Below are 230686 nucleotides of genomic sequence, written 5' to 3'. Positions count from 1 at the left end.
CCAATCGGCCGAACTCCAGCTGCCGATCCTGATCGTAGGAGTGATTCAGGATATTGTCATCAATGTGAACCCGGCTCTGAGTGATTTGTTTCAGCAACGGCACCAGACGGGATTTGAGCGCAGCAAACACCGGCCGGAGGCCGGCAATGGTCGCACCCGGTTCATAGACGTCCAAGAGCGCGTCATAGGGTGACTCCTGATAGCCCAGATAGTGCGCTTCTTCGCGTTTGAGCTGGAGCACGGTCCGGAGATTCCGGAGGAACAGAGAAAATTTGTTTTGTTCTTTCGCCTCGACCCATACTTGCTGCGCGAGGGAACATTCGCGGCTCAGTGTCACGACGAAATCAGACGGCAGTTTCTTCGCACGGCTAAAATCCCGCCATATCTCCCGCAACAGCGACCGCGACGGCTCATCCCAGATTTCACCGGCCTGGTCGGCTGCCTGGCCGGTCGCAGGATCCACCCATTGTGACAGGAGGTCCTGAACCTCCGAGGAGACGAGCTTCTGATGGGCCAAACCCTGAAGCACCGCGATCTGCTCAGCCCTCGCTTCGCCTCCACCGGCAGGCATGTACGTTTCCTGATCCCATGAAAGGACCGACGCAGCGCTGTTGATACGCTGAATTTCCAGGAGTCTGGTCGTGAGAGGTTCTAGCGTGGCGAGGGTCTTCAATCCGGCCTCCTTCTCGTTTCACTATGTTAATATCCGAATCCGCTGGCGCGGACCTTCGCAGTGTACGCAGCACAGCAATCTTTTTCAAACGATCGAAAGGCATTCTGATGAACAAACTTGTTCCGTCCGAGATCGAAGCGTATGCCGAAGCGCATTCCATTCCGGAGTCTTCTGTTTGTCGGGCCCTCCGTGAAGAAACCCATCGAACGATGGCGTATCCCCAGATGCTGGTCGGCCCGCTGGAAGGGGCATTTCTGAAAATCATGACGCAGCTGGTAGGCGCAAAACAGATACTCGAGATCGGGATGTTCACGGGCTACAGCGCGTTGTGTTTTGCGGAAGCCCTCCCGCCTGATGGAGCTGTTCTTACGTGCGAGATCGACGAAAAGTCCGCGGCATTGGCCCGGCGCCATATTGCAAACGCTCCGTTTGGAAGCAAGATCAACATTCGAATGGGCCCGGCCCTTGATACGATGAGTACACTGACCGGCCCGTTCGACGTGATCTTCATCGATGCGGACAAGGCCAATTACCTCAATTACTACCGGCGCTCGCTTGAGCTGCTTGCTCCACACGGCGTCATCTTGATCGACAACGTGCTGTGGAGCGGAGAGGTGTTGAAGCAGGCGCCGCCGGATGAGTCCACGGCCGCGATTCAGGAGCTGAACCGTACGGTCTCGGCGGATCCGCGTGTGAGCGCGGTACTGGTCACGATTCGGGACGGAATTCTGATGGTGAGACGGGCTCGGAACGAGATTATCCCTTCTGTCCAAACGCGTTGATCATTCCATTCGCTAGGTATAGAGTTCAAACCGCCGCGTTCAGCGCCTGAACTCTTTGCCGTGAGGTAATCATGCTCAAGAAGCCGGAAGACCATGAGCACATGCGGGCCGAGATGAACAAGCTCATTGAGGCGCTGGAGTTGCCGGACCTGAACAAACAGTTCCTTCGAGCGCGGTGGCTGGAACAAGTCATTTGGATGGAGGACAAGGCGTGGGATTCCGTCCGGTCGTATTACGCGTTGCGGCTCACGACGATTATCGGAGGCGTCATCGTACCGGCGCTGGTCAGTCTGAATATCAGCAATGGTGCCGATGGTGCCATCAAAATGATCACGTTCGCGGTCAGTTTGGTCGTGGCGCTGAGTGCCGCCGTGGAGGAGTTCTTTCACTACGGTGAACGCTGGCGCCACTATCGGCGCACGGTGGAATCGCTCAAGAGCGAAGGCTGGCAGTTCTTCCAGCTCAGTGGACCCTACGTGAACCTGAGCCATGTTCAGGCCTATCCGGGATTCGCCGCGCGAGTCGAGGAGCTCAGTCGTGAGGAGGTCGAGACTTATCTGACGCGGGTGGTGAAAGAAAGAAAAGAGAAGGACGAGAGTGGCCCTTCCGTGGTGGGACGCAGTAAGACGGATTGATCAGAAGAGGAACGTGTATGAAACCTCATGCATTTGTCGCGATGCCGTTCAGTGTGAAGAAGGACAGCCAAGGCAACGACATTGATTTCAATCGCGTCTATGCCGAACTGATCAAGCCGGCGCTGGAGTCGGCGGGTCTGGAGGTGTTCCGGGCAGATGAAGAGCAGCGCGCCGGAGGGATTTTGCCCGATATGTTCCAGGAGTTACTCATTGCGGACCTCGTTGTTGCTGATCTGACGATCGACAATCCCAATGTCTGGTACGAGCTCGGTGTGAGGCATGCGCTGCGGGCACGCGGTGTCGTGCTGATCAGCGGCGGACAAGTGCCGACGGCATTTGACCTGTATACCGATCGCAAACTGCGCTACTCCGTCAAGGACCGTGGACCGGACCCGGCAGCCCTGGAGTTAGAGAGAGCGAAATTGGCCAATATGGTAAGGGCCACGATGGAATCGTGGCAGGGACGCAAAGTCAGCCCGGTGTATTCCCTGCTTGATCACTTGCAAGAGCCTCAGTGGCGAGATCTCCTGCTCGCCAAGCGCAACGAGTTCAGCGTGGCCTATGAGGCGTGGAAGAGCCGGATGGAAGTGGCGCGTCAGAGAAACCACGTCGGCGACATCCTGGTGCTTGCCGACGAAACGCCGACGCAGGCGCTGTGGATAGAATCACGCCGCGCTGCCGGAAACAGCCTGGTCAAACTACGGCAGTTCGATTTCGCGCTGGAGCAGTTCGAGTCGGCGCTGAAGCTCGATGCCGAGGACAAGCCAAGCCGCGAGAAGAAAGCCGTGTGCCTGGGACGACTCGGTCGCTATGAAGAGGCACGGGAGTGCACGCGTCAACTCAGGGAGAATTACCCCTCTGATTCCGAAGTTTGGGCGTTGGCGGGGCGAGTGGAGAAGGACAACTGGGTCCAGCGTTGGCGTAGGCCCGACAGCACTCCCGCACAGATGCGTGCCGCGGCGGCTGCCGAGCAGGCGAGCCTCGAACAAGCCATCGAGCCGTATCACAAAGCGTTCATTGCCGATCCCTCCCACTTTTACTCGGGGATCAATTCGCTGACGCTGCATCTGCTGCTCGAGCATCTCGGCGGACAACCGAACCGAACGGTGATCGACAATCTGATTGGCGGCGTGCTGTGGGCAAGCCTTACGGCTCAAGAACGAGACGCGAAGGATTATTGGGCGCGTGCCAGCTACGCCGAACTGTGCGTGCTGGTTAATCCCAAGGATGCAGTGGTCCGTGAGTATCGTACCGCGGTGGCCGCAGCCAACCGCGACTGGTTCGCGCTTGACTCATCGCGGCAGACGCTTGAACTATTGCGCGATCTCGAGTTCAGGCCCGAGGAGACGGCGGCAGCGCTGGCAATCGTCGATATCGAGATTCGGCGCGCGACTCCGCCGTTTGTGCCCCGACAGGTGTTTCTCTTCAGCGGACACATGATCGATAAGCCGGGACGGCAACCGCCTCGATTTCCTGCCTCCAAAGAACCGGTTGCGGCTCAGAAGATTGCTGAGGTTTTGCAGAGACTCGGAGCCGGTCCCGAAGATCTTGCTCTCACGCAGGGCGCCTGCGGCGGAGATTTGTTGTTTACCGAGGTGTGCCAGCAGCGAGGGGTCAAGGTTCAGTGGCTCCAGCCGTTCGACGAACCGACTTTTGTCCAGAAGTCGGTGGTCTGCCACGACGAATCGTGGCGCGAGCGATATTACAAGGCCAAAGCCACGCTCACGGCGGCTGTTCGCTCAACTCCGGAAAGTCTTGGCCCTCCTCCGAAAGATGCTGATCCTTACGAACGCTGTAATCTCTGGCTCCTCTATACCGCCCTTTCCTATGGCATAGACAAGGTTCAGTTTGTCTGTCTTTGGGACGGTGGTGGAGGTGATGGCCGAGGTGGCACCGCGCATATGTATCAGGAAGTGAACCGTCGGACCGGTCAGGTAACCTGGATCGATAGCCGGACTCTGTAGCTCAGACGAGCACCGCCCCAGACCTATTTCGATACAGTGCTGTATCGGTTTAGATTCCCCATCGATTTTCATCAAGCGCGCATATAACCCTCCGCGGACTCATCCGATCTATCCGGAAGCATGAAAATACTGTATTCTCCCTGCCGGAATACGCCCTAGCCATGACATCGTGCCGTGCAGACATCAAAATCCTGAGTGGCAAGATGTTTGCTCAGCTCATTGTCAACACGTCTCTCGGGCTTTGCCCGTATCTGTTGCACGTATTGCGGGCAGATAAAGAGGCCAAGGCAACGAAACTGGTGGGCACGTTTGCGGCCATGGCCTGATGAGTCAACGCCACCACAGAAAGGAGTTGTTATGGCAAAGCGAGCGGTACTGATCGGGATCAACAAATACCAAATCCCCGGTGCGGATCTCAGCGGGTGTGTCAATGACGTGAAGAATTTAAGTGAGGTGCTCAAGAGCTACTATGGCTTTACTGCCAAGGACATGACGACACTCATTGATCTGAAGGCGACGAAGAAGGCCATGCAAGCGGCCATCAAAAAGCTGATCAGGAGCGGCAAGAAAGGTGACGTCCTGCTCCTCCATTACTCAGGACATGGGTCGAACGTGCCGGATGATAATGGAGATGAAGCGGATAAGCGCGACGAGATCTTGTGTCCAACCGATTTGGATTGGAAAGATCCGTTCCGCGACGACTGGCTTCGGAAGACATTGGGGAAACTTCGATCGGGAGTACATCTCACGGTCATCATGGACTGTTGTCATTCAGGTACCATCACTCGTGTCATGAACCCACAGGACTTTGCCCGCAAGCAACGATTCCTTCCCTGCCCATTGGATCTCATGGCGACAGAATCCGGACGGAAACTGCGGGGGACGCTTCGCGGGCAACTGGGAAAGGCGCCTCGCGGGCGTAAGCGAAAGAGCGATGTCGTCCATGCCGATATCCAAGAGCTGCTCATCACCGGGTGCCGGGATACTCAAACATCCGCCGATGCCCATATCGGCGGCTCGTATAACGGGGCTTTGACCTATTACCTCGTCGAGTCGATCAAAGAAGCCGCGGGCAAGCTGACCTATCGAGAGCTGCATCAACGTACCGTCGCGAAACTGAAGGAGAACGATTTCGATCAAGTTCCCCAGCTTGAAGGGCAACGCACGTCGTTCGATCGTTTCTTTCTCAGCTAAAGAGGCGGCCGACGGTGAGCGAGGAGTCATACCATGAGTGAGCAGCTGAAAGCGCGTATCAAAGCGACCGGGCCAAAGAAGATCTTAGCGCTTGATGGCGGCGGCATTCGCGGGATGATCACGATCGAAATTCTAGCGGCCATCGAGGAGTTGCTCCGAGAGACACGGCCTCAGGAAGAACGTGGCTCGTTCGTCCTGGCCGATTATTTTGATTTTGTCGCCGGGACCAGCACTGGCGCTATTCTGGCTGCCTGTATTTCGCTGGGCATGCCAGTGAGCAAGATCCGAAAGTTTTATGAGGGCAGCGGCAAGGATATGTTTGATAAAGCATCCTTGTTCAAGCAGTTCCGCTACAAGTACACGGATGAGAATCTTGCCTGTAAGCTGAAGCAAGAGTTTGGAGAGAAGACGACGCTCGGTGATGCGAAGCTGCGGTCGCTCCTGATGATGGTCATGCGCAACGTGAGCACGGATTCTCCCTGGCCCATTTGGAATAATCCCCTTGCTAAATACAATGCTCCCGGTCGTTCGGATTGTAACCTTAAGATTCCCCTCTGGCAGCTAGTCCGCGCGAGTACAGCTGCCCCAACCTTTTTCCCACCCGAAGTCATCGATATCGGTACACACAAGTTCATCTTCGTGGACGGTGGGATCACCATGTACAACAATCCTGCCTTTCAAGCGTTCATCATGGCCACCGTCGAACCGTACAATCTGAACTGGCCTGCCGGCGAGAATGATCTGCTCATCGTCTCGGTTGGAACGGGGACAAGTCCTGATGCGAACAAAGACCTAGAACCGGAAGAATGCAACTTGCTTTATAACGCCACCTCGATCCCTTCAGCGCTGATGTTTGCTGCGCTCAATGAGCAAGACCTGCTGTGCCGTACGTTTGGGAAGTGTTTGGCGGGCGACCCGCTCGATCGCGAGATCGACACACTGATCGGCAAGAAGGGACCGGTTTCACCGAAGCTCTTTACCTACATGCGCTACAACGCGGAGCTGACCGAAAAAGGCTTGGCAAATCTAGGCTTGTCGGGTGTCGAACCCGAACAGGTGCAGCGATTGGATTCCACCAAGTACATCGGTGAGTTACAGCAAGTCGGAAAGGCGGTGGCCAAGCAGGTGCAGCGCCAGCACTTTGCTAAGTTCGTGTAAGCGTTGCGCGAAGGTGCGTTCGGCGAAGCTGTGATGCTGGATGAAATGCTGAAGTTGCTGCCTGGTGCTCACGTAGCGCAATGAATCAGGTGCGGAGGACATTCAAGTAGGCTGTCATGGATCGACGGTTGTGTTCTTTAAATTCCGGTGACAATCCGTTTGCCCAGAGGTCGAAGTGCATTTTGTGCAATGACGTTCTTGTGGCTTGACGGGGCTCACCGCAGGGTTCGATAGACCTGTCCTGAGCCAGTCGAAGGGCTCACCACGAATGGACTGTGGTGACGGCTCTCTGTAAGGAAGGATGCGCCGATGAGCACAAAACAGAAGCAGATCATGCAGAGCGAGCCGGATCGTCGGATCCATGACATGGATTGGGAACAGTTTGAAACTCAGCTCTCCGGTTCCGCGCGCCGAAACAAATCCAGAACCGTATTGGATGAGGCGTTGAAAGACCACTTCGGACCCCAGAAGCTCGAACGGCTGCAACGCCTGGCCGATCGTGCGAGGTCAGCTCGCCAGAAGCGCGAGCCGTTGCGAGGCAATATCATCTTCATCCCCGGCATCATGGGGTCCGAGTTGGCCGTCACGGAAGATGGCGATGATGACACCGTGTGGGTCAGTTTCTTGCGGCTCATAAGAGGGGGAATTAAAAAGCTACAACTCGCTCCGGACGGTTCGCGAGAGGCCGATTCAACCTTGCGCGTCAATCCCAGCGGACTCGACAAAGATAGCTATGCAGAGGCGATTTTGTGGCTGAAAGCATACTGGAATGTTGAACCCTTTGCCTACGACTGGCGGAAAGATTTGGACAAAGCGGCGGAAGGCTTGAAATGTCTCGTGGAAACGAAGTTCAAAGACCAACCGGTCCACCTGGTCGCCCATTCCATGGGAGGTCTCGTGTCCCGGAATTTTATTCGGCTGTATCCCAAGACGTGGAAAGGCATGTCCGAGCCGAAAAAAGTTCAGGGTGGTCGCCTCATTATGCTGGGAACGCCGAACTATGGTTCGTATGCCATTGCGCAAGCGATGGTGGCGAAAGACAAGCTCGTGAAGTGGTTGGCAGCGGCAGATCTGCGACACGACTTGGACGAGGTACTGGGCGTCCTGAATGGATTCGTGGGGAGTTATCAGTTACTCCCTGCACATGCGAAGCTGTCTGTCCCAGAACAAAGTCTCTACGATCGAGGTACTTGGGGCCGATATCCCATCCTGGCTTCCCATCTCAATAGGGCGCGCAAGTTCCACACGGACCTCGATGTGCCGGCAACGACCGATCCAGAGCGGATGACCTATATCGCCGGCTGCAATCAGGAAACGGTGTGCGGGGTGAAGATCGATGCGCCCGGCATGTTCGAGTTCGACAGTACCTTAAAAGGCGATGGTCGCGTCACGTACGCACTGGGGCTACTCCCCGGTGTGGCGACATACTATGTCGACGAGATCCATGGTGATCTCCAGAAGAATGAACAGGTGCTCGAGGCCATTGATGAGATCCTGCGAACCGGTAGGACCGGCGCATTGCCAACGGAACCAGTCGCCGCCCGCGCAGTCCGCTCCGTGCCGTCCCCGCGAGTTCGTGCCGTGCAAGATCGGCAGGATGCCGAGGAGATTCGCCAAATCGCGGAAGCGACGAATGCCAACCAAAGCAGTGCCGCAGAGCGCCGTCGGGCGGAGCAATTGCTCAGACAAGCTGTCATGGCGCAGGCCTCTTCAAAGGTCCGGGCGGTGACGGACTCAGCGCTGGCCGAAACCCACGCAATTCGGAAAAAGAAAACTCAAAGAGAAGAGCCCATCTCCCTGAACGTTGAAGTCGTTCAGGGTGACATTCGGGATATCAAGACACCGGCGGTGGTTGTCGGCCACTACCGAGGAGTGCCGCCGGTGCGGGCGGTTGGAGCGCTGGACCAAGCGCTGGAGTTCTGGATTTCCAAGGCCGTCAAACGCGGCATTATCGGTGGCGGGCTCGGCGAAGTGTTTCTCATCCCCAATGTGCGTAAATCTCTTGCCGCCAATGCCGTGATCCTCGCCGGTATGGGCGAATACGGTCGTTTCAATCGGGAGGATCTGGATCTCCTCTTCGCCAATGTTACTTACGGCGTCACTGCGCTCGGATGGCGCGAATTTGCTACGGTCGTCGTCGGTTCGGGAGAAGGCAATTTGTCCTTAGAGCAGGCGATCGAAGGCATGCTGCAAGGCGTGGGGTCAGCGCTCAGACAACTCAAGGACCAAGGACATCTCGAGACCCTGCGTATCGTGGAGTACGACAGTAATCGCTTGAAGGTGATCAAGGAACTGTTGAAGAGAATCTCACAGAACCAGAACGATGGCTTGAAATTGCACGTGACGGAGCGGCAGCTTCCGAAGCGTGCGCATCGCAAACAACAACTGAAGCCTGCCAACCAGGATACGATGAAGGGGAGTCGGATTACGATCGAACGGGACCATGACGTGTTCCGATTCTCAGCCATCAGGGAACAGGCGGTTATTCCAGTCCGAGAAATCACGATTCAGTCCTCATATGCAGAAGGAGCGGCCGAGCTCCTGAAGGAGTCTCGAAGTTTGGAGGATCAGCAGAAATATGGGAAGCTCTTGCACAGCTACCTCATGCCGGAGGACTTCCAGGACATGGTGGATATCACCCCGCTCACCCTCATGGTTGACCGATCCACGGCGGCATTCCCGTGGGAGATGGCTGCATTCGAGCAACACGGAAAGCCTATTTTTTATGGACCGGGGCGGCAACTGACGCGGCAATTTCGCACCACCTTGTCGGGCCCGCCGGGACTGATTGCGCCACCGACTGCCGACAGCCTGCGCGTGCTGGTCATCGCTGACCCGGCTCCGGAGGTGGACCTGCAGTTGCCGGGAGCGCGGGAGGAAGGTCGTGCTGTGGTGAAAGTTCTGCAAAGCATGAAGGAGAAACAGGGGCTGAATATCTCGATCGAGCAACGAATCGGGGCGAATGAATGTGATCCGGTTGAACTGCTTGCGCTGATCCTGAGCGAGGAGTTCGATCTGATTCACTACTCGGGGCACGGCGACTTCGATGAGAAAAATCCTTCCAAGAGCGGATGGATCTTCGGTAAAGAGAACGTGCTGTCTGCAAGGGATGTCTTTCGAGCGCGGCACGTGCCGCGCCTGATTTTTGCCAATGCTTGCTTTTCCGGCGTCGTTCGATCCGGAAAGCCCTTTACGCTGCAGGAATCGAATCGAAGCCTCGCGGGGTTGGCCCAAGCCTTTTTTGAGCGAGGCGTCCAGAACTACATTGGAACCGGCTGGCCTGTGGATGACGCAGCGGCATTGGAGTTTGCGAAGGTCTTCTATACGGAAGCGCTGTGCGGCAATGATCTTGGGATCTCTCTATCGAAGGCCAGAGCAGCAATCCTCATGAGTGGGTCGACATGGGGGGCCTATCAGCACTACGGCCAAGCCACCGCGAAACTGATCGCCCTGTCGAAGAAGAACGGCACAAGCGCCTCGTAGTCTCGTGGACATGTGGAGCGGAAGCTTGGGCGAAGTGGCGATGCCGGATGAATTGTTTGAAATTGCTACCGTCACCACAACCGTGACTGGGATCGATCGTGCGGGGCACATGGCCACCCCGCACGAGAGGAACATCACTTTGATAACGGTGCCATGGCGACGTCCAGGACTTTGATGTCGAGATAGAGCGTCTTGCCGGCGAGCGGATGGTTGAAGTCGAGCACGACGGTATCGCTTTTTATTTCCGAGACACGCGGAAATACCTTTTGTCCATCGGCGGTTTTCCCTTCCAGCTGTGTCCCCACTTTCCGGGAGTCAGCCGGCACCATCTTCTTGTCCACCTCCTGAAACGCATTGGGATCGACAGTGCCATAGCCCTCGGTGGGGGCGACCGTGAACTTCTTTTTCTCTCCGGACGCCATGCCCTCGATCGCCTTTTCGACACCCGGAATGAGTTGATGGCTGCCCTGTGTCACCTTCAACGGCTCCCCACCCACGTTCGTATCCACGATCGATTGATCGTCCAGCTTGAGCGTATACTCCAAAGTGACTTGCTTACCGTGTGAAACAGTCATTGCGTATGCTCCTTTCTTAGATTCTCCCGCCGAAGCAAAAACAGCCGAGAGCAATAGAACCGCGCACCAACCGCACAGCGCCTGAAACAATAGACATGGATGTCTCATAGGCTGACCTCCTGTGAGAAGTGGCTCGTATATAGCCTGGAAAGGGTCGCAGGACGAATGCGCGAGCCGAGCGATCGGTTCCAGACTAGGTTGTTTGGATGTTGTTACGCTACCACGCGTATTGGCGTGGTGACACTCGGCAAGTTACTAGCTGTACAACTGCGATACGGAACGAGCAAAACATGGGCAAAGATCAGCGGTGACGATCGGAGTGTGCATCCTCTCCGTCCAGCAGGTGAGATGTTGCTGGAATACCGTGCGTTAGGCGTCCACCAGAACCTTGAAGCCTCCATAGACCATGCGCTCACAGTCGAACGGCATATCCTTTGGGTCGCACATGTTGGCAACACGTGGGTCCTTCATGACCTTGGCGTTGACGCGATCCCGATGCGCGCGCGATTTATAGAGAATATAGGCGAACACGATCGTCTCACCGGGCTTGCTCCTCATCTGCCGCGGGAAAGGAACTCCCATCTTGATGTTGAGATCGTCGCCGACGCACTCTTTATAGTCGAGCGCGCCATGTTCGCGCCAAATTTGCCCCGCCTTCTGTGCCAGGCGGCGGTAAGCGTTCAATTTCTTCTTCGGAACGGGCAAGACAAATCCATCGACATAGCGGGCCATGCGAACCTCCTTTGATTCCGCGTGACATGTGTTCCTTCTGGACATTGCCTACATTGGCGGACTCGCCGTCGGCCTGGCCTCGGAGCGAGATGTATATCCGCTTCCGTACAATTGATTGCTAGCCGCACACCTTCCCCGCTTCCTTTTGCAATTCTTCCGGATTCACGTCGCGAACATGCGTGGCGATAGACCAGTGGTGTCCGAACGGATCTTCGAGCAGGCCGTACCGATCTCCCCAGAACATGTCGGCGACGGGCATCGTGATTTTCGCGCCGGCTGCAACCGCTTGGTTGAAGACCGCCTCTACGTCCTGAACATAGAGATGGATGGTGACGGGCGAACCTTTGAGTGACTTTGGCCCGAATGAGTTATGACTGGGAAATTCATCGACGAGCATGACAGGAGAATCGCCGATGCGAATCAAGGCATGGAGGAGTTTTCCTTCTGGTCCTGGTACTTTGCCCAATTCCACAGCATTGAAGGCCTTCTTGTAGAATGCAATCGCATCGGCGGCTCCGGCGCACACCAAGTGCGGAGTAACCGTATGCATCCCATCCGGAATCGGCTTGACCGGCTTGTTCATCACGTTCTCCTTTCGGTTGAAACGGTTCGGCTGACTTTTTCTAGGCCCCAGCGTCGCGGCAACGCGCGACAGCCTATTCACTGAACTGACTGTCCGGGTTCAATCGGGAGACCACCGACGTGCATCAAATCTCGGCTATCCGCCGGCCATCGCCCCCACGATCAGGAACGGCTCGTTTCCCGTCACGACGGCGTCGGGCAGGGGAGTATCGGGCGATTCGTGAGAGAGATCCTGCTCGCAGGCGAAGAAGCGCACGAACGCCCGGCGCTTATGCGTCACGTGATCGCGCACCGTCCCGCGCAACACCGGATAGCAGGTTTCAAGCGCGTCGAGGACCGCGCGTTGTGTCACCGGACCGTTGACCTCAAGGGTCACTTCCCCGCTGACACGCGCCAAGGTTCGCAGATGTTGCGGCAGAATGACACGTACCATCTCTTCTCCGTCGTTCGTGAAGCGTCGTTCGTATGTCGTTTCAGACGACCGCGGTCTCCTACGAAATACGCTTCACGAGATACGCTTCACGTACTGTTAAGTCAGTGTCTGCACCTCGACTGACAAGACCGCCGGCAGGTCCCGGACGATGGGCGCCCAACTGTCGCCGCCATCGGCCGAGCCATACACTTGGCCACCGGTCGTTCCAAAATAAATGCCGCAGGGATCGAGCTGATCGACGGTCATCGCGTCCCGCAGAATATTGACGTAGCAATTCTCTTGCGGCAGGCCCTTCGTCAGCGCCTCCCATTCGTCGCCGCCCGTGCGGCTGCGATACACGCGCAGCTTGCCTTCCGGAGGATAGTGTTCGGAGTCGCTCTTGATCGGCACGACATAGACCGTGTTCGGTTCATGGGCATGGACGGTGATCGGGAACCCAAAATCACTCGGCAAGTTGCCGCTGATCTCGTGCCAGGACTCTCCAGCATCGTCGCTCCGCAACACATCCCAGTGCTTCTGCATGAAGAGCACGTTCGGGCGAGACGGATGCATGGCGATATTGTGCACGCAGTGGCCGACATCTGCGTCCGCGTCTGGTAACTCATATTGTGATTTCAAACCGCGGTTGATCGCCCGCCATGTCCGGCCACCATCATCCGTCCGGAATGCACCGGCCGCGGAGATAGCAATATATATGCGCTGAGGATTTGTCCGGTCCAACATGACCGTATGTAAGCACATCCCTCCGGCACCCGGCTGCCACAGATTTCCCTTCACATCGCGCAGCCCGGCAAGTTCGTGCCATGTCCGTCCGCCGTCGATTGAACGGAATAAAGCCGCGTCCTCGACGCCGGCGTAGACCGTATCGGGATCAGTCAATGACGGTTCGAGATGCCATACCCGCTTGAATTCCCATGGACGCTGCGAGCCGTCATAATGTTGGTGCGTGGTGAGGGGTTTCCCTGTCTCCGTGGACGAGTCGTAGAGAAACATGTTGCTCTCACCCTTCGGCATGCCGTCGGACCCCATCAGATCCTCGGGTTTGGTACCGGGGGCGTTCCAGGTTTTTCCGCCATCATCCGAACGTTGAATGACTTGCCCGAACCAACTGCTGGTTTGCGAGGCATACAACCGATCTGGTTCGATCGCCGAGCCCTTGACGTGGTAGAGCTCCCATCCGCCGAAGTGCGGCCCTTGCACGTCCCACCGTTTCCGTGTGCCGTCCGACGTCAGAATGAACGCCCCTTTTCTGGTGCCGACCAGCAGTCGCACGTTGCTCATGTATGACTCCTTTCTTGCTATCCCCGGGTTTTAGCGGCCGGCTACCAGCCGCTTTGTCCGCTCGTCGACCGATTACTGTTTCCGCGTGTAGGTGATTTCCATCCCCTTCATTTCTTTCTCGCCCTTGTGGGCCCCATACATCTCGAAGATCTGGGTGTTCTGATCGACGAGCTTCCACACTGCGCGATGGGTCATGTGCCCGCCACCCGGTTCGTCATGTCCTCCCTTGAGCGTGATCGTCTTACCGTCCGCGCTTGCCGTACCTTCCATCAAGAAAATTCCCGTGCCCATCGAATCGATCCAGGTCGACACATACTTCTTGCGCAGATTGTCATAACCGGTCGTCCCGACACCCGAGTACGGCTGGCCCATCATGCTGCCGGTGTATTCCTGTTGGAGAAACCGCCCGCCTAAGATGGCCTTCATCTCGACGGTGCCGCTTGATTCCATCGGCGGTTTGCCGGGCTCCATCCATTCCTTGGTTTGTGTCGTCCAGCTTCCGGCCAGGTTTTCCAATTGCTTGTGCGGGTCCCCCGGCGTGGCCAGTTTTTGCCACATCTCCATCATGGCCTTTTCATCCATAGGCGCGGCGTGTTTTTTCTCTTTAGCCAGAACTGGCAAGCCCAGTAAGGTGATGCACAACGTAGTAACGGTAAGAGATATGAAACGCATAGTGGCCTCCTTGTAAGGTATCAAGCCTTGATTTCTGGTTCGGCTGTGGACTGTCATACGATAGTCGTTCGGCGGTTGCGAAATCGACATTCCCGGTCGGTGAACATTCAGCTCTTCTCCTCTCATTGTCTTTAGCGATCGGTGTTCGCACAGCTGATCATGCTTGCCCCTTCTGCACCTGTGCCTCGTCCATCCAGAATACTTCCCAGATATGGCCGTCCGGATCTTCAAAGCTTCGAGTAAACATGAAGCCGTAGTCTTTTGGAGAATAGGCTTCGTTCCCTCCGGCCTTGATCGCCTTGTCTGCGAGCTCGTTCACCTTCGCCTTGCTCTCAACGGCGAGGGCGGTCAACAGCTCTGTGGTCAAGTGGGCATCGGCAATGGGTTTTTTCGTAAACTCCCTTACTTTGTCGTGGGTGAGCAGCATGGCATAGATATCATTGCCCATGACCATACAGGCTGCGGTCTTGTCTGTGAACTGAGGATTGAACGAGAAGCCGACCGCTTTGAAAAATGCCATCGATTTATCCAGATCTTTCACGGGAAGATTGACGAAGATTTTGCTGATCATTGCCGTCTCCTTCTCCTTCGTTCGATGCCTAATTCCAGTTGTCCACTTTGATGTCATTGGGTGAGGGCTTGCCGTTACCGGTCTCGGCGAGATCTTTAAGGCTCAAGAGGAACGTGGCCCATTTCGTACTGCAATGAGCGGTGAACTCACTCGCCTCTCGCCAGTTTTTATGACCAAAGAGTATGATGGTGTAACCGCCTTCCTGAGACAAATGGAATACCGCGTCCGTTCCTATCCATTCCTCAGGCCCTGCGCTAAAACGCCAATGCACCTTCTTGTTGGAATCGAGTGCAATGACTTCCATGCTCATGCGTCCGATTTCTTTCCCATTCACAGAAAGGAACCGGACCCCGATCGTGCACCCAACCTTGGATGACCCAGAGGTTTCCTTCGTCCACCAACCCGCGATGCCCTCGACCGTCGATAACGCGGCGTACACCTTCGATATCGGCGCCTTGATTCCAATTCTGTGAATGATGTCCACCATGTTCCCCTCTACTTCTTTGTGGCTATCTCGGCTCGAATCCGGTCTTCTTGTTCTCTCAATTCTGGCGTGAACTCGGCTCCGAAGTCCTCGGCGTCGAAGACCTGACGAATTTCAATCTCGCTGTCTTCGTTGTGGGGATTCGGACAGCGCTTGACCCATTCGATCGCTTCTTCCTTCGATTTACACTGCCAGAGCCAGTAGCCGGCAATGAGCTCCTTGGTTTCAGCAAAAGGGCCGTCGATCACCGTACGCTTAGTGCCAGAGAACCTTACGCGCGCGCCCTTGGAACTGGGATGCAGCCCGTCGCCGGCGAGGAGCACGCCGGCGTTCACGAGGACTTCATTAAACTTTCCCATATCAGTCAAGAGTTGCGTGCTCGGCATCACACCGGCCTCCGACTCTTTAGTGGCTTTCACGATCACCATGAACCGCATGACGAACCTCCTTTGGGTTACCGCATTGTCGCTGTTTATCCTGCGTACGCTCGTTGAATCGCTTCGAGATCGGGTTTAGTCATTTGAAGAATCGCCTCCATCACTCGTTCGGACCTCTTGGTATCCTGATCCTGCAACATCTTGTCCCATTCGGGGGACACGATTTGCCAGGATAGTCCGTATTTGTCCTTCAGCCAGCCGCACGGCCCCGGTTCCCCACCTTCCGACAACTTGTCCCACATCTCGTCGATCTCTGTCTGAGAATGACACTTCACCATGAATGAGACCGCTTCCGTAAATTTGAAGATCGGTCCGCCGTTCAACGCCACGAACTCCTGGCCATTAAGTATAAATGTCACGGTCATGACAGACCCTTTCGGTCTTCCCGAGGTCCTGGCACCCGCCTCCCCGTAGCGGGTGATCGGTCCTAACTGGGAATTCTTGAAAATGGACACATAGAACTTTGCGGCTTCTTCGGCTTGATCATCGAACCACAAGCAGGATGTGAGTTGTTGCATGATGGACTCCTTATTGCTGTTACCGGTGCCTACCTAGTAGTCGAACAGGTGGGCCATCAATCGACAACGATTCATAAGTGTTTTTGACTCACTGAAAAAGCCATGTCTGACATTCACTTGCCAGGGTTGGTTACGAAAGTCCAAACCCGCGGGCCATGGCCGCGGCAAAAAACGGAATCGCGAGGAGGACGACCCCTTCGGCACGCAACCACCACTGCATGCGTTTGATTTGCTCATTCGCCGGTAGAAATCTTGCTTCCTGTGCCGCTTGCTTGGTCCATCGGATCAATTGCACAGTGGGTGGGATAGACAGAATGGCCACCGTCGTGAAGAGTGCGATCTTGATCCAGAAGAGAGGATTCGACAGATAGAATGACGAACCTTTTGCCCCAAAAAAGACGCGAGCAAAGCCTGCGCCGAGCAACAGCACAGCACCCGAGCCGTAAGCACGGTCCAAGCTGGTGGTCAGACGCAGGCTCGACACGGATAGTCCCGGCCTGATGAGAGCATTCTGGGCGGCAAGGATGGCAACGAGAAAGAAGACCAACAGAAAATGGAAGGCGGAAAGGAGTAAATCAGTCATCATCGATTTCCCTTGGTTTGGAACTCCGGGACTTCAGAACGTCCTGTGGTCGTTCGGGATGTCGTCGTCCGTCGGCTTCCAGTCTAATGGAACTGACGCGTACGGTTTAAACTTGAATCCCACCATCCCTCACCTCACTGATCTTCCGTTCGCTCACTTGGCCATCACGCCACCGTCCACCGACAAGATGCTCCCAGTCGTCCAGCGTGACTCATCGGACGCAAAATAGACCGTAGCTTCGGCAACCTCTTCCGGTTGCCCGAGACGACCCATGGGATGTACGCCTTCGAACCAGGCTTTGGTCTGTGGATCCTTCAGCATGTCCGCGACGGGTGGGGTAATAACCCCGGCTGGGCAGATGCAGTTGCATCGGATGTTCTGCTTCGCGTAGTGCACCGCCACCGTCTTGGTGAGCATGATGACTCCTGCCTTGGCCGCTTGATAGGCATGAGCCTCAAAGCCGAGAATGGCCTTGAGGCCGCCGACTGTGGAGATGTTCAGGATCGAGCCGCCGCCCTGCTGCAGCATCTGAGGAAGTGCCGCGCGAATGAATCGAAATGTCCCTTTCATGAACACATCAAAGGTCTCATCCCAAATCTGATCAGTGGTTTCGTGAAGTCGCGCCGCATGAAACAAGTTGCCCGCGTTGTTGACCAGGATATCGAGCCGGCCGAATCTTCGAACCGTCGTGGCTACCGCTTCCTGCACGTCGTGTTCGTTGGTCACGCTGCCGGGAAGTGCCAAGGCCCGTCCGCCTTTTCGCTCAATGTTCTCGACGACGCGCTCCAACTCGTCCTTTCGGCGGCCCGTGATCGCGACCTTCGCGCCTTCCCGGGCCAACACTTTCGCAATCGCTTCGCCGATACCAGTTCCTCCACCGGTCACAATCGCTGTTTTCTGTTCGAGTCTCATGGCCGTGTCCTCCTAAGCATCTGGTGTATTCGCGCGAGGCATTGATGGCTCAACGGCAACGTTCTCTACGTCGCATCAGAGCTCTCTCAACTATTCACGGTGAGCAGTTCAAGGATGTGACCGTTCGGGTCGTGAAAGTACACGCCGCGCCCGCCACCGCGATGATTGATCTTCCCATCGTCCGGCGAATGAGGTTTGCTTCCGTATGGAATACCTTCCTCGCGAATGCGTCCGAAGATCTCGTCGAATTCCTCTTCACTGACCTTGAACGCATAGTGATGGATATCGAACTGATCAACGTCGTCATCGAAATCCAACGTGAGGGTTTCATTCACCCGTACCGGCGCGAAATACCCGACTGCGCTTGTGTTGAAGAGCAGTCCAAGCGTCGTCGTAAAGAACTTCGCCGACTCAACTTTGTCCCGCGCCGGCACGATGGTGTGATTGAGTTCGATCGTCACGAGAGATCTCGCTGCATCACATGAGTAGAATGCGTACCTGCCGAAGGTGTCGATCCCCGATTCGTTTACGCTTAGCCATGGCAACAAGCGGATGTTGTTTCTAACGAGGGGTAGTCTGTATATCCCCGCTCATCACCTCCATAAAACGTCGCAGGATTCGGCACGTTCAATGGGGCGCTTTGAGCGAAACGTTCCGGTAAGTCGGGGTTGGCCAAAAACAGCCGTCCGAAAGAAATCAGATCGGCGTGTCCCTGAGCGAGATATGCACTCGCCTTCTCGTGGTCAAAGCTTCCATTGGCGATATAGGTCCCTTTGAATGCATCTCGGATTCGGCGCAAATTGACCGCCGGATGTGTGGTATCTCCGTGTTCGTCAGCTTCGACGACGTGCAGGTACGCGAGTCCGACAGGGCTCAACTGTTCGGCCGCATGCTCGAACGTCGTTTGAGGATCCGAATCGTACATACTGTTGAAGGGATTGACCGGCGACAGCCGTACGCCGACCCGGTTGGCTCCCCAAACCTGGGCAACCGCTTCGACGACTTCCATGAGGAAGCGAGCGCGGTTGGCTACCGATCCGCCATAGGCGTCAGTGCGCCGATTCGTGCCGGCGCGAAGGAATTGATCGATCAGATAACCGTTGGCTGCATGAATCTCCACCCCGTCAAAACCGGCGTCGAGTGCATGGATGGCCCCATTCTGAAATTGTGCGATGACTGCTGGAATTTCTTCCAGGTCAAGGGCTCGTGGCGTGACGAAAGGCTTTCGGCCCTCATAGGTATGGGCCTCACCTTCCGGTTTTATGGCGGAAGGGGCCACCGGTAATGCGCCATTCGGTTGCAAGGAGGGATGTGAGATCCGGCCGACGTGCCACAGTTGCAGAAAGATACGGCCGCCGTTTCGATGCACTTCTTCTGTGATTGACCGCCAGCCTTGCACCTGCTCCACATTGTGAATGCCGGGGGTGTAAGGATAGCCCGCACCTTGCGGAGACACCTGCGTTCCTTCGGTCACGATGAGACCGGCCGAGGCACGTTGAGTATAATACAACGTGTTCATCGGCTGCGGTACGGTGGCGCGGCTTGAGCGATTGCGCGTCATCGGCGCCATGACCAACCGATTGTGTAAGGTATAAGGCCCGACACGAACCGAGGAAAGCAGACCGTCGTGAGGTTTCATGCGAGATCCTCTTCTTTATGTGGTCAAGCGAATGGAGAGCTGTTCAGCTTGTTTAGCTCTTATGACTCCTCAACCTTTACGTACTTCTGCGACTTTGGTCGTCGGCATCTGTTGTGCTGGGTCCAACGGCGACCAGCCGCCGCCTAGGGCTTTGTACAGTTGCACAACCGAGACGAGATGGAGACGGTGCGTGCTCATCAACGACAGTTCGGCCTCGAATAGATTGCGTTGGGCGATCAAGACGTCGAGATAATTGGCGAGGCCGCTTTTGTAGCGGAGCGTCGCTTGGCGAAAGGCGGACTGGAGCGACTCGACCTGCTCGGCCTGGGCATTCCGTTGTTCTTGGGTAGTCCGCACGGCGACTAACGCGTTGTCAACCTCTCTAAACGCGACAAGAACCGACTGTTCATACTGGGCGAGCGCTTGTCTCGCCTGCGCCTCGACGGCTTTCTGTTGAAACCCGAGGGCTTGTGCATTGAGCAACGGGCCGGCGATGCTGGGACCGGCAACGCCAAATGCCGTTTCGTTTGCAATGAGCCGAGAAAACTGAGGACTGGCGACGCCCAGAATGCCGGTGATGGTGAGCTTTGGAAACCGGTCTGCCTTGGCTGCACCGATTCTCGCTGTCACCGCCGCCAGCTCCTGTTCGGCCTGCACGAGGTCGGGTCTCCGTTGCAAGAGTTCAGACGGAAGCCCGGCAGGGATTGCAGGCGGCAGGACTTGATCCGTCAACGACCTTCCGCGCGCGATGGGTCCCGGGTCTCGCCCCAGCAGCACGGCCAGCTGATTTTCCTTCTGCACCATCTGCCGTTCCAACTCGGCGACACGCGCCAGTGCGTTGGCCCGCTCCGACGTGAATTGATCCAGATCGAGCTTGGCGATGACCCCTTCCCGCAAACGTGCCTGCGCAATCCTCACCGATTCTTGCCATGATTGAAGCGTGCGTCTGGCGATCTCCAGTTGTCGATCGAACTGCAACAGCTCGAAATATGATTCGGCGACGCCGCTGACGAGCTGTAAGACCACAGCACGCCTGGCTTCCTCGCGTGCCAGGAGATCGCCGCGCGCCGCTTCATTGGACCGCCGGATGCGGCCCCAGATGTCGAGTTCCCATGCGAGATTCCCTTGGAGATAATAGTTGAACGCGTTCGGAAAGCCGGGAAACAGAAATTGCGCTTTCCGTCCCATGAGCGGGGCGCTGCCGGTGATGTCGGCCTTCGGGGCAAAGTCCATCTTGGCGACCAAAAGACGGGCTTGGAATTCTTCGACGGAGGCGGCCGCGCGTTTGAGATCCTTATTCTCCTTAAGAGCTGTCTGAATCAGCGTTTGAAGCGCTGGGTCTTGGAGCAGGTCCCACCATGGCAAGTTCGCGAAGGATTCGGCTTCCGCCTGGTCAGCAGCCGACCTGAAGGATGCCGGTGATGACAGGTCGGGCCGGGAATAGTCCGGTCCAACGGCGCAGGCGGCCAGGAAGATGGCCCCGATAAATAGACTCACTGTGCGCATGATGTTTCCTCTCATTTCGTCCCGTATCGGATGCTGGACGCGTCAGATTCTGATGCGGCAATTTCCTCGACAAGATGACCGATGCAGCAGCCTGTTGCGATCAATTGAGCGCCCTCTCGCCACAGCTGCTTCAATAAAACCTTGCCGTCCTCTCCGACAAAGGTCACGCCCGTGAGATCCACGACGAGAGGAGCTGCCCCAGCCGATCGGATGGTTCGCCACTCATGCTCAAGCTCACCGACCCATGGTCCGGTCAGGCTGCCCTCCAGTCTGAGTCGGATCGAATTGCGATGGTTCTCTGAGGTAATCTTCAGCATGGTCAGTATCCGTCGAACTCTCCTTCAGTTGTGAGCTCCCGCTGCAAGCAGCGCCTCATCCTCGGCATCGAGCGCAATCGCTTCAGGCTCCAGATCCGGCTGGTGTTGCGCCGCGATCAACGAGTAGAACACAGGGACGACGAACAGCGTGAAGAGTGTGCCGACCGTCATCCCCGTGACCAAAACCATGCCGATACTGTTGCGGGCGGCGGCACCAGGGCCCGAGGCCAGGACCAGAGGGAGATGGCCGAAGACCGTGGCGGCAGAAGTCATGAGCACCGGCCGCAACCGGGTCAACGTGGCTTCGCGTATCGCCAGTGCCTTCGTGAGCCCGCGGGTCTGTAACTGATTCGCAAACTCCACGATAAGAATGCCGTTCTTCGCAATCAGCCCGACCAATGTGATCAATCCTACTTGTGAATAGATATTGATCGTCGTCAGGTCCAGGAAGCTGAACACCAGAGCACCGGAGATGGCCAGCGGCACGGACCCCAACAGAACGATCAACGGATCGCGGAAACTCTTGAATTGGGCGGCCAACACCAGATAGATCAGGACCACCGCAAAGCCCAGCGTGACAGTGAGAGCGGCCCCTTCCTGGCGAAGTTGCCGCGATTCGCCGGCGTAGTCGAGGGTGATGCGAGACCCACCTGTTGCCGCCGCGGTTTCCAGCACACGCAATCCTTCTTCCTTCGTGACACCCGGTTTCACGCCGCCGAAGATCCGGACGGCGTTTCGCTGCTGGAACCGGTTCAAGGTGCGCGGGGCGGTGCTCGTCTCAATGTGGGTGAACGTTGATACCGGCACCAGCTGACCACCCGGTGTCTTGATCTTCAAGTCGAGCAGGGGACCGACCGTCGCACGGTCACTATCCCCGAGTTGTGGGATGACTTTATAACTGCGGTCAAAATAGTTGAACCGGTTGACATAAGCCCCACCGAGCATCGTGCCAAGTTCACGACCGACGCCTGCCAAATCAAATCCTAAGTCGGCCAGACGTTCACGATCGAGGACGACGCGGGCCTCAGGAAGATCGATCTTGAGGTCGGTGTCCACGTACATGAACTTGCCGCTTTGCCAGCCGGCGCCGAGCACGGCGCCGACCGTGTTGAGCAGCTGCTCGGCCGGCAGGTCGCTTTCCAATACCAGCTCGACATCGTATTGGCCGGGGGTGGGCAGCGGCGGATCCAATCGCGGAAACACGCGCAATCCCGGTACCTGCGACACGGCGCCATAGACTTGGCCGTACATCTGCTCGGTCGAGCGGGTTCGAGCGTGCCAGTCCTTTGCGACCAGCCCGCCGAATCCACCCCATGTGGTGGTAAGCCCCCATGTGAATTCGGTTTCGGGAAATGCCGTGATCGCTCGTACGATCTGCAGATGTTCACGATTTGTGGCAGCCAATGTGGAGTCAGGCGAAGCTTCGAAGAAGAGGCTGATGTGGCTCTGATCTTCCACAGGGGCGAGCTCCTGCCGTGAAAAAAGGTACAGCGGCCAGGCGGCGACCATGATTAAGAGCGCCGCCGCCACGATGCCCCAGCGCATTGTCAATGCGCCGTCGAGCAGCCGGGCATAGAGACGGCGTACCTCGTCGAAGCGTCGATTGACAAAGGCAGTCAACCGACCTTCCTTGCCCTGTGGGTGCACGAATCGCGAACTCATGACCGGTGAGAGCGTGATCGCCACGACACCGGACAAGACCACGGCGACCGCCAGCGTGATGGCAAATTCGAGGAACAGGGATCCCGTGAGGCCGCCCTGAAAGGCAATCGGTGTATAAACCGTGGCCAGCGTGATCGTCATCGCAATGATCGGACCGACGAGCTCGCGCGCGCCGGCCAACGCCGCCTCAATCCGTGATTGCCCCAGACGGACATGCCGCTCGACGTTCTCGACGACGACGATCGCATCGTCCACCACCAGCCCGACCGAGAGGACGATCGCGAGCAGTGTCAACAGATTGAGACTGAAGCCGAACGCAAACATGAAAATCGCCGCCCCAACCAGCGAAACGGGCATGGCAACGAGCGGCACGAGCGCCGTGCGCACCGACCCCATGAAGAGAAACACCACCACCGCAACAATGAGAATCGTCTCCGACAACGTCTTGGTGATTTCAGCCAATGCGTTTCGCATGAACATCGTGCCGTCCCACACGAGTTTCATGTCGATATCCTTTGGCAGAGTCGGCCGGACGCGATCCATCTCGTCGCGGAGCCGATGCGCGACGTCAATCTCGTTCGTGCCCGGTACCGGCCAGATCCCAAGATACACGCCTTGTGCCTCGTTGTACTTTGCCACCATGTCCGCTTCTTCAGCTTCACGCTCGACCTTCGCGACGTCCTTCAGGCGAACGATGGCACCACCCCGATCGGCGACGATGAGTTCTTCGAATTCCTGTGCCGAACGAAGATCGGTATTTGCGAGCAGGTTGATCTGAGCGAAGTTGCCCTTCGTCCGTCCCACCGCAGCCAGGTAGTTGTTACGAAGCAGTGCACCTTGCACATCACCGGGTGAAAGATTGAATGAGGCGAGACGATCTGGATCGATCCATATCCGCATGGCGATCTGACGGCCTCCCTCAATAGTCACCTTCTGAACACCGGACAGCGTTGAGAATTGCGGCTGCAATGTACGCAAGAGCCAATCAGTGAGGGCCGGGACTGTGCGATCCGTGGAGGTGAAGCTGAGGTAGAACGATGCATACGGCCGATCGGCCCGCTGTATTTCGATCACCGGGGGTTCGGCCTGAGACGGCAGTTCAGACCGGACTTGTTGGAGTCGCGCAGTGACTTCGGCCAAGGCCGCCGTGCTGCTGTGGTTCAACTTCAAATGGACGGTCACGGTGCTGACACCGGCTCGGCTCGTCGACTCCACATAATCGACGCCGCTGATCGCGGAGACCACTCGTTCGATCGGCGTGCTGAGAAAGCCGCGCACCGTCTCGGCGCTTGCGCCGTAATAGACGGTGGTGATGATGACCGAGGAGCTTTCGATTTTCGGGTATTGCTGCACTGGCAGGGTCATCAGTGCCCTCCAGCCTGCCAGTACGATCACAAGATTGACGACGACCGCCAGCACCGGGTGTTTGATGAAGATATCGGTGAATGAACGCATGGGTATGTCCTTGTTCGTGCTTCGGAGTAATCGGCTTAATCTTTGCTGACGGTTTGTGCTCGGACCTGTTTTTCTGAGGTGTCATCCTGGGTGGCGACAAGCACACCTTCACGCAACTTGAACGATCCTGAAGCGGCAATGGTCTCGCCCGCGTCGAGTCCGGCATGTATCACGACCTGATCGCCGACCATCGTCCCACTCTCCACTTGCCGCACGTGAGCCCGACTCTTGTGATCCTGGTCCGGTGTGATGACGAATACCTGATCACCGCCGGGGCCTTTACGCAACGCGCTCACCGGGACGGCGACAGCCTTGCGTGAGGGACCAACGGGAACCCGAACTCGAACCGATGCGCCGGGAGCAGGAGCATGGCGTGTGCCGTCAATCCGTGCCCGGACCATGGCATTCCGAGTCGTCGGATCGACGCGCGCATCGAGTGCAACGATGTTGGCCTTGATGACGGATGCATCGCCGGCGGCGAACACTTCGACCGTCTCGCCGTCTCGTAAGCCGGCCGCGACTTGCTGGGGCACCGTGAAATCCACATGGACCGCTTCGGCGACGCCTTGCAGCGTCGTAAGCAAAGTTCCTTCGTCCAAGTATTGGCCGGGGTGAACATCGGCGATGCCGACGCGCGCCCGGAACGGCGCACGGATGGTCTTCTTGGCGATGATCGCTCTGGTGCGGGCCATCTGAGCTTGGGCAATATCCAGGTCGGCACGAGCCCGGTCGACTTCCTCCTGAGTGGTCGCCAGTTCCTGACTGAGATTCTGCCGGCGATTGAGTACCGTTTTGGTAAGCGCGGCCTGGGCCTCCTGTGCCTTCAATTCGGCTTCTTCGACGGACACGTCGAGCGCGACCAGCATGGTACCGGCTTCCACGATCTGACCCGGCGTGAGACGGACTTCACGGACAGTCCCGGCTAGCTCGTTCTTCAGCATGACCGACCGTAAGGCCAAAACCGTGCCGATTGATGTGGTGGTCTGGCGATGATCTATCTCGCGTGCAACGGTGACGGTGACGGACTCCATCGGCTCAGGTTGGTTTGCGGAGGCTGCGCTGGAATCTTGAATGGATTCATATTTCCATGCAACCAGCCCGATGCCCGTCAGCAACACCGATGCGAGGAGTAGAATTGTTCCGATCCAATTACGGCGATTCATGAGAGCTGCCCTCCAAATTCCCTAGACCAAACATCATGCCGAATCTTTGCAATCGCATTTGCTCCGAGGGTGACAGCAATGACCGTTCCAGTCAGGTTGGAATTCAATAAGGCCACTTAACTATTTGATGTAATGATGAATTGTCGCAGAGCAGGCATTGAAGACCCAAAGGGGTTCATTGACGTGACGAAGTCGTTCACTCGTCAGATGACGAAATATCGACAGAGGATGGTCTGGAACGCCGGACGGGAAGTTCCCGCTAGGATGGACGAACGATCCCGAGCTTTCGCATCTTGGAATGGAGGGTTGTCCGTTTCATCCCCAGCTTGACTGCGGCACCCGCAGAGCCGCTGAGGATCCACTTCGAGTCCCGCAGAACTTTCAGAATGTGCTCGCGCTCCGCCGCTTCAAGCGTCACAGCCGATTCAGCCGGTGCCGTGGATGCCGACTTGAGCTCAGACAGTGCGACGACAAGGTCAGGGCCCTTCGACAGGATGACCGCCCGCTCGATGAAGTTTTCCAGCTCCCGCACATTCCCCGGCCAAGCGTAGGCCTGCATGGCTTGCATCGCCTGGGCAGGAACCGTTTGGATGCGTTTCTTCATCCGCATCCCGAATTTCTGAGCGAAGTGTCGCACCAACAGCGCGATGTCCTCCGGCCGTTCGCGCAACGGTGGGACGGTCATCGGGAAGACCTTGAGCCGGTAATACAGATCGCTCCGGAATTCGTGTTCTTCTACCATCTGACTGAGATCCCGGTTGGTGGCCGCAATGACCCGCACGTTGACGCGAATCGTGCGTGTACTGCCGAGCCGTTCGAATTCTTGCTCCTGGAGAACCCGCAGGAGCTTGACCTGGAGTTCCAATGGGATTTCGCCGACCTCGTCAAGAAAGAGCGTCCCGCAGTCGGCCAGTTCGAATCGGCCCATTTTTGTGGCGATGGCCCCGGTGAAGGCCCCCTTCTCGTGTCCGAACAACTCGCTCTCGAGCAGACCTGTCGGAATGGCCGCACAATTGAGCTTCACGAATGTTCGGTCTCGACGATCGCTGTGATTGTGAAGAGCCCGCGCGATCAGTTCTTTCCCGGTTCCCGTTTCCCCGAGGATCAGCACGGTGGAGTCGGTCGCGGCGACCGTTTGAACTTCCTTGAGAACCTGTTTGAGCGATCGGCTATCACCGATGATTTCCTCGAAGTTGTACTTCGTCTGGATTTCTTCCTCGAGATACACTTTTTCCTTCGTCAGTTTATCCTTCAACGCGGCGATTTCCCGGTAGGCTATGGCGTTCTCGACGGCGATCGAGACTTGCTGCGCGACTTGGCTGAGCAGCTCGACGTCTTCCGGCGCAAAACCATCATCCTGTCGACGGCCGACGTTCAGCGCGCCCAGCATGCGTTTATGAGCAAGGAGTGGAAAGGAACAGAAGGACTTGACGCCACGATTGAGGAGGTCTTGCGCGCAGGGTGAGGAACTCGCCATTTCTTTCAAGTCCGATTCCCTGAACAATGCGACCGTACCCGATGAGATTGCGCGACATGACGGGGAGTCGGCACCTTCCTCGGCTTCTCCTTCCTCAACGAAACTTTCATTTCGTTCGAAGTCCAAGACATGAATGCGCCACTGGCCGGTCTCGCCGTTGTAGAGCAGGAGGCTGGAGCCGTCATGCTGGATAATCTTCCGCAAGCAGGTGCTGACGGCGGTGAAGAGCGCATCCAGATCCAGATGGGAGACCACGGCATTGTTCACGTCCAGCAGGAGCTGCTGCCGGTCGCGTTCACGAGTGAGCTGTGCCTGATAGTCGAGGGCGGTCTTGGAATTCAGCGTATTGTCGATGGCCACGGCCACCTGCTTGGCCACCTGTTGCATGAACTGGATTTCCCGGTCCTGATATGCCCTACGCTGCAGGCTCCCGAATCCCATGGCGCCGAGACGGCGTTGTGCCGTGGTGAGCGGTACCACGCAGAAGGATCGCACGTCATTCTCCCGCAATAAAGTCATCAACTTGGGGAAGCGGCTCTCCTCCATGACGTCATCGACGGTCATCGGTTGCTGCGTCTTCCACACCAATCCCCCGGGAGATTCATCGACCGGCAATTCCAGACCGGTTTGAATCGTGCAGGGCTCCGAGGAGACCAAGAGCCACAAGCGCATGACATCGCGTGCCGGTTCATGCAACACCGCATTGATGAAGTCGAACGGAACCACGTGGGGGAGTCGTCGAGCGAGATCCTGGAACAGTTTGGCCAGATCGCGGTGTGACGCGATCGATTCTGACACCTCGAGCAAGAGCCGTAGGCGCTCCCGGTCAAGCGTGAGGTCTTGGTGATGCAGCACATTGTCCACCGCGACGGCGACCAATTGACCGACTTGCTGGAGAAATTCCAGATCTCCTTCATCGTAGGCCGCTTTCTGCAGACTCGAGAACCCCATGGCTCCCAAGCGTCGCACGGCGGTGGTGAGAGGAACGAAGCAAAACGAATTCGTTCCGTCTTCTTTCATGCACTCGGTGACGGCTGGCCAGCGATGTTCCTCGGCAAGATCGGACACCAGGATCGACTGCTGCGTCAGCCACACCGATCCGGCAGGGCTCTCGCTGACCGGTCCTTCATGCCCGCCCACAAGGTCGGCCGGCACGTTAGCCTGAATGGTGTGCAATCGCATCGTATGACGCACAGGGTCGTATAAAGACAGGCCGACGAAATTGACGTGTACGACGCGGGGTAGTCGCTGGGCGAGATCTCGAAAAAGCTCGTGCAAATCGCGATGCGCGGAAATCGCTTCCGCCACTTCCAACAAGGTGCGGTACCGATCTTCCATCGTTTCATACAACCGAACGGCCGCCGAATTCATAGTCTCTCAGTATGGCGCAACGGATGTTACGGCTCAAGGGGGGTACAGATTACAGACTCGTTTCATGGGATGATCACATGACCCGGGTTGTTTTCCCTACTTCGATCAGGGATGCTTTGCCGTCAGTGTTTCTTTACGACCGTTTCGCCAAACGATGACCGTGATCGTGTCGCCCGAACGGAGGCTGCTCAATCGGTCTCTGATGACCAGGTATCCTGCACCGTCACTGGTAACCGGGATCCCTTGGACTTCGAGAATAATGTCTCCACCGACGAGCATCTGTTCCCCCTCGATCACGGCCATCATGGTTCCGGCCTTCAGGCCTATCTGAGCGGCAGGGGAGTTCGAGGCAACTCGCTGGACCAGCATTCCTGCGCTTTGCGGGAGATAGAAGACCTTCGCCAGATCGCCGGAGAGCATGTAGCTCTCGGCGCCGCTCCAGAATCGATGCTGATCAAGAAGGAGTCGGCGCGCCAGGTTCGACGTGACGACGAATCCCAATCCCTCGGAAGCGCCCGATTTGGATATGATATGGCTGACGACGCCGACCACTTCCCCTGCCATGTTGAACATGGGCCCGCCTGAATTACCCTGGTTGATGGCCGCATCGGTCTGAAAGAATTCCGCTCTGGACATGTCCCCGAACATCGTACGGGGTTTCCGTCTGGCGCTGATATGGCCGACGGTCAATGAATGACTCATACCGAGTGGGGCGCCGACGACGAAGATTTCGTCACCGACCTCCGTCTCCTCTGAATTGCCGAGTTTGACCGCTGTGACGCCTGCTGGGACCTCCTTGAGTTGCAGCAGCGCGATATCCGCTGCTGGATCCGATGCGAGTACGGTGGCGGGTGACTCGGCTCCATTGAGAAACTGAACCTTGATTTCATCAGCGGTCTGTACGACGTGCGCGGCAGTCAGGATTTTTCCGTCAGACGAGATGAGCACACCTGAGCCCAGGCCCGGTAGGGTGGCTAACTGCATCTTCGGTCCCGTCACAACATGACGGTTGTTGGTTTCGACCACGACAACCGATGGATCCACTTGTCTGAACACGTCCCGAAGCGACTTCGGGCTCTCGGCCATGGAAAACGAAGGCCAGCCTGCCAGAACTACCATGAGGATGACGATACGGTACTTTGCCATAACGACCTCCAAACTAAACCGTAGCTTTGAACGACGCCTATCCTGGTTCCTGTGTCGTTGAAGAGGAATTGCTTTCTCCCGCGCCGCTCGGAGACCAGCCGCCTCCCAGAGCCTTGTAGAGCTTGACGACCGAGACGAGCTGATTGCGCCGCGTCTTTGCCAGCGCTAATTCCGCATCAAACAGCGAGCGCTGAACCGTCAGAAGATCGAGATAACTGGCTCGCCCTCCTTGATAGCGGAGCTCAGCCAGCCGTAAAGACGACTCCAAGGCCTGGACTTGCAGCTCCTGTGCGTCGCGCTGTTCTCGGGTTTTCTGAACCGAGATCAACGCATCCTCCACCTCCTGAAACGCTTGAAGAACCGCTTTTCGATAGTGCGCAATGGCTTGGTTCCCTCGAGCTTCTGCGACTTTCACGTGATATCCGAGTGCGCTTGCATTGTACAGGGGGGCGGTTAAGGCAGCAGCTCCCACAAATGTGGCGTAGGGGTTGAAGGACATGTCGGATATGTTGACCTGCGCGCCTCCAGCCTGCCCGGTGAGCGCCAACTGTGGAAAGCGCATGGCTTGGGCCACGCCGATGTTGGCTGTCGTCGCAACCAGCTCCTGTTCGGCTTGGATGATATCCGGTCGCCGCTGGAGCAGTTCGGAGGGCAGACCCGGCGGAACTTCCGGAGGGATGGGTTGTTCAGTAAGCACCCGTCCCCGGGAAATTGCGGAGGGTTTGTGACCCAGCAGCACGCTAATCTGATTCTCTCGCTGAACGACCTGCCGTTCCAGATCGGCCAATTGTGCCGCTGTACCTTCTCGTTCCGCCACGAATCGGTCGAGGTCAAGCTTGGGAATGTCCCCTTTTTGATAACGGAGCCGTGAAAGCCGAACAGAATCGTCCCAGGCTTTGAGTGTCCGTTTGGTGATGTCCACTTGGAAATCCAGGGCGCGGAGATCGAAATAGCTCTCCGCCAGGTTCCCGACCAAGCTGAGTACCACGACTCGCTGATTCTCCTGTTTCGACAGCAGTTGCGCCCTGGCTGCTTCGACCGAACGGCGGATGCGGCCCCAGAGATCCACTTCCCACTTGAGACCGACGACACCCGAAAACTGGGACAGCGTGGTGCCGTCACGTGCCGACGAGATGGGAACGGCGCCGGCGCCCGGAATCGGTAGGACGTTGTTGTTCGTGTTCCGGTATCCGAACGCAGTGCCCGAGGCGGAAAGGGATGGAATCAAGTCGTATTGGGAGATGGTCAGTTGAGCTTGGTACTCATCGATGTTTGCGGCCGCCATCTGAAGATCCAGGTTTTCCTGTAATGCCGTGCGGATCAATTGCTGCAGCGATTGGTCCTTGAGCAACTCCCACCAGGGCAAGTTCGCAATCGAACCGGATGATGCTTCCGTCATGCGCCAGGATTCGGCTTGAGGCGTGTCCGGTCGCTTGTAATCCGGTCCCATCAGACAACCGGACAGCGAGACCATGAATAACGCGGCGATCAGCAGTCTTGTCATGTCAGGATCCTCCTTCTTTGCGACTGTGAACCGTCGCCACCGATGTGTGATGCATGTCCGGTTGGGGACCAAGTTCCAGAGGTTCATACTCTTGCCGTGCGGGTCGGAGCGGAGACGTCTTTCGTCGAGTGAGCGATTCCACGACATAGAATGATACTGGAATGAGAAAGATACCAATCAGGCTCGCGGCCGTCATACCGCCGAATACGGTAAGGCCGAGGAGGATGCGGGCGTGAGCGCCGGCACCCGATGAGAGAATCAGCGGCACCACCCCGAGAATGAAGGCGAACGCCGTCATGAGGATCGGCCGGAGGCGCAGGCGGGCGGCGGCCAGCGCAGCCTCCATGACCGTCTTGCCTTGTTCCAGTTGCGCCTTTGCAAACTCCACGATGAGAATCGCATTCTTCGCGGAGAGGCCGATCAGCATCACGAGGCCGATCTGGACGAATACGTCGTTCTCACTGGCTTGAGGCGCGATCAGCTTGAGCAGCCACAAGATTCCCAATGCCCCGAAAACGGCGACCGGTGTCACCAACAAGACGCTGAAGGGAAGCGTCCAGCTTTCGTACTGCGCCGCAAGAATCAGAAACACGAATAGGAGTGAAAAGCCGAAGATGACACTGGCCGACACGCCTGCCGCCGCGACCTTCTCCTGGAACGACATGCCGATATAGTCGTAGCCCATCTCGCCGGGCATCGTCTCCTTGAACACCGATTCCAGCGCCTGCATCACCTGGCCTGAACTGTAGCCGGGCGCTGCGCCGACGAAGAGCTGGGCGCTGCGGTACCCGTTGTAGCGCATCGTGAACTCCGGTCCGTCCACCGACTCCATTGACACGAGGGTGGAAAGGGGCACCGCGTCACCGGAGGCGTTCCTCACGTAAAACTGGCCGACGTTTTCGGAGCGGGTCCTGAACTCGCCATCGGCTTGCACGTAGACTTGCCAGACGCGACCGAATCGGTTGAAGTAGTTGATCATCACACCGCCCATAAATGCTTGCACGGTTTGGTAGACATCGCCGAGGTTGACGTCCTGTTTCAACGCTTTCTCGCGATCTACTTTCGCGAAGAGCTGCGGAGCGTTGGGAATGAAGGTGGTATTGATTCTTTCGATTTCCGGACGCGTGCGTGCCGCGTCCATGAAGGCCTCCGTCTGTTGAGCGAGAAACGCAACATCTTTTCCGGCTCGATCCTCAAGGATGAACGAGACACCGCCGGAGGTGCCGATCCCTGGAATGGCGGGCGGTGGAAACGCAAAGGCCTGCGCCTCTGAAAGTCCGTCCAATTTGCCCTTAATGTGTTGATAGATCCCAAGCAGCTTCTCCTCCGGCTGATGCCGTTCCTCCCATGGGGCGAGTGTGACAAAGAAGAATGCGTTGTAGGTCGTGCTGACGGTGCTCAACAGACTGAACCCGACCACGGACGTGGCGTACTGAACGCCTGGCGTTTCCTTCAGGATGGCCTGAATCTTCTCGCAGACCGCATCGGTACGCTGCAGCGATGCCGCCGTCGGCAATTGGACGTTCAAGAACAGGTAACCCTGGTCCTCCATCGGCAGGAACCCGCTGGGCAGTTTCGACCCGAACCAACCTGACGCCACAGCCACCAGCACCAGGAAGAGCATCGAGAAGGCTGCCTTGCGTATGAGTCCGCCACAGACGCGCACGTACCAATCGGTTGCACGGCCGAAGACGCGATTGAACCACCCGAAAAACCATCCCAATGGGCCTCGGCTCTGGGTCTTTCTCCGAAGGAGCAGCGCGGAGAGGGCCGGGCTCAGTGTGAGGGCGTTGAACGCGGAGATGATCACCGACACCGCGATGGTGATCGCAAACTGCTGGTACAGCCGGCCGGTAATGCCGGGGATGAATGCCGTTGGCACGAATACGGCTACCAAGATGAGCGCGATGGCCATGACCGGCCCCGAAACCTGTTGCATGGCTTTGAGAGTCGCCTCCTTGGGAGAGAGGCCTTGCTCGATATGATGCTCGACCGCTTCCACGACCACGATTGCGTCGTCCACGACCAAACCGATGGCCAGCACGAGCCCGAAGAGCGAGAGCGTGTTGATCGAGAATCCCAACAGTGGAAACAGCATGAAGGTGCCGACGAGCGAGACGGGAACAGCCAACAGCGGGATCAACGTCGCGCGCCAACCCTGGAGAAAAATGAATACCACGATGATGACCAGCAGCAGCGCCTCCCACAGCGTATCGACGATCTCCTTGATGCCTTCCCGCACCGAGAGCGTCGTGTCCAAGGAGATGACATAGTCCAAATCCCCCGGGAACCGCTTTTTCAGCGTTTCCATCAGTTGTTTGGCTTGATCCATGGTCTGAATGGCATTCGAGCCCGGCAGCTGGTAGATAGCCACGATGGCCGCGGGCTTGCCGTTCATGCGACCGATGGTGTTGTAGGACTGCGCTCCCAATTCGACCCGGGCGACATCCTTCAGCCGTACCAAGGAGCCATCGTTGTTGGCCCGCACGACGATGGACTCGAATTCCTCTTGCGTGCTCAAGCGCCCCTGCGCACGCACACTGTAGGTGAATTCCTGGCCGGCCGGAATCGGCTCGGCCCCCACCTGTCCGGCGGGATTGACGGTGTTCTGTTTCTTCACGGCATCCAGAATTTCGGGCACCGTGATCCCCAACTTGGCCAGGACGTCAGGCCTTACCCAGAACCGCATCGCATACTGTCCGGCGCCGAAGATCGTGACTTGCCCGATGCCCGGCACACGCGACATCGGATCGTTGATGTTGATGAACGCATAGTTGGCCAGCCAGATGTTGTCGTAGGTTTCGTTGGGAGAATAGAGGGAAAAGAGAGCCAGTGGGCTGGTGGTCGCTTTCTTCACGGTGACGCCGTAGTTCCGCACTTCTTGGGGTAACTGAGATTCGGCCTGCGAGTAGCGCATCTGTGCCAGAATTTGATCGTCGTTCGCCTTCGTCGCCACATCGAAATTCACACGGAGTGTCGTCTGTCCATTGCCGGCGTTGACCGAATACATGTAGAGCATGTTGTCGACACCGTTCATCTGCTGTTCGATCGGCGTGGCCACCGACTGCTCGAGCGTGACGGCGTCCGCTCCCGGATAGGTCGCCTGCAGCTGGATTTCAGGCGGCGCGATGTTCGGGAACTGGGCGATGGGAAGCTGGACCATGGCGACAACGCCGATGAGTGTCATCAGAATTGAGATGACCATGGCGACGATCGGACGATTGATAAAAAATCTGGCCATCATTTGCTCCTCGGGAGGGACTGTAGATTAGCAACGGATGAGCTGTCGGAAAATGGGACAGGGTGGACAGGTACTCCGGGCTTCAGTTTCTGTAGCCCGTCGACGATCACCTGCTCGCCCGGTGCAAGTCCCTGTGCGATGATCCACTGTGACCCCACGCGTTCACCGACAGTGACTGAGCGAATCTCAACGTTGTTCTCCGGCGTGACGACCGCGACCTGGTAGCGCCCCTGTGTTTCGCTGACTGCGCGTTGAGAGACCAGAAGGGCGCCTTTGCGCACCGCGAGTGCGGTACGAACCTTGGCGTACAGGCCGGGCCGCAATACGTTTTCGCTGTTCGGGAAGAGAGCCGCTATGCGGATAGTGCCGGTCTTGGCATCGACTTGACGGTCCGCGAGGAAAAACCATCCTTTGTGCGGGTAGACCTCCCCGTTGCTCAGGACCATTTCAATGCGGCCGTCGTCCCGTATTTGCCTCGGATCCTCTTTTGCACGATATCGTTCCTGCACGAGCGAAGAAAATCTGAGATATTCCTGCTCGCTGACGGGGAAATACACCCGGATCGGATCGAGTTGGGACATGGACGTCAGCTCGTCGCTGGAATTCACCAAGTCGCCGATCTGCGCCTTGGCCACTCCGACGACACCATCGATGGGCGCGACGACTTTCGTCCATTCGAGATTGAGTTTCGCCTGATCCAGCGAGGCTGCGGCGGACTCTACCGAAGCGATTGCGGCCCGGCTCGTCTGGACGGAGTCTTGAAACTCCTTCTGGCTGATGGCGCCTTCCTGGGCCAGCGGCTCGTTGCGAACCACATCATATTCGGCCTTGATGCGCTGTGCCTGTGCCCGATCGAGTTCACCAGCCGCCTGCTTGAGCGCAGCCTGAAACTTGCGCGGATCGATCTCGAAGAGGAGATCGCCCTTCTTAACCGTGGCGCCCTCCCGGTAATGCTGCTTGAGAAGGTATCCGGTGACCTGTGCCCGGATTTTTGCGTTCACGAGTCCATCTGTTGTCCCGATCCATTCGAAAAAGATCGGAACATCCTCCTGTTCGACCTTCTGTACCTGGACTTCAAGCGGCGGCGGGGCGACGGGTTCCACCGCCTCTTTGCAGCCGACGAAGCCCGCCAGCCCCGTACCAATCAAAACACCGAACGTCAGTTGTCGAATATGTGAGGGCGTCATCACAGCTCCTACTCCATCAGTCGTCTTGTCGGTTTCACTATTTGGTTGCAGCCGGGCCTGACGAATCGGCCCGTCCTGTAATCTCTTCCACGATCGAAGTGTTGAGGCATCCCGCTGAGCGAAACGTCGCCCCTTGTTCCCACATCTCAGTCAGAAGCGCTTTCCCGTCGGAATCGATGAAGGTCACTCCCGTGAGATCAACAAGAACCTGTTTCCTCTGTGATCCCGGGACGTCTCGCCAGTACCGGTTCAATTCATCCGTCCATGGGTTCGTCAGTTTTCCTTCGAGATGCAAGGCTGTCGTTCCATCAGTTGTCTGTGCCGTAACCTTCAGCATACAGATCAGTCTCCTCTAGCTTGTGTTCCCTGACTTGTTTGCGCGAAAGCAGCCGGCCCTGCATCACGCCCTATCGACTACGCCGCGCTCCCGACCATCTGTTGCTTGGCCGGCATGAACGCTTCAATCGGCAGAATGTTATATCGTCGGCGAAGCTCTTCGACCTGTTCACCCATCACGGGCCAGTAATCCCAGCCGTTATTGAGGTCGATATTCATCGCTGCCCCCCGGCGGATGGCGATCATAGCCTTCAGCGGATCGAACATTCCTGTTCGTGCCGTGGTGATGGGCGTCATGCGGATGCCGACATGAAATTGCAGCAAGACAAAGAAGACGAATAGCCAGGGCTCCCGCCGTTGAAAACCCGCGCTGAAGCAGGCGACCTGGACTTCTTCTTCCGGAGCCGTTCCATAACCGGACAAGATATGGGCGCAGTCATGAAAGAGGATCTGTTCAGGTGAGCCGCCCTTTTCCCCTGGTAAGGGGAAACCGTTCGTCCGGCAATACTCATAGTACAGACGTCCCAGGGAACCGGTGGGATAGTGTTCCAGCGCCTGGTATCGGGCAGCCAGTTCCTTGTTCTCATACGTTCCCATCATCCCGCGGACGAACTTGTAGAGGCCCTTGATCCCCTCCTTGTTCCAGAGCTCATTGATCTTTGGCCGCAACCAGAACCGGCGCACCAGATCGAGGCGCAATTGAACAATCTCTCGGTTCAGGACATGCCGAAGGTTTTTGATCTCGAGAGCGCTGACCTCCAGTTCCTGCGCAAATTGCTCGACCAGATTGACCTCCGCCTCATCCGGCTTTCCATCGATCAGGGACACCACGATCAATCCCTGCACCAGTTGCTTTCTCAGTTGGGGATCGGGAAGCGCCTGGGCCAGTTCCCGGGGTGTAATGGGAGTCAATCCCTCGATGTCATAGGTCGTGCCGATGACCTGCTGGACTGATGACAGCATGTGTCGCTCGGATTCATTCAGCACTCCGTCCGCCATGGCAATCGTTTTCATGGCGCGCAAACCCCAGTACGCTTGTTCATGATTCGGCATTTTCAGTTCCATTGTGATCTCCTTGATCGCGATCATCGATCGCGTTGGGTTGTTTGGTTTCAGAAATGAAGGATGTCCATCCAGCCGGCCTTTGGCTCCGCACAGTTCGCGTCACCACGGGTGCCGCAGAGCCGATAGGCGGAGGAGTCAGCCCAATAATTTAGGCTGTTTTTTACATCGCCCCATGAATTGAACACTTCTCTATCGAGCAGGTTTTGCCCGCCGACTCGCCGGTCCACTCCCACTTCGAGTAATTCTCCCGTGACGGCGTCGGTGATTGTGAACTCGGCCGTGACTTCTCCTGCGAATGCAGGTTTCCCCCGTGTCACCGCCCACAAGGTATTCGCTGCTTGGAGTTGCCAGACGGCTTTGGTGAGAACGGCCAGCGTCATCCAAGATTGCTCGGCGTGCGTAATCGACACACGATATCGCATGGTGCCGGCGGTAGGCGTGTCGGTTATTTGATATTGCTTCGACAGATTCTCTCGGAGTTTGGCGTAAAAACTCTCTGTTAATTTCTTGAGATCGTCGCGTTGTTCGGCGTTGAGTGTCGACACGAAGTCGTCACTGATCACGACCGGCTCAATGAGAATCTTGTCGTATGCGCGCCAGTTGGCCACCGGGTTGCGGTATCCCTTGAGTGCGGCACGATCATCCTTCACATCGGTAAGCAGCGCCTGATGTTCAGAGACTGGACCGTGTTGTTGAACGTCGCGCGCATGCATGGTGGAGACACAACCTGTCGTGAGTACCGCCAACGCACCGAAGAGCATCATCTGTGTGGGAACCATGATCTGTCCTTTCTATGAGTTCGAATGTTGAATGCCGACGTCGCTGTTGTCTTCGGTGGAGGGTCATAGCAGGAGGCATTCCAGTAAGGCGGCGCGTACCAGACTCATTCATAAATGATTGAAAGCATGACTGAATATGTGAGTATTTAGGAGATTGGATGGACTGAAGAAGTCGCGGTGCCGAAAGCCGAAGTGCCGAAATATCGGTAATTACCGAAATGTCGGTACTAGGGCCGGCGAGAGATTCCGAGCTTGATCATCTTCGATTGGAGAGTGGATCGCTTCATGCCGAGCAGGGTCGCTGCACCGGATGGACCGGCTATAACCCAATTGGATTTTTGGAGCGCACGCAGAATATGATCGCGTTCCGCCTCATGCAGCGTCGCAACCGCTGACGGACTCTCGCGTGCTGCAATCTTGAGTTCACCAAGCGGGACGGTCAACTCGTTGCCTTGGGAGAGAATCACGGCACGCTCGATGAGATTTTCCAGTTCACGAACGTTGCCTGGCCAACGATACCGACAGAGGGCATCCATCGTATCGGAGGGAATCCGTTCGACGCGCTTTTCCATTTGGCGTGAGAGCCGTTGCGTAAAGTAGCGGACGAGGAGTGGAATATCTCCGGCTCGCTCACGAAGCGCAGGACTCACGATAGGAAACACATTCAGGCGGTAATAGAGATCGCTGCGAAACTGCTTCTGCTCCACCATCTCCAGAAGATCGCGGTTGGTGGCTGCAAGCAGCCGGACCTTGACTTTGATGGTTCTCGTGCTGCCGAGCCGCTCGAATTCCTGTTCCTGCAGGACGCGAAGCAGCTTCGACTGCAGCTCAAGGGGAATGTCTCCCACTTCATCGAGAAATAGGGTTCCACCGTCCGCGAGTTCGAATCGCCCGACTTTCGTGGCAATTGCTCCGGTAAAGGCGCCTTTCTCGTGACCGAATAACTCACTTTCGAGCAATCCCGTGGGAATTGCCGCGCAGTTCAGCTTGACGAAGGTTCCTTCCCGCCGCTTGCTCCGATCATGGATGGCACGGGCGAGCAATTCCTTTCCTGTACCGGTCTCGCCCAGAATCAGGACCGTGGAATCGGTGGGCGCCACAATTCCCACCTGCTTTAGTACCTGCTTGATTGGAACGCTCTCGCCGACGATCTCTTCAAAATCGCTTCGAATCTCATCTTCGAGATAAAGCTTCTCCTGTGCAAGCTTATCCTTCAAGTCGGCAATCTGGCCATACGCGACGGCATTTTCAATCGCGATGGCCACTTGCGTGCCGAACTGCATCAAGAAATCGACCTCCTCTGCCGTGTAGGCGATCTCCTCCTTTCTGCCCAATCCCATATTCCCGAGGACTTGCCCACGGTGGAGCAGAGGCACGATACAGCCGCCGACGATCCCCAGGTCCTGCAGAATTTTCGCCTCCCTCGGAAACTCACTTGAGTCAAGCCGGGCAGCGACCATCGGTGTCCCCGACTGAAACACTTTGCCCTCGAGTGTCCCCTGCACGGGTTGCCACTGGTTGTCCGGTAGGGTCCAGCGACTGTCGAAAAAATCCATGACGTACGTCTGAAGCTGAGTCCGTTCCGCATTAGGCAGATGAACTGTCACGAGATCGCATTGCATGACTCGGCGGACACCGGTCACGGTCGCTTGAAGGAGATCGCGAAGTTCCAAGTTGGACGTCAAATTGTTCGCCACGTCGATGAGCAACCGCAACCGATCGCGTTCTTTCATGAATTGCCGTTTTGCAGCCTGTGCGCTCTCGAAATTCAACGTGTTCTCAACCGCGATCGCGACCTGCGTCCCGATATTGCCGAGTAGCTCCGCATCTTGCTCGCTGAAGGCATTCTCGCTCAGACTCACCACGCTGAGCGTACCCAATGCTCGCCCGTGCGCAAGGAGGGGCACCGCACAGCCGGATTGTAATCCTGCCGCTGCACCCCGTTTGACGACCTCCGCAGAAAACTCTACAAGGCTCAATTTCTTGATAAGAACCGGCTTTTGAGAAGTGAATGCCATCCCTTCCGGGGTTCCTTCCAGCGGAATAGGATCGCCGATCCCACCAAACTCTTGATTGCTTGGGAAGTCCAATGAATGGCCTCGCAGCTGGCTGGTGGCGACATCATAAATACAAAATGCTGCGAGATCGTGAGGGATGACGCGATGGAGGCACGCTGAGATCGACTTGAGAAGTTCTCCCAAATCGAGTTGCGAGACCACAGCGTTGTTTATTTCCAGCATCAGCCGCTCACGCTCAAATCGGCGTTGTGCCTCCTCCTCTGCCTGGCGTGCACGTTCGAAGTTCAGCGCATTTTCCGTCGCAATGGCAATCTGGTCGGCGATCTGACAGAGCAACTGCTGACTTTCTTCAGGGAACGCGTCCTCCCGAAAACTGAGAAGACCCAGCACGCCGAGTTTGCGGCCCTGCATGATCAGCGGCACACAGCCGCCGGCATTGAACCCGTGATCATAAAAACGTCGTTTGGATTCAGGGAAGGCCTCTGCCTCACTAGCGCGATTGATGAGGATGGGTCGGCCCGAAGTGAGAGCCAGGCCGCCGATGCTGCCTTCGGCCGGAATCGTCGCGCCTGCTTCCATCGGCGGTATCGTATCCGGCAAGTCGTAATAATAGACTCGAAAACACGCCGACTCTGGCTCATAAAGCGAGAGGCCTACGGCATTGATGTCTAAAGCTTCGCACAGGGAAGAAGAAATGACCCGTACCAGTTCTCGCAAATCGAGTTGCGAGACGACAGCGTTATTGATTTCCAACATCAACCGCTCACGCTCGAACCTGCGTCTCGCGTCCTCCTCTGCCTGGTGCGCACGCTCGAAGTTCAGAGTGTTTTCAACCGCAACGGCGACTTGCTTGGCGACCTGTTGCAGGAAGTCGAGCTCCGCTCCTTCATAGTGATGTTCCTCCTTGCTCCCAACTCCCATCGCGCCTAGCCGTCGGCGTGCGGTTGTGAGCGGAACCACGCAGAACGATTTGATGCCAGCCAGCCGAACCATCGGCATCACTTTGGGAAATCGAGTTTCTTGGTCGACGTTCGTGCAGACAAGAGGTTCCTGATGTTGCAAGACCCATCCACCTGGAACATCCTCGACGGGTTGTTCCATTCCCGGAGCGAGCGGGCCTGGTCCCACGTGCTCAAGGATATGCATCTGCAGGGTATTACGATCAGGGTTATGCAACGCCATGGAAATGGATGAGCAAGTGATGATTCGAGGCAGGCGTTGAACAAGATCGCGGAACAGCCCGGCCAAGTCGTGGTGTACCGCGATGGACTCTGTAACTTCGAGGAGGGCGCGATACTGAGCCGACTCAGATCCGATGATGGCCCCTGGTAATCGCTCACTCATGGCGACGACATGGTTGCCTGTTCGGAACGTTGAGGCGCAGGCGGTACAGCCTTACCGGCATACTCAAAATAGCCGCCGGTATGGTAAGGAAGACCTGGCTCCAGGTCAACTCCGGACAGCGCGCCGGTAGGTTGTTGATCGCCAACCCGCGGCCATCATTCGTTTACATCCGCTTTTCTTCCAAGTCATATACATCGAACCAGACATAGACAGGGCGATGGCTGGGGACAAACTTGGGAATGTAGTTTTCCAAATACTCCTGCGCCTGGAGCGTCATCTCGCTGAGCCGCATGTCGCGCATCCTGTTGTTCCATTTCAGAACGTCATCGGGATTCTGCACTTTGGAGTGCTTGCCGATCCAGTCGGCCAGTTCGCTATCTGCGGCTCCTGTCGCCACGACGTCTTTGAACTGGTCCGGCGTGATGCCGGTGAACGCGAACCACTGTCCGGCCAATGAGCAGGGCCAATAGTTGTAGTCGCCGTTCATGCCCAGCAAGAACGCCCGGCACTTGTCGACGGAACGGGCCGCGATCACATAGCCGCCGAGCTTTTCGCGCGGGCTGCGAGGATAGTCTTTGCGAAGATCTTTGGCCAGCGCCTTTACCTTCTCAAGATCGGTCGTCATCATTGTTCTCCTTTCCCTGTTCTTTGTCAGCCGAGTAACGTGCTCACTAGGGCGTGCAGCTGAATTCCATTAGATTCTATGGGTATTTGGCTTCAGCCGGCGAAGCGCCGGTCTCCCAAGCCGAGGCGGACCGATTCTACATCGAGCTCATGTTCCAATCGGTGCAGCACCTCGTCGCTGATGGTGCCGTCATTGCGCAGCTTGATCAACGCGAGTCGTTCGGCGCTTATGGTTTCATGCCGGAGCTGCCGAAATGCCTCGGCCGCTTCGTTTGTGCAATCGGAATCAACCGGACCGGTCGGCTCATACCGTTGAAGCCGTTGCTGATAATGTGTGTGCAACCGGTCAAGGTGATCCGGCATGACTCGATCATCATCGGCGAATGTCTCCAAACGAGTCAATGCGGCTTTGGCGGCGTGCGCGCGCGCCCCCATTTCCTCGTGTTCGAGACTCCGGTCTTCTTCCAGTTTCAAGGCGCGGATCAGGGGGGCAAGTGAGAGACCTTGCAGCACGAGCGTGGCAAGAATCACCGAGAAGCTCAGCAAGATGATTTCCGCTCGGAACGGGAAGGAAGTTCCGGCGGTTGTGGTCACGGGCAAGGCAAGAGCGGCCGCCAACGTAACGATTCCACGCATCCCGGTCCATCCTACGATCAGCAGATGGGGCCATGGCGGCATGGGATCGCGGCGGCGAAGCGACGGGCTGACGAGTCGAGGCACGATCGCTCCTAAGGGGACCCAGAGGAGACGAACCACGATCACGGTGACGCTGATCAGCACACCGGTAAAAACGAGGGATGCGAATTGGTCAACGGGGACTGCCTCGCGCAGCGTTCTCAGTTGAAGCCCGATGAGAATAAAAATCACGCCGTTCAAGACGAACACCAGCAGTTCCCAGACGGCCCGTCCTTGAATGCGGGTGATCGGCGTCACGTCAGCGCTGAAATGCTGCCGCAGATACTGCCCACCCGCGACGCAGGCCAATACAGCGGAGGAATGTACTTGTTCGGTCAGCACCCAAGCCACGTAGGGGGCCAACAGCGTGACGGCAATTTCAGTCAGACTGTCGGTCGTCAATTGTCTAAGGACCAATCGCGTCATCAGACCGACCGCCAAACCGACGAGAAAGCCACCGAGTCCGGCCAACACGAACTGAAGGAGTGTGTCGCGAAGGATGAATGTCCCGCTTGCCGCTGCTGCAACGGCGGTCCGGTAGAGGACCAGCGCGGTTGCATCATTCACCAGGCTTTCGCCTTCCAAAATCGTCACGAGACGGTTGGGGATGCCCAACCGTTTGGCGATGGCCGTTGCCGACACCGCATCCGGCGGCGAAACGATGGCGCCCAGGGCGATAGCTTCCGCCCAGCCTATTCCCGGCAACGCGACGTGAGCCACGGCGGCGACTGCCGCCGTCGTCGCCAACACCAAGCCGACCGCAAGCATTGAGATCGGGCGGATATTGTTTCGAAATTCACGAAGGGACGTAAAATAGGCGGCCGCCCAGAGGATTGGCGGCAGGAAGACCAAGAATACAAGATCAGGATCCAGGTGGACCGCCGGAAGACCCGGTATCAGACCCAGTATCAAGCCGCCGATGACAAGGAGAATCGGGTACGGAATCAGGAGCTTATGCGCGGCAGTCGTGAACGCTAGGACCGCCGTCAGGAGGAGAATGATAGTCTCTATTTGATGCAACCCTCCCATCGCGGTGCTCCTTAAAGACAGCAGCCTGCGTTCCCGTCTCCGGCATAGTGCCTTGGGCATACATAGTCAGTGCAACCGCCGCAGCCCTCATTCGAGAGTTCTGTGGTCACACCTCTAGCGCCCGATCAGTCTCCCAGATCAAGATTTCCGCTCCATGAGTCTTCCCGGCTGTCAGCCGTCTGGCTCCGGCTGCGGTGAGCCGCGCTTCATCGCCGGCTTCCAAATGCCCTGCGCCTTCCAATTCCGCAGAGCCCTTTGCCACAAATAGATGAATGTACGGGGCATCGGGAACCTGCGCTGCCTCTCCCGGCCTAAGCTTTCCGCCCCACAGTACGGCTCCTTTCTGTCTGATCGAAATGGCGGCTTGGTGCCCTCGTCCGGAGGCGATTGGAACGAGCCCTCCTTTGTTCAACTGTCCGTTGATGTCGAGCTGCTCATAGCCAGGCTTTATACTCTCCTGATCAGGCGGCACCCACATTTGGATGAAGTGAACGTCCTTCTCGCCTTGCGGATTCATCTCGGAGTGCCAAATTCCGGTTCCGGCGCTCATCCGCTGGGCCAACCCCGGATAGATGATCCCGCTGTGACCTTCCGAATCCTTGTGCTCCAGTTCTCCGTCCAGAACCCAGGTCACGATCTCCATGTCTCGATGGGGATGAGTACGGAACCCGGTGTTCGGCTTGACCACATCATCGTTGTGCACCAACAACAAGCCATGGTGCGTGTTGGTCGGATCGTAATGATGCGAGAAACTAAAGCTGTGCCGAGAATCCAACCAGCCTGCTTGAGTATGGAACCGATCCTCTCTGCGACGGATTTCCACCGCGGTTTTCGTCGCCTGCGTATCCCTGATCATGGCGCCGCTCCTTTCCGGCGATCCCTGCATCGCCACTTTGATCTTGGTTCGCCACACCCGATTCTGTATAAGACGGATCGCGACCAAAACAAGACGGCACCATTCGGTGCGGCAGGCACCAACTGGATACCGAGCGGTGTAATGGAGAGCCGATGGCCAAGAAACGGACATGCCCGGCGGAATCGACGGTCGAACTCATCGGCGGCCGGTGGAAGATCGTCATTCTGTGGTACCTCTTCCGGGGCGTCAAACGCTTTTCCGAGCTGCAACGGGCGCTCACCGGAATCACGCAAAAGGTATTGACGCAACAGCTCAGGGACATGGAGCGGGATGGCATCGTAACACGGACCGTCTACGCCCAAGTTCCTCCCAAAGTCGAGTACTCGGTCACGCCCATGGGTCTGAGCCTCAAGCCTGTCGTGGAGGCCATGCACCAATGGGGAGTTGATCACAGATCTCCCGAGTGAGCCGATGGCGAACCTGTGATGTTTCGCAACCGTGGAAGCAAGTATCCGGCTGATGGGCTCCGCTTCCTATGGACCTCCCTCGATCGTCACGCATTCATTGTGAGGACAGCGCGGAACCGCACCTCGCTTCTCATCATCTGCCGATAGGCCTCGCTTGCCCGGGCCAGTGGATAGCGTTCGATCATGGGGCGCACTCCAGCGTGTGTGCTGAAGCGCAAGGTATCCTCGGAATCTTTGGCCGTGCCGGAGGGCCAACCCTGGATGGAGGTGCGTTTCAGGATCAGCGTGGCGGCGTTGACCGTAATGGGGTCGCCTGGGGCTGCGACGAGCAGCAACGTGCCGTTGGGACTCAGCCCCTCCAGTAGTGCCGAGATTCCTTTGCCGTCAGGGGCTGTGGCCAGGATGACCCTTGCTCCGCCTAGTTGTTGCAGTGCTTCGGCTGGATTCACCGATGCTGCGTCGATGTAATGGCCGGCCCCGAGTCTTTTCGCCAATGATTCCTTGTCCTTTCCTCGGCCGATGGCGACAGTGATAAACCCCATCTTGGCTGCATACTGAACTCCCAAGTGTCCCATTCCTCCGATTCCCTGCACGGCGACGAGGTCACCGGCTCGCGCTCCACTGTTCCGGAGGCTGTTATACGTGGTAATGCCGGCGCAGAGCAGTGGGGCCGCCTCCTCCGCCGCCAGCTCGTCCGGCAAGAGCGCCACTGCTTCCACCGGCACGACGAGGTAGTCGGCCCATCCACCGTCGTAGCTGATGCCACAGACCTGCCCGGAGCGGCAGAGAATGAAATCGCCGCGGCGGCATGATTCGCAACGGCCGCAATGCCCGCCATGCCATCCGACTCCGACCCGTTGCCCTTGTTTCCACCCCGTGACGTTCGGTCCGGCCTTATCGATCCTTCCCGCGACCTCATGGCCGGGAATGCGGGGGTATTGAAGTCCCGGCCAGTAGCCTTCTTTTACAAACATGTCGCTATGGCAGATTCCGCACGCCTCAACCTTGATTCGCACCTGCCCTGGACCGGGCTCCGGAACCTCGCGCTCGACGACTTCCCACTCACCGCCGGGCTTACTCGCTTGTACCGCTTGCATCCGAGCCATGATGTACCTCCTAATCTCAACGTTCAAATGGGCACGCACCCCGATCCGGTCGGAGCGTTGCAAGAGACCGCCTGGAACTGGATAGAAGCATTTGCATAGATTCGGAGAGCCAAGATGGGAATTGCAGCAGGCCGATCAGTACATGCATCGAGTGAGTATGACCGATTGATCATCTCGGCTCAAGATTGGTTGCGAGCCGTGCCCTATCAATAGTCTCTATTGTGTGGCTATTCATTCGGCAGACCCGAGATCTCTCTGACCGGTCGCACCTCGACCGTCCCGATACGCGCTCCGGGTATTTGCGTGGCGATGCGAACGGCCGAATCCAAGTCGTTAGCCGTGATGAGAAAATAACCGGCGAGCTGCTCTTTCGTTTCCATGAATGGCCCGTCGGTCACCATCTGTTTGCCGTCGCGCACCTGCACAACCGCTGCGGTGGCTTCCGGTTGTAATGGCGAGGCATGGACATATTGCTCCTTGTCGTGGAGTTGGTGGCAGAGCCGGATCGATTCCGCGAGCATGTCCTTCCGTGTGCCTTCCGGGATCTTGTTGAACATGGTTTCATTGTGGTGAACCAGCAGCAGATATTTCATGGGATACCTCCGGTGACGGAAATGGTTGTCTCGACTGTTTCGCGTATTGTCAGACCGCGTTATGATTCTTACGGACTTCGCGCGAGGACAGCCGCAACGGTGTGCGGCATACGGGCTGTGGGCCACATGTCGTCCGTCGACTCCGCGTCCCATGCGGCGGCAATGGCCTGCTTGATGGTGTTCGACGGAACGTTGATCGTCCGAAGGAACGTGCTGTGGGGTCGGTTCGAGCGGTAGGGTGGTTGTCGTGCAGGGTGTTTCAGGTACCGTGCGATCAGATTCGGCTCCATGCCATGTAGGATGGTGCCGTGAAAGAGCAGTGTCTTCCTCGTTCGTCGTTGCGCATTGCCGGAAATTTTCATCTCGCCGATTGCGAGGTCGCTGATTCCCTGGAAAGTCGTGGCAGGCTCCCATCGACGAAGAACGGCGGCAATCCGTTCCAGGATGAATCGATTTGTCGCGCGGATAGTCCCGAGCTCAGGATGCAGGTCGAGCGGTAGCACGAAGGCATACGAGAGGCATCCTGGCCCCTGTAAGACGGTCCCGCCGCCGCTTGCGCGTCGCAGGATAGGAATGCCGTCTCCTTCGCAAGCGGCAAGATGGACGTCGTCGATCAATCGAGAGGTGCGACCCAGCACAACGAAGTGACGGTCGCCCTCCCAAAACCGGAGCACGGGATCTCCGCCCTGCTCATCCAGTTCATCCAGTAAGGCTTCATCGAGCGCAAGATTTTCAACGGGAAAGGGGAGGGTCAGATCGAGCAAACGGAGCGCACGCATGTCATGACCGCTTGGGAACGAAGAGATGTGTCGGCGATCCGTGGAACGATTCAGCCGCCTCCATGACTGTCTCGCTCAAAGTCGGATGCGGATGAATCGAGGCAGCGAGATCCTCGGCAAGCGCACCCATCTCGATGGCCAAGACTCCTTCTGAGATGAGTTCTCCCGCGCCGACACCGCAGAGCCCAACCCCGAGCACGCGGCCTGAATCGGGGTCGAGGATGAGCTTCGTGAGTCCTTCGGTCCTGTTCAGCGTCGCGGCGCGGCCGCTGGCCGCCCAGGGAAACCGCGCGATCTTCACCGCTTGCCCGGCCGCCTTCGCCCCTTCTTCTGTGAGCCCGCACCAGGCGATTTCAGGATCGGTGAAGACGACGGCCGGAATCGCGGCGGCGTCAAACGCTGCCTGACGGCCGGCAATCACTCTGGCGGCGATCAGCCCTTCATGCGTCGCTTTGTGGGCGAGCATCGGTTCTCCCGCCACGTCGCCGATCGCGAAGATGGTCGGCTCGGCTGTGCGCATCTGCCGATCGACCTGCACGAAGCCCTTCGGTGAGACCTCGATTCTTGTCCGTTCGAGCCCAAGCTGTTCGGTATTGGGTTTCCGCCCCACGGCGACGAGCACGCGGTCGAAGATCTCGGTGCTCGTTCCCTCGGCGCCCGTCAAGGTCGCAGCCACTCCCTCATCCCGCGTCTCCAACTTCTCGACCGTGGTGTTCAGCCTGATGGCTTTGAAACGGCGCTGCATACGTTGTTGCAGCGGCCGCACGAGATCCGGATCGGTGCCGGCCAAAAGACGCGGCAGCGTTTCGACGATCGTCACGGCCGATCCGAGCGCTTGGTAGAAGGTTCCCAACTCTAACCCGATGTAGCCGCCTCCGACGACCAGCAGATGGGCGGGGACATCCGGCACGCCGAGCATGCCGGTGGAATCCATCACACGCGGATCGTCGAGCTTCAGAGAGGGGGGCATAGCCGGCTGCGATCCGGTGGCGAGAATGGCATGGGCGAACGACAGATCGCGTGTCCCATCCGGGGCGGACAGCAGCAGTGTCTTTGAGTCTTTGAACGAAGCCTTGCCTTGAATGACATCGACTTTGCGAGTGCTTGCCAAGGTCTGCACCCCTTTGCTGAGTTTGCCGACGATCGACTGCAAACGTCCGCGTAACGCGGCGAGGTCCAGGCGCGGCTTCTCGAAGTGGATGCCCCACGCGTCCGCGTCCTCCGCATCGGTGAGGAGACGGGCAGCGTGCAGCAACGCTTTCGACGGAATACATCCCCGCAACAGACAGGTGCCGCCCAACTGCGGGTCCTGATCGATCAATGCCGTGCGTAATCCGAGATCAGATGCTTGAAAGGCCGCCGCATAGCCGCCGGGCCCTGCGCCGATCACGGCAACGTCATAGTTGGATTCTGCCATCGATCCCTCCGATGTATCTTGTCGATCGTCTCTCGCTGGATCCCAATGTACGCGAACGACGTTTCACGAGATACCCTTCACGCACTACAGCCCGAGGAACATCGCTTGAAAGTCTTCCAGCACTTTGACGATCTCGTTGGTGAATCGCGCGCCGACGGTCCCATCCACCAGCCGATGATCGTAGGCCACGCATAGCTGCAGAACCCGGCGTGGCACGAATTGGCCGTCACGATACACTGGCATCATGCGAGCCCGGCCCAGGCCCAAGATGCCGACCTGCGGTGGATAGATGATGGGCGTGAACGGACCGGCGCCGATCCCGCCCATGTTGCTCACCGTAAATGTCGAGCCGCGCAGCTCTTCCAGTTTCACTTCACGTTTGCGGGTGCGTTCCGCAAGATCGGCGAGTTCCAGAGAGAGTTGCAGAAGATCTTTCTGATCCGCGTGGTGTATCACCGGGACGATCAACCCCGCGGGTGTATCCACTGCCACGCCGATATTGTAGTAATCCTTGAAAATCACTTCACCATTCGTGAGGTCGAGCGACGCATTCAATTGCGGATATTGCTTGAGCGCATGGACCACCGCTTTGAGGACGAGGCTGGTCAGTGTGAGCGTGGCGCCTTTTTTCTTGAATTCCGGCGCGTATCGTTTATGGAGCGTCATCAGGTCCGTGATGTCGGCATCCTGAAATTGGTGGACATGCGGGATCGTCGTCCAAGCTTGTGTCATATTGGCCGCAATCGTACGCCGGATTGACGGCAGTGCCTCCCGGTGCTCGTGTCCGTACATCGTCATGAAGGTGCGGTCTTTTTCAGTCGGGGCGCCGCCGCGGCCGCTTCGTTGCCGTACGAACAATTTGACGTCTTCGGCGGTGATCCGGCCTCCGCTTTCGGAACCTTTTACCTGTGCGAGATCCACTCCCAATTCGCGTGCGAGCCGGCGCACTGACGGGGATGCCGGAACTGCGGACCCGCCGGATGATGAGGCCGCCGCGGGGGGTGCAGACGGAGCCTGCATTGTCGCCGATTGCTCCGTGTCCACCGGCACTTCGGACGGCGAGGCGTTCGGCTCTTTCTGTTGCTCGACGGCCGGCGGCGGGTGTGAAATAGGGGGGACAGCCGATCCCTCCGGCTTCTGATTCTCGGCCGGTTTCGCTGTGTGATCTGCACCGTCGAGTTCGACCAGCGCTTGTCCAACCTTCACATGATCACCCTGCCGTACAAGCAGGCGGACTACTTTTCCGGCTGCCGGTGCCGGCACCGGCACCGTCGCTTTTTCGGTCTCGAGCTCGATCAACGCTTGTCCTTCGGTCACTTGATCGCCCTCGTGCACCAACAGCTGGACGACGTCACCGCCTTCGACGCCTTCCGCTAGAAACGGTAGTTCAACGTTCATGGCATATCCTTCACAGTATGAGCGTCGGTCTGGTTACCGGCGCCAGGGAGCTCCTTCATCAGACGAGACTCCAAGATCCCGCGCCGCCTGCGTGACCAGGCGAGCCTCGATGATTTTCCGTCGAAACAAGGCATAGAGTGTCGCTACGGTCACATGCTCGGCGTCGATTTCAAAGAACCTGCGTAATGCTTTACGGCTGTCGCTTCGGCCAAGCCCGTCTGTGCCCAATGTAAGCACGCCGCCCGGAATCCAGGGTGCGATTTGTTGAGGGACCAGGCGAACATAGTCGCTCACGGCCACACAAGGGCCGTCGAGCGCCTGCGCCGTCTTGTGGAGATAACTCATACGCGGTGTCTCTTCCGGATGCAGCATGTTCCAGCGCTCAGCCTCCATTGCGTGCGTGCGCAACGTGTTGTAACTCGTCACGCTCCACAGATCGGCGGCCACTCCGTATCGCAGTAGAAGATCTTGCGCCCGTGACGTTTCGTTGACCAGCGCGCCGCTGGCCAACAAATGTGCCCGGTGTTTCGCTCGCTCAGGTGACGGACGAAAGCGGTACATGCCTTCGCGAATCCCTTCCTCTGCGCCTTCCGGCATGGCAGGCATCTTATAGGATTCGTTATAGAGAGTGATGTAGTAGGAGCGCTCCTCCCGGTCTCGGTACATGCGCCTTATTCCATCTTGGAGAATGACCGCAAGCTCAAACATAAAGGCCGGGTCATATGAAGCGATCGTCGGATAGGCGCCGGCGAACAGATGGCTGTGCCCGTCTTGATGTTGCAGACCTTCGCCCTCCAATGTCGTACGGCCCGCCGTGGCACCCAGCAGAAAGCCGCGGGCGCGCATGTCGGAGGCGGCCCATATCAGATCGCCGACCCGTTGAAAGCCGAACATCGAATAGAAAATGTAGAAGGGAATCGTGTTCACTCCATGCGTCGCGTAGGCAGTACCGGCGGCGATGTAGGAGGACATCGCGCCCGCTTCGGTGATGCCCTCTTCGAGTATTTGCCCGTTGGTCGCCTCGAAGTAATAGAGGAGCGAACTCTTGTCGACCGGCTCATAGAGTTGTCCGATGTGTGAATAAATGCCGTATTGTCTGAAGAGCGCTTCGAGTCCGAACGTGCGCGCCTCATCGGGAATGATCGGCACGAGATGTTTCCCGAAGCCCTTGATCCCGAGCAGGCGGCCCAGCATGCGGGCGAACCCCATCGTGGTGGAGACCGGACGTTCGCCGGATCCTTCGAGAAATTCCTTGAACTGATCGAGTTCTGGTGTGTCGAGGGACTCGACCTTCACTCTCCGCTCAGGAATGGAACCACCCATCGCCTTGATGCGTTCGACGAGATAGGCGGCCTCGGGACTCCCGGCCGGAGGCCGGTAAAACGGCATCGCAGCCAGCTGCTCGTCGGGAACCGGGACGCTGAACCTCGTTCGGAACTCGCGGAGTTCCCGCTCGTTCATCTTCTTTTGTTGATGGGTGATGTTGCGGCCTTCACCCGCTTCGCCCAGCCCATAGCCCTTGATCGTCTTGGCCAGGATGACTGTCGGCTGGCCGCGATGCTCCACTGCGGCCCTATAGGCCGCGTAGAGTTTCCGCGGATCGTGGCCGCCCCGTAGCATCTTGTGGATTTGTTCGTCAGAATAACTCTCCACCATCTTCAGCAGTCGAGGGTCTGCGCCGAAAAAATGCTTGCGCGCAAAAGCCCCGCCTTCGACGGTGTATTTTTGGTACCACCCGTCCACGACTTCTCCCATCCGCTTCACCAGGAGGCCTTCATCATCCTGCGCCAACAACGGATCCCAGCTGCTGCCCCAGATGACCTTGATCACGTGCCAGCCCGCGCCGCGGAAAATCGCTTCCAACTCTTGAATGATCTTGCCGTTCCCGCGCACCGGGCCGTCGAGGCGTTGGAGATTACAGTTCACCACCCAAATGAGATTGTCGAGCCGCTCGCGTGAGGCAAGCGTGAGGGCACCGAGACTTTCCGGTTCGTCGGTTTCACCGTCACCAATGAAGGCCCACACACGCTTCCGGCTCGTGTCCTTCAGGCCGCGGTCCTGCAGGTAGCGGTTGAAACGCGCTTGGTAGATCGACATGATCGGCGCCAAGCCCATCGACACGGTTGGAATTTCCCAGTAGTCCGGCATGAGCCAGGGATGCGGATAGGACGATAAGCCTCGTCCCCCTGCGGTCACTTCGGTCCGGAAGCGGAGCAGTGCTTCCTCGGAGAGGCGGCCCTCGACGAAGCTGCGCGCGTAGATGCCGGGCGCGGCGTGGCCTTGGAAGTAGACGATGTCTCCACCCTGGGGCGCATCTTTGCCGTGCAGAAAATGATGGAAGGCGACTTCGTACAGGGTGGCGGCCGACGCATACGTGGAAATATGTCCGCCGATCCCCGGTCGCTCCTTATTGGCCTTCACGACCATGGCCATCGCATTCCAGCGAATCACGCTGCGGAGGCGGCGTTCGAGTTCGAGCTTGCCCGGGTAGGGCGGCTCCTGCGATGCGGGGATCGTATTGATGTAGGGCGTGTTGACCGCTGCGGAAACCTGCGCGCCCCGTTCGCCCAGCCGATCACGGAGTCGTTCGAAGAGATACGTCGCCCGCTCGACGCCCTGCTGCTCGAGCACGTAGTTCAGGGAGTCCAGCCACTCGCGAGTTTCCTGCGGATCGGTGTCGACTTGGGGTCGGACTATGCGGTCGTCGTCGCTCATGCGCGCCTTCAGTGAATCATGCGTTGTTTCTACATCCTACCCTATTGTCTGCCCTTGCGTCGCTTTCCACATGATGCGTCTCAAGGGTCTTGGACTTCTTTTCTTGCCGCCGGTTCGTCTTCAAAGGGCGGCGATTGTCAGCAGATTGCCTTCACATACTGTCCGGTCACAGACCTGCGGTGGGCTCGGCAGTTCTATGAAGGCCTATGACGACTGAGGCAGCTACGGAGCTTCACAACGGAGGAGCAAGACCACATCGAGTATGACATCGAGCCAGTACGCTTGCGATCAGCAATGGAACGCCGGATTGGAAGCCGGCTTTCAGCGGTGGATGTGTGGGGCTCGAAGTGCAAGACTTCGATGCAGCTATCGCACAGTTAAAGGCAACCGCAATGCGGTCAGTCTACAACCACTGGAAACCCCGGTCGGCCACATGGCGGTTGTGGCTGATCTGGACGGCAATTCCGGGACGATCTATCGGAGAAAGGTCAGCTGAGAGGGCGTTCACTCACCCCTCATGCTTCGTGAACACTTGGAAATGCTGCTGCTCCAGTAGGTTGTAGTCGTTCACGAGCCGGTAGCCGGCCGCTTCCATTTCGAGTCGAACATCTTCCTTTGCGGTTCTCTGGCCGAACAGACCGGCGACGAGTCCACGAGGATGAAAGTCGAGAATCGCCACTCGCCCCCCGGGCCTCAGCGACGATCCCAGGGAACGAAAATAGGCCACTCGATCTTCCATCTGATGGTACGTATCGCAACTGAATACCAGGTCGACAGGCTCGGGAAGTCTGGGATCGTGGGGTTCGGCTCGGACCGGCCGCACGTTTGGAGTCCCTCGAGCGACCATTTCCTTGAAGATCATGTTCAGTGCCGTCTCGTTGACCTCAACGGCATACACGGTTCCTCGTGAGCCGACTGCTTTGGCCAGATGCCAAGTGAAATAGCCTCCACCGGCGCCTAAGTCTGCGACACGTGATCCGGGGGCGATCGACAGTTTTTCAACCACTCCTTGCGGCTTTTGCCATACGTCCCGGGAGGGATCATTCAGGCGCTGATAGGTTGACTCGGCGCAACCGGCCAGACACAGAACAGCGAGCAACAATACTCCAAATTGTTTATGAGGAACCATTTGGTTCATGTCATTTTCCTTTCCTGGAATTATTCTCAGCATCGACTGTCGCCCGTACTGCATGAAGGCAGATGTTCATTCGACGATCGCCGCCATAGGGTCTCTGATAAATAGGCCGGTAAACAATGCCCTGGTTGTGTCCTATTGCATCGTGATCCGTTTACGGTTTCTCTGTCTCGCGATGCTCTTGGGACGGATTCGCAGCGGTGTCCGCGATCGCGATCAGGATACCGTCGCGGAGCTTGAAGGAGCCCAGGGCGGCGACCTGCTCGCCTGGAGTCAGACCGGTATAGATGACAATCTCGTCGCCGATCATGGTCCCGCTTTCGACCTGACGAGCATGGACTCTTGCCCGGCCATCTTTATCCGGTGCAATGACGAACACCTGGTCCCCTCCCGGCCCCTTGCGGAGCGCACTGACCGGGATGGCCACGAGGGTCCGCGCGGGGCCGACCGGGATTCGAACGCGTACCGAAGCTCCGGGCGCGGGGATGTTTCGGGCCCCCTCAATCCTGGCGCGCACCATTGCGTTTCGAGTCGTTGGATCAACTCGTGAGTCGAGGGCGACGATCTTGGCCGGGATGACCGGGGAGTCACCGGCCGCGAATACTTCAACGGTTTCGCCGACGCGTAAACCCGTTGCCACCTGTTGCGCAACCGTGAAGTCGACGTGCACCGCCTCACCAACTCCCTGAAGGGTTGTCAGAAGTGTTCCTTCATCCAGGTATTGACCGGGATGGACATCCGCCATACCGACACGGGCCCGGAATGGGGCACGGATGGTCTTGCGGGCGATGATCGCCTTGGTGCGGGCGATCTGGGCCTGTGCGATATCCAAGTCGGCGCGCGCGCGATCTACTTCTTCTTGAGTCGTGGCGAGTTCATGACTGAGGTTTTGCCTGCGAGCGAGGACCGTCCTCGTGAGCGCGGCTTGGGCCTCTTGCGCCCGAAGTTCAGCCTCCTCGACCGAGACATCCAGTGCGACCAACAGTGTGCCCGCTTCGACGATCTGCCCGGGAGTCAGTCGAACTTCCCGAACCGTTCCGGCCAATTCGTTCTTCAGCGTGATTGAGCGCAATGCGAGGACCGTTCCAATCGACGTGGTGGCCTGACGGTGGTCGATGGCGCGGGCCACAGCGACGGTCACCGCCTCCATTGGCTCAGGCTGATTGGCCGAGCCGGCTTGCTCGCTCTGGAACGATTCGTACTTCCAGGCTGCTAGACCGACCCCGACGAGGATCACCACGGTGACAAGGAGAACTGATCCGATCCAATTGCTCTTATTCACGATAAATCGCTAAAAGCCTCCCCCAAATAACGTTCTCTAGTTTATTGATCGTGGGCGGGTCCGATGATGTTACCAGATTTGCAGGGATCCTGGCGCCTGATTCTCTCTGGCCTCTAGTCTGGGACGATGGAAGCTGATTGAAGACTGAACGGATCTATGGTGAGTCTAGGAGATTAACCAGGTATCGCACAATGGATGTCTGTGCTTAGATATAAATAGACTCCTAACAATCTTCGGCGAGGTCTGCCGATGACGCAGCTGTTGACGGTGCGGATTGTCGCAAGCGCTCTCAGCGTGTCGAGCGGATGGTCGACTGGATTCGCCCAGATTGATTCCACCACCCCTTCTGTTCAGCGGCAGACCCCGGCCGTGATTTCCCAACTCCAACCGCTCGTCGCACCGACAAGCGGTGTTTCGTCAAAACTCATTATCCGATCGACTAACAACCGCTCGGCAAGTTCAGAGTCGCGCAGCCGTTCGAACATTATTCGTGGCAGAAGCGGAGGAGTTGCATCGGGCATGCGTGATCCAGCGACTCAATTCGCGCGACCCCCAACGGTCGGTCCCCTCTTCTGTGATCCAGTGATTGATATTCCCTGTTAACGCCCATCTCTACAATCTGCTTCCCTTCTTCTATCAAAGGAGATCAGAGCCTCATGAGATGGGCTGTGCCGGACAGAGAAGAGCAGCAAGGACATTGTGATGATGGCACCGACTAAGGCAGCCGCCATATCTTTCTGTGCGTCCCACTCATCACCTTGTGTGCCCAGGTAGGCCGTTCCCAGTTCGGGATTGACCAATATGGCGACCAGTGCTTCGATGAGTTCGAAGAATCCACTCTGAGCAACGGTCCCGCTGATCGGTAGATAATAAGACCAAAATCCCGTGACGCCGGCCAATCGTACAAGAATCTCTCGCAGGGGATAGACGAGCAGGAATCCATAAGCAAAATGAACGATGCGGTCAAACGGATTGCGATCCAAAGCAAGCATTTGCTGCAGCCAAAAGCCGAACGGCACTTCGGCATATGTGTAGTGAGCACCGATGGCATGAAGGGTCAAAAACACGGTGATGAGCACATACGAGAGGGTCGAAAACTGAAATAGTCGGAAGGTCAAGAAAAGGACGGCGATGACTGTCACGGCGAGCAGGTTTTCCAGCAGCCAATCCTGACGATCGTAGGGAGCAATCGCCAGCATGCACCACAGCCCTATGTACCAGCCCACCAGTCCTCGCAGCACGGTCGTCCGGTTCACTGCCTGAGTCTCCGATGTCATTCAATGGAAGGCATCGGCGAGAGCGCTTGACTCACGGTTCTTGGGCCTCTCCTGCTGAGACGCCAGATGAGTAGGAATCCCATACAGAGTAAGGAGCCATAGAGGGCGGCAGTCATGTCCTTCTGGGCGTCCCAGATGTCTCCCTGCGCGCCGAGATAGGTGAGCCCTAGTTCGGGATGGATGGCTTGGGTCACCCACGACTCGATGATTTCCCAGAGGCCGCTGAGACCGAGGACCGTCATCACCGGTAGGTAATACAGGAGCCAGCCGCGAAGGGATCCCGTGAGACGAAACAGTTCCTCGATGGGGTACGTGAGCAACAGGCCGAAACTAAAATGCACGACTCGATCATAGTGGTTCCGTCCCATGTGAAGGATGTCATCCAACCAAGTTCCCATAGGTGTCTGGGCATACGTGTAATGGACACCGATCATGTGCATGGTAAGAAACAGCATAATCAGCACATAGGAAGCAGGTGACAGGGTTAGGTATCGGTGTGTACCGGCGAGGACCAATACCAACAGGCTGGGAAGGAGACTGGACAAGAGCCAAAATTGCCGATCTGCTGGTTCATAGGCCGTCCATATGGACAGCGCCATGTACCAAAGTATCAATGTCATCAGGAGACGGTTAGGTATGGCCACGAGAGTCCCCGATGATGGGTAGTCAACATCTGCATATGTACTGTACAAGCCATTGTCTATAAAGACAATCGACCCCCGACTCGCACCGTAATTGGTGAAATCCCTTGTCGGCAACTGAAAGACCCCCTTGTTTGTGGTTCCCGTAGATCAGAGAGGGAATGCCATAGGTTGCGCTATAGCTCGGCCAATCGCTTCTCCAAGAACCGTCGTTCCGGTTCCTGTTTGGTGAGAGCGAGAGCCTTTTTGTATGAGGCGCGGGACTCCGCGTTCTTTCCCAGTCGTCGGCAGAGATCGGCCCGTGCAGCGTGTGCCAGGTGATAGTTCGCCAACTCGCCGCGGGCCAGGAGTTCATCGACCAACTCCAAGCCTTTCTCCGGCCCATCACGCATAGCGACCGCCACGGCTCGATTGAGCTCGACGATCGGCGACGGCTCCACTCTCAACAAGAGGTCGTAGAGCGCGACGATCTGAGCCCAATCCGTTTCAATGGTGCCCGGTGCCTCGGCATGGACTGCGGCAATCGCTGCCTGCAGCGTATATGGCCCAAAGCGCCGTGAGACCAGCGCTCGTTCGATCAGTGTGACACCTTCTTGAATGTGACCACGATTCCATAATGACCGATCCTGTTGCTCCAGCAGCACGAGATCTCCCGTGGCCGATGTGCGTGCGGTGCGTCGCGATTCGTGCAACAACATCAGCGCCAGGAGGCCCATGACTTCCGGCTCAGGTAACAGCTGTAAAAGGAGCCGGCCAAGACGAATCGCTTCACCGGAGAGGTCGGCCCTGGTCAGTGAGGCACCGAACGAAGCTGAGTATCCTTCGTTGAAGACGAGGTAGACCACGTGCAGCACCATATCCAGCCGGCCAGGCAAATCGGACGGTGGCGGCACTTCATAAGGGATGCGCGCGTCGCGGATCTTCGCCTTGGCGCGGACGATCCGCTGGGCCAGGGTGGACGGGGTAGAGAGAAACGCCCGCGCGATTTCTTCCGTCGTGAGGCCGCAGACCTCGCGGAGCGTCAACGCCATTTGTGCTTCCGGTTTGAGAGCAGGGTGGCAGCAGGTGAAGATCAGCCGGAGACGGTCGTCTTCGATATGTTCGTCTTCCTGCTCCAACGGATCGCCGGTCGCGGTCTCGATCTGTTTGGCCATTTCATTCAGAGATGCGTCGTAACGGGCGCGCCGTCGCATGCCGTCGATCGCCCTGAAGCGGCCGGTGGAGACAAGCCAGGCGCGGGGATTAGCCGGCACCCCGTCACGCGGCCATTGTTCCATCGCCGCGGCAAAGGCTTCATGGAGCGCCTCCTCCGCTGCGTCGAAGTCGCCCAGCAAACGGATCAAAGTGGCCAGGACCTGGCGGGAGTCAGATCGATACACTTCATCGACCTTCGCCCGCGCCTGCTTGCTACGATCGTCACTCATGGCGATTTCAGTCGGCGCAGCCGTGTTCCAACTCGCGCATCGGCCGCACTTCGATGCTGCCGATGCGGGCGGCCGGGATTTTCGAGGCGACGCGGATGGCATCGTTCAGATCCTTCACGTCGATCATGAAGAACCCGCCCAGCTGCTCCTTGGTTTCGGCAAATGGTCCATCCGTGGTCGAGGTCTTTCCCTCGCGGACTCGGATCGTTGTCGCCGTTTCTACCGGATGGAGTGGGGAGGCGGCGATAAACCGGCCGAGCTTCTGCAATTCCCCACAATAGGCGATCGATTCGTCCGAGAGGGCTTGCCGTTCGGGCTTCGGCAGGGCGTTGAGGATCTTCTCTTCAACGTAGACGAGACAGAGGTATTTCATAGGAGGCTCCTCATGATGGTTAGCAATGGTGGAATGACCGCTTACCTGATAGTCGTTGAAGCAACAAGATATCGACAAGGCACTCGCCGTAGACCCAATAGTCTCTCCATCGACAGAAGGTCTACGATAACTCGTCTTGAGCGGGAGAGATAGACGGAGAGTATGCAGGTTCGAATTCGGTGTTAAGGGCGTACCGCTGTGGAAACGGCGGTACGCCTCTTCGTTCACGAAGCCTTTACATCCGCTCCCCACGACACATTGGCCGGACACCATTGCCAGATACCGAGGGTGATAATGCGCGTCAATCCCGCCGGGATGCAAGCTGTGCGGTTGACCTCTACCTTGCGGTTGATCAACTTGGTCGGGTCTCCACAGCGCTTCAGGTAATCATCGGCCTTGATCTCATGAAGGTTGGCGTGAGGAACAAAAAATGCGACCAGAGGGACGGGCAACACGGCGATGGAAGAGTCGTCGACACCCTGAGAGCCTGAACAATGAGCGCCGGTTTGCGGGTATTTGACGTCATCATGGACAAGAGCTGTCGTGCAGCCTGCAAAGAGGAGGGATGCGCTTGCTGCTATTGCCAAACATCCGCAAAGAGCCTGTTTCCGGATCATGAAATACCTCCTTGTGTAACCGGCCTTATGTGGTGGACGAAGGCTACGCAGAATCGTAAACGCCGTCAAGAAAATCTCTCGAACGAAGAATACTCCTTGACGGCGAGCGGGAACGACGGTATCCCAGAGGCCATGAGTCAGCCATCCACCTCCATGGCCTATGGGTCCGTTGTGCTCGCGGCGGTTCTGTGGGGCGGTTCGATCGTGGCGCAGAAGATGGCTTTGGGGTCGTTTTCGGCGGTTGAAGCCTCGGTTCTACGCGATATCGGAGGATTGGCCATTCTGCTGGCAACGTGGTGGGCGAAAGAAGGCGGCGCGATCAAGATAAGCCGCGGCGACATCGGCTTGCTCGGCCTTTTAGGCCTTGGCGTGTTGGGAAATCATTTGCTCATTCTCATGGGGTTGAACTATGTCAGTGGCGCGGTCGGTGGTGTGATCATCGGGTCGAGCCCGGTCGTCACCGCTCTGCTCTCGGCTATGTTGATTCGGGATGTACCGTTGCGGGCGGTCTGGGCCGGTGCACTGCTCTCCTTCGCGGGTGTCGGATTGGTTTCCGTGGCAGGCTTCCAAGCGGCCGGTGAGCGACCGCTACTCGGGAGTACGTTGGTCTTTCTTGGGGTCGTGAGCTGGGCGCTCTATAGTATCGGCAGCCGCACGATCATGGAACGGATTTCGGCGTTGACGGTGAATTGGACCACGTTGATGGTCGCGACAGTCTTGCAGATCCCACTGCTGTGGGCCGATCAAAAAATGATGACGGCCGGTCTCGGTTCGGTGACGACGTCCGACTGGCTCGCGCTGGGGTATCTTATCGTCTTTGCCACGGCTGTGGCGCAGCAGGCCTGGCTGTTCGGCGTTAAGGGTATCGGTCCCTCTCGCGCCTCGGTTCTGGGCAATCTGACCCCCGTCGCGGCCGTGGGGCTGTCCGCGCTAATCTTAAAAGAATCAGTGGGTTTGATTGAATTTATCGGTATTGGCCTCATCCTGGCCGGTGTTTATGTCGTCAATCGTCAAACAGCCGAGATAAACAGCTAAAACCCTTACATTGATCTCATCACTCTCGGTCTCGATCCTGGTCCATCAATTAGGGTATGATACGGTTCCTGGCGACGCTGGATCTTCTGTTGCTTCGTGTCCAATAGTCGTCGAATGGGAGATGGTCGTGTTTCTTCACGTCACGGACGGTGATGAGCACTAACTACGCCCGAGTCCTGATTCCGCTGATCCTCGTCGGGACCTTCCTTGTCGACATGTTCATGCCATGGGGGTATGCGGCGTGGGTTGTTGGTGATGCGTTCGCTGTGCTGTTGGCGCTCTGGATCGAGTGGCCGAGTGCTCCGTACATTGTTGCGGCCGTCGGGACCGTCCTCCTTCAAGTAGGGTACACGCTGTCTCCTCCGGGCATTCCGCAGGACATCGCGACTTTCAATCGAGTGTTGGGCATGGCCCTCCTCTGGATTACGGCGGCGCTTGTGGCGCGAGCGAGAAGGGCGAAACTCGACGATGCAACCAGACGACTGGGCGCTATCGTGGAGAGCAGCAGTGATGCCATTCTCAGTGTCACACCCGATGGATTTGTGACCACATGGAATGCAGGTGCCGAGGGTATCTTCGGCTATACCGCCAGCGAGATGATCGGTCGTTCGATTCTGACACTTGTTCCAGCCGATCTTCATCAGGACAAAGTCCGGTTGCTGGCCTCAGTGCGGGGAGCGCAGAATATTCATACCTATGATGCAGTCCGGTTGACGAAGGATGGCCGCCGTATCGATGTGTCGGTGACATTATCGCCGCTCAAGGACACAGTCGGTCAGTTTGTGGGTGTGTCGAAAGTCATTCGGGATATCAGCGAGCGGAAGCGGGCGGAGACACTCCTCCAACAAGCGCATGCCTCAATGGAGATACGAGTTCATGAGCGAACCTTCGAATTGAGCAATGCCAACCATTCCCTGCGGGAACTTTCCAGCCGGCTAATGCAGGTGCAGGAGGAGGAGCGAAGCCGGCTCGCACGTGATCTGCATGACGAAATCGGACAGTTGCTCACTGCCCTGAAAATCGATCTGCAGGAAATCCAGAGTCGTGGGCCCGGAGAGGTCCGTTCCGGTTCCCTCACGGATAGTCTTCAGTTGCTGGACCGGCTGCTGACTCAAGTGCGGACCTTGGCGCTGGATCTACGACCGTCACTCCTCGATGATTTGGGTTTGGTTCCTGCGTTGCGATGGTATGCGAACCGGCAGGCAGAGCGCAATGGATGGGTCCTTGCTTTCTCCGTTGAGGGAATGGTCGGGCGGGTCCCGGTTCCCCTGGAAGTCGCCTGTTTTCGAGTCGTGCAGGAGGCGATGACCAACATCTCGAAGTATGCGAGAGCCAGGACCATCGACCTGACGCTGCGTCGGCAAGATCAAGAAGTCATCCTCATTATCCAAGACGACGGGGTAGGATTTGACGTGATGTTGGCACGGCAACGTGCTCGTGGAGGAGAAAGCATGGGGTTGCTCGGCATGGAAGAGCGTGTGCGATTGGCGGGTGGCACCTTGGCGATTTCGTCAACGCCCGATCATGGGACCAGACTTCAACTCTGTTTCCCGCTCGCCCAACACGATCAGGCTAATCAGCATGGACAGGTTGAGGTGATGTCACCATGAGTTGCCTCCGGGTGCTTCTGGTGGAAGATCATGCGTTGGTGAGAGCCGGGATGCGGGCTCTCCTGCAAAAAATCAACGGCCTCGAAGTCATCTCGGATGTGGGAGATGGATGGGAAGCTGTCAAATCTGTGCAAACGGATGCTCCCGATCTCGTGCTCATGGATATTGCGATGCCGGGATTAAACGGGCTTGATGCCACATCGAGGATCGTCAAGGAATCCCCGAACACGCGGGTGATTCTGCTGTCGATGCATGCCAACGAAGAATACCTTCAGCAGGCTTTGCAGGTGGGTGCGTCCGGTTATTTATTGAAAGGTGCGGAACTGGCTGAACTGGAGTTGGCCATCAGGACAGTGGGCAAGGGCGAAAGATACCTCACTCCGGCGGTTGCAAAGTATGCGATTGAAGCGTATCGAGGAAAGTCCGAAGGGCCGTCCGGTCCGCTGGCCAAGCTCAGCATGCGTCAGCGCGAAATCCTGCAACTCATTGCGGAGGGCCGCACGACAAAAGAAATCGCCAGCTATCTCAATTTAAGCGTCAAAACGGTCGAAACCCATCGATCGCAGCTGATGGAGCGGCTCGAAATTCACGATGTGCCGGGGCTCGTCCGTTTTGCTATCCGTGTCGGGCTCATCCAGCCCTACTCTTAATCCTCATCTCAGGTCCTCCACATTCCCACGATCGTTCCGTGAACTTGCTAGGGTTTCTGAGGAGGCATTTCACCTCTCTCTAAGGGTTTCCCCGATAGGCCTTCTCGCTGTCTTCTGACAGGCTACACTCCGATTACTAGGTACATTGCTTTGAGCATTGATTAGGAGGGAGCAAAAGCAAATGAGCGAACGTGAGCCGTTCTCCGTTCCGGTAGGTGGCTGAGGAAGCAGCCGGCTGCTCAGCATCCTTAAGTGCCGACAGCTAGGTCTCTGAACAAGGAAGGTGGCACAAATATGAACGTAAAAGGATTTATCATTGAAGATGATCAAGGGAGAGAGCTCGTGATGGTGTGTCAACAGCCCTATGCGGAACCGGGGAAGACCTTTATTCTCAGGGGTTGGCAGCGGCGGCGCCTGGTTCCGCTGCGGTATACAGAACCGGAGCTTCGAAGAATGGTTGGCGGAGTGCTGACCACACTTCATGACTTGTTTATAAGTCTCCCAAGACCAATCGAACATAGATGTCGTTTCTTCCTATGCGGCGCCTGTGACACCTGTTTGGGAATTGAGGAAGAGAACTCCATTGAGCCGGATCAGTGAAATTGTGGGAACGATGGCGAAGAAGGGTTTTTAACGATTGGATGGTCCGATGAACAAGTCCGGCGGTCACCGCACGGATTTCATGTCTATAATCCGATCTATCCATGGGATATCTTTCGTACGACTTGACGGGCGATGCCGGAGCCATTTTGCCTGAGCCATGCCATATCGGTTGAGAGAGGCGACCTGAGCGATGGCCGGACCATAAGTAAAGCAGTACCAAGCCTGAAAGTCTGAATCTGATCCACCCAACCTAGCCTAACCTTCCGTATCCCCTGCCTTGACAACCGAGGTGGTTACGGCAGTGCTGCTTTCCCATGGAAATTTCTGTCAGTCCATCAGTACCGATTTGGCCAGACGGCAGCGCACACCCCGCACTGTTGCTACGTCTGCCGATGCGGTTCGCATTGTTCATCATTTTTCCGGTCGCAGTCGCATGGCTGCCTGTGAGAAATGTCCTCGCCGTGCTCCACCTGGTTGCAGTATGATACGACTCCGCTGACTGAGAGGCATTCTGTGTTGAAACAGCGCATCGAAGACGTCACAAAAGCCAACCAGAAATTCTACGAAGCCTTTGAGAGTCTCGACATTGCGATGATGGACGAGATTTGGGCGCATCAAGAATACGTCACCTGTATTCACCCAGGCTGGACCATTCGTTCCGGGTGGCCCGCCGTGCGTGATTCCTGGGTGCTGATCTTCAACAATACCTTTTCGATGAAGTTTGAACTCACCGATGTCATGGTCCAAGTGGCAGGCGATATGGCGTGGGTTATCTGTGTCGAGAATCTCACAACGCAACAGTCTGACGAACCGCAACAAGCCAAAGTGCTAGCCACGAACCTCTACGAGCTCATCGGCGATGAGTGGCTGATGATCCATCATCACGGGTCGCCCGTGATGGGGTGAGAGGGAATGCGGGCAGCCTAGTCGTTTCCTGTGCTCGCCCAACGCGCGGCCTCAGAAGGCCCTCGTTGGATGCGCGCAGTTAGGAAACCACTTGGCCGCCCGCTGAAGAAAAAGGGAGAGAAAGAAACAGGTCGGTGTCGCAAAACGAGGCGACGATTCTATCGCAACGTGCTCGTGACCCATACAATTCGCCGATGCACTCTTCACGAACTTGACCAACTCGTTCCGCTATTTGACGCCTACCGTCAGTTCTACGGGCAGCAGTCGGATATCATGCTCGCCCACGAATTTTTGAGTAATCGTCTTGTTCGCGATGAATCGGTAGTCCTCATAGCCGAGGACATCGCTGGGAGTGCGGTCGGCTTTGTCCAGCTCTACCCGACCTTTTCATCGATCCTCGCAGCCCGGATGTATCTGCTCAGCGACATGTTCGTTGCATCTCATGTACGGCGAAGAGGCATCGGGACTTTGTTGCTCAAATCAGCTGTCGATACTGCTCGTGCTGCTGGAGCGGTTCGTGTGGAACTGGCGACAGCCATCACAAGTATTTCAGCGCAACGGCTCTATGAAGCATTAGGGTGGCAGCGGGACAGATTCTATCAGTACGGCCTATCGCTGTAGCCCAGGACCATGATGGTCAAAGCTTTGGAGCAGCGATGGGTACTTCGTCCATGCGGATGGTCTTCATCCATTCGGTGGCAATGGTGTCTCGTTCTTCCATTGCCATGCCTGCATAGGTGTGGAACATCTGAGGCCCGCGGCGGCGTCGCCACGTGAGAAAGTTGAGGAAATGGTCTTTGCAGACGGATCGAGTGCCGGCCGGGGCATAGGGTTTCGCTAGGCAGTCTGGCACACAACAGTTTATGTCTTGCACATGATCCTCGTTCGACTCTGCCCAGTATGCCGTTCGGATCCGTGGATTTTCAAGCCCAATGCTGGTCTCCTGCTTGACCTTCTTCATCAGCATAGGGTACGACTGCCCGATGCACAGGTTCTTGCTGTCGGGTTGTTTTTTTGCCCTTGTCGCTCTGTCCGTCGGCTGTGCTGCCTTTTCCAGGGAGACGATTCGGTCGAGTAGCTCATTTGAGGAGAAATCCTTCCTAGCATCGGATCTCTTGCCCCAAGGTCTGGCTGTTGGTGATGTCAGCTCACACGGGGCGTTGCTCTGGCTGCGTACTGATGGGCCGGCATCGGTTCAGGTTGAGTGGGCACCAGTCTCCATGTGGGAACGGGCTTCGAAACTGGCGTCGGTAGCGGCCCCCGCATCGAGAACGGCATACGTGACGACGACCGCGGAGGCGGATTACACGTTGACCATCCCTCTTGATGGTCTCAGCCCTTCGACGCGCTATCGTTATCATATTCTGAACAGTTCCGCCGACCAGACCGGAAAGCAGCTGGCGGGGAAGCTTGCAGCAAAGGGAGAATTTCTCACTCTGCCGGATGAGAAAACCTCCGCACCTGTGACGTTTGCCTGGAGCGGAGACCTTGGTGGCCAAGGACGATGCCGCCAAGGAGCAGGCGGCTATCCTATCTTTGACGTCATCCAGCGACAGGAGATCGACTTCTTTTTGTTCCTCGGTGATACAGTCTATGGCGATAGTCCTTGCCCCTCGCCCCCAAACGAGCCTGGAGCCGACTTCAAAGCTACGACGCTGCAGACCTATCGAGTGCGCCATCGCTATCAACGCGGCGCCGCGGCGCTCCAGCGATTTTTGAGGACGGTGCCTGTTTATGTGGTCTGGGATGACCATGAGGTTCGCGACAATTTTTCAGGCCCGTTTGATGAGCAAATGCCGGCCGGCCGGCAGGCGCTCAGGGAATACTGGCCGATCGCTTCTCCCGAAGATGATCCCAATCGGATGTATCGGAGCATTCGCTACGGAGCGGATCTTGAGCTCTTCATTCTGGACACGCGGCAGTATCGGAGCCGGAATGAGGATCAAGACAGTTCTACTAAAACCATGCTCGGGACTACGCAATTGCGATGGCTGCTCGACGGATTCCGCGCGTCCACAGCAACTTGGAAAGTCATCGTGACCTCTGTTCCGCTGTCGATCGTCAAAGGTGGTGTGGGCAACGATGGATGGGGAGGTGAACCGAACGGCACCGGCTTTGCGCGCGAACGGCAGGTGATTGTCGACGCAATTCTCGAACACAAGATCAAGAACGTAGTGTTCCTTGCGGGGGATGTGCATTGGGTTCAGGCCAACGCCTATGATCCTGATCAGAACGGTATCATTGATTTTCACGAGTATATGGTTGGACCTCTCTCGGCCAGGCCTGGAAGGCTCACTGCGGCCAGCGAGACGCTGCATCCGAGGCGCTTGATCAACGAATCGGGATATCAGAACTTCGGCGTGATCCGTGTTACAAAGAACGCGTTCGAAGTGACGGTGGTGGACGAGGCAGCCGTGAAGCGATTTTTTCACGTCGTGGAGGCTCGGCCGTAGGTCTGCGACCGTCCAGCCCTCTTGCAATTGCTACAGATGGCCGGGTACCGTACGGCTCCCAAGGGCATTGGTCAAATCTACTCCAACGACAAGAAGGGGAGAATGTTATGTCAGGAATGATGTCCGCCGATGAGATCTTTAACAAAGCAGAAGCGGCGGCTGTAGCGGCAACCGGACCTGATGAAAAAGCTCTGCAGATCGACTATGACGCACTGAGGGAGAAATTTCGCAAAGCGTTGGGCGACCGCAAAGTTGCGCTCTGCCATGTCAATAGATTTCTGCCGGAAGGGTACGAAGATCAAGGTCGGTTCAATCTGGTGCTGTTGACGGCCGGCAATGTCTTGTTCGACATCGTTATTGGGGATACCTACTTCCGCTACGATGTTGTGTCAGTCGGGCAATTGGATAAAGTGCAGCTGATCGATGCGATGTGGGACAACAAGGAAAAACGCCGGGAAGAGCCTTTTTTGAGTTTGCGCCTCATGCACGGGGATGAAGCGCATCTTCTGCTGGCCTTGGACGACGACGAGCGTGCGATCCTCCTGAGGTTTGCATCGGCTGTGACGGCAGCACGAAATCCGGAACGGTAACTCTGTAATCGTGTGGTCGGTCGTTTCTGGTTAGGTCAGGTCTCGCTGAATAGGTGGTATTCAGCGAGGAACGCTTCGATACCTCCACGGTAGTCACAATTCCCTCAATGGTAGAAAACGTCGGGTGCCGTGTTTCGGTCGGTCGCCGCCCATCGTTTCGTCACACAAGATTCAATGCATTCGTCGAGAAACTCCTGCATTAATCGGCGTTGTTCCATTTCTCGCAGGGACTCAGACCCTCGATGGAGCTATCTCGCCAGATCAGGCACAGCTTGGTTTCATGACGGTTGCCAAATGTATCCATGTATGAGACGACGCCCAGCGTCACAATGAACCAGTCTTTGCGCTCTAGATACATACCCTGTTCGTCGGTCAGTGGAGCCAGCAAGGAAACAGTTCGAGACACGATAGAGCCCGGATCAATTTCACCGATGCTTTCACTATCAGTTGCCAACTTCAACGGCATCTCCCAGTCAGGAAGCTTGTTCGAAGGCCAGACCGTCATCACCAGACGAATCTTGGTCTTCAGTGCAGGGGAGGAGCCGGTATTGTTAAAGAACACTGTTGCTTGTGGGACGTTATGTTGGACGAGAGGGCCGACAATGGTCGCCCCCTGCACCTTCACCCACGCACGCTCATCAGCAGGATGCGTTGTGTTCCTCATCAGCAGGATCAGAGAAACCGTCATCAGGACGACTGCGAGGAGAGTGACCAAGCTGACCGCAACATACTTGGGATTGTTTAGGATGCTCTTCCGATTGTCATGATCGAATTGTTCTTGTTGGTGCACGCTGTTGGAACTGGGCTGGCTAGGATCCGTCATTTGTGGTTCGCGATGGAGGCCATCACCACAGTCACCGATTTGTAGATCTCCTTGTCTCCCCGTCGGGCAATGTTGCGATCAATCTGCTCCGTTCGCAAGGGAAAAGTCAGCAAGCCTGGTTGTGAGGCTGATTGCCTGCTGACCTTGCCTAAGAGAGTCCATCCACCAGCAACTTCTCATTAAAAGTTTGGGCTGGGTGTTTGAAGCTGAATCCATCCTTCCCAGGGAACTCCCCTTTCTGCCGAACCGGTTGTCGACTTGGCTCGCGTCACTTTCTCATTGTAGCGATGGCCGCTTGCACGGGCATTTCCGCTTCTTCAGCAAAACAGTTTACTAGCCCTACCCACCTGACGAAGCCATCTTGAATGCTTAGAACGTTCAAAAGTGTGCGGTGTGCGGACCTTACTGCCCCTCCAAAAGCAGCATATTTGGATCATCAAAAATGAGGTATTTTTGAATCCAACGCGGAGGAGATCAGCCGTTTCCGTCCAGACCGAATGTCATATTCTGACATCGACGAGATCGTCGTAGGTACAGCGGACTAAGGAGGGAGTCACCATGTCAGATGTCTCACAGGCGCCCGCACTTCCTATCGTGCCCGATCACCTCGTCAGTCAGGAGATGCTTGATCGAATCATTCTCCGACCCGGCAGCGATGTGCAGAGTACGAACATGGACGGGGAGACAGTGCTGTTGGATCTGAGTACCGGCCGGTACTACACGTTAAACCGGTTAGGCAGCGTCATTTGGGAGCATTGTACTGGCGACAACACAATCGGCGACATTCATGCGGTCCTTTGTGACCGTTTTGATGTCGCTCCAGAACGAGCCCTTGACGATCTCGTCACCCTGGTCAGCCAGATGATCGGGGAAGGGCTACTTCAACAGGAAAGGAGGTGAAACAGCATGAAGGCACAACAGAAAGAGTCATATGCCCAACCAATTCTTGTCAAGCATGAACTATTGCGGGATATCACCGCAACCCGTTCTGGCTATGGCAATGGACATAAGTATGGGAATTGGGGTAATTGGGGAAATTTTGGAAATTTTGGGCATCGGGGTGGCCGTCACTAAAGTTTGATGGGCCGGGAGCTGGCTGTTTCGCGAGAAACAGCCAGTCTACCTTTCAGCCCTTGTCGAGCAAGTGAGTACAGATTTCGACCTGAGGAGAAACATGACGAGTTGTGTAGTCAATCAGCCCATGACCGAGTATCTATTCTCTCTCTATGGAAGGTCGGTGCGCTATGTCACGACGTGTCCCTTCCTTGCTGCGCCAGTGAATGAATTGCTGAGACACTTTCGGCGAAACTCCCTCGAAGAATCCGTTCCGCTGACTCTGTGGTTCCAGGCTGCTAAGAACCGAGCTCATATTCCTCTGATCATGTCGCCGTTGGCGCGTCGACTATATTCAGGAACCGGCGAAGAGCTCGGAGATAAACGACCGACAGGGTTGCCGTACCAGGTATTTCATGATGACGGACGCCTAATAGTGGACTTTTCCGATGTTGGAGTGCTGGTGATTGATGCCAAGCAACAGAAAGCCGATGGCTACTTGATCAATCCCGAGACTATTCACGAAGGTCTGATTGAATACTTGTTTCACCTCGCCTTGATCGAACTCCTGCGATACGAGGGGCTCTATACGGTTCATGCAACTGCGCTGGAGAAATACGGCCGGGCGGTCTTGATTCCAGGGAATAGCGGACGCGGTAAGACGACTTCATTTATCTCGCTGCTGCGATCAGGCTATCGCTATATTTCCGACGATCATCCGTTGATCAGAGACGCCGGCACACATGTCGATATTCTGCCTTTTCCAATCAAGATCAACGTGACCGAAGAAACAATCGAGTTTTTCCCAGAGCTGAGAAATGCCCCTGATCACATACTGCGCCCTGGTTTTCCCAAGCGAGGGTTTTACGCGGAGGAACTTTACCAGACCTCGGTTGGTGAGTGTTGTCATCCGGCCATCATGCTGTTCCCCCATGTCGTCGATTCCACTCAGAGCCACGTGGAGCTCATTCCCAAGAGCCGCGCAATGGAACTGCTCCTTCCCCAGGCCTTGTTGGTCTATGATTCTGAGGTCGCGAGGAGAGAATTCCGGGTTTTGGCGAAACTCGTTCAGCAGGTGGATTGTTACCGGTTGCATTTTGGACGAGATATCCTCGACCTCCCGAAACTAATCACCCCACTTCTTGAGCAGGCCAGATGATGATGGAACGGCCCATTGACCGACGGTTTCCCCTGTCATCAGAATCCGAACTCTTGGTCTGGTGTGCCCGTACGGTTTTGACCGATGATCTCAAGACACGTATCAGGCAAAGAGTGCAAGAACCGCTGGACTGGGCGGTCCTCGGTGAGATGGCCGAATATCATGGCGTGATACCGTTATTGTATAGGAATCTGTCCACAGTCGCGTCCAACCTCGTGCCTGCCGAATCATTAAGCCGGTTGCGACACAAAACCCAGGTCGGAGCACTACTGAATAGGGCACTCGCCCAAGAACTCATCACCCTATGTGAAACATTCAACGCGCGCGGAGTCCCCGTGATTCCGATCAAGGGAGCCACGCTTGCGGCGTTGGCATACGGCGATGTGGCTCTTCGCGATTTTACCGACCTTGATCTCCTTGTTCCTGAAGGCTCAATCAAGGAGGCACAGGCTATCCTATCGATACTTGGCTATGAACGAAGAAGGGCTGAGGCCGAGTTGGGTGATCCGCATCATGATGACGGGCCGCATCATGTGTTCGTGAAGCCTCGGACGCTGTATCGTGTGGATCTACAGTGGCAGATGGTCCATCAACACTTCGTCTTTCGATTGGATCGCCCGGAATGCTGGGAGCGGCGGATCTCTGTGGTGTTCGAGAACCGTACGGTCTTAGGATTGGCACCGGAAGATCTACTGATTGTGCTGTGTGTTCATGGGTCGAAGCATGCCTGGGAACATCTCAAATGGGTCTGTGACGTGGCCGAACTCCTTCGTGCCCAGCCCGGTCTCGACTGGGAGCGGATTGTGCGGGTTGCGTCGGACTGGCGCTGCCGACGCCTGGTTTATATGGGGTTGTCGCTTGCACGTCTAATGTTAGATGCGCCACTGCCTGAGGGAGTCCTTGCGAGGCTCAAGACTGATACAGATGTACAAGCACTTGCCCACCGAATGCCCGCCTCTTTACTGTCGGATGGGTATGATGGAGTCTGGGAAGAACAGGCGGCGGCACTCTATTTCTCCTTAAAAGATTCATGGTGGGAGCGCTGGCGATTTGGGTTACTCCTGTGTCGTGTTCATAGCCCTGTGGCGGCAACTCCTCCTCGGTGGGTTCGCTGGGGCACTGCCCTTTCTTGTCTCTCTCGCTTGATCGTTCCCCTTCATCGAACGATCAAGCGGCTTCTTTCACCTGCAATTCGCGGAGCGATCAATCGTTGGGTCGCACACGGTGGTTAGATTGCATCATTTATGAGCCTGCTCGTTAAAAAGTACTGGACTGTGCTTCGAGTAGGTCTGATCGTAGGATGGGTTCGTCTCTTGTTGCGATTCAACAGTCTGCCGCTGGTGCTGGAGCGTTTAAGTTTGTGCTCACGGGCCGTAAGGTCTGACGATGCTGCAATGAGGAGGCTCATCTACTATGTGGATCGTTGGCTCCAACTGTTTCCCTATAACGAAAGGGGAAACTGCTTTCCGCGGGCATTGGCGCTCTATCGACTTGCTCGGCAACGGGGATACCCGGTTCGTTTTCACTGTGGAGTCAGGAAAGAAGCGTCGAATCTTGACGGCCATGCATGGCTCACATTGGGTTCCGAGGCATTCTACGAGCCGGGAAAGCAGTGGCGATACTTCACCGTAACTTTTTCGTATCCTTCCGATTCAGTATCGGGCGTGAGCCGGGTGGCTGCCAGTCACGGTCCACAAGTCAGAACATGAAGTCTTGAAGACTTTTGCTCCGCGGTTCCGTTGCCCATGAGTATCATGATGAATCGCATAGCTCCTTTTCTAATCACGGTCCGCCGCGCGCTCTCATTTGTATGGCAGAGCAGTCCAACGTTAGCTATCAGCAGCATCGTGCTGCGCGTCATCCAGGGACTTTTCCCGCTGGCGATGCTGTATCTCACGAAACTGTTGATCGATGCTGTGACCGAAGGGCTGAAGACTCCTTCGGACGAATCTTCCTTGACTCGCATCATCATGATCCTTGCGGGGTTAGCAGGCGTTGCGGGGGCTAGTGCCATGCTGAATGTGGCCGCAGGTCTGATTTCCAAGATACAAGCTCAAACCGTTACCGATCACATGTACGGACTCCTTCAGGCAAAGTCGATCGAGGTCGATCTTGAATACTATGAAAATGCTCAGTATCAAGATACGTTGCATCATGCACAACAAGAGGCTCCCTATCGACCGATTGCCATTCTCAACGCCTTGCTTCAATTGGGGCAAAACACCATCTCATTGCTCTCAATGGTAGTCATACTGTGGTGGCTGCATTGGGGGATAATTCCGATCTTAATACTGACGGCGATTCCCTACCTCTTATTGAGGGTGCAGCAATCCAACCTGCTTTATGCTTGGGAGCGTGAACGCATCCCGCTCGAGCGTAGGGCCTGGTACGTCAACACGCTGTTGACGCAGGCTACGGCAGCAAAGGAAATCCGGCTGTTTGACCTTGGGCCTAGGTTGCGAGAATGGTTCCAAGAGGCCCGATCGGTGCTACGCCGGGAATTCATTGCCCTAGAGCAACGTTGGGCGGTTAAAACTCTTGTCGCGCAGATTATTGGTGTAGCCGGTGTATTCGGAATCTGCAGCTTTGTAGCAGTCCGAACATTCCATGGGCTGCTCACTATGGGTGACCTGGTCATTTGTTTTCAGGCCGTGCAACGGGCATCCGGGTTTCTGGAGGGATTTGGGCAGAGTGTGGCAAACCTCTATGAGAGCAATTTGTTTCTCGCCACATTGGATGAGTTCTTGAGTATTCAGTCTCGTTTGCCGAAGGCAACACATCCCAAACCGCTCCCTCACCCAATCACGCAGGGCATTGTGTTCGATCATGTGTCATTCCAATATCCGCATGAAGAACGTGTGGCGATCCGAGACTTCACTTTTTCAATCGGTCCCGGCGAGCATGTGGCGTTTGTCGGAGCTAACGGTGCCGGAAAGACGACATTGGTGAAGCTGTTGTGTCGTCTGTACGATCCATCGGGCGGGCACATCACAATCGATGGGACGGATCTAAGGGACTACTCCGTCACTGATGTTCGAGGTATGGTCAGCGGTATTTTCCAGGATTTTGTGAAGTTTCAGCTATCGGCAAAAGAGAACATCGTCATGGGCGTGAGATCTTCCGAAGTTGACGATTCTGCCGTCATCCACGCGGCCAAGCAAGCCGGGGTCCATGAGGTCATCGAACGCTTGCCGCAGGGATATGACGCATTGCTCGGTAAGCTGTTTGATGGTGGGTCTGAACTGAGCATCGGGGAATGGCAGAAAGTGGCGCTGGCTAGAGCGTTACTGCGAGACTCGCCAATTCTCGTCCTCGACGAACCCACCAGTGCGATGGACGCCAAAGCAGAGGCAGAGCTGTTCGAGCGGTTTCACGAGCTGGCCCAAGGTCGCATTGCCATTTTGATCAGTCACCGGCTGTCCACAGTGAAAATGGCGGATCGGATCTTTGTTGTCGATGAGGGGCAAATCGTGGAACAAGGGACTCACGATGAACTGATGCGACGGCAAGGACTGTACGCCGGCCTCTTTCTGACCCAAGCCCAGCATTATCAATAACCGTGGTGTTTCGTAAATCCAGCGCGCGGTAGTCTCATGCGCCTTTCCCAGCACACGTCTCGGACAATGCGCCAAGAAACGTCGGTGGCACCCTCAGCGCCAAGATGAGATCAAGAGACACTTGGAGCCGGCTCGCTACGGCGTTTCTTCCACCACAACATAGGGAACAGTGGCGTCGATATCAATCGTAACAAAACGCTGTTCATTCTTTTGCTGCTGAGGTCCCGCACTCGTCTCGAGATATGCATACACGAAAATCGCGTATTTTCGCTGACTGACAGCGAGAATGTTGGTGGCTAACCCGTCGCCGACAGTGGCAGCACCTCCCGCCGTCAGGTTTGTCACATAGCTCTGCGTGTTCTGTGACCAGACCGGAATCCAGTGGTCACGATCGACATAGTGCATACCGCCGCTTCGCGCCCAACTCTCGACATAAATGCCAAGATAAGCGGTAGCCGAGGCTGGTGCGCTCTCGGTGCCCGTAAAGCTGGCGCTTGTCAGCCATTGCACATAGGGCCGGATGCTGACTTGCGCATCGCCAAATTCAGGCAGGAAGAACAGGCCGGCGCCGACAATGGCGTAAGAGCTCTGGCCGGAGTACGAATAAGAGTTGCACGAAAGTTTTCCCTCCTGGATGATTTGCGAATCCTTCGAATAAATAATTGCGTGCGGTCCTGGTTGCTTCCAGGCGTAACGATAATACCGTGTCCAATCCTTGGTGTTGTTACGGTCAGGCCCGTAAATATGGAATAAATCCCGCGCGGTTGGGATAACCGGCTTGAATAAATTGTGATGTGCGATCGTCAGTATCGTCGAGGAATTGACTTTGTGGAAGACACCCCCGTGTAAGCGTTGACCACGAACGGGAAGCACATCTTTTCGAAACCCATTCATTTGATTGCGAACATATTTTGGAATTGATTGGCCGTTGGGCAATTTCCATTTTGGATCGGCAGCGTTGCAGCCGGTCCGGATGAATCGTGAGTTGAATGATGCGACCTGCAAGGATTGGATGGCGGTCATCACATCCCGTTCGCCGATTTGTTCTCTGCTGGGTGGTGTCTTCATCGCAACTCCTTTCTGATCAGCCGGTCAGGGTGTTATCGTGCCAACACATTGTCTATAGCTGAGCCGTCCTTCTCGTGGCGAACTCTACGTTGAATGCTGAAATATAGAGCGAAGTTGCATTCTGAGAGTTGAGTTCTCAACAGAGTATCATCGACGGTGGAACAAAACCTTCGGCACTATCGGCACTTCACGAAACATTGTCAAGTTACCTCTGTGCAAGGTGTGGAACTGCGAGGAGATATGGAGAGCGGTTGTTTCGGTTCAGTCAAAGGCGACATTGCGGTGGGTTCGTCAACCAGAGCCGTGGACTGATGAATGCAGAAAAAGAGGTTCTCGATCTGAGGTTTAGTCTTGGTTCTCGGAGGAATTGCGACGAAGCCGTTTACGCAGGAGAGCGAACGACTTTGTCAGAGAACCATGAGAAGCAGTTGAACGTGAGGGGGCTCCAGAGTGCTTGGCATCGCCGGTGGTCTGGTACAAGGGCGTGTCTCTGGCATAAAACCGGCTTACGTCTATCCAGGCCTCACATCCCATCGAATTCTGTTCTGCATGAATCGGAGGGGTTTGCCCCCGGTGGGAAGAATTGGATGAGAAGATCACGGTGACGTCGTCTCCCTAGTATGCCGTAGCGCGACTACCCCGAAATGATCTATTTACGATTCCCAGCTTACAACACCACACTGCTTGCAACCTATACCTCACTCGTAGGCCTACGCTGTGTTAGTGATTCTGGAGGACTCGCTTAAACCTGATCGAGGACGCTCTGTCCGGGACCTTGCTTCGACTCTCTCGCTACAACAGCAAGGAGGATGCCACGAGAAGATTGTGTCTGTGGAGCTAGAGCTGTCTGTTCATCGCGGTGATTTTGAAAGAGAATATGGGGTTCACATCTTGATGCAGATCCGAGCTCTGTATCTGGAAAGATCCAGCTCTGTATCTCAACGTGAACATCGGAGGCTCAAGAAGGTGCGTCCCCTCCTAATACTCTCCCGCGTTGACTTCTCTGACTCGTTCTGCCGGTATACTGAGGGCGGCCAAGAGGTAATCCTTAAATTGGTCGTTGTATGGCTGGACGGCGAGCGCTCGTTGCATACAGTAGAGCCACGCATCACGCTCTGCATATCCAATCGCGAACTGTTTGTGGAACCCCGGAATGCTGATTGGGCCATAGTGTTGTTGAAAGAGCTTGGGGCCTCCAAGCCAGCCACACAGGAAATAGGTCAATTTTTTGCGCGACTCTGAGAGGTCAGGCGGGTGCATGTTTCTGATGGTTTCGGCTTCCGGCAGTGTATCCATATTCATGTAAAATGCATCAACTAATCGGGTTATCCCCGCCAGTTTTCCGGCCTCCTGGTAGGGGGTCGTACGGACGTCATCTTCCTGCTCATGAGGTGGCATAAATATTCGCGGGATATAGATGTTACGGTTTGGTATAGATGGGTAAGGTGTGAACGATGGCCTCGTGCGGTACCCCGTCGATCTCGACCGAGAGGACAGTGTCGGGTTTGCTGAAGTCACGCAGAGGAAATCCGAGCGCAATGACTTTATTGAGCTGAGGGGAGTGAGCGGCACTACTGATCCAGCCCACCTCACGATCGCCGCTATGGAGTTTAGCCCCATGCGGCGGTACGAGGGAGTCCTTGAGCACCAGTCCGACGAGTTTACGGCGGACGTTGCCGTATGTATCCATACGCGCGACAACTTCTTGTCCTGGATAGCACCCTTTATTCAGGCTGAAGGCTTTGCCTTCGAGGTTGGCCTCAGGCGGGACAATCTCTTCATTCAAATCGGGTCCGGCCTTGGGAATGCCGGCCTCCAGGCGCAGGGCTTCCCGTGCCTGACTTCCAATGGCTTTGATTCCAAATTTCGCTCCGGCCTGCATGGCATTGGTCCATGCAGTCGACACGCCGTCTATGGGGAGCAGCACTTCGACATCCGTTTCTCCCGTCTCTTCCGTACGCAACACGAGGGCGTGATGCCCTCCGATCTGCGCGGTAACAAAATCAACCGGTTTTAAGTCTGAGACTTCGACGCCGAAGGCTGATTGCACCACGTGAGCGGTTTTCGGCCCACTGATCAGCAACAGTCCCCAACTTTCGGCGCAGTTTTCAATCTTGGCCTTGGTGCCGTAGAGCAGGAATTTGCGCAGAGCCTGAAATGTCGTGTCTCCGATCTCACCAACGTCTTCCAGCATGACCGCTTCGGTCTGCAGATACAGGCGGAAGTACGTGAGCATCTTGCCCTTGTGGGTTAACAGGCTGGAATAGCGACCCTGGCCTGGTTGAAGCGGGAGAATGTCATTGCTGATGACGCTCTGCAGCCACTTCACGCGATCCTCGCCCGTTACTCTGATTTTGCCACGATGGGAAAGATCAGCCAGCCCCACGGCCTGACGGACGGCGCGGTGCTCGGCAGTGGCATCGCCATAATGGGCGGGCACTTCCCAGCCAGTGAGTTCCTGGAAGGTTGCCCCGAGTTGAATATGTTGTGTGTAAAGCCGGGATCGTTTCATCGATTACTCCTTCGACTTTCCGTCCGACACTGGTTACCGTGAGGCGGCGGCAAGGACTTCGTCCACGAGGTCTTTGGTTCGAGCAGAAAATTCATTGCGGGAGACGATCTTTGTGACTCCAAGCGCCTTGGCACGGTGCCAGGTCTCAACTTCTTCATGATTGGCAAAGGCCAGCGTCGGGATGGTTTCCAACCGAGGATCGGCTTTCAGCCGTTCCAACGCCTGAAAGGCATCGAGGGCCAGGTCGTTCATATTGAAGATGACCATGCCTGGGTCGACGGAAACAGCTTTGTCGACGATATCTTGCTGCACGCGGGCCTTCTCAATGTGATAATCGGTCTGCCGTAGTGCGTCCCGGACTTTGGTATAGAAGAAAAGGTCGGTGATGGCGACAAGAATGGTTGTTGGCATGGAGGTGTGATTTCAGTTTAGTGAGCTGATCAACCGTCCCAGCGCCTTCCTGGCGAGCGCATAGTTGGGGTCCAAGGTGAGGGCTTTTTTATACGAATCGATGGCCTCCGTCCAGTTTCCCTTGCGCTCGTACACGCGTCCGAGATTGAGGTGCGGATAGGCCGGGCTTTCGTAACGCTTGGCCTGCATCGCTTTCTGGAACCATGTAATGGCCTCGTCGAATTCGCCCTTCTCGATCAGATAGGCGCCGATGTCATTGTAGGGGTTGCCGAAGTCAGGATCCTGCGCGATGGCTTTGTGGCATTCTTCAATGGCGTCATCAAGTCGTCCCATGAAGCTGTACGTCCACCCCAAGAACGTGTAGGCCTCGGCAGTGGGATGGGAGGCGATCGACTTCCTATAAAGATTGACTGCCTCTTCGAGGTCACCCTTCATTTGCCGCTCAAAGGCCTGTTGAAACAGATCCCAGGCCTGGCGCTTATCCTCCTCGCGACCTTCACCCTGTAATAAAAAATCTTGCATGTCCATGGTCAGGCTATTGAAAAAAGTTACCAGGGTCGTGCTCGTTGCCGGATGATCCTTGTGATCAGACTGCCGGCCGCGTGGGGTGACTAGATTCGTTACTCCTGTTTCAGCTTCTTCTTAATCAATTCCGCGCCGTACCTGCCGGATAAGAGCATCGAGCCGAAGGCGGGCCCCATTCTCGGTGTGCCGTACACGGCGGCGACGGCTAAGCCGATGACAAAGCAATTTGGATACACCTCTCCAGTTCGGTCCATGACTTCTTCTTCAGATCGTGCAACCCACATGGCACCGTTTCCCGGAACCTTGTTGTAGAGGTTCCGCTTGTGCAAGAGCTCGACCACGACAGCATCATGGCCGGTTGCATCGACCACAATCTTGCTCTCAAGGGCGATGGGATCCACATGGATGATGTCATGACCAGCCATCTCGACGGTGGTGCTGTTGACGACGACCCCTTCCAACGAGCCGTCGTTGCGGAGGATCAGGTCCACCACTCTCGTCAGGTTCATCAGCTTGGCGCCGGCATTGTATGCTGCAGCGATCAGGGCACCGGTGGCATGCGGAGGATCAACCATGTACATCCCTTCGCATTCTTTGATCTTCTTGCAGGGCACGCCGATCTCTTCGAGGATTTCATTGGCCGGGTCACAGATGGTGGCCTTGTTCATGAGATACCCGCCTGACCAGAATCCACCACCCAGAGCCAGGCTTTGCTCGACAACCAGCGTTCGAAATCCCATTTTCGCCAGGTCATGCGCGCAGATAAGCCCGGATGGGCCTGCGCCGACGATGATCACGTCGCTCTCGATCAGCTGATCGAACTCTTTATAGTATTCCCGGGCGATCTGCCGGGTGATGTCCCGTTCACGCAAGGGGGCTGGTCGTGGTTTGGCCATGGGGCACTCCTTCAGCATCCGTCTTCTGTATTCATGCTAACGATAAATCTCAGAACCAGTCTTCTTAAATTCCTCGGCTTTCTCCTTCATGCCGATTTGAATCGCCTGTTGTTCGTCGATTTGCAATTGTGCGGCATAGTCGCGGACGTCTTGAGTGATCTTCATGGAGCAGAAGTGTGGGCCGCACATCGAACAGAAATGCGAAACCTTGGCGGCGTTGTCCGGGAGCGTTTCATCGTGGAATTGCTGCGCGGTCTCCGGATCAAGGGAAAGATTGAACTGATCTTCCCAGCGGAACTCGAAACGTGCTTTCGACAGGGCGTTGTCCCGCGCTTGGGCGCCGGGATGGCCTTTGGCCAAGTCGGCCGCGTGCGCGGCAATTTTATACGTGATGACGCCGGTCTTGACGTCTTCCCGGGTCGGTAAGCCCAAATGTTCCTTGGGGGTCACGTAGCAGAGCATAGCGCAGCCGTACCATCCGATCATGGCGGCCCCGATGCCGGACGTGATGTGGTCGTAGCCGGGCGCGATATCGGTCGTCAGCGGCCCCAGTGTGTAAAACGGCGCCTCATGGCAGGCCGCAAGCTGCTTTTCCATGTTGGCCTGAATCATGTGCATGGGAACGTGACCGGGGCCTTCGATCATGACCTGCACATCGTGCCTCCACGCAATCTTGGTCAGTTCGCCCAATGTATCGAGTTCGGCGAACTGCGCGTCGTCGTTGGCGTCGGCGATCGATCCCGGCCGGAGCCCGTCGCCTAAACTGAAGGCGACATCGTAGGCCTTCATGATCTCGCAGATCTCTTCGAAGTGGGTGTAGGCGAAGTTCTCCTGATGATGGGCCAGGCACCATTTCGCGTGGATCGATCCGCCGCGCGACACAATGCCGGTCGTTCGTTTGGCGGTTAGGGGCACATAGGCCAGGCGTACGCCGGCGTGAATCGTGAAGTAATCGACGCCCTGTTCGGCCTGTTCGATCAGCGTGTCACGGAACATTTCCCACGTCAGGTCTTCTGCCTTGCCGTTCACCTTTTCGAGCGCCTGATAGATCGGCACCGTTCCGATCGGCACGGGTGAATTGCGGATGATCCATTCCCGTGTTTCGTGAATGTTCTTGCCCGTCGACAAATCCATGACGGTATCAGCGCCCCATCGGGTGGACCAAATCATCTTCTCGACTTCCTCCTCGATGGAGGAGGCAACGGCGGAATTGCCGATGTTCGAGTTGATCTTCACCAGAAAGTTGCGGCCGATGATCATCGGCTCGCTTTCGGGATGATTGATGTTGGACGGGATGATCGCGCGGCCGCGGGCGACCTCATCACGCACAAACTCCGGCGTAATGACCCGAGGAATGTTGGCGCCCCAAGAGAAGCCCGGGTGTTGTGTCACGCCACCACCATGACCGTGTTGCGACGCCGTCTCGAATGCCGCTTGGCGAGATTGGTTCTCGCGGATGGCGATAAATTCCATCTCCGGAGTCACGATGCCTTTCCGGGCATAATGCAACTGCGTGACGTTCATACCCGGTTTTGCCCTCAAGGGCTTGCGGATATGTTGAAACCGGAGTTCGGCCAGCTTTGGGTCGGTCGCGCGCATGCGGCCGTAGGTCGAACTCACCTCAGGAAGTTCCTCAACGTCCTGCCGGCTCAGCACCCAGGTTCGCCGTAACGGGGTGAGGCCCTGACGAACATCGATCGCCATGGAGGGATCGGTATAGGGACCTGAGGTGTCGTACACGATCACGGAGGCGTTAGAAGATTTCGTTCCGTCCGGTCCTTTGGTGGGAGTGAGGGAGATTTCTCGCATCGGTACACGGACGCCGCGCTGAGCGCCGTCCACATGGACTTTTCGCGATGCAGGGAAGGGCGTCGTGGTCAAGGGAGAAGACGGAATGGTCGTCTCAGTCCCGTTGACGGATCCGTTCGTATCGGTAGGGATGCTCATAGTGAGATCCTTTCGTAAGTGGCCGAATCTGTGAGGCCAAATGCTTGCAGCACCTGCCGCCAATAAAAAAAGCCGCTTTCCCGGGAGTAGGGAACGCGGCTGAATCCTCACAAGATCCGCTGTCGTCCGGCTTCCCTACGCTGGTATTACCCAGGTCAGGTTGTGAGGGTCGTCCGATTCGTTCGGACTCTCAGCCTCCAGGCACCCCTAGCTCTAACTACTGGTGCTGATCGTAGTCCTCGGAGATGAGCGAAGTCAATCGGCTATTAGCCCCATTCCGTCTACTATCCTTTGGGGCGGCTGACTAGGACTTTTCCTCGTTGGACCCCTTCGTTGATTGTACGGGGAGCCTATCGTAGAATGACATTCCTTTTCATTCGGAGGAAGGTGTGACAGCTACTGCGACATTACCCAGACCAATCATCGAATACCAAGCGCTATCGACGGAAGAATTGTACCGCCGAACAGTGGCGGCCAAGCAGGTGCTCGGTGAACGGGTCATGATCTTAGGCCATAATTACCAGCGGGATGAAGTGATTCAGCATGCTGATTTCCGCGGTGATTCGCTCTTGCTCGCCAAGCTGGCCGCCGAACGGTCCGAGCGACCCTACATCGTCTTTTGCGGCGTGCATTTTATGGCCGAGACGGCGGACATCCTCAGCCGTTCTCAACAAACGGTGATTCTGCCTGATATGGCCGCCGGTTGTTCGATGGCCGATATGGCGGCGATCGAGCAGGTGGACCAGTGCTGGGAAGCGTTGGGACGCGTGGTTCCTGTGGAAGAGACCGTGATGCCGGCGGTGTATGTGAACTCTGCGGCGGTGCTCAAAGCATTTTGCGGCGAACATGGAGGGATCACGTGCACGTCTTCCAATGCCAAAGCCGTGATCGAATGGTGTTGGGCCAGGCGAGAAAAAATACTTTTCTTTCCCGATGAACACTTGGGCCGCAATACGGCGAATAAGATGGGCATTCCTCGAGACCAAATGATCGTATGGGACCCTTACCAGCCGAACGGCGGGAATACCAAGGACGCCATCAAGCGAGCCAAATTGATTCTCTGGAAGGGCCATTGCAGCGTTCACCAGATGTTCCAACCCGTCCACGTGGATCACTTTCGCAAACAGTTTCCGGACGGCAAGGTCATCGTTCACCCTGAGTGCCATGAAAATGTTGTGAACAAGGCGGATCTCATCGGATCCACCGAGTTCATCATTCGCACGGTTACCGCCGCACCAGCCGGCACAACGTGGGCGGTCGGTACGGAACTGAATCTTGTGAATCGATTGAAGCACGAACTCACCGACAAAAAAGTGTTCTTCCTCTCATCCACGGTCTGCCAATGCGCCACCATGTTCCGGATCGATGCGGCACATCTCTGCTGGGCCATGGAGAATCTGGCGGAAGGGCAGGTTGTCAACCACATCGTGGTGGCGGAGGATGACAAGCGCTGGGCGAAGGTCGCGCTGGACCGCATGATGGCCGTCAGTTAAGACTGGTGCCTCCCCCCTCCGTTCCGGTATATTCCCTCAATTCTGTATGATTACCTGATGAGTGATTTGGATCCCATCGTCTATGGACTATAAGTCGACACTCAACCTTCCCAAAACCGATTTCCCGATGAAGGCCAACTTGCCGCAGCGGGAACCTGAGATGCTGGCCTGGTGGGAGCAACAGAAGCTCTATGACCGGATCCAAGCGATAGGCACGGGACGGCCTCGGTACGTACTCCACGACGGTCCTCCGTATGCGAACGGCAGAATTCATATCGGACATGCTCTCAACAAAATTCTGAAAGATATCATCGTGAAGTCGAAGACAATGGCAGGCTTCCATGCGCCCTATGTGCCGGGATGGGACTGCCACGGATTGCCGATTGAGCATCAAGTCATGAAGGAATTGGGTGACAAGAAAAAGGACTTAGATGTGTCGGCGATTCGTCGACTCTGCCGTGAGTATGCCGAACGATACGTCAACATCCAGCGAGAGGAGTTCAAGCGACTCGGGGTGCTGGGAGAATGGGATCGCCCGTACCTCACCATGACCCCTGGCTATGAAGCGACGATCATTCGCGAGTTCGGGAAATTTGTCGAGCACGGAGGGGTGTATAAGGGCCTCAAGCCCGTACTCTGGTGCACCCACGATCAAACGGCGCTGGCGGAAGCGGAAGTCGAGTATGATGACCACACCTCGCCGTCGATCTATGTGAAATTTCCGGTCGTCACCTCGCCCCTCGTTTTGGCACAGGCCTTTCCCGGGATCTCCTTTCCGGAAGGAATGAAGCTGGTCTCCGTCGTCATCTGGACGACAACACCCTGGACCTTACCGGCCAATCAAGCGGTCTGCCTCCACCGCGATTTCGACTATGCCTTCGTCCAAGTCGGTGAGGAGCTGTTGATTGTGGCGGAGAAACTTCTGGAGAGCGTTGCCAAGTCCTGTGGGCTCACTGATTATCGCGTGGTGGGGGTAAAGAAAGGCGGAGAAGGATTTGAGGGGTTGGAGACGCAACGTCCACTTTCCACCGGCTTATCACCCATCCTACTCGGAGACTTTGTAACCCTCGAGCAGGGAACCGGCTGCGTACACATCGCGCCTGGACATGGCATGGAGGACTATCTTCTCGTGCTGGAACACAACGCCAAGGCGTCACCAGGTGAACGACTCGAAATTCTGGCGCCGGTCGACAATGGCGGGCGATTCACGCCGGTCGTGAAGGAATTCGCCGGACAGCATGTCTTGAAGGCGAATCCAAAGATTGTCGAATACCTCCAGGCGAATGGGCGTTTGCTCGGTCATGGCTCGTTGAACCACTCCTATCCGCACTGTTGGCGGTGCAAGAATCCGGTGATCTTTCGTGCGACCGAGCAGTGGTTCGTCTCCATGGAGACGAATGATTTGCGAAGGGAGACACTGGCGGAGATCGAACGGGTCCGGTGGATCCCGAGTTATGGTCGCGACCGGATCTTCGGCATGATCGAAAACCGTCCGGACTGGTGTCTTTCGCGCCAGCGCGTGTGGGGTGTGCCGATTCCAGGGTTTACGTGTCATACCTGTCATCATGTCCTTGCCGACCCTGTTGTGATTGAGCATGTGGCAGCGTTGGTGGAATCGAAGGGTGCGGATGTCTGGTTCGAACGATCCGCGCTTGATTTGTTACCCGCCGGAACGACGTGTCCGAAGTGCGGGGGAGCCAAGTTTGAAAAAGAACGCGATATTCTCGATGTGTGGTTTGAGTCAGGGGTCAGCTATGCTGCGGTGGCGAAACCGAAGAGATGGTGGCCGGCTGATTTGTATCTTGAAGGTTCCGACCAACATCGCGGGTGGTTTCATAGCGCCCTGCTGGCTGGAATCACAACCGATCATCGGGCGCCCTATCAGGCGGTATTGACCCATGGCTTCGTCGTGGACGGGCAGGGCAAGAAGATGTCCAAGTCGGCCGGCAATGTCGTCGCGCCCCAGGACGTCATCAAACAGTCGGGCGCAGAAATCCTCCGCTTGTGGGTGGCGGCTCAAGACTATCGTGAGGATCTCCGCATTTCGCAGGAGATTCTGAATCATCTGATCGAGGCCTATCGGAAGATCCGCAACACGTCCCGATTCTTACTGAGCAATCTGTACGATTTCGATCCGGCTGCGCATCGTGTTCCCTACGGCCAGTTACCCGAGTTGGACCGTTGGGCACTGCTGCGTCTTGGTGGACTGATTACCAAGGTACGGCAAGCGTATGAAAATTTCGAGTTCCACACGATCTTCCATGCCCTGAACAATTTTTGCGCGGTCGACCTCAGTGCCGTGTATCTCGACATTCTCAAGGATCGACTCTATACCTTCCGCGCCGACTCACCTTTGAGGCGAGGGTCACAGACCGTCCTGTTTGAAGTCGCGGTGACGCTGTCAAAACTCATGGCGCCGGTATTGAGTTTCACGGCGGAAGAAATCTGGCGGACGCTGGCCGCGCAGGTGCCCGGAGGGATGGAAACCACGAGCGTGCATCTCGCCTGGTTTCCCGAGCCGGATCCGGCTTGGGCCGATGCGAGGCTGGCGGAACGGTGGGAGCGACTGCTGAAATATCGTGCGCAGGTCCAAGGAGTTTTGGAGGAACGGCGGCGCGAGAAAGTCATTGGCTCTTCGCTCGAAGCGCATGTTCATCTCACCACCGATGTGCCGACCGGTCAGTGGCTGGATATCTCGCCAGAGGATTTGGGCGCTTTGTTTATCGTCTCGCAGGTGACCGTCGATCAACGGCCCGATGCCACGTCCGATCTCGCCGTCTCCGTAACCAAGTCGACGCATGGCAAATGCGAGCGCTGCTGGAATTACCGGCCCGCAGTCGGGACCTTCCCCGACCATCCTACCCTCTGTGACCGGTGTCTGGAGGCAATCCGTTGAGCGGCCTTATCTTGCGGAATCTGGCCTTGGCGTCGGTGACCGGCAGCATCATTTTCCTGGATCAACTGACGAAACAGCAGATCATGAAAACCATGCGGCTACATGAATCGATCCCCATCATCCCCAATCTCTTCAGTTTGACGTATATTCGAAATCCCGGTGCGGCATTCGGTTTGCTGGCCGGGAGCAGCAACGCGTTTCGGATGGTCTTCTTTGGGTTGACGTCGATTTTTGCCCTTGGCCTGCTGGGCACGATTCTGCTGCGGATGCCGGAAGAGGATTGGATGGGGCGTGTCAGTGTTGCAGGAATTCTCGGCGGCGCGATCGGGAACCTGATCGACCGGCTGCGTTTTGGAGAAGTGATCGACTTTCTGGATGTCTATATCGACAACTACCACTGGCCTGCGTTCAATGTGGCGGATTCTGCGATTACCATCGGGGTGATCGTCCTCATCATTCACTTCGCCTTTGAGAAACGAGCCGATCCTCCTACAGCGTCGGAGACCTCGTCCGTTCCCTAACACGTGAAGCGTTTGCCCCTTTCAACGAAATACCCGATTCGAACGACCACCCGTGAGTGCGATACTCGCTAGGCCGGCATGCGGACGATAAATCCGCCTTTTTCTTTGGCTTGTTTCTGCTGCTCCGCTGAGAACATGAACAGTGGTTCGCTGTGACAGAATTGGCATTCTCTCGTGGTCACCGTCGCACTCGGTTCTCCGATGCTGATGAGGTATTCCTGAGCGAGCTTGAGGGCGGTGGCTTCATCGGTCGTCATCACATCGAAGTGAATGCGACCGCTCTTGCCGTTGACCCACGTATCGTAGACATGAATCGTATCCGAAGACATGAACAACTCCTTTCAGCGGACGACCAATAAAACTACAACTCCGAGGATAATACGATAGTAGGCAAAGACGCGCAAGGTATGGCGTTGGACATAGGTCAAAAACGCGGCGATGACCGCCCAAGCCACCAGAAATGAGATAACCATGCCGAGGCCGAGCGCCAGAAAATCCTGCTCGGTGAATGTACCTCGTGCCTTCCACGTTTCGTAGACCGTCGCTGCGATGATGGTTGGAAGGGCGAGAAAAAAGGAATACTCCGTGGCAACTTTACGATCCAACCCAGCGAGCAGGCCTCCGATGATGGTTGAGCCGGACCGAGACATCCCGGGAATCAGGGAGGCGCATTGTGCCAGACCGATCCAGAATGCGTGGACTGCCGACACCTGATCCAGACTCTTCGCGCGGGTGGTTCGTGTCGTGGCTTCAACGATGAGAATGATGATGCCACCGAGAATCGATGTCAACGCCACCGTCAGAGGGGTGAACAAATAGGATTTGATCCATCCGTGAGCCATCAGACCGAGTATGGCAGCGGGCAGGAAGGCGATGCCTAATCCGAGCAGGAACCATAAGTTTGGATGACTTTGCATCGAAATCTTGAGGCGGTGGGTCAACGCGACAGCCGGCTGGTTTTGAGAGAACGATCGCAATGTTTTCTGTTCCTCCCAAGCGCCCGTGAGAAGCCGTCCGATTTTTTCCCGTTCGAATACGATGACGGCCAGAATCGCGCCCAACTGGATGGAGATCTCCGCGTTTGCGGCCACGTCGCCGGTGAAACCGAGGGCATGGCCGACCAGAATAAGATGTCCGGTTGATGAAACGGGAAGAAACTCAGTCAGTCCTTCGACGACTCCAAGAATCACTGCAAGCGCCGGACCCCATTCGTTCATGCGTACACCACTCCTGGAATAGTAGGGCGGAGGTTTCAATCCCCATAGCTGTGTCTGCTAGAATGTGAGCGATAATCACAGAGCGACGCTGATCCGTCAAGCGCCGGATGGTTTGTTCTCATCTGTGAATCGGCGGGAGGGCTTCGCACAAAAGCAATTATGTTGACAACGTCCGGGTGTTGGCATACACACAGAGAAGGTAAACGAAAAAAACGACTTTCACATTCGGATGGAAGTGAAGATCCAGATGAAGCGCAGTCAAGTCGTAGGATTTGATGGAGGGAGGATCGCATGAGACGCGAGTGGACGGCGATATTGTTGGTTGGAGCGGTGTTAACCACGGGTTGCGTATCCAACAAGAAATACCAAGAGGCGTTGGCCGAATCGGACAATGCCAAAATGGAGCTGGAGAAGGCTCGCCAACAGAAAAATGCCATGGAGCAACAAGTTCGAACGCTCAAAGAAATGAATGTAAAGTTCGGCAATGAAGCCCAGGCGGCTCGGGACGAACTCCAGCGCATTGAGCATGGGCGTGACACGGAGCGAGGCACGGTCGAAGGAAGGACGAAGGAGCTGGAAGACAAGGTCAAGGCGTTATCGGCGCAGAATAGAAATGTACGGCAGGAGTATCAGGACGTGAAGCGTCATAACGATACGCTGAAGTCGTTGGTGGCTCGCTATCAGAAAGAGCTCAAAGACCGCTCTCAGTCGGGATCGTCGGGACAGACAGCAACGCTGACCCCAAGCCAGGCACCATCTGGAACCGCTCCTGCAACGGTTCCAGCCGCTCCAGTCGCTTCCGCGGCGATGAACATCAATAAGGTGTCAGCGAGCGACATGATTCTCTTCTTGGGACTGAAACAAGACGAAGCCGATCGAATCGTGAACAATCGTCCCTATCGCGTGAAGGGCGAATTGGTGGCGAAGAATGTCGTCCCCAAAGAAACCTTCGACTTGATCAAGGATCGAATCTCGGTTAATCCATAGATCGCGCGATAGATTCCACGGACATGGAAAAGGCCGTTCTCCTCGCGGAGAACGGCCTTTTTGTTTGGAAAGACTGTACGCGCTTCCCAGTTCAGTGTCGTCAACTCGTCAAGCTCCGGCCCGAAACAAGGTCGCCGAAGGATCGAAAATTCAGGTTCAAACCTGTGCAAACCTCCACCTGGCGGTCGAAGCGGTTCTTCGTGCGGATCATTCGGCTAAGCGTCTGGAATCCGACCCGGCCCCAGGCGGGCAGGTGGAAAACCGACAGCGGGTAGTCTGTTCCAAAGAGCAACCGAGCTTGAATCTCCGGGTGGTGCCTGAGGTGTAGAAGCATTTTCAAGCGATGGGGTTGGGTGAGGGCTGAAATGTCGGCATAGAAATGTGGATAACGCCCGCACAATTCTCGTAAGGCCGGAACGAATTTTTCATAAAACATGAGGCCGTAACTGCAGGCATGAGCGGCAATGACGGTCACGCCTTCGTCCAGGGCCAGGCGGAGCCGAGAGGGATCTCCGAGTGATTGGTCCTTGCCGATCAAGCTGAATTCGTAGCCGACATGGCTCAAGAAGGGTAAGCGGCGTTGCGCCAGTGCCCGATAAAAAGGTTTATATCGCTCGTCAGCCGGGTCGAAGTGCTGGGCATTCGGTAGGACTTTGATCAGGACGGCGCCGGCATCGGCGCAGCGATGGACTTCGTCGATCGCGTCTTCCCTTTGCGGGTTGATCGACGGGCCGGCCAAAAAGACATCGGGGTAGGTCTGCACTACCTTGAACACGTAATCGTTGTTGACGAGAAAGTCGGTGTGCTGGCGATTGAGCAATCCGGTGTGATCGTAGAATCCGTCCATGCCGAGCAGGACCGCCTTTGAGACATGCCGTGAAGCGCGTAATTCCGAGAGAAGGTGATCGAGGTATTGCTGATTGGCCGCCCGTGGGTGGGCGGGAGAGAGGTCGTGTTTCCACAAGAGAAATCGAAAGAGCGGGCTGCGAAGCAGCTTCGGCGAGATGAAACAGCCGTTGTCGCCATCCGGCAATGCCGCAAGATGGACATGGCAATCGATGAGTGATTTCTGAACCGTATCTGGTGAGGCGTCGTGCGTGGAGTCTGGTTCGGAGAGAGGCATCAGTTCGCCGAGCTATCCTATCGCTGGGTTCGTAGTCTGCACGAAACCTTTCGCGAAATACGACTCATGCGCCCTGCCCTTGGAGTCGTTCCGTCGCGATGCGCTTCACGCCCCGCAGATCCAGCTTGCCGGTGCCGAGCACCGGCAGAGCGTCGACTTTGACGAACTGGCTCCGAGAGGGGATGAACAGATTGGGAAGGCCGCTCGCCGATGCTTTTGCAAGAATGCCAGGAATCCGATCATCGTCAAGCGTGTGAAGCACGGCCAGCCGTTCCCCCTTTTTCTCGTCTGGAAGACCGGTCACGGCGAAGACCTGGGTGTCTGCTCCGGCTGCCTGGTGCAAAGCCTCTTCGACCTTTCCATGCGGGACCATCTCACCTCCGATTTTTGAGAAACGCGAAAGCCGGTCGGTGATTGTCAAAAATCCATCTTCATCCAAAGAAGCGATATCCCCGGTGATGTACCATCCGTCCCGCATCGCCTGGGTCGTGAGGTCTTCTCGCCCGAGATAGCCGCTCATCACGTTGGGGCCTTTTACGAGCAACATACCGGGAGCTCCGGTCGGCAACGGAGCGTAGGTGTCTGGATCGACGATTTGGAGGGACACACCGGGGAGCGGCTGGCCGACGGTGCCGCGGCGAGACGCCGGTTGATAGTAACCGGCGGCGCGGAAGTCCGGGCAATTGACGGCAATGACGGGAGCACACTCTGTGACGCCATAGCCTTCGATCGGGCCGATGCCGAACCTGTCTTCGACGGCTTCGGCGAGCCGAGCCGACAGTTTTTCCGCCCCGGTGAGGATGACGCGCACCGAGCTGAACTGTTCCGGCGTGCAGCGGCGGGAGTAGAGTTGCAGGAACGTGGGCGTGGTGACGATGAACGTGATCCGATGCCGTCGAATGATCTCACCGATTGCCGCTACGTCGAGGGGCGAAGGGTGAAAGATCATTGCAGCATTGTTGGACATCACGAACCAGAACACCATATATCCGAATGAATGGAAGAACGGAAGGATACCGAGGACCCGTTCGCCCTGATAGAAATGGAGCACCTGCGTGGCGCCTTGACTGTTGGCATCGATGTTGAAGTGCGACAGCATGACCCCTTTCGGCTCTCCGGTGCTGCCGCTGCTGAAGATGATCGTGGCCATGCTGCCGGGGGTGAGTGGGGTTGTCTGCCCGCAGGCGCGTTCAATGAGACGGCATGGCGCGAACAGAGCCAGCAGGGCAGCCAGCGCTTTCTGGCCGGCTCCGATCGTCTTAGCCAGGTCTTCCAGCCAGATCACCGACGGGCCGTCCGGCAGTTCGAGTTTGGCTTTTTCAACGAAGATGCGGCTCGTGACGAGAGTGCGCAGACCCGCAAGTTCCACGGCAGCCTCTAGACCGGATTTCCCGACCGTGTAGTTCAGGTTCACGATGGTCTTGCCGCAGAGGGGCGCGGCGACATTCACCAGCGCTGCGGCGACCGTGGGTGGCAGCAGGACACCCACCCGCTGTTGGTCCCTCCAATACGGCCGCAGCGTCCGCGCAAGCACGATTGATCCGATAAGTGCTTGTAAGGATGAAACATGGGGGCGATTGTGGTCGGCCATGGCCAGGCGGAAAGGATAACGACGCATCGAGCGGATAAATTCGCGGTGCAGGGGCCGCCGGCTGGGTTTCCTAAGCTGCCAGGCGGCTTCGCCGAGTTCACGAATCTTGTCGCGGAGTGCTTGCGCCGAGGTATCCGGCGGCAGTGGTGCGCCGAACGAAACGGTGAGGGGGTACGGAATCTGTTCCGGCATTTTCCAGAGAAAGCGGCCGTGATTGAAGCTGAAGATGCTGCCCCACACGCGGTCCAAATGAACGGGAATGATGGGAACGGTTCGGCCCTTCATGATTCGTTCGAATCCCCGTCGAAACGGCAAGAGCGTTCCGGTGCGCGTGATCTGGCCCTCGGGAAAAATGCAGACGAGAGATCCATTGTCCACCGCAGTACCGGCTTCGCGGAGCGCCCGCAGAATCACACGCAACCCCCCGTGCGAGGAAATCGGAATGACGCCGAGCGACTTCATGAACGGTTTGAAGATCGGCTGTTCGGCGTATTGCGAATCAACGACGAAACGCACAGGGCGATCCAGACTGGCGATCAGCAGCATCCCGTCGATAAAGGAGACGTGATTCGGAACGAGAAGCGCCCCGCCGGATTGAGGAACATGAGACTGACCGATGATGCGAAGCCGATAGAGGGTGTTCGTGAGAATGACCAGTACCAGCCGAATGAACGTGTCAGGCAAGAACCAGAGCGCCCACCCGATCCCACCCAAGGTCATTGCGGCGGCGGCCAAGAAAATGCCGGTTGTCGAAAGGCCGGCGTTGGCCATGGAACCGCCTGCCAGTGATCCCAACAGAATGCCGGTGAAGACGCACGTGTTGGAGAACGAAATGACCGCCCCGCGCCGATCGGATGGGGACTTCCATTGAAGGATCGCGTTCAACGGAACGAAGATGAATGAACTGGCAACTCCCAGCGCTGCCATCAAGAGGAACATGCCTGTCAACGCAGGCGCCAGGATGCCAAGCGACAGTAGTGTGACGAACACGCCGATGGCGCCCAAAGGGATCAGTCCGTATTCGACTCGGTTACGGGAAACTCGTCCAACCAACATTGCGCCGACCCCGATACCCACCGACAAGATAGTGAGGGGAAGGCCCGCCATCGCATCGGACAGATGCAAGACGGCTTTGGCGTAGACGATCACGTTCTGTCCGAATAGGCTCGCAATCGTCCAGAACATGATTTCCATCGGAATGGCCATGCGCAGCATACGTTCCGATTGAATCGCGGCCCATGCACCTCGGATCGTGACCCCTATGCCTCCGGCTGCGCGGGCAGGCGGCACGTGTGGAATCGAAAAGGCGGTTGCAAGGCCGATGACCGAGAGACCGGTCAAAGCCAGCGGAGCCAGCCAAGTGTGATCCCCGGCGACGTGGAGTAGGAATCCTCCGGCCGCGGTCCCCGTCAAAATGGCCGTGAAAGTCCACATCTCCAGGAGGCCGTTGCCGACAGCCAGCCGCTCATGCGGGATCAATTCGGGAAGGATCCCGTATTTAGAAGGACTAAACAGGGCACTGTGTACCCCCATACCGCATAAGACGACCAACGGCAGGACGCCTCCGGCGGGATTCAGCCAGAGTGCGACTGTGCCGGCAGCCATGAGGAGCACCTCGACGATTTTGATAGCGATGATGACCGTCCGCTTGCTCACGCGATCGGCCAGTGTGCCTCCGACAAGTGAGAGGAGCACCAACGGCAGGGTGAAAATGACAAATGCCATTGCGGTCTGCGTCTGTGCGACGGTTTCCAGTTCAGGCCCTTGCGCCATGCCGGCCGTGGCTTGGCGAATGGCGAGCAAGGCAACCATGAGTTTCCACGCGTTATCGTTGAAGGCCCCGCAGAATTGGGCGATCAGGAGACCCCGAAGGGGATGTGAAAGAGATTGAGTGTCAGAACCGGCCGAGGTGGTCATCCGTGCAGTCTATTTTGCCCGATTGTTGATGTTTGGGGAAATAGGGAGCCCTTCCAGTTCCATGATGCGCAGCGCATTCGTGGTGGGGCAAGGACCCGGTCGGAGCCGATAATCGAACTCGAGTGCGCCGGCCGACACGGTTTCCTGGAAGTGTGCATTGATGAGTCTCGGCACCACAGGCTCCAATTCCGCCAACTCGAGATCATGGGTGCTCACGAGGCCGAAGCCATTCCCTTGTGACAGTTCGGTGATATAGGCCTGGCTGCCGATGAGCCGTTCCCGGTTGTTGGTGCCTTTGAATATTTCATCAATCAAGAACAGCACAGGTGGCGCGGGTATTTCTTTGGTGGCATCGAGGATCGTTTTCAGGCGTTTGACCTCGGCATAAAAGAACGACAGACCGGCATCGAGCGAGTCATCGACGCGGATGCAACAGGCCAAGCGGCTCCAGGTCCATTCAAACGAGTGTGCGCAGACTGGACCTCCGGCTTGCGCCAGACAAAGGTTGATACCGATCGTTCGCAGGAAGGTGCTCTTGCCGGACATGTTTGAGCCCGTGATCAAGTGGATCGAGCCGAGCTCCGTCAGATGAACGTCGTTTGCCACGCGGGTTTTGGCGGGGAGAAGCGGGTGTCCGAGCTGGTTTGCATGGAGAGCCGGAGGCGTGCCGTTCAGTTCGGCGGTTGTGACAAGCGGGGTGGGCCATGCATAGTCGGAATGAAGATGGGCGAACGTTGCTAATGCCGACGCGGCTTCGACTTCAGCTAAACAGTCAAGCCAATGAGGAAGGGCATCCTTGATCTCGTGCTGGACCTGAATCAGTTGCCGGGTGAACCACAGATCCCACGGACACAGGGCGTTGACCGCCAGATGAACAAGGGGGTGAGCCTTGATGCTGATCGCATGGAGCGTGCGAGCCGCGCGGTTGAGGTGCTGGGTGGGACTGGCCGCATCGATCGTAGTCGTCCACGTTGAAGCGAGGGCCGTGTCCCGCCGTTTTGCATGGCGCTCGATGTAGCCGAGAACCGTGGCCAGCCGCTCGGTTTCATGATGAAGTCCGACGGCATGCTCCAGCAACTCTTCCCCTTGATCGGTCATGAAGTAGATCAGCACATAGGCCGCGAACGAAAACATCCAATAGCCGGGGAGCCGGCCGAACATTGTGGCGAAGGCGAAACCTATGGTTGTCAGGGCGAGCAGGCTTTGGACGGCAAGAAATGTGTTCAAGTGGGGCAAGCCGACCGGATGTTCAAGCACCGCGGCCAACCGCCTGCCGTTGATTTCTTGGTCTCCGGTCAGTTTGGCCTCGAGCGCCAGACGGTCACGAAACAAGGAGCGTGACGCCAGTTCTCGCACCAACGACTGCCGCGTGTGCCACTGTGATGGAATGGGAGGTTGATCCAACAGCCAATGATGCAGGCGCTCTCTGCCATGGTCCGAGACGGTCGTGTCGAGGAGATGCGTCAGAGAGTGGGCGCCGAAGAGATCCAGGTCGGCAGCATACGGGTGAGCCTTTGGAGTTTCGCCCGGCCTAGGAGGAATTGCGGCCCAGTCCAGCGCCATCCGCGCCACATGCGTCAGCTTGATCTGTTTCCATTGACGAAGCCGGTGAATCCGGGTTTCCACCTTGTTATGATACGCGGCGACGGTGACGAAGATGGCCAGGAACACTCCAAGGGCCAGGTTGCCGCTGTGATACCAATCGAGCTTATAGAGGGTGATCGTGACGACTAGGCCGATGAGGAAAATGGCCAGCCGCCATCGCGTGAAGGTGGCGCTGGTTCTGGTTCCTCGAGCAATGCGCCGGTCGGCCAACCGGACCATCGTCTCGATCTGGGCGATACGCGAGTGAGCCATGACAGCGACCTTACTGGGAACGGGTCGGGGACGTCAAATACCAATGTGAATCTCAGGATCTTGTAGGCTTGCGTTGGAAGGACGATCTATCAGGTTTCATCAACCACGAAATGGCCATGCCCAACGATTGGATTGACGTTTGTATCCACGAGTGCGTCGACGCGGGGGAGCTGCTCAGTCGACTCGATGATCCGAGCCTCCGAGGCGCATGGGAGGATGAGGGGGCGGTCCATCTCTATTGGCCGGAAGACCAGTGGAACGAGGATCGGCTCGCTTCGATTCGTCTGGTACTTGCCGACCTTGCACCATCGATCGGGGATATTCCGCTCTCTGTGCGACAGGTGCCGGCTCAGGATTGGAACGAGGTATGGGCTCGCTCAGTGAGGCCACTTCACATCGGCCGACTGGTCATTCGTCCGAGCTGGGAGCCAGTCGTATTGATGGCGAACGATATCGACATCGTGCTCGATCCGAAGCAGGCGTTCGGCACCGGCCACCATGCGACCACTCGGATGTTGCTCGAATGGTTGCAGAAGGAGATACATGGCGGAGAGCGGGTTTTGGATGTGGGCGCCGGCAGCGCTATCTTAGCCATGGCGGCGGTCAAGCTCGGTGCCGCATCGGCCATCGGGGTTGAACATGATGCGGTTGCGGTGGAGTGTGCAAGGGAGTATCTCGGGTTGAATCATGTGGACGATCGGATCGACATCATGACGGGCACGATGGACGATCTGCCGGAGGAGAAGCGACGGATTGCCGATCTGGTGCTTGCTAATCTCGACCGGCAAACGATCTTGGATCTCGCCGGCGATGTGGTAAGCTCGGCGTCGGAAGGAGCACGCATACTGGTCTCCGGTATTCTCGTCGAGCAGCAGGATGAGATCGTCGATCGATTCGCCAATCTTGGCTTGGCGTGCTCGGAACGGCGCCAGGAAGAGGGGTGGGTGGCGATGAAATTTCTCAGACCTGAATCCTGCGACGGAGAGGCCTGATGGCGACCAGGCCGCCGTATCCACATGTCCATCAGATCAATGTCTCCGACGGAGGAGTTCCGAAGCTTCCCGTTTGGGAAGCAAAAGTGGGCGAACACGGGTTGGATGGCGATCGGCAGCGGAATCTCAAGGTTCACGGCGGACCCGACCGGGCCGTCTGTCTATTTTCGCTGGAGCTTATCGAACAGCTTCAAGAAGAAGGTCATCCGATCGACCCCGGATCGTCCGGCGAAAACCTGACGCTGTCCGGCCTGGATTGGGAGCTGGTACGGCCGGGTGTGCGATTGACGATCGGTCCCGAGATTCAACTCGAAGTCACGAGCTATACGACTCCCTGCAGTCACAATCGGCTGTGGTTTAGGGACGAGGATTTCTCGCGCATTTCGCAGAAGTTAAACCCTGGCTGGAGTCGTGTCTATGCGAGGGTGTTGCAAGGAGGGATTGTCCGACCGGGAGATGCAGTGACCGTGGAATCATGAAGTGACGGGGAGTTCGTAAGATTTCTTGCGAACATGCTTTACGGATGACGGGGGATGAGGATGATGAATCGAATACTCGAACCGGAAGTAATGGACGATCCCAAGCAGGCGGAAGCCTATGCGCGTGCCGACTTTGCCGAAGAGAATCAAGGATTCGTCGATCGATTCAAGGAATACTTCCCGGAGTTTTCGCAAGGCCGTGTTTTGGATCTCGGCTGCGGCCCTGCCGACATCCCGATCCGGTTTGCTAGACTGTATCCGGCCTGCCGGATCATCGGGGTTGATGCCTCGGCGCCGATGATCCAGTTAGGCGAACAGGCAGTGAAGCAAGTTGACTTGACCGATCGCATTACGCTGCGTTGCGAACGACTCGATGCCGTAGCTGGAGCCAATATTGCCGATGCAGCGATCTCCAATAGCTTGCTGCACCATCTGCCCAACCCCCTGCAGTTTTGGCAAAAACTTCGGCAACTCGTGAAGCCGGGCTCCCCGGTACTCGTGATGGATCTGCTCCGCCCGGAATCGCCGGAAGCTGCGCAAGCCATTGTGGACCAGTACGCCGCCAATGAACCGGATATCTTACGCCGCGATTTCTACAACTCGCTGCTCGCGGCTTTTACGGAGGATGAGATCGGTTCACAGCTGGCGCGCATGAATCTCACACGATTGCTGATCGACATCCCCGACGACCGCCACTGGGTGGTCGGCGGCATCATTTATTGACCAAAACCATTTATGGGATTTGCATAAACATAGCTGGCCGATGCGAGGTAGCGATTCGCTGGCAGGGAACGAGCTGTGGCGGTGTCACGTATTGGGCAATGAAATTGTATGTTCTGCCCGTACGGCGTGTTTGTGAAAACCTTCGACAAGGTACGTTTCTCTCACTGCTTCTCCTTCTCGCTCTCCTAAATCTTGCCTCCTGTTCGGTGATCGACGCGACCTTCTCAACAATCAAGACGGGTTATCGTGTCATTAAGGGAACCGTGAAAGGGACCGTATGGGTTGTGCGAGGAACTTATCAATTTACGAAAGAGACGACCAAACTCGTGTACCACATCGGCAAGTTTACCTTTGAAGTCGTCCGTGCTCCGTTGGAGTATCCCTTGGTGAGGGACGACGTTCAGACCATCGATGGACTCCCGGTCAAGGAGGCGATTCGCCTTGGGCGCGTGAAAAATGCTCCCTATACCGTCAAGGGCCGGTATTATGTGCCGATGAGCGTCTCCAGTGCGCAGACGTATGGAGAGACAGGCATGGCATCTTGGTATGGGGAAGAAACAGTGCGTCAGAACAGTGGATCCATGACGGCCAACGGCGAACTGTTTAACCCACGAGGATTGACGGCAGCCCATAAGTATCTGCCGCTTCCCACCCATGTGCAGGTGACGAACCTTGAAAATGGGAGGTCGATCGTTGTGAGAGTGAATGACCGCGGTCCCTTTCCCAGTCAGCACAATCCTGATTCCGGAAAGAGGATCATCGACTTGAGCGAAGGAGCCGCCGAACAGCTTGGGTTTGTCGACAAAGGAGTCGCCCTGGTCCGTGTCGAGACGATTCAACTGGAAGAGTCATAGGCGGAGCCCCGCAAGGGGGGAGAGGGTATCCGTGTCCGGCGCGTCCAGCGCACGGTTGGTCTGCATCCTTGAAGCGCTTCACCGTCACTAATGAATGAGCGCTACGTAACTGGTATATTCACGCTTCCAGTTGACGACGAGTGGGAGTGAGGTCGGAAAGCGAATGGGGTTGAACACTGTTATGAAAGGAATCCACGACTATCTCACCGTCGTCGCTTTAAGTGCTCTCAGTGCAGTAATTCTTGTTGGATGCGACAATCGCGAAACGATCCTCATGATCGAAAAACCAACGGAGGTTCACAGCATAGAACAGACAGCGCCTTCGACTGAGTCCGCAAGTGCGGGGCCTCAGCCAGGGAAAGTCATTGCGATTCTGAAAGCCAGTGAGACGGCACGGGCCATAGGCGTGTATCACGGCAAAGATTTTGACGCCTTCCAGGTCAAGCTAACCGACGGCACCGAAGGGCTCATCATCGCCGGTGATACCTTCAAAGTCGTGTCCCGGTGAGAGGCGTGATAAAAAACTATTCCGACTCTCTTTTTCAACCTCCAGACAAATTCCTTTTCAGCTTTGGAGGAGCCGGAGACCAATTTCACAGGGGCATTCAATTCCGATAAGTAACCTCTTAGCCTTGCCTAGCCTCTTGTGCCGGCCCCTCACCTTCGATTACTGTCTCTTTCCATGGAAGAAGAAACGACAGCTTCTCCGGCATCGGATGAGGAAAGTGACAAGATTGTCATCTATTGGGAACGGGAATATTCGACTGCGTTTCCACCGGAGCGGCTCAAGCTGGACTTTCATCCGCACCGGCCGATGTTGAACCAGATGACGCTGGATGAACAGCGGGCACTGGCTGCCGGCGGATATAAGGTGCTGCCCGACGACTGTGGGCCGGTTCGCACGGCGGGCAACTACGGCTGGCTCATCCGCTGCCCGGCCGATGTGAAGGTGCGCCGCACGGCTGAGGGCATCAAGTGGCAATCACCTCCGATTCTGCCGGAAGAGCGACTGCTGGGGTACAAGACGTTCTCCGGCATGTATGTTGATTTGATCCTGAACAGCGGCTACCCCAAGCTCTGCTGCGGAATCCGATTATACTATCCCAAGCATGTCGGATTGATGATGAAGGATGTGCCCAACCACTTCTATCACCACCCGGAACGGACATTCACCGTCTGGGAAGGTATCAAGACGCAGGAGTACAAGCGTACGCCGAATCAGTATGACTGGTTACCCGACTACGAAGCGTTTACAGCCAACTTCCTTCTGCAGTTGCACAAGCCCACCACCATCAAGCGTGGTGATCCCATCGGTGTGATCTTGCCGGTTCTGCTTCCGAAGCAGTTCACGCTCCAGGAAATCCAGCACCCCTGAGCCGTTTCATAGGGCCAGGGTTGTAGTGTCGATCGCTTCACGAGGATCATTCAATTACACGGTTCCTGGCTCGATGGCGCCGCGCCGCACGTCGGCCAGCAGCCGTTGGACGATCAGCCGCATAAAGAAGAACCCCAACTTCGGATTCTGGTAGTACAGGCGGTAAATCATCTCGTCAGTCATCTTGTATAGCTCGCAGTCGGTGTCACATATCACAGTCATCGTGCGTACCTTTTCACCTGAGAAGAGCCCTATCTCTCCGATCAACTCGCCGGGGCCGATGTAGTGGTCGATCTCTTGAAGTTTGAGGCGCCCATCGGCCACGTAAACAATTTCGTGGGCCTTGTCACCCTTTCGGAAAAGTACTTCTCCGGCGCGGTGCTTCTTTAAATGCATATGTGGCAAAAGCCATTCCGACACGGGTGATTCCACGGTGGCCTGTTCAATTTGCTTTGTCAGCCGGATGATTTCTAACAGGCGTTTGGTGTTGATCGGCAATAGGATGAAATTCAAAAGAAATTCCGGCATGCCAACCAACTGTGAGATGTCCAAGTGCGCATGCAGCACACTGAAGATGATAAAGACGACGTTGCTGGCCACGGCCAGCACGCGCAGAGAAATCATCTCTTTCTGCGAGTGACTGGCAAGATAGAACACGCATCCCAATAGGCCGATGATGGTAACGATGTCGAAGTGCATGGACTGTGATTTCCTCCAGCACCAGTTCGAGTGAAAATGGAGAAGGAGAAGGTGAATGAACGAGCTTGCCCGATTCGGCGATGCGTATGATAACCAAATCGGCACAGTGTAATCCACCAAGGCGTTTGAGAACCGCACCTATGCATGGTCTGCTTGACCTCGAAGGGGAACTCGACGATGGCGGCGCGCCAGAGCGGGTTTGTTGCAGATCCAAGTCGGCTTGCAGCCAATGGAGATGGGGAGTGATTGTCACGGATATTCGCTGCGATGTGAGATTGGCCAAGCGGCCTGGATCGATGAGTGATCCCCATGAGGAGATGGATTTACATTGGAATGTAGGCGTATATTACTGCCCCCATCAAACTCGGGAATGGCTGTAGCGTTCTGAAGGCAAGAAACAGCAGTGTTTTTATGCGGCTAAGAATAGCAGCTGTGTTGAGGCGCTTCTTTTCGAGAGGGTAGTCGGTATGATATGAGCAAATCATCTCTCGCCTGGATTTGAAGTGTCAAACAAAGGAGGGAGCATTATGAGACTCTTCATTATCGTAAGCATCGCCGCCGGTCTCGCATTACCACTACCGTGGCTCTCCCTGGCAGAAGAGAGGCAAGGAACAGCACCCCAAACTATCGCATCCCAACCTAAGTCCGAGTCGACCATCAAACCGTTGCTGTATGTTCCACCCCGAAAGGGGGCTCCGGCGCCTGGACTCAGAAGGGGAGGAGGAACACGCGGCACGAATAAGAGTCTCCCGGTGATCAGCCTGTTGGCTCCTGACCATGTGGGATTAACGATTCATGAGCAACCAGTGCTGTTTTGGTTCACCCCGACCAAACACAACCTGTCCTATGAATTCACACTCATCGCCGACAGTGCCGAGGCTCCTGCCGTGGAAGCGAAACTTCCAAGCCCCGCCCGACCTGGAGTTCAGCAGATCAGACTTGCAGACTATAACGCGAAATTAGTGCCTGGAGAGCGTTATCAATGGTCGGTAGCGCTGGTGATGGACCCCGATGAGCCTTCCGCCAATGTCGTGGCGAAGGGAGCGATCGCGCGTGTGGATCGCGACAAGCTGGAACAGCCGCTGACGAGTGATGTGAGCAAGGCGGATGCACCGAAGCGCTATGCTGAAGCGGGAGTTTGGTACGATGCTCTCATGGCTATTTCTGATCTAATGCAATCCAATCCGGCTGACATGGAATTGCGTCAGCAGCGTGCGTCGCTGCTTGAGCAAGGTGGATTGGGAGAGGTGGCCGCGAGCATACAAGGTATGCGCACATCTCAGCCCCAGTAAGCACTGCCGGGAGGAGCGGGTAGGCCACGCGAGAAGGAAGCTTTTTTGTTCCCCTGTTGGAATGTTGGTCTTGAGGTTCGCTCCGAGTCTGTTCGATGTACGGATTACTCTCTCGGCTCCTTCCCACACGCCGTGGTGACGATACGGTAGGCCAGCAAAGACTCCGCTTTTCCTTTGAGGCGCACCTCTCCGATACATTCTAATTGAAAACGGTTGCCGAGCAGCTGAGCGGTGCTTTCGCTGATCAAGATCCGACACGGGCGACGCCCCAGCGGTTCTGCAATAGCCTCCCTGCTGAAAGTTTCTAAGTGCGCTGCGGTATTGACCGTGTCGCCGATGGTGGTATATTTCATGCGCTGAGCGCTCCCCACACATCCGGCCAGCAGGGGACCGGTATGGATTCCGAGGCGCATGCCCACCGTTGGGAGACCGTTCCGTTCATGTTCCTCGTTGAGTCTGAGCATTTGCTGTTCCATCGCCAGCGCACAGGTCACTGCGTTGACCGCATCGGTGGCCACTTCTTCCTTGGAATCTCGCTTCAGCGGGACACCAAAGTTAGCCTTAATTGAATCGCCTGCGTAGTCGTCGATCACCCCTCCATGGTCCATAATGATTTTCGTCATGGTATCCAAGTAGGAATTGATCCAATCCATTAAGGCCTGCGGGGACATCGTTTCCGAAACGGCCGTGTACCCTTTGAAGTCTGAAAACAATACGGTGGCGAAGAGATCCTGCGGCCGTGGGCGTCCACCCTCGAACAGTTGGTCTCTGTCCTGCCATATCTTGTCGGCGACCTCGCGCGAGACGTGCCGTGAAAACAGTTGCATCAACATGGTCCGATCCTTCCGTTCTCGAGCCAGGGTCGAGGCCACGACCATCGCGATCGCCAGAAACCAGGTAAAGCTGGCAGGGATCTCAGGCGCCCACCATCCATACCAGAATAGTGTGATGACCGACACGGTCATGAGTACAAGCCCTCCGAGAGTGATGACCGAAAAGCGCCAGGCGGATCGTGCCAAACTCCCGAAGGCTCCTCCGAGCATCCCCCATACCAGCGTCCAGGCGATCTCAGCAGTTTCGCTCATCGCATGGATCGGTCTGCGGCCGTCAATCGCGGCGGCGAGTAATTGCTCCGTAATGATCCCATGCATGAGAACACCGGGGAACTGGTCACTACCCCGCAATCCGTAGCGAACCGGGATGTGGAACACATCCGGCACGCTCTCAGCCGTGACGCCGATCATGACGATCCGCTCTGTGAGATAACGGGCCTCAACCCGTCCGGCAAGCAGATCGGTCAGCGAAAAGGTGTGTAGCGGCTTGGCCGCTCCGCCGAAATCCAACAGGATCTGGTATCCGGCATCATCCGCATTCACATACCCCCCATCCGAAGACGCGAACGGCTTCAGTGTGGTTTTCCCCAAGCGAATCCATTCCGGCACTGCCGGGTCTTGTTCCGGCACAATGCCGTCGTGGGCCAGATACAACATGGCAAGCCTGAGGGCGTAGGCATAGGCGACATCATCGCCGTCGTCTTGGAAGAGCAATGCCCGGCGTATGAGTCCGTCATGATCGACCAGGATATCGTTGAATCCTACTTGCTGGCTTCCTTCCAATGCTCGTGGTGGAGGGATGCGGGCCACTGTGCCGCCGCCGAGTTGCGAAATCATGATGATTTGGGGATGCTTGGGTAGCAGCGCGGCTAGTTCGTCATGTCCGGGGGGAACTTCGATGTCGCGGTACAGGTCCACTCCGATTGCCCGTGGCTGGTAGTCGACAAGGATGCGGAGCGTGTGTGCAAGGGTCTCATCTGTGATCGGCCACCGTCCCTGCCGACGAATATCCTCCTCGGAAATGGCGATGTACGTAATTCGTGAATCGCTGTCGGTTGTTGCCGGTCTCGATCGGAGAAGCCAGTCATACGCGCTGAGCTCCAGATGTTGGAGAAGGCCGGTGCTGCGCACTCCGAGGATGACCAGGCCACAAAGAAAGCCGGTCACAAGGGCCATGGCAAACGGTAGGTAGACGGTTTTCAGCACGCTTTGCATGGAGAAAACACACGAGTGCGAATCCGGCAAGCCTGGTCATCGCAAAAGCACCAGGACGGCAAAAGCACCAGGACGCCCGTACTTTATCCTATTTAGAGCCAGTTGTTCAGCAGAAGAAAGGGTGACCAATAGATCGGATGCTGGAAATCAGGATTCTCCATCAATTTCAGCTGTGCCTTCCGAAGGGCCACGGCTTTTGAATTGCCCGGATCTTTCATGTGGCGATAGAATTCCACGACCAACGCCGACGAAGCCTCGTCGCTCACGAACCAAAGCGTGGCGAGTGCGCTGCGGGCTCCTGCTTTGATCGCAATCCCCGCCAAGCCGAGCGCCGCGCGGTCGTCTCCAGCGGCAGTCTGGCAGGCGCTGAGGCTCAACAGTTCGAGCGGTTGATCCCGAAACCTGAAAAAGCCTATGACCTGGCTCAATCGGTCCATCGTGAGTTTCTCATCGAACGTCAGCAGGAAACTGTTCTTCGCGTCGCGCTCGAATTTCCCGTGAGACGCAATGTGCACGATGGTAAACGGGTTCTCCTTCATCGCTCGTTCCAGCTGAGGCACTCGGAAATCCTGGTTCAGGAGGCGGTGCGTCTTGTAGAGCCCGCCGATCGCCTCCAACTCTTCCGCCGCGTTCGGGAGCGGCGGGAATCCTTGAACGCCTTCTGTGAGACCGGCGGAGAGTACTTCGATCCCCTCCCGGCCGAGCGGCTTTGGATCGGTCAGATTCAGGCCGGGAGTCGTCGCCACTGCATACTTGGCGATGAGGAACTGCTTCCCATCGTGCAGTGCCGCGAATGGAATCATGCGGAGTGGCCCGTCCGGCACGACGACCAGCGTGTTGATGTCGAATTTCGCGAACTCCGGTTCGAGCGGCCGTAGTAAGAGATCGTACAGACGCTGCCCTTTGCGAAGGTATTCGCGGGTCGTTTCCTTTTGTAGTAGTCGGCGGAAGGCCACGGCTTCCGCCTTGAGCTCCTCTTGCTCGATAGCCACCGTGATGCGATGCATCCCGTCGGGCAGGCTGACCAGCAGTTCCGTTCGATCCGGTAAGATGATAGGGTAGAAAATCGCCGCCTGGCGCGAGACATCTTCCAGCTTTGTCTGGCGGGTTTGAAACGCATCGACGCACTCATCGGCAAAGTAGTCGCGCAGCTCGGCCGTTTTGAACAGCTCGATGGCCTCGCGCGCCTTGATGAGATAGGGTTGTGCATCTTCTCGAGTCGTTGTCGTGCTGGAACGTCGGAGCAGCAGGTCCGCTAGTTCGAAGTACAGCCGACCACCGGCTTCCCTGAAGGATGCCGTCGACAGCGCGGTGCCGGCAGCCATTTCGGGACGCAACGTTTGAACGAGGTCGGCGGCGCGCTGGTACGATACGATCGCCTGATCGATCTTGTCCTGAGCCCTCAAGACACGGCCCAACTGCCATTCCCACTGATACAGAGACTCCGGGGCATGCACCTGTTGAGCATAGCCGACGGCAAGTCGTGTGAGCAGCAGTGTTTCGTCGTAGCGTCGGTCGAGCTCATACAGGTGGCCCCGATGCCCAAGGGCATAAGAGGCGGCGCGCACGTCGCCGACCGACTTGGCGACCTCGCCGGCTTCTTCGAGGGCCGCGGCCGCTTGCAGACGCAAACGCCCGCCGGAATCCGGGAGCTGGGCGTGGAGGTTCTCGAACCCCAACCCGACTGAAATCAGATCATAGGCCTTGTCGTGTGAATCCGGAAAGCGATGCACCTGCGATAGCGCTTCGTCGAACAACTTCCGCGCCTCTTCCCACTCTCTCATCCGGACTGCCACTTTACCGCCGTTGATCGTCGCCGCCGTCAATAGTGTTTCTGCATGCGCCGATGCTGCTAGGCGCCGCGCTTCCGAATAGGAGGCCAATGCGTCGTTGTCCTGTCGGAGCGCGCTCTGGACGGCACCAAGCGAATGGACAATCGAGGCCACTCGAATCTGATCCCCTGCTGCGCTTGCCAGCTGTCGGGCAGTCTGCAGCGTGTCCAACGCGGCATCCGGACGTCCTCCCGCCAGATAGGCCTGACCAAGCAGTTCCATCGCCGCAGCCTGACGAGAACGATCGTTCCCCTGGGTGAGAACGACCACGACATCGAGATTCTGTGCGGCAAGGTTATGGAACCCCAGCGATAGATAGGCTCGTGCCAGCGCAACACGGGCGTCGCTCTCCTCTACAACACGCCCGGCGTCGTGAGACGCCCGGACCGCCTGTTGCCAGATCTCGGCCGCCTGCTCGAAGGCCCCACGCCTGTAGGCATCGTACCCTTCGTGCAGGAGGGATCCATGCGGAAAAGAAGGTTCGGTTTCTATCTCGTGAGCCGGTGCGGAGGAGGAGACCAGCAACGGGAGGCACAATGTAACGACGGCGATACCGATCATTGTGACCGGGGCGCACCATCCATGACGGCGGAGCATGCCCGCACGGGTTTGTGTGCAGGCGTATTGGGGCGAGAAGGGGTCGTTCATGGTCATCTCCTCCATCCCGTTAGAAGGGCTGCAGGACCAGCTGCAGATGTATGCCATGATCCTGCAAGTTGCCTGTCGTGATATACGGAGGATCATTGGCTCCCGAACCTCTCAACCGATACCCCCAATAGATTTCAAAGTAGCCTTGATTTTTGGGGAGGAAGGCGGTCCGCAGCCCCACACCCACGCTCATCAGACTCCTGGGGTCTTCGTTTGAGCCCTTGGCGGCCCAGGCCTTTGCATAATCGAAGAACGGGGCGACTTGTATCAAATCCTCCCTGGCTCCGAATACCCATCGGGCTATGGGAAATCGAGGCTCGATCGAGAAGAGAAACGCATTATCCCGCAGCAGGCTGATCTCGCGATAGCCTCGCACACTGTAGCGCCCGCCGATCGGCATCTGTTCGAGAGGGAACAATCGATCGTTGGTCAACTGTAAGTCCATGCGGCCCAGCAGCTGCGTGCCCGCATACTGGTCAAATCGGTGCAATCCTTGAAGTTGCCCAACCCAGGAAAAGTAGCGGCCATCGGCAACCGGGCCGGAATTGATCGTCGCATCCAGCACGTCCAACCCCACGGAGAAACGCGAGCGCACCCCGACGATGGAGTCCTGCGTCCGATAGGTCCAGTCTTGGAGAAACCGCAACGCGGCTACGTTCGCGACGCCGTTCTGATAACCGGCGAAGAAGTCGAACGGCTGGCCCAGCAGCAGATTCTTATTGTACAGATAGTCGCCCTGCACGCCGAGATTCAGCTGATGATTGAGCGTGCGATACACCGGTTGTTGCAGCGCGACACTGAAGATCTCAGTATGGCCTTCGATGTCCAGCGCCTTAAAGGGCTCGGTGACCACTTCGAAATCGGAGCGACGGTAGGCGATAGCCAGGCTGGTATCGTAGGCAGTGATCGGGAGAACGTACGAAACGTTGATCAACGGCAAGACGCCGGTCGTGTTGTTCATGGGAATCGATTGCCCATAGGTAAACTGCAGCCGGTCTCCGTTCCCGGTCAAACTCTCGTGAGCGAGAGTCGCAAGCAAGCGTTCCGCTCTGACCGCCGGAGATTGAAAATTGTTGAACTCCAGCCATGCTTTGAACGGCCGAGACTCCGACACGCGCACATTCAGTTCACTTTGACCTCGCGCGACCCCACGACGGAGCTCGGAATTGATGCGTTGTATACGTGGATCTTGCTGGAGAAGCTGCAATCGCTCTTGCAGCGTGTAGATATTGACCGGCGGCCCGGCACCGAGTGCAAGGCGGCGACGATAATAGCCGGGCCACAACCACCGTGCGCCTTCGACGTGAATCTCCGCCAGCGTGCCTTCGATGATTTGGATTTTGATAAGACCATCGGTCACGGCCTGGTCGGGAATCACCGCTCCGGACGTGACGTAGCCTCGCTGGACGTAGAGCAGCGTCACTGCGGACCGCAAGCTTTCCAGGTCCTCGGTCGTGACCTCGCGCTTCGTATACGGTGCCGCCACAGCGTGCAGTTCTTGCGCGGTTAAGACCGTATGACCTTCGAATTGGAATTCCCGCACGAAGACTCTCACAGGTGGGAGGCGTTCTTGCGTCTCGGTGGGAGGCATTGGAGCGGCCGGTTCCATCGGCGCGAGCTTCGGGGAGGGCGGCTCGTCTTTAAGCGATGGAATTTCGCGTGATCGCCCGCCTGGATCGACGATTGGAGGGAGAAACACTTGTGCCGACGCGGATTGTGCCACAAGGCAGACGATCATGACGATCACCGCAACCCACGGCAACCGCCGTCGACTCACACGCACGGAGCCTCGCTCCATTGCGTGGTGGAGTTTCCTGCTCATGACGGACAGGCGGCCGTATCTGCGAAGAGCGTGACTGACGAAGGCATCTCCTTCCCGAACAGTCGACGCAATCGGATCCCTGATATTCCGGTCGACGGCCGGGTATGTCGCAGCTCGGAATGGTCGGAGGTCACGGGCAGGTAGGGACTCGCGAGTAATCCATCGGGTCCGGCAGGGATGCCGTCACGTCCGCGTTCGACGAAGCTGCTGGTTGCTCCCTGCGCCAGCCTCGCCGCGCAGGCGGCCCGCAGCAGCGTCTGAACCGCCAACAAGGACTCCGGCAGTTGCGCGACCACGCTGGATAGGTTGTTGATCGCGGCGTTGATTTGCACCGTGCCGCTGACCCCAAGCGTGGAAGTTGCGTCCACGATGCTGGAAGGATCGGCAAGAAAGAGACCGGCGGTCACGTCGATGGCTCCTCCGGATCCGGCAAACGCCTGGGCCAGAATCTCACTTTTCTGGAGAATCACGAACTGCGGATCGATCCGGATATTGCCCCCATTACTGTCTCCAGCCGCGCCGGCGACGGAGGTACTAATCGGGCTCTCGATCAACCGGATCATATCCGGCGCGTTGATGGTAATCTGGCCACCGCTGGCATGGCTGGCTTCCGTCGTCACAGCGCTCTGCTCCATGAGAAACGTCGAGCCGCTCTCGATTCTGATGTTGCCGGCATTGCCATCTCCGACTACTTGCTCGACCGGTTGGCCGTTAATCAGCACAGTCTCCTTCACCTGCAGCGGCCCATTGCTGTTCGCCGTAATCAAGGTACCGTTGGAAAGTTGCACGCTCCGAGCGGTAATGGAGACATCTCCACCATGATTCGCCTCCGCCGATGTGGCGATTGTGCTCGCGTCACTTGTAAAACGGCCCGCAGCCGTAATGCTCACATTTCCCGCCGTGCCGGGCGCCTGGGTCGTTCCGTCGGGGTGGGTGATGACCTCCGTCCCGGTGCTGGCACTGCTGATGCTGCTGCCATTGGCAAGGCTTAATGTGCCGACGTTCATCGTAATGTCGCCGGCCCGGCCGGACTCAGACGTGCTACTGTTGATCTTGGCCCCGTTCGAAAGGCTCACGGTCCCCACGTTCAGCACCACGTCTCCTCCTCGGCCGCTACTGCTCGTGCTGCTCTCGATGGAAACATTATTCATGATTAACTGATTTGCCGTGATTGCCACCTGTCCCGCGTTCCCAGCGGCCGACAAGCTCGTGATGCGAGCCTCGCCGGAAATAGCAAGCGTGTCCGCATCGATGGTCACATTTCCTCCAGCCCCTGTGTTGATCGAAGTGCCGGTTTGGATCGCGGCCCCCTCCTTCAGCATGACCGTCCTCGCATGCACCGCCACGTCCCCGGAACGAGCTGCGCCGATTGTATCTGAGACGATGCCGGAATCCGACCCTGAAAGGTCGATAGAATCCGCCATGCTCCCCGCTCCCGACAGCCCGTGCACCTTGACTGTGGCAGCCGCTGGAGCATTAGGATCGGCGCTGCCCGTGGAAGTCTTAATGGTCGCCCCACTGGAAAGTGTGGCATGCTGGATGCTTACGACGATATCTCCTCCGCGACCCACGTCAGTCGCTTCCGCGTTGACGGTGGTGGCAGCTCCATCCATCGTCAATGCTTTGGACAGGATGGTCACTTGTCCTCCCTCACCGCTTCCAAACGTCTGAGTCGACAGGCTGCTGTCACCAGAGAGGGAAACCGACTCTGCCGCGCCGAATTCCGTGCCCGATGGCCCTTGGATCGTCACATTGCCACCCTGGCCTAACCCAGGGGTGAAGTTCTGACTCTGGCTTTGGATTGAAGACCCACCCATGAGCTGTACCGCCCTCACACTCAGAACTACGCTTCCTCCAACGCCATCCCCATCAACCGTTGCCGTCACGATCGACGCGCCATTCTCCATGGTGAGGCTGTCGGCCTGAAGCTGCACTGCTCCCCCGTTCCCTAGTCCCGAGGTGACCGTTGCGATGCTGGACCCATCCATCCTGAAGCTCCCAACCGTCATTTGCACATCGGCACCCGGCTCTGTTCCGGAATTTGCCGTTACGATGGAACTACCGGGACTGAGCACTATGGTATCCGGTGGCGCGGGGGCATCAGATGTGGAGAGGGTGGCCTCATTCACGGAAAGCACAAGCTGTCCGCCTTTGATGAAGACTGTGCCGGTGCCATGGACATCGATGCTCGTGCCCGAAGCAAGGGAACCCGACCCGCTCGAGGTAAACGAAGTCCCGTCCAGATTGGGAAGTGAACCAAGCGCCGTGACGTCGAATTCCCCCGGAGAAACAGCGCTGGCAAGATTGATGGTGCCGTTCGGCGCAGAGAGTTGCGCGCCCCCTTCGATCACGACTTTCCCGCCGACCAGCGAGATCGCTTGCCCTGATGGCACGGAAAGGGCACTGCCCTGGATTGTGATTGTGGCATTCGGATCGGGCGCTGTAAGAACACCGTACCCAGCTGGGGAACCGGAGAGAAATTCAAAGGCGGAAGCATTGATTGTGAGAAGGCTGTTGGCCAACCCATCGTTGGCGGGATCGGCGTAAAAATGTGCATTGCCGACCCCGTCGAACAGCCTGAGGTACTGCGCGGTCGTGAAACTGACCGATCCGCCGACGTTGAGCGAAGCCCCTGGCCCCAAGGCGATGCCGGATTGATTCATCAAGAACAGATTCGCACTGCCAAAACCGGTGGTTTGAATCGTGCCATCGATGTTCGAGATGTTGCCGCCCGTCACACGGCCCAGGATGTTCGAGGTCGGGAGGCCTGTGTTGTTGAGAAAGTTGGCGAGATCTCCGCCACCCACACTGAAGTTGTCAAAGCTGTGAAAGAGATTGGGACCATTGCCTGGTCTGGTGCCTCCAGTGATGTTATACGAATTGCCGGCCTGATTGACCTGTGTGTTTAGACCGGAGGAGGTAATGTCCGTAGGGATCTGCGCGTCACCAACCGACGGTGACATCGGAATCACGGCAAGTATGAGGAGGCACGCCCACTGAGCAGGATGTCTCCTGGACGATGGATGGCGCCAGGGCGTCTTGCGTGCATCCATATTCCCTCTCGTTCATGCGATGTGGGGAGCAGCGTCCACTGCTCCCCGATACAGAGAGAAACCGTCTGATACTTCTTACTTGAAAGAGTGCATGAAGTGAATATGAGTCATGAAGATCTCACGGCGAAATCGGTCTTTTAGCCACAAAGCCGTGAGTTCCTCCGTCTCCGTTGAGGTCATTCCAGCCCCACCCGTAGCGATTATCCATGGTCACATGGTTCTCGTTACCGCCGAGGTTGTTCGGCTCATTGTCCGGACCTGTGGAGGCAGTTCCCCAATTCGCATACCCTCCAGATGTGACGCCGTTGTTATAAAAGACGAAGCTGTTAGTGGTCCACCGCCAGGTGCCGCCGGGCTCCTGCGACCCGCTTGGTTGTTCCCCTGCGATCCAGTAATCAAGCGTGCCAGGAATGTCTCTAGGGTTAGGTGGTAACAGGCTTTGGATGAACTCCTGTTCCCCTTGCGAAGTGATTGTGGCCAAATTCCAGCCAATACCCAGGCCTTGGGCTTGCGCCCGTGCCTCATTCCAAGTCACGCCAGTTTGGTTGATCACACGATACTCATGACCGTTGTATATCGCCCCGGCATTGTTATCGAAGGTGCAATCTACATTGCCACCCACCTCGACCACAACACCCGTTGTGGGTCCCTCTTCCCCGCACGAAGAGCTGGTCAAAGTCCATCCGGACAGCGGGTTTTCAGTGATGGTGTAGGTTCCTGGTTCTACCGTGACGACGATTGCCTGCGAACTTGAATCGTCCATGGAGATTGTCTGGGTCGATGAAGAAGGTCCGCTGATAGCGAACGTAAAGGTATCGCTCGTCTCTTGGCCCGTATTCTTCGTGATCGTGATCGTGCCGCCAGGCTCCGCGGGCACGGCACCGGCTGCTTCTGCAGCCGCCAATTCCGCCTCCACGTCGTCTTCTATGACCGCGTTAAGCTCCTCCTGAATCTCAGGACAGGTCCCTGGAACGGTCTTGGCCAACCACTTGTCCAGTTCAGCTATCAGGTAGGCCAACAAAGCCTTGGCTTGCTTATTTTTGAGATACTTTTGGCCCATCTTGGCCAGCCACGCGCTCAGCTGATTGATATCGTTCGGCGCATGAGGGTCCAGCTTGAGCATCAGTTTATACAGGTGCGGTGGAATTGGTATCACCTGATCAACTGGCCGGCAGGTTCCACCCGCTCCAATCACACTGTCGGTCAAAACCAACTTGTCTGCTCCTGCAACGGTGATGGTGAACGTCTGCGTGATCGTCGGAGCGCACCTGCCGCTGCCCGTATTGCAATTTGCCCGGACCACGGTTGCCGCCCGAGTTCTCGTGACACTGCCATTAAGATTGTTGGTTGAGGGGGTTGCCAACACACCGGTATCAAGCCCCAACCCCAGAGTAACATTCGTGCCGGCGAAGTTTCCCCGACCGGTTTGTTGCAGCCTATTGCCCACCATACTCTCAGTTGAAGGGGGATCGAAATACCCGGCCATCCCGTAGCCCCAAGAATAGTCGCCCTGTGGGTTCCCTCCACCGGCATTGTACGTATGCGTGACGACGACCGTGGTGGTCTTCGTGCCTGCCGTTACCACCGGCGTGAAGGTGATTCCGGTCAATTTCAGCAGGTCGAGACTGTTCGCGGCGCTGTTGTCGCCGATCATTATTCTGGCCTTGTTCGTGGAAGAGACGTCCCCCACGGTCCAGTTACCGTATCGACCGGGAGGAATAAACGAACAGAGGTTATAGCCCGAGGTACAAGCCGCTGATGTTGTAGTAATTTGAACAGTCGTCCCATCGATCGTCACTGTCAGTGCTTCCGAAGGCAGGGGCGTCATCAGTTCTCCAATGGCTCCGACGATCAGCAGGCTCGTCATCAACCCAACCCACCGGAGATACTTCATAGGGCCCTCCCAGGTTAGAAAACTCGTTTCGCGGAAAACGATTCTCTTTCTTACGCCTGCGGCCTAACCTTTCAGGCGTCAAAGCACCGCTTGATCTTCAGATGCTGCTTGGTCCATTGGAAGAACAACTCCGCGAATCAGGTCGTCAACCAGCATGAGAAAAATACTGTAAGGGAGGCAGAATGGCCTGGGAATTATGGCCCTAGAGTGGCGGACATTAGACCCATTTAGATACATTTGCAACCACTAACATAGAGCTACCGAAGTTGGTAGGTAGGGACGCTCGCCGGCATGGTTTCAAGAGAATCGACCGGTAACTGACGGAGAGAAGCTCACCATGGTATGGTGCGGCTTTAGGGTGGAGCACCCCCCTTCAAATAATCGGGGTATTATATGAAGATACGTGTGTTGGGTTGCCACGGGGCGGATTGTTTCGTGGACGCACTAGAGGGGCCGGTTCGCCAGGAGAGTTGCGGGTTTCTTATCGATGATTCCGTGCTCCTGGATGCCGGAACGATCGGAACGCGGCTCACGTTGGAGGAACAGCGACGTATCCGGTTCGTGCTCCTCAGCCACCTTCATTTTGATCATATCAAGGGCCTTCCGCTACTGGTCGACAATCTAGCCGAAGAGTTCGTCGCTCCTGTCATCGTGATGGCCACAGAGCCGGTGATTCAAGGGCTGATCGACCATGTGTTTAACGACCAGGTCTATCCGAATTTTTTCAAGCTGCCACGTCGAGAACATCCGGTCTTGCAAGCACAAGTTCTCCACCCCGGAAAACCGGTCATGCTGGACCATCTCGAAGTCACTCCCGTTCCGGTCAACCATACAGTTCCCACCGTGGGATATGTCGTGAAGGACCGGGGAGCTGCCCTGCTCTATAGCGGTGATACCTATCAGACGGAGGAGATTTGGAGCTTGGGCAGAATGATCCCCGAACTCAAGGCCGCCTTCCTTGAATCATCTTTCCCTGACGAACTGGGGGAATTAGCAAAAAAATCCAAACACCTCACTCCCTCGCTGTTCCTGAAAGAGTTTCAAAAACTTGAGCGTCCCGACCTGCCCATCTATGCCTATCACATGAAGCCCGAATTTCGTAGCCAGATTGAAGAGCAAATTAGCCGGCTGGGTATCCAGCGGGTGGCGTTTCTAGAGGAAGGTCAGATCATCACGGTATGATCTCACGGAAGATTTGTACTCCAGTCGGCTGGCTTCAGCATCCCGATCTCCTATCCGGTGAGATAGCTGTTCAACCAGTCAGCTATTACATTCGTCATCCGTTTGAAGTCTTCGCCTTTCGTAAACTGATGGTCCGCTCCCGGCAGCATCTCAAGGTGCTTTTTGACCCGGAGCGCCTCATAGAGCCGGCGGCTTTGGTGCAGGGGGACATGTTCATCGTGGTCACCCTGCACGATGACGGTCGGAGCGGTGATGGATTGCGCGGGATCGTAGGCTATCTGCCGGAGGCAGTCTTCATAAAAGTCGTAGCGAAGCTTGATCGCATCAGGACCTCCCATAATGTTGGGGATCGTGTCGGTCGTCTTCCATTGCGCCATTCCTTCCTCTCCGAACTCCAGCCGTAGCTCTTCCGCAAAATCGACGACAGGACATTTGAGGGCAAGGCAAGCCAAGTCTGTCCGCTGTGAAGCCGCCAGAATCGAGACAAGGCCGCCGAAGCTGGATCCCATCAGGGCGATGCGGTGATATCCCCTCTGTCTCATGAGGTCCACGGCTGCGTGCGCTTGTTGGACCGCCAGGGTGACGGTGATCTGATCGAATGAGCCCTCGCTTTCCGCTTGACCGAAAAAGTCAAAGCGGAGGGTGGCGATACCCTGGCCGATGAGCAGTCGGGTCAGCGCGTTATTTGTCGAGCTGGACTTCGACGACAAGAATCCGTGACACAAGATGGCGATTCTATCGGTCCCGCCGCTCAACTCGGTCAAGATGGACGCGACCCGATGTCCGTGAGGACCGGGAAATGAAAATCGTTCTTCCACGGGGCGATTGTATCAGAGTCGGCTTGAATGGTCAGGGGGAAGGTCGGCGGATCTGAATGGTTAGGCTGTGAGTTTGAGTTCCTCGGGAGAAATGTGCGGGGTGACGAGAGCCTCTGGTTGTTTGGCCACGGCCGCGGTCAGTTTAACCGAGAAGATCAGGATGCTGGTCAAGATGAGGCCGAGACAAGTCCAAAGCGCAGTTCGAATGTAGACGGAGGTCAGAGGCACGTTCCAGGCAAGCGCCGCCAGGATGCCGAGCCCCATGGTTCCTAAAGAAAGCGCGGCGATTTGAACGGTTCTCCATCGGTTCATAATGGCGGTAAGGCGGTCAAAATAAGGGCCGCGTTTTTTGCTGTTAGAGACGCGATGGGCCGCCAAGGTAGCGGGAACGAGGTAAGAGAAGGCGCCCATGACGGCGTTCACGACGAAGCCGACGAATGTCATATGTGTATAGGCGACCAAGTGCAGTTTGCCGTAGGGCAACGTCTGGGGGCTGGATAGGTTATTGGCTCCGACAAGCACACCCAGCATGATGGTGAACAGGAGAAAAAACCCACTGATCAAAAGATGGTCCGATGCGGCGTTGCTCGTATGGGTTGAAGACCGCCATGCACTGAACAAGTCACCGATGAGAAGCGCTCCTCCTATGAAAAGGATGCCGCCGCCGGCCATTTCAACAAAGACGGACGAGTTCAGAAATCCGCCGATCAAAACAGTCACACCGATCGCCATCGTGACCATGACCGGCTGTGCGAGTCCGGGTCTCACGAACGGAGTATTCCACACCGTCGATAGGATGCGGTGCATCATCCCGACAATGGCCAAGACCACAAAGCCGAGCACAGCAAGATGAATATGCGCGAGCCGCACATAACCGTAGGATTCCGGCATGAGCCCATACGCGGCGATTTCCCCGAAAGCCGATCCACCGACGAGGGCGAGGAGGGAGAGTGTGTAGTACCATGAGTCTCCGAATGAAGCAGTCCACGAATCGCGCACCCGGCCCCAGATCGTGTGTATGACGGACAGGAATGCGGCGATGACGACGAATCCTGCGCCGCCCACGACGATGTCTTGACGCAGCCAGAAACCGACGAGCATTCCGATTACACCGCCGTTCATGGCCCAGAGGGTAAAGGGGCGGAAGGCCGACTCTCTTCGATCGACTGAGTGTGGCGGCGGGATGAGCAAGAGAAACCCGCCGAGCATGATCTGGGCCACCCCGCCCACCAGCACTGCGTGGACGTGGAGCGCCCGCACCCATTGCGGCAGGGGAGTGCCTCCCACCAGCCCGACCAGCATCGCCAGGCCGAGGATCGAAGCAAGCACCAGCCAGCCAAAACCGATGAAGCAAAACGTAAGGGGATGATAGCTTCGTGCGAACATCGTCCTGAACTTATCGCTCCAGGAAATAGAAATGATCGGTCGGGCCCTGACCGTGGCCGATCGCTAATCCATGCCGGATCGCCTCGGTGACGTACGACTTCGCGGCCTGCGCTGCATCTAAGACGGACCGCCCTTGGGCAAGATGAGCGGCCAATGCGGAGGCGAACGTACACCCTGTGCCATGTGTATGCCGGGTCTCAATGAACTCCCCCTTCAGGACGTTGAAAAATCTCCCGTCATAGAGCAGATCGGTAGCCCGTTCGTTGAGGAGATGACCGCCTTTGATCAGCACATGCTTGCACCCGAAGCCATGAATCACCTTGGCCGCTCGCCGGGCGTCCGCCAAGGAGGTAATCTCGATCCCAGACAGTTGTTGCGCCTCATGGACATTCGGGGTCACGACCAAGGCGAGCGGAAGCAGTGTCGTTTTGACGGCCTCGACCGCATCCGGTCGCAACAGAGGATGGCCGCTCTTGGAAATCATCACCGGATCCACGACCAGATTGGTCACGTGTTGGGGTGTCAGCATTTTCACGATGACGTCGACGACGGCAGCAGAAGACAACATCCCGGTCTTCACGGCGGCGACCTCGAAATCGTCGAAGATCGCGTCGATCTGAGCCGCGATGATCGCGGACGGCAGCTCGAAGACGTCCGTCACTTCTTCGGTGTTCTGAGCCGTGATGGCCGTAATCACCGACATGGCGAAGACGCCGTTGGCGGACATGGCCTTGATGTCGGCCTGGATTCCCGCTCCTCCGCCGGAGTCCGAACCGGCAATGGTCAGCACTTGTTTCAACGTGTTCGACATACACCCTCTACGGTACAGCTTGCGCCGGCTCCGGCGATGATCCGACTTTTAGCCCATCGATCACGAAGGAAGCGTCCCGTCTCGGCAACTTCTCGTGGAAGTGCAACGTGAACCGAGCGACCGAAACATGCGGAGAGCCGGTGAACGTGAGCACGGCCCGTTCTTTTCGGCGAGAAAAGAGTTCGAGACCCCGTGTACAGAGCCCTTCCCGATTCTCCTCGACGCCCTGATGCCAGGCCGTTCCATGATCGTCTTTCAACAGTGTGTCCTGCAAGTGACAGAGCAGTTTCAGATCGCGCGGGGAATGGTTTTCTATAGTGAAGTCCACCTTCGTTCGTCCATCCTGTTTCTCGATCGACGTCACGACCAACTCGTAGTGCTCGTTCCGGTGCGTTCCCAGACCGACCGGCGGCGCCGGTTCTTTCGGACTTTCGATGATCACGACCGGTTGTGGTGCCGGTTCGTCCTTCTTGAAGAACGTACTCAGAGGGCCGGATTTCGGCATTGTTCCGCGTGCAGCGCCGACCGGCTGGGCGTTCGACGGATTGATGAGCTTCACGGAGACCTGCAGGCCGTGGGGAGTCTCGATCGCCACACCTTTGACGAACACGTCGGCGCGTATCGCTTTGGCTGCGCGCCGTACGCCTTTCGCATCAGCCGAGTCGAAATGATCCACGTTCTGCTTTTTCAATGTCGAGTATGTGAGCGTGCGGTCAACCACCGTCAACTCCCCGCCCACCATGATCTGTGTCCCGAGCTCCTCGGCAATGAACCGCCCTATCGGAGAGGGCTCTCCGGCAGAATCGGTAAAGTCGAGAATTGCGAGCCGCTGCTTTTTGGCTTTGGCGGCTTTTTCCGTCACCCCTTCCGCCAACTGTTTGAGGCTCTCCTCATAACCCGCTTCAGCCCATGAGGAAGTTGGATAGAGGGATGACAACATGAGGCTGAGGAGCAACGCCGGGAGTCTGATCATACACATGAACTGTTGTCATTATACTCGGGACAGCACTGCTGTCTAGCGGGCTGTAAAAAGCGGTGTGTCATCGCCTCGCTGGTTGAAAGCAGCGCGGGAGGTCTATCGACGGGAGGCCGTGATGATGGTCCGCTGGATGAGACGTCATCCTCGTCATGCGATGAATGGTCCTCACGCTGGGGACGCGCAATTCGTTGCTGATTTCCACCGTGTAAATCGGTATTCTGTCCATTCTGTTTGTGTGGAACATCTCAGCAAGGAGGTATCTTCATGGCGAAGGAGCGAAAGTATCGCGGCGAAGTTCCCCTTCATGATCGATATGGTCCTGAGGCAAAGTATGCCGTCGAGGCGGAAGCACTGCTTCCGACCACCAAACACGAAGAGGAAATAGCGCGCGGCCTTCAATTGGGTCTCCCCGCCGCCGATTCGATCGTCGATCGACGGATTCCCACCTTCAGCCGTGGTGAGCTTCCGCATTTTGCCGGAATCAACACGTTCGTGAAGTCGCCATATGTGGAAGATGTTCGGAAGTGCGGCGAGTACGATGTCGCCATTCTCGGCGCGCCGTTCGACGGCGGCACGACCTACCGCTCCGGCACCCGGTTCGGCCCTCAGGGTATCCGCAAGATCTCGGCGTTGTACGGTACCTATAGCTTCGAACTCGGCGTGGATCTGCGGGAATCGATGTCCATGTGCGATCTCGGCGACGTCTTCACTATCCCCGCCAACATCGAAAAGACATTCGACCAAGTCAGCAAAGGGGTCGGCCATGTCTATGCCAGCGGTGCGTTTCCCGTGGTGTTGGGAGGGGACCATTCGTTGGGCTTCGCGACGGTGAGGGGAGTGGCCCAGCATCTGAACGGCAAGAAGCTCGGCATCATCCATTTCGACCGGCATGTGGACACGCAGGATACCGATCTCGATGAGCGCATGCATACGACGCCTTGGTTTCACGCGACGAATATCCCCAACGTGCCGGCAAAGAATCTCGTCCAGATCGGGATCGGCGGCTGGCAGTCGCCGAGGCCTGGCGTGAAGAGTGGCCGTGAACGCCAAACGAGCATTATGACCGTCACGGATTGCGTGGAGATGGGCATCGAGAACGCCGCCAAACAGGCGCTTGAGGTGGCATGGGATGGGGTCGATGCCGTCTGGCTCAGTTTCGACGTGGATTGCTTGGATGCGGCCTTTGTCCCCGGAACAGGCTGGCCGGAGCCGGGGGGATTTTTGCCTCGCGAAGTGTTGAGGTTCCTCCAAATTATCGCGGACGCGAAGCCGCTGGCCGGGATGGAGATCGTGGAATGTTCACCACCCTACGACGCCGCTGAGATCACGAGTCTCATGGCCACGCGGGTGATCTGCGACGTCTTGGCCTGTCAGGTGCGTTCCGGACACCTGGCAGCGAGAAAAAAACGGTAAGCAATAGAGATGGCGGATCTCGCGCGAACTGCCGCATTCTCGTTATCGAGTCCCGCGATTGATCTTTGACGACTGAGTTCGGCGGCGCAGTTCACACTCGTCGGTGACGATTCCCAAGCCATCCGCAGAACAGCGTGTGCCGTGCTTCTGCATTTTTATCTTTCGCGTGTCCGATGCGTCGATCGCTTCCGGTAATAGTCGAGGAATTCGCGTGGCGAGCGTACGGTCATCCCCTGGCGTCGCGCCGGAGGAAAGTGCTTTGTGTTTCCCGTGATCAGACAGTCGGCTTTGCCGGCCACGGCTGATTCTAAGAAGGGTTCATCGCTCGGATCCGGCAGTCTGGTCGGCAAGGGATCGCCTGCAACGCTGAATCCCTCCAGTACGATTTGTTCCAGCAAAGCATGAGCGTGTCCGGCGCTGAACCGAAACTTCGGTCTGGCGAGGACCTCGCCATATTCCGTGAGGATTCTCGCGTCGAAACATAACTGCAAGGTGCCCGAGGCGATCATCCGGACAATCTCGCCGGGCGGACCAAACGGAGAGAGGAGCCCTGCGACCAAAACGTTCGTGTCCACCACCACCTTCACCGGTGACGGGCTTTCCGTACTGCTTTGATCTCAGAGGCGATCTCCCTGGGGGAAAGGCTATTTGTACCGGCTTGGACCGACTGCCGCTGCATCTTTTCCACCGCAGCCACCGCTCTCGCGCGCCTAACGGCTGTCAGGGATTCTTCCAAGGTGTCCTCCGATACTGCCGAGAGAATAGCGATGGGTTTTCCATTCGATGTCAAAACGACTTCTCGCTCCTGAGCGAGCTTGATCCAGACTTGTCCGGAACGCCCGCGCAAATCTCGAACCGTAATGAATTTCATGAGACTCTCCTTCAGATGGGTGACGATAGAGTATACGATCGAGAGCCGACCGTCAAACGACGATCTTTTCAGCGTCGTGATGCCCAGTCCACTCTTATTCTTAGCAGCACGAATCCGGCGGCGTCGTCCCTCGGATTTTCCCATCAGCCCATAGCGGGTCGTAACTCCCAGAATGCCGCCGAGGACCAGCGGCACGGCGCAGAGCTGCCACCAGGGCGCATCGGGAGAGAGCGAAGCGCAAGACCTGGACCTCACGAACATGGGTTCACACACCAGCGAGTGACCTTTTATCGCACGCCGCCGCTCCCCGCTGGAATGGGCTTCTCCTTTGATTTATCAGTCACTTCGTCGCCTCTTCCCACTGATTGATACGATTGTTCGGATGAAGGAGCCGGTCGAACAAACCTTTGGTTGGGTTTGACAAGGGCGCTTGCAAGTGGGGTACACTGCCACCCCAATAGCCCCCTATTACTCCATTGTCCAAGGAGGACTCAATGCAGAACAGCTTCTGTTTGAAGGTGCTGAGCGCAGCAAGTCTGTTTCTCTTGTGTCTCACCGGCTGGGTCGGCGCCGAAGAGCCCGCGGGCGGAATCAATGAAGCGCGTCTGGTCGCACAGTACAACTACTCCATCCATATCCTGGCCATGTTGGTGGTCGGATTCGGATTTCTCATGGTGTTCGTCCGGAGGTATGGATTCGGGGCGACAACGGGCACCTATCTGGTCGTGGCGACCGGATTGCCGCTGTATATGTTTCTACGGGCCAACGGTCTAGTCGGGCATGGGTTGAAGGCGCATTCAGTGGAAACGCTGATGCTGGCCGAATTTTCCGTAGCGACCGCTCTGATTGCAATGGGGGCTGTGCTGGGAAGACTGCGTGTGTTTCAGTATGCGATACTCGCGCTGCTCCTGGTGCCCATCTATGCGCTGAATGAGTACCTGGTGTTGGACAATGGCTCGGGGCTTACGAAAGGGTTTCAAGATTCCGCGGGATCGATCGTCATCCACGCGTTCGGTGCGTACTTCGGATTAGCTGCCTCTCTGGTCATCACGACCGCCCAACAGCGGAGCCAGCCGATCGAGTCCGATCCCACGTCCGATCGTTTTGGCATGCTCGGGTCAATGGTGCTGTGGTTGTTCTGGCCGAGTTTTGCGACGGCGATCGTCCCGTTCGAGCAAATGCCGCAAACCATCGTGAATACGATCCTGGCCCTGAGCGGGGCGACGCTTGCCACGTATTTTCTGAGCACCTATTTCCATAAAGGGAAAACCTCGATGGTGGATATGGCCAACGCCGCGTTGGCGGGCGGGGTGTCCATCGGCTCGACCTGCAATCTCGTAGGCGCCGGAGGGGCGTTCACCATCGGTGTCTGCGCCGGTACCCTGTCGGTCATCGGGTATGTGTTCATTCAGCCCATGCTGGAATCGAAGATCAAGCTTGTGGACACTTGCGGCGTGCACAATCTACATGGGATGCCGGGGCTCCTGGGTGGACTCACGGCGATCTTCGTTGTTCCCGGCGTCGCCGGTGTACAACTGACCGGTATTGCGCTTACCCTTGTCATTGCGTTGATCGGAGGGTTCATTACCGGCGCATTGATCAGAGCGACCGGCACGACGGAACAGGCGTACGAAGACAGCCATGAATTCTCCCATGTGCCGGGCCCGGAAAGTGAACGGAAGGTTGAAGAACTGGCGCTGGGAGCCAAAGCCGATATCGAGGCGCTGCAGAAGCAACTGCTTACCCGAGCGGCGCAGTTACATTCCGGAAGGGAAGAGCCAAGACCGATTGCCTAACTCAGCTTCAGCCCTTTTGGCATTTCGTTACAAGACTGCCGGTAGGTGGAGCAGGAGAGGCCTTTATCCTGTGTTCTCCAAGTGAGGCAACGCGTTTTTACTCATGCGTTGCCTCATTGGAACACACACTGCCTCAATGGAACGCAGTGCAAGGCTGAGAGCCGAACGCGCCGGCTAACGTTTTCTCGCCAGTTCGGTGCCCTCTCGTTGCGCCAATCTCTTTAACAACGCTTGTCCTCTCCTCGTTCCGCTGCCGAGCAAGCCGGCCTGCCGATTCTTACGTCGTGGGCGCCACCCGTCAAACAACTTCCAGCTTGGAGAGCGACGTGTCGCGCGAAGGGCCTGAGTCACAGGAAGATCGGCAGGATAAATTGGCCGTCCATCGTCTTCCGACAACGTCATGGTGTGACCTCCTTGTGAAGGCGCCACAATGACATTCTGGCGTTAAACGCGAATTACGCCGATGTTACAGGGGCGTGACAAAAGGTGAGCGCGCATTGAGGTTATCGATGAATCCGTGATCCAGGAGAAGTGAGGTGAGAGTCCGATAAGGAAGAGCCTCGCGGGTGACGGGACGCGGACGTTACAGCGATGAGGCAAAACCATTGGCGGAACAATCTGATCAGGTTTGTATTTCCGCAGTCACCACGATGCCGACTCTGGAATTGTCCATCTCGAGTGGATAGGCCAACTCACGCCAGGCGTCGATGCCGCCCACGAGCGGCCGGACACGGGTCACCCCTTTTCGTCTCAGCATCAATGCCATCCTCGCGGACGTCGCTTCGTTTGGACAGGCGCAGAACAAAATGACGTCCCGGTCCCGTGGGATGTCGTCATGGCGTTGCTCGAGCTCTTCGGCGGAGATGCGCAAGGCGCCCGGGATGGTATAGGGGTCGGCTACATGGTCCTCGATGCCTCGCAAATCCACGACGGATAACGGATGGCCATCGTCCATGAGTTGCTTGAGCTCGGCTGGGCTGATGCGAGCCACTCGCAGTTCCCGCAGCAGTTTTTGCCGGTGGAGATATTTATAGAGCACATATCCGCCGAGGCTTATAGCCAGCAGGAGTCCCGCTGTTTCCCCGAGCCGCATCACCTGCTCGGCCACGTAGGTGATCTGTTCGCTGAGGGCATAACCGAGAGAAAGAAAGAGAAAGCTCCAGAGCAGCGATCCGGCTCCGTTAAAGAGCAAAAATCGTCCGATCGAAACTTTGAAGAGGCCGGCCAGTGCGGGCGCGAGAGTGCTCAACCCCGGGATGAACTTGGCCACGATCAGCGCGCGGATCCCGTGCCTGACAAAGAGATTCTCCGTGCGTCTGACACAGGCGTCAGGCTCAAGCGCAATTCGGCACAACAGGCTGAGGGTTTGCCGCCCCCGATGGAGGCCCAGTTCGAACCAGACCATATCGCCCAGCAGGCACGCGGCGACCGACAGGCCGGTCAGCACGGCGAGATGCGCTTGCCCGTCCGCTGCGACGGCTCCGGCGGCGAGCAAAACCGGGATGGCGGGGATTGGAAAACCGATCTGCTCGGCGAGGACGGTCAGGAACACCACGAGCTCGATGTGAGAAAGCAGAAATTCGAGCGCCTGTTCCATGGCGTTAGGCCGACGCACCGAGCGCTTCGCGGATGGCGACCGACAACGCCTGCACGTCGTCCGCTCCATCCTGCCGATGGCCGTTGACAAAAAACGTCGGCGTTCCCGTCACTTCGTGCTGATGACCCGAGGCCGCGTCCGTGCGCACGCGGTCGAGATAGCGATGTTGCCGTAGGGCTTCGCCGAATCGAGTTCTATCGAGTTCAAGCTGACCCGCGTACCTCATCAGATCGCTGTATTCAAGTTCCCATTGGTGAGCAAACAACATGGCATACATCGGCCAAAACTTCCCTTGTGCGGCGGCTGCTTCCGCGGCCTCGGCGGCCTGTACGGCATGAGGATGCTTGTGTGCCAGCGGAAAGTGCCGGAACACGAATTGGAGATCGTGACCGAACTCACGCTGCAGTGCCTGAATCGTCGTGATCGCTTGCCGGCTATAGGGGCATTCGAAGTCGCCGTATTCCACGAGCGTGACCCGAGCCGCACTATCTCCCTCCACATGATCGTGTTCTGTGATGACGAAGGCCGGAGCATGCACACGGTCCTTGGCCATGGCGCCCCCTCTAAACTTCATCCAGATAGCGCTCGATCATCTTTTCTGCGATCGTGCCTTCACCGACACCGGATGCGACCCGCTTGATCGAGCCATGTCGCGCATCGCCTGCCACGAAGATTCCCGGCACGCTGGATTCGAATAGGTATGGCGTTCGGTCGAGCGGCCAGGTCGGGGGCAAACAGCCGTCCCGCACTAAATCCGGACCGGATAAGATAAACCCGTGTTCATCGCGGAGGATGCTTTCTCCCAGCCAGTCGGTATGCGGTTGGGCGCCGATGAGAATGAACAGAGACTGCGCCGGCACCGTACGGCAGTCTTTGGTTTTGGCATGTCGGAGAACCAGCGACTCAAGCCGGGACGTGCCTTGTACCTCGGTCACCTCCACGCTGGTTTCGACGAGGATGTTCGGCGTTTCCTTGAGGCGCTCGATCAAGTAATAAGACATTGTGGCGGTCAGTGAGTCGCCACGGACCAGCATCGTTACCTGACGGGCATGGCGCGCAAAGTAGACGGCCGCCTGGCCGGCCGAATTCGCGCCGCCGATGATATAGACATCTTCCCCCTTTGAGGCGAACGCTTCTGTCATCCCGGCACCATAATAGATCCCTGCACCGGTCAGTTGAGCCATTCCCGGTACGTTCAGCGTCCGATAGGAAACACCCGTCGTAATCAGCACGGTTTTTCCGCTCAGCTCGCTGCCATCGGCAAGCGTGACGATCCGCGCAGGGCCGGCCACACGCACACTGACAGCTTCCTGCGGATTCAGTAATTCGACGCCGAATCGCTGTGCTTGCGTCAAGGCGCGTCGCGAGAGATCTTGGCCGCTGAGACCGGCTGGGAAGCCCAGGTAGTTCTCAATTCGGGAGCTCATGCCGGCCTGTCCACCCGGCGCTTCACGTTCGATGAGCACTGTCTTGAGTCCTTCGGATCCACCGTAGACGGCAGCAGCTAACCCGGCCGGTCCGGCTCCAATGACGATGAGGTCGTATAACGGTTGTTCAGCTTTCATCCGAAAGCCGACTTTTTCTGCCACCTGAAACGTGGTCGGTTGAATCATGAACGATCCGTCTGCGAACAGGACTACCGGGAGTTGATCATGGCCGGCGTGGACGGACTGAAGCAAAGGCTCCGCTTCTGCCTCTTTCTCGACATCCAGCCATTGATAAGGGACCTGATTTCTCGCCAGGAATTCCTTGATCTGATGGGTGTGAGGCGACCAGCGGTGTCCCAGCACCCGGATTCCTTGGAACGGGGCCTTGAACGATCCATGCCAGTCGTCCAAGAGGTCGTCGAGGACCGGATACAAGCGTTCCTCCGGAGGATGCCATGGCTTCAGTAAATAGTAATCGACTTGTGCGTCATTAATGGCTCGAATGGCGGCATCCGTATCGGCATAGGCGGTCAACAAGGCCCGCTTCGCGTTGGGATAGAGCGGGAGGGCTTGCGCGAGAAACTCGACGCCGGTCATCTGGGGCATTCGCTGATCCACCAAGAAGAGAGCGACGGTCTCATTCCGGAGCTTGAGCCGTTCCAGGGAAGCGAGCGCCTCTGCCCCGGACTCAGCTCGGAGGACGCGGTACTGCTCGCCATAGTTGCGCCGGAGGTCGCGCTCGACCGCACGCGAGACTTCGGGATCATCATCCACCGTGATAAGGACGGGTTTCATGGTCAGGCCTTTTCTCTGGGCGGCTCGTACGGCCCCGAGGGGGATGCAGACGGTTTGCGTGTCATCGGCAAGCGGACGAGGAATACCGTCTGTCCCGGCTTCGATTCGAATTCGATCTCTCCTCCATGGCGGTCCGCCACGATGCGATAGCTGATGATCAACCCGAGGCCGGTCCCTTTCCCAACGCCTTTCGTCGTGAAGAACGGCTCAAAGAGGTGAGGCCGAACATCCTCCGGGATGCCTGGTCCATTATCGTGGATCTCCACAAGCAGTTGATGATCCTCCCGCCGCGTGCGGATCTTCACGTTCCCTCGTCCGCTCACTGCGTCGGTCGCGTTGTCGATGAGATTCGTCCACACTTGATTCAGCTCGTTTCCGTACGCGGGAATGGGGGGAAGCGAGCGGTCGTACTCGCGCTCCAGCGTGACGCCTTTCAGCTTATGGGTCAGCATGGTCAGCGTGCTCTCGAGCCCTTCGTGGATATCGATATTCTGCAGGGGGGCGCGGCCTTCGTACGAATAGGCCTTCACCGCGTTCACCAATTCCGCGATGCGGCTTGTGCTCCGTTCGACCTGTTGAGTCAATTCCTGTAGCGACAAGGTTCCTGTGACCCATCTCAATACGTCGCCGATCGCTTCCTCGGGAAACTGCTTGCTGATCCCCTCGAGCCAGGAGCGATCAAGTCCGGCGCCGACCAATGTGCTGGCGAGTTTCCAGGCATCGGCGATGCGGTGCCGTTCAAGCCACGTCAGGACCTCCTCCTCTCGATCGTTCCGGGTGAGGGGATCCAACGGCGTCGTGGGATGAGGATGTGACGCGATGTCGCGCTGAATTTGCGCGACCGTTTCGGACTGTGCCGTTGAGAGTTGCCGTTGGTTCAGACGACAGGCGAGAGCCGGGAATCCGCCCGCGACGGTGAGCAAGTCGGCGGCGGCCCGGTGTGCGGCGGCGGCCGGATTGTTCAGTTCATGGGCGAGGCCGGCCGCCATGGTCCCAAGCGAGACGAGCTTTTCCCGTTGCTGTGAAAATCCTTCCAGTCCTCTGACCCGTGCTGCCATGGTTCGTAAGATTTCCTTCGCGACCGAGGGGCACAGGCGCATCAATGACCAGAACTGCTCCTTTGAATATCGCAAGAGCCGGCATGGGGTTCGCGTCTGGGCGTCGACGAAGTAGGGGATATCCAACAGTAACGATACTTCACCGAAAAACTTTCCGGGCGTATGGACCGCCATCACCACTTCTTGGCTGCCATAGGTCTTACTGACGCGAATCTCTCCTTCGAGAATGACATAAAAAGCGGTTGCGGAGTCCCCCTCCCTGGCGATGATCTCACCCGCCGGTACCTGTAGCCCCTCGCCTTGTTCGAGACAGGTAGTCTCCTCTGGGGTAAGGCCGGCGAACAAGGGGAGTTTTTGTAGATCAGCTGGATTCATGTGGTTCTCACGACCCTTTCAGCGGGGTGGATCGGAAGATTGAGACTCCGGTAAGGTATGCCGTTACGAATATCAGGTCAATGGACTTCGGCAAGACACAGGAAGCGTCAAGGGGAGGGGCAATCTGACTAGACTTTACGGGTTTCCTATTTGTATGGTGCTGCAATCGTCAAATCGGAGAACTGATCGATGCCCCATGAAACGTATCCCCGCAGCCCGAAAGCTCTTCTCGGCGGCATCGCCCACTTGGGGCGATTTATCGACAAGATTCGTCTACGCAACGCCGGGCAAATTCAGGATTACAACTACATCACGGTTGGGTTCGATAAATATTTGACCGATTTTCTGGGCATCGACGCGAAAGTATTTGAGCAGCAGGTGTTAGCCGGTGGGACGGATGATGAGTTGCTCGCCTGGGTCCAGGCCAACGGCCGCAAGCGCTCCCATCAGGAAATTGCGCAATGGTCTGAAGAGCTGCTGGCTTCCTGTCCGAAGGATGAGGCGGCTCGTCGGCGACTTGAAGGCCGCTTGAAGGATATTGCGACCAAGCGTGGTGTGCCGGTTGAATCCCTTCCACCTATTACCACGTGGGCTGAGGTTATCGAACTTGATGAAGAGCGCTTGTGAGGTGGAGAACATTCGTCATGACCGAGGGAATAGACGAGTCTTTACCTCATCTCCACCCATCCGCCCGTTTGCGAACGAAACGTCAAGTGTCGAGCTGAGGTGCGAACCATCGCGGCGTCGTTGGTCTGGTCGATCGCTTGCACCTGTTCGTTCGCCGTCCAACGCACAGTGAAGAATCCTCCCGTGAAAGCGGAAAAAGCCAGGGCTCGCTCGGAGGTAATCACGATAACCACATGGCCTCGACCCTGCACTTGCTTCACGAGTTCGTTCGGTCCCAGCGCCTCGCTGAACCAATGACCTCGGCTTTCCTGAAACCCATGAACTTGCCGGCTGGTCTGAACGACGAGCAGGCGCGGCAGCACATGATGCCGCTCGACCTGTTCCTCGACACCCAACTGCACCTCGGTCCATCGGCGTAATCCTGAAGAAAAGCCCAAGAGTCTGCGGGACGTCTGTGCAAAGCCTGCTGGTCCTCGGGCCGCGGTCGCAACGATTGTTTCGTTGACTCCCAAGGCTTCCTCAACAGGACTTCCTCCCCCCGGCAAGGCAACGATTCTGTCTTTTATGATGGTGACGAGGACGTCGACAGACCGACCTTCGGCGAAAGCCGAATGAGGGGAGAGAAGAAGAACAAGCGCTAGAGCAAGCATCGGTCGGGGTGTGAGGAACGTCATCTTCTTTCTTATTGAGTGTGCTGTGCTCATGCTCCTTATCAGGTAAGGGGCAGACCTACCTATCCCTCCGGGAAGTCGATCGAATGGAGGAGGCGCTTTTGCCAGATTGTAGCAATTTTGCTCCATCGCTTTATCAGAGAATTGAGAGAGGGGGAACAACGTGGCTCAGTGCCGGCAGGGTGAACGCGACAACAGGAAAGGCGACTTGCTCAGTGTACCAGGGCGGCCCTGATGAGCCGGCCGCCCTCATTTTCGTGACTTGGAGTGGTGATGGGGTCTACAGCGATGGCAGCGTGAGCAACTTCTTCATTTCGCAGTGAGCGAGAACGACGTCGGGGGCGCGCTGCAGCGCTTCATAATAGCTCCGCTCGTACCCGTCGCCCATTTCCGATGGGCGAATCAACGCGCGCACCTCGGTCAACAGCATGGCGACATCGTCCACCGTCAGCCGCTCGCCTCCATCCAGCAACTCGTCGATGCGAACGACCATGTTGGAAAGCGGATGCAGCCACGTAAACCACGGATCGTTCATCACCAGTTGTAGGAGTTGGCCCGTGGAGTCCACGCGCCCATAGATCCGCTCATAGGTCAGCTGCTCCGCTACGATCAACGCCTTATGCAGGCCCAGCAGACCATGCCGAACATCCGTGAGAGTTCGACGGAGCGGGTTAGTTTCTCGGACATGTGTTTGTTTCGATGAGGTAGCCATAGAATAATCTTACCAGGTCAATGGAAGAAATGGGACTCAGTGCCGGTCCTCATATGGTTGACGTCTCGATATGTCCCTTATCGGATACCAGGCGCTTGTTCTGTAGTGGTGAGACAGACCATCGTGCTGTTTCTCATCGGCTGGCAAATCCTGGCCTTTTCCGTGGAGTTTGGTTGTCATAACACGGTCAGGCGATTGGCGTCATCGTTCGGATGCAGCCGAGACAGAAGCCCGCTGCCTGCTCTGATTCCGGGTGAAGGTGTCGTCCAAGGATATGTTTCGCTGAGGATCTAAGAGGCTTCCATAGAATGAAAAAAGCTCGCCGGTCAGTCGAGCCGTATTGTCGGCGTCGGTTGGGTGTTTCCGCCGTATGTAGTCGTTCAATACGCGTCCGTCGGCGGTCTTGTGAATATGAGGTTGACTCAGATTCATTCGGTAGCGCGCGATCGCGTCGGCGACTCGACTGATGAAGACCACGGTGCCGTCGTGGTCCAAGTGTTCGACGACGCCTACATGGGTCAGCGGATCGTTCAACCTACCGTCCCCATTGAAATCCCATGTGTTATCGAAGAATACGAGGTCGCCCGGGTGGACGTCCGATCCTTGATGCACAACACCATATTGACGCACGTGATTGTAGATAAGCCGGACGCCATTCCCTTTGGGATCATCGATAGGTCCACGATACAGATCGATGCCATGTTCCAGGAAGATCGCGCGTGCGACTCCGGCGCAGTCATAGGCGATGCGCCTGCCTTGGCTTGTGATGGTTCGTGCGCCGACCAGTCTTGCAGCGGACTGAACGATGGCGGATCGGCTGGGAAGCGACGCTCTTAGAAGAGGGAGGTGATGCTCCGGCTCCGGGGCCTGCACGACCGGAGTTTGAGCCAATACGGGTGATTCCGGCAGCGCAACCCTATCCGCCGGTGTCGATGGCTCAAAGGCGTTCCGGTCCGGCCTCTGGGCCGGCTTGGTGCATCCCATCAGGGTGGCTATCGCGATTGTGGTCATGATGAACAGGAATCGCATTTACGGTTACCGCACGTTTACGAATCGGTCTTTGGCCGTCTGTCGGAGCGCATCGATGTCTTCACGCCTGGTGACGGAGAGCGGGATGGTGTGGGTCAATTCTTCGACCAGCAGGTCGGTTGTGAGCGGCGTTTTCTGATGGAGAGCCCGATAGAGAGCCGCCACCACTGCCTGCTCGATTTCCGAACCGCTGAAACCATCGCTGGCGCTGACAATCTTGCCGAGGTCGAACATCTTACTGTCTTGCTTGCGCAGGCCGAGGTGGATTGTCCAGATGGCCTCGCGCTCTGCATCGTCCGGCAAGTCGACGAAAAAGATTTCATCGAACCGGCCCTTGCGAAGGAGTTCGGGCGGCAGCGAGGATAGGTCATTGGCCGTGGCGACGACGAACACATCTTGCTTCTTTTCCTGCAGCCAGGTGAGGAAGGCGCCGAAGAGTCGGCGGCTCAAGCCCGCGTCGGCTTCGCCGCTGCCTCCACCGGCCACCATGGCCTTCTCGATTTCATCGATCCACAGGACGATCGGTGACAAGGATTCCGCCATCTCAATCGCCTTGTGGAAATTCTTTTCCGATTCGCCGACGAACTTGTCGAACAGCCGACCTGCGTCGAGTTTCAGGAGCGGGAGCTTCCATTCCCGTGCGATCGCCTTCGCGGCAAGCGACTTGCCGCAGCCCGGCACGCCGACCAGCATGATGCCGCGAGGGGGTGTGAGGTTGAGCGATTTGGCTTCGGCGGAAAATCCGACTCGGGCGCGTTCCAACCAGGACTTCAGATTGGTGAATCCTCCCAACTCAAACCGATTGTCCTCCAAAGGATAATATTCCAATAAGCCGCCATCCTTGATTGCCTGAACCTTACGCTTGAGGATGGTCTGTACATCCTCGGCAGAAAGGGTCCCACGCTCGACGATGCATTGCGCGATGACTTGCCGCGCTTGATGGAGGGTCAAGCCCTGTAAGGCACGGAGGATCGCGTCAGCCTCCTGGGTTGTAGGTCCCTTGTCGGCTGCCTTGGCTTCGCTGATCGAACTGAGGATGCTTTGTGCGAGAGTCGTTGAACGGGCGCGGGGAAGGGTTCGAGGGCCCAGGGATTGAAGGAGACCGCGCAGCATCGACCGCAGTTCCTCTCGATCAGGCAGCTTCAGATCGAGCCTCACGGCAAGTTTTTCAAGATCCAACGGCAGCGAAATCGGTTGGCCGGTGAGCACACAGGTTGCACGAGATCGGCTGTATGCCGCCGCGACCTCCCGAAGCTGGCGGCACACGGCGGCGTCTTGGAGGTGCGGCGCGAGATCCTTCAGCCAGAACACCGCCTCCACGGTGAGGCCGTGGAGATGTTGAAGGACCGCCAACGGAGTGGCGGTCAGCTTGCTGAGAGTCGGGGCCTCATCGGCACGGGTGAGCCCTCTCGTGATGGACCACTCGAAGAGCGGCATGCGCTCTTGTGCCGTGACTGATTGGAGCAAGGCCAGAACCCGTTCCTCCTCCACCGTTTCGATGACGACAAGGGGGTGGGAGGAACGGATCAAGGTACGAAGATCGTGCACGCTGGTCGACAAAGCCATGGCGTGGAAATGCTAGCACGAGGTATCGGCCGAGCCAAGGAAACCGGTGAATTGGGTCTATTCCCATTGCAGCGTCGGATCGGGATTCGGGCACAGCGGGAGACGCTTGCACACGATCCCCAAAATCCACACTTCGTCTTTCTCAAACGGCATCTGAACCTGAGGTGGTGGCGGCGGGAGGGTGACCGCCGGAGCCGGTAATATCGTGAAACCGTGTCCTTGCATCCTTTGAAAGGCGACACCACTGTGCACGGAGCTGCCAGGTGGAAGCTGGGTAGGTTCAGCGTCCATATCAACCCTTCCCAACCGGGCCGGTCTCGATGCAGCTGCTATTCGTGCTGTCCTCACAGCCATGGGAGCGGCTGCCGGCGTCATCATCATGATGGGAGGAGAAGTTTGCACTGCGCTCTTCAGCATGAAGGCTTGCCCAGATGGAGAGACGGCTGGCGATGCTGCGAGTCTGAAGGTTGCAAAGGACACAGCCGGAGAGGTTTTCAGTAAGGTCATGGCGTGCTGGTTTTTCGGTGATTGTGGCTTGAGTGTGATCGCAAGATTCCGCGCGAACACAACCGCGACCGTATAGGCAGAACAGTCGCCGGAGGCGGGCGTTTGGCCGTTCGAAAGGATTTTGCCGGAATCGTAGAATTTCCAGAACCGTGCCCTGAATACTTCGGGGGCAAACCAGGCTCGAGTAATGACCGCCGAGCTGATTTCGAGAGAGAGTGATTCAATGTCCAGATCGATATGGTCGGTTGCGAGAAGTTTGCGGATTTCAGGGGGCGCGGCTTGCGCGAGCCCTTCCACTTCATTTTCGCTCAGCGTCAATGTGGTCCATGCCGGAGAGTCCAGAACATTCGACGGAGCGAATCCACAGGGGAAAAACTCTTGAGCCGACGACGCGTCAGTGAGCTTATCCAAGCCGGGCATGCACTGTCTGGCCCATTCATCCCAGATGACAGACGGAGAACTGCCGACGTATTGTTCATACGTGTGTCTCGCGCTTTCGTACTGATTGCGGTATCCCTTTACGGCCCATTCGTTCTCGAGGTCTGCAACCTTTCTTCGTAGCGCGGGCTCTTCAATCTCCTTCCAGCGTTGAATCGCCGCCGCATCGGTTGTGTATGTGGCTTCGATCTCCTTGTTCTTGTAAGCTTCTTGCGCGGTAAACCACGCGTCGCGATATTGCTTGTAGGCGACCGTTGCAAGGGAATCGGACCAGGAACCGTCCGGAACCACCTGATAGAGAAATTGAAAGGCTTTTTGATAGGTGGCTTCCTCGTCAGCGGTACGAGCCCTCGTGCCCAGGGCTAATTTGACTCCATCGGCGTTGCCACGGAGCACATCCTGATAGGTGGTGGACAGGGTTACAGACCGTGTCAGGTCCAGCATGGAGGAAGTGGGAAGACAGTCCATGATGCGGGAAAACTCGGCAAGCTTGATCAAGCGCTCGGCCGTCAACATGCCTGTCATGAAACTCAATTCATCTTTCTTGTAGGAGAGGCTGGAACTGGGGAAGGCAAGATAGGTGTCTTCCGTCTCGAACATCAGTTTGGCCTTGTTCATCAAGGCAAGCGATACGACCGGGTCCATATATCCCTCCGTTGGAGTCCACCCCTCCAACAGGGAGGGGTGGACTCCTTTCATAGGTTTATGCGCACGAAAGAATTCGGATCTGCCCCTAGACCCATTGAGTTATCGTGGGAAGCGGATCCGGACATTTCGGGAGAATGTGACACTTGAAGCCGATGACTTGCATCCCATCGACTTTCATCGTTTGCCCGTCCCAGTGATAATTGGAGTGGCTGCTACTTTTACCTTTCTGGTAGCTGCCCCCGATGGCGAACGGTCCATATCCGACGAACCCACCCCCCCCGATGCTGCTCTTGGTAAATTCGCTCATTCCGCTGGAATTGCTCATGCTGAGCTCCAAATCTTTGACACAGATCATCGTCGTCGGGTAGGCAGGGATCATTCCCGTCGGAGGCTTACCACCGTCGCTGATCACCTGACCTTTCGCTTCAAGATTGTTCTGATCGAAGCGCCAAGCTTTGCTCGAGAGAAATGCGGACTTGAGCCATGGACGAACGATCGGCACCTGAGTGATGGAAAATGACAATCGGAAACTTGAGTTGTCGAAGCCGCCCTGATAGTGACTCTTGCTGCCTCCCGCACTGCCGCCGATCGAGAACAGCCCGATGTTGAAGCCGCCACCGGCCGACCACTTGCTGTGGGACGATTGTGAATACCGGGAAATATCCGTAGAACCGAAGGAAAACTGCGTCCACCCCGAAGCCTTCACGAAGTTACCCGGCACCACCGACGTGTAATAGAAATCCGAGCCCGAGGCTAAACCGGTCAATTTTGCCCTTTCCAACGTATCTCGGTATTCCGCCTTCAGCAACGTCATGTCACGCTGCATGACCTGATCGATAAAGGCCGCGATCGCTTCATAGTCGTTCTTATAACCGTTGGCGACCCAGTCGTTCATGGCGGCGCGCACTCTATTGCGAAGCGTGCTAGCGTTAATGGCCCAATAGTGAACCGACTTCGGATTGTCGCCTGCAAGCGCGTCGATCCGGCGGGCGTTGTATTCCAGTGCGGCATCTTCATACGCTTTGAGCTTCTCGTTATACAGCACCACCAATGCACTCGGCTCGAGTACCTCCGTTTCGCTGTCATCAATGAGATTCTTCTTGATTTTCTTCTCGCTCAAGAGCGCTCTGAATTTCTCGATCTTCTTCTTCGTTTCCTCGGGCAGTTCGGTTTGCATCACCTGGCTCATCCGAAGAGCGTACTCGTAACGATCTGAAAGAGATCCTTCGTTGTTCATGACATTCAGTTTCGCGAAGCGATCGTCGATTCCCGACACATCCGGTACAAAATCCACGAGCCGTGCGAAATTCTCGGCCTGCATGTAGAGCTTCCCGACATCTTGAGCCAGCAGTTTGTCCATCAATTCAGGGGTCAGCGTCGGGGAAGCCGGCGCAGGTTGCCCTTCACCGCCCGGCTGTGCCGTCACTCCCGGAGTCGCAAGCTCCGCTAAGGCCTCTTTTTTCACGACTCCGGTCAGACCCTGGGACAGAAACTCAAAATCGCCCGACTCGAAAGGGATTCCTGGCGTGCACCAGGTGAAGAAGTTGTCCTCCGATTTGGGGACGGTCTCATCTCCATTGGTTAACACGTCATACAGTTTCCCCATGATGGAATTAGCGAGTTGGCTCGGCAATACGTCTCCCATGATGTTCCTCCCTGTAAGTTGGTGAATGAAGAGCCAGCGAATTCTGGCTTCACTAGTTCATGCCGCGCCCGTCCGCAAACATCATGCCGAGGCTGTGTGGTCTATCGGAGATTCGAGAGAGAAAGGCACACCTATAAAAATCAAAAGAGGCCCGAGTCGATGTGGAGTTCAAGCGGGAGCGCGAAGACTGAGCGCATGCGCAGAGGCCGGTCTCAGTTCCGACATGAAGTCGTGAGAGGAAAACTGAAATACGTAGATGAACTAGGTGTCCGTCATCGAAGCGCACGAGTGGTCACACACGTGAGAATACGTATCCTATTCGATACGACTTGTATCGGCTTTGATACGTCCGACACGTTTCGAAAAGTGTGCAGAATATCAACCATGATGCAAAGAGACGTGCAGGATCGAGCCATCTATTCCTAGCCGAGTTGTTCAGCCGAACCTCGTGTTTGCGAGAGGGAATAGGTTTTGCCTATGCGCATGAGTAACGCCGATTCTCCCGGTGAGAGAGAAGTCGAGCGGAATGTGCGCGATAGATCGTCGAGTGCGAAAAGGAGCAGATCATGAGAACGCCATTCAGTATTTTGGGAACAACCCTCTGCGGAATGTTGATCCTGACTTGCCCCGTTGCAACAGAGGATGTGTGGGCTCAATTGACTGGGTCTGGAAAATTGGTGCCGCTGGTATGGAATAACGGCAAGACGTATTTCTTCCAAGGAAGTGAATATGCCAGATACGACATCGCCCAGGATATGGCCGACGGTGACGATGGCAATGGCAATGCCTACCCTCGCCCCATTCAGAACAGCTGGCCCGGACTCTTCAATGAGAACATTGATGCCGCGGTGTTTTGGCCGGCACCACCTCCGGGAGGAGCTGAAATCAAGACGGTCGCTTACTTTTTCAAAGGTAATCAGTTTATGCGGTATGACGTTGATGCCGACCGCGCCGATTCGGCGGATGGTGCAGGTCGGCCCTATCCCCAGCCCATCTCCCTCAAGTGGCCTGGAATCTGGACTGACCGAGTGGATGCTGTCGTCGTGTGGCCGGTGCCGAGGGACGGCAGAACCGTCGCGTATTTTTTCCGAGACGATCAGTATATTCGGTTCGATGTGAAAAGGCATCGGGCAGATCCAGGTTACCCGAAGCCTATTGGCGGCAATTGGCCGAACTTCAAGTTTCCAAGTGGGATCGACGGCGCTGTGGCGTGGCCAACACCAATAGAAGGCAAGTCGGTCGTCTATTTCTTTAAGGGCGATCAGTATATGCGTTATGACGTGGATGCCGATCGCGCCGACGATCAAAGCGGAGGAGGACAGGGGTATCCTGCGCCAGTTGCCGGGAATTGGCCGGGCTTATTCGCAGAGGACTCGCTGGCGGTCTATGCCAAGCAGTGCGACGATGCCATCGGCGTCTCTGTTCCCGATTTCGACGTCGACAGCCCTTTGGGGACGACAGTTCCGACCGATCATCTCACACCGGCCAACGCCATCTATCCAAGCGGCACATGCGATCGCCCCAACGTGCTCAATGGAGTCTGCGATCACGGCAGCCGTTTTCGGGTGCTGATCAATACGGACAATGCGTATGTGGTGGCGCATGCCCGAAAGATGGGTCTGTCTCAAGGGCAGTACGGCGACGTCGCCGTCATACAGCATAATAAGATGAATGGCGCCACGTGCTTCTACCAAGGGGCGCTCGAAGACTTTCACTTGAGCCACAATGGCAACGTCAAGGCACCTTCCAAAGGAGTGGGCAATCCAACGTTCTGGATGACACCGGCGCAGATTGCCGGCAGCAAATTCCCCTGCGCCAGTTGTCACGACAACGGTCCCATCGTTCGATCACCTTATCTTGCGCAGATAACAGGCCCCAACCAGCTGCCCGGTTCGGGCGACGTCACCTTTAACAGCGATGGCCAGCCATATTCGTTTGTCGGCATCGATTTCGCTTCGTGGAAAGCCTACAAGGTTGAGGTACAGGACAATCAATGTAACGGTTGTCATCGCATGGGTGTCAACAATCTGAGTAACACCGGCAGCGTTCCGAACAACGGCACGGCGGTTGACTTGGGTCTCAAGGCCACCGCTGGTTCACAGGTCAGTAAGAACCCGCATTCAGCGACATCGCCGATATGGATGATGCCTGGGCAGGATACGTTTCAGCAGGCGACGGCTGATGCCGCACAAGCAATCAAGCAATGCGCGGACCAGTTCCGCGGAGAGTCAGCGCCACTGCCCGATTCGCCCAGCTGCAAGATTACGAAGTTTACGACGCCTTAATCACTATCTGCCACGCTTCGAGATGGGTTGATCTCGGGACTAGACAACCGGATCAGCTCATCCCTTCCCCGGCGACAAGACTGCCGACGTGGCCTAATGAATGTTCGCAGGAGTCAGCTTGTGCGGATCAAATCTTGCCCGGACTGGCCAGCGCTCTGTTGATTTCACCGATCAGACGGCGCTCGATTTCACTGGTTTCCTCGGCACTGACGGTCAGGATACGCCCGCCTTGCGCGAGCTTTTCAAATTCCGCTTTCACGCTGAGTTTGGTGACATTAGCGGGAAGAGCCTGGAGCGAGATGACATACTGATTCCGAAAGCCGGCCACTTCCAGGGAGGTTGGGTTCGACACCTTGCGTGCCGTGACATAGGCCGTCCGTTGATCGGTCTTGGCGCTGACCTTGAGTTGATAACCGTTCCGCGTGAGCGTTTCCTCAATGGCCTTTGCAACGGTCATCATGGGTCGGGGTAAGGTATCGACTTGTGCCCCCTTCTCATCGATATTGAGGGATTGAGCGGCTTGGGCCGCCGCCGTGCGTTGGACTTCCGCGCTCATGCGTTTGGTGTGCGCCAGTTGCAGTTCGAGTTGCTCGGTAAGCTGTTTGGTTTCGGTCTTGGCGCTCTCGGTCGTGTGCCTCGCGTCACGGAGTTCCTGATTGAGCAGGTCGATTTGCTGCTGCATCACCTTATTCCCGTCCTGCAAAGAGCCGAGAAGGGATTCTTGTTTGGTGATTTGCTTCTTGAGGGCGTCGTTCTCGGCGCGAAAGGGACTATCGTCCGGGGCGCATCCCGAGACGGCCAAGACCAATATGGATCCGATCCGCAATGACCACTGGGTCACAGACATGTCGTCTCTCACGCGAGTGTCCTCCGAACAAAGTGCGGGGATTATCCACGCTTTGGCCCGACTTGTCCACGTGGATGTGAGGCAATTAACCCCGTATGATCTGTCGCGTGAGAGCTGTGGCAGCGCTACGAAGTCCCTAGCTTGCGCCGCAGTACCGTCCAGCTGTAGCATGCCTCAGTGATGCCTTCACTGCTTCGGAAAACCTTCTCCGTCCCTCCGCTTGGCTGTAACTGTTCGATCATCGGCGATCCGATCACGAAGCAAGCCGTTGTCATCGATCCCGGTGGGGCGCCGGAGCGAATTCTCCATGAGGTGCAGAAACTGGGTTTCACCGTCAGGCACATCCTCCATACGCACGCCCATCTCGACCACTTTTTAGCGTCCAGCGAAATCAAGAAGGCGACCGGCGCGGCGATTTGCCTGCACCAGGGTGATCTTGATCTGTGGAAAAATCTGGAATTGCAATGTCGCGTGTTCGGGGTTTCGTATGTCCCGGCGCTGCCTCCGGACCACTGGCTTCAGGATGAAGAACAGGTGATGCTGGGGCAGAACCCGATCGTGGCGATTCACACGCCGGGCCATACGCCAGGGTCGATGAGTTTTCATGTGCCGAATGAACAACTCGTGCTGGCCGGCGATACGCTCTTTCGGGGAAGTATCGGCCGGACCGATTTATGGGGCGGCAACTTTGAGGCCATCGAGGAATCGATTCGCGAGCGACTCTATACGCTCGACGAGGCTACAATTGTGGTGACCGGACACGGGCCGGAAACTGAAATCGGCGTCGAAAAGGAGACGAATCAGTTTGTCCGTGCATGACAGGACCGGGGAGGGACCATGGCTCCATTCAAGCTGCTGGTACTTGTTACACTGCTCTGCCTCGTGCCGGTTCACGCGGTTGCCCTGACGGATGAGCCACCGAACGCTCGTCCTGATCCAATCACGATTACCGAGGTCAAAGTCCGTGTCTCGGATCATGGTCCGGTCGTGTTGCTGCAGGCCGAAGGCCGCACGATTCCCATTTTTGTCGATGCCACGGTGGCTCTCTCCATTCAAAGTGCGATGAACGGGGACCAATTGCCCCGTCCGATGTCGCACGATCTGATGCGCGCGATTCTGGAGGCCTACGGTGGGAAGGTGACGCAGACGGTCATCACGCTGAAAAACGGGACGTACTTTGGAGCATTAACTGTCTCGCTCAACGATCAGGTGAAAGTGTTCGACAGCCGGTCATCCGACTCAATCGCACTGGCGATACATTTCAATGCGCCGATTCTCGTCGAGCGGGATCTGCTGGAATCAGCCGGGAAGGTTCCGGAAAAAGAAAAAGAGACGGAGCTGTGATGTCTCAGATTGTTGTAAGATCCGCGGCCATTCAAAAAGGTCGTCCTGTTAGGCTGCAGCCAGCGAAGAGGCGAATCGTACTTTGGGCTGTACGGTGAGCCCTCTAAGCGATGTGAGAACAACGCAGGCGGGATTTTCCAATGGCCGCGCTATTCTTTGGCGAGACGTTCCTTGAGTCGCTCAAGCCGCTTGTCAGTGGATTGTTTGATGAAGATCATATTCTCGGCGAGGTGTTGCTGGGCGGTGATCTTTCCTTCGTCGCGCCGCTTTTGTTGGTCGAGTCCGAACTGCGCGATGATCGGTCCGTCTTCTTTGTTGAGCTCTTTCCAGATTTCGGCACAGCGTAGCTGTTTGGCCGGCGGGTACTTGTCGCAGGGTGGATCGGCGGCAGAAGAAATCGAAGGTAGAACGGCCAGGTTGATGATCAGAACCGACCAGTATCGCCACGAGTGAATCATTCGTTTCTCCATCGGAATGTCCGTCCGTCGGCCGCAGCACCATACCACAAGTTCTGAAATCTCGCAGACTCTTCAGACGTATGAGAAGGATGCCGAGCTTTTCCTCAAACATTGGGGAAAGCGGAGGTACAAGCGGCCGCTGCTGTTGACTGAGTGGTTAACATTCCTTCCTAGACGAGGTGTGTTCCTCGACCTGGGTTGCGGTGCCGGTCAAGACGCCCGGTATCTCACGAGGCGAGGGCACCGAGTCGTCGGTCTGGATCGAACCATGCCCTTGTTGCAGTTTGCGACAAGGCAATCCCCGTTCGTGCCGCTTGTCCTCGCGGACATCAGAGCGCTTCCCATCCGAGCCGACAGCATTGACGGAATTTGGGCGGCAGCCTCATTGATTCACTGCCCAAAGAGACACATGACGGGTGTATTGGCTGCGCTTCGTCATCTCGTGAAACCCAAGGGCGTTCTTGCCGCAACGCTGACATATGGAAGCCTGAGCGGCACTAAACGAACAGGTTGGATGCCGGGCCGGTATGTTGCTCGCTGGAGAAAAGACGAGTTCGCCAGGATGCTCTGTCGAGCGGGATGGACGGTACTCTCGTTACGGGTTGTGGACAATCAAGAACGCAAGGGAAGATGGCTCAATGTGATTGCGATGAGAGCGCGGGGCTGAAGCTCTGGCAGACTAAGGTTTCAAGAGCGGGTACCGTAGCGATGGGCAGTGCCGTTTCATTGATTAGACGACAGTGCCGCGGCCGATTTCGGCTCCAACGTGACGTAAACCTTGTCGGCGAAGATGTAGTACCCGCCGTTGTCTTTGTCGGATGAAATACACGAAGGGGAGAAGATGATGGCGCAGCCGAAGATGTCGCCAAGAACCCACCACGACCAGGTTCTCGTGAGAGCAATGGTCTTCGGCTCGTACCCCTCTTTGGTGATGACGGCCTGATGATCGCCTTTTCGGCTCAGTGACACGGTTCCCGGTGCGAGCAAGTGGACGCGGTCATCGACGACAACCTCTGCGTCCAGCGGTGTCGTGAAAATGGTGACGGACTGACGGTCGCCGTGCCACCAGGAGCCGCACCCGGTGAGCGAGACCAGTCCCACAAGCAGTGCACTCTTTATGATTCTGACTTCAATCGTCCTGCGCGCCATAGCGATTTCTCCCGCTGATAGATGTCCTGCGAGGCATTTTTTCACTGTCTCGGGTGTTCTTCTAGTGGATTCGCAAATCTTGCAGGAGGAGGTTCGAGACGAGAAAGACTAGGCTAGATCTTCATAGACTCGTTCACTTCGCGTAAAGTCGCCTGGGCGACCGCGGAAGCCCGCGTGCTGCCGGCTTCGACGATCTCGTCAACGCGGGACGGATGCTGGGTCAGCTTGGCGCGGGCGTCCCAAATCGGGGTCAACTGTTCCACCATACGGTCCGCCACGAGTTTCTTGCAGTCGATGCAGCCGATCGCGGCGGTCCGGCATTCTCGGTTCACCTGGTCTTTGACCGCCTGTGAAGAATAAATATTGTGGAATTCATAAACAGGACAGAGGTCGGGATTGCCGGGATCGGTGCGTCTTACGCGGGCGGGATCGGTCACCATGGTCTTGAGCTTTTGCCGGACAACCGGTTCCGCGTCCGAGAGGTTGATCGTATTGTGGTAACTCTTGCTCATTTTTCGGCCATCGGTGCCGATCACTTTGGGGAACTTGGTCAGATGTTCCTTCGGTTCTGGAAACACCGGTGCTTTGTAAATGTCGTTGAATCGCCGAGCGATCTCCCTTGTCAATTCGAGATGGGGAAGTTGATCTTTCCCCACCGGCACAAAATCCGGTTTATACAAGAGAATATCGGCAGCCTGCAGGACCGGGTATCCGAGAAAGCCGTAGGTGGTGAGATCTTTCTCTTTGATCTCGTCCTGCTTCTCTTTATAGGTCGGATTGCGTTCGAGCCATGAGATCGGAGTCAACATCGAGAGCAGGAGGTGCAAGATGGCATGTTCGGGAATACGCGACTGGATAAAGATCGTGGACCGTTCCGGGTCGATACCCCCGGCCAGCCAATCGATCAACATTTCCCGAACGAACGTGCGAATGCGGCTTGTGTCCGCATAGTTGGTCGACAGGGCGTGCCAATCGGCGACAAAAAAATAACAGTCGTATTGTGCCTGCAACGCCTTCCAGTTCTCCAACGCTCCCAGGTAATTCCCAAGATGCATGAGGCCGCTGGGCTGCATGCCGCTGAGTACGCGGCTCTGCGGCGCCGTCATTCCGCACCTCCTGGGCGGAGGCCGAGCGCGGTCGACAGGATCGTCCCGGACACACCTGAGGCGAAGGTGCCGGTAATCGTATGGATGACGTGCAATTCCTTGTCAAATACGATCAGGCCCACCAAGATGAGCATCCCATAGGGTTCCAATCGTGCCAATGCCATGGCCGGTTTTGGCGGAAGCAGCGCCGTCAAAATCCGGCCACCGTCGAGCGGCGGAATCGGAAGCAGGTTGAACAATGCGAGAAAGACGTTGATCAACACGGAATACAGCGCCATGACGGCAATCGGACGCAAGATCATGGTGGCGAGGAGGCCCGATGACGCAGCAGTCTCAGAGGCATTTCTGAGAGATAAGGTTGGCTCGACGGTCAGGAGCAAGGCCAGCAGCAACGCACTCGCGACTGCCAGCAACAGATTCATCCCCGGGCCTGCCGCGGCGACAAGCGCCATATCCCGCCGAGGCTGATGCATATTTCGAGGGTCGATCGGAACCGGCTTTGCCCAGCCCAGCAGAAAGCTTCCGGGTAACACCAAACAGATCAAGGGCAGAATGACGGTCCCGAAGGGATCGATGTGAGCCAGGGGGTTGATGGTGAGTCGACCCTCATTTTTCGCGGTCGAATCACCGCATTTCACTGCCATCCATCCGTGTGCGTATTCATGGAGCACCATTGCGAACAGCAGAGGGAGCGCCATATACGAGATCGTGTGGATGATGTGTGAAAGGGAGTTCATGGAAATTCTTCAGTCCAATTGCACGAACTTACCCTGTTTGACCTGCAGAAGAAAGAGCGGTCGGTGCAGGGTGCCGTCCGGTCCGAAACTGGCGGGGCCGGCAAGTGTCGGCAGGTTGTGCTGTGTCATCAAGAATTCTTGAAGGGCTTCGCCGGAGGTCGCACCGTGACGGATTCCTTCGATCACGATTCTGGCCGCATCATATCCCTGCATGGTGAAGAGTGAAGGAGTGGTTTGGAAACGCTTCTGATATCGCTGAACGAACTCCTGCACCGCCGGGGTCGGACTGTCGACGAAGAAGCCGTCGACGAATGTGGCGCCGTCGACCGTTCGATCGGCGGTGCGGGCGAAATCCTGCGAGTTCCAGCCGTTCGTGCCCAACAGAGGAGCTTTAATGTCGTGATAGGCCAGTTGGGCGGCGATGAGGCCGATCTCATGAGAGCGACTCGGGATGAAGATGGCGTCGAATCCCGGAGTATAAAGGACGCGCTTTTCTGTTCGGCTGATCGGTTTGCCGGGTAGACGCGGTACATCCACCGGAATGGCCAGCCCATACTTCTTCAAGTCTTCGGCCTTGAGCCGCTGGATTTGAGGTCCGAAATCGGTTTCCCCTTCCTTGAAAGTTTCGATCGCGATGATTTCGCCGTCGAGCTGACGCACTTCCTGCATGAAGAGTCGGGCGAGTTCCCGCCCGTAGACTGTGTCAGGGTGGAGAATGCAGAACCGCCGATAGTCCCGTTCTTTCGCGGCGTAGGCGGCGATCCGCTGGGCTTGCATCGCATAGGTCAGCGACGTGCTGAACAGATAGGTGCCCAATCGGCGGACGTTCGGGAGCGTTGCCGCCGGTGTGATCAAAGGCACTCTCGTTCTTTGCGCCATTTCTGCCATGACCGGCAGATTCTTTGACAACATGGGCCCGATGACGGCGAGGGGACGATCGTCGTTCAGCAGCTCTGAGAGATCATCCAAAAATCCCTGCCGGTCGGCATCATGATCTTTCACGAGCAACCCAACGGATGGAGTGCCGGGCTGCTCGCGAGCCCGCTCCACTGCGAGCTGAATACCTTCCAAGACGTCGTTCGCAAACACGGACAGGTTTCCCGACAGTGGAAGGACGGCCGCGAGGAAATACTGATTGGCTTTCAATCTGGTCCTCAAGAGGTCCAGCGTCTCGCCGGCCTTTGGGCTATAGGGATGGCCCGGAAATGAGGCAAGGAATTGTCGAATCTCCCGTTCCGCTAAATGGTCTTCGCCGCGACCGGTGTAATACTCAATGAGACGGATCGATGCGAGGTCACCCGGATAAGAGCGCGGGTATCCGTCCCGTACTCGGGCCAACCCTTTCTTGTCCAACTTCTCGGAGATAAATAGACGAATCTGCTCCCGCGTTTCCTTGACCTGTTCCCCCGAACTGCCTGCCATTCCCTCCAGTAATGTGTGGATGGCCCGGACATACTCTTTCTTTTGAGCGAATGTCTCGGCAGTCAGTTGCTGGGCCTCATGCCTGGTGGTTTCGTCCAGCGTCGTCGTCCGCACCTGAGCCAGCAATGGCAGGGCCAAGTCGATGTTGCCCATTGCCACGTGGGTCCGGGCCAGCAGCAACTTGCCTCGATCTACAAGCTCAGATTCAGGGAACTCTGTCTGGAGTTGGGTGAGATAGCGGAGCGCCTCGCCGTAATCCTTCATGCCGTAGAGGGCTGCGCCGAGCAGCAGGTAGGTGTCATCGAGCTGTTCAGGCGGTGGAGTCGTGGTCAAGAATCGACGCAAGGTGGAGGCGGCGGACTCGGGATCGCCTCTTTCAATCAGTTGTTTGGCCTGATTCAAGATCGGCGGAATAGGAGAAAGATTCTTAGCGGGATCCGCCGCATCACTCCATCCAGCTGATAGGAGACCGATACCGAGCATCGCCGCAAGCGCGATGACGACCATCAGCGGCGGCCTGGCTGAAACGGGGAAAGGGTTATACGAGTAGGCGAGCATTACGTTCGGCCCGTGGTAGGCCGTACGTGACTAGTATCGGAAAGGGTGCGACCTGTCAAGGAGAACTACCGTGGCGTCATTGTACCGAGCTAGTGACTTGGCTATAGTCCATTATCCGATGGCTATGGCGCACTCTTCACCACCATTATTGGATCCTCTGGTCGAACGATATCTCTGCCAGCTGAGGGTTGAAGGAGGGTTGGCGACCAATACGCTGGAGGCGTACCGGCGGGACCTCCTCCGATTGCAGGGGTATTTGCGGGAGCATCAGTTCAGTATGACGGATTCCATTCCACCGCATACTGTGCGGTCGTTCCTGGCGGCGCTCAAACAGAACGCGCTTGCGGCGGCATCAGTGGCCCGCATACTCTCGGCGATTCGAGGATGGTATCGTTTTTTGGTTCGTGAAAAAATCGTGGAGGCAAGCCCGGTTCGTGATGTGACAGCGACTCGTCGCCCGGTCCGATTGCCGAGAACGCTCACGCATCAGGAAGTGACGGCGTTGCTGGAGTTGCCTGCGCGGGATCGCCTTGAGGACCAGCGTGACCGTGCCATGCTGGAATTGCTCTATGCATCGGGTCTGCGCGTTTCGGAACTCGTGGGGCTGCATCTCTCCCAGATCGATATGATTCTCGGCTGTGTCAGGGTGGTGGGGAAAGGCGCCAAGGAACGAGTCGTGCCGGTGGGACAGACGGCGCGCGAGCTATTGGGTGAGTACCTCGAGCAGGTACGACCAGCCCTGCTCAAGCGGCGATTGTCCCGTGCCCTCTTCGTCAGCAGGCGTGGGCAGGGACTCACGAGGCAAGCGTGTTGGAAGCTTCTTCTACAGCGCGCGCGGCGCGCGGGTATTTCCAAGCCGATTTCGCCGCATATGTTGCGACATTCATTTGCGACGCATCTTCTGGAAGGCGGGGCCGACCTCCGAGCCGTTCAATCGATGCTGGGACATGCGGATATCGAGACAACCCAAATCTATACGCATGTGGAGCGCAGCCGGCTCAAGCAGGTTCATCGGCAATTTTTCCCGCGCCAGATCAGTCGCCGACGAGCAGACGTTGGGAAGGTGAGGAAACCATAGGAATGCAGTGGTGTCGTCTATGACGAACAAAGCGGCGCGAGTTGTGCGCATCGTGGTTGACAAGGAGATACATACTTGGTACGCTCCGCGGACGTTGCTAAGAAAATCGGGCGGATAGCTCAGTTGGAAGAGCGCTGCCCTTACAAGGCAGAGGTCACAGGTTCAATCCCTGTTCCGCCTACCATTGGAAGACTGTGGTAAGCAGCGACAGGAAGAGCACTTCCGGAACGAAGGATCCGAATCCTACACTCGGGAGTTGAGCGGCGACCAACGATATCCACTTGTCCTGCTGTTGTTCCGCTAGAGAGAGATTTTACGGGGCCGTCGTTCAGCCTGGTTAGGACGCCAGATTGTCAATCTGGAGGTCGCGGGTTCAAATCCCGTCGGCCCCGCCATTTTCCCCAGTGTTTGATACAATCCACTTTATCAAGAAGCGTTGAGCGCTGAGGAGGGAGAGTCTAGACTCGTATGTTTCAAGCCGGTCCACTGGGAATTATTGCGTCGCTCGGGATTGTCTCCAAGGTGGTTCTGCTGGTTCTGGTCTGCTTTTCCATCATTTCATGGGCGATCATTTTCTATAAATGGGCGACGTTTCGCGCGGCCGACGCAAAGGACCGCCGGTTCATGGCCGTGCTGCTTCGGGCACGAGATGTCGAGGAAGTCACCCGGCACGCGCAACAAACGACCGGAAGCCCCTGTGCGAAAGTTTTTTATACCGTTGTCCAGCGATTAGGCCATATCCCCACCGAGCTGAATGACAGCGGGTCCATGGCTTTTGATCGGCATGTGATGGAGCGGACGGCGGCCCATCTGGCTCAAGGTCAAATTTCCAAGCTGGAGTCGTATCTGCCGTTTCTGGCCACCACCGGGAACATATGCCCATTCGTAGGCCTCCTGGGGACCGTCATGGGGATCATCGACTCCTTTCGGGAAATCGGCACACAAGGCACCGCCAGTATTGCGGCCGTCGCGCCGGGGGTTTCGGAAGCGTTGATCGCGACCGCCGCCGGATTGTTTGCCGCGATTCCCGCCGTCATCGCCTATAATTATTTTCTGACCCGCATCAGACGAACCGCATTGCACATGGATTCCGTCGTGGTGGAACTTCTGGCCTTGGTCCCAGCTCAAAGCAGACCTGCCGCTCCCGTTCCTGTTGGAGCGAAGGGATGATTTTCGAGACGAGACAACGTCGATTCTTGGCGGAGATCAACGTCATTCCGCTCGTGGATGTCGTGCTCGTGCTGCTGGTGATCTTCATGGTCACCGCACCGATGCTGTATCGGGGAATGGACATCAAGCTGCCGACTTCAGCGTCGAACACCATCAAGCCGGAGATCCGGGCGGTGCTGACGATCGAGAAGGACCAGCGCCTCTACCTCGACAAAGATCAAGTGAGTGTGGCTCAACTCGAGCGAAAGCTGCGCGTGTTGAAAGAAGAGCATGCGGATGTCTCACTGTATCTGCGCGCCGATCGCGACGTGCCGTATGGAGTAGTGGTTCAGGTGATGGATGGCGTCAAGAAAGCCGGTATCGAGAAACTCGGTATGGTAACTGACCCGACGGGACCTGAACGAGTTGAGGGTCCATCGTCCCCTCCACATAACCATTAGGATAAGGTTCACGGTGCAGGCTTGGACATCAGCCGGCATGTTAGCGGATGATGAATGGCAGGCGACGCTGACCCGTCGCTTGGCCGGTGCCGTCGTTGTTTCTCTGGTGCTGCATGTGGGAATACTGGCCGTTGTCGGGTGGATACGACTGCCTCAACATGGTGAGCGGCCTCTGGCGTCCATTGACATATCGCTCGCGAATCTCCAGACGCCTCCGGTAAAGACCGTTGAACCCGAGAAGAGTCCGCCGAGTAAAAAAGAGATAGAGCGACCCAAGCCGGTTGAGCAGCCCAAGCCCATCGAGCGCTCCAAGCCTGCGCCGCCAGTCAAAGCAGCGCCGTCACCGGGGCCGCCTGTGAAAGCAACGCCGATTCCTCCTCCGGTGGCTCCCGCAAAGCCGTCGAATGACATCATGCGCGATGTCATGAAAGACATTGAATTGCCGCCGGACGCTCCAAGGTTGGGGGATATCAGTCCAGAGGACAAACCTAAGAAGCTGCCGGCCATGAAACTGCCGGATGTGCCGGTCGTTGCGGAGACGAGGGAAGCGACGGAGAGAAAACCGGTCGCTCCCGCGACGTCTTCATCCTTGACGGAGGACGTCGCGAAAGAATTGGATGAAGAACTCAAGAAGATCAGAAAGGTCGAACCTCCCAAGGTACCAGCTCCCGCTGACGTGCCGCCGAAGCCCGCGCCTCAAGTGGAGGCGAAGGCGATGAGTATGAAAACTGTCGATACCACGCTCAAGGTCCCCGGGATGGCTCCGGGGTCCAACGCGTATCTGGGGCTGGTCCGGCAACGTATCAGTGGTTTCTGGAGCGCCCCTCCTGTGGATGTGACCAGGCAGGCCTATGTCGTCATTGTGCAATTCAGACTGCATCGGAATGGGTCGGTGACGGGGGTGTCGATCGAACGGTCCTCCGGAAATGAATATTATGACTTGGCCGGAAAACGGGCAGTGCTTAACGCGGTTCCCTTGCCTGTATTCCCGCCGGACATCACGGATGCCTATTTCGACGCGCATTTCACTTTTACCGTCGGTGAACCTCAAGGATAACCTATGACGTTTCGAGCTCTCGTGATCGTCGGTCTGTGTGCGTTGGCCGGTCTGGCATGGATCATCGAATCCGGTGCCGCGGACGTATTTCTTGAAGCCACAAGAGCGGATTTTCAGAAAATTCCGTTGGGAGTCGCCGGGATCGATAATATCGGCGGATCGGAGTCGCCTGAAGGGCGTGTCAAACTGGGCACACGCATCGAAGAGGTGCTCAAGGCGGATGTGCGACGCTCACTCGTGTTTTCTCTTGTCGATTTGTCGAGCCTGGGCATAAAAGTCAGCCAAGCGGGAGCCGAGCCTGATCCGTCCTTCAAGCAAGCTGCGGAGAACGGGGTGTCCGTCATCGTGTGGGGCAAGGCGGGGATGAAGAACGGAAACAAGGACCCGGATGTCAACATGGATGGGTACGTGTATGATGCCGGCACCGATGAAGTGGTGGGTGGCAAACGATACGTCGGCTCCACGTCGGTCGTCCGGCTTATGGCGCATCGATTTGCGGATGAGTTGGTCTTCCGGTATACGGGTGAGCCCGGAATTGCCAGGACGAAGATCGCCTACGTCTCGGAGCAAGGATCGGCCCGCGAATTATTCGTGATGGACTACGATGGGTATGAGCCGCGTCAGCTGACGGCGGACGGCTTCTTGAACCTGATGCCACGCTGGTCGCCGGATCGCCGATTCTTGGTCTTTACCGCGTACCGCAATCGAAACGCTCAAAATATCGACATGATTGAGCTTGCCACTGGAAAGCGTTGGACACTGGTTGCGCAGGGGGGCTTGAACATCACTCCGGCTCTCTCTCCGGATGGAAATGCGCTGGCCTATTCTTCAAGCCATGAAGGAAACGCCGAGCTGTACCGCTTGGATCCCCGTACAAAAGCCGTTCAACGACTGACGACGAACGCCGCCGGAGATCTCTCTCCTTCCTGGTCTCCTTCCGGCCGTGAGCTCGCCTTTACATCGGATCGGAGCGGAGGCCCGCAAATTTTTCTCATGAGCGCGGATGGCTCCAACGTGCGTCGATTGACGTTTGACGGAGACTATAACGCTGCGCCGGCGTGGTCGCCTCGAGGGAATTGGATTGCCTATGTGTGCCGGACCTCCAAGAAAGAGTACAAACTGTGTTTGATCACACCGGACGGCCAGAAGCATGTACAGCTCACGACGGGACCGGGCGTGGACGATTCTCCCTCCTGGTCTCCGGATGGGCGCCATCTCGTGTTCAGTTCGACGGCGGACGGAAAGAGCCAGATCTACATGATCAATGCGGATGGCAAGGATTTCGAGCGCATTACCTTCACGGGCACGCACAACAGCGCGCCGACATGGTCGCCGGCTTCGTGATTTTTGGATGAGGCATTGACGATAATCGTCCTCCGCTGTATGAAGGAGAGGACATCTTATGAGGAGGGAATGAATCCAATGAAAAAGTTATCAGCGAGCTACCTACCGTTGATTCTTGGGGTCCTCGTACTAGGTACCCCTGCGTGTTCGAAAAAGGCGGTTCAATCGGGCGGAGGGACCCAGTCGTTACAGGAAGACATGGCGAGAGGAGGCCTGGCCAAGGAAGGAACCGGCTCGAGCTTTCCCGATACGTCCCTTTCCGGCCGTGAGGATTCGAGCAGCCTACGCGGATTGGATCGAAATCCTTCCGAGGAACGGCTCGGCGGCAATAACGGGAATGCCGGCAACTCCGGGAATACCATGGTGGCCAAATCCGACCCTGGGACCGCCGCTCGCCAGTTGGACGAAATGCGCGCCGAACAGGTAGCATCGGCGGCAGCCGGACTGCGGGATGTCTTTTTCGCCTACGACAGTTTTTCAATAACGGATGAAGGACGCCACGCGTTGTCCAGCGATGCGGAATGGGTCAAATCGAATCCGAGCGTGCAACTGAAAATCGAAGGACATTGTGACGAACGAGGCACTTCAGCCTATAATTTGGTCTTGGGTGAGAAACGCGCAAAAGCAGTTCGGAACTATCTGGTTGAGCTGGGTGTGGCCTCCAATCACTTATCGGTCATCTCCTACGGGAAGGAACGGCCATTCTGTAATGAGCACGCAGAATCCTGCTATTCACAAAATCGCCGCGGTCATCTCGTCGTCAAGACAGGGAAGTAGGAAGGGTGTCGCCGCATAGGTGGCTCCGCTTCTCGTGAATCGGCCGGAGAAAAGAAATTGGCTATGAAACCTCAACGGCGAGCCACGCACGGTGTGATCCTGAGCATCGCGACGATAGGGGCCGTCTTGTCGGGCTGTGTCGCACAGCAGGCTGACCTGAAACAGACCGAAAAAGTTCTTCAACAGCAGCTCTCACAGACCAGAGCTCGGCAAGGTCAGGAAATTACGACCCTCCGAGAATACGAGCTTCCGCAGCTGCGGGGAGAGCTGGAAAAGGTTCTGCATCAAACACAAGAGCTTCAAGCCAAACAGGAGGACCTCAAACATCGGTCGGCGCAGCTGGAGCAGCAGACGAAGAAGTTGGAGCAACTGGCGGCCAAGCTTGAAACCGACGGCAGCACGCGCCATTTGTGGATGCAAAAGAGTTTCGAGACCCAGGATACCAAGGTTTCGGCCAGACTGGATGAAATGTCCAAGACCATGGAAGCCATGAAGAAGGACATCATCGAAGTCGTCCAGCGTACCAATGAAGGTCTTGCCAAGCGGGTGGACGTGAAACTTGATGAACAACGAAAAGAAGCGACGGAAAATCACAATAGGATCGAGCAGGTCTCACAAAAGTTTGCCCAATTTAACCAGGCGCTGACCGGATTTCGAGAAGCATTGACCGGGCTCAATGAACGTGTGGGTGAGGAAGAACAGGCCACGAAGAACGTCGCGGCGAAGCTCGACGGCGATTCAAAGACCACGGCCATTCATGCAGAGGAAGTCAACAGAAGCGTGCTCTCCGTGACGAAGGCGCTGGAAGCTGTCGGGCAAAAAGTGACCGCCCGTCTTGATGAGCAGGACAGCCGGATCGACTCGCTTCTGAAGGCTGTGGAGCAGATTTCGAATAAGCCCGCTCCTCGGCAACAAGGCGCCAAACCGGCTCAGCGGTCGACGCCGGGCCCTAATGAGACCACACCGGAAGGCGGCCAGGCGTCGGCTTCATCCGGTGGACCGGACGCCACCGCAGGCGTGACGACGATCGTGCCGCCTCAAGAATCACCGACGTTCGAATCCATGCAAGCCAGCGCCGACCCTCCTGATCGGGTTCGCTATGAACGGCTGCTGACCTTGTTTCGAGAGGGAGATCTGGAAGGAGCCCGTCAAGGATTCACCGGCTTTCTCTCCGAGTATCCGAACTCCACCCTCGCCCCGAATGCCCGCTTTTGGCTGGGTGAATCGTACTTCGGGAAGAAGGATTTTCAGAAAGCCATCGATGCGTACGACAAGGTGGAGATCGACTATCCCAGCAGTGAGAAGGTGCCCGCCGCGATCCTGAAAAAGGGGTTTGCGTATTTGGCGTTGAAGGACAAGAAGCGGGCATCGTCGGCATTCAAGCAAGTGGTCACGCTCTACCCGAAAAGCAGCGAAGCGGGAAAAGCGTCGGACAAACTGGCTCAACTCAAGGAGGTGCGGTAACACCATGCGTGTCCGTACAGTGCTGTCCGGTTCCGTGACATGGGGGATGGTGGTGTCGGCTGTGGTTCTCGCCGGTTGTGCCAAACATGCCGACTTTATGGAGATTCGCGATCAGATCTCGACGATCTCGCGAACCCAGGACCAGGACCATCAACGGGTGGATACCGTGATGCGTCGAGTGGAGGCGATGGAGCGGAGCAAGGATACGGAGGCGACGAAGCCGCGAATCGATGATTTGGCGGCTCGCTTTCAACGGATGGAACATCGACTTGCAAAGCTTGAAGAAACGTCGAGTCAGTTGTCGGCTAGGGTGGATTCTTCGGGTGAGCCGCGCACATCGAAGCCGGTCAAACCGACACAATCAGCGGAACCGATGGCGATGGCGTCGGGAATTACGCCGACCTCCGCATTCAACCTGGCGTATAACGATTATCTCAACGGGAAGTATGAGCTTTCAGTAGCGGGGTTTCAGCGGTTCATCAAAGACTTTCCCGGGACTTCGCTGACTCCGAATGCCCAATATTGGTTGGGCGAGTCATATTACAATTTGAAGGACTATGGGCGGGCCATCCAAACCTTCGATTATCTGGTGGCGGAATATCCTGGAAACGAAAAAGTGCCCGCCGCGCTGTATAAGCTGGGTCTGGCGACGGCCGAGACCGGCGACCTTCCGAAGTCGAGAAAGAATCTCAAGCGTGTGCTCGAAGAGTTCCCCTCGTCGGACGAATCCAAACTGGCGAAGAACAAGTTGGCCGATCTCCGATGACCGACGCCGCGGCCTGATGCCCCGCCTCGTTTCCGACTCATCACTCATGAGGAGCGTTGTGCCGTGCTGAGAACCGGCGGCAGTGGCAAGATTTCCATTTTGTCGGAAGAAGTCGTCGGCCGCATTGCAGCCGGAGAAGTGGTCGAACGCCCCGCGGCCGTCGTCAAAGAGCTTCTCGAGAACAGCATCGATGCCGGCAGCCGGTCGATCACGATTGATGTGAAGGACGGAGGTCTTTCGTTGATCCGTGTGATCGATGATGGCGAGGGGATGAGCCCCGACGATGCGCCACGAGCTTTTCTGCGGCATGCCACGAGCAAGCTTCGGTCGGATCAAGATCTCTGGTCCATCCGCACGATGGGCTTTCGAGGGGAAGCCTTGCCGAGCATTGCCGCCGTGTCACGGGTCCGTCTTCTGACCGCGACTCGTTCCGCCGAGATGGGAACGGAATTGGAAGTCATGGGGGGAATGGTCGGGGACATCGCCGATGCTCCTCCGGTGACCGGGACAAGAATCGAAGTTGCGGACCTGTTCTACAATCAGCCGGCTCGCAAGAAATTCTTGAAGTCCATCCCCACCGAATTTTCGCATATCAGCCGGGTGGTGCAGCAGGCCTCGCTGGCCTGGCCGTCCATCCAGTTTCGCTTGACGCATAACACGGAAGAGATGTTCAACTACCCAGCCGCACCGTCGGAGCAGGATCGGATCGCTCAAGTCTATCGGCAACTGTTTCTCGATCAGAGTCTCTGGATCAAGGCCACGCTCCCTGGGGCTACCGTCAGCGGATACATAGTCGATGCGGTTCATGCAAAGTCCTCGCGCATGCCGCAAGAGCTGTTTGTGAACTATCGTCCGGTGCGCAGTCTAGCGGTGTTCCATGCCGTCGGTGAAGGATACGGATCGTTTCTTGCCAAAGGGTGTCATCCGCGATTTGTATTGTTTTTGGATGTGGATCCTGATCGTCTCGATGTGAACGTCCATCCCACGAAACGAGAGGTACGATTCTCGGACAGCGAAACTATACATCAACTCGTTCGACGCGCTGTTCGACAGAGGTTGAGTGGCGGAGAACCGACGAACGAACCCGAAGAGGCTCGGTCATTGGAGCGGTCCACCCCATACCCCATGGGTTCGGCTGTAGTGACTTCGCGTGCAGGGGAGTTCCGTGAGACGGATGAAGCGAACCGCACGAGGTCCGAGTCTGAAGCTCAATTGACCTTTGTGAGCGAAGCCGCGGAGCCTTATGTCCGAGCCCCTTCGGCTGAAGTGATCGCGCTGGGACAGATCAACCGCACGTTCTTGATCGCACAGGTCGGGAACGATTTGACGGTGGTTGATCAACATACGGCCCACGAGCGAGTTCTTTTTGAGCGACTGTATCGCGCGTGGACCACCCGTGGCATACAGGCTCAGCCTCTCCTCATTCCGGATTCGCTGGAACTGTCCCCATCTCAGGCTGCGCTGGTCCAGCGGTATCAGCATGATCTGGGGAAGTTGGGACTGGAGATCGAGCCGTTCGGCGCCTCAACGGTCTTGATCCGGTCGATTCCGGTAGGCATCGGCCGAGTCGATCCGGGAGCGTTTCTGCAAGACCTCGTCGACGATCTGAATCAATGGAGCAGTGTCCCCAGTCTGGAGGTAAGAGTTCGGTCGGTGCTGGCATCATTGGCCTGCCATGGCGCCGTCCGAGCGGGCCGCCCGATGAAACTGGATGAGATCAAAGCTCTGGTTGAGGAATGGCATGCGGAAGGGGAGATCACAACCTGCCCTCATGGACGAAGGACTTCATTCCGGCTCAGCACCGATGATTTGGAGAAAATGTTTGGGCGAGCCGGCTGGTAGAACCTCGTCGACTGTCTGAGGAGAAGGGGTGATGGACGGAGGGTTGAGAGCGCCGGCCTCGTCCGAGTTCTTTTCGCCGGTCTTGACGTGAACATGCTTTCTGAATTTGTGCGTCGCCGCCGTCCCTTAGTCGTGCTTCTCGGGCCGACAGCCGTCGGAAAGAGCCGGATCGCGACGCAGGTGGCCAAACAGTTCGATACTGAAGTGCTGGCGGCGGATTCGCGTCAAGTGTATCGCGGGATGGACATTGGAACGGACAAGCCCACCACCGAAGAGCGTCAGGGTGTGCCGCACCGGCTCATCGATTTGGTCGATCCCGGTCAAACGTTCAACGCAGGTTGGTATCGGCGTGCCGCGCTGGAAGAGATCGACCGGTTATATGCGGCGAACAGGCTGCCATTCATTGTCGGTGGAACGGGGTTATACATCAGAACGTTGGTAAGAGGATTGTGTCCAGCGCCGCAGGCAGACCCGCTGGTGAGGGCAACCCTCAAGGAATTGAAGGGAGAGAGGGGGCGGGACGGCCTCTATGCGGAGTTGATGCGTGTCGATCCTCAGACGGCGGCGCGGTTGCATCCGAACGACGAATCCAAAGTCATTCGGGCGTTGGAAGTGTACCGGTTGTCAGGACGCCCAATGTCCGCCATGCAGGAGGAACACCGGTTTCAAGAGACTCCCTTTTCCGCTTTTCTCATAGGCCTTCAGCGAACCGCAGAGGCGCTCTATCGAAGGATTGAAGAACGAATTGATTGGCAGCTGACTCATGGAATGGTAGAAGAGACGCGATCATTGCTCGACCATGGATACGGGCGGGAGCTTGGGGCGATGAAAGGGTTAGGGTATCGCCAGGTGGGAGCCTTTCTGGCAAACGAGTGTGATTACGCAGAAATGGTGCGTCGATTCAAGCGCGATACCAGACGCTTTGCGAAACGACAGATGACCTGGTTTCGAAAGGAATCGGGGGTTGTGTGGTTGTCGATCGAAGAGGACGAGTCGTATGAGCGAACTGCCGAGCGAGTAACCGCGCATATTGAGCGATTTCTGGGAACCCTTGGGCGTCAGGAGCAGCCCGCGGTGTCGCAGTAGTCAACGTGGGGAAAAGGATCTGCATGAAGAGAAACAAAACGGTTGAGCGCGCTACCGTCGGTGTCATTGGGGGCAGCGGTCTCTATGACATCGAGGGGCTCAAGTCACCTCGGTCCATCCGTGTCCGTACGCCGTTCGGGCCGCCCTCGGACACGATCACGGTCGGGACACTCGAGGGGATTCGGGTGGCGTTTCTCTCCCGGCATGGGCGTGGGCATGTCTTGAATCCGAGCGAAATCAACTATCGTGCAAACATCTTTGCGCTCAAGTCGTTGGGTGTGTCTCATATCATTTCAGTCAGCGCAGTCGGCAGTATGAAAGAGTCGATTCGGCCGGGCGACGTGGTGCTCCCGGACCAGTTCATCGATCTCACCAAACGGCGCGTGTCGACGTATTTTGACGGTGGGATCGTCGCGCATGTCGCCTTCGGTGACCCGATTTGTGCTGAGTTGGCCCAGGCTCTCCATTCATCCGGAGAGCGAGCGGGTGCCAAGCTGCATCGCGGCGGGACCTATCTCTGCATGGAAGGTCCGCAGTTTTCGACCAAAGCGGAATCACGGCTCTACCGGCAGTGGGGTGTCGATGTGATCGGTATGACCAACATGCCGGAAGCGAAGCTGGCCCGCGAGGCGGAACTCTGTTATGCGACGTTGGCGCTGGTCACCGACTATGACTGCTGGCATGAGACGGAAGAGGCCGTGACCGTGGACGCCGTGTTGACCACCCTTCATCGCAACGTGGCCTTGGCCAAACACATCCTCCGCTCGGCAATGCCGTCGTTCGTCAATCCGATCGAGTGTCCCTGTCATCGGGCATTGGACAATGCCATTCTGACGGCGCCGAAACGAATCCCCGTAGCGGTTCGGAGGAAACTTGCCGTGCTTGTCGACCGAGCGCTGACACCTAAGAAAGGAGCCTGTTAGTCATGGGAAAACTGTTGGTCGTTGGATCGGTTGCGCTTGATACGGTCAAGACTCCGTTCGGCGAGGGAACTGAAATTCTTGGGGGGTCGGCTACGTATTTCTCGACGGCGGCCAGCTTCTTTACCTCGGTGGCGCTCATCGCCGTGGTTGGAGAGGATTTCCCTCAGCAGCATATCGCGTTTCTCAAGAGCCGAGGAATCGATCTCACCGGACTGGAACGGCGCCCGGGGGCGACCTTTCGCTGGAAGGGTGAGTATACCCATCAGCTGAACGAGGCGCATACCTTGGATACCCAGCTCAATGTGTTCGAGACGTTTCGTCCTCAGATTCCTGACGCCTATCGTGCGCCGGATGTGTTGTTCCTGGGAAACATCCACCCGGAGCTTCAGTTGGACGTCTTGAACAAAGTGAAACGTCCTGCGCTGGTGGCCTGCGATACGATGAATTTCTGGATCAACGGCCAGCGCGAGGCGCTCTGGAAGGTACTGGAGAAGGTCGATGTACTGATCATCAACGACGGTGAAGCACGGGCGCTGGGCCAGGATTCCAATCTGGTGAAAGTGGCGAAGCTTGTGCTTTCGCGAGGGCCCAAGCATCTCATCGTCAAACGCGGAGAATATGGTGTGCTCATGTTCAACGAAAAGCAGATCTTCGGTGCTCCGGCGTTTCCACTCGAGGACGTGCGTGATCCGACCGGTGCCGGGGATACCTTTGCCGGAGGATTTCTCGGCTACCTGGCGGCGACCGGGAATCACTCGCCTGAAGCCATGAAACAGGCAATCATCTTTGGCAGCGTCATGGCCTCGTTTACAGTAGAAGCCTTTAGTCTTGACCGATTGCGAATCCTGGATTACAAAGAGATTCAGGCTCGGTTTGCCGAGTTCAAGCGGTTAACGCACTTCGAGGACGTTCAATGAACAGGACGAACCGTCGGTTTCATTGGCCGCGAGGATACTCCACACTGGTGTGGTTAGGACTCATCAGTATTTTGGGAGGTTGTGCGACCGACAAAGAAGCGTTGCGGAAATCCCAAGGATATTACCAGGAAGGTGTGGCCAGTCTCCCAGGAGATCGCCAGAAGGCCTTTGTCTCATTCCAAAAATCTGTTCAACTGAATCCGGACAACAAGGAAGCCCGGTATGCGCTCGGACACGTCTATGCGCTTCAAGGCAAGCTGTCCAACGCCGAAGAGCAATTTCGCGCAGCCATCAAGATCGATGACAACTATTCCGAGGCGCATACCTATCTGGGGCAAGTCTTGGCCAATCAAAACCACTGGGAGGAGGCCATCAAGTCCTACCGGCTGGCACTGGCGAATCCACTCTACCCTACGCCGGATTTAGCCCGATTTCATCTCGGCCGCGCGCTTGCCCACCAAGGTGATCTTCAGGGATCCATGGAAGCGTTGGAGGATGCAACATCGGCCAGTCCTCCCAGCGTGCCGCCGGCGATGACTCATTTGGAGCTCGGTCGAGTATACTATAAGCTGGGGTATACGACCCGAGCCCGCGAGGTACTGAAAAAAGTTGCGACTCTGGATAAAGGCGGGGAGTATGCGGCGGCCGCATCGGAACTCTTGACCCGATTGAAGTAGGAGACTTATGGAGTCGGTGGGCGAATTCTTTAGGCAAGTCCGGGAGACCAAAGGGTTGACCGTAGACGAAGTCGCGTCAAAAACCAGGATTCGCACGGATTTCGTCAAAGCCCTGGAGGACGGCAATTTCGCCAAGTTGCCCGACCAAGTATTTGCTCGAGGTTTTGTGCGTTCCTACGCCAGATCGCTTGGATTGGATGAAGAAGATGCGATTCACCGGTTTATCCAATCGGCCGGTTCCTTTTACGAGAAACAGGATGAGCGTGAACGGCTCAAGGTAAGACAGGTCGAGGAGGACCGGAAGCGTCAGGCCAATCGCAAAGCGGTGACTATTGCAATCGGGATCGCCGTATTGACCCTGATCTTTCTCTTAAGCCGTGAGCAATCTTCTGTATTTCGGCGGGGCGTGCCTGAGCCGGCTCCGGTGGCCAAACGAACGACCCCACCGGCGAAAGATGCTGTAGAATCGATCATCCGCGAGCCTGAGCGTCCGGCGGAGATTCCGAAGTCAAGCGAAATGCCTGCTGTCGCGCCAAAGGCAGTGACCGAAGCCCCGCAGCGCCACGAAGCGGCTCCACCCGTCGTTGCGGCTTCCAGACCGGAACCAGAAGTCGTTTCGTCGGTATCGACTGCTTCTCCCGGCAGCGATGGCCCATTGGGTGGAATTTCGTTGAATGCAATCGAGGGTCAAGGCGATGGGCAGCTGGTCTTGGACCTTGAAGCGACGGAGTTGAGCTGGGTCGTTGTGCAGATCGACAACGGGAGTCCTCAGGAATCGTTGCTTCGGCCGGGCGAAAGGGCTCACTGGAAGGGGCAGGACCAATTCATCCTCACCCTTGGGAACGCCGGAGGGGTGAAGGCCGAGTTAAACGGGAAGCCTCAAAAGCCGTTCGGGCCGAGCGGAAAAGTTGCCCGCGACATTGTGTTGAAGCGGTAGTCCTCTCTCGAGCGTATTCCTTATTCTAGCCAGTAAATGAATCCCCCGTTGATTTCACGCATCTGCCCATGAGGCATGGATGATGTCGGTGAGGCCCAAAGGTGTCACGAAATGGATGAAAGCCTGGAATGGGATTGCGGTCATCGCATAAATGCCAACCTTTTCTTGCCTCTTTTTGAGTTCATGTTGGCATGAGGTTTGATCTTCCTCAGACCAAGAGACTATGAATAACAGTAGATGTGAGATAGTTGTTTTCTTGACAGGAATTCAAGGGCGTTGGTATAGTCCAGCGGTTTTACCTGACTTCCGAACGTTGCGCATGCAAATAGATATTTGGAGCTGAATTTGATGTCGGTAGGTTAAACACAAAGGAGGATGTGTGATGGGGTATTTGTCCAAGTTTTTAGGAATTACCGCAGCAGTTGTATTCCTCTCGGTCTCGGTCGTTGGGGCTGAGGAGAAAGATCCTTTGAAGCCTCGCGTTCCGCCCGATCAAGCGGCAGATGCCAAGGGCATGAAGAATCCGGTCGCTTCCAGCCCAGAGAGCATCGCCAAAGGCAAGGCGTTGTACGAGGGGAAGGGGACCTGCTTCAACTGTCATGGTAAGGCTGGAGATGGTCAGGGCGAAGCCGGCAAGATTTTAAATCCCAGCCCACGGGACTTCACCAACTGCAAGTTCCACAAGAAACGGAAAGATGGCGAGCTCTTCTGGGTGATCAAGAACGGCAGCCCCGGAACAGGAATGGTTTCTTTGATCCCGGCTGCAATCACCGAGGAAGAAGCCTGGACGATCATCAATTATGAGCGGAGCTTCTGCAAGGGCGAATAAGAGTCGTCGTCCGGAAGGTCCGAGAGAATCATAAAAAGGGTGGGGAGGCGGCTCCCCACCCTTTTTTATTCGTTATGTCTCTCTCCGACGGGGCCTCTCACCGTCGCCTCAAGACTGGTTCCAGCCTTTCAACATCACCACAGGTCCATACCGCTTCACATTCTGGAACACTCGACCCATGGTTCAATGGTTTGCACCCCCCAAAGGAGGGAGCGTATAGATTATCAGGGTAAAAAGCGCTCTAGGGGATTGCGCCGCGGACATAAAAAAGGGTAAAGTCCGCCCGTCAGGTCAGGGTGGCGATTGGTACTCAAGCGAGGTGAGAACCACAACGAGCCGTCGGTTTTCATATTGCAATAGGAGGATGACTATGTGCAGCCTCTCACAGTGGGTGAACCGTCGATCAGGAATTACGACAGCCGCGCTCGCGATTGTCGTGGCAGCTCTCCTACCCATCGGTATCAGTTATGGCGGCGATAGTGCCCCGCCTCCAGGCATCGCGGCCGCGGATATTGAATACAACGGCCGCATTGCAGTCAATGGGGAACCAACCACGGTAAAAATTGCCACTCCGAATAAGAACGGCTTGCTGGTCTTCGACGGCACAACCGGCCAGCGGATCAATATCGGCTTCAGCGGTGTCACACTCACACAGTTTTACGTTTCAGTCTATAAGCCTGATGGCGGGGTGATGCCCAGACATGTCTCCGCAGTGAAGAACTATTATGCGACGATGGGCGAGCGGCCAGTCTCCTCCCTGACAACAGTGCATACCTCCATGCCAGCGTACCAGTTTTCAACCGATTCGGCGGCCACGATCTCTTCCAGCGAGATGAACGGCGCAAGCGTCGATCTTGAAGAATTGCCGGTGACCGGAACCTATACAATATTCATCGACCCGCTCAGTACGTATACGGGGAGTTTCAAGATCACGGTTTCAAGCGAATTGGGTGGGGACATCACCCCTCACGGTGCGACGGTGCCGGTCAACATCGGCCGTATCGGGCAGAAGGCCCGCTATACATTCTCGGGACAAAGTGGCCAATCGGTGAGTTTGCAGTTGAGTGAGGTGACAATCCGAAGCGGATATGTCTCTATCGTTGGTCCGGATGGAAAGTTGTTAGGCAAGCCGATCTCGTTTGTCTCTGCGGGTGGTGGCACTATGATTCCGGGACAGGTTCTTCCGGCTTCCGGAACCTATGCTGTCCTGATTGAATCGGACCTGAGTTATACCGGAAAGCTCAAGCTCGCGCTGTATAACGCTCCAGAGCTGACCGGTACCATCGCAGTGGACCAAGGAGCCGTGACCCCGAACCTGACGGTGCCGGGTCAACGGGCACGCTATACATTTAACGGGACGGAGGGGCAATGGGTGAATCTCGGTCTGACCGGGGTGTCAATTCCTATGACTGCTGTGTCCATCCTGAGACCGGATGGCACCAAGTGGGAAGCGACCACCGTTGGTCCAAGTGGCGGCAGTCTTGATCCGTTGACGGCTCTCCCAGCGACAGGGACGTATACCATTGCGGTTGAGCCGGTTAGTAACTACACCGGCAGTATGACCCTCGCCCTTTCTTCTCCCGTCACGGGTACGATCGCCATCGATGGAGCCTCAGTGCCGGTCAGCCTGAACAAGGCGGGCCAGACGGCGCGGTACACGTTCAATGGCAACGCCGGACAATGGGTGAATCTCGGGCTGACGGGGGTGAGTATTACATCCACCGCGGTCACGCTTCTGACATCCGATGGGACCATTCTTGCCTCAACGGCTGTGGGTACGGCGGGCGGGGGCCTCGCAGATCAAAATCCTTTGCCGGCCACCGGCACGTATACGGTTCTCGTTGACCCTGTCGGCAGTTACACCGGTAAAATAACCTTGACTCTTTCGAGCGAGGTTTCGGATTCGCTCAAGGTGAATGCGGCTCCCAGGCCGATCACGGTCAGCCGCGCGGGCCAGAATGGGCGCTACACGTTTACCGGTACCGCGAATCAACAGGCCACGATCAAGGTCACGAACAATAACCTCGGCAGCGTGACCGTCAATCTCTATAGCCCGAATGGTATCCTGCAAGCTGGGATGACGAGTTCAGCATCGAGCTTTACCCTCAACCCGGTGACCCTGGCTTCAGCAGAACCATACACAGTGACCATCAATCCTGCGATGACTGAAACGGGGAGCATTCACCTGCAGGTGGCAAACCAATAGAAGTGGAGCCTCAGCAGGGGGGCGATTCATCGCCCCAGCTGGGACGGATACAGAATGAAGGGTGGGGAGGTAACTTCCCACCCTCCTTTTTTGGTGCGAAGCGAGCGCGACGGTTATTGTCTACACAGATCTGGTGAACATGGGAACGAGCAGCGAGCGGTGCTGCGGATCCATTTGCCGGTGAATCGTCAGGAATCGCGCGGATTAGGGTGTTTCTGAAGCCGTGAGGGAAGGAAGTGCGGTCAGCACGAGCGAGGCGGCTGTAGCGCCTGCCTTCAGCGCGGGAATGACCTGTGGACGCTGTACCGACTCAAACTGCGATTTGGACGCCCAAGTAACTTTTTGTCGTACGTAGTCGGTGATCTCTCCGAGTGTCACCTCTCCATTTCGGTTCGAGTCCGCCTCTCCACGAAGTCCTCGTAACAGGTAATAGGTGAAGAGTCCATGCTGATGGCTGTCGTCGTCGAGCCTATGACTCAGTCCCTCGCCAGCGATCAACCGAATCGTATTGCCGCCGGTCAAGTCCCATCGAGGGGTGACGTTCATCTCGGAACCGCCCTGAAGTTGAGACACGTTCCCGTCGAAAATGAGAATGGCCTGCTTGGCATTCAGCTTAGCGAGGACTGACTCGATCGCCTTGAGCGGGTAGAGTGTTGTGGCTGTTGAGGCTCCGTCGTATGGGATCAGCATAACTTCTCCGGCCTGGGAGACCATGGCGTGTCCGGAGAAATAGACAATCACGACGGCACCGCTCGTGGGTTGCGATCGGAGCCAGCCGGAGAACGCCTTCTCCATATGCGAATGAAACGCCTTCCAATCAACGAGGAGGTGGATGTTTGACGATGGGACCCCACCGAAAGTCTGAAAATACCTGGCGACCGTTTCTGCATCTCGTGACGCATACTTGCGAGATAGTATGCGACGGTCGAGATAGGAGCTGAGTCCGATGGAAACGAGATAGATGTGCCGTTGCTGAAGGGTTGAGGCTTGTGCCGGGAGCTCATCGATATCGTCGGATCTTGGTTTTGTCGGCGCGACCGTAAACAAGAGCGTCTGCGAAGGAGCTGCCGATCCATCGCTCTCCGCCACGCGGACGTGAATCTCGGCACGCAGTGGCTGTGTCAGAAGGGGCAAGGTCGCGACAAATTCCAGAGATTTCGTTTGGCCGGGTGACAGAGGTGGAATCTTCAAGCGGGTGGTAGGAAACTGTTCGATGACCGCCGGAGTGCCCGTCAGCGAGGCGGAAGCGTCTTCAATCGGATGTATTCCGGTATTGATGACATCCAGACGCACCCGCACATGCTCGCCACCTTCAAGAATCAGATTGCTGTTTTCGTCGAGGAGCATCGCCTTGAATCGAAGTGCCGACGGTGGCAAGGCCGGAGAACGAGGTTGTTCTGCGAGAGACGAGGCTGAGGCTGAGGACGGAGGCACGGTTGACGGATTTGGTTCGGCTGAATCAAGGGTGATTTCTTGGCCGCCAACCGCGGATCTGGCGTTCAGGACGACCCGTACTGCAAAATCGATGACGGCGTCGTGGATGAAGGGCTCGATCATATAGTTGCAATTCTTCGCGAGTTGCTCGAGCCGTAACCGTTCCTGCCGGGCGATCTTGATGTCCGTTTGCCGAAGCAAGGTTCCCTTGCGGTCGTAGATGCGTGCGACGGCATTGAGTTGTAAGCTCGCAGGAGCCCGGTCGTACAATGCTTCTTTATTGAGGTTGAACGACGAATCGACAAGATCGACTTGGATGACATGGTCAGGCGTAGTGGTGCCGTCACCGCCGTCGGACATGACGGTTTTGAACGTTCTGCGAATCCCTTCCTGTAATGCTTCCTGAAGCCGATCCCCTAGCGAAAGTTCCTGGAGCTGACCGCAGGAATCACTGTAGCGAAGCGTCAGTTCCTTGAGCGATGGAGAGGTTTCCAGTTTGGCGCTGGAGGGAAGAGGGTCTCCCATTGAGGGAAACTCCAGGTGACCGGCACAGGCGCCCAGAAACAGCAGCGTGCAACCCAGCCATGCGCCAGCCACAAAGCCTGTATGATTGAGCTGTTTTTCGGGGATCACTGCCTGGCCTATGGTGATGATCGCGTTCCGGCCGCCCGCCACCGTACTGGAAACACCACACGAAAGCAACCGGACAGCCGGCGCAGTACGGGGCGAAGCCATTCCCGTGTAGAGGAATTGGATCGGATGTGTCCTTGATCCACTTCATGCTCTTGTGGAGCGGACTTTTCCTCTTTGAAGCCTGTTGAAAGAGTGGTGTAATATGTAGCGTTCGAGTCGGTGCAGATGCTCATTTCCAATAGGACTCTCGGGGAGAGTCTCATCCTGGAGGAATTCGGTTATGACCAATTGGCGTCAACAAGCGACGAAAGTGCTCATCGGTAGCGGACTGATTGTGTGCGGTTTTGTCGGCAGCGGAAACGTGTCACCGACTTCAGCCGCCGGGGTACCTCCGGCCTGGGCCCAAGGTTTTTCGGAGATTGTGAAAAAGACGACTCCAGCCGTTGTGAATATCGCAGTGACCGGCGGTGGAGAAGGCAGCCGGCGCCGTGGCGGAACTCCGCCACCCAGTCCTTTCGGGGCGCCTCCTCCAGGGGATGAGCCGGGCGGAGGAGAATTACCGACACCTCCCCCGAGCCCTCACGGTCCGCCAGCACCACATGGTCGCCCAGATCAGAGCGCAGGGTCCGGGGTCATCTTGGATTCAAACGGGTTCATCGTGACCAATAATCACGTCGTTGAAGGAGCCACGCAGATTACCGTGACGCTGAGCGACCGGCGCGAGTTTGCCGCGAAGGTGGTCGGCACCGATCCAAAAACGGATTTAGCGGTGGTCAAGATTGAAGCCAAGGATTTGCCGTCACTCAAGTGGGCGGAATACGAAAAGTTGCAGGTCGGTGACCTTGTGTTGGCCGTTGGAAGCCCATTCGGCCTGAGCTCAACTGTCACGCTTGGAATCATCAGTGCGCTGGGGCGTGGCAATGTTGGAATCGCCGACTATGAAGATTTCATCCAGACCGACGCGGCGATCAATCCTGGAAATTCGGGCGGAGCGCTCGTCAACATGAACGGGGATCTGATCGGCATCAACACGGCGATCTTTTCTCGAACCGGCGGATCGGAAGGAATCGGATTCGCCATTCCCAGCAGCATTGCGCTTGATATCGTGGACAGTCTCCAGCGGACGGGCAAGGTCGTACGCGGATGGATGGGCGTCGCGATTCAGGAGATTACACCGGCGCTGGCCAAGTCGTTCAAACTTCCGGAGCAGCGGAAGGGTGTGTTGATCAGCGATGTCAATGAAAACGGCCCTTCCCATGCCGCTGGAATCAGGCGGGGCGATGTGGTGGTGGCGTTCAACGGCAAAGAGGTGCAGAGCGTCAGTCAACTGCGTAACCTGGTGGCGAGAACGGTGGTCGGAAAGGATGCGCAGGTCAAGGTTGTACGAGAAGGCAAGGAACAGCTGATCGCGGTGAAGGTCGCCGAACGGCCATCGGACGAAATGCTGGCCAAGAAGGAGCCGGGGCCGCCCAAGGAGTCGGGAGAACTGATCAAGCCCCCGGATAATGTGCTGGCGTCACTTCGTGTGCAAACGTTAGACAATGCGCTGATGAGCCAACTGAACATTTCCGCGAAAACCGTCGGAGTGGTTATCACATCGGTTGAACCGGGTGGACAGGCAGAGGCGGCCGGGCTGCAGCGCGGTGACGTCATTCAAGAGGTCAATCACGAGACAGTCAAGACGATCAGCGATTATCAAAAGGCCGCGGAGAAAATCAAGAAAGACGAGCTCGCGGTGTTGCTGGTCAATCGACAAGGGAACAGCCTGTTCGTGGCCGTTAATCCTAAGTAGAAGAAAGGTCGGACGGGTTGATCTGTCGATCTGTTGAAATCCACAACCGCGATCGTCAGATCGTCGGTTGGACGGGTTCTCATCGTTGCGAGGGCCTGTGCTGAACAAGTTGAACCGGTGGTTGCAAGACTCGATCTTCAAGCCGCTGGAAGACAAAAAGATGCCGGTCATGGAGCACCTCGTGGAGTTCCAGGTCCGGCTCACCCGTGCGGTGATCGCCATGGCGGTCATCTTCATGGGAACATTCCTGTATGCCGATGCGTTGGTCAAATGGTTGCGCGTTCCGCTCCAGAACATGTTCGTGCCGAGCAAGTTGACCTGGGAACCCACTGATTTGCCGACCGTGCCTTTTGTCTTTCTCGCGCCGGCGGAGGCCCTCTGGCAGAACGTCAAGGTGGCCGGATTGTGTGCCGTCGTAATCGCCATGCCGTATCTCTTGTTTGAGATTTGGCGATTCGTGGTTCCAGGACTTCACGCTCAGGAGCGTCGATTCGTCGGTCCGTTTGTGTGTGTCAGCACGCTGGCGTTCTACGCCGGGGCAGGATTTTCATTTTTCTTCGTGCTTCCATTTGCCTTGAATTTCTTAATTTCGTACGGCGTCAATGCGGGATTTGTGCCTCAGATCTCGATCGCGCAATACGTCGGATTTGCCCTCTGGTTCTTGATGGTTTTTGGACTCATCTTTGAGGTGCCCTTGGCGATCACTCTTATGGCCAAGCTGGGCTGGGTCGATGCGCCATTCCTAATCCAATACTGGAAGTGGGCCTTGTTAGGATCGTTCGTCATCGCGGCCATCCTCACTCCCACGCCAGACCCGTTCAATCAAACTCTTATGGCCGGTCCCATGTTCCTGCTGTACTGGGTCGGCATCTTCGGCGCTAAGGTGTTTGGCAAGAAAGCACCAGCCGAAGGGAGTCAGTCCGGTGTTCCAACGGTCGCGATGGCCGTTGCCGGGGCCGGGGGAGCCGCCTCCGGCATGCCGATGCCGAAATCCTCGGGTGATGACTATGTGAACGTTCCTGGAGGTCGTCACCACTAGTCGTAGGGGCGAAGGACATCATATAGTCGCCGGAAAGAATTCTATGGCACGTGAACTCAATGTGATCAACAGTGGAAATGGGGATGCCTGCACGTATATGTGGGCCTGCGCTATCTGCGACGAAAACGAGAGGTGCCAAAAGGATAAAGAGGGACATAGTCGCTGGCTGGTCGCCAAGCGGATGGAGCGTATCGAATACAAAGTACTGATCATGAGCAATAAGGGCGGCGTAGGGAAGAGCACCTGTACCACGAACATCGCCGTCAGTCTTGCGCTCAAAGGATGGCATGTCGGTATCTGCGACATGGATATTCATGGCCCCAACATTCCCAAAATGGTCGGGGCTGAAGGTCAGAAGCTCAAGATCAGCACTTCCGGTGGAATTATTCCCTTCCAAGCCTACAATTTGAAGATTGCCTCGATGTCGTTTTTGCTGCAGAACTCGGATGATCCCATCATCTGGCGCGATGCCTACAAGTACGAATTCATCAATCAACTGCTGGGTGGGGTAGACTGGCAAGACCTGAACTTTCTCTTGATCGATCTGCCGCCGGGAACCGGGAACGAATCAGTCACGACGATCGATCTGCTCGGCAATGTCAGCGGGGCTGTCATCGTCACGACTCCGCAAGAGGTGGCACTGCTTGATTCACGGAAGTCCGTGACCTTCTGTAAAGACAGCGAAGTGCCGATCGTCGGCATTGTGGAAAACATGAGTGGATTGGAGTGTCCCCACTGCCACGCTCAGATCGATGTGTTCCGCAAGGGTGGAGGGGAGGCCTCGGCACTGGACATGGGGGTCCCGTTCTTGGGGCGAATCCCGCTCGATCCGGATGTGGTGACGCAGTCGGACGCGGGCGAGCCCTTTGCCATGTTCAACTCCGACACACCGACGGCAGAGGCATACCACCGAATCGCCAATCAGATTGAAGCGTTCTGTAAGAAAGGCGGGGCGTCGCCTAAACCGGGACGATCCGGTATGGGATTGTTGAAGGGAGTCACCCAGTGAAGGCTACTGATGCGATGACCGGACTGACTCAATTGCACGACGCACAACAGGTCGTGCTTGAAGCGGCGCCGGTATTGGGGCTTGAAAAAATCTCGATTCTTGATGCGTTGGGCCGTGTGCTCGGTGAGGACATCGTTGCTGAGCGAGACAATCCTCCATGGGACAATTCAGCCATGGACGGGTTCGCCGTCAGATGGGAGGATATCAAGCAGGAGCACTCGATACAGAAACCGGTGACTCTCTCGGTCATTGAGGATGTGTCGGCCGGTATGATGCCGTCGAAAACGGTCGGTTCGGGTCAGGCAATCCGGATCATGACCGGGGCGCCGCTTCCCCGAGGGGCTGACACGGTCCTGAAGGTCGAAGACACCGAACACACACCTGATTCGGTTCGTGTATTTAAGGCAGAACCACAAGGAGCCAACATCAGGCCTCAGGGTGAGGATGTCAAGAAAGGGGATTGCATCATTGCAAGAGGGACCAAAATTCGTCCCGGTGAAGCCGGGATGTTGGCGATCCTCGCGAAGCCATTCGTATTTGTCCATCAGCGGCCTCGGGTTGCGATCCTTTCAACCGGTGATGAGTTAGCCGACTTGGACGAACGGTTCAGTGAAGAGAAAATCATCAATTCAAACAGTTACGGCATTGCTGCGGCAGTGCAAGAAGCCGGTGGGGTTCCCTTGTTGCTGGGCATTGCCCGCGATACGCCGGCGGCGCTCAAGGAAAAAATCTCTCAGGGCTTGAACGCGGACATTCTCGTCTTGTCCGGTGGCGTGTCCATGGGAGATTATGACTTTACAAAAACGGTGTTTTCTGAACTCGGCGCCGAGATGAACTTTTGGAAGCTTGCGATCAAGCCTGGTCAGCCATTGGCCTTCGGAAAAATTCAGGGCAAGCTCGCTTTCGGTCTTCCGGGCAATCCGGTGTCCTCGATGGTGACCTTCGAGCAGCTGGTTCGGCCTGCCCTGCTGAAGATGAGCGGATGTCGGGGATACGGCCGTCCGGTGGTGCAGGCAGTTTTTCAGGAGACATTCTCCAAGCGCGGTGATCGCCGTCACTTTTTACGCGGAATCCTCACCAGAGAAGAAGGACTCTTCAAAGTCCGCACGACCGGAGATCAAGGATCAGGTATTCTCACGTCGATGGTGAAAGCCAACTGCCTCATCGATGTGCCCGTAGATGTCGAGCGATTGAATCCAGGTGATGAGGTAACGGTTCAGTTGTTAAGCGGTGACGCATGGCCCAGCACGACCTCGCATGTGCATGTCGGCGCCCACCGCGTCTCTTGCTGTTAGAAAGGCAGTCAACCCTCATCGGTCGTGAGTCCACAGAGCCGGTGATCATCACGGCTGTCGGACGAATGACGATTGAGGCACGACGATTGATTCCTATGTCTATCCCCATCGTTTCGTTTATCGGCCGTTCGAACAGCGGCAAAACCACCTTGATCGAACGAGTCATCCCCGAGTTGGTGAAGGCTGGGTACCGTGTCGCGACGGTCAAACACGCGGGTCATGGGTTTGATCTCGATACGGAGGGGAAAGATAGCTGGCGCCATAAACGTGCCGGCGCCGGCAGTGTGGTGGTCGTGTCGAAAGGGAGTCTTGCCCTGTTTGCCGACGTCTCTGAGCAGATGAAGGTGGAGGAAATCCGAGACCGGTTCTTGGATAGCTCGTACGATTTGATCATCGCGGAAGGGTGGAAGAGCGAGGGCTACCCGAAAGTCATGATTGTCCGTGATCAACTCGGTGAGATCGCCTATTCTGCGGACGGCCTGCTGGCAGTGGTCACCGATAAACCAATGGATCTGCCGGTGCCGGTGCTGCATCTCGACGATGTGGCCGGTGTCGCCGCCCTCTTGATCGAGCAATTCCCCCTTAGACGCCGGGAGCATGAACTGGAAGTCTAAGGCCACGCTGGTCATGAGCCTCGTTGCCGGAGCTGCGGCTCTGGTTGGAATTGCGACGCCGTATACGGATCAGCCGAAGTTCTGCGCCGGATGTCACACCATCGCGCCTTCCTATGAGAGCTGGGCCAAATCCTCCCATAAAAGCGTGAGCTGTGTTGCGTGCCATGTGAGGCCCGGTCTCGATGGATGGTTGCACGATAAGGTCTGGGCAGGCGCCAAAGACGCGGCCATTTATTTCTTCGGGACGCCGACCGATGCACATAATCTTCAGGCAAAAGTGGACTCTGGAGTCTGTCTCAGCTGCCATCGCCATATCCTTCGCGTGTCCGAGATGGCGCCGCGCGATCTTCCCCAGCCGGTGAAAGAGGTGGGGTTGGTTATGGGCCACCGCCAACACATGGAAGCGTTCCAGGCTCGTGGACAGGAGGAAGGGTGTACGACCTGCCATGCCGGTGTGGTGCATGATGAACCGATCAAAGGCTATCCCATCGTGATTCCTCGAGGCCATGTGTCCAGTGACAGCAAACCTTGGTATCCGGCCCATCCGGAGGGAACTCACCTTCGTGCGAGGGGCCTCAGTGATTGTTTCCGCTGTCACGATGGGAAAGCGGAGTATCGCGGTAAGGTGCTGGACCGAAAGTGTGAGACCTGCCACATCCCGGATCGGATCCGTGGCACCTTGTTGTTCAATTAATCGAACGGCGTGATGAGCCTCATGACGACTCCCGTGCTGAAAGTGTCCCAACTGACGAAGCGATTTGGGGATTTCACGGCGGTAGACGGAGTCTCCTTTGAGATCGGACCTGGCGAAATTCTCGGATTATTGGGGCCGAACGGTGCCGGCAAGACCACCACGATTCAGATGCTATTGGGGTTGGTCACACCTACGGCGGGAGTGATCGAAGCGTTCGGCTTGGATCTTTCGGTCCATCGGGAGGCGGTTTTGCAGCAGGTCAACTTCTCCTCCACGTATATTGCGATGCCTCAATCACTGACCGTCGAGGAAAATCTGTATGTGGTGGCGCGGCTCTATGGATTGTCCGATATCGTTCGTCGGGTGGACCATATCGTCAAAAAACTAGAGATGGGTGAATTTCGGCACAAAGTGACCCGCAAGTTGTCGTCCGGCCAGATGACGAGACTGACGTTGGCCAAGGCTTTTCTCACGGAGCCTCGCATTCTTTTTCTCGATGAACCGACTGCCAGTTTGGATCCAGACATCGCCTACAAAATCAGGTCCTTGATAAAAGAAGAGCGGCGTTCATCCGGCTTGAGCATCCTCTATACATCGCACAATATGCGGGAGATGGAGGAAATGTCGGATCGCATTATTTTTCTTCAACGCGGACGGCTTGTGGCTGAAGGGACGGCACAGGCCATCGTTTCACGGTTCGGCAAAGCCGACTTGGAGGAGGTCTTTTTGAAGCTTGCACGGGAATCGAACAGCCTGTTGCCATCATGACGCAGTCAGTCGTCGACCTTTGCGTGGGGTTCCTCGCGGGGGGGCTTGTCGTCAGCGCTACCTGGGGATTCTTTTGGCTTGCTATCGGGATGATCGGATTGAGCCGAGGGACCTGTGGATGGGGGGTTGTATTGAAGAGTCTGATGGGAGGCCTTGTGCCGATGGTCTTGCTGGTCGGGCTCGTGTGGTGGGAGAGCGGAACCGGGCGTGAGAAATTGTGGTTCGGGATTGGCCTGACGGGAGTACCGATGGTGTTGTTGGCCCTCGGCTTGAGACGGATGCCTGATGGAAAACTAGCCGGTACGCACCTGATTGAAGGCATCCGATATCTCATGGGCGACATCCTGGGAACACATCAAGGTTGCGGCGGGTGCGACCATAAGCATGATCATGAGACCAGTCGATGAAGCTGCATCGCGTCACGGCATTGATGATCAGGCATTTGTATCTTTACCGGCGCAGTTTGCCGCGGATTATGGAAGTCTTTTACTGGCCGTTCTTGGATCTCGTCATCTGGGGATTCATCACGCTCTATCTCAGTCGATACCAAAGCCAGGTTCCTGGATTCGTCACGTTTTTCCTGGGAGCCCTGATTCTTTGGGACATGCTGTTCCGCGCTCAGCAGGGGATCACCATCACCTTCCTCGAGGAACTCTGGGCGCGAAATCTCATGAATTTATTCGCCAGTCCCCTGAAGCCAAGCGAGTTCTTGGCTGCGACGATGGCGATGAGTGTGCTGAAGGTCACGGTCGTTTCGATCGTCATGGGCGTATGTGCGGTCGCCTTCTATTCTTATAACGTCTTGATGATCGGGGTATGGCTTGTTCCATTTGTGCTGAACCTCGTGGTCACCGGGTGGATTATCGGCGTGTTCACGACCTCACTCATCATGAGGTTCGGGCAAGAAGCTGAAGTGCTCGCTTGGAGCATGGTATTTCTGTTTCAGCCGATCTCCTGCGTCTTCTATCCCATGGAAGTGCTTCCGACGTGGCTCAAGGGGATTGCATGGGCGAACCCGGCTGCGCACATCTTTGAGGGCATGCGGGCGGTCTTGAGCACAGGCAGTGCTCCATTTTCAAATCTTGTCTGGGCCGTCGGGCTCAACGGTGTGTTGCTGGTGGGTGTCATCGCCTGGTTTTATCGCACCATTGCGTACTGTAAAGACCAAGGACTTCTGGTCCGAGTTGGGGAGTAAGGTTGTAATCCACAGATCGCTGTGCTAGTGTACCCCTGACTTGGATCGCCCCGGGCCTCGCGATACCAAGCGTCTATGAGAGGAGGCCCACAATGCCGATGTTGCCTTGTCCGGGAATCTCGTCGGAAGTCAGACCTAAGTCGCTGCCTCGATCGCGTCTTCGGCCCGCTCCTTCCCCGTTCCTCGTGCTCAAGACAATGTCATTATTCTAAAGGAGGAACCCCGATGGGTTCGAAGATTTATGTCGGTGGGTTGCCCTATTCGGCGACCGAGCAGCAATTGAGTGATTTATTCGCGGTCCATGGCGCAGTGGCCTCGGCGCGGATCATTACGGACAAGTTCACCGGCCAATCCCGTGGATTCGGCTTTGTGGAGATGTCTTCGGATGCTGAAGCTCAAGCTGCAATCACGGCCCTCAATGGATCGGAGATGGGTGGCCGGACTCTAACTGTCAATGAAGCGCGCCCCCAGGAACCGCGCACCGGTGGCGGTGGTGGTCGTGGTGGATTCGGCGGAGGCGGTGGCCGCAGCGGAGGCGGAGGAAAGCGCGATCGCTGGTAATTGATCGGTTCAGTGTGCAGTCTGCTGAAGGGGTTGCCATCGAAAGTGGCAACCCCTTCTTTCTTTGTAAACTGGGCAGGAGGATAATAGATCGGAGCCGATGGTGAATACGCCCGGTTGCTGTGACCGTGACAAGATATGACTGTTGCTCAATCGACGATAGAGATCGCCTCTTTACCCTCATTCTCCTTCCAGAGATGTCCGGTCGTGGTCGTGGAGAATTTTTGGTCTGCGGAGGATCGACGATTCTTTCGGGAAGCGATGAACCAGGCAGTCTGGAAAAGTCTCTCCGATCTGCCGAACGTTCGGAATGACTTTCCCAATTCCGGAAACTGGGCAAAGGCTGAAATCGGTTCGCTGGAGGGTGAACGGTTTCTCTCGCGGTTACAGCTTCCCTGCATTCGAGAGTGTATCGAGTCTTTCCCGAACATCGTCGGACGTCACGTGGGATTCAGTTACTATTCGTATGCTGCGGGGGATTGTCTCTTGACTCATGATGACACGGATCAGGGGCGTCTTGTCGAAGGCCGCAGAAGGCTGCAGCGCCGCATTGCAGTCGTCACGTATTTCCACGAGGAATGGAAGCCCGATTGGGGCGGAGAATTAATCATTTACGAGCGACGAGTAGATCGTACTGACGGGTCCGTCAACCTTGTCCCAAGAGATTGTATCGAGCCCCGCCCCGGGTCGCTTGTGATGTTCACCGTGCCTCGATTCCATCGCGTCTGTCGTGTGGATTCCATGGCCGGCCGGCATCGCCGATTGTCGATCGCCGGATGGTTCATGACGGAGCATGCCTAATCTCTTAGCAGGCGTAGAAGGTCACAACCTTTTTCAGGTTTAGCCGAACCAGTCGACGTCGTTCGCCGCTTTGCCCTGCTCCGCGAGATTGAGCGCTGATGCCGGTTGTGCGAGTACCTCCCGCACCAAGGTCACCAACTCATCTTTTCCGAACGGTTTGGCGAGAAACGGTAATGCTCCTCGTGTAATCCCATGACTGGCCAGCTCTTTATCAGGATTTCCTGACATCAGGATGATGCGGAGGCCGTTCCGGATCGTCGCGGCGCGAATGGCCAGCTGATGGCCGTTGACGTGTGGAAATTGGTTGGACGCAGAGGACAGCTGAAAGTCGGGAGGGGGTAAGACAAGGTCGGTCAGCAAGAGATCAATCGGCCCCTCATGCTGAGCGCAAATCTTTAGGGCTTCGGAACTGCCTTCCGCCTCGATCACGTGAAACCCTGCTCCTTCAAGCAAAGCCTTGCAGAGTTTGACGATCGACAATTCGTCGTCTACGACCAAGATGGTCGATGAAGCTTCCGATGGCCCGCCGGCCCGCTCACCCTCCATGCACGGGTCCTCCTGCTCGCATCATAGTGCAGAACGCTGTACGGGGCGAGAGAAACTTGTATTTGTGCACGTAATCCAACCTAAGGTTAGGATGGAGGTCCCTTCGGAAACGGGCTCGGCCATGGCCACTCGCTCAGGTCCGCAGGGCGTTCGCAGCAGAATAGCAAGCATCGCATTCACGGCCATCATGGCACTCACCTCTTATGGTCTGTAAATCTCAACCGTATCGAGCACGTCGAATGGGCTGGCGGAGAAATTTGCCCCACCGGTTAAGAGAACCGTCCCATCCGCAAGCGCGGTGGCTTGGTGAAGGGCGCGAGATGTCACCATTGTGGCGGTGATTGCCGTAAACACTTTGCTTGTAGGATCGTAGAGTTCCATGGAATTCAACATATGACCGGTCGGTGGCTCGGCTGAACTAAAGACATCCGCCCCGCCGGTCAAAAGCACCTTGCCGGTGGAGAGCAGGGTTGCCGTATGTCCCACACGAACCGAGGTCATCGTGGCAGTAAGTGCTTCAAAGGTTTGGGTTGTGGGATCGTAGAGTTCTGCGGTGTTCAAAATGAGATCGTTACGGCCCCCCCCACCAACGATGAGGACCTTGCCATTGGGCAGTAAGGTCGCTGCAGGCCTGTCCGTTCGACTTGACGTCAACCTGGCGGAAATAGCGGTGAAGGTTTGGGTTGCCGGATCGTACAGTTCCGCGGTGTTGTGCCGATCGGCAGATCAGTAAAGCCACCATTAAATCCTGCCGCCAACAAGACCTGGCCGTTAGGCAGCAAGACTGCCGTGTGTCCTCCACGAGGTACTGCCATGGAATTGGGGATGGCCGTGAAGGTTTGGCTCGCCGGGTCATACAACTCTGCGCTGGTGTTCCCTTTTCCATTCATTGTATCGATTTGTCCACCAGCCAGGAGAACCTTGCCGTCAGGCAGCAGCGTGGCCGAATGATCCGTGCGTGTCGCTACCATCTTACCGGCGAGGGCCGCAAAGGTATTGGTCGTGGGATCATACAACTCTGCAGTATTCACTGCAGGACTTGGGAAGATTGTGGCGCTGGCACCTCCGGTAATGAGGATCTGACCATTGGCTAAGCGTACCGCTGCGTGACCAGCGCGGGGGATTGTCATGGTCGGTAACGAGGTTCCAAACGTCGCCGTGACGGTCGTAAGTGAGTTCAGAGTGACCTTGCAAGTACCTATGCCGGCACAGCCACCGCCGCTCCAACTGGTAAATCCAGGACCTAGGGCGGACAAGGTGATGGAACTTCCCGTTACATGGGCTGCGGTGCAGATCGTTCCGCAATTGATGCCAACCGGATTCGACATGACGCGCGCACTTCCAATGCCCGTGCCAGCCAACGTAACTGAGAGTGTCGAGAAATGTTCTTGGAGGTGTGCAGTCGCATCGGCCTCTGTGACAAGTGACAGTCCTGGGAATGCGGCGTCAAACCCAGGATCGGAGAAGTCCAAGGTTGTTGGGAAGTTGGCCGGAGATGTTGCGGGTACGGTAATCGGATTGGATCCGGCAGGAATTCCTCCCAATGTGAGTAAGAGCTGCGACAGATTGATAACACGAGGATCAGATAAGCTGGTGGCTTTGAAGACCGACAATGCCGTCACTATCGGCGCTGCCGGCACGGCTGTCCCAATCATCAGACCGTACAGATTGAATGATACTGTATCGCCGGAATTGTAGCTGAACTGTCCACTGGCATTCGTGATACCGGACAATCCGGACGGAGTGGTGCTGTAACCGAGCCCCTGAACCGGGCTATCGAGAAAGACTCCCGTGAGTGCCGTCGCAACTGGAGACGTCTCATTGTTTCCACTCCCTCCATCGCTGCCACATGCGGCCGTCATCACGGCCAATAGCGAGAGCACAGGCAATTGAAATCGGTTGACCCGCATACTGCCTCCTGAGAACAGAACAAACAAAGGGTCAGGTTCCTCTCTGTCTCCACCCCCGCATGATGAGCCCCAGTCTGACTGAGGGCGGATGCACCGTAGCATCGGGCATGGCACCTCTGATACGAGCCCGGAAACAATAGCGATCGCCGCAATCAAGCGTAGTCAACAACGGCTGCTGATGCTTGCGGTGGTTGCCGGATTGGTACGTCGACTCATAGATAGAGATGAGGCCAATGAAAAGCATGAAGCACCCTTTCGGCAAAATCCGGCGCGTGCTTGGACTCAACTGACAGCTTCCTGAGCCGTTCCAATGCCTGCTCCCGTTCCTCGGCAGGGACCTTCAGCATGGCAAAGATGCTCGATAGATACTCACCATTGCCTCGGACAAGATCCGCTTGAATGTGAGGATAGCCAACCAAGAGTAGATTGCGCGCCCATCGCGTCTTTGCATGCTGTTGCATCTGCTCAAGCGAGACCTGCTTCGGGGTCATCGTCACGTGGTAGGACGTGGGATCGAGCTGCACAACCGCCCCATCTGCGAAATCCGTCGTGGACCCGAACAGACCACCGATGATGAAGTTGCCGAAAAACCAGTAGTTGAAATGATGCGTGAGGCGGATCGATTGGTCTTCAAACCCCTCTTTCTTAGCAACGACAAATGCGTTCGAGGACCGTTCAATCTTGACATCCGTCACAGGCGTCACGCCAAGCGGCAGGCCGCCATTCAAGAACAGCTTGACGCCGGGTGGCTCCGATGTGAAGGTAAACTCTTGAGCCAACCCTCCATTCGATACCAGTGACACCACGCTGGCACAGCCGACAAGATCTATAGCAAGCAAAGCCAGACATGCCGAGAACAGGAAGTTGTGCATACTGCCTCCTTAATAATAGGACCCCTATCAACTGCATCAGGATTGCCCCGGATGCGAACAAGATTTCCTCTGACCGCTCCTTCTAGGTTCACTCGAGAATCCGATCCCGACGACGCCTGCAAAGACGCACGTGACGAACGCGCTGCTGTCCGTTTTGACCATTACGTACTCTTGGACGGGAGGCTGACAGCATGAACAGTGCCATGGAATGTTTTCCCAGAAAATCCTAGGATTTTAGTAGGTCAGATGGGGTCAGAACGGTGCTTGGGTGTTCACGCGAAGATGAACCGCCGGTCAGAGTGCCCAACCATTGGCAATTGAGTGGTTTTACTGTTGGTATGTTGGCAGTGATCAATCAAGCGATTCGGCGAGGAATTCAGCTGACTCAACAATGACCGATGCGTCATTCATAACGTTAATACAGCTTGGAGGGGAGCTTGTGTCGAGTGACGTGCCCATATGCGGGCAGTTAAAGGGAATAGACGCTAGATCTGCTTTGTGATACCCAACCGCTTCATGCGATGTTGGAGAGTAGAGCGCTTCAGCCCCAACTGAGCCGCAGCTCCTTGTGGGCCTGCGAGAATCCAATTGGTGCGGCGAAGAATGTCGAGAATGTGGTTGCGTTCCATGTCTGCCAGAGTTCTCGTGGGTGGAACCGGTTGGGGTTCAAGCGACGGCGGCCGGAAGTCTTCCAAGGTCAAAGTTGATCCCTGAGCGAGAATCACGGCGCGTTCGATCACGTGTTCCAGTTCTCGAATATTGCCTGGCCAGTCCATCGCGGTGAGTGTCATCAATGCCGCGCGTCTGATCTTCGTGATCGGCTTACGATATCTTGTCGCATATTTGCGCACGAAGTGCTGCGCCAGCAGGGTTATGTCCTCCCTCCGATCTTGGAGCGGAGGGAGGGTTATGGGGCACACTTTGAGACGGTAGTATAAATCGCGCCGAAACGTGCCGGATGTGAGCGCTTTCTCGAGATCGACATTCGTGGCTGCAATAATTCGGATGTTGAGGGAGAGCGTCTGTGTGCCCCCGACTCGTTCGAACTCTTGCGTATCCAGGACACGCAGCAACTTCACTTGCAGTGGGAGAGGGATCTCACCCACTTCATCGAGAAATACCGTCCCTCCCTGCGCAAGTTCGAAACGTCCGATCTTCCGTTTCATGGCGGTGGTAAAGGCTCCCTTTTCATGCCCGAAGAGCTCGGATTCGATGAGAGTTGGGGGGAGTTCAGCACAGTTGATGATGATAAACGGTTTGCCATTTCTGGGTGACCGCTGGTGGATCGCTTTGGCCACGAGGCTTTTCCCAGTGCCCGTTTCTCCCTGAAGAAGAACCACGGAATCTGTAGGAGCTAGTTGCTCAATGGTGCGAAGGATGAATCGAGTGGCAGGACTCGCTCCCACGATGTCTCCTGTCCCCGTCAATGTACCGATCTCATGCCTGAGGCCGATGTTCTCTTGTTCAAGTTGTTCTTTTAAGCTGCTGATCTGTTCATACGCATGGAGGTTGGCAATGGCTTGGGACAGCGTGTACCCCACCTGTTCAGTGAGGTTTTGATCACGGAATGAAAATGCGTTTCTTCGCTCACTGCCGAAGACTAAAAAGCCATACGGGGCTCCTTGAACGAGGATCGGGCAGAGCATGGCGGACATGATACCGATGGATTCGAAGTATGTCCGTTCTGGGAATCGCCCTGCATGCATGTGGTCGTGGCCGAGGAACATGATAGGTGTTCGCGTCGAAGCCATTTCAGCAGGAGACATTTGCTCAAAGGGGATCTTTCTAATCTGTTCAAGGTCGATCGTGATCCCGTCCGCGAATCTGAGCGCGAACCAAGGGCCGCGGGTTTCCTGTACGAATTGCACCAAGACGGTGATGTCATGGTGGATGACCTTGCGAACGATGTCGCGCGTGGCCGCCATGAGAGAGTCGATGGTCGTCGATCCAACCAGTGTGGAGGTAGTGATCGACATCAGCGCATGAAAGTCTTCGGTCGCCAGCACGCTCTGGAGCACCGGGGCGGCGTGAAGACCAAGGTTTTCAAAGAAGAGTCTTTCATGCTCAGTCCACGGGGGGGTCCGCTTGGAATCAAAGAGAGCCATAACGCCAAGAGTTTTGGCATGGGTAGTTACGGTCGTGCCCCTCAAGGATAGGGGCGCGGCGAGCACGGAGGCGTTTACATAGGGAGAGCCGTGCAGGGCCGAGGCCTCCGTCCATGAATTGCCATCCAGTGTATCGACCAAAACGGCGTGTCCTAAGGAGACAACAGAGTCGTGGAGAGATCCGGCATAGGACATTTCACCGATTCGAAAGAATGGCGAATTGCGGTCTCGGATGTGGAGGGAAACCGGGCAGAGGGCGCGTTCGCGCTCGGTATAGAGAAACAAGCAGTAGACGGCGTTGTCGCTGCCGAGAATGCTCCGAACTTCTCGATCCAGCGTCCGGTCGAATTCCTGGAGTGCTTGGCACCGAATGAGGGAATTGATGATGGATTGGATCTGCGACGATGGTATTTCACGAGTCATGTCGAGAGCTCAGCCTCCTTGATCAAAAGTCTGAACATGAATGTCCTGATCTGCATGGAAGGTCTGTGGCGCTCGTAAACTTCATATGAGGACCCAGGAATTGAATGCATCCCGCAATCTGCACGCCGGAGGGTCGAGTCATCCGAGCCGGTTTGTAGTGGATAGCGGACGGGTCGTCAGCCTGAACGGCAAAGGCTGAGGCTTGTCCGATTGCTGCTGCGCTTTGAAAGGGATTTTGGAAGCCGTCGGCCCATGAGGTCGCGCTCGAGCCGATGGTTGCGGGCAGTATAGCGAGAACGGGTCGGGATGCCGAATTCTCCGCGAATGATTGAAATTGGAGAATGAGCCACGGGAAAGATAGGCGTCGTCCTCGGGTGGTACACCACCATTGAGAGAAGCATCGGAAACTGGGAGTGAAAGCAATGGAGCCTGACCGCAAAGCGCCCTTGTCCGAAAGGATAATGGATGGAGTCAGTATTAATGGAGAAAGATAGTACTAGGTATAAAATATATAATCAAGCATAGCTAAGTGAATACACTTGTTCTAGAGCCAAACGTTGCCCGGTGATCATCCTGTACTCATCCCCTGCTAGATCTAGCCGGTGACTTTCCAGCGCCTGCATATACTGAAACTCCGGTAAGTCAAGACGCGTAAGGTTCGTTTATTCTTGTGGGAAGGGCGATGTGAGCGACGGGCCAATGCTCTAGTGCAAACTGTGACTACTCTTGAAGTCCTCTGTTTTTGAGCGCCGCAAGCCGTACCTGATCAAGACTGACGTGGAGTGATCGTTCTTGTGTGACATTCACGGCGCCGGCAGCCTGGCCCTTTGCCTTCCTGACCCATTTGCGGCGTGTATAGATGACATCGCCCTTGCCGCTCTTCTTCAAGTCGCTATAGAGCAGGGCCAAGGTTGCCGCGTCGCGAAGGGTTTCAGGTGGGGGCTCGGTGCCTTTGGCTAGTCTCACAACGACATGAGAGCCGGGTGTGCCGCGGGCATGTAACCAGAGATCCTCACTCTTGGCCAGGCCGAACGTCAGTTCATCATTCTCCCGGGCGTTGCGTCCGACGAAGATCGGAAGTCCATCCGTCGACGTAAACCGCCGAAAGGGGCCTCGCCGGTCATCGGCTGAACGTCGTCGGTCAGGAGTCGGGTAAGTAATGGTGCCGGAGGCAGGGCGGGTAGGAACTCTGGGGGCAGGCGTCCAAGTTTCTAGCTCGGTCTCTTTGAGCTCGTCACGAAGTGTCTGGACCTGCTGCTCCGCCCGTTCGATGCGCGGTTTGAGCTCGCGCTCGGCCGCGAGATATTTGCGATGCTTCCGAAAGTAGTCATCCATGTTGCGCTGGGCCGATTTCGTAGGATCAAGCGGAATGGATATATCGGGTAACTTGTCATCGAAGTAGTCCGTCACCTCAATATGATCAGTCCCTTTCTTGATTGAGCTGAGGTTGGCTTTGATCAATTCTCCGTACCGGGCATAGTCTCGATAGGTATTCGCTCTTGACAGATCACCCCGCCAGGCCTCAAGCAATCGCAGCTCTTTCTTGAGTGTTTTCTTGAGGAACCGCACACGTGCATCCTTGGCCTGAGCAATCTCTCGCGCGGCACCTTGGCGCTGGTAGTAGGCATCGATTTCCCTTGAAATAGGGAACAGGGACCCGGCGGCTCCGGTGAATCTGGCAGGTGCGTGTTCTCGTCCGGCCGTGTGTGCTGCCGGCACCGCATAGGGTTGTCCGGTAAGAGCTTGCTGGTGGAGTAGGTCCCTCAGCACTCGTCGTCCGGCATCGAGGACCAGTACGTTGGCCCTTTTCCCGGTTAATTCACACACGATTATCCCGGCCCCTCCCTTGCCTGTGATCTGGAGTTCAACGATACGATCGTTCGAAATCTGACGAAGCTCGTCGATCCTCGCTCCTTGGAAGTGGGCTCTAAGAAATTGACAGAACGGCGGAGGTGTCGGGGGATTGGGTAGTGAGTGGGTGGTGAGATGGAGACGGGCAGCCTCCGGTTCGGATGAGATAAGCAGCCGATGTGTCTGCCCGGGTACTCGAATGTCGAGCACCAACGTGCAAGTTGTCGGCTGATGAATTTTCTGAATCCATCCTCCGAGCAACAAACTAGAAAGCTCCTGCACTATCTGTGACAGGTCGGAAGCGTTGAGGGTCATGAGTCAATGCCAATGCCGGTCTGTAGGTTGCGGCTTACTGCCATCGTGTCTCAAACGAGCAGCCAGGGCACAAGTGTGATTGGTACGGGCAAGTGTTGTAGCGGATACTGTACGATGCGGAGTGAGAAGCCGCAAGAGCGGGACCAACGGTTTGTCATGGCATTGCGCCCATTCGGAGCGGATCGTAGCGATGCGTCGCTCGAAGTTGCGCCCGTCTTCTTATTACGCTAGAGTCTGGGGAGCATTACTTGCGTAGTCGTCCCGGTATGCTCCTTCTTGATCCGCAGCCGCTCGCGCAATTAAGAGATGAGTTTCGTCTGTCGATGCGGCGGTTGCTCATCGAGCTGTGCCAAGAACTGCGTGCCGACTATTCCGATCTGGCTGGAGAGTTCGGGCTTCCCACCGGGTTCTTCGACGTCCTTCATTCAAGCCTCAAGTTAGCGACCTATTCCAGCTGGAAAGTTGTCGGGTGGATCGAAACACTCAATGATCTGGTCTATCTCCTCGATGTGCTCGGGCAGTTGAAAATGGAGCAGGATCGACCCGATTTTGCGGCGCAGCTGTATGACGAATGTCAGGAGAAGTTTTTTGAACATGGCTATCTTGACGATCTCTTCCCGACCGGGCGACCTCATGTCGGTGGACTTGAAAAGCGGTTGTTCGCTCTGTGTCGTCGGTTGGCCCAGGAATTGACCCAGGAGTCCTTGTGGTTTGACCCCGCATCGTTGCTCAAATGGTGTGGCCAGAAGAGGATGGGACCATGGAGTGTGTCGGGATCGCTGACCGATCATTTTGAGCGTAGCGAAGTCGCGGGAACGCTCGCTGGTGACCTCGATGGAGCATGGTGTTCAGCGCCGCCCCAGGTTCAACGCGCATTGCGGCAGGCGTCAGGACGCGTCACGTTTCGAGTGGAGCCGACCGGCATCACTGTGAAGGTCGGCAAGACCGTATCCTCAATCTGGTCGAGATGGGGAGAAAAGGGGCGATGGGAGTGGACCTATCATTCACCTGTGGTTGCCATCCAAAACGAGAACAACCCAATCACCGTCGGCCCATCCCTTGTCTACGGAAAGGATCGCCAGCCTAAGACCATGAAGCTCACTGCACGGCGACAGGTGGAGCGCATCGCCGGCGCCTGGCGGACCATCCAGTGCGCTTGGCCGGAAGGCCATGAAGTGTTGGCGCTATTGACCTCGCGGATTGTTCCCCTCCGGGCAAAGGGCGTGGTCAGTTTCAGCTATCGGCATCGGCCTGGGCTGTCCTTCATAAACTGTTTCGACCGCGGCAATCTGGATTTGATCGACGATCTCGTTCATGAGAATAGCCATCACCACTTGAATCTCCTGCTGCGCAAGCATGTCATGTATGTGGGCGACCGTAATCAGCAGATCTTCTATTCACCGTGGCGGCGGAGCCTTCGCCCGCTACGCGGTATTCTGCATGCTGCGTTCACGTTTACCATGGGCGCGCTCTTGTTCGAGCGGCTCGTGTCCTGGTCCGCAGGGCGAGACGGGGCAAAAAGATGGAAGAGCGCGGGGCTCACCCGGCGAGACCTGCAACGAGCGCGATTTCGTTGCTTGGAGGAAGTTGAGTCCGTCCGCTACTCGCTACAAGACCTGCACTATGCCGATCATCATCTCGGGTGGCTCACCGGTTCAGGTCAGCGCTTAGTCGGACAGCTGGAAGAAGCCATCAATCACGTCGAGCGAGAGAGCAAGCGATTCAAGCGCGATGTGGATCGTTCCACGTTCGGCCCCGCATTGCGGAAACATATCAAAGAGCTCCAGCAAGCCCGCCAAACCTACGGACCGGTAAGACTGGGGAAGGTGTGAACGATTCTTAGCGTGCGGTTAACTTTTAAATGGCGCGGTATGATGCTTTACCCAGTCCACGAACCTGTCACGAGTCAGATGGCCAGCCGCCAGATCCAACATGATACGTTCTTGTTCATCAATATTTGCGAGAAGTTCATGACCATTAATGATCAGAAAAAGTTCCATTGCCGCATGCCCGATCCTTTTGTTCCCATCAACGAAAGGATGGTTGAGTACTAAGGAAAAGCAAAGAGCTGCAGCTTGGCTCGTGATATCGGGATAGAGAGCTTGTCCAGCAAAACTCTGGCGTGGTTGGGCCAAAGCGGACTCCAGCGCACCAAGATCGCGAATCCCGCTAGCACCGCCCCAGCGTTCGATCACAGATCTGTGGAGTTCTAAAACCTCGGCTAGGGAAAGATAGCGGCTCACGAGAGGCGACGGTAAAGCTCGGCGTTCTTCTCCATAACACGTTTCGCCGCAGCGCGGAAGGATTCGTCTGGTTGGCCGATGAAGTCGCTAATGCCGAGTCGAACCATCTGTTCAACGGTCAAACCCTCACGCTTGCTCACCTCTTCAAGGCGACGCATTTCTTCATCGGAGAGAGATACTGTTACCGTAGTCATGAGACCGAACTCTTCATCATTCGGTGGAATCTAGGGTCGGCTTCAGTATATTCGAATGACCAGAGAAGGGCAAACGATACACGAGGTGGGTAGTGGGCCAGTCATGCGTAGCATAAAAGAGCTCCAGCAGGCCCGCCAAACCTACAGGCCAATGAGGTTGTTTGATACCTAGTTAGTTATAGCGGATCGCCTGGTCCTTTCTGTCGCTCTAATCCATGAAACGTCATAGGGATAGGAATTCAAAGTCTTCGAGGAGAGGACAAAACCATTTTGTTGAAGATACCCCACTGCGGGATTGATTCTCCGAGGCCCCCATGCCAACTGTTTATCTAGGTCAGAGAGATTTGCTGATCCATCAGGCTGCCTGGTGAGTAGCGAAGCTAATTCCCTGGCGTCGGACTTTGGATCGTTACCCGTTATGAAGGGATCTGTGACGATGAATAGCAGAGTTGTTGGAGAGAGAGTAGAGAATCCTGCTTTCCCCATTGAATGAGTCTTGACCAATTGGACCCACTCATGCTCAACAAGTTCGTCTGCAGCAAGAGCCAGCTGCTCTTCCGTGAGGCTCAGTCCGTTGCAAACTGAAGCTGGATTCAGAGTTGGGTCATGGCGTAGTCCATGTTCGGATAACTTATTGAGGTAAACCGCGAGGCGCTGAGCACACAAAGATAAACCACTTCTTGGCAAGGGCAAGCCATCTGTGGCTGTAGCTTCCGCCATTCACGGCTTCAGCTCGCTTGCTTTTGCAGTAGCCGTTTTTTCTGATAGAGGCCAAGGGTGTGGCTTGAGTGAACCATCCCTCTCTGAGCCGCATCTGCTCTGTCCTTTGAGAACGTCTCCTTTGTCTCTTTGGTAATCTCTCCCCATTTGACACCCATCATTTCATTTAGACGGTCATTGAAATTAGCAAGAAGCATAAGACTCCAAAGTTAGAAACAGTAAGGAGATCGCTATCGAGACAATCTCGATCTGATACTGATCATGCTTCGCGAATGGCTTTTCATCCGTCTAAGGTTCCACCGTCACATCCACAAACGCCGGCAAGCTATCCGCTCCCTTTTTATCCGTCACTCGCAGTTTGAAGCGGTAGGTCCGCGGTTCTGAAACCAACGGTGCCAGGAAGGAGGCCTCTGAGTTGTTGGCATCGAGGAGAGAGACTTTACTGCCGCGCACTTGGCTCCAGCTATAGTACAGGGCCTCGCCCTCCGGGTCGCGGCTCTTGAGGCCGCTTGGTCTTGCATTCAGGTTGAATTGCTCCTTGGCTACGCTGGTTGGAGTGTTACAGTCCGAGAATGATTCTGATTCGCCGCTCTATTTCTTCAAACGTGCTTTGCGGCAGACTTCCCATCTCTTTAGAGAATGATTCATTGGCCACCGCAATCATTTGTCCAAGCAGCAAGTCGCTGTCGCAGTCGAGGGCTGCGTCTCCTTTGGAAAGACGGTATCGTAAAATTCCTGGGTCTTCCACGAGTTTGCTGGTTGTCGGAATGACGATGGTAGAAGGATACCCGGCCTCATTCACGAGATCGGACTGTACAACCAAAGCAGGACGAAGTTTCCCAGGTTTGGTTCGGACCCGTGGATTGAAGTCCACTACATATAGGTGGCCTCGCTTGATCTGCATTAGTCGCCTGAAACTCGGCGGCTTATAGCACCCTGAGCAAGCTCCTGAAGTTCTCGCTTGTCGGCTGCTGCGCAACGCCGGACAGATTCACGGATCTCAAGCCGTAGCCGCTCTTCAGCAGTTTGGTATTCAAGGGTCTTCAGTGCCATTCGAAGCACTCCTGCCTTTGTCGGAATACGCAGTTCCTTCCGAAGCCGTTCAATCTGCTGCTCCTCTTTCTTGGATACCGCAATGGCTCCCATAATTTATCACCTTATGCTAAGACTAATAAAAGTCATTCTATAAACTGCTTATTGTAAGATCAATCCTTTTATATTATGGGGAGGAAGTGAGCGGTCATGGCTTTGAGTGGTGGTGAAGGTACTGGATTCTCTGTTCGCTGTCTGAGGCAGTATGTTTCTATGGTTCTACCGTCACATCCACGAATGCTGGCAAGCTATCCGCCCCTTTTTTATCCGTCACTCGCAGTTTGAAGCGGTAGGTCCGCGGTTCTGAAACCAACGGTGCCAGGAAGGAGGCCTCTGAGTTGTTGGCATCGAGGAGAGAGACTTTACTGCCGCGCACTTGGCTCCAGCTATAGTACAGGGCCTCGCCCTCCGGGTCGCGGCTCTTGAGGCCGCTCAGTTTCACTCTGGATCCGGCCTTGACCGACTTGTTCGTGCCAGCATCGGCGATGGGCGGGTCGTTTGGTTCATCGTTCACATTCACGTCCACGTCAAGAGAGCCTTGTTTGCCTCGGTTGGTGACGGTGATAGTGGTTTTTCCATTGCCGACAATCTGGAGCAACCCATCGTTCACAATCTTTATGACGTCTTCGTTGGATGATGTGTAGCTGGTCCCGCTGGTCGGTGTGCTGATGCGTCGGGTGACGCCGTCGGCAAAGTCGCCGACGACCGGGAGTTCGAAAACTTTGCCCAGCGAATCGACGTGGCCGAACGCGGAGGATTGTCCTGCGCGGCCCAGGTGCAGAGGTTTATCCGTCTCAAAATCGATGGCAGTGAGGACGGCAATCGGTTCCACGTGTACGATCACCTCGTCGAAAATCGATCGCGTGCCCAACCGGCCGCGGGAGATTTCAGCAACGGCTAATAACCGCATCGGCCCGATGCCGTCGCGCGGCACTTTCAACGGACCGCCAAAGGCGGGATCGTGTTCAGGCAGTCCGATCATGGCTACCGGCGCTACGATCGAACCGGTGGCCGTCGAATCATCCTGTTCGACGAGCGTGTCGTCCTGCTCGCCGTACCAATAGTAGCGAACTTTGACGAGACCCGTGTCTTTTCCCAAATCCACACGAGCCGGCACAGTGCTTCCTGCCGTGACGGTGGACCCTTCTGCCGGCCACGCGATGTTGAAAGCGAACGACTGTCCGGTCAGGAAACTGAAGAAAAACGTAAAGGTGAATAGTTTGGCGAGAAGCGGAGAGAGGAGGTGGCTCTCAACTTGACGAAAGTTCACGTTGAGCTTTCTGTCATCCACGCTCACCTTGTCAGGTGGTACGGGACATCGGTGAGAATGACGCGGTCTTTGAAGAGCAGCGCGGCTTTGAGCATCAGCGCCCGCTGGTTGTGCAGGATATTCTGCCACCACCTGGCAGGAAGAATCTCCGGGATCACCACGGTCACCCAGGTGTTTGGGTCTTTCTCCAGGACTTCTTCGATGTAATGGAGCAGCGATCCGAGGATTGAGCGGTATGGGGAAGACAGGGCGATCAGATTGACCCCACCACCCCATTGGGCCCACTGAATCTTGACCTTGGCGCTTTCTTCCGGGTCTAGGTCCACATAGACGGCACGAACCTCACCAGGTCGACTTCTGGCATAGTCCAATGCTCGGACGACGGCGCGATTCAGGCCGCTGATCGGAATGATCACGATATTGCGCCGGGGCAAGGGAGGCCGTTCCCCTCGGCGGTCCAGTGCGATCTGCTCCGTGACGGCCTTGTAGTGGGAGCGAATCCCTTGAAACATGAGAAGCAGGATGGCGATAAGCAGGAACACAATCCAGGCGCCCTGCGTGAATTTGGTGCTGGCGATGATAATGGTCGCGATGCCGGTGGTCAGAGCGCCGGCTCCATTGACGATCAATTTGGTCTGCCAGTGCGGGCCTTTCTTGACGAGCCACCGTTTCACCATGCCGGCTTGGGAGAGAGTGAACGACATGAACACGCCGATGGCATACAACGGAATCAGCGCGTGAGTATCCCCCTCAAAGACGACAAGCAAGAGGCAGGCGAAGACTCCGAGAATGATGATACCGTTTGAGAAGACCAGGCGATCACCGAACGTCGCCATCTGATGGGGCATGAATCCGTCCCGAGCCAGGATCGACGCTAGGTTCGGGAAGCCTGCGAAGGCGCTGTTCGCCGCCAGCACCAACAATGCCATAGTGCCGATCTGAACCGCATAATAGATGAGCCCAGTGCCGAACGTGACGCGAGCCAATTGCGAGACCACCGTTTCATCCACCTTGGCCAGAATGCCGTAGTGATAGGCCATCCAGCTGATACCTATGAACAACGATGCCAGGATTGTGGACATCCAAACCATGGTGATTGCGGCATTTTTGGATTCTGGGGCTCGAAAGGCTCTGACTCCGTTTGAAATGACTTCCATGCCAGTGACCGTCGAACAGCCTACGGCAAAGGCTCGAAGAACTAAGAATAGGGTAAGAGTTTCTGTTTCCACAGGGTTTGTCGGAGGGGGAGCGGATCCGGAGTAGGCTAGGGACCGAACTGTACCCACGATGACAAGGAGGCCCAGCGCTCCGATGGCAAAATAGGTTGGGACGGCGAAGAACTTTCCTGATTCGCGAACCCCGCGCAGATTCATCACGATCATGAAGAGAATGGCGACAAGGCCCAAGGCTTCGCGATGGATGAATAGACTCGGGATTGCTGAGGTGAGTGCCGCGATGCCTGCCGCCACGCTGACGGCCACAGTCAAGACATAATCAATCATCAGGGCCGCCGCAGCCACCAGGGCGGGTATATCGCCCAGGTTGGATCGGGCAACCACGTATGCGCCGCCCCCCTGCGGATATTCATAAATGATCTGGCGATAGGAGATGGTCAAGACCAAGATCAAGAAAAGAATGGCCAGACTGACCGGGATCGACCAGGCGACTGCAGCAGTTCCGGCGAGCATGAGCACGAGCAGGATTTCTTCGGTCCCATAAGCGACGGAGGAAATAGCGTTCGACGAGAAGATGGCTAGGGCGATCGTTTTTGAAAGCCGTTCGTGCCTTGCTTGAGCAGTCTTGAGTGGATCTCCGACGAGCCAGCGTTTCAGGATCATGGAGGGATTATCGCATAAACTTCTCAAATGGGAGAATGTTAAGATGGCCTCGGCCGTAGGGCGAAAGACTCAGGTTGGTGACAATTTTAGTGATTGTTGCCATGTTCAGCGATCGTGAGACTGTCTCATGGTAAGAAAATTCTGGTACGACGGGAAACGAAAGGGCAAAGCTCCGGCGGATAGTGAACTTCTCCCTGTTCTGTGCACGAACACATGAAACACGACGCATAGGGTTGGCCGCCTTTCTGATCGATTGATTATCTTCCCCCAGACAAATAAATATACCACCATAGAATCAAGGCGTTATATGGCCGGCTCCTCTTTAACGCATTGACAGCAAATAGCGGGGGTCTGTAGGGTGATGCTATGACGTAGTGAACCGACGTCGACTGTCCCATCTCTCGCGCATTCCCTCCCACGCCCGCGCGTCTGATTCCTCAGTCTCTGCCTCCGTTCCTTCGAAGCACGTCCGTCATCGAGTCCAGCATTGCATGACCAACCGCGCTTGTCAGAGGGTTGGTGTCTTCTGCGCCTGGGGTGCATGGGGGCCGACAAATGAGAGAGGAGGAGGAATCATGATGAAAACGACCACGACAAAAGGTACCGCCGTTTGGATGGTGGTGGTGCTCGCAGCACTGTCTCTATCGTCAACTCTACTTGCTCAAGCAGCTGATTCGCACCTGAAAGGATCCATGATTGTCCCTCCGACAGAAGCGCGCGACGCTCCGATAGGAGCACGTGCGGTCGTAGCCTCCGGGGCAGCGGAGGATTCGCTCACGGCCTGTCAGGCTAGAATCCCGGCGTTGGCTAGTGCTGGGCAACGCATGTTGGCTGAACAAAGCTGTGCCGGTGCAGAGGAGACGAGGAAGACGATCCGATCGGCACCGACATTTTGAAGGGGTATTCTAACCCCCACCGGATGGAGGCGGGATGGGTGAACCGAGGCACACGAGCACATTTGAAGGGATTTCAAACCGGAGGTGATGAACATGTATCAGATTTATAGCCTGGTTGCGATTGTCGTGTTGTTGTGGGGTATCACGATTTGGGCCTCAATCCCAGAGGAAGAGGCAAGTAGACGGTCTTGATCGGTCAATACGCGGACAAAGGCAGGCGCATGACGTTGGCAGAGAGCGGTGTTCGTCTATGGTGAGCCGTAGTCCTTCTGCGAGGACAGGACACCGAAGAGCGGAGAAGGGGAAATGATGGACGGTGCGATCGCAACGAGCAGACGAAGCCCGACAAACCGATGGTCCTTCTTGGACGGGGTCTTCGGCGATAAGGCGGTCAAAGTGATGGAGACCCTGGACGGGCTCGGGTACGTCACGACAGGAGTGAGTTTCCTGGCCGTCAGCATCGTGCTGTTTGTCCGTGCGTGGTATGCCTTCATGAGTGGAGTGGGATCCGACGCGGTGCTCGCGGTCCTCGGGCTGGTGCATGATCTCTTATTGGTCATCATCTTGTTGGAGCTGTTCAGGACCACCATTAATTTCGTAAAGACCAGAGTCATTACCCTGGAACCGTTCCTGTACATCTGCGTGATTGCGTCAACCCGGCGCATTCTGACCACCGGAGCTCAAATTTCGTATATGAATGAACTCACCGATCTGGTGTTCAACCGCTATCTCATGGATCTTGGGGCGAATGTGCTCGTCGTCGTGGTTTTGATTGTAGCCATCCATGTCTCACGGCGGGCATCCCTCCCGGCCATGACGGAACGGACTGAAGTGACTCGGGGACCTGATCGCAAGGGTGAGAGCGCAGAGTCGTGTCGGTGGGGAATCGACGGACCGCTCGTCAAGTTCAAGAAAGAATACACATGAGACTGAACGAGAGATGGGCAAGGCGGTATCGAGGGTTCACGGCGTGGATCAAGCTGATCACCTTCTATGAGATTGCTGTGGGAATGCAGTCGACCATGAGCCATCTCATTCACTACAAGCCGATCACCCTTCAGTATCCACACGAGAAGCGGATTCTGCCGGATAATTATCGGGGCATGTTGGCCTTGTTGCGGTATGAAGATGAAACCGAGAAGTGCGTCGGGTGTGATCTTTGTGAGGCTGCTTGTCCCTCTCGCGTCATCGCCGTTGAGAGCGCAGAAGTCCCAGGGGAACCGACGAAGCGATACGCACGTGCGTACTCGATGGACATGACACGCTGTTTATTTTGTGGACTGTGTGTTCAAGCCTGTCCGGTGGATGCCCTGGCGATGACTCGGGAATACGAGTGGGCCGTCTATGACAAGCGGGACCTGTATCTCAACAAACAACAGCTGTTGGCAATTGGGGATCGTGCGTTTCAGATACGCGAGAAACGGCTGGAGTTCCAGCATCCGAATCTCGCGGTCTTTAATGTCGCATCCCCAAACCATCCATCCAAAGCTTGCTAGGTTTCGGGAAGGAGGCCTGCATGTTCAGGCCATGGGATTTCATCGCCGAGGTGTGGTGGTATTGCTTCTTTCGAAGTTACTCCAATTCCATATATGCATCCCTTATCTGGAATGGGACCTTGAGAAGGGTGTTGTAGAAAGAACCCATAGGAGATGTCATGCGCTGTCTACGTTGCCAAGGTCTCTTGGTCGCCATCCAAATGAGAGACATGGGGCAGCCTCCGATATTGGGATGGCGTTGCCTCCTCTGCGGTGCGACGACGGACCCAGGGATTGAGGCGAATCAAGTGAGTCACAGTCAACCGACTCGGAGCAGCGCACGCCCACCTGGGTCACCGATGGCCAGGTCTGGAAAAGGTCGAGTGAGGTGAACCACAGGGACCATCATCACAGAGCGCTCCTTTGCTGATCAGCACGAAAGTTGATCACTTGTGGATCGCGCGCATCCTTCAGGATTTACGATTAAGAATCCGACAGCAAAGACCACGTGAGGATCAGACAGTTTATTCAGTGCATAAGGCGAAAGATTAATGCCGTGAGGAAACCATGAGCAAGTGGCGTGATTTTAGACAAGCGATGGCAGCGGAACTCCTCTTGCTTGCGTATGCGATTACCTGGGGGGTTGCTCTGCTTGTGACTGTCGTTCTGACCAAGTAACAAGGTGCCAGTGCGTTGTTACCGTGGAGAAAGTTTCTTGTCAGAGGCCTGAAAATGCAGGGGGTCTCTCAGGCTCTGAAGCTCACGGTAATAGTAGAGCGAGGTTGGTCGTTTGTTATCAAACGTCAGTGTGCGAAGAAAGAGAAGTTCCTCCTCGGTCGCATCCCCGCTCAGTAAGGGATCTTGGAGAAACTCCTTTAGGCCTGGTTCCTCTCCCGAAGTCTTGTCCGGTCTTCTTTCCATAAACTCGAATGTCTTGTGGTGGCCTGGTGCCACCCGGCGGTTCAAGACAATCTCAATGCAAAAGGTGACGAGGTCAATATTCCAGGATTCGATCAGGGGATCGAGAAACGCGATGCAGTTCTCGTTCGAGAGATCGAAAATCGTCGTATCCAGGAACTCCAGCACGGTGACGCGCATCTGTGGGTAACTTTTCTTGTTCAGTCGAGCCACCTGGCGAACCCACATCGGATTGTCGAGTTCCTGCCGAGCCACACTTTTGACGACGCCGAGGAGTTTCTGTGTGACGAAGCGTTCGAGTTCGCCGAAAGGTTGTTTCTCAAAAATCGCGCGGATCTGCCGGGTTTTCCCGGGATGACACTTGCGGAGGATCAATTCTCGCACGTCATGCAACAACGGATTCGGCTGATCTCCCAGCCGCTTCCTGAGCTGTTCTCGGCGCTGTTGATCGGCAAGTTTGGCAAGTTGTCCCGGCGGCAATTTCAGCACTCGTCCGATCTTATCGTACATGTCGGTCCGATTCGGCGCCGGCGGCAGCTTTTTTTGTGTGAGTAACTGCGAGATATATGATTCGGTCACGTGAGCCGCACGGGCGAGAGTCCGTTGACCCAGCCCCAGCTCTTTCAATCGATTCCTGATGAGCAGCGCAACGTCCATAAAGATCGTCCTTTTGCGATGTAACGAAGTGGTTAACTAATTGTGGTCAATAATAGAAGGAGATCAAGTGCATAGCAACATAATACTTGACTATTTATAGTTAAAGCGCGTAGCGTGAGTCATATGAGGTCATGTTTCTGATGTGGGTTGTGACGGGTAGCATGATCGATGCATCGCTGTATCCTCTGACGTTCGGGCTACGCCGGCTGTCCTAAGTCCCTCGCGCGATTCGGCTCCTTCACTGGCGCGACCGATTTTTCAGTCTCCGCCGCTTCAACGCCAGAGAGGATCTTCAGGCGACGATCGTTTCCCACGATTGGCGATTCATGGGTTATGCCGCCAGGGCGTAGTCGACTGGAAGTGAGGGCAGCGAGCAAAGACGTTCCTGATAGTGCTCCCCAACTCTGGAGAGGAGTTCAACATGGTGTGCTACGCAGCGGTGTTCCTATTCATCGGGTTGGCTGCTGGGGCCTTGAATTTGGCTGGAGTGGCCCCGGTTGCGACGCAGAGTTCCTGGACTCTGCTTTTGAGCGGAATCGTCTTGCTGGTAATCCACTGGACGGCGCGACGCACCGTTGGGGTGTCCTGATCGATTAGATTCGTCACGGAGTTTCACGAGCGAGAGGAGGATCATGGTATCTGAAGAACAAATCCTGAAGATGAAGAAAGCGATCGCTCAGGCCATCAAGGTGATGGGAGATCGGTTTGGATCGACGGAACAGGACGTCGCGAAGGCTATCGAAGCATTGAAGGCGTCGATGCAGGGGTCATCGGAGTCGAGTCTTTCCGTAGAAACCACGCCACGACCGGGTAGCTAGTCACCCCAGGATACGCACTCGACCACCCAGACGCACGAGCGTCTGTAACGAGAAGGAGCATGAAGCATGAAGACCCCATCCGTCATTCATAATCATATCGAGGTCACGGATACGCTGGCCAGATTGTACGTCTTCTTAGCGCAAAGCATGGATCGATGTGTGAGCGAGGCAGCGCGTATCAGCTATCCGGAAGCCGAATTACAGTCGCATCTCGCCTCGACCAAGGCCACTGTGCTGGACATGCTGTCTGTCAATCAGGTGGTCAAGGCGAAGGTCGAGCAGGAGTGCAATCGGGTGTGTTCGCTTATCGAGTCCTGCCTCGCGGAAGGAGACGCGAAGGCGGTCGCTCTGAATGAGCTGAAAGTAGAACGGGCCATGCTGAAACACAAGACCATGGCATTGAGTGATCTGCTAGCGGTATTTCGCGCGGCATGACAGAAAACGGAGCATGGTCCGTTGTTTCAGGTTCGTCTTGACCGTGAAGCGGTGAACATCATGACTGCGAAGGAAGTGCATAGCCTCTGATGGATGACCAACGGCTCTGGGTACGACCATAGCATTCTGCACGTCAAGGGCTGGCTCTTTCGCTCGAAATGAAAAGGAGGGTGATCAATGGCACGCATGCACATACCGTTCAATCTGGGCACCTTCCTCACGAAGATCGACAAGGGCAAAACGATGCTCGCGTGTCGCAAGAAGCAGATTATCTTCTCACAAGGGGATACAGCTGACGAAGTGTTCTATGTCCAGGCCGGCAAGGTTAAACTGACCGTGGTCTCGGCACATGGCAAGGAAGCCGTCGTGGCGATCCTTGAGTCCGGTGCCTTTGTAGGAGAGTCCTGCCTGGTGGGACAGACTGTTCGACCGGCGACGGCGACGACCCTGGAAGACTCCCAGATTCTCCGCATCGACAAAGCCGTCATGCTTCGCCTGCTTCGCGATCAACCCACGTTCGCCGAGGCATTTATGTCCTATTTGCTGGTGCACTCGATTCGAGTCCAAGAGGATTTAGTGGATCAACTGTTTAATTCCAGTGAGAAACGGCTGGCGCGCGCGCTACTGTTGTTGGCCCACTTTGGGAAGGAGAGTAAGCCGGAGACGGTCATTGCGAAGATCAGCCAGGAAACGTTGGCCGAGATGATCGGCACCACCCGCTCTCGCGTCAGTTTCTTTATGAATAAGTTCCGCAAGTTAGGGTTCATTGATTATAGAGGCGGGTTACGCCGGAACCACGGATTGCATGTGCATAGTTCTCTCCTCAATGTCGTTCTTCACGACTGAGTTCTTTCAACTGATTCGACGTCGGTGACTCCGCATAGCCAAGCCAGGCTCCTTCCAGGCCGTGGCGGCACACCATAATATTTACCTACTGAACAATTGTGAACAGACGGACGTCGTCTACTTAACTATGCTCGTCCATAAGGGAGAGGCTGTTGGTGCTTCTGACACAGACAAGAGGCGTGGCTCCAGTTCGATAGGAACATGTCAGGCACGCCTCCCACGCTGTCGAGGGCTGCGTGTACGAGAAACCTTCCATGAATGGAACCTCGAGGCAAACTTTCACGGCACGGCCACACGCTTTTTCTGATCGTAGGGAGGGACTCAAGATGAGCGGTGAAACCATAAGGCGGAGAAACCTTATATTACGGATGCAACGTGGACGAGGGGCAATCTCTGAGCCGATCCCGTTGAATGACAGAGCGTGCTATCGGCCCGGTATTCTGATGTTCTCTCGTCGGCAGCAATTGCTCCACCTGAACCGCAGAGCCCTGGAACTGACAGGCCATTTCGATCAGGCTGAGATTGGGCGGGCCTGCGAGATTCATTCGGCGTCCGTTCTCGACCTTCGGAACGCGATCCAAACAGCTCTGGACCATCGCCGAGATGCCAATATCTTTGAGCTTTTCGAATTGAAGCGTGTCCTTCTTGGGGCAAGGCGCAGGATCCTGATGCGTGGATTCGGATTGGCAGATCGCAATTCTCACGACGACTCAAGCATCGTGATCGTGCTGGAGGAACTCGATCATCGACAGGAGCGCAGTGAGCCCCTGCGGCAGGCGATGGGACGGTCTTAAGAGAGAAGGATTGAGGCAATCCCGGGAGCAGCCCAACGCCTCAGAAAACATTGCGTCGACTTCCCGTAGAGTTCACCTGGTCAATCAACGAAACTCCGCCCACCCAATGTGAGTCCAACCTGCCCTTTCTGCCACACGCAAATCTCTTCCTCACTGATCAATTGTGACCAGACAGGCATCGGGCGTGTTGGCATGTTGTCAGATGTATATGCAGTCGCCGTCTTTCTCAGCCGAGGAGGGGGCATCATGACCTGTCGAGTCGCCCGGTCGTATCAATACTGTGACCAGATGGAGCCCGTTTGCTGTTCTAAATGTGGCTCGGCATCTGTGAGTGTGCCTGTGGTTTCAAGAACTCTAGGGCCGAATCTGTGTTCGATCTGCGCTCAGTCCGTGAGCCCGCGCCTCGCGCTTTCTGCTCACGCGCCGCACGAGCCGATGAGACATCGGCAGGTCGCCTGAACCGCCGGCATAAGGCATCCCGGCATCATCGGAGAGATGGGGGCTACTATTATACCGTCGTCCTGACCAGGTGTTGTACATTTGCTCGTGCGTCGCAGAAAGTATTCCTGAATCGCCGGAACGTGAAACCGAGCATGGCAGAAAGTGAGCCGTATGGTGGCAGATAATGTGAAAGAGTGTTCGCAGGCTCGGACAAGACATCCGTCTGAACCGTTCTCGCGTTGTGTTTCCCATCGGAGGCTCGGAGCAGGGGGGGCGCTTCTGTGTCTGGTGGCGAGTGCGGTCTTTCCTCCCCACGTCCTGGCCGGAGTATTGGACCAACTTGTTGACTTGACCGACAAAGCGGCTCAGGTCGTGGTCACTCTCAAAGGCCGCGACAACTTCAATAGCGAGTATCTGTACGATGTGAGTGTGAAGAACTTGTCGTCAGATCCTTTGGCGGGAGAGTCGCTTATCATCGTTCTTGACAAGATCACCAATATCGGTGGCGATGAATGGATGGCGGGCACGAGCCAATCAAATCTGACACGCATGGAGGTTCTGGGGCAGGACGGCGAAGCAGACGGCGACAAACCTTACTTTCGCATCCCTCGAGGATCCGGTCCAAACCTACCCCCCTACACCGAAAGTGGTCCTGCTACCGTGCGCATTCGCAACAAAGACTATCTCATCGTGTTCACTCCGGTTTTTCGTGTGTATGGTACGAAACGGTCGCCCGTTCCGGCGAAAACGAAGGAGAATGTGTCGCCGACTCCAACCACGACCCCTACCGACAAGCTCATTCAGTTACTCATCCAGAAAGGTGTGTTCTCTGAAGAGGAAGGCCGTGCGCTTTATCCTCGATGATCCCTCTCGCCTGTCGAGTGACTGCAGGACTACGGCGTTGCCCATATAGTGCCTCTTTGAGCCGCTGTTACCTGATTCAAGCGTGGCGTCAGTCGGCCGGCTTCACTTCCATGCGCGGCATCAGTTCTTTGAACCGAGCGAATCGCGGCCCTGTTTATTATCATGCCCAGCATCGGTTTTTCGCACCGAGCGAATGGACAGCGCGTGATTCTGATCGTTCACCATTGCCTCAATACGGTCACTCTTCATGATTTTCCCAATCATCTGGGTTGTTTTATCGGTATGCAAACGTATGGTTCTGCCCTCCTCCACCTTGATGAAATAGTTCCCGTCTTTGATACGGAACAGTTCACCCGTGATTTTCTTGGCGTCCTCTACGCGGTTAGTGCTCTTCTTATCGTCCGCGGTCTTTTGCCTGCCATCATCGGATTGAAAGCCTAGCCCGGAGTCGGATTGAGAGTCAGTTTTCATAATGTCTGATGATGAAGGCGAATGCTTTGCCTGCGCCGTGTTGGCCAGCCCGAGACATAGCAACAATCCACACGACAGGACAACGACGAGTTTTGGAATGGCTACCATTGGAGCCTCCTTGGGTAGACGTACGATTCTTTTGCAAGTAACGGTACGCGCTTAGGCGCTTGCGTACTGAGCGATATTGACCGGACTACTCCAACGCTTCTCGTCATACTAGGCTAAGAGGGAGAAGTTTAGGGAGGATATGTCCGGTTCGACATGAAAGCCGAATCGTCAAGGCACATATTCACCGAGAAGGAGGGATGCTCAATGGAAGATGAGGAACGCTCGATCACAGATAACAGAGGGTGTTCATTAGGAGTGGTGGGATGGGCTTTTGTGACCGGAGGGTTGCTGGGAGCTGCGGCGGCGTTGTTGCTGGCCCCACAGTCCGGTCGTAAATCGCAGGAGCAGTTGAGAGGGTATGTGCGACGAGCCGAGGAGAATATCCATGATCTGGCCGACAAAGCCACCGAGGTTGTGGATCAGGCGCTGGATAAGGGCCGCGAGTTCATCAAAGACAAGCGGGCGGTCCTCACCGAGGCTGCCGAAGCCGGTCGCACGGCCATGCATAGGGAGCGTGAGCGATTGTCGGGTGACAAGAAGGTGTGACCGCAGAATGCATGGCTACCAAATGGTGGACTGTGTGGCGAACGTGCGAACAAAAGGAGAATCAAGATGAGTATTATTCTTATCGGCATATTAGGAGTGTTGTTTCTTGGCGTACTTCCGATCTGGTCCCACAGCGGTAACTGGGGATATCTCCCCAGCGGCGGGCTGGGCTTCCTCCTCCTGGTTCTGGTTATTCAGACCCTGATCGGTCGGATGGGACAGTCGGCAACTGAAAAGTCTTGATGGGAGCGAGCGCTGGTGTTGATCCGCTCTGATCGTACAGCGCCTCCGCCGGGATAAGAACCAAAGCTGTGTTGCCTCATGTGATGGGACTCACACGAAAGTGTAGCCATTCTTTCGGCTCCGGCATTGTGTACATGGTTTCATCCGAGCGGAGGATGTTGAGCGAGTCTTCAATGAGTAACAGCGGTGTAACGCATCGGGTTCGCGGGGGGAGCTCAGGGAAGCCGCAGAGATACAAGGCTTCTAAGACGCGCGGGGAATGGCCTACCGACTGCGGAGGTACGCGAGCCGCACTGACGAGCCAAGCTATGAAAGAAGGCCGGAGAGCGTTCTCACACTTGGCAACCTGCTGAAAGACCGCCACTAAGCGCCGACTTGGTCATGAGAGATGTTCCACATGATGCGGGAAATGGGGGAGACGTACTGGATGCAAACCGCGATATTCAGAAAGAGGAGATCATCATGCAGATACTAAAAACCACCATCCTGGCAACCACTCTGGTCACTTTCGCAGGCTGTTCTTCATATATCAAACAACCGGCTGTATGTACGAGTGAGGGTTGGTACGGCTATGAGCGGAGCGGGCAATGTCCATCCAAGCCGGTACTCGCGATTGTACCAGACAACACTGCCGACCGCCTTGCGGTGCTAGAGCGAGAGCGTCAACGGCTGGCTGACGAGCTGGGGGTCGCGCAACGTCAGCTCGCCGATCATGATCGTGAACTCGCGGCAATCCGATCCAGGGCCGTGGAGACGCCCAAACAAGCCAAGGCCGAGAAAGACCTCTTAAGGGCGCTGCAACCGGAAATTTCCAAGGGCACGGTGTTGGTTCACCAATCCGGCAGTGCCCTGACGATCAGTTTGGCGTCCGGTCTACTATTCGATTCCGGGCAAGACCAGCTGAAGGGCGAAGGGGCTGATGTCTTGCATCGAGTAGGCGTCGTCCTCAGAGACTTCCCGGAAAAACAAGTGCATGTGGCGGGCTACACTGACAACGTTCCAGTCCGGAACGGGTTGAAAAGGAAATATCCGTCCAACCAAGAGCTGTCAAACGCGCGGGCCGACAGTGCCGCACAGGCGCTTCGGGACGGGGGTGTCAGCAGCCAGGTATCAGCAGCAGGCCACGGGGACAGTCACCCGGTCGCCAGCAACGACACGGCAGAGGGACGCGCCAAGAACCGTCGTGTCGAAATCATTGTGTCATAGCTGAATGGTGGTGCGGAAGGAACCTCTGGGAGGCATAGGCGGCTCGATCAGTGCATGGTTTACAACGGTGGTCTATCTACCGCAGGCGCTCCGGACGCTCTAGGCTGATCGTGAAAGAGAGAGGAGAGCAAGAAGTCCGAGTATCGGGGCGTGGAGACAGGACCTCGGTCTATGACCGCTCCAGCACGCCTATCGAGATGTGAGCCCTCTCCAAACGCGCGACTCAGACGGGACGTGTCTCGGATAACAACAGAATGGATTGGCAGAGTGTAATCATTGTGAGCAATGAGACCGAAGAAGGGCGGCAAGTGAATCGTGGTGTCGAAATGCTTCTGTGCGCAGAGCCTGCCTAACGGCTGAAATCCGTAACCGTGACCTGTTGGCAGAGGGCTTCGGCAGTTGATTCTGCCTGGCGGTTCTGAGTGAGGCAGGAGACTAATGGATACGATGTTTTCACCTGTTGCCAAGAGTGCCGAGCTGGAAGAACCGATTCGCGCCGAGCTCTTCGGCATCGAACGGCTCGAACAGCATGCTGCGAGTCTAGCGGCGGCACAGGTCGTTACCGATGAGGCACGGGTGGGCCGGCTGCTCACGCCACGAGTCCTCGCGAATGGACGAGTCTTGGTGAAGTCTTACCAGAGTATCGCCCGTACGATTCGCGATGAGAAGGCCATTACTCCCGCGGCTGAGTGGTTCGTCGATAATTTCCATATTGTCGACGAACAACTTCGCGAAATCATCGACGATTTGCCTCCCGGCTATTACCGGCAATTGCCGAAACTAACATCAGGGCATTTGCAGGATCATCCACGGGTATTTGGCGTTGCCTGGGCATTCGTCGCCCACACCGATAGTCGTTTCGACCCTGACATGCTCCGGCGCTTTGTGACGGCCTATCAACGCGTGCAACCGTTGACGATCGGTGAATTGTGGGCTGTGGCGATCTCGCTGCGTGTCGTGCTGGTGGAGAATCTTAGAAGGCTGGCCGAGCGGATCGTCCATAGCCGAGAGGCCCGGCTGGAAGCTGATGAACTGGCGGATAGCCTGTTGGGGAGCGGCGCGTTGGTTCTGGAGTCACCGGCCAAGGCATTACGCCGATTTGAGCACAGCCCGCTGGACACGGCGTTTGCCGTGCAGCTTGTTCAACGGCTCCGTGACCTGGACCCGAAGGTACGTCCCGTGTTGCTGTGGCTCGACGAACGTCTGGCGGCACAGGGCTCGACCGCCGATGACATGGTGCACGACGAGCATCTGCAACAGGCGGCCATGAGCGTCACGGTTCGCAACATTATTACGAGCATGCGATTGACGTCTGAATTCAATTGGGCTGAATTTGTCGAGGCGGTCAGCCTCGTCGATCAGATTCTGCGATGCGACTCCCGCTATGCCGAGATGGACTTTGTGACGCGGGACACGTACCGCCATGCGATCGAGGATCTCTCGCGCGGCACGGGTCTCTCAGAACTCGAGGTGACCACGCGGGTCGTGGACCGAGCCAGGCTGGCTGGGGTTGAGCCGCACACGAGTGAGCAGCCGGAACGGGATCGGCACACGGATTCCGGCTATTACCTTATCTCTCAGGGCCGCCGGGAAATTGAACGCGAACTCGGTTACCGGGTGTCCTGGAAGCGACGACTCCTGCGCTGGTATGTCCAGGCGTCTGCACCTGGCTATCTGGGGTCGCTCACAGCGATGACCGCCATGGTTCTGGCCTTCCCGCTGTGGCATGCCGCCGAAGCGGGCGTGACTGTCGCAGGTCTGGTGTGTCTCGGTCTCATTGCGCTCGTGCCGGCCTCGGACTTAGCCATGGCGCTTATCAATCGTGCGGTGATGGCCATCCTCGGGCCGCGGTCATTGCCCCGGATGGCATTGCGAAATGGCATTCCCAAAGAATTGCGCACAATGGTGGTGGTCCCCACATTGCTGACGAGCCGGAACAGTATCGATAAGCTGGTTGAGCGATTGGAAGTGCATTATCTGGCGAATGCGGATGATGACCTGCGTTTCGCGCTGCTCTCAGACTGGAGAGACGCTCCAAGCGAAAGCATTTCAGGGGACGCCGAACTGCTGGCAAGAGCGGTGGAGGGGATCGCGCATCTGAACAAGCGCTATGGTGCCGCAGCCGGGGGCGGATCGCGTTTTGCCCTGTTTCACCGCAGGCGAGTTTGGAACGAGTCCGAGCAGGTGTGGATGGGATGGGAACGGAAACGAGGCAAACTGCATGAATTGAATCAATGGCTGCGCGGCTCGACGAGCACGACCTTCATGTCCGTCGACGGGCAGTTCCCTGAGGTGATTCCGTCGGTCCGGTTCGTCATCACATTGGATGCGGATACACGGCTGCCCCATGGAGCCGCGCACCGGTTGATCGGTACCATGGCTCACCCGCTGAACCGGCCACGGTTCGACCGTTTCGCTGGACGCGTTGTAGAAGGGTATGGGGTTGTGCAGCCGCGGATTACGCCGTCGCTTCCGGGCAGCGGCGAGGGCTCATATTATCAACAAACGTTTTCCGGACCCAGTGGGATCGATCCCTACGCGTCGGCCGTGTCTGATGTCTATCAGGATTTGTTTCGGGAAGGATCCTACACAGGCAAAGGCATTTACGAGATCGACGCGTTCGAGGCGGCGCTGGCGGGCAAGGTGCCGGACAACGCGATGCTCAGTCACGATCTTTTTGAAGGATTGTTCGCACGCGCAGCGCTGGCGACCGACGTCGAGCTGTTCGAAGCGTTTCCTGACCACTATGAAGCGGCAGCAGCCAGACAGCATCGATGGGCGCGTGGCGATTGGCAGCTGTTGCCCTGGCTGTTTGGGCGAGGGCATACCGGGTCTGAACCGCATCGCGCGGTGGTGATTCCCGCCATCGGCCGTTGGAAGATCCTCGACAACCTCCGCCGTACCCTGTCGGCTCCCGCGGCGTTTCTGACCCTGATGGTCGGATGGATGCTGCCGGAAACATCTGCCTGGGTCTGGGCCGGGTTCATTCTGACCACCATCGCGATTCCCTCGCTGTTGTCCTTCGTGCTCGGACTCTATCCGCGCCGATCCGGGATTGCCTTGCGCACCCATTTCCGTGGAGCAAATATCGACCTAGCGTTGGCCGCGAGACAGATCGCATTGACCGTCACCTTCCTCGCGCATCAGGCATGGCTCATGACGGATGCGATTGTTCGCACGCTCGTTCGGCTCGTCTTCACGCAGACTCGCATGTTGGAGTGGGTGACTGCGGCTCAAGCCGAAGGTGCCTACACGTGCAACTTGACGGGAATGTATCGTCGTATGGCGGGCGGTGTGATGCTCGCCGTCGTGGCAGCTGGAGGGGTGGCCGTGTTGGGCCGCTCTGAGTCCTGGGCTGCCGCGGCTCCGTTCGTTCTGCTCTGGATATCAGCTCCTGCCGTGGCTCGCTGGGTCAGTCTGCCGCCTCGACTCACGAGGGCAGAACCGATTTCTCCCGCGGATGCGCGGACGCTCCGATCGATCGCACGCCGGACCTGGCGGTTCTTCGAAACGTTCGTATCTCCCGAGGACCATGCGCTGCCGCCTGATAACTTTCAGGAAGATCCGAAACCCGTCGTCGCCCATCGCACGTCGCCGACCAATATTGGGCTCTATCTGCTCTCAACTCTGGTCGCCCGTGACCTAGGATGGCTGGGCACCATCGACGCCACCAAACGGCTGGAAGCCACGCTGGCGACCATGAGCCGTCTCGAGTTATTTCGTGGGCATTTCTACAATTGGTACGACACACGTACTCTTCAACCGCTGGATCCCAAGTACGTGTCCTCCGTCGACAGCGGAAACCTCGCGGGACATTTGTTGGTACTGGGAAACGGATGTCGCGAGCTGATTCAGCAATCTTCCATCGAAGGCGATTTGTTTGCCGGAATTGACGATGCCATCCAATTGTTACGCGGTGCGCTGGAGGAGGTGTCAGACCAGCGACAAACTCATACGGTGACCAAGAAGCAGTTGAGCCAAGCCGTCGACGTACTGGCCATGGAGCTGTTATCGAAGCCGGTCGATGCCGCCGGCTGGACTGTCAGGTTCGGCAGGCTCAACGCCTTGTCTCATACTGTTTCCGATATGGCTCAGACACTGGGACAGGAGCGTGGTGATGAGCCCGATGGAGAGTTGCGTGCCTGGGCCGATGCGGTCCGGGCATGCGTGGATAGTCATCTCCGTGATGTGGAGTTGTTCCTTCCATGGGTCCGCTTCAGTGCGAAAGACCGGGCGGCTCTGTTCAACCATCCGTCTGAGCCATCGCCGGAGTGGGCGGTTATCGCGCCGTTCTTCCATCCCATGCCTACGCTGGCGGCTGCTCCTGAACGGTTTGCGGATGCACTCCGTGCGCTTGAGCACTTGCAGGAACACGTGCGCAGCGGCCTCTTACAGGATCAGGCCACTTTGGCAAGAATCACTCTGTTGACTGATGCCATCCGGCAATCGATTGCGGATATCACGGCCTTGACGCGTCGTCTTACGGCGATCGCACAGAAGGCGGAGCACATGGTTCACGCCATGGATTTCACCTTTCTCTTCGATCCGATACGCAAACTGTTATCCATCGGCTATCGCGTGCCGGAGAACAGCCTGGACCCTAGTTGCTACGACTTGCTGGCGTCTGAGGCCAGACTGGCGAGCTTTGTCGCCATCGCCAAGGGCGATGTGCCGTCATCGCATTGGTTCCACTTGGGCCGTGCTCTGACGCCGGTTGGAAACGGCTCGGCGCTCGTGTCCTGGTCGGGCTCCATCTTCGAGTACCTCATGCCGGCGTTGGTCATGCGGTTCCCACCAGGCAGCTTGTTATGCCGGACGTATGAATTGGTTGTCCGTCGGCAGATTCAATACGGGATAGAGCGAGGCGTGCCCTGGGGGGTTTCTGAGTCGGCCTATAATGCGCGCGATCTTGACCTGACGTACCAGTATTCCAGCTTCGGTGTGCCGGGTCTGGGACTCAAGCGAGGCCTCAGCGAGGATGTGGTCATCGCACCCTATGCCACGGCACTCGCGGCGATGATCAATCCCATCGAAGCCACACAAGGGTTCGCGCGCCTCGCCGAGGCGGGCGGGAGGGGAACCTATGGGTTCTATGAAGCGCTGGATTACACGCGGACGCGGGTACCCGAAGGAAAGGACGCGGCCATCGTGCGGACCTACATGTCTCATCATCACGGCATGTCGTTGGTCTCGATCGCGAATGTCTTGAACAACGGAGTGATGAGGAGCCGGTTTCATGCCGAGCCGATCGTGCGAGCGACTGAACTCTTGCTCCAGGAACGGACACCGCGCGACGTGCCGGTGACGCGTCCGCGCGCGGAGGAAGTCGCTGCGGCGGCGCAAGTCCGCGACCTCATACCACCGGTCGTGCGGCGATTTACCTCGCCGCATGAGGCAACACCGCGGACGCATCTGCTGTCCAACGGGCGGTATGCGGTTATGCTGACCACGGCAGGGTCGGGTTATAGCAGGTGGCAAGATATTGCGGTGACACGCTGGCGCGAAGATGCGACGCGGGACTGCTGGGGGTCTCATATTTTTCTGCGCGACATGGAGACCGGGTCTGTATGGTCGGCCGGGTATCAGCCCAGTGGTGTCGAGGCCGACGCCTATGAAGCATCCTTTTCAGAAGAACGAGCCGAGATCATCCGCCGAGATGGCGATTGGAGCACGACGTGTGAGGTCGTGGTGTCTTCCGAGGATGATGCTGAAATGCGGCGCATCTCCGTGACGAATATGGGTACCGGCGCGCGCGATCTGCAAGTCACCTCCTATGCCGAACTGTCTCTGGTTTCACAAGCCGCCGATGTCGCTCATCCGGCTTTTGCGAACCTGTTCGTACAAACGGAATTTGTGTCTGACAACGGCGTATTGCTTGCCACCCGTCGCCGTCGATCAGACGAAGAAGCGACGGTGTGGGCGGCCCAGGTGGTTGTGGTCGAAGGTGAGAGCATCGGGGATCTGCAATATGAAACGGATCGCGCCCGGTTTCTCGGCCGCGGACATCATGTGCGCACGGCGGTCTCGGCGGTCGGTGGGCGGCCACTTTCCAATACCGTCGGGTCCGTACTTGATCCGGTGATGAGTCTGCGCCGCACGGTGCGCGTGCTCCCAGGTGAGACCGCGCGCGTGGTCTTTTCAACCATTATCGGTCCCACCCGCGATCAGGTGCTGGAGTTAGCCGACAAGTACAGCGATCCGAGAGTCTTTGAGCGTGCCCTCTCGCTGGCTTGGACGCAATCGCGGGTACAACTGCACCACCTCGGTATCGGGGCGGACGAAGCGCAGTTGTTCCAGCGACTGGCCAACGCCGTCTTGTACGCTGATGCGTCGATGCGGCCGTCTTCCGAGGTACTGAGCGAGGGGACGGTGGACCGTGCGGTGCTGTGGGCACATGGAATTTCAGGCGATCTGCCCATCGTATTGGCCTGCATCGACAAAACGGATGACATCGACATTGTCCGGCAGTTGCTCCGGGCACATGAGTACTGGCGGATGAGGCAATTATCGACCGATGTAATCATTCTGAACGAGAAGGCCACGTCGTATGAGCAGGGGCTGCGAGGCGCGCTGGAAGGGCTGGTGCGGGGCAGTCAATTGCGGCTCTGCCCGGATACCGGTGGGGCGCGAGGTGGTATTTATCTCCTGCGGACCGACCTGGTCTCCGCACAAGATCGGATCCTGCTGCAGCAGCTTGCTCGGGTCGTCCTACTCGGCTGGCGCGGCACTTTGGCGGAGCAGATTACTCGGTTACAGCGCAGGCACAGTGTGGCGCCGGTGAGTCTGCCCACCCTGCGTGCCGGCAGGCGTCTGGACGTGCCGTTGCCTGAACGAGAACTCGAATTCTTCAACGGCTTGGGCGGCTTCGCAGATGATGGGCGCGAATACGTCACGATTCTCGGCGAAGGGCTGCGAACGCCACGACCGTGGATCAACGTCATCGCAAACCCGGCGTTCGGTTTCCTCGTGTCGGAATCAGGCTCCGGGTTTACGTGGTCGCTCAACAGCCGCGAGAATCAATTGACCCCCTGGTCGAATGATCCTGTGACCGATCCGTCGGGAGAGGTGCTCTATCTTCGCGATGATGACTCGAAAGAGATTTGGTGTCCCACGGCGCTGCCGATTCGTGATGACCCGGCGCCCTATGTCGCCTGTCACGGGCAGGGTTACAGCCGTTTCCATCATGGTTCACACGGCGTCCTACTCGAATTGCTGCAATTTGTGCCGCCTGAAGATCCGATCAAGATCTCTCGACTCACCCTGCAGAATGCGTCGGGCCGCTCGCGTCGCCTTTCTGTCACGGCCTATGCTGAATGGGTACTGGGCAACTCCCGCAGTGACTCCGCGCCGTACATCGTCACCGAGATCGACCCGGAGACCGGCGCCCTCTTCGCGCGCAGTATGCTAGGCGGCGAGTTCGCTGGTCGCGTCGCCTTCTCCGATCTTGCCGGAAAACACGCCTCGTGGACCGGCGACCGCACGGAATTCCTCGGCCGTAATGGGACTTTTGACCGTCCCCTGGCATTGGAAAGGGGAGGCGAATTATCCGGTAGGGTCGGGGCGGGTCTCGACGCTTGTGCGACTCTTCAGCTTTCGATCGAGTTGGAGGCAGGCGAACAAGCGGAGGTTATCTGGTTTCTTGGTCAGACAGCGGAGAGAGAGCAGGCGCGTCTCCTGCTTCATCGGTACCGTGAGGCGGACGTCGACGCGCTCCTCCGTGAGGTCACTCGCCGATGGGACGACATGTTGGGTGGTATACAGGTCCGTACGCCGGAGCGCGCCATGGATGTCTTGTTGAATCGCTGGGTGCTCTATCAGACGCTGGTGTGCCGCGTCTGGGCTCGTGCGGCGTTCTATCAGTTGAGCGGGGCGTACGGGTTTCGCGATCAACTCCAGGACGTCATGGCCCTCAGCGTGGCGGATCGCGATATCACACGCGAACATCTGCTGCGAGCGGCAGGGAGGCAGTTTGTCGAGGGTGACGTCCAGCATTGGTGGCATCCTCCGTCCGGACGCGGCGTGCGGACCCGCATTTCTGACGATCTGCTCTGGCTGCCGTACGCGGTGATCCAGTTTCTTGAAGTGACCGGCGATATGACTGTGCTGGACGAAATGGTGCCCTTTCTGGAAGGACCTGTGTTGGTGGATGGACAACATGAATCCTATTTTGAGCCGCGAGTGTCCCAGATGTGCGCCACCCTCTTTGAACATTGCGCGCGCGCGCTGGACCGAAGCCTTGTCGTCGGTTGTCACGGCCTTCCGCTCATGGGCACCGGAGATTGGAATGACGGGATGAACCGAGTCGGCCAACAGGGCAAAGGGGAAAGCGTGTGGCTTGGCTGGTTTCTCCATACGGTGCTCTGGGAGTTCGCCAAGGTGGCGGCCCAACGCGGCGAGCATGGTCGTGCTGAAACGTGGCGTTTGCACGTCAGCGCATTGAAAGCCGCGATCGAGCGGGACGGTTGGGACGGAGAATGGTACCGCCGCGCGTACTTCGATGATGGGACGCCGCTCGGTTCCGCCGGAGATCCAGAATGCCGCATCGATTCGATTGTCCAGTCCTGGGGAGTGATCAGTGGCGCGGCAGACCCAAGCCGCGCGGCGCGTGCCATGGCCGCAGTGGAACGGCATTTGGTGAACCGGCAGGACGGGCTGATCCGTCTTTTGGCGCCACCGTTCGACCGAATGCCGAAGGATCCCGGCTATATCAAAGGCTATGTCCCGGGCATTCGAGAAAACGGCGGCCAATACACCCATGCATCCGTTTGGACCGTGCTGGCATTCGCAGCCCTGGGTGATGGGGACAAGGCCGGCGAGTTGTTCCGCATGTTAAATCCTGTTCATCGGATCTCTTCGCGAGCGAACGTTCAGCGCTACAAAGTCGAACCTTACGTGGTAGCCGGTGACGTGTACGCCGAGCCGCCGCATATTGGCCGCGGGGGATGGACTTGGTACAGCGGCTCAGCGGGTTGGCTCTACCGGGCCGGTGTGGAATGGATGCTGGGTTTTCGCTTGCGCGGTGCCATGCTCTCCATCGACCCTTGTATTCCACATCAGTGGCCGGGATACTCGATTCGTTTTCGGTATCATTCGGCGGTCTATGATATCGCTGTGGAAAATCCACGTCATGTGAGCCGAGGCGTGGCGCTGACTGAACTGGATGGCAAAGCGTTGACAGACTATACGAACATCCAGCTCGTCGTCGACGGCGAGCACCAGATTCGCATCGTGCTCGGTTGATACGGGCGAGGTGGGATAGTGACCGAGGAAGACATCATAGACCACGATCGAAGAATCGATGAAGACGATGGAGGAAAAGCACCTGCTGAATCTTCTTGCGACGAAGGATGGGAGGGTTACGTACTCTGTGACACGGCACGTCTCCTGCGAGCCTGAGTGGTATCGGCACTTCGGGCGAGGACTGAGAAAAGTCGCCGTCGCAATGAACAAAGGGGCAATCGAGGCCGGATCGGTCCGGTCCCTTTGGCCTCCTAGGTCTAGGAGCGGGGCATGGAGGACAGTTGACGGGTAGGGGGAGGATCGCTCGTAGGCACAGGGAGATAAGTGTCTCTTGGCGAACTGAGCCGTTCTGACCAGATCGTGAATCGTGCTTAAGGTAGACTTATTGACGGACCCCCATCTCGCGCGGCGCATCGGTGCGGCGTTGCATCATGCCCATCGCGGCACATTCACCTGTCATGATGAGGAGAATGAAGATCTGCTCCGTGCGAACTGGGAGAGCTAAGCGGAGGACAAGACTCGACATCTCTGTCGATTGGATGTGGTGGACGCGATGTCAGAGGTTTTCTTTTCCAGGCAATGTCCCCTAAAGAGTGTGATTGAGGAAGGAGCATCATATGCAGCTGACCCTGGCACAACAGGAGCAGGAGGTATTGTCCTGGGCAGTCGAGAGTGCCATCTCGGACCTCGGTACCGAGATCGGTCACACCGATAACCAGGTCATGCGGAAAGACTTGCGAGAGCGAAAGGATGTCCTTTTAGCGATACTTGACCGGCTCAGAGTCACCGCCTGATTTCGGATGTCCGGAAAGCCGGAATCAAGGCTCATTCGCGCTCACGCCGATCCTGCATGAAGCGCTAACATCGAAACGTGTGGCCGTAATCGATTGTCCGGTGGTTGTGGAGACAATCTTCGATTGACCGCGCATCTGAAACACGTGCCTTAGCCCATTCTCTCTAAGTCTGTCTGAGTCACGTCATATGTCACACCATTTGAGGAAGGAAGCTCACGTGTTCATGTGTCTGGTGGTTCTTGCAATCGTCATCGGATTGCCTCTGTCAGGCTTCGCTCAATTCGTGGACAAAGGCGAGTATGTCGAGGTGGCCAAAGGTACGAAGCTTTGTCCTAACGTTATCCTGGAAAAATCGAAGGGGATGCTTGATCCAGAGAACGTCTATTGGCGAGTCACCAGTAAGGTACGGGCGAATGGCACGCAGACCGTCGTTGCAGTTGTCCTTGAAACCCAGTATGACCGCAAAAGCGGCGAGACCACGATCAAGGAACGCCGGTATGATGAAGACTACGCCACGTTTTTCAAGAGATCCCCGGAGAACAAAGGGATGCTCCTCATGATCAGCCCGCAAGATGGACGAGTGGAAGCAACTGTGGAAATTTGCGGGAAGAAGAAATAGAGTTCTGCCCCAGAGGCCCCTTATCCATCAGAGCGCTCCGTGCACGACGCATCCGGTATGACTCACTACGGATCGGTAGAATAGACACGTGTCCAGGGCGGTTAACAAAATCTGGTTAATATTTGATGCTAAATGTAGATTATGAGATATAAAGCTTGACTAGTTATGGTAAACTTGTGTATGGTAGTTTGTGCGAGGAGAGTATGACTCTCTGAGGGAAGTGTTCCTCATTCTTGCGCGCCATGAAAGCTGGGAACGTAACGTTGGTGTGTTACCTCAAACTCTGACGTTCCAGTTTCGCTGACTGTCCCATCCTTTGCGCTTCCCGCATCCTTCCTAGCGCGATCGATTCCTCAGTCTCCGCCGCTTCAATGCCAGAGCGCCGACCACGGTCTTGTGAGGGTACCCTCATAGACCGATCTTGAGGCTTCAGCCTGTTGCCTTGCTGATAGAGGTGACCTCCCGGTCCCAGATCGGGATCGTCGTCTGTCGAGGAGATGGTGGGCTGTTCAACAAAGGGAGGTCATCATGAAGCTCTTTACGATGATGCTGATGGGACTCGTGTTCGGAATGTCAGCACTTGCTCTGGCGAATCCGGTAATGCTGCCCAAGCATCCCGGGTATCCGTCAAGGGGAGAGTTTGCAAACGATACGGGTCGGAAAAACTTGACCTACAGCCAGTCTATGGAGGAGGCCGCGAGGTCCGGAGATACAACCGTGAGCACCGTGCTGATCGATCCTAAGGGTCCCGAGACCCACGAGATCCAAGTTGTCGAACCATTGTCGAAAGGGGCGGCTGAACAACCGGCGAAAAAGGACATGCGGATACAAAAGAAATAATACAGAAGCGTCGGGACGGACAGCAGCCATGGGAATATTTCGAGCAATCGTCGGTGGATGGAGTGAACGTGATCGCGTCGGGCCTTGCGGTCATGTTCCTACATGTTAGGCCATGCACGAAGGAGACAGCCATCATGAACAAGCACTATACGATATGGCGAGCAATCCTGATTGCCGCGACGGTGATTGGCCTAGCGGGGATTGTGGGTGAAATGGTTTGGAGCGCCGATAAAGGGAAATTCAACGCAGCGGATGTCATTACCGTGGCCACCTCCGCCAAGATCACGATTCAGGGGGCGGCAGAGTCGGCGTTGACCAGTGTCGCAGGACAGGTGATTGAGGCGAAATTGGAGAAGAAGGCGGACAAGACCGTATGGATGGTCGACATCCTGACCGCCAAAGAAGCGATTATGACGGTCTATGTCGATGCCGTTTCAGGATCGATGATGATGACCGAAGAAAAGGTGCCTCAGAAGAAGGCGGTTCAGGGCCAGACCTCATGACATGGTTTAGTGCAGGATCTGGTCGAGGAGAGAGGGGAGCAGATCTTAGAACAAGCATCTTGTAAGACGGGGGTTGGAAAGAGACGAGTACGGAACGCTTCTACGAAGTTCTTGGAAAGGAAAGGTCTAGACGTCAGCCTGTGCCACCAATCTGCTCGATTGTGCTGGTGCTTTCCCGGTGAAGGAGGGGCGACATGATTCTGTATGTGCTGGTTCTTGCAATCGTTATTGGATTTCCCTCAGCGGGCTTCGCCCAATTTATGGATAGAGGTGAGTATGTGGAGGTGTCCAAAGGTGTGAAGCTGTGTTCCAATGCTACCCTAGATACCTCGAACGGAATGTTTGATCCGAAGAATCGTTTCTGGCGGGTCACGAGCAAAGCGCGGTTGAATGGCACGCAAACCGTGGACGCATTTGTCGTCGAAAGTTCATACGATCGCCAAAGCGGCGAGACAACGATCGAGGAACGTCGATACGATGATAGCTATGCCACACTGTTTAGGAGGGCCTTGGAGCATAAGGGCATGCTGTTGATGGTCAGTCCAAGAGATGGTCAGGTTGAAGCGACAGTCGAGATTTGCCAAAAAAAGAAATAGGGTTTCGGGTCCGGTTGAGATGATTAATAGAGTGCCCGGGATCGCGGTGCCATAGCAGACGAATCTTTGCTAGGGGAAGGAGGCACGTGGACCAGGCCAAATGAGGTATGGTGGTTTTTTCATCGATTCGACGGAACCGGGATAGAGTCGAAGGGCGTAATGGTAGGCCTGTTCTTGGGCGCTCATGCAGGTCGAGGCCGCAAAGTGGTTCGAGACGACTTGAAACGCCGCGCGGTCGTCTGTCTTGACCACTGCGCTGTACAAGGCGCAGGAGAAATCTCCACCTACTGAACACTGTGTGCTGATCAACAGGTGCGATCCGTCCGCAAAGGTCAGAAGCGGATCCAAGTTGGTGCGACTCATGAGTGTGTTCCCTCTCGCCCGGTTGGGCAGGCCTCAGGTATGAGCGGATACATGTGGCGTGACGAAGAGTCGCAAACGATTGCCTTCGAACAGCGCACCTTCCAGGGCGACGACCGCGCTGAGGGCTTGGTCGCCCGAGCCCATTTCCACAAATCCATAGCCGGCCGATTTCCCGCTGTGTTTGTGTCGCACGACATAGGCGCGCGCGACGGTGCCGTAGACCCCAAACAGGTCGCGGAGGTGACAATCGGAAGCGGCGTCCGAGAGGCCACCGACATACAATACGCGTTTATTCAAGATCGTCCTCCTCTTGCGCCAAGCGATCGTCGGTACTGACAAGTCTACTGCTGATCTTGGGGCTCAAAATAGGCATACACCAAAACGCTGATGACTCCCGCAAGGTACAGCAGGATTACCAGAGCCAGAGGATTGTGTGCGAACCATTGGACGAAGTTCTGAAAGAGGGACATAGGCCACTATTCCTATGGAGCGTGTCTGCTCAGTGGCTTCGCAGCGCTTGCTTCTCGCTCCGGCTGGTGTCGGTTTCTGTCTAACGACTTGGTTTTCCAGACGATGAACGCAAGCGAGTCTCCTCTCCGAAGCGCTGTCTCGCCAACGAGGCGACTTCCCGTCTGATGACTTCGATTGAGGATTCGTTGTTGGCCAAATCGGGATCAGTCAGTCCCAGCAGTTGCCAGCGGATTCTCGGCTTATGGGCGGACTTCTTCTTTCCAGTTTTGCGACTCCGAATCGAAGAGAGATACATAAACACTCCTTCTGTGCGGGCTTTGGTCAGGGCCACACCCAGCGAAGAGCCCGGCAGCCCTGTTTTTATGCCGACAATGGTTCTCACCTGTGAAAGACAGCGGGTGCCATTCAATCAGATGAGCGTCAGAACGTGATACTACAGACTGTTGCGCAAAGACTGAGATTGAGTACGGGGAGTGCGCGGAGAGGAATACCTTTAAACGATGGATGACTCTAACACGTATCTTATGAAGGAGTCAAAACCTCAAGATTGACTCACGTTGCGTTGAGACGGACGATACCCTGTGTGTACGGCGATGTCCTGCTCTCTCGCATCTATTGAAGAAGAGGTTGACGCCGAGAGTGCCATGCTGTATGGTGACGTTGTATTTCACTCGTGGCAGTCCGGCGAGGAGATGCTCAAACTATAACGGACTTCGCGATCGCATCGCGACCAGGTCCAGTTTGGAGTTGCACCCTGCCCGGTTGTCTCTCCCCTCGGTTCTCTGATCCCGTCATCATGCGATCAAACTGAAAGGATATCGTAGTGGATACGTCTGTTCACGCTAATTTTCACGCTCTCGGTTTGTCCGAGGCACTTTTGCAGGACTTGACTGATGCCAAGTTCGCTTCACCGACACCTATTCAAGCACAAGCCATCCCACCTGCGCTCGCCGGGCGGGACGTCATCGGGTGTGCCCAGACCGGGACAGGCAAGACCGCAGCGTTTGTGATTCCGATCGTCGAACGGCTCGCTGGGCTGCCGAAGAGCCAGCCGCAGGCGCTGATTCTGGCACCGACACGTGAGCTTGCTTTACAAATCTCAACCACCATCGAGAAGCTCGGGCGGCGTCGCCGCATCTCGGCCACGGTGATCGTGGGAGGCGCAGACATGCAAGCTCAGGTGCGAGGCTTGCGGCAGCGACCGGATATCTTGGTGGCGACGCCCGGCCGACTCCTCGATCATATGTGGAACGGCACAATCTCGTTGTCGGCCATTAAGGTGTTGGTGTTGGACGAGGCAGACCGGATGCTGGATATGGGGTTTGCGCCTCAAATCAATCAGATACTTGATGCCTTGCCGCAAGAGCGGCAGACATTATTGTTCTCGGCTACGCTACCGACCGATCTCGCCCGATTGATTCACGCAAGCGTCAGCAATCCCGTTCGCGTGATGATTACACCGTCCGCAACCACCGCCGATGGCGTGACGCAGGCGATTCATCATACGTCGCACGACGCGAAAGGCGACCTGCTTTTGTCGCTTTTGGGGTCGGACAAGGATTCGGCGCTCGTGTTTACCAGAACAAAGCACCGTGCCGATCGGCTGGGCCGCATGTTGAATAGTGCAGGACATCGCGTGGCCGTGCTGCACGGGGACCGAAGTCTGTCGCAGCGGCGCGCGGCGCTGGAGGGATTCAGGCGCGGATCATTTCGTGTACTGGTTGCAACGGATATCGCCGCTAGAGGCATCGATGTGGCGAACATCGGGCACGTCATCAACTTCGATCTGCCCAATTGCCCCGAGGATTACGTCCATCGTATCGGCCGCACGGCCCGGATGAAGACGACCGGCCGCGCCACAAGTTTCGTCACAGGTGAAGACCGCCATCAACTGCGAGATATCGAGCGTCTGTTAGGGTATGCGGTGCCGCTTGCTTCCGGAAGCGCGGCTCCCTCATCGGCGATTCCTTCTGAAGGCCGACACGCTCGCCGGAACGATCGTCCCTCGCAGAGTCAGTGGAAGCGGCCACGGCATCACGGCCACTCGAACTCCACTCGGCCTCGAGCTGAAGCACCCTTGTCCACGGCCCCGACCGCAATACGTTCATAAACTACGAAAATAGTTCGCAGAACCCACCACGTGAGATAGAGTGCTTCTTACGTGGTGAAGTTCTATGCAGACTGTCCAGCAACGGGAAGTGGTTGTTGACGAGGTCCGGTGATACCGGTGTGTTCGCATGCTCATGGCGAAAGGGTAACTCAAATGGATGAGCCGATCTACAAGTCAGGCAGCGTGTCTGTTACGCAGCAACTGCGCAGGCACCCCCGTATTCGCGTCATGGCTCCATTTCCGTGTTTCTTAACTCGCGTCGGCGCGATGAGGAAGGCGACTGTCGAAGAGGGGTTGGGCATCGTGTACGACGTCTCTGCAAAAGGCGCGCGTGTGATGACCGAAGCCGTGATCACGCCCGGAGATCGTATCGCGATGAGTTTGCGGTTGCCCAATCAGACAAAATCAATGTGTATCGAGGCCGCTACGGTGCGGTGGGGAAAAGAACACACCTACGGTGTGGAGTTCGAGGGCATCTCTCCGAGCGACGACAAGTATCTCCAGAGCTTCATTACTCATCTGTCGAAGTCCGGACCGACGGTGATGGTCTGACCTTCTCAATCGCTACCGCAATCACTCAACGATCGTCGCCTTCCGGCAGATACACAAACTGCTTCCGGAAGGTGACGACCTTCACGAGGTAATCCCTCGTTTCCTGATACGGCAGGTTGCTGCGCAACCGGTCATAGACCGCCGGTGGCTCGAGGCTGTTGATTTGATTGAGGGCGGCTGCGGAGTCGTTGGCAAATGACTTGAAGACGTTCCGTGGGCCGGTATTATACGCCGAGATCACGCAGTATTCCCGAGAGACTTCATTGTCGATCTGTTCGAGCAGATTATACGAGAGCACATTGAGATAGGCGCTGCCGAGTTCGATATTATTCTCGGGATCGAACAGATAATCTCGTGAAGGAATCGTATCCGTGCCTTTGGCTTTTCGATAGGCATCACGGCCTCCGCTGGTCGGGACCAGCTGCATCAAGCCATACGCCGGGGCGGAGCTTACCGCAAAGGGGTTGAAGTTGCTTTCTGTTCTGATCACGGCAAAAATAAGGCTGGGACTGATCTTGAACTGCTCGGCAAACCGGGTGACGGTCGCCCGATACTTGTCCGCCTGCCGGTTCGAGAAATTGGCCACCATCTTGATCTCAGCGATCAGAGACTGCTTGGTGACTCCATTCTGGTCCACAGGTCTCGTTTTGGCGGCGGTCTCGAGGGTTGATGCCGCGAACGCTTCGGCTTGTGCGGGAGTGCGGATCGGCTGTCCTTGTTGATCCAGCACCAAACCCAATAAATAGGGAGGCCTGTCACTGGTCAGCGTGACCGGCTTGTCGGAAAAGAGATCGACGGAGCGCGGGTCGTCGGGTGTGAGCAAGGTCGTGACGATCGCGTTCTTCAAGCTCTCCTTCGGCGCCTTGTCGTCCAAGGTTTCCACTACGATCGACCCGCTGTCGAAGTCGACGATGGTACGACTCATATAGTTCTGGGTGTATTTCACATATTTCTTTTGTTCCGGGACCTTCACTTCTTTCTCGCCCCAGGTTTGCCGCACCCGTCCCGTCAGCGCGGTCATAATGGTGTTGAAGTCACGCTGGATCGTCCGGAGGTCCCTGATCACGGCCTGGGGGTCTCGCTGATAAGCATCGACGCGCTCTTTGAGGATTTGCTTGGGATCTTTGCCTGTCGCGACGTCGAGGAGAGTTCTGCTGGTGCGGCTGCCGAGCACGCGGTCGGCATTCGTCAGGACACGATCGACTGATTCGCATCCGGCGAGAAGGATCAATGAGGCGAGGAGGAGTTTGGATACCCGCATCGGCCGACTGTCCAAGTTAAACGGGGCCGCATTCTACACGGTTGCCGCCGAAAAATGAAAGGGTGATATCAGGAGGCGGATCGAATCGGAAGTGCTATTTGATCGCGACGGCTTTGACTTCTTTATAGGTCGTATGGCCCTGCAAGACTTTTTGAACGCCGTCTTGAACAAGCGTCGTCATTCCTTCTTCGAGTGCCGTTTTCAGCATCTCTTCGGTGCGAGCCTTTTGTTGTACCATTCGTTTCAATTGGTCCGTACCCAAGAGGAGTTCATGTAGAGCGACCCGGCCCTTGAAGCCGGATCGGTTGCACGTCTCGCAGCCCTTGCCACGGGAAAGCCGAAAGGTATTATCCTGTTTGATGCCGAGCTTATCCCAATATTCAGCCCCGTATCCGAGCCGGAGTTCTTCATACTCCTCCTTGGTTCCGATGTACTGCTCTTTGCATTCTTTGCAGATACGGCGAGCGAGACGTTGCGCGAGCACGCCCAGCATGGCATCGGCGAAGCTGAACGGGTCACAACCCATATCGAGTAGACGCGTGACCGTTTCGACGGCGCTGTTGGTGTGCAGTGTGCTCAATACCAGATGGCCGGTCAGTGACGCTTCGATGCCCGTGTCGGCGGTTTCTTTGTCCCGCATTTCTCCCACCATGATGACGTCGGGGTCGGCCCGGAGAAAGGCGCGCATCGCGTTGGCGAACGTGAGACCGATCTTCGGCTGGACCTGCACTTGGCGCAGGCCATACTGCGTAATTTCGACCGGATCTTCCGCCGTCCATATCTTAATGTCGGGGGTGTTGATGTTGCCGAGTACCGAGTGAAGGGTGGTGGTTTTCCCGGAGCCGGTCGGACCGACGCACAGAATGATGCCGTAGGGCTTTTCCGAAATCTCCTTCAGCACTCTAAGGTTCCGATCAGAGAACCCCATCTTGTCAAGAGGCAGCGGCTCGCTTGCCGCCAGGATACGCATGACCACGTCCTCGTTATAGCCGGCCGTGGGGAGCGTCGCGACGCGGAGTTCGATCTCTTTCGTCTCCGAAAGCTTGAACTTGATCTTGCCGTCTTGAGGTTTGCGGCGCTCGGCAATGTCCAGGCTCGCCATGATCTTGAGTCGCGAGACGATGGCGCGGCGGTAACTCTGAGGGATCTTCATGTATTCGAAACAATCCCCATCGACTCTGAAACGCACGAGCGTTTCGCGCTTTTCTCCATAGGGCTCGATGTGAATGTCCGATGCATTCTGACGGTAGGCATCGGCGATGATCTGGTTGGCCAGACGGACGATCGCGCTGTCGTTTTCGTCCAAACCTCCGGCTCCGGCGGAATCCTCCATCGCCTCGGCTTGTGCCTCGGTGACGAGTTCGCCGAGAATATCGGACACGTTTTCATCGAGTTTCCTCCCTCCAGGATCGGTTTGTCCGGTGGCGGAGGTTAGAAATTGCGCGATGTCGCGGCGCAGACTGACGGCAAAGCGAATGTTCAGCCCGGGAAACGTTCGTTTGATGTCTTGGACTCGGTCAAGATCTCCGGGATCGTCGGTGAGAATCTCGATGGCCGTACGGTCTCGTTTGAGCGGCATCCAGTGGTTCTTTTTGAGGTAGTCGACATTGAGGTTCTTGAGCAGCTCCACATCGACCAGGGTCCGCTCGCTGTACTCGATATACGGACACTTATAGAACTGGGCGAGCGATTTGCCGATATCGATCTTCGGGACTTTGCATTTTTCGATCAGGATGCTCTCCAGGTCGCTCATCCCTTTTCGGGAGTCCGCAATAGCTTGGTCGAGTTCATTCTGTGTAATTCGGTTGTTGCTGACCAAGAGATCGAATTTGGTGGGGTTCTTTTTTGAGATCTTCCGAAGATTGAAGAAGGCGATTCCAAGCGCTTTCGCGATTTCGTCGACGGCCTCTTCATCTTTGCGGGTAAACCGACTTCCGCTTTTTTTATTGAGAAGTTGCAGGACTCCCATCAGGTATTTGTTGTCGGCGACAATGGGATACGTCAGAACCTGTTTGGTTTTGAATCCGGTGCGTTTATCGTAGGATGTGTCGTGAAGCAGCGACGGATGGATCGCTTGGAGCTCCATCATGTTGTAGGCGTCGGTGATATTGACGGGGCGGAGATATTTGGCGCAGAAACCGGCGAGACTCTGCTCGGTAATCGGGATGCGGACTTCCTCGACGCTGTCGATATGCGGAACTTTGGAGAAGATTTCTTTCTTTTCAGCGTCAAATGCGAAGAGCGTCAGGTCTTCTGCGTCGAACAGACTCAGGATGTCCTTGTGCAAGTCCAGAAGGATTTGATCAAGATTGCTGGCTGCATGAACCTGGGTGGTGATCCGTTTGACGTGCTCGGCGTGCTCGACCTTTTGCTGCAGCTCCTGGAGGTTCTGAGTCATCGGCTTGGCTTGCATCCGACTGCGCTCTCTCTGAGGTCGGGACGTGAACCGATAAGATTGTACGCTTAAACAGTAGACCCCAGCCGGAACAGGTCACAGGGTTGTGAATTGAGCTTCAGTCTAGCCGAACGGCACGAGAAGGCAAGGAAAACGCGGTTTCCGCCGGTCGAGTTCGGAAAAAATCGGAAAGCCGTGCGAGGCCGGAGCGCTGAGGAATGGCTCACGCAGAGGTTGAATCGGATTCGTGTGAAAGTGTCCTGAGATGCGCGATGAGATCACCGGGCGCGATGCGGGTTTTGATCCCGCTTCTTCGAATTTTGATCTCCACAATGCCGTCTGCAAGACCTTTGTCGCCGACGACCACCTGGAACGGGATGCCGATCAGATCAGCATCGTTGAACTTGACGCCTGCGCGATCGGTTCGGTCGTCCCATAATACTTCGAACCCTGCAGCCGTGAGGTCGGAATAGAGACGTGCGGCGGTTTCGGTGGTCTTTTCCGATTGGCTGACCGTCAGGAGGTGCAGATGAAACGGCGCGATGGGAAACGGCCAGATGATACCCTTCTCGTCATGATTTTGTTCGATCGCAGCGGCGGCGGTACGACCGACGCCGATGCCGTAGCAACCCATAATGGCGAGGCGCTCCTTGCCTTGCTCGTCGAGGATGGTGGCGTTCATTTTCTGGCTATACTTGGTGCCCAGTAGGAACACTTGTCCGACCTCAATGCCTTTGGCAAGCATCAACTTGCCGGATCCGCGAGGGGAAGGATCGCCGGTTTGCGCATTCCGAAGGTCGGCAAATTGTTCAACGGTAAAGTCGCGCTCAAGATTGGCGTTTTGGTAGTGAGTATCGTTTTTGTTGGCCCCGATCACGACGTTTTTCAGTCCGTTGACGGCGTGGTCTGCCAGGAGTCGTACCTTCTCTAAGCCGACCGGCCCGGCGAATCCGGGAGCGGCTCCCGTCAGTTGCTGTACCGTCGCGGGATCGGCCAGCGCAACATCGTTTATCTTGAGCAGCCGCGCCAACTTCACCTCGTTCAGCTCATGATCGCCTCGGATCAGCACGGCGATGGTTTCCGATCCGGCCCGGTAGATCAGTGTCTTCACCAATCGTCGTGGTGCAATCTGCAAAAAGGCGGTCACGTCCTCCACCGTCCGGCGCTGTGGAGTCGCGATGGGAGTCAGGGGAAGAAGGGGCGCCGCATCGACCTCAGCGGGAGGGAGCACTTCGGCCCGTTCAAGGTTGGCGGCATAAGATCCCTGGTCGCTGTATGCCACCGTCGCTTCTCCGGTATCGGCCAGGACCATGAACTCGTGCGAAACATCTCCGCCGATTAATCCCGTGTCGGCTTCAACCGCACGAAAGGTGAGGCCGCACCGCGTAAAGATCCGGGTATAGGCGTCGTACATCTTCTGATAGCTGATCTTGGCGCCGGATTCGTCGACGTCGAAACTATAGGCATCTTTCATGATGAACTCACGTCCCCGCATGAGCCCAAAGCGAGGACGGATCTCATCCCGGAATTTGGTTTGGATCTGGTAAAAATTCAGCGGGAGTTGGCGGTAAGAGCGTACTTCACGGCGGAACAGATCGGTGATGACTTCTTCGTGTGTCGGCCCCAGGCAAAAATCACGCTCGTGGCGATCCTTGAAACGCAGGAGTTCCTTCCCGTAATAGTCCCAGCGGGCCGTCTCTTTCCATAATTCGGCAGGAGACGCGATCGGCATCAGCAGCTCCTGAGCGCCGGCTCGGTTCATTTCCTCGCGGACAATCTGTTCGATCTTGCGGATCACGCGAAGTCCGAGCGGAAGGTACGTGTAAATGCCGGCAGCGACCTTCCGGATCAGGCCGGCGCGCAACATCAGTCGATGGCTGACGGTCTCCGCTTCTCCGGGATCGTCCCGCAGCGTGGGAATCAACAATTGAGATGTTTTCATGAAAGTTTCAGCGGGAGAAGATCCGTTCTAAGTCATTCCAGAAGGCGAAGATCATCACACCAACCAGCAGCACCAACCCGACCTGTTGGGCCACCTCTCGTTGCCGTTCGCCGAGTGGTTTGCGCAGGATGCCTTCAATCAAGAAAAAGAGCAAGTGGCCGCCGTCGAGAATGGGGATCGGCAGCAAGTTGAGGACCCCGAGATTGATGCTGAGGATGGCGATGAGGAATACGACGCTGGAGGCGCCTTGCGAGGCGGCTTCACCAGAAATATTGGCGATGGTCAACGGCCCGCCGATATTTTTGCTTGAAATGTCGCCCACGATCATTTTGTAGAGGCCAATCGTGGTCAGTTCGGTCCAGCCCCACGTGGCTTCCAGCCCTTGATAGACAGCTTCGGCGGCGTTGTCGGAACGCATCAAAGACCGACCCGGACCGGAGATGCCGATTTTCCCCACCTCCAAAGTCTGTCCGTTAACCGTCATTTTTTCGCTGGTCGGTGTGACCGTCAACGCAGTGCGTTTTCCGTCGCGGAGCACCTCGACTTGCAAGGGCTTCTGCGGGTGTTCCCTCACCTGGGTGGTCATCTGCGCCCAGGTATAGATGGCTTGACCGTCTATCGTGGCCACCCGATCCCCGGGCTGGAGTCCCGCTGCAGCCGCGGGCGACCCATGCATGACTGAGGTGACTAACGGTGGGGTTTCTTCAATGCCGATCGTATACAGCGGTTCGTCTCCGGCCGCACCATCTCCCGCCATCGGCACCGGGGTTGCCGTGAAGGTTTTCAGTTGCCCCTCCCGTCGGACTTGGAGGGAGACAGGTTGCCCTTTGCTCTTGGATACGACATCCAGCAGCTCGGTTTTGGTCGAGATGTCTTTGCCGTTGACACCGACCACGCGGTCGCCGACCTCTATCCCCGCGACCGATGCGGGAGAACCGGGAACAAGCGCCTCGACATCGGCGCTCAGATCGCGGAATGTCGGGACAAAAAGCGGGGCGCCGGTCGACAGCCATCCGGCGAAGATCAAATACGCCAGAATGAAATTAAACCCGGGTCCGGCTGCCACGATGAGGACCTTTCCCCATAGACCCTGATGCGAAAACGACCGCCGGCGGTCGTCAGGGGTCGTCGCTTCCGTTTCGTCTTCACCGAACAATTTGACATAGCCGCCGAGCGGGACGGCCGATACGAGATACTCGGTTTCGCCGACCTGGCGGCCGAAGAGTTTCGGGCCGAAGCCAAGCGAAAACTTGAGGACTTTGACTCCAACCCATCGGGCGGCTAGAAAATGGCCGAGCTCATGGAAGGCGACCAGCACGCCGAGCACCACCAGGAACCACCAGGCCTTCTGGAGGAGAAGCCACAAGGTATCGGGGGACCAGGCAAATGCGGACGTCATCGGAACTCCCTGTCGAGTGGTTGGCCCTTTACTTTAACATTCGCCGCGTGAAATACAAAACGATTGTCAGCGAGGCAACGCATGCACCAGCGTTTCCGCCTTCTCCCTCGCCCATCGATCCGCCTCCAATGCGTCATCCAGGCAGGTAATTTCGCGATGGGGATGCGCCTCCATCGTACTACGGATGACTTGAGCGATTTCGATGAAGCGAAGCCCGTGGTTCAGGAATGCCTCGACGGCAATTTCATTCGCGGCATTCATCGCGGCGGGCATGGTCCCGCCGATTCGAAGGGACTCGTACCCGAGATTGAGACAGGGAAAGCGATCATGGTCGGGCTTGCAGAACGTCAAGTGTCCGATTTCCGTCAGATCCAATGACGGGAGGTCGAGAGCCATCCTGGCCGGATAGCGCATGGCGTACGAGATAGGAGTTCGCATATCCGGAAGTCCCAACTGAGCGATGATCGAACGGTCTTTATATTCTACCAGAGAATGAATGATGCTTTCCCGATGAACCATGACGTCGATATTGGACTCGGGGATATTGAAGAGCCAGCGGGCTTCCACGATTTCCAAGCCTTTATTCATCAGCGTGGCCGAGTCGATGGTGATCTTGGACCCCATCTTCCAGTTTGGATGCTGCAGGGCTCGTTCGGGGGTCACGTCCTGAAGCTGTTCTTGCGGAAGTGTCCAAAGGGCTCCGCCGGATGCGGTGAGGATCAGTCGCCGGACATCTTCAATCCGATGTCCTTCCAAGGACTGAAAGATCGCGCTGTGTTCGCTGTCGACCGGAAAAATCCGGACACCATGTTGCCGGGCTTCATCCTGCATCAACTTGCCGGCCATCACCATCGGTTCTTTGTTGGCCAAGGCGATGTGCTTTCCGCTGCGGATTGCCGATAAGGTCGGTACGAGGCCGGCCGCGCCCACGATGGCGGAAATCACCAGTTCGGCATCCAGCCCGGATGCCACCTGTACGATTCCTTCTTCGCCGGCCATGATCTCAACCGGAAGTCCGGCACAGCGCTTTTGGAGCACGGCTGCGGAGGACTCCGTCGAGACGGCGACGGCTTTGGGTCTGAACCGGCGGATCTGCTCTTCAAGCTTGTCGATATTACTGCCGGCCGTCAGCCCGACGACACGAAATTCATCGGGAAATCGCTGAACGATATCGAGCGTATTGGTTCCGATCGATCCGGTCGACCCCAAGATGATAATCGACTTCATAACCTCTCCTCTCAATTCTATAGAGACGGCGACAGGCCGCGGACGCAGGCGACATAGTAGTAGAAGGTGGGGGCGGTGAACAAGAGACTATCGAGCCGGTCCAACATACCGCCGTGGCCCGGCAGGATCCCCCCGGAGTCTTTGACTCCCGTCCGACGTTTGATCACCGATTCGAACAGGTCTCCAATCAGCCCCGCTCCGGTCAAGAGCGCGCCGAGAATCAACGCATCCGACAATGAAAGCTGGGAGGCAAACCACTGCTGAGCCAGGAGTGCGGCCATCACGGCGAGCGCGAGTCCTCCGAGTACCCCCTCGACGGTTTTCTTTGGACTGATCGACGGGATAAGCAGGTGTTTCCCCCAGAGCGTTCCGGTGTAGTAGGCGCCGGTATCGGAAGCCCAGGTGACCGCCGCCAGGAAGAGGACCAGGAATTCGCCGGACGGCAGTGAGCGGGTCGAGACCACGGTGCTAAGGGGAAAGCCGACGTAGAGCACGCCGAAGAGGATGATCAGCGCATCTTTCCATCGATGCTCCGCCGATGGAGCGACGAAGAATACGGCCGTGCCCACGACGAGCGTACCGGCGATCAACAGCTCCGGCAGGCCGAGGGATACATGAGAGTGCGCGAGTACCATCACAAAGGTTGCCAACCCGATGCCGACGAGAAGGCGGTTCAAGCGTGATTGGAAACTGAGGCGATACAGTTCCAACAGGGCCATGGAACCGACGGCGATCAAGAGGAGCGTCAAGGCCCAGGGAGCAAGATAGGCGATGATGACATACACGGCCGGGATCAGCGCCGCCGCGGTGTAGAGACGCCGAAGATCGAATCGTCGAGTGCGTGCTGGTGAGGTGGTCACAGATATCAAGCTGTGGGCAATAGCGTCGGTAGTGAGGGGATATCCCACAAGGATTAGGATGACACGGTGCTTAGGACTCGGCCAAAACGACGTTCCCGTCTTTGATATTCGATCAACGCCAGCAGAAACTCCCGTCGTCGAAAATCCGGCCACAAGGTCGGGGTGAAGCACAGTTCCGTGTAGGCCAGTTGCCATAAGAGAAAATTGCTGATCCTGGTTTCTCCGCTCGTCCGAATGAGTAAATCAGGGTCCGAGAGCGGATGAGTGTACAGGTACTGTTGGATCGTGGTTTCATCGACCAAGCTCGGTTGTACGGTTCCGGCCTGGACGTCCTCGATCAATGTCTTCACCGCATCGACGATCTCGGCTCGCCCTCCGTAGCTGAGAGCGACCGTGAGGATCAATTTGTCAAGATGTGAGGTCTCCTTCTCGGTCGTGCGGACCCAGTGTTGGGCCGATGAAGGAAGAAGATCGTGGCGGCCGATAGCGCGGAAGCGAACACCCTGCTCGATGAGACTGGCACGCTCGGTAGAGAGGTAATGTTCCAAGAGACCCATGAGCGCGTTGATTTCTTGCGTGGGGCGGTTCCAATTTTCCTGCGAAAACGCATAGATGGTGAGGGCATGGATGCCGAGTTCCAGACACAGAGTAATCATCTCCCTCACGGAGTTGATGCCTTCCCGATGGCCGGCGATGCGAGGGAGACCGCGAAGCTCCGCCCAACGCCCGTTGCCGTCCATGATCACCGCTACATGTTTCGGGAGGAGTTCCGGCTCCAGCTTGGCGGTCAGCTCACTTTCAGAGAGGTGGGCGAGGCTTGAGGACGGCTGGTGTGCCATAGAGTTTTACGCAAGCTCCTCATGTCCAAAGTGAGAGGAACTGCGGTGGCCAAAGTCTACTGGTGGGGGTATGGAATGTCAAACGATAACTCGGTAACTACTTAGAAATGCGTGGTGTGAGGAATCATCGCATTGCGACTGCGGAAATGATTGGGCTATACTCGGCCAGCAGCCGACAGACACGGAGAGGAAACCTTACCATGCCCGAGCCGGTCCAATTGACGAACTTTGGTGTCACCGAACTTGAAGCCCAGCATGCACTCGACCGGTTGAAGGTTCGGGATGTTGATTATGCGGACCTGTATTTTGAGTCACGGACGTCAGAGTCGGTTTCCATGGAAGAAGGCATCGTCAAACGCGCCGCCAAGAGCGTCTCCCAAGGAGTCGGGGTCCGGGCGACCGCAGGCGAAAAAACAGGATTCGCGTACTCGGATGAATTAACGAAGAGAGATCTGGAAATTGCGGCCGATACGGCCCGCTACATCGCTAATTCTCCGAAGGGAGAGTCTCCCGTTCCAGTCCCCACACAGCGACGACCGACGAGAGACCTGTATCCCATCGAACGAGCGACGGCCGAGGTAGCGACCACCGATCGTGTGGCGCTGTTGAATGAAATCGATGCTGAGGCTCGGCGGTATGACCCCCGTATTAAGAACGTGATGGCCTCGTTCAACACGGAATATAAGGTGGTGGCCGTTGCGACATCTGACGGGACCTTAGTCGGTGATATCCAGCCGTTGTCACGCCTCCAGATCACCTGCATCGCTGAAGACCATGAGAATCGCCAAGTCGGAAGTTTCGGTGGGGGAGGCCGGGTTGGGTTCGAATACTATCGAGAGGACGACCGCCATTTAAGCTATGCCCGAGAGGCCGCGAGAGAGGCGATCCTGAACCTTTCCGCCGTCGACGCTCCAGCCGGGGTGATGCCAGTGGTCTTGGCCGGAGGGTGGCCCGGGATCCTCTTGCATGAGGCGATCGGGCATGGACTGGAAGCCGACTTCAACCGCAAGAAGACGTCGGCCTTTTCAAGCTTGATCGGAAAGCGCGTGGCGTCGGACGTGTGTACCATCGTCGATGATGGGACGCTCCCGTTCCGCCGCGGCTCGTTGAATATGGATGATGAAGGAACGCCGACCAGCTGCACGACGCTCATTGAAAAGGGCATCCTTCGTCGGTATATCACCGACAAGCTGAACGCACGTCTCATGGGAATACCCCTGACGGGGAACGGCCGGCGGGAGAGCTATCAAAGCGTGGTGCTTCCCCGGATGACGAATACCTTCATGCTGGCCGGCGAATCGGATCCTCAAGATATCATCCGGTCGGTCAAGAAAGGGCTCTATGCCGTTTCGTTCGGAGGGGGACAGGTCGATATCACCAACGGGAAATTCGTGTTTTCGGCGAGCGAAGCATATCTCATCGAGGACGGCCGAATCACGAAGCCGGTGAAGGGAGCGACGTTGATTGGGAATGGGCCGGAGATCCTTACCAAGGTATCGATGGTGGGACACGATCTGAAACTCGACAACGGAATCGGGACGTGCGGCAAAGACGGCCAGTCGGTGCCGGTCGGGGTCGGCTTACCGACCATCAAGATTGAGGAAATTACAGTCGGCGGAACCCAGGGATAGAAAGGCTTCACTCATAGTAAGACCATGCTCCAGACGTACACTCATTTAAAGGAGACAGGAAACGGCTACGCGCAGCTCGCTGCCGATGTGCTGGCTCGAGCCAAGGCGTGCGGCGCAACGGAAGCCGATATTGTGGTGGCCGACGGCGAGACCTTTTCGGTCCAAGTGCGGGTGGGCACCGTCGATCGATTGACCAAGGCGCGAGAGAAGCGGCTGGGCTTGCGGGTGTTCATCGGGAAGCGATCGGCGACCACGTCCACGTCCGATTTCTCACAGGAATCTCTCGAACGGCTCGTGGCAGACACCTGCACTCTAGCCGGCGCTGTGGTTGAGGATGATGTATCAGGATTGCCTGACGCCGCGCAGATGGCCACAGACCAGCCGGGTCTCGATCTCTATGATGGGACCGTGCTCGATACGGAAACTCAGATCGATTGGGCCAAGCGGGGGGAAGCGGCGGCCTTCGCGGCCGACCCGCGCGTGACGAATTCCGAAGGAGCGGAGTTTGATTCGTCGTCAGGACGAGTGGTTCTGGCGAACAGCCACGGGTTCGTCGGTTCCTACAAGAGCTCGAACTTTTCACTCTCCGTGTCTCCGATCGCGACCGAGTCCGGGACGGGCGCCATGCAGCGTGATGCCTGGTACGAGGTGCAGCGCAAGTTTGCGCGGCTGGCCTCGGCCGAGTCGATCGGGCAGGAAGCCGCTCGACGAGCGGTTCGCCGCCTCGGCGCGCGCAAGGTGGCGACGAAGCGGGTGCCGGTGGTGTTCGATCAAGATACGGCCGGGAGCCTGCTGGCTAACTTGTGCAGTGCCGTCTCCGGCTATGGCCTCTACAAACGGGCTTCGTTTCTTCTCGACAAACTGGGCCAGCCGATCGCGTCCGATCGGATGACCATCTATGACGACGGGAGGATGGTGGGCGGGTTGGGGTCACGTCCCTTTGATGGTGAAGGGTTGGCCACGAGAAAGAACACGATCGTAGAACGCGGCGTGCTGAAGAGCTACTTGCTCGACACCTATTCCGGAAAGAAACTGGGACTGCCTTCGACCGGGAACGCGTCGCGCAGCGTGGGCGAAAGTCCTTCCGTCGGCCCGACGAACTTTTATCTCGTTCCCGGATCAAAGAGCCCGCAGGACATCATCGGGTCGGTGAAGGAAGGGCTCTATGTTACCGAGTTGATCGGGTTCGGAATTAATATGGTCACGGGTGATTATTCACGGGGAGCCTGCGGGTTCTGGATCGAAAACGGGGAGTTGACCTACCCGGTTGAAGAAATCACGATCGCCGGAAATTTGAAACAGATGTTCAAGGACATCGAAGTGATCGGGGACGATCTCGTGTTCCGGGGGCGCATTGCGAGCCCGACACTGAAGATCTCCGAGCTGATGGTGGCCGGAAACTGAACACGTGCTGAGACCCGAGTGCTGACTCCTGAGTTGAGGATCGCACGTCCGCTGCAGTCTCCAATTTGGAATTCACCACTCAGCATGCAGGACTCAATTTCAGCACTCGCGAAGGCGCGGAGGTGACTCATGGCTGAATCCATCCGAGAAACGACCGTTCAGTACCCAAGTGGAAAAGCGGTGACGATGCGGGCATTCGTCGCGGCTCCTCACACCAAGGATAAGCGACCGGTCATCATCATCGTTCAAGAATGGTGGGGACTCACAGACCACATGAAAGATATCGCGAGGCGATATGCAGGGGAGGGTTACGTTGCGATCGCTCCCGATCTCTATTCGCGCCTCGGCCATCCACTCACCACCGATGCCGCGGAAGCCGGAAAGCTGATGAATACCCTCAAACAAGAGGATGGCCTCACCGATCTGAATGCGACGGTGGACTATCTCAAGTCAGTTCCCGAGGTCGATGCAACCAAGATCGGTGTGACCGGGTTTTGTATGGGCGGGTCCTATGCGCTGATGCTGCCGTGCGTCAATCCGGACATCAAAGCGGCGGTGCCCTTCTATGGCCAGGTGCCCAATCCCGATACGCCGATTCAGAAGCTGGCTTGTCCAGTGCTGTATTTCTACGGCGAAGACGACGGCTGGATTACGAAGGCCGACGTGCAACGACTGGGGGCGGCATTGAAGAAATACGGGAAAACGGGGGAGGTCAAGACCTATCCCGGTGCGCCTCATGCGTTCTTCCGGGATAACGATCCCTCTGTGTATCGGCCGGACGCAGCCAAGGATGCGTGGGCAAGGACCAAGACCTTTTTCAAGCAGCACCTCGGCTAATAATGTCCGTCAGCTGTATTCTTAATAGTCCAGAGTAACGCCATGCCGCTTGATGCCGATCTCGGGAAGAAAATGCTCCAGCTGATTACCTCGCGCTACGACGATCGGCAGTGGCGGAAGCGAATCGAAAAAACTCTCAGCCTCCCGCAGTCCGGCGTTACGGACCCGATTCAGCAGCAGCTCTTCATGTATCTCAAGCATGGTTTGAAGGCGTACAAGTCCCGCCGAGCTGATCCCGACTCCTGGATCATCGGGGGCTATGCCACGAAGGAAATCATCAATCGGGCGAAATTCCAGCCGCAGCTTGTAGGGTCGTCCATCAAACAAGATGATGTGGCTTTCCTAGGGACTGACCCGGGGACTGACGTCACCGAAGCCTGGTGGGACGAGATGCTGGTGCAGTGGTTCGACGTGCCGGAAGAAGAGAAACCTGCCGAAGAAGAAAGCGGTGAAGCTGCAGATTCAGACTCCTCGCCGACCCTCAAATCAAAAGGCTAGATCTCTATAGGGAATATCTCTGTGGTGATGCGATAACCTGTGTTGATCACCCTCTATTTCACCTAGTGTTTGACCCTTTCTTAGTGTTCCGTTATTCTGCGCCGTCATGGAGATCGACGCCATTCGAGCTTTTATTCGAAATGGCAACTTTTTTGTCACGGACCACGCGCTCGCCGAGGGGTTCAAAGACGGGATTAGCGTGGCC

General features: G+C 56.6%; 205 protein-coding genes, 2 tRNA genes and 1 riboswitch (2 of these 208 only partly in view). Of the genes, 94 read left to right on the top strand and 113 right to left on the bottom strand.

What is annotated here, in order from left to right:
* Nucleotides 1–673, bottom strand: the 5' portion of a protein-coding gene (locus H8K04_13910; protein ID UVT14923.1) for a carboxypeptidase M32. It extends 860 nt beyond the left edge of the window; only the first 673 of its 1533 coding nucleotides appear in the window; it begins with the start codon at nt 671–673; its stop codon lies beyond the left edge, outside the window.
* A gap of 107 nt (nt 674–780) precedes the next feature.
* Here H8K04_13910 and H8K04_13905 point away from each other — a divergent pair, with 107 nt between their 5' ends.
* From H8K04_13905 to H8K04_13880, 6 genes are all read left to right on the top strand, one after another.
* Entirely contained in the window at nt 781–1455 is a 675-nt protein-coding gene (locus H8K04_13905) for a class I SAM-dependent methyltransferase (GenBank protein UVT14922.1), read from the top strand.
* 71 nt (nt 1456–1526) lie between these two features.
* A complete protein-coding gene (locus H8K04_13900; protein ID UVT14921.1) occupies nt 1527–2090 on the top strand; it encodes a DUF4231 domain-containing protein in 564 nt (187 codons plus the stop codon).
* A 17-nt stretch (nt 2091–2107) separates the two neighbouring features.
* Entirely contained in the window at nt 2108–4054 is a 1947-nt protein-coding gene (locus H8K04_13895; protein ID UVT14920.1) for a DUF4071 domain-containing protein, read from the top strand.
* Between the two features lie 357 nt (nt 4055–4411).
* On the top strand, nt 4412–5248 hold the full coding sequence (locus H8K04_13890) for a caspase family protein (protein UVT14919.1): 837 nt from the start codon (nt 4412–4414) through the stop codon (nt 5246–5248).
* A gap of 33 nt (nt 5249–5281) precedes the next feature.
* On the top strand, nt 5282–6406 hold the full coding sequence (locus H8K04_13885) for a patatin-like phospholipase family protein (protein UVT14918.1): 1125 nt from the start codon (nt 5282–5284) through the stop codon (nt 6404–6406).
* A 309-nt stretch (nt 6407–6715) separates the two neighbouring features.
* The gene (locus H8K04_13880) at nt 6716–9889 is read left to right on the top strand and encodes a CHAT domain-containing protein (GenBank protein UVT14917.1); all 3174 of its coding nucleotides are present in this window, start codon (nt 6716–6718) and stop codon (nt 9887–9889) included.
* Between the two features lie 134 nt (nt 9890–10023).
* Here H8K04_13880 and H8K04_13875 read toward each other — a convergent pair whose 3' ends face one another.
* From H8K04_13875 to H8K04_13730, 30 genes are all read right to left on the bottom strand, one after another.
* Nucleotides 10024–10464 carry a peptidylprolyl isomerase gene (locus tag H8K04_13875; GenBank protein ID UVT14916.1) on the bottom strand — a complete coding sequence of 147 codons (441 nt, stop codon included), beginning with the start codon at nt 10462–10464 and terminating at the stop codon, nt 10024–10026.
* Nucleotides 10465–10833: 369 nt separating this feature from the next.
* On the bottom strand, nt 10834–11196 hold the full coding sequence (locus H8K04_13870) for a DUF1428 domain-containing protein (GenBank protein ID UVT14915.1): 363 nt from the start codon (nt 11194–11196) through the stop codon (nt 10834–10836).
* A gap of 118 nt (nt 11197–11314) precedes the next feature.
* Nucleotides 11315–11779: a VOC family protein gene (locus H8K04_13865; GenBank protein ID UVT14914.1), complete on the bottom strand. Its 465-nt coding sequence runs from the start codon at nt 11777–11779 to the stop codon at nt 11315–11317.
* A gap of 135 nt (nt 11780–11914) precedes the next feature.
* On the bottom strand, nt 11915–12211 hold the full coding sequence (locus H8K04_13860) for a MoaD/ThiS family protein (GenBank protein UVT14913.1): 297 nt from the start codon (nt 12209–12211) through the stop codon (nt 11915–11917).
* Between the two features lie 96 nt (nt 12212–12307).
* Nucleotides 12308–13492, bottom strand: coding sequence for an exo-alpha-sialidase (locus H8K04_13855; protein ID UVT14912.1), 1185 nt, complete (start codon nt 13490–13492; stop codon nt 12308–12310).
* Nucleotides 13493–13564: 72 nt separating this feature from the next.
* Complete coding sequence (locus H8K04_13850; protein UVT14911.1) at nt 13565–14164, bottom strand: DUF1579 domain-containing protein; 600 nt, start codon at nt 14162–14164, stop codon at nt 13565–13567.
* Nucleotides 14165–14321: 157 nt separating this feature from the next.
* Nucleotides 14322–14735: a glyoxalase gene (locus H8K04_13845; GenBank protein ID UVT14910.1), complete on the bottom strand. Its 414-nt coding sequence runs from the start codon at nt 14733–14735 to the stop codon at nt 14322–14324.
* Nucleotides 14736–14763: 28 nt separating this feature from the next.
* Nucleotides 14764–15222, bottom strand: coding sequence for an SRPBCC domain-containing protein (locus H8K04_13840; GenBank protein ID UVT14909.1), 459 nt, complete (start codon nt 15220–15222; stop codon nt 14764–14766).
* 8 nt (nt 15223–15230) lie between these two features.
* The gene (locus tag H8K04_13835) at nt 15231–15656 is read right to left on the bottom strand and encodes a YciI family protein (GenBank protein UVT14908.1); all 426 of its coding nucleotides are present in this window, start codon (nt 15654–15656) and stop codon (nt 15231–15233) included.
* Nucleotides 15657–15691: 35 nt separating this feature from the next.
* A complete protein-coding gene (locus tag H8K04_13830) occupies nt 15692–16174 on the bottom strand; it encodes a VOC family protein (GenBank protein UVT14907.1) in 483 nt (160 codons plus the stop codon).
* 130 nt (nt 16175–16304) lie between these two features.
* The gene (locus tag H8K04_13825) at nt 16305–16757 is read right to left on the bottom strand and encodes a DUF2214 family protein (GenBank protein UVT17984.1); all 453 of its coding nucleotides are present in this window, start codon (nt 16755–16757) and stop codon (nt 16305–16307) included.
* Between the two features lie 153 nt (nt 16758–16910).
* Complete coding sequence (locus H8K04_13820) at nt 16911–17669, bottom strand: SDR family oxidoreductase (protein ID UVT14906.1); 759 nt, start codon at nt 17667–17669, stop codon at nt 16911–16913.
* Nucleotides 17670–17755: 86 nt separating this feature from the next.
* Nucleotides 17756–18130: a VOC family protein gene (locus tag H8K04_13815; protein ID UVT14905.1), complete on the bottom strand. Its 375-nt coding sequence runs from the start codon at nt 18128–18130 to the stop codon at nt 17756–17758.
* A gap of 71 nt (nt 18131–18201) precedes the next feature.
* Nucleotides 18202–19308, bottom strand: coding sequence for an alkene reductase (locus tag H8K04_13810; protein UVT14904.1), 1107 nt, complete (start codon nt 19306–19308; stop codon nt 18202–18204).
* Between the two features lie 69 nt (nt 19309–19377).
* Complete coding sequence (locus H8K04_13805; GenBank protein ID UVT14903.1) at nt 19378–20814, bottom strand: efflux transporter outer membrane subunit; 1437 nt, start codon at nt 20812–20814, stop codon at nt 19378–19380.
* Between the two features lie 11 nt (nt 20815–20825).
* A complete protein-coding gene (locus H8K04_13800; protein UVT14902.1) occupies nt 20826–21131 on the bottom strand; it encodes a hypothetical protein in 306 nt (101 codons plus the stop codon).
* Between the two features lie 24 nt (nt 21132–21155).
* Entirely contained in the window at nt 21156–24248 is a 3093-nt protein-coding gene (locus H8K04_13795; protein ID UVT14901.1) for an efflux RND transporter permease subunit, read from the bottom strand.
* Between the two features lie 35 nt (nt 24249–24283).
* Complete coding sequence (locus H8K04_13790) at nt 24284–25411, bottom strand: efflux RND transporter periplasmic adaptor subunit (GenBank protein ID UVT14900.1); 1128 nt, start codon at nt 25409–25411, stop codon at nt 24284–24286.
* 259 nt (nt 25412–25670) lie between these two features.
* Complete coding sequence (locus H8K04_13785) at nt 25671–28259, bottom strand: sigma 54-interacting transcriptional regulator (GenBank protein ID UVT14899.1); 2589 nt, start codon at nt 28257–28259, stop codon at nt 25671–25673.
* A 105-nt stretch (nt 28260–28364) separates the two neighbouring features.
* Entirely contained in the window at nt 28365–29405 is a 1041-nt protein-coding gene (locus H8K04_13780; protein ID UVT14898.1) for a trypsin-like peptidase domain-containing protein, read from the bottom strand.
* A 37-nt stretch (nt 29406–29442) separates the two neighbouring features.
* Nucleotides 29443–30909: an efflux transporter outer membrane subunit gene (locus H8K04_13775; protein UVT14897.1), complete on the bottom strand. Its 1467-nt coding sequence runs from the start codon at nt 30907–30909 to the stop codon at nt 29443–29445.
* Nucleotide 30910: 1 nt separating this feature from the next.
* Complete coding sequence (locus H8K04_13770) at nt 30911–34150, bottom strand: multidrug efflux RND transporter permease subunit (GenBank protein UVT17983.1); 3240 nt, start codon at nt 34148–34150, stop codon at nt 30911–30913.
* A complete protein-coding gene (locus H8K04_13765) occupies nt 34150–35337 on the bottom strand; it encodes an efflux RND transporter periplasmic adaptor subunit (protein ID UVT14896.1) in 1188 nt (395 codons plus the stop codon). The genes H8K04_13770 and H8K04_13765 overlap by 1 nt, the downstream gene beginning before the upstream one ends.
* A 37-nt stretch (nt 35338–35374) precedes the next feature.
* On the bottom strand, nt 35375–35674 hold the full coding sequence (locus tag H8K04_13760) for a hypothetical protein (protein UVT14895.1): 300 nt from the start codon (nt 35672–35674) through the stop codon (nt 35375–35377).
* Nucleotides 35675–35751: 77 nt separating this feature from the next.
* A complete protein-coding gene (locus tag H8K04_13755) occupies nt 35752–36738 on the bottom strand; it encodes a TerB family tellurite resistance protein (protein UVT14894.1) in 987 nt (328 codons plus the stop codon).
* A 47-nt stretch (nt 36739–36785) separates the two neighbouring features.
* Nucleotides 36786–37517 (bottom strand): DUF3313 domain-containing protein, encoded by a 732-nt coding sequence (locus H8K04_13750; protein UVT14893.1) that lies wholly within the window; start codon nt 37515–37517, stop codon nt 36786–36788.
* Between the two features lie 227 nt (nt 37518–37744).
* Nucleotides 37745–40879: a sigma 54-interacting transcriptional regulator gene (locus H8K04_13745; GenBank protein ID UVT14892.1), complete on the bottom strand. Its 3135-nt coding sequence runs from the start codon at nt 40877–40879 to the stop codon at nt 37745–37747.
* Between the two features lie 163 nt (nt 40880–41042).
* Entirely contained in the window at nt 41043–41504 is a 462-nt protein-coding gene (locus H8K04_13740; protein UVT17982.1) for a DUF5069 domain-containing protein, read from the bottom strand.
* Between the two features lie 92 nt (nt 41505–41596).
* Nucleotides 41597–43207 carry a Na+/H+ antiporter gene (locus H8K04_13735; protein UVT14891.1) on the bottom strand — a complete coding sequence of 537 codons (1611 nt, stop codon included), beginning with the start codon at nt 43205–43207 and terminating at the stop codon, nt 41597–41599.
* A gap of 106 nt (nt 43208–43313) precedes the next feature.
* Entirely contained in the window at nt 43314–44063 is a 750-nt protein-coding gene (locus tag H8K04_13730; protein ID UVT14890.1) for a pirin family protein, read from the bottom strand.
* A 152-nt stretch (nt 44064–44215) separates the two neighbouring features.
* Here H8K04_13730 and H8K04_13725 point away from each other — a divergent pair, with 152 nt between their 5' ends.
* A complete protein-coding gene (locus H8K04_13725; protein UVT14889.1) occupies nt 44216–44530 on the top strand; it encodes a helix-turn-helix transcriptional regulator in 315 nt (104 codons plus the stop codon).
* 86 nt (nt 44531–44616) lie between these two features.
* On the opposite strand, the gene H8K04_13720 is transcribed toward H8K04_13725, so the two are convergent.
* The 6 genes from H8K04_13720 to aceE form a co-directional block, all read right to left on the bottom strand.
* Complete coding sequence (locus H8K04_13720; GenBank protein UVT14888.1) at nt 44617–45636, bottom strand: alcohol dehydrogenase catalytic domain-containing protein; 1020 nt, start codon at nt 45634–45636, stop codon at nt 44617–44619.
* A gap of 227 nt (nt 45637–45863) precedes the next feature.
* Nucleotides 45864–46229 carry a YciI family protein gene (locus H8K04_13715; protein ID UVT14887.1) on the bottom strand — a complete coding sequence of 122 codons (366 nt, stop codon included), beginning with the start codon at nt 46227–46229 and terminating at the stop codon, nt 45864–45866.
* A gap of 68 nt (nt 46230–46297) precedes the next feature.
* Nucleotides 46298–47008, bottom strand: coding sequence for a lipoate--protein ligase family protein (locus tag H8K04_13710; protein UVT14886.1), 711 nt, complete (start codon nt 47006–47008; stop codon nt 46298–46300).
* Between the two features lies 1 nt (nt 47009).
* Nucleotides 47010–48425 (bottom strand): dihydrolipoyl dehydrogenase, encoded by a 1416-nt coding sequence (gene lpdA / locus H8K04_13705; GenBank protein UVT14885.1) that lies wholly within the window; start codon nt 48423–48425, stop codon nt 47010–47012.
* 84 nt (nt 48426–48509) lie between these two features.
* Complete coding sequence (locus tag H8K04_13700; GenBank protein UVT14884.1) at nt 48510–49823, bottom strand: 2-oxo acid dehydrogenase subunit E2; 1314 nt, start codon at nt 49821–49823, stop codon at nt 48510–48512.
* Nucleotides 49824–49856: 33 nt separating this feature from the next.
* Nucleotides 49857–52538, bottom strand: a complete 2682-nt coding sequence (gene aceE, locus H8K04_13695; GenBank protein ID UVT14883.1) for a pyruvate dehydrogenase (acetyl-transferring), homodimeric type — start codon at nt 52536–52538, stop codon at nt 49857–49859.
* A 262-nt stretch (nt 52539–52800) separates the two neighbouring features.
* Here aceE and H8K04_13690 point away from each other — a divergent pair, with 262 nt between their 5' ends.
* A complete protein-coding gene (locus H8K04_13690; protein ID UVT14882.1) occupies nt 52801–53034 on the top strand; it encodes a hypothetical protein in 234 nt (77 codons plus the stop codon).
* 12 nt (nt 53035–53046) lie between these two features.
* Here the strand turns inward: H8K04_13690 and H8K04_13685 are convergent, their stop codons facing one another.
* From H8K04_13685 to H8K04_13650, 8 genes are all read right to left on the bottom strand, one after another.
* Nucleotides 53047–53676, bottom strand: coding sequence for a class I SAM-dependent methyltransferase (locus tag H8K04_13685; protein ID UVT14881.1), 630 nt, complete (start codon nt 53674–53676; stop codon nt 53047–53049).
* Nucleotides 53677–53827: 151 nt separating this feature from the next.
* On the bottom strand, nt 53828–54955 hold the full coding sequence (locus tag H8K04_13680) for an efflux RND transporter periplasmic adaptor subunit (GenBank protein UVT14880.1): 1128 nt from the start codon (nt 54953–54955) through the stop codon (nt 53828–53830).
* 350 nt (nt 54956–55305) lie between these two features.
* Nucleotides 55306–55476, bottom strand: coding sequence for a hypothetical protein (locus H8K04_13675; protein UVT14879.1), 171 nt, complete (start codon nt 55474–55476; stop codon nt 55306–55308).
* A 78-nt stretch (nt 55477–55554) separates the two neighbouring features.
* The gene (locus H8K04_13670; GenBank protein ID UVT14878.1) at nt 55555–56232 is read right to left on the bottom strand and encodes a DUF2238 domain-containing protein; all 678 of its coding nucleotides are present in this window, start codon (nt 56230–56232) and stop codon (nt 55555–55557) included.
* On the bottom strand, nt 56229–56831 hold the full coding sequence (locus tag H8K04_13665) for a DUF2238 domain-containing protein (GenBank protein ID UVT14877.1): 603 nt from the start codon (nt 56829–56831) through the stop codon (nt 56229–56231). The genes H8K04_13670 and H8K04_13665 overlap by 4 nt, the downstream gene beginning before the upstream one ends.
* A gap of 218 nt (nt 56832–57049) precedes the next feature.
* On the bottom strand, nt 57050–58297 hold the full coding sequence (locus H8K04_13660) for an RNA polymerase sigma factor (protein UVT14876.1): 1248 nt from the start codon (nt 58295–58297) through the stop codon (nt 57050–57052).
* A gap of 7 nt (nt 58298–58304) precedes the next feature.
* Complete coding sequence (locus H8K04_13655) at nt 58305–58670, bottom strand: YciI family protein (GenBank protein ID UVT14875.1); 366 nt, start codon at nt 58668–58670, stop codon at nt 58305–58307.
* 224 nt (nt 58671–58894) lie between these two features.
* Nucleotides 58895–59287 (bottom strand): hypothetical protein, encoded by a 393-nt coding sequence (locus H8K04_13650; GenBank protein UVT14874.1) that lies wholly within the window; start codon nt 59285–59287, stop codon nt 58895–58897.
* A 132-nt stretch (nt 59288–59419) separates the two neighbouring features.
* Between H8K04_13650 and H8K04_13645 the strand changes: the two genes are divergently transcribed.
* The 5 genes from H8K04_13645 to H8K04_13625 all read left to right on the top strand — a co-directional run bounded on the left by H8K04_13645 (nt 59420) and on the right by H8K04_13625 (nt 64712).
* Nucleotides 59420–60322, top strand: coding sequence for a DMT family transporter (locus H8K04_13645; GenBank protein ID UVT17981.1), 903 nt, complete (start codon nt 59420–59422; stop codon nt 60320–60322).
* A gap of 152 nt (nt 60323–60474) precedes the next feature.
* Complete coding sequence (locus tag H8K04_13640) at nt 60475–61932, top strand: PAS domain S-box protein (GenBank protein ID UVT14873.1); 1458 nt, start codon at nt 60475–60477, stop codon at nt 61930–61932.
* Nucleotides 61929–62582: a response regulator transcription factor gene (locus tag H8K04_13635; GenBank protein UVT14872.1), complete on the top strand. Its 654-nt coding sequence runs from the start codon at nt 61929–61931 to the stop codon at nt 62580–62582. The genes H8K04_13640 and H8K04_13635 overlap by 4 nt, the downstream gene beginning before the upstream one ends.
* A gap of 1116 nt (nt 62583–63698) precedes the next feature.
* Nucleotides 63699–64091, top strand: a complete 393-nt coding sequence (locus tag H8K04_13630; GenBank protein UVT14871.1) for a nuclear transport factor 2 family protein — start codon at nt 63699–63701, stop codon at nt 64089–64091.
* A gap of 174 nt (nt 64092–64265) precedes the next feature.
* Nucleotides 64266–64712: a GNAT family N-acetyltransferase gene (locus tag H8K04_13625; GenBank protein ID UVT17980.1), complete on the top strand. Its 447-nt coding sequence runs from the start codon at nt 64266–64268 to the stop codon at nt 64710–64712.
* Between the two features lie 16 nt (nt 64713–64728).
* Here the strand turns inward: H8K04_13625 and H8K04_13620 are convergent, their stop codons facing one another.
* Entirely contained in the window at nt 64729–65058 is a 330-nt protein-coding gene (locus H8K04_13620; protein UVT14870.1) for a hypothetical protein, read from the bottom strand.
* 16 nt (nt 65059–65074) lie between these two features.
* On the opposite strand from H8K04_13620, the gene H8K04_13615 reads away from it, so the two are divergent.
* Both H8K04_13615 and H8K04_13610 read left to right on the top strand, forming a co-directional pair.
* Nucleotides 65075–66544: an alkaline phosphatase D family protein gene (locus tag H8K04_13615; GenBank protein UVT14869.1), complete on the top strand. Its 1470-nt coding sequence runs from the start codon at nt 65075–65077 to the stop codon at nt 66542–66544.
* Nucleotides 66545–66651: 107 nt separating this feature from the next.
* Nucleotides 66652–67134 (top strand): hypothetical protein, encoded by a 483-nt coding sequence (locus H8K04_13610; protein UVT14868.1) that lies wholly within the window; start codon nt 66652–66654, stop codon nt 67132–67134.
* 199 nt (nt 67135–67333) lie between these two features.
* Here the strand turns inward: H8K04_13610 and H8K04_13605 are convergent, their stop codons facing one another.
* Nucleotides 67334–67822 carry a hypothetical protein gene (locus H8K04_13605; GenBank protein ID UVT14867.1) on the bottom strand — a complete coding sequence of 163 codons (489 nt, stop codon included), beginning with the start codon at nt 67820–67822 and terminating at the stop codon, nt 67334–67336.
* Nucleotides 67823–68515: 693 nt separating this feature from the next.
* Between H8K04_13605 and H8K04_13600 the strand changes: the two genes are divergently transcribed.
* The 5 genes from H8K04_13600 to H8K04_13580 all read left to right on the top strand — a co-directional run bounded on the left by H8K04_13600 (nt 68516) and on the right by H8K04_13580 (nt 73726).
* Nucleotides 68516–68857, top strand: coding sequence for a PqqD family protein (locus tag H8K04_13600; protein UVT14866.1), 342 nt, complete (start codon nt 68516–68518; stop codon nt 68855–68857).
* Nucleotides 68858–69131: 274 nt separating this feature from the next.
* The gene (locus H8K04_13595; GenBank protein UVT14865.1) at nt 69132–70169 is read left to right on the top strand and encodes a hypothetical protein; all 1038 of its coding nucleotides are present in this window, start codon (nt 69132–69134) and stop codon (nt 70167–70169) included.
* Nucleotides 70166–71401, top strand: a complete 1236-nt coding sequence (locus tag H8K04_13590) for a nucleotidyltransferase family protein (protein UVT14864.1) — start codon at nt 70166–70168, stop codon at nt 71399–71401. Before H8K04_13595 ends, H8K04_13590 begins: the two co-directional genes overlap by 4 nt.
* 12 nt (nt 71402–71413) lie before the next feature.
* Nucleotides 71414–71878, top strand: coding sequence for a lasso peptide biosynthesis B2 protein (locus H8K04_13585; GenBank protein ID UVT14863.1), 465 nt, complete (start codon nt 71414–71416; stop codon nt 71876–71878).
* A 36-nt stretch (nt 71879–71914) separates the two neighbouring features.
* Nucleotides 71915–73726 carry an ABC transporter ATP-binding protein gene (locus H8K04_13580; protein UVT14862.1) on the top strand — a complete coding sequence of 604 codons (1812 nt, stop codon included), beginning with the start codon at nt 71915–71917 and terminating at the stop codon, nt 73724–73726.
* 135 nt (nt 73727–73861) lie between these two features.
* Here the strand turns inward: H8K04_13580 and H8K04_13575 are convergent, their stop codons facing one another.
* The 7 genes from H8K04_13575 to thiC form a co-directional block, all read right to left on the bottom strand.
* On the bottom strand, nt 73862–74794 hold the full coding sequence (locus H8K04_13575; GenBank protein ID UVT14861.1) for a hypothetical protein: 933 nt from the start codon (nt 74792–74794) through the stop codon (nt 73862–73864).
* A gap of 978 nt (nt 74795–75772) precedes the next feature.
* The gene (locus tag H8K04_13570; protein ID UVT14860.1) at nt 75773–76192 is read right to left on the bottom strand and encodes a group II truncated hemoglobin; all 420 of its coding nucleotides are present in this window, start codon (nt 76190–76192) and stop codon (nt 75773–75775) included.
* Between the two features lie 22 nt (nt 76193–76214).
* Nucleotides 76215–77306: an aminomethyl transferase family protein gene (locus tag H8K04_13565; protein UVT14859.1), complete on the bottom strand. Its 1092-nt coding sequence runs from the start codon at nt 77304–77306 to the stop codon at nt 76215–76217.
* Between the two features lie 33 nt (nt 77307–77339).
* Nucleotides 77340–77717 carry a histidine kinase gene (locus H8K04_13560; protein ID UVT14858.1) on the bottom strand — a complete coding sequence of 126 codons (378 nt, stop codon included), beginning with the start codon at nt 77715–77717 and terminating at the stop codon, nt 77340–77342.
* A 12-nt stretch (nt 77718–77729) separates the two neighbouring features.
* Nucleotides 77730–78245 (bottom strand): tetratricopeptide repeat protein, encoded by a 516-nt coding sequence (locus H8K04_13555; protein UVT14857.1) that lies wholly within the window; start codon nt 78243–78245, stop codon nt 77730–77732.
* A 92-nt stretch (nt 78246–78337) separates the two neighbouring features.
* Nucleotides 78338–79138, bottom strand: a complete 801-nt coding sequence (locus tag H8K04_13550) for a thiazole biosynthesis protein (protein ID UVT14856.1) — start codon at nt 79136–79138, stop codon at nt 78338–78340.
* 36 nt (nt 79139–79174) lie between these two features.
* Complete coding sequence (gene thiC, locus H8K04_13545; GenBank protein ID UVT14855.1) at nt 79175–81085, bottom strand: phosphomethylpyrimidine synthase ThiC; 1911 nt, start codon at nt 81083–81085, stop codon at nt 79175–79177.
* A 115-nt stretch (nt 81086–81200) separates the two neighbouring features.
* A riboswitch (TPP riboswitch) is annotated at nt 81201–81304 on the bottom strand.
* A 170-nt stretch (nt 81305–81474) separates the two neighbouring features.
* Between thiC and nadA the strand changes: the two genes are divergently transcribed.
* The 3 genes from nadA (at nt 81475) to lspA (ending at nt 85995) form a co-directional block, all read left to right on the top strand.
* Entirely contained in the window at nt 81475–82578 is a 1104-nt protein-coding gene (gene nadA / locus H8K04_13540; GenBank protein UVT14854.1) for a quinolinate synthase NadA, read from the top strand.
* 82 nt (nt 82579–82660) lie between these two features.
* Complete coding sequence (ileS, locus tag H8K04_13535; protein UVT14853.1) at nt 82661–85474, top strand: isoleucine--tRNA ligase; 2814 nt, start codon at nt 82661–82663, stop codon at nt 85472–85474.
* A gap of 8 nt (nt 85475–85482) precedes the next feature.
* Nucleotides 85483–85995 carry a signal peptidase II gene (gene lspA / locus H8K04_13530; protein ID UVT17979.1) on the top strand — a complete coding sequence of 171 codons (513 nt, stop codon included), beginning with the start codon at nt 85483–85485 and terminating at the stop codon, nt 85993–85995.
* A gap of 68 nt (nt 85996–86063) precedes the next feature.
* Here the strand turns inward: lspA and H8K04_13525 are convergent, their stop codons facing one another.
* Both H8K04_13525 and H8K04_13520 read right to left on the bottom strand, forming a co-directional pair.
* Complete coding sequence (locus tag H8K04_13525) at nt 86064–86324, bottom strand: DUF2024 family protein (protein UVT14852.1); 261 nt, start codon at nt 86322–86324, stop codon at nt 86064–86066.
* A 12-nt stretch (nt 86325–86336) separates the two neighbouring features.
* On the bottom strand, nt 86337–87212 hold the full coding sequence (locus H8K04_13520; GenBank protein ID UVT14851.1) for an undecaprenyl-diphosphate phosphatase: 876 nt from the start codon (nt 87210–87212) through the stop codon (nt 86337–86339).
* Between the two features lie 291 nt (nt 87213–87503).
* Here H8K04_13520 and H8K04_13515 point away from each other — a divergent pair, with 291 nt between their 5' ends.
* Nucleotides 87504–88199, top strand: coding sequence for a hypothetical protein (locus tag H8K04_13515; protein ID UVT14850.1), 696 nt, complete (start codon nt 87504–87506; stop codon nt 88197–88199).
* A 100-nt stretch (nt 88200–88299) separates the two neighbouring features.
* On the opposite strand, the gene H8K04_13510 is transcribed toward H8K04_13515, so the two are convergent.
* The 3 genes from H8K04_13510 to H8K04_13500 all read right to left on the bottom strand — a co-directional run bounded on the left by H8K04_13510 (nt 88300) and on the right by H8K04_13500 (nt 94687).
* The gene (locus H8K04_13510; GenBank protein UVT14849.1) at nt 88300–89322 is read right to left on the bottom strand and encodes an amidohydrolase family protein; all 1023 of its coding nucleotides are present in this window, start codon (nt 89320–89322) and stop codon (nt 88300–88302) included.
* A gap of 64 nt (nt 89323–89386) precedes the next feature.
* Entirely contained in the window at nt 89387–92830 is a 3444-nt protein-coding gene (locus H8K04_13505) for an MFS transporter (GenBank protein UVT14848.1), read from the bottom strand.
* Between the two features lie 9 nt (nt 92831–92839).
* Nucleotides 92840–94687, bottom strand: a complete 1848-nt coding sequence (locus H8K04_13500) for a hypothetical protein (GenBank protein ID UVT14847.1) — start codon at nt 94685–94687, stop codon at nt 92840–92842.
* A 116-nt stretch (nt 94688–94803) separates the two neighbouring features.
* Here H8K04_13500 and H8K04_13495 point away from each other — a divergent pair, with 116 nt between their 5' ends.
* From H8K04_13495 to H8K04_13470, 6 genes are all read left to right on the top strand, one after another.
* On the top strand, nt 94804–95679 hold the full coding sequence (locus H8K04_13495; GenBank protein UVT14846.1) for a 50S ribosomal protein L11 methyltransferase: 876 nt from the start codon (nt 94804–94806) through the stop codon (nt 95677–95679).
* The gene (locus tag H8K04_13490) at nt 95679–96158 is read left to right on the top strand and encodes an MOSC domain-containing protein (protein UVT14845.1); all 480 of its coding nucleotides are present in this window, start codon (nt 95679–95681) and stop codon (nt 96156–96158) included. The genes H8K04_13495 and H8K04_13490 overlap by 1 nt, the downstream gene beginning before the upstream one ends.
* A gap of 60 nt (nt 96159–96218) precedes the next feature.
* The gene (locus tag H8K04_13485; protein ID UVT14844.1) at nt 96219–96881 is read left to right on the top strand and encodes a class I SAM-dependent methyltransferase; all 663 of its coding nucleotides are present in this window, start codon (nt 96219–96221) and stop codon (nt 96879–96881) included.
* 98 nt (nt 96882–96979) lie between these two features.
* Nucleotides 96980–97735 carry a septal ring lytic transglycosylase RlpA family protein gene (locus H8K04_13480; protein ID UVT14843.1) on the top strand — a complete coding sequence of 252 codons (756 nt, stop codon included), beginning with the start codon at nt 96980–96982 and terminating at the stop codon, nt 97733–97735.
* Nucleotides 97736–97916: 181 nt separating this feature from the next.
* Nucleotides 97917–98243, top strand: a complete 327-nt coding sequence (locus tag H8K04_13475) for a hypothetical protein (protein ID UVT14842.1) — start codon at nt 97917–97919, stop codon at nt 98241–98243.
* A 174-nt stretch (nt 98244–98417) separates the two neighbouring features.
* Complete coding sequence (locus H8K04_13470) at nt 98418–99110, top strand: hypothetical protein (protein ID UVT14841.1); 693 nt, start codon at nt 98418–98420, stop codon at nt 99108–99110.
* Between the two features lie 54 nt (nt 99111–99164).
* Here the strand turns inward: H8K04_13470 and H8K04_13465 are convergent, their stop codons facing one another.
* Complete coding sequence (locus H8K04_13465; protein UVT14840.1) at nt 99165–99809, bottom strand: Crp/Fnr family transcriptional regulator; 645 nt, start codon at nt 99807–99809, stop codon at nt 99165–99167.
* Between the two features lie 527 nt (nt 99810–100336).
* Between H8K04_13465 and H8K04_13460 the strand changes: the two genes are divergently transcribed.
* Complete coding sequence (locus tag H8K04_13460; GenBank protein UVT14839.1) at nt 100337–101101, top strand: DUF928 domain-containing protein; 765 nt, start codon at nt 100337–100339, stop codon at nt 101099–101101.
* A gap of 104 nt (nt 101102–101205) precedes the next feature.
* On the opposite strand, the gene H8K04_13455 is transcribed toward H8K04_13460, so the two are convergent.
* The 5 genes from H8K04_13455 to H8K04_13435 all read right to left on the bottom strand — a co-directional run bounded on the left by H8K04_13455 (nt 101206) and on the right by H8K04_13435 (nt 112398).
* Nucleotides 101206–103149, bottom strand: a complete 1944-nt coding sequence (locus tag H8K04_13455) for an adenylate/guanylate cyclase domain-containing protein (protein ID UVT14838.1) — start codon at nt 103147–103149, stop codon at nt 101206–101208.
* A 92-nt stretch (nt 103150–103241) separates the two neighbouring features.
* Nucleotides 103242–105629 (bottom strand): CHAT domain-containing protein, encoded by a 2388-nt coding sequence (locus tag H8K04_13450; protein UVT14837.1) that lies wholly within the window; start codon nt 105627–105629, stop codon nt 103242–103244.
* A 19-nt stretch (nt 105630–105648) separates the two neighbouring features.
* Complete coding sequence (locus tag H8K04_13445) at nt 105649–107412, bottom strand: ShlB/FhaC/HecB family hemolysin secretion/activation protein (GenBank protein UVT14836.1); 1764 nt, start codon at nt 107410–107412, stop codon at nt 105649–105651.
* A gap of 35 nt (nt 107413–107447) precedes the next feature.
* Complete coding sequence (locus H8K04_13440) at nt 107448–110504, bottom strand: filamentous hemagglutinin N-terminal domain-containing protein (protein ID UVT14835.1); 3057 nt, start codon at nt 110502–110504, stop codon at nt 107448–107450.
* Nucleotides 110505–110622: 118 nt separating this feature from the next.
* Nucleotides 110623–112398, bottom strand: coding sequence for a C-type lectin domain-containing protein (locus H8K04_13435; protein UVT14834.1), 1776 nt, complete (start codon nt 112396–112398; stop codon nt 110623–110625).
* Nucleotides 112399–112791: 393 nt separating this feature from the next.
* Between H8K04_13435 and H8K04_13430 the strand changes: the two genes are divergently transcribed.
* Nucleotides 112792–113580 carry a 3',5'-cyclic-nucleotide phosphodiesterase gene (locus tag H8K04_13430; protein ID UVT14833.1) on the top strand — a complete coding sequence of 263 codons (789 nt, stop codon included), beginning with the start codon at nt 112792–112794 and terminating at the stop codon, nt 113578–113580.
* Nucleotides 113581–113630: 50 nt separating this feature from the next.
* Here the strand turns inward: H8K04_13430 and H8K04_13425 are convergent, their stop codons facing one another.
* The 4 genes from H8K04_13425 to H8K04_13410 are packed head-to-tail and all read right to left on the bottom strand — an operon-like array spanning nt 113631 to nt 117568.
* Nucleotides 113631–114398 carry an alpha/beta fold hydrolase gene (locus H8K04_13425; GenBank protein UVT14832.1) on the bottom strand — a complete coding sequence of 256 codons (768 nt, stop codon included), beginning with the start codon at nt 114396–114398 and terminating at the stop codon, nt 113631–113633.
* A gap of 60 nt (nt 114399–114458) precedes the next feature.
* On the bottom strand, nt 114459–115784 hold the full coding sequence (locus H8K04_13420; GenBank protein UVT14831.1) for a hypothetical protein: 1326 nt from the start codon (nt 115782–115784) through the stop codon (nt 114459–114461).
* Nucleotides 115785–115794: 10 nt separating this feature from the next.
* Complete coding sequence (gene thiD / locus H8K04_13415) at nt 115795–116595, bottom strand: bifunctional hydroxymethylpyrimidine kinase/phosphomethylpyrimidine kinase (protein ID UVT14830.1); 801 nt, start codon at nt 116593–116595, stop codon at nt 115795–115797.
* Nucleotides 116596–116602: 7 nt separating this feature from the next.
* Complete coding sequence (locus H8K04_13410; protein ID UVT14829.1) at nt 116603–117568, bottom strand: hypothetical protein; 966 nt, start codon at nt 117566–117568, stop codon at nt 116603–116605.
* Between the two features lie 270 nt (nt 117569–117838).
* On the opposite strand from H8K04_13410, the gene H8K04_13405 reads away from it, so the two are divergent.
* A complete protein-coding gene (locus tag H8K04_13405; protein ID UVT14828.1) occupies nt 117839–118987 on the top strand; it encodes an agmatinase family protein in 1149 nt (382 codons plus the stop codon).
* A gap of 155 nt (nt 118988–119142) precedes the next feature.
* On the opposite strand, the gene H8K04_13400 is transcribed toward H8K04_13405, so the two are convergent.
* Entirely contained in the window at nt 119143–119574 is a 432-nt protein-coding gene (locus H8K04_13400) for a putative toxin-antitoxin system toxin component, PIN family (GenBank protein ID UVT14827.1), read from the bottom strand.
* Nucleotides 119571–119858, bottom strand: coding sequence for a type II toxin-antitoxin system Phd/YefM family antitoxin (locus H8K04_13395; protein UVT17978.1), 288 nt, complete (start codon nt 119856–119858; stop codon nt 119571–119573). The genes H8K04_13400 and H8K04_13395 overlap by 4 nt, the downstream gene beginning before the upstream one ends.
* Before the next feature lie 494 nt (nt 119859–120352).
* Here H8K04_13395 and H8K04_13390 point away from each other — a divergent pair, with 494 nt between their 5' ends.
* Nucleotides 120353–121654 carry an ammonium transporter gene (locus H8K04_13390; GenBank protein ID UVT14826.1) on the top strand — a complete coding sequence of 434 codons (1302 nt, stop codon included), beginning with the start codon at nt 120353–120355 and terminating at the stop codon, nt 121652–121654.
* A gap of 174 nt (nt 121655–121828) precedes the next feature.
* On the opposite strand, the gene H8K04_13385 is transcribed toward H8K04_13390, so the two are convergent.
* The 5 genes from H8K04_13385 to H8K04_13365 all read right to left on the bottom strand — a co-directional run bounded on the left by H8K04_13385 (nt 121829) and on the right by H8K04_13365 (nt 126906).
* Nucleotides 121829–122056, bottom strand: a complete 228-nt coding sequence (locus tag H8K04_13385) for a hypothetical protein (protein UVT14825.1) — start codon at nt 122054–122056, stop codon at nt 121829–121831.
* Nucleotides 122057–122276: 220 nt separating this feature from the next.
* The gene (locus H8K04_13380) at nt 122277–123251 is read right to left on the bottom strand and encodes a VTT domain-containing protein (protein ID UVT17977.1); all 975 of its coding nucleotides are present in this window, start codon (nt 123249–123251) and stop codon (nt 122277–122279) included.
* 4 nt (nt 123252–123255) lie between these two features.
* Complete coding sequence (locus H8K04_13375; GenBank protein ID UVT14824.1) at nt 123256–123804, bottom strand: thioredoxin domain-containing protein; 549 nt, start codon at nt 123802–123804, stop codon at nt 123256–123258.
* Nucleotides 123805–123814: 10 nt separating this feature from the next.
* A complete protein-coding gene (locus H8K04_13370) occupies nt 123815–125473 on the bottom strand; it encodes an FAD-dependent oxidoreductase (protein UVT14823.1) in 1659 nt (552 codons plus the stop codon).
* 2 nt (nt 125474–125475) lie between these two features.
* Nucleotides 125476–126906: a cyclic nucleotide-binding domain-containing protein gene (locus H8K04_13365; protein UVT14822.1), complete on the bottom strand. Its 1431-nt coding sequence runs from the start codon at nt 126904–126906 to the stop codon at nt 125476–125478.
* A gap of 189 nt (nt 126907–127095) precedes the next feature.
* Here H8K04_13365 and H8K04_13360 point away from each other — a divergent pair, with 189 nt between their 5' ends.
* Nucleotides 127096–127533, top strand: a complete 438-nt coding sequence (locus H8K04_13360; GenBank protein UVT14821.1) for a DUF5069 domain-containing protein — start codon at nt 127096–127098, stop codon at nt 127531–127533.
* Between the two features lie 41 nt (nt 127534–127574).
* Here H8K04_13360 and H8K04_13355 read toward each other — a convergent pair whose 3' ends face one another.
* From H8K04_13355 to H8K04_13330, 6 genes are all read right to left on the bottom strand, one after another.
* Complete coding sequence (locus H8K04_13355; GenBank protein ID UVT14820.1) at nt 127575–128237, bottom strand: hypothetical protein; 663 nt, start codon at nt 128235–128237, stop codon at nt 127575–127577.
* 247 nt (nt 128238–128484) lie between these two features.
* Nucleotides 128485–128916, bottom strand: a complete 432-nt coding sequence (locus H8K04_13350) for a hypothetical protein (protein ID UVT14819.1) — start codon at nt 128914–128916, stop codon at nt 128485–128487.
* A gap of 201 nt (nt 128917–129117) precedes the next feature.
* Nucleotides 129118–129927, bottom strand: coding sequence for a CHAP domain-containing protein (locus tag H8K04_13345; GenBank protein ID UVT14818.1), 810 nt, complete (start codon nt 129925–129927; stop codon nt 129118–129120).
* 24 nt (nt 129928–129951) lie between these two features.
* Entirely contained in the window at nt 129952–131511 is a 1560-nt protein-coding gene (locus H8K04_13340; protein ID UVT14817.1) for an AAA family ATPase, read from the bottom strand.
* A gap of 57 nt (nt 131512–131568) precedes the next feature.
* Nucleotides 131569–133101, bottom strand: coding sequence for a hypothetical protein (locus H8K04_13335; GenBank protein ID UVT14816.1), 1533 nt, complete (start codon nt 133099–133101; stop codon nt 131569–131571).
* A gap of 88 nt (nt 133102–133189) precedes the next feature.
* Nucleotides 133190–134749: a hypothetical protein gene (locus H8K04_13330; GenBank protein UVT14815.1), complete on the bottom strand. Its 1560-nt coding sequence runs from the start codon at nt 134747–134749 to the stop codon at nt 133190–133192.
* A 566-nt stretch (nt 134750–135315) separates the two neighbouring features.
* On the opposite strand from H8K04_13330, the gene H8K04_13325 reads away from it, so the two are divergent.
* The gene (locus tag H8K04_13325; GenBank protein UVT14814.1) at nt 135316–137034 is read left to right on the top strand and encodes a hypothetical protein; all 1719 of its coding nucleotides are present in this window, start codon (nt 135316–135318) and stop codon (nt 137032–137034) included.
* Nucleotides 137035–137161: 127 nt separating this feature from the next.
* Here the strand turns inward: H8K04_13325 and H8K04_13320 are convergent, their stop codons facing one another.
* The gene (locus H8K04_13320) at nt 137162–137881 is read right to left on the bottom strand and encodes a hypothetical protein (GenBank protein ID UVT14813.1); all 720 of its coding nucleotides are present in this window, start codon (nt 137879–137881) and stop codon (nt 137162–137164) included.
* A 180-nt stretch (nt 137882–138061) separates the two neighbouring features.
* Here H8K04_13320 and H8K04_13315 point away from each other — a divergent pair, with 180 nt between their 5' ends.
* Both H8K04_13315 and H8K04_13310 read left to right on the top strand, forming a co-directional pair.
* On the top strand, nt 138062–138700 hold the full coding sequence (locus tag H8K04_13315; protein ID UVT14812.1) for an MBL fold metallo-hydrolase: 639 nt from the start codon (nt 138062–138064) through the stop codon (nt 138698–138700).
* Between the two features lie 18 nt (nt 138701–138718).
* On the top strand, nt 138719–139225 hold the full coding sequence (locus tag H8K04_13310) for a bifunctional nuclease family protein (GenBank protein UVT14811.1): 507 nt from the start codon (nt 138719–138721) through the stop codon (nt 139223–139225).
* A gap of 149 nt (nt 139226–139374) precedes the next feature.
* On the opposite strand, the gene H8K04_13305 is transcribed toward H8K04_13310, so the two are convergent.
* Entirely contained in the window at nt 139375–139683 is a 309-nt protein-coding gene (locus H8K04_13305; protein ID UVT14810.1) for a hypothetical protein, read from the bottom strand.
* A gap of 145 nt (nt 139684–139828) precedes the next feature.
* On the opposite strand from H8K04_13305, the gene H8K04_13300 reads away from it, so the two are divergent.
* Nucleotides 139829–140350 (top strand): class I SAM-dependent methyltransferase, encoded by a 522-nt coding sequence (locus tag H8K04_13300; GenBank protein ID UVT14809.1) that lies wholly within the window; start codon nt 139829–139831, stop codon nt 140348–140350.
* A 56-nt stretch (nt 140351–140406) separates the two neighbouring features.
* On the opposite strand, the gene H8K04_13295 is transcribed toward H8K04_13300, so the two are convergent.
* From H8K04_13295 to H8K04_13280, 4 genes are all read right to left on the bottom strand, one after another.
* Complete coding sequence (locus tag H8K04_13295) at nt 140407–140832, bottom strand: PEGA domain-containing protein (protein ID UVT14808.1); 426 nt, start codon at nt 140830–140832, stop codon at nt 140407–140409.
* Nucleotides 140833–140945: 113 nt separating this feature from the next.
* The gene (gene trpS, locus H8K04_13290) at nt 140946–141938 is read right to left on the bottom strand and encodes a tryptophan--tRNA ligase (protein ID UVT14807.1); all 993 of its coding nucleotides are present in this window, start codon (nt 141936–141938) and stop codon (nt 140946–140948) included.
* Nucleotides 141935–142675 (bottom strand): site-2 protease family protein, encoded by a 741-nt coding sequence (locus H8K04_13285; protein UVT14806.1) that lies wholly within the window; start codon nt 142673–142675, stop codon nt 141935–141937. The genes trpS and H8K04_13285 overlap by 4 nt, the downstream gene beginning before the upstream one ends.
* Nucleotides 142676–142684: 9 nt before the next feature.
* A complete protein-coding gene (locus H8K04_13280; GenBank protein ID UVT14805.1) occupies nt 142685–144655 on the bottom strand; it encodes a penicillin-binding protein activator in 1971 nt (656 codons plus the stop codon).
* A gap of 148 nt (nt 144656–144803) precedes the next feature.
* On the opposite strand from H8K04_13280, the gene xerD reads away from it, so the two are divergent.
* The 18 genes from xerD (at nt 144804) to H8K04_13190 (ending at nt 162168) form a co-directional block, all read left to right on the top strand.
* A complete protein-coding gene (gene xerD, locus H8K04_13275; protein UVT17976.1) occupies nt 144804–145733 on the top strand; it encodes a site-specific tyrosine recombinase XerD in 930 nt (309 codons plus the stop codon).
* Nucleotides 145734–145841: 108 nt separating this feature from the next.
* Nucleotides 145842–145917, top strand: a tRNA-Val gene (locus tag H8K04_13270).
* 133 nt (nt 145918–146050) lie between these two features.
* Nucleotides 146051–146128 (top strand) — tRNA-Asp (locus tag H8K04_13265).
* 73 nt (nt 146129–146201) lie between these two features.
* A complete protein-coding gene (locus H8K04_13260) occupies nt 146202–146903 on the top strand; it encodes a MotA/TolQ/ExbB proton channel family protein (GenBank protein UVT14804.1) in 702 nt (233 codons plus the stop codon).
* Nucleotides 146900–147343, top strand: coding sequence for a biopolymer transporter ExbD (locus H8K04_13255; GenBank protein ID UVT14803.1), 444 nt, complete (start codon nt 146900–146902; stop codon nt 147341–147343). Before H8K04_13260 ends, H8K04_13255 begins: the two co-directional genes overlap by 4 nt.
* Nucleotides 147344–147356: 13 nt before the next feature.
* A complete protein-coding gene (locus H8K04_13250; protein ID UVT14802.1) occupies nt 147357–148400 on the top strand; it encodes a TonB family protein in 1044 nt (347 codons plus the stop codon).
* Between the two features lie 3 nt (nt 148401–148403).
* Complete coding sequence (tolB, locus tag H8K04_13245) at nt 148404–149744, top strand: Tol-Pal system beta propeller repeat protein TolB (protein UVT14801.1); 1341 nt, start codon at nt 148404–148406, stop codon at nt 149742–149744.
* A 78-nt stretch (nt 149745–149822) separates the two neighbouring features.
* Nucleotides 149823–150521 carry a peptidoglycan-associated lipoprotein Pal gene (pal, locus tag H8K04_13240; protein ID UVT14800.1) on the top strand — a complete coding sequence of 233 codons (699 nt, stop codon included), beginning with the start codon at nt 149823–149825 and terminating at the stop codon, nt 150519–150521.
* A 63-nt stretch (nt 150522–150584) separates the two neighbouring features.
* The gene (ybgF, locus tag H8K04_13235; protein ID UVT14799.1) at nt 150585–151985 is read left to right on the top strand and encodes a tol-pal system protein YbgF; all 1401 of its coding nucleotides are present in this window, start codon (nt 150585–150587) and stop codon (nt 151983–151985) included.
* A 4-nt stretch (nt 151986–151989) separates the two neighbouring features.
* A complete protein-coding gene (gene ybgF, locus H8K04_13230) occupies nt 151990–152751 on the top strand; it encodes a tol-pal system protein YbgF (protein ID UVT14798.1) in 762 nt (253 codons plus the stop codon).
* Nucleotides 152752–152814: 63 nt separating this feature from the next.
* Nucleotides 152815–154593 (top strand): DNA mismatch repair endonuclease MutL, encoded by a 1779-nt coding sequence (mutL, locus tag H8K04_13225; protein ID UVT14797.1) that lies wholly within the window; start codon nt 152815–152817, stop codon nt 154591–154593.
* An 87-nt stretch (nt 154594–154680) separates the two neighbouring features.
* Nucleotides 154681–155679, top strand: a complete 999-nt coding sequence (miaA, locus tag H8K04_13220) for a tRNA (adenosine(37)-N6)-dimethylallyltransferase MiaA (GenBank protein UVT14796.1) — start codon at nt 154681–154683, stop codon at nt 155677–155679.
* A 23-nt stretch (nt 155680–155702) separates the two neighbouring features.
* Nucleotides 155703–156602, top strand: coding sequence for an S-methyl-5'-thioadenosine phosphorylase (mtnP, locus tag H8K04_13215; GenBank protein UVT14795.1), 900 nt, complete (start codon nt 155703–155705; stop codon nt 156600–156602).
* 2 nt (nt 156603–156604) lie between these two features.
* On the top strand, nt 156605–157519 hold the full coding sequence (locus H8K04_13210) for a sugar kinase (protein ID UVT14794.1): 915 nt from the start codon (nt 156605–156607) through the stop codon (nt 157517–157519).
* On the top strand, nt 157516–158196 hold the full coding sequence (locus H8K04_13205; GenBank protein ID UVT14793.1) for a tetratricopeptide repeat protein: 681 nt from the start codon (nt 157516–157518) through the stop codon (nt 158194–158196). The genes H8K04_13210 and H8K04_13205 overlap by 4 nt, the downstream gene beginning before the upstream one ends.
* A 7-nt stretch (nt 158197–158203) precedes the next feature.
* On the top strand, nt 158204–159133 hold the full coding sequence (locus tag H8K04_13200) for a helix-turn-helix domain-containing protein (protein ID UVT14792.1): 930 nt from the start codon (nt 158204–158206) through the stop codon (nt 159131–159133).
* Nucleotides 159134–159515: 382 nt separating this feature from the next.
* Nucleotides 159516–159962 carry a c-type cytochrome gene (locus H8K04_13195; protein ID UVT14791.1) on the top strand — a complete coding sequence of 149 codons (447 nt, stop codon included), beginning with the start codon at nt 159516–159518 and terminating at the stop codon, nt 159960–159962.
* Between the two features lie 370 nt (nt 159963–160332).
* Nucleotides 160333–162168 (top strand): hypothetical protein, encoded by a 1836-nt coding sequence (locus H8K04_13190; GenBank protein ID UVT14790.1) that lies wholly within the window; start codon nt 160333–160335, stop codon nt 162166–162168.
* Nucleotides 162169–162372: 204 nt separating this feature from the next.
* Here H8K04_13190 and H8K04_13185 read toward each other — a convergent pair whose 3' ends face one another.
* Entirely contained in the window at nt 162373–164337 is a 1965-nt protein-coding gene (locus H8K04_13185) for a caspase family protein (GenBank protein ID UVT14789.1), read from the bottom strand.
* 178 nt (nt 164338–164515) lie between these two features.
* Here H8K04_13185 and H8K04_13180 point away from each other — a divergent pair, with 178 nt between their 5' ends.
* From H8K04_13180 to H8K04_13130, 11 genes are all read left to right on the top strand, one after another.
* Nucleotides 164516–166027 (top strand): Do family serine endopeptidase, encoded by a 1512-nt coding sequence (locus tag H8K04_13180; protein UVT14788.1) that lies wholly within the window; start codon nt 164516–164518, stop codon nt 166025–166027.
* Nucleotides 166028–166187: 160 nt separating this feature from the next.
* Nucleotides 166188–167066 carry a twin-arginine translocase subunit TatC gene (gene tatC, locus H8K04_13175; protein ID UVT17975.1) on the top strand — a complete coding sequence of 293 codons (879 nt, stop codon included), beginning with the start codon at nt 166188–166190 and terminating at the stop codon, nt 167064–167066.
* A 43-nt stretch (nt 167067–167109) separates the two neighbouring features.
* Nucleotides 167110–168075: an Mrp/NBP35 family ATP-binding protein gene (locus H8K04_13170; GenBank protein ID UVT14787.1), complete on the top strand. Its 966-nt coding sequence runs from the start codon at nt 167110–167112 to the stop codon at nt 168073–168075.
* Nucleotides 168076–168089: 14 nt separating this feature from the next.
* Entirely contained in the window at nt 168090–169370 is a 1281-nt protein-coding gene (locus H8K04_13165; protein ID UVT17974.1) for a molybdopterin molybdotransferase MoeA, read from the top strand.
* Between the two features lie 95 nt (nt 169371–169465).
* A complete protein-coding gene (gene mobB, locus H8K04_13160) occupies nt 169466–169984 on the top strand; it encodes a molybdopterin-guanine dinucleotide biosynthesis protein B (GenBank protein UVT14786.1) in 519 nt (172 codons plus the stop codon).
* On the top strand, nt 169968–170678 hold the full coding sequence (locus H8K04_13155; protein UVT14785.1) for a NapC/NirT family cytochrome c: 711 nt from the start codon (nt 169968–169970) through the stop codon (nt 170676–170678). The genes mobB and H8K04_13155 overlap by 17 nt, the downstream gene beginning before the upstream one ends.
* Nucleotides 170679–170699: 21 nt before the next feature.
* The gene (locus H8K04_13150; GenBank protein ID UVT14784.1) at nt 170700–171446 is read left to right on the top strand and encodes an ABC transporter ATP-binding protein; all 747 of its coding nucleotides are present in this window, start codon (nt 170700–170702) and stop codon (nt 171444–171446) included.
* Nucleotides 171443–171853, top strand: a complete 411-nt coding sequence (locus H8K04_13145) for a hypothetical protein (GenBank protein UVT14783.1) — start codon at nt 171443–171445, stop codon at nt 171851–171853. Before H8K04_13150 ends, H8K04_13145 begins: the two co-directional genes overlap by 4 nt.
* Nucleotides 171850–172641: an ABC transporter permease gene (locus tag H8K04_13140; protein UVT14782.1), complete on the top strand. Its 792-nt coding sequence runs from the start codon at nt 171850–171852 to the stop codon at nt 172639–172641. Before H8K04_13145 ends, H8K04_13140 begins: the two co-directional genes overlap by 4 nt.
* A gap of 225 nt (nt 172642–172866) precedes the next feature.
* The gene (locus H8K04_13135) at nt 172867–173202 is read left to right on the top strand and encodes an RNA-binding protein (protein ID UVT14781.1); all 336 of its coding nucleotides are present in this window, start codon (nt 172867–172869) and stop codon (nt 173200–173202) included.
* Between the two features lie 138 nt (nt 173203–173340).
* Nucleotides 173341–174003, top strand: coding sequence for a 2OG-Fe(II) oxygenase (locus H8K04_13130; GenBank protein UVT14780.1), 663 nt, complete (start codon nt 173341–173343; stop codon nt 174001–174003).
* Between the two features lie 39 nt (nt 174004–174042).
* On the opposite strand, the gene H8K04_13125 is transcribed toward H8K04_13130, so the two are convergent.
* From H8K04_13125 to H8K04_13100, 6 genes are all read right to left on the bottom strand, one after another.
* Nucleotides 174043–174549 (bottom strand): response regulator, encoded by a 507-nt coding sequence (locus H8K04_13125; protein ID UVT14779.1) that lies wholly within the window; start codon nt 174547–174549, stop codon nt 174043–174045.
* A gap of 201 nt (nt 174550–174750) precedes the next feature.
* Nucleotides 174751–175203 (bottom strand): hypothetical protein, encoded by a 453-nt coding sequence (locus H8K04_13120; GenBank protein ID UVT14778.1) that lies wholly within the window; start codon nt 175201–175203, stop codon nt 174751–174753.
* A complete protein-coding gene (locus H8K04_13115) occupies nt 175200–176459 on the bottom strand; it encodes a hypothetical protein (protein UVT14777.1) in 1260 nt (419 codons plus the stop codon). The genes H8K04_13120 and H8K04_13115 overlap by 4 nt, the downstream gene beginning before the upstream one ends.
* Nucleotides 176460–176671: 212 nt before the next feature.
* Nucleotides 176672–177331: a hypothetical protein gene (locus tag H8K04_13110; GenBank protein UVT14776.1), complete on the bottom strand. Its 660-nt coding sequence runs from the start codon at nt 177329–177331 to the stop codon at nt 176672–176674.
* 485 nt (nt 177332–177816) lie between these two features.
* Nucleotides 177817–179859 (bottom strand): sigma 54-interacting transcriptional regulator, encoded by a 2043-nt coding sequence (locus H8K04_13105; GenBank protein UVT14775.1) that lies wholly within the window; start codon nt 179857–179859, stop codon nt 177817–177819.
* A gap of 720 nt (nt 179860–180579) precedes the next feature.
* Nucleotides 180580–182025 carry an NFACT family protein gene (locus H8K04_13100; GenBank protein ID UVT14774.1) on the bottom strand — a complete coding sequence of 482 codons (1446 nt, stop codon included), beginning with the start codon at nt 182023–182025 and terminating at the stop codon, nt 180580–180582.
* Between the two features lie 248 nt (nt 182026–182273).
* Between H8K04_13100 and H8K04_13095 the strand changes: the two genes are divergently transcribed.
* The gene (locus tag H8K04_13095; GenBank protein UVT14773.1) at nt 182274–183857 is read left to right on the top strand and encodes a hypothetical protein; all 1584 of its coding nucleotides are present in this window, start codon (nt 182274–182276) and stop codon (nt 183855–183857) included.
* Between the two features lie 18 nt (nt 183858–183875).
* Here the strand turns inward: H8K04_13095 and H8K04_13090 are convergent, their stop codons facing one another.
* The 6 genes from H8K04_13090 to H8K04_13065 all read right to left on the bottom strand — a co-directional run bounded on the left by H8K04_13090 (nt 183876) and on the right by H8K04_13065 (nt 189382).
* Nucleotides 183876–184268, bottom strand: a complete 393-nt coding sequence (locus H8K04_13090) for a type II toxin-antitoxin system death-on-curing family toxin (GenBank protein ID UVT14772.1) — start codon at nt 184266–184268, stop codon at nt 183876–183878.
* Nucleotides 184265–184462: a ribbon-helix-helix protein, CopG family gene (locus H8K04_13085; GenBank protein UVT14771.1), complete on the bottom strand. Its 198-nt coding sequence runs from the start codon at nt 184460–184462 to the stop codon at nt 184265–184267. Before H8K04_13085 ends, H8K04_13090 begins: the two co-directional genes overlap by 4 nt.
* A gap of 1279 nt (nt 184463–185741) precedes the next feature.
* On the bottom strand, nt 185742–186086 hold the full coding sequence (locus H8K04_13080; GenBank protein ID UVT14770.1) for a type II toxin-antitoxin system PemK/MazF family toxin: 345 nt from the start codon (nt 186084–186086) through the stop codon (nt 185742–185744).
* Nucleotides 186086–186328 (bottom strand): hypothetical protein, encoded by a 243-nt coding sequence (locus tag H8K04_13075; protein ID UVT14769.1) that lies wholly within the window; start codon nt 186326–186328, stop codon nt 186086–186088. Before H8K04_13075 ends, H8K04_13080 begins: the two co-directional genes overlap by 1 nt.
* 157 nt (nt 186329–186485) lie before the next feature.
* A complete protein-coding gene (locus H8K04_13070) occupies nt 186486–187565 on the bottom strand; it encodes a hypothetical protein (GenBank protein UVT14768.1) in 1080 nt (359 codons plus the stop codon).
* 2 nt (nt 187566–187567) lie between these two features.
* Nucleotides 187568–189382, bottom strand: coding sequence for an APC family permease (locus tag H8K04_13065; GenBank protein ID UVT14767.1), 1815 nt, complete (start codon nt 189380–189382; stop codon nt 187568–187570).
* Between the two features lie 575 nt (nt 189383–189957).
* Between H8K04_13065 and H8K04_13060 the strand changes: the two genes are divergently transcribed.
* The 3 genes from H8K04_13060 (at nt 189958) to nuoI (ending at nt 191774) form a co-directional block, all read left to right on the top strand.
* On the top strand, nt 189958–190278 hold the full coding sequence (locus tag H8K04_13060) for a hypothetical protein (GenBank protein UVT14766.1): 321 nt from the start codon (nt 189958–189960) through the stop codon (nt 190276–190278).
* A 306-nt stretch (nt 190279–190584) separates the two neighbouring features.
* Complete coding sequence (locus H8K04_13055) at nt 190585–191205, top strand: phosphate-starvation-inducible PsiE family protein (protein UVT14765.1); 621 nt, start codon at nt 190585–190587, stop codon at nt 191203–191205.
* Complete coding sequence (gene nuoI / locus H8K04_13050; protein UVT14764.1) at nt 191202–191774, top strand: NADH-quinone oxidoreductase subunit NuoI; 573 nt, start codon at nt 191202–191204, stop codon at nt 191772–191774. The genes H8K04_13055 and nuoI overlap by 4 nt, the downstream gene beginning before the upstream one ends.
* A 675-nt stretch (nt 191775–192449) precedes the next feature.
* Here nuoI and H8K04_13045 read toward each other — a convergent pair.
* Nucleotides 192450–193328 (bottom strand): helix-turn-helix transcriptional regulator, encoded by an 879-nt coding sequence (locus H8K04_13045; GenBank protein ID UVT14763.1) that lies wholly within the window; start codon nt 193326–193328, stop codon nt 192450–192452.
* A gap of 421 nt (nt 193329–193749) precedes the next feature.
* Between H8K04_13045 and H8K04_13040 the strand changes: the two genes are divergently transcribed.
* The 6 genes from H8K04_13040 (at nt 193750) to H8K04_13015 (ending at nt 197526) form a co-directional block, all read left to right on the top strand.
* Entirely contained in the window at nt 193750–193917 is a 168-nt protein-coding gene (locus tag H8K04_13040) for a DUF1328 domain-containing protein (GenBank protein UVT14762.1), read from the top strand.
* Nucleotides 193918–193960: 43 nt separating this feature from the next.
* Nucleotides 193961–194146, top strand: a complete 186-nt coding sequence (locus tag H8K04_13035; protein ID UVT14761.1) for a hypothetical protein — start codon at nt 193961–193963, stop codon at nt 194144–194146.
* Nucleotides 194147–194212: 66 nt separating this feature from the next.
* A complete protein-coding gene (locus H8K04_13030; GenBank protein ID UVT14760.1) occupies nt 194213–194581 on the top strand; it encodes a hypothetical protein in 369 nt (122 codons plus the stop codon).
* A 177-nt stretch (nt 194582–194758) separates the two neighbouring features.
* Nucleotides 194759–195427 (top strand): Crp/Fnr family transcriptional regulator, encoded by a 669-nt coding sequence (locus H8K04_13025; GenBank protein ID UVT14759.1) that lies wholly within the window; start codon nt 194759–194761, stop codon nt 195425–195427.
* 407 nt (nt 195428–195834) lie between these two features.
* Nucleotides 195835–196221 carry a hypothetical protein gene (locus H8K04_13020; protein ID UVT14758.1) on the top strand — a complete coding sequence of 129 codons (387 nt, stop codon included), beginning with the start codon at nt 195835–195837 and terminating at the stop codon, nt 196219–196221.
* A 729-nt stretch (nt 196222–196950) separates the two neighbouring features.
* Nucleotides 196951–197526: a hypothetical protein gene (locus tag H8K04_13015; protein ID UVT14757.1), complete on the top strand. Its 576-nt coding sequence runs from the start codon at nt 196951–196953 to the stop codon at nt 197524–197526.
* 120 nt (nt 197527–197646) lie between these two features.
* Here H8K04_13015 and H8K04_13010 read toward each other — a convergent pair whose 3' ends face one another.
* Nucleotides 197647–198105: a hypothetical protein gene (locus tag H8K04_13010; protein UVT14756.1), complete on the bottom strand. Its 459-nt coding sequence runs from the start codon at nt 198103–198105 to the stop codon at nt 197647–197649.
* A gap of 204 nt (nt 198106–198309) precedes the next feature.
* Here H8K04_13010 and H8K04_13005 point away from each other — a divergent pair, with 204 nt between their 5' ends.
* The 9 genes from H8K04_13005 (at nt 198310) to H8K04_12965 (ending at nt 212692) form a co-directional block, all read left to right on the top strand.
* Nucleotides 198310–198651, top strand: a complete 342-nt coding sequence (locus tag H8K04_13005; protein ID UVT14755.1) for a YtxH domain-containing protein — start codon at nt 198310–198312, stop codon at nt 198649–198651.
* A 66-nt stretch (nt 198652–198717) separates the two neighbouring features.
* Nucleotides 198718–198894: a DUF3309 domain-containing protein gene (locus tag H8K04_13000; protein ID UVT14754.1), complete on the top strand. Its 177-nt coding sequence runs from the start codon at nt 198718–198720 to the stop codon at nt 198892–198894.
* A 462-nt stretch (nt 198895–199356) separates the two neighbouring features.
* On the top strand, nt 199357–200100 hold the full coding sequence (locus H8K04_12995; protein ID UVT14753.1) for an OmpA family protein: 744 nt from the start codon (nt 199357–199359) through the stop codon (nt 200098–200100).
* Between the two features lie 447 nt (nt 200101–200547).
* A complete protein-coding gene (locus tag H8K04_12990; protein UVT14752.1) occupies nt 200548–209340 on the top strand; it encodes a hypothetical protein in 8793 nt (2930 codons plus the stop codon).
* Nucleotides 209341–209957: 617 nt separating this feature from the next.
* Nucleotides 209958–210134, top strand: a complete 177-nt coding sequence (locus H8K04_12985; protein UVT14751.1) for a hypothetical protein — start codon at nt 209958–209960, stop codon at nt 210132–210134.
* Nucleotides 210135–210351: 217 nt separating this feature from the next.
* Entirely contained in the window at nt 210352–210753 is a 402-nt protein-coding gene (locus H8K04_12980; GenBank protein ID UVT14750.1) for a hypothetical protein, read from the top strand.
* A 528-nt stretch (nt 210754–211281) separates the two neighbouring features.
* Nucleotides 211282–211593 carry a hypothetical protein gene (locus tag H8K04_12975; protein UVT14749.1) on the top strand — a complete coding sequence of 104 codons (312 nt, stop codon included), beginning with the start codon at nt 211282–211284 and terminating at the stop codon, nt 211591–211593.
* A gap of 134 nt (nt 211594–211727) precedes the next feature.
* Entirely contained in the window at nt 211728–212096 is a 369-nt protein-coding gene (locus tag H8K04_12970) for a PepSY domain-containing protein (GenBank protein UVT14748.1), read from the top strand.
* A gap of 194 nt (nt 212097–212290) precedes the next feature.
* Nucleotides 212291–212692: a hypothetical protein gene (locus H8K04_12965; GenBank protein UVT14747.1), complete on the top strand. Its 402-nt coding sequence runs from the start codon at nt 212291–212293 to the stop codon at nt 212690–212692.
* Nucleotides 212693–212761: 69 nt separating this feature from the next.
* On the opposite strand, the gene H8K04_12960 is transcribed toward H8K04_12965, so the two are convergent.
* The 3 genes from H8K04_12960 to H8K04_12950 all read right to left on the bottom strand — a co-directional run bounded on the left by H8K04_12960 (nt 212762) and on the right by H8K04_12950 (nt 213821).
* A complete protein-coding gene (locus H8K04_12960; GenBank protein UVT14746.1) occupies nt 212762–213055 on the bottom strand; it encodes a hypothetical protein in 294 nt (97 codons plus the stop codon).
* 33 nt (nt 213056–213088) lie between these two features.
* Nucleotides 213089–213379, bottom strand: a complete 291-nt coding sequence (locus H8K04_12955; protein ID UVT17973.1) for an RNA-binding protein — start codon at nt 213377–213379, stop codon at nt 213089–213091.
* Between the two features lie 226 nt (nt 213380–213605).
* The gene (locus H8K04_12950) at nt 213606–213821 is read right to left on the bottom strand and encodes a hypothetical protein (protein ID UVT14745.1); all 216 of its coding nucleotides are present in this window, start codon (nt 213819–213821) and stop codon (nt 213606–213608) included.
* Between the two features lie 528 nt (nt 213822–214349).
* Between H8K04_12950 and H8K04_12945 the strand changes: the two genes are divergently transcribed.
* Together H8K04_12945 and H8K04_12940 are read left to right on the top strand one after the other, a co-directional pair.
* A complete protein-coding gene (locus H8K04_12945) occupies nt 214350–215636 on the top strand; it encodes a DEAD/DEAH box helicase (GenBank protein ID UVT14744.1) in 1287 nt (428 codons plus the stop codon).
* A gap of 153 nt (nt 215637–215789) precedes the next feature.
* Nucleotides 215790–216188, top strand: a complete 399-nt coding sequence (locus H8K04_12940; GenBank protein ID UVT14743.1) for a PilZ domain-containing protein — start codon at nt 215790–215792, stop codon at nt 216186–216188.
* A gap of 25 nt (nt 216189–216213) precedes the next feature.
* Here the strand turns inward: H8K04_12940 and H8K04_12935 are convergent, their stop codons facing one another.
* The 7 genes from H8K04_12935 to H8K04_12905 all read right to left on the bottom strand — a co-directional run bounded on the left by H8K04_12935 (nt 216214) and on the right by H8K04_12905 (nt 226111).
* Nucleotides 216214–217449: a DUF3393 domain-containing protein gene (locus H8K04_12935; protein ID UVT14742.1), complete on the bottom strand. Its 1236-nt coding sequence runs from the start codon at nt 217447–217449 to the stop codon at nt 216214–216216.
* 94 nt (nt 217450–217543) lie between these two features.
* Nucleotides 217544–219862: a GspE/PulE family protein gene (locus tag H8K04_12930; GenBank protein ID UVT14741.1), complete on the bottom strand. Its 2319-nt coding sequence runs from the start codon at nt 219860–219862 to the stop codon at nt 217544–217546.
* A gap of 205 nt (nt 219863–220067) precedes the next feature.
* Nucleotides 220068–221786 carry a proline--tRNA ligase gene (locus tag H8K04_12925; GenBank protein ID UVT14740.1) on the bottom strand — a complete coding sequence of 573 codons (1719 nt, stop codon included), beginning with the start codon at nt 221784–221786 and terminating at the stop codon, nt 220068–220070.
* Nucleotides 221787–221793: 7 nt separating this feature from the next.
* Nucleotides 221794–223185, bottom strand: coding sequence for an RIP metalloprotease RseP (rseP, locus tag H8K04_12920; GenBank protein UVT14739.1), 1392 nt, complete (start codon nt 223183–223185; stop codon nt 221794–221796).
* 66 nt (nt 223186–223251) lie between these two features.
* A complete protein-coding gene (locus tag H8K04_12915) occupies nt 223252–224412 on the bottom strand; it encodes a 1-deoxy-D-xylulose-5-phosphate reductoisomerase (GenBank protein ID UVT14738.1) in 1161 nt (386 codons plus the stop codon).
* A 17-nt stretch (nt 224413–224429) separates the two neighbouring features.
* Complete coding sequence (locus H8K04_12910) at nt 224430–225272, bottom strand: phosphatidate cytidylyltransferase (GenBank protein ID UVT14737.1); 843 nt, start codon at nt 225270–225272, stop codon at nt 224430–224432.
* Nucleotides 225273–225325: 53 nt separating this feature from the next.
* Complete coding sequence (locus tag H8K04_12905; protein UVT14736.1) at nt 225326–226111, bottom strand: isoprenyl transferase; 786 nt, start codon at nt 226109–226111, stop codon at nt 225326–225328.
* Nucleotides 226112–226311: 200 nt separating this feature from the next.
* Here H8K04_12905 and tldD point away from each other — a divergent pair, with 200 nt between their 5' ends.
* The 5 genes from tldD to H8K04_12880 form a co-directional block, all read left to right on the top strand.
* Nucleotides 226312–227742, top strand: coding sequence for a metalloprotease TldD (tldD, locus tag H8K04_12900; GenBank protein UVT14735.1), 1431 nt, complete (start codon nt 226312–226314; stop codon nt 227740–227742).
* A 24-nt stretch (nt 227743–227766) separates the two neighbouring features.
* The gene (locus H8K04_12895; protein ID UVT14734.1) at nt 227767–229146 is read left to right on the top strand and encodes a TldD/PmbA family protein; all 1380 of its coding nucleotides are present in this window, start codon (nt 227767–227769) and stop codon (nt 229144–229146) included.
* A 129-nt stretch (nt 229147–229275) separates the two neighbouring features.
* On the top strand, nt 229276–229983 hold the full coding sequence (locus tag H8K04_12890) for a dienelactone hydrolase family protein (GenBank protein ID UVT14733.1): 708 nt from the start codon (nt 229276–229278) through the stop codon (nt 229981–229983).
* Between the two features lie 42 nt (nt 229984–230025).
* A complete protein-coding gene (locus H8K04_12885; GenBank protein UVT14732.1) occupies nt 230026–230481 on the top strand; it encodes a hypothetical protein in 456 nt (151 codons plus the stop codon).
* A 106-nt stretch (nt 230482–230587) separates the two neighbouring features.
* A protein-coding gene (locus H8K04_12880) for a DUF4258 domain-containing protein (GenBank protein UVT14731.1) crosses the window boundary here: on the top strand, nt 230588–230686 show its start. Its footprint extends 210 nt past the window's final position; the window shows 99 of its 309 coding nt (coding positions 1–99); it begins with the start codon at nt 230588–230590; the stop codon falls past the right edge of the window.

This window comes from Nitrospira sp. (assembly GCA_024760525.1).
In the GTDB taxonomy this organism is placed as follows: Bacteria; Nitrospirota; Nitrospiria; order Nitrospirales; family Nitrospiraceae; genus Nitrospira_D.
This window is presented reverse-complemented; position numbering and strand designations above follow the sequence as displayed.

What these genes read in the sequence shown, in the direction of transcription:
- H8K04_13905 (UVT14922.1), top strand. Translation starts at nt 781, where the DNA reads ATGAACAAACTTGTTCCGTCCGAGATCGAAGCGTATGCCGAAGCGCAT.
- H8K04_13900 (UVT14921.1), top strand. Translation starts at nt 1,527, where the DNA reads ATGCTCAAGAAGCCGGAAGACCATGAGCACATGCGGGCCGAGATGAAC.
- H8K04_13895 (UVT14920.1), top strand. Translation starts at nt 2,108, where the DNA reads ATGAAACCTCATGCATTTGTCGCGATGCCGTTCAGTGTGAAGAAGGAC.
- H8K04_13890 (UVT14919.1), top strand. Translation starts at nt 4,412, where the DNA reads ATGGCAAAGCGAGCGGTACTGATCGGGATCAACAAATACCAAATCCCC.
- H8K04_13885 (UVT14918.1), top strand. Translation starts at nt 5,282, where the DNA reads ATGAGTGAGCAGCTGAAAGCGCGTATCAAAGCGACCGGGCCAAAGAAG.
- H8K04_13880 (UVT14917.1), top strand. Translation starts at nt 6,716, where the DNA reads ATGAGCACAAAACAGAAGCAGATCATGCAGAGCGAGCCGGATCGTCGG.
- H8K04_13875 (UVT14916.1), bottom strand. Translation starts at nt 10,464, where the DNA reads ATGACTGTTTCACACGGTAAGCAAGTCACTTTGGAGTATACGCTCAAG.
- H8K04_13870 (UVT14915.1), bottom strand. Translation starts at nt 11,196, where the DNA reads ATGGCCCGCTATGTCGATGGATTTGTCTTGCCCGTTCCGAAGAAGAAA.
- H8K04_13865 (UVT14914.1), bottom strand. Translation starts at nt 11,779, where the DNA reads ATGAACAAGCCGGTCAAGCCGATTCCGGATGGGATGCATACGGTTACT.
- H8K04_13860 (UVT14913.1), bottom strand. Translation starts at nt 12,211, where the DNA reads ATGGTACGTGTCATTCTGCCGCAACATCTGCGAACCTTGGCGCGTGTC.
- H8K04_13855 (UVT14912.1), bottom strand. Translation starts at nt 13,492, where the DNA reads ATGAGCAACGTGCGACTGCTGGTCGGCACCAGAAAAGGGGCGTTCATT.
- H8K04_13850 (UVT14911.1), bottom strand. Translation starts at nt 14,164, where the DNA reads ATGCGTTTCATATCTCTTACCGTTACTACGTTGTGCATCACCTTACTG.
- H8K04_13845 (UVT14910.1), bottom strand. Translation starts at nt 14,735, where the DNA reads ATGATCAGCAAAATCTTCGTCAATCTTCCCGTGAAAGATCTGGATAAA.
- H8K04_13840 (UVT14909.1), bottom strand. Translation starts at nt 15,222, where the DNA reads ATGGTGGACATCATTCACAGAATTGGAATCAAGGCGCCGATATCGAAG.
- H8K04_13835 (UVT14908.1), bottom strand. Translation starts at nt 15,656, where the DNA reads ATGCGGTTCATGGTGATCGTGAAAGCCACTAAAGAGTCGGAGGCCGGT.
- H8K04_13830 (UVT14907.1), bottom strand. Translation starts at nt 16,174, where the DNA reads ATGCAACAACTCACATCCTGCTTGTGGTTCGATGATCAAGCCGAAGAA.
- H8K04_13825 (UVT17984.1), bottom strand. Translation starts at nt 16,757, where the DNA reads ATGACTGATTTACTCCTTTCCGCCTTCCATTTTCTGTTGGTCTTCTTT.
- H8K04_13820 (UVT14906.1), bottom strand. Translation starts at nt 17,669, where the DNA reads ATGAGACTCGAACAGAAAACAGCGATTGTGACCGGTGGAGGAACTGGT.
- H8K04_13810 (UVT14904.1), bottom strand. Translation starts at nt 19,308, where the DNA reads ATGAAACCTCACGACGGTCTGCTTTCCTCGGTTCGTGTCGGGCCTTAT.
- H8K04_13805 (UVT14903.1), bottom strand. Translation starts at nt 20,814, where the DNA reads ATGCGCACAGTGAGTCTATTTATCGGGGCCATCTTCCTGGCCGCCTGC.
- H8K04_13800 (UVT14902.1), bottom strand. Translation starts at nt 21,131, where the DNA reads ATGCTGAAGATTACCTCAGAGAACCATCGCAATTCGATCCGACTCAGA.
- H8K04_13795 (UVT14901.1), bottom strand. Translation starts at nt 24,248, where the DNA reads ATGCGTTCATTCACCGATATCTTCATCAAACACCCGGTGCTGGCGGTC.
- H8K04_13790 (UVT14900.1), bottom strand. Translation starts at nt 25,411, where the DNA reads ATGAATCGCCGTAATTGGATCGGAACAATTCTACTCCTCGCATCGGTG.
- H8K04_13785 (UVT14899.1), bottom strand. Translation starts at nt 28,259, where the DNA reads ATGAATTCGGCGGCCGTTCGGTTGTATGAAACGATGGAAGATCGGTAC.
- H8K04_13780 (UVT14898.1), bottom strand. Translation starts at nt 29,405, where the DNA reads ATGGCAAAGTACCGTATCGTCATCCTCATGGTAGTTCTGGCAGGCTGG.
- H8K04_13775 (UVT14897.1), bottom strand. Translation starts at nt 30,909, where the DNA reads ATGACAAGACTGCTGATCGCCGCGTTATTCATGGTCTCGCTGTCCGGT.
- H8K04_13770 (UVT17983.1), bottom strand. Translation starts at nt 34,150, where the DNA reads ATGGCCAGATTTTTTATCAATCGTCCGATCGTCGCCATGGTCATCTCA.
- H8K04_13765 (UVT14896.1), bottom strand. Translation starts at nt 35,337, where the DNA reads ATGACGCCCTCACATATTCGACAACTGACGTTCGGTGTTTTGATTGGT.
- H8K04_13760 (UVT14895.1), bottom strand. Translation starts at nt 35,674, where the DNA reads ATGCTGAAGGTTACGGCACAGACAACTGATGGAACGACAGCCTTGCAT.
- H8K04_13755 (UVT14894.1), bottom strand. Translation starts at nt 36,738, where the DNA reads ATGGAACTGAAAATGCCGAATCATGAACAAGCGTACTGGGGTTTGCGC.
- H8K04_13750 (UVT14893.1), bottom strand. Translation starts at nt 37,517, where the DNA reads ATGGTTCCCACACAGATGATGCTCTTCGGTGCGTTGGCGGTACTCACG.
- H8K04_13745 (UVT14892.1), bottom strand. Translation starts at nt 40,879, where the DNA reads ATGAGTGAGCGATTACCAGGGGCCATCATCGGATCTGAGTCGGCTCAG.
- H8K04_13740 (UVT17982.1), bottom strand. Translation starts at nt 41,504, where the DNA reads ATGACGACCGATCTTGAGAAGGTAAAGGCGCTGGCCAAAGATCTTCGC.
- H8K04_13735 (UVT14891.1), bottom strand. Translation starts at nt 43,207, where the DNA reads ATGGGAGGGTTGCATCAAATAGAGACTATCATTCTCCTCCTGACGGCG.
- H8K04_13730 (UVT14890.1), bottom strand. Translation starts at nt 44,063, where the DNA reads ATGATCAGGGATACGCAGGCGACGAAAACCGCGGTGGAAATCCGTCGC.
- H8K04_13725 (UVT14889.1), top strand. Translation starts at nt 44,216, where the DNA reads ATGGCCAAGAAACGGACATGCCCGGCGGAATCGACGGTCGAACTCATC.
- H8K04_13720 (UVT14888.1), bottom strand. Translation starts at nt 45,636, where the DNA reads ATGGCTCGGATGCAAGCGGTACAAGCGAGTAAGCCCGGCGGTGAGTGG.
- H8K04_13715 (UVT14887.1), bottom strand. Translation starts at nt 46,229, where the DNA reads ATGAAATATCTGCTGCTGGTTCACCACAATGAAACCATGTTCAACAAG.
- H8K04_13710 (UVT14886.1), bottom strand. Translation starts at nt 47,008, where the DNA reads ATGCGTGCGCTCCGTTTGCTCGATCTGACCCTCCCCTTTCCCGTTGAA.
- lpdA (UVT14885.1), bottom strand. Translation starts at nt 48,425, where the DNA reads ATGGCAGAATCCAACTATGACGTTGCCGTGATCGGCGCAGGGCCCGGC.
- H8K04_13700 (UVT14884.1), bottom strand. Translation starts at nt 49,823, where the DNA reads ATGAACGTTGAACTACCGTTTCTAGCGGAAGGCGTCGAAGGCGGTGAC.
- aceE (UVT14883.1), bottom strand. Translation starts at nt 52,538, where the DNA reads ATGAGCGACGACGACCGCATAGTCCGACCCCAAGTCGACACCGATCCG.
- H8K04_13690 (UVT14882.1), top strand. Translation starts at nt 52,801, where the DNA reads ATGACATCGAGCCAGTACGCTTGCGATCAGCAATGGAACGCCGGATTG.
- H8K04_13685 (UVT14881.1), bottom strand. Translation starts at nt 53,676, where the DNA reads ATGAACCAAATGGTTCCTCATAAACAATTTGGAGTATTGTTGCTCGCT.
- H8K04_13675 (UVT14879.1), bottom strand. Translation starts at nt 55,476, where the DNA reads ATGCCCGATGCAACTCCTCCGCTTCTGCCACGAATAATGTTCGAACGG.
- H8K04_13670 (UVT14878.1), bottom strand. Translation starts at nt 56,232, where the DNA reads ATGACATCGGAGACTCAGGCAGTGAACCGGACGACCGTGCTGCGAGGA.
- H8K04_13665 (UVT14877.1), bottom strand. Translation starts at nt 56,831, where the DNA reads ATGGCGCTGTCCATATGGACGGCCTATGAACCAGCAGATCGGCAATTT.
- H8K04_13660 (UVT14876.1), bottom strand. Translation starts at nt 58,297, where the DNA reads ATGAGTGACGATCGTAGCAAGCAGGCGCGGGCGAAGGTCGATGAAGTG.
- H8K04_13655 (UVT14875.1), bottom strand. Translation starts at nt 58,670, where the DNA reads ATGAAATACCTCTGTCTCGTCTACGTTGAAGAGAAGATCCTCAACGCC.
- H8K04_13650 (UVT14874.1), bottom strand. Translation starts at nt 59,287, where the DNA reads ATGATCCGGAAACAGGCTCTTTGCGGATGTTTGGCAATAGCAGCAAGC.
- H8K04_13645 (UVT17981.1), top strand. Translation starts at nt 59,420, where the DNA reads ATGAGTCAGCCATCCACCTCCATGGCCTATGGGTCCGTTGTGCTCGCG.
- H8K04_13640 (UVT14873.1), top strand. Translation starts at nt 60,475, where the DNA reads ATGAGCACTAACTACGCCCGAGTCCTGATTCCGCTGATCCTCGTCGGG.
- H8K04_13635 (UVT14872.1), top strand. Translation starts at nt 61,929, where the DNA reads ATGAGTTGCCTCCGGGTGCTTCTGGTGGAAGATCATGCGTTGGTGAGA.
- H8K04_13620 (UVT14870.1), bottom strand. Translation starts at nt 65,058, where the DNA reads ATGCTGATGAAGAAGGTCAAGCAGGAGACCAGCATTGGGCTTGAAAAT.
- H8K04_13615 (UVT14869.1), top strand. Translation starts at nt 65,075, where the DNA reads ATGCACAGGTTCTTGCTGTCGGGTTGTTTTTTTGCCCTTGTCGCTCTG.
- H8K04_13610 (UVT14868.1), top strand. Translation starts at nt 66,652, where the DNA reads ATGTCAGGAATGATGTCCGCCGATGAGATCTTTAACAAAGCAGAAGCG.
- H8K04_13605 (UVT14867.1), bottom strand. Translation starts at nt 67,822, where the DNA reads ATGACGGTTTCTCTGATCCTGCTGATGAGGAACACAACGCATCCTGCT.
- H8K04_13600 (UVT14866.1), top strand. Translation starts at nt 68,516, where the DNA reads ATGTCAGATGTCTCACAGGCGCCCGCACTTCCTATCGTGCCCGATCAC.
- H8K04_13595 (UVT14865.1), top strand. Translation starts at nt 69,132, where the DNA reads ATGACGAGTTGTGTAGTCAATCAGCCCATGACCGAGTATCTATTCTCT.
- H8K04_13590 (UVT14864.1), top strand. Translation starts at nt 70,166, where the DNA reads ATGATGATGGAACGGCCCATTGACCGACGGTTTCCCCTGTCATCAGAA.
- H8K04_13585 (UVT14863.1), top strand. Translation starts at nt 71,414, where the DNA reads ATGAGCCTGCTCGTTAAAAAGTACTGGACTGTGCTTCGAGTAGGTCTG.
- H8K04_13580 (UVT14862.1), top strand. Translation starts at nt 71,915, where the DNA reads ATGAGTATCATGATGAATCGCATAGCTCCTTTTCTAATCACGGTCCGC.
- H8K04_13575 (UVT14861.1), bottom strand. Translation starts at nt 74,794, where the DNA reads ATGAAGACACCACCCAGCAGAGAACAAATCGGCGAACGGGATGTGATG.
- H8K04_13570 (UVT14860.1), bottom strand. Translation starts at nt 76,192, where the DNA reads ATGCCACCTCATGAGCAGGAAGATGACGTCCGTACGACCCCCTACCAG.
- H8K04_13565 (UVT14859.1), bottom strand. Translation starts at nt 77,306, where the DNA reads ATGAAACGATCCCGGCTTTACACACAACATATTCAACTCGGGGCAACC.
- H8K04_13560 (UVT14858.1), bottom strand. Translation starts at nt 77,717, where the DNA reads ATGCCAACAACCATTCTTGTCGCCATCACCGACCTTTTCTTCTATACC.
- H8K04_13555 (UVT14857.1), bottom strand. Translation starts at nt 78,245, where the DNA reads ATGGACATGCAAGATTTTTTATTACAGGGTGAAGGTCGCGAGGAGGAT.
- H8K04_13550 (UVT14856.1), bottom strand. Translation starts at nt 79,138, where the DNA reads ATGGCCAAACCACGACCAGCCCCCTTGCGTGAACGGGACATCACCCGG.
- thiC (UVT14855.1), bottom strand. Translation starts at nt 81,085, where the DNA reads ATGAGCATCCCTACCGATACGAACGGATCCGTCAACGGGACTGAGACG.
- ileS (UVT14853.1), top strand. Translation starts at nt 82,661, where the DNA reads ATGGACTATAAGTCGACACTCAACCTTCCCAAAACCGATTTCCCGATG.
- H8K04_13525 (UVT14852.1), bottom strand. Translation starts at nt 86,324, where the DNA reads ATGTCTTCGGATACGATTCATGTCTACGATACGTGGGTCAACGGCAAG.
- H8K04_13520 (UVT14851.1), bottom strand. Translation starts at nt 87,212, where the DNA reads ATGAACGAATGGGGTCCGGCGCTTGCAGTGATTCTTGGAGTCGTCGAA.
- H8K04_13515 (UVT14850.1), top strand. Translation starts at nt 87,504, where the DNA reads ATGAGACGCGAGTGGACGGCGATATTGTTGGTTGGAGCGGTGTTAACC.
- H8K04_13510 (UVT14849.1), bottom strand. Translation starts at nt 89,322, where the DNA reads ATGCCTCTCTCCGAACCAGACTCCACGCACGACGCCTCACCAGATACG.
- H8K04_13505 (UVT14848.1), bottom strand. Translation starts at nt 92,830, where the DNA reads ATGACCACCTCGGCCGGTTCTGACACTCAATCTCTTTCACATCCCCTT.
- H8K04_13500 (UVT14847.1), bottom strand. Translation starts at nt 94,687, where the DNA reads ATGGCTCACTCGCGTATCGCCCAGATCGAGACGATGGTCCGGTTGGCC.
- H8K04_13495 (UVT14846.1), top strand. Translation starts at nt 94,804, where the DNA reads ATGCCCAACGATTGGATTGACGTTTGTATCCACGAGTGCGTCGACGCG.
- H8K04_13490 (UVT14845.1), top strand. Translation starts at nt 95,679, where the DNA reads ATGGCGACCAGGCCGCCGTATCCACATGTCCATCAGATCAATGTCTCC.
- H8K04_13485 (UVT14844.1), top strand. Translation starts at nt 96,219, where the DNA reads ATGATGAATCGAATACTCGAACCGGAAGTAATGGACGATCCCAAGCAG.
- H8K04_13480 (UVT14843.1), top strand. Translation starts at nt 96,980, where the DNA reads ATGAAATTGTATGTTCTGCCCGTACGGCGTGTTTGTGAAAACCTTCGA.
- H8K04_13475 (UVT14842.1), top strand. Translation starts at nt 97,917, where the DNA reads ATGAAAGGAATCCACGACTATCTCACCGTCGTCGCTTTAAGTGCTCTC.
- H8K04_13470 (UVT14841.1), top strand. Translation starts at nt 98,418, where the DNA reads ATGGAAGAAGAAACGACAGCTTCTCCGGCATCGGATGAGGAAAGTGAC.
- H8K04_13465 (UVT14840.1), bottom strand. Translation starts at nt 99,809, where the DNA reads ATGCACTTCGACATCGTTACCATCATCGGCCTATTGGGATGCGTGTTC.
- H8K04_13460 (UVT14839.1), top strand. Translation starts at nt 100,337, where the DNA reads ATGAGACTCTTCATTATCGTAAGCATCGCCGCCGGTCTCGCATTACCA.
- H8K04_13455 (UVT14838.1), bottom strand. Translation starts at nt 103,149, where the DNA reads ATGCAAAGCGTGCTGAAAACCGTCTACCTACCGTTTGCCATGGCCCTT.
- H8K04_13450 (UVT14837.1), bottom strand. Translation starts at nt 105,629, where the DNA reads ATGAACGACCCCTTCTCGCCCCAATACGCCTGCACACAAACCCGTGCG.
- H8K04_13440 (UVT14835.1), bottom strand. Translation starts at nt 110,504, where the DNA reads ATGGATGCACGCAAGACGCCCTGGCGCCATCCATCGTCCAGGAGACAT.
- H8K04_13435 (UVT14834.1), bottom strand. Translation starts at nt 112,398, where the DNA reads ATGAAGTATCTCCGGTGGGTTGGGTTGATGACGAGCCTGCTGATCGTC.
- H8K04_13430 (UVT14833.1), top strand. Translation starts at nt 112,792, where the DNA reads ATGAAGATACGTGTGTTGGGTTGCCACGGGGCGGATTGTTTCGTGGAC.
- H8K04_13420 (UVT14831.1), bottom strand. Translation starts at nt 115,784, where the DNA reads ATGTTCGCACGAAGCTATCATCCCCTTACGTTTTGCTTCATCGGTTTT.
- thiD (UVT14830.1), bottom strand. Translation starts at nt 116,595, where the DNA reads ATGTCGAACACGTTGAAACAAGTGCTGACCATTGCCGGTTCGGACTCC.
- H8K04_13410 (UVT14829.1), bottom strand. Translation starts at nt 117,568, where the DNA reads ATGATCAGACTCCCGGCGTTGCTCCTCAGCCTCATGTTGTCATCCCTC.
- H8K04_13405 (UVT14828.1), top strand. Translation starts at nt 117,839, where the DNA reads ATGGCGAAGGAGCGAAAGTATCGCGGCGAAGTTCCCCTTCATGATCGA.
- H8K04_13395 (UVT17978.1), bottom strand. Translation starts at nt 119,858, where the DNA reads ATGAAATTCATTACGGTTCGAGATTTGCGCGGGCGTTCCGGACAAGTC.
- H8K04_13390 (UVT14826.1), top strand. Translation starts at nt 120,353, where the DNA reads ATGCAGAACAGCTTCTGTTTGAAGGTGCTGAGCGCAGCAAGTCTGTTT.
- H8K04_13385 (UVT14825.1), bottom strand. Translation starts at nt 122,056, where the DNA reads ATGACGTTGTCGGAAGACGATGGACGGCCAATTTATCCTGCCGATCTT.
- H8K04_13380 (UVT17977.1), bottom strand. Translation starts at nt 123,251, where the DNA reads ATGGAACAGGCGCTCGAATTTCTGCTTTCTCACATCGAGCTCGTGGTG.
- H8K04_13375 (UVT14824.1), bottom strand. Translation starts at nt 123,804, where the DNA reads ATGGCCAAGGACCGTGTGCATGCTCCGGCCTTCGTCATCACAGAACAC.
- H8K04_13370 (UVT14823.1), bottom strand. Translation starts at nt 125,473, where the DNA reads ATGAAACCCGTCCTTATCACGGTGGATGATGATCCCGAAGTCTCGCGT.
- H8K04_13365 (UVT14822.1), bottom strand. Translation starts at nt 126,906, where the DNA reads ATGAATCCAGCTGATCTACAAAAACTCCCCTTGTTCGCCGGCCTTACC.
- H8K04_13360 (UVT14821.1), top strand. Translation starts at nt 127,096, where the DNA reads ATGCCCCATGAAACGTATCCCCGCAGCCCGAAAGCTCTTCTCGGCGGC.
- H8K04_13355 (UVT14820.1), bottom strand. Translation starts at nt 128,237, where the DNA reads ATGAGCACAGCACACTCAATAAGAAAGAAGATGACGTTCCTCACACCC.
- H8K04_13350 (UVT14819.1), bottom strand. Translation starts at nt 128,916, where the DNA reads ATGGCTACCTCATCGAAACAAACACATGTCCGAGAAACTAACCCGCTC.
- H8K04_13345 (UVT14818.1), bottom strand. Translation starts at nt 129,927, where the DNA reads ATGACCACAATCGCGATAGCCACCCTGATGGGATGCACCAAGCCGGCC.
- H8K04_13340 (UVT14817.1), bottom strand. Translation starts at nt 131,511, where the DNA reads ATGGCTTTGTCGACCAGCGTGCACGATCTTCGTACCTTGATCCGTTCC.
- H8K04_13335 (UVT14816.1), bottom strand. Translation starts at nt 133,101, where the DNA reads ATGGACCCGGTCGTATCGCTTGCCTTGATGAACAAGGCCAAACTGATG.
- H8K04_13330 (UVT14815.1), bottom strand. Translation starts at nt 134,749, where the DNA reads ATGGGAGACGTATTGCCGAGCCAACTCGCTAATTCCATCATGGGGAAA.
- H8K04_13325 (UVT14814.1), top strand. Translation starts at nt 135,316, where the DNA reads ATGAGAACGCCATTCAGTATTTTGGGAACAACCCTCTGCGGAATGTTG.
- H8K04_13320 (UVT14813.1), bottom strand. Translation starts at nt 137,881, where the DNA reads ATGTCTGTGACCCAGTGGTCATTGCGGATCGGATCCATATTGGTCTTG.
- H8K04_13315 (UVT14812.1), top strand. Translation starts at nt 138,062, where the DNA reads ATGCCTTCACTGCTTCGGAAAACCTTCTCCGTCCCTCCGCTTGGCTGT.
- H8K04_13310 (UVT14811.1), top strand. Translation starts at nt 138,719, where the DNA reads ATGGCTCCATTCAAGCTGCTGGTACTTGTTACACTGCTCTGCCTCGTG.
- H8K04_13305 (UVT14810.1), bottom strand. Translation starts at nt 139,683, where the DNA reads ATGATTCACTCGTGGCGATACTGGTCGGTTCTGATCATCAACCTGGCC.
- H8K04_13295 (UVT14808.1), bottom strand. Translation starts at nt 140,832, where the DNA reads ATGGCGCGCAGGACGATTGAAGTCAGAATCATAAAGAGTGCACTGCTT.
- trpS (UVT14807.1), bottom strand. Translation starts at nt 141,938, where the DNA reads ATGACGGCGCCGCAGAGCCGCGTACTCAGCGGCATGCAGCCCAGCGGC.
- H8K04_13285 (UVT14806.1), bottom strand. Translation starts at nt 142,675, where the DNA reads ATGAACTCCCTTTCACACATCATCCACACGATCTCGTATATGGCGCTC.
- H8K04_13280 (UVT14805.1), bottom strand. Translation starts at nt 144,655, where the DNA reads ATGCTCGCCTACTCGTATAACCCTTTCCCCGTTTCAGCCAGGCCGCCG.
- H8K04_13260 (UVT14804.1), top strand. Translation starts at nt 146,202, where the DNA reads ATGTTTCAAGCCGGTCCACTGGGAATTATTGCGTCGCTCGGGATTGTC.
- H8K04_13255 (UVT14803.1), top strand. Translation starts at nt 146,900, where the DNA reads ATGATTTTCGAGACGAGACAACGTCGATTCTTGGCGGAGATCAACGTC.
- tolB (UVT14801.1), top strand. Translation starts at nt 148,404, where the DNA reads ATGACGTTTCGAGCTCTCGTGATCGTCGGTCTGTGTGCGTTGGCCGGT.
- pal (UVT14800.1), top strand. Translation starts at nt 149,823, where the DNA reads ATGAAAAAGTTATCAGCGAGCTACCTACCGTTGATTCTTGGGGTCCTC.
- ybgF (UVT14799.1), top strand. Translation starts at nt 150,585, where the DNA reads ATGAAACCTCAACGGCGAGCCACGCACGGTGTGATCCTGAGCATCGCG.
- ybgF (UVT14798.1), top strand. Translation starts at nt 151,990, where the DNA reads ATGCGTGTCCGTACAGTGCTGTCCGGTTCCGTGACATGGGGGATGGTG.
- mtnP (UVT14795.1), top strand. Translation starts at nt 155,703, where the DNA reads ATGAAGAGAAACAAAACGGTTGAGCGCGCTACCGTCGGTGTCATTGGG.
- H8K04_13210 (UVT14794.1), top strand. Translation starts at nt 156,605, where the DNA reads ATGGGAAAACTGTTGGTCGTTGGATCGGTTGCGCTTGATACGGTCAAG.
- H8K04_13205 (UVT14793.1), top strand. Translation starts at nt 157,516, where the DNA reads ATGAACAGGACGAACCGTCGGTTTCATTGGCCGCGAGGATACTCCACA.
- H8K04_13200 (UVT14792.1), top strand. Translation starts at nt 158,204, where the DNA reads ATGGAGTCGGTGGGCGAATTCTTTAGGCAAGTCCGGGAGACCAAAGGG.
- H8K04_13195 (UVT14791.1), top strand. Translation starts at nt 159,516, where the DNA reads ATGGGGTATTTGTCCAAGTTTTTAGGAATTACCGCAGCAGTTGTATTC.
- H8K04_13190 (UVT14790.1), top strand. Translation starts at nt 160,333, where the DNA reads ATGTGCAGCCTCTCACAGTGGGTGAACCGTCGATCAGGAATTACGACA.
- H8K04_13185 (UVT14789.1), bottom strand. Translation starts at nt 164,337, where the DNA reads ATGGCTTCGCCCCGTACTGCGCCGGCTGTCCGGTTGCTTTCGTGTGGT.
- H8K04_13180 (UVT14788.1), top strand. Translation starts at nt 164,516, where the DNA reads ATGACCAATTGGCGTCAACAAGCGACGAAAGTGCTCATCGGTAGCGGA.
- tatC (UVT17975.1), top strand. Translation starts at nt 166,188, where the DNA reads ATGCCGGTCATGGAGCACCTCGTGGAGTTCCAGGTCCGGCTCACCCGT.
- H8K04_13170 (UVT14787.1), top strand. Translation starts at nt 167,110, where the DNA reads ATGGCACGTGAACTCAATGTGATCAACAGTGGAAATGGGGATGCCTGC.
- H8K04_13165 (UVT17974.1), top strand. Translation starts at nt 168,090, where the DNA reads ATGACCGGACTGACTCAATTGCACGACGCACAACAGGTCGTGCTTGAA.
- mobB (UVT14786.1), top strand. Translation starts at nt 169,466, where the DNA reads ATGTCTATCCCCATCGTTTCGTTTATCGGCCGTTCGAACAGCGGCAAA.
- H8K04_13155 (UVT14785.1), top strand. Translation starts at nt 169,968, where the DNA reads ATGAACTGGAAGTCTAAGGCCACGCTGGTCATGAGCCTCGTTGCCGGA.
- H8K04_13150 (UVT14784.1), top strand. Translation starts at nt 170,700, where the DNA reads ATGACGACTCCCGTGCTGAAAGTGTCCCAACTGACGAAGCGATTTGGG.
- H8K04_13145 (UVT14783.1), top strand. Translation starts at nt 171,443, where the DNA reads ATGACGCAGTCAGTCGTCGACCTTTGCGTGGGGTTCCTCGCGGGGGGG.
- H8K04_13140 (UVT14782.1), top strand. Translation starts at nt 171,850, where the DNA reads ATGAAGCTGCATCGCGTCACGGCATTGATGATCAGGCATTTGTATCTT.
- H8K04_13135 (UVT14781.1), top strand. Translation starts at nt 172,867, where the DNA reads ATGGGTTCGAAGATTTATGTCGGTGGGTTGCCCTATTCGGCGACCGAG.
- H8K04_13130 (UVT14780.1), top strand. Translation starts at nt 173,341, where the DNA reads ATGACTGTTGCTCAATCGACGATAGAGATCGCCTCTTTACCCTCATTC.
- H8K04_13125 (UVT14779.1), bottom strand. Translation starts at nt 174,549, where the DNA reads ATGGAGGGTGAGCGGGCCGGCGGGCCATCGGAAGCTTCATCGACCATC.
- H8K04_13115 (UVT14777.1), bottom strand. Translation starts at nt 176,459, where the DNA reads ATGCGGGTCAACCGATTTCAATTGCCTGTGCTCTCGCTATTGGCCGTG.
- H8K04_13110 (UVT14776.1), bottom strand. Translation starts at nt 177,331, where the DNA reads ATGCACAACTTCCTGTTCTCGGCATGTCTGGCTTTGCTTGCTATAGAT.
- H8K04_13105 (UVT14775.1), bottom strand. Translation starts at nt 179,859, where the DNA reads ATGACTCGTGAAATACCATCGTCGCAGATCCAATCCATCATCAATTCC.
- H8K04_13100 (UVT14774.1), bottom strand. Translation starts at nt 182,025, where the DNA reads ATGACCCTCAACGCTTCCGACCTGTCACAGATAGTGCAGGAGCTTTCT.
- H8K04_13085 (UVT14771.1), bottom strand. Translation starts at nt 184,462, where the DNA reads ATGACTACGGTAACAGTATCTCTCTCCGATGAAGAAATGCGTCGCCTT.
- H8K04_13080 (UVT14770.1), bottom strand. Translation starts at nt 186,086, where the DNA reads ATGCAGATCAAGCGAGGCCACCTATATGTAGTGGACTTCAATCCACGG.
- H8K04_13075 (UVT14769.1), bottom strand. Translation starts at nt 186,328, where the DNA reads ATGGGAGCCATTGCGGTATCCAAGAAAGAGGAGCAGCAGATTGAACGG.
- H8K04_13065 (UVT14767.1), bottom strand. Translation starts at nt 189,382, where the DNA reads ATGATCCTGAAACGCTGGCTCGTCGGAGATCCACTCAAGACTGCTCAA.
- H8K04_13060 (UVT14766.1), top strand. Translation starts at nt 189,958, where the DNA reads ATGATGAAAACGACCACGACAAAAGGTACCGCCGTTTGGATGGTGGTG.
- H8K04_13055 (UVT14765.1), top strand. Translation starts at nt 190,585, where the DNA reads ATGATGGACGGTGCGATCGCAACGAGCAGACGAAGCCCGACAAACCGA.
- nuoI (UVT14764.1), top strand. Translation starts at nt 191,202, where the DNA reads ATGAGACTGAACGAGAGATGGGCAAGGCGGTATCGAGGGTTCACGGCG.
- H8K04_13045 (UVT14763.1), bottom strand. Translation starts at nt 193,328, where the DNA reads ATGGACGTTGCGCTGCTCATCAGGAATCGATTGAAAGAGCTGGGGCTG.
- H8K04_13040 (UVT14762.1), top strand. Translation starts at nt 193,750, where the DNA reads ATGGTGTGCTACGCAGCGGTGTTCCTATTCATCGGGTTGGCTGCTGGG.
- H8K04_13035 (UVT14761.1), top strand. Translation starts at nt 193,961, where the DNA reads ATGGTATCTGAAGAACAAATCCTGAAGATGAAGAAAGCGATCGCTCAG.
- H8K04_13030 (UVT14760.1), top strand. Translation starts at nt 194,213, where the DNA reads ATGAAGACCCCATCCGTCATTCATAATCATATCGAGGTCACGGATACG.
- H8K04_13025 (UVT14759.1), top strand. Translation starts at nt 194,759, where the DNA reads ATGGCACGCATGCACATACCGTTCAATCTGGGCACCTTCCTCACGAAG.
- H8K04_13010 (UVT14756.1), bottom strand. Translation starts at nt 198,105, where the DNA reads ATGGTAGCCATTCCAAAACTCGTCGTTGTCCTGTCGTGTGGATTGTTG.
- H8K04_13005 (UVT14755.1), top strand. Translation starts at nt 198,310, where the DNA reads ATGGAAGATGAGGAACGCTCGATCACAGATAACAGAGGGTGTTCATTA.
- H8K04_13000 (UVT14754.1), top strand. Translation starts at nt 198,718, where the DNA reads ATGAGTATTATTCTTATCGGCATATTAGGAGTGTTGTTTCTTGGCGTA.
- H8K04_12995 (UVT14753.1), top strand. Translation starts at nt 199,357, where the DNA reads ATGCAGATACTAAAAACCACCATCCTGGCAACCACTCTGGTCACTTTC.
- H8K04_12990 (UVT14752.1), top strand. Translation starts at nt 200,548, where the DNA reads ATGTTTTCACCTGTTGCCAAGAGTGCCGAGCTGGAAGAACCGATTCGC.
- H8K04_12985 (UVT14751.1), top strand. Translation starts at nt 209,958, where the DNA reads ATGCAGCTGACCCTGGCACAACAGGAGCAGGAGGTATTGTCCTGGGCA.
- H8K04_12975 (UVT14749.1), top strand. Translation starts at nt 211,282, where the DNA reads ATGAAGCTCTTTACGATGATGCTGATGGGACTCGTGTTCGGAATGTCA.
- H8K04_12970 (UVT14748.1), top strand. Translation starts at nt 211,728, where the DNA reads ATGAACAAGCACTATACGATATGGCGAGCAATCCTGATTGCCGCGACG.
- H8K04_12965 (UVT14747.1), top strand. Translation starts at nt 212,291, where the DNA reads ATGATTCTGTATGTGCTGGTTCTTGCAATCGTTATTGGATTTCCCTCA.
- H8K04_12960 (UVT14746.1), bottom strand. Translation starts at nt 213,055, where the DNA reads ATGAGTCGCACCAACTTGGATCCGCTTCTGACCTTTGCGGACGGATCG.
- H8K04_12950 (UVT14745.1), bottom strand. Translation starts at nt 213,821, where the DNA reads ATGTATCTCTCTTCGATTCGGAGTCGCAAAACTGGAAAGAAGAAGTCC.
- H8K04_12940 (UVT14743.1), top strand. Translation starts at nt 215,790, where the DNA reads ATGGATGAGCCGATCTACAAGTCAGGCAGCGTGTCTGTTACGCAGCAA.
- H8K04_12935 (UVT14742.1), bottom strand. Translation starts at nt 217,449, where the DNA reads ATGCGGGTATCCAAACTCCTCCTCGCCTCATTGATCCTTCTCGCCGGA.
- H8K04_12930 (UVT14741.1), bottom strand. Translation starts at nt 219,862, where the DNA reads ATGCAAGCCAAGCCGATGACTCAGAACCTCCAGGAGCTGCAGCAAAAG.
- H8K04_12925 (UVT14740.1), bottom strand. Translation starts at nt 221,786, where the DNA reads ATGAAAACATCTCAATTGTTGATTCCCACGCTGCGGGACGATCCCGGA.
- rseP (UVT14739.1), bottom strand. Translation starts at nt 223,185, where the DNA reads ATGACGTCCGCATTTGCCTGGTCCCCCGATACCTTGTGGCTTCTCCTC.
- H8K04_12915 (UVT14738.1), bottom strand. Translation starts at nt 224,412, where the DNA reads ATGAAGTCGATTATCATCTTGGGGTCGACCGGATCGATCGGAACCAAT.
- H8K04_12905 (UVT14736.1), bottom strand. Translation starts at nt 226,111, where the DNA reads ATGGCACACCAGCCGTCCTCAAGCCTCGCCCACCTCTCTGAAAGTGAG.
- tldD (UVT14735.1), top strand. Translation starts at nt 226,312, where the DNA reads ATGCCCGAGCCGGTCCAATTGACGAACTTTGGTGTCACCGAACTTGAA.
- H8K04_12895 (UVT14734.1), top strand. Translation starts at nt 227,767, where the DNA reads ATGCTCCAGACGTACACTCATTTAAAGGAGACAGGAAACGGCTACGCG.
- H8K04_12890 (UVT14733.1), top strand. Translation starts at nt 229,276, where the DNA reads ATGGCTGAATCCATCCGAGAAACGACCGTTCAGTACCCAAGTGGAAAA.
- H8K04_12885 (UVT14732.1), top strand. Translation starts at nt 230,026, where the DNA reads ATGCCGCTTGATGCCGATCTCGGGAAGAAAATGCTCCAGCTGATTACC.